The organism is Burkholderia sp. 572 (assembly GCF_040545135.1).
Classification (GTDB): domain Bacteria; phylum Pseudomonadota; class Gammaproteobacteria; order Burkholderiales; family Burkholderiaceae; genus Burkholderia; species Burkholderia cepacia.
In genome coordinates this window covers 1-228,476 of sequence record NZ_JBEPLH010000012.1, presented here as the reverse complement: position 1 = coordinate 228,476, position 228,476 = coordinate 1, and the positions used below count along the sequence as shown (strand labels likewise).

General features: G+C 67.4%; 210 protein-coding genes, 1 tRNA gene, 2 pseudogenes and 1 riboswitch (1 of these 214 running past the window's edge). Of the genes and pseudogenes, 92 read left to right on the top strand and 121 right to left on the bottom strand.

All coding sequences use genetic code 11. The features are described 5' to 3' along the window. The 3 genes from ABIC51_RS23755 to ABIC51_RS23745 all read right to left on the bottom strand — a co-directional run. Positions 1-25, bottom strand: the 5' portion of a protein-coding gene (locus ABIC51_RS23755) for a PAAR domain-containing protein (protein WP_027789204.1). It extends 260 nt beyond the left edge of the window; 25 of the gene's 285 nt are visible here — the first part of the coding sequence; its start codon is at positions 23-25; its stop codon lies beyond the left edge, outside the window. A 138-nt stretch (positions 26-163) separates the two neighbouring features. Continuing rightward, positions 164-472, bottom strand: a complete 309-nt coding sequence (locus ABIC51_RS23750) for a hypothetical protein (RefSeq protein WP_301761793.1) — start codon at positions 470-472, stop codon at positions 164-166. Between the two features lie 88 nt (positions 473-560). Then, positions 561-953 carry an MAPEG family protein gene (locus tag ABIC51_RS23745; protein ID WP_060313447.1) on the bottom strand — a complete coding sequence of 131 codons (393 nt, stop codon included), beginning with the start codon at positions 951-953 and terminating at the stop codon, positions 561-563. A gap of 422 nt (positions 954-1,375) precedes the next feature. On the opposite strand from ABIC51_RS23745, the gene ABIC51_RS23740 reads away from it, so the two are divergent. Next, entirely contained in the window at positions 1,376-4,483 is a 3,108-nt protein-coding gene (locus ABIC51_RS23740; RefSeq protein ID WP_027789200.1) for a transglycosylase domain-containing protein, read from the top strand. Between the two features lie 34 nt (positions 4,484-4,517). Here the strand turns inward: ABIC51_RS23740 and ABIC51_RS23735 are convergent. Beyond that, positions 4,518-4,601: pseudogene (locus ABIC51_RS23735) on the bottom strand (GFA family protein); the annotation flags it as partial. A 73-nt stretch (positions 4,602-4,674) separates the two neighbouring features. Continuing rightward, a complete protein-coding gene (locus ABIC51_RS23730; RefSeq protein ID WP_060357056.1) occupies positions 4,675-5,358 on the bottom strand; it encodes a FadR/GntR family transcriptional regulator in 684 nt (227 codons plus the stop codon). A gap of 163 nt (positions 5,359-5,521) precedes the next feature. Here ABIC51_RS23730 and dgoD point away from each other — a divergent pair, with 163 nt between their 5' ends. Next, a complete protein-coding gene (gene dgoD / locus ABIC51_RS23725; RefSeq protein ID WP_027789196.1) occupies positions 5,522-6,670 on the top strand; it encodes a galactonate dehydratase in 1,149 nt (382 codons plus the stop codon). Positions 6,671-6,864: 194 nt separating this feature from the next. Here the strand turns inward: dgoD and ABIC51_RS23720 are convergent, their stop codons facing one another. Continuing rightward, positions 6,865-7,797: a CopD family protein gene (locus ABIC51_RS23720; protein ID WP_059688786.1), complete on the bottom strand. Its 933-nt coding sequence runs from the start codon at positions 7,795-7,797 to the stop codon at positions 6,865-6,867. Between the two features lie 373 nt (positions 7,798-8,170). On the opposite strand from ABIC51_RS23720, the gene ABIC51_RS23715 reads away from it, so the two are divergent. The 3 genes from ABIC51_RS23715 (at position 8,171) to ABIC51_RS23705 (ending at position 11,830) form a co-directional block, all read left to right on the top strand. After that, entirely contained in the window at positions 8,171-8,935 is a 765-nt protein-coding gene (locus tag ABIC51_RS23715) for a c-type cytochrome (RefSeq protein WP_027789194.1), read from the top strand. A gap of 19 nt (positions 8,936-8,954) precedes the next feature. Beyond that, complete coding sequence (locus ABIC51_RS23710; RefSeq protein WP_021160171.1) at positions 8,955-10,253, top strand: c-type cytochrome; 1,299 nt, start codon at positions 8,955-8,957, stop codon at positions 10,251-10,253. A gap of 134 nt (positions 10,254-10,387) precedes the next feature. Continuing rightward, on the top strand, positions 10,388-11,830 hold the full coding sequence (locus tag ABIC51_RS23705; RefSeq protein WP_027789193.1) for a DEAD/DEAH box helicase: 1,443 nt from the start codon (positions 10,388-10,390) through the stop codon (positions 11,828-11,830). On the opposite strand, the gene ABIC51_RS23700 is transcribed toward ABIC51_RS23705, so the two are convergent. The 3 genes from ABIC51_RS23700 to ABIC51_RS23690 all read right to left on the bottom strand — a co-directional run bounded on the left by ABIC51_RS23700 (position 11,824) and on the right by ABIC51_RS23690 (position 15,197). Then, on the bottom strand, positions 11,824-12,330 hold the full coding sequence (locus ABIC51_RS23700) for a hypothetical protein (protein ID WP_060313457.1): 507 nt from the start codon (positions 12,328-12,330) through the stop codon (positions 11,824-11,826). The genes ABIC51_RS23705 and ABIC51_RS23700 overlap by 7 nt on opposite strands. 71 nt (positions 12,331-12,401) lie before the next feature. Then, complete coding sequence (locus tag ABIC51_RS23695) at positions 12,402-13,229, bottom strand: ferritin-like domain-containing protein (RefSeq protein ID WP_027789191.1); 828 nt, start codon at positions 13,227-13,229, stop codon at positions 12,402-12,404. A 327-nt stretch (positions 13,230-13,556) separates the two neighbouring features. Then, the gene (locus tag ABIC51_RS23690) at positions 13,557-15,197 is read right to left on the bottom strand and encodes a gamma-glutamyltransferase family protein (protein ID WP_027789190.1); all 1,641 of its coding nucleotides are present in this window, start codon (positions 15,195-15,197) and stop codon (positions 13,557-13,559) included. 219 nt (positions 15,198-15,416) lie between these two features. On the opposite strand from ABIC51_RS23690, the gene ABIC51_RS23685 reads away from it, so the two are divergent. Together ABIC51_RS23685 and ABIC51_RS23680 are read left to right on the top strand one after the other, a co-directional pair. Continuing rightward, positions 15,417-16,196, top strand: coding sequence for a DeoR/GlpR family DNA-binding transcription regulator (locus ABIC51_RS23685; protein WP_027789189.1), 780 nt, complete (start codon positions 15,417-15,419; stop codon positions 16,194-16,196). A gap of 303 nt (positions 16,197-16,499) precedes the next feature. Then, the gene (locus tag ABIC51_RS23680) at positions 16,500-16,697 is read left to right on the top strand and encodes a hypothetical protein (protein ID WP_021160166.1); all 198 of its coding nucleotides are present in this window, start codon (positions 16,500-16,502) and stop codon (positions 16,695-16,697) included. Between the two features lie 96 nt (positions 16,698-16,793). Here the strand turns inward: ABIC51_RS23680 and ABIC51_RS23675 are convergent, their stop codons facing one another. Beyond that, positions 16,794-17,162, bottom strand: a complete 369-nt coding sequence (locus ABIC51_RS23675; RefSeq protein WP_042975499.1) for a hypothetical protein — start codon at positions 17,160-17,162, stop codon at positions 16,794-16,796. A gap of 162 nt (positions 17,163-17,324) precedes the next feature. On the opposite strand from ABIC51_RS23675, the gene glpD reads away from it, so the two are divergent. From glpD to ABIC51_RS23660, 3 genes are all read left to right on the top strand, one after another. Beyond that, positions 17,325-18,848, top strand: a complete 1,524-nt coding sequence (gene glpD / locus ABIC51_RS23670; RefSeq protein WP_354006651.1) for a glycerol-3-phosphate dehydrogenase — start codon at positions 17,325-17,327, stop codon at positions 18,846-18,848. A gap of 106 nt (positions 18,849-18,954) precedes the next feature. Then, positions 18,955-20,457 carry a glycerol kinase GlpK gene (gene glpK / locus ABIC51_RS23665; RefSeq protein WP_354006650.1) on the top strand — a complete coding sequence of 501 codons (1,503 nt, stop codon included), beginning with the start codon at positions 18,955-18,957 and terminating at the stop codon, positions 20,455-20,457. 82 nt (positions 20,458-20,539) lie between these two features. Beyond that, the gene (locus ABIC51_RS23660; protein WP_021160162.1) at positions 20,540-21,256 is read left to right on the top strand and encodes an MIP/aquaporin family protein; all 717 of its coding nucleotides are present in this window, start codon (positions 20,540-20,542) and stop codon (positions 21,254-21,256) included. Positions 21,257-21,337: 81 nt separating this feature from the next. Here the strand turns inward: ABIC51_RS23660 and ABIC51_RS40860 are convergent, their stop codons facing one another. After that, positions 21,338-21,589, bottom strand: coding sequence for a hypothetical protein (locus ABIC51_RS40860; RefSeq protein ID WP_425126817.1), 252 nt, complete (start codon positions 21,587-21,589; stop codon positions 21,338-21,340). On the opposite strand from ABIC51_RS40860, the gene ABIC51_RS23650 reads away from it, so the two are divergent. Beyond that, the gene (locus ABIC51_RS23650) at positions 21,588-22,274 is read left to right on the top strand and encodes an HAD family hydrolase (RefSeq protein WP_060174897.1); all 687 of its coding nucleotides are present in this window, start codon (positions 21,588-21,590) and stop codon (positions 22,272-22,274) included. The two genes, ABIC51_RS40860 and ABIC51_RS23650, sit on opposite strands and share 2 nt — an antisense overlap. Positions 22,275-22,380: 106 nt before the next feature. Here ABIC51_RS23650 and ribB read toward each other — a convergent pair whose 3' ends face one another. From ribB to ABIC51_RS23635, 3 genes are all read right to left on the bottom strand, one after another. Further along, complete coding sequence (gene ribB, locus ABIC51_RS23645) at positions 22,381-23,091, bottom strand: 3,4-dihydroxy-2-butanone-4-phosphate synthase (RefSeq protein WP_027789183.1); 711 nt, start codon at positions 23,089-23,091, stop codon at positions 22,381-22,383. Positions 23,092-23,209: 118 nt separating this feature from the next. Further along, positions 23,210-23,358, bottom strand: a riboswitch (FMN riboswitch). Between the two features lie 188 nt (positions 23,359-23,546). Next, a complete protein-coding gene (locus ABIC51_RS23640; RefSeq protein ID WP_021160158.1) occupies positions 23,547-24,239 on the bottom strand; it encodes a helix-turn-helix domain-containing protein in 693 nt (230 codons plus the stop codon). Between the two features lie 210 nt (positions 24,240-24,449). Further along, complete coding sequence (locus ABIC51_RS23635; protein WP_354006649.1) at positions 24,450-25,625, bottom strand: MFS transporter; 1,176 nt, start codon at positions 25,623-25,625, stop codon at positions 24,450-24,452. Between the two features lie 145 nt (positions 25,626-25,770). On the opposite strand from ABIC51_RS23635, the gene ABIC51_RS23630 reads away from it, so the two are divergent. From ABIC51_RS23630 to lnt, 8 genes are all read left to right on the top strand, one after another. Continuing rightward, positions 25,771-26,703 carry a LysR family transcriptional regulator gene (locus ABIC51_RS23630; protein WP_301761679.1) on the top strand — a complete coding sequence of 311 codons (933 nt, stop codon included), beginning with the start codon at positions 25,771-25,773 and terminating at the stop codon, positions 26,701-26,703. A 218-nt stretch (positions 26,704-26,921) separates the two neighbouring features. After that, on the top strand, positions 26,922-28,295 hold the full coding sequence (gene miaB, locus ABIC51_RS23625) for a tRNA (N6-isopentenyl adenosine(37)-C2)-methylthiotransferase MiaB (RefSeq protein ID WP_027789180.1): 1,374 nt from the start codon (positions 26,922-26,924) through the stop codon (positions 28,293-28,295). A gap of 25 nt (positions 28,296-28,320) precedes the next feature. Then, positions 28,321-29,367 (top strand): PhoH family protein, encoded by a 1,047-nt coding sequence (locus ABIC51_RS23620; protein WP_059699926.1) that lies wholly within the window; start codon positions 28,321-28,323, stop codon positions 29,365-29,367. Positions 29,368-29,514: 147 nt separating this feature from the next. After that, entirely contained in the window at positions 29,515-30,291 is a 777-nt protein-coding gene (gene ybeY, locus ABIC51_RS23615) for an rRNA maturation RNase YbeY (protein ID WP_027789178.1), read from the top strand. A 12-nt stretch (positions 30,292-30,303) separates the two neighbouring features. Next, a complete protein-coding gene (locus ABIC51_RS23610) occupies positions 30,304-30,936 on the top strand; it encodes a gamma-glutamylcyclotransferase (protein ID WP_027789177.1) in 633 nt (210 codons plus the stop codon). A gap of 70 nt (positions 30,937-31,006) precedes the next feature. After that, positions 31,007-31,156 carry a hypothetical protein gene (locus ABIC51_RS23605; protein ID WP_167562603.1) on the top strand — a complete coding sequence of 50 codons (150 nt, stop codon included), beginning with the start codon at positions 31,007-31,009 and terminating at the stop codon, positions 31,154-31,156. Between the two features lie 304 nt (positions 31,157-31,460). Continuing rightward, positions 31,461-32,348, top strand: a complete 888-nt coding sequence (locus ABIC51_RS23600) for a CorC family transporter (protein WP_021160150.1) — start codon at positions 31,461-31,463, stop codon at positions 32,346-32,348. Between the two features lie 52 nt (positions 32,349-32,400). Next, positions 32,401-34,089: an apolipoprotein N-acyltransferase gene (gene lnt / locus ABIC51_RS23595; protein ID WP_059688778.1), complete on the top strand. Its 1,689-nt coding sequence runs from the start codon at positions 32,401-32,403 to the stop codon at positions 34,087-34,089. A gap of 78 nt (positions 34,090-34,167) precedes the next feature. Here the strand turns inward: lnt and ABIC51_RS23590 are convergent, their stop codons facing one another. Further along, a complete protein-coding gene (locus ABIC51_RS23590) occupies positions 34,168-35,832 on the bottom strand; it encodes a tetratricopeptide repeat protein (RefSeq protein ID WP_175861888.1) in 1,665 nt (554 codons plus the stop codon). A 321-nt stretch (positions 35,833-36,153) separates the two neighbouring features. Here ABIC51_RS23590 and glyQ point away from each other — a divergent pair, with 321 nt between their 5' ends. The 5 genes from glyQ to ABIC51_RS23565 are packed head-to-tail and all read left to right on the top strand — an operon-like array spanning position 36,154 to position 41,596. Then, on the top strand, positions 36,154-37,158 hold the full coding sequence (glyQ, locus tag ABIC51_RS23585) for a glycine--tRNA ligase subunit alpha (RefSeq protein ID WP_011885965.1): 1,005 nt from the start codon (positions 36,154-36,156) through the stop codon (positions 37,156-37,158). Between the two features lie 22 nt (positions 37,159-37,180). After that, the gene (gene glyS / locus ABIC51_RS23580) at positions 37,181-39,280 is read left to right on the top strand and encodes a glycine--tRNA ligase subunit beta (RefSeq protein ID WP_060194450.1); all 2,100 of its coding nucleotides are present in this window, start codon (positions 37,181-37,183) and stop codon (positions 39,278-39,280) included. Between the two features lie 10 nt (positions 39,281-39,290). Beyond that, positions 39,291-39,854 carry a D-glycero-beta-D-manno-heptose 1,7-bisphosphate 7-phosphatase gene (gene gmhB / locus ABIC51_RS23575; protein WP_027789173.1) on the top strand — a complete coding sequence of 188 codons (564 nt, stop codon included), beginning with the start codon at positions 39,291-39,293 and terminating at the stop codon, positions 39,852-39,854. Positions 39,855-39,897: 43 nt separating this feature from the next. Further along, positions 39,898-40,662 (top strand): lysophospholipid acyltransferase family protein, encoded by a 765-nt coding sequence (locus ABIC51_RS23570; RefSeq protein WP_021161198.1) that lies wholly within the window; start codon positions 39,898-39,900, stop codon positions 40,660-40,662. Between the two features lie 46 nt (positions 40,663-40,708). Continuing rightward, a complete protein-coding gene (locus ABIC51_RS23565; protein ID WP_027789172.1) occupies positions 40,709-41,596 on the top strand; it encodes a M48 family metallopeptidase in 888 nt (295 codons plus the stop codon). Positions 41,597-41,701: 105 nt separating this feature from the next. Here ABIC51_RS23565 and gloA read toward each other — a convergent pair whose 3' ends face one another. Further along, on the bottom strand, positions 41,702-42,091 hold the full coding sequence (gene gloA / locus ABIC51_RS23560) for a lactoylglutathione lyase (RefSeq protein ID WP_059525951.1): 390 nt from the start codon (positions 42,089-42,091) through the stop codon (positions 41,702-41,704). A gap of 362 nt (positions 42,092-42,453) precedes the next feature. Between gloA and ABIC51_RS23555 the strand changes: the two genes are divergently transcribed. Further along, positions 42,454-43,386, top strand: a complete 933-nt coding sequence (locus tag ABIC51_RS23555) for a DMT family transporter (RefSeq protein ID WP_059699921.1) — start codon at positions 42,454-42,456, stop codon at positions 43,384-43,386. A 124-nt stretch (positions 43,387-43,510) separates the two neighbouring features. Here ABIC51_RS23555 and rsmA read toward each other — a convergent pair whose 3' ends face one another. From rsmA to ABIC51_RS23535, 4 genes are read right to left on the bottom strand one after another with little or no spacing between them, the layout of a single operon-like run. After that, positions 43,511-44,341 (bottom strand): 16S rRNA (adenine(1518)-N(6)/adenine(1519)-N(6))-dimethyltransferase RsmA, encoded by an 831-nt coding sequence (gene rsmA / locus ABIC51_RS23550; RefSeq protein WP_146253691.1) that lies wholly within the window; start codon positions 44,339-44,341, stop codon positions 43,511-43,513. A 49-nt stretch (positions 44,342-44,390) separates the two neighbouring features. Then, positions 44,391-45,380, bottom strand: a complete 990-nt coding sequence (pdxA, locus tag ABIC51_RS23545; protein WP_021161203.1) for a 4-hydroxythreonine-4-phosphate dehydrogenase PdxA — start codon at positions 45,378-45,380, stop codon at positions 44,391-44,393. An 11-nt stretch (positions 45,381-45,391) separates the two neighbouring features. Beyond that, positions 45,392-46,750, bottom strand: a complete 1,359-nt coding sequence (locus tag ABIC51_RS23540) for a peptidylprolyl isomerase (RefSeq protein WP_027789167.1) — start codon at positions 46,748-46,750, stop codon at positions 45,392-45,394. Positions 46,751-46,801: 51 nt separating this feature from the next. Then, positions 46,802-49,162, bottom strand: a complete 2,361-nt coding sequence (locus ABIC51_RS23535) for an LPS-assembly protein LptD (RefSeq protein WP_027789166.1) — start codon at positions 49,160-49,162, stop codon at positions 46,802-46,804. Positions 49,163-49,385: 223 nt separating this feature from the next. Here ABIC51_RS23535 and ABIC51_RS23530 point away from each other — a divergent pair, with 223 nt between their 5' ends. Continuing rightward, the gene (locus ABIC51_RS23530) at positions 49,386-50,435 is read left to right on the top strand and encodes an aminoglycoside phosphotransferase family protein (RefSeq protein ID WP_027789165.1); all 1,050 of its coding nucleotides are present in this window, start codon (positions 49,386-49,388) and stop codon (positions 50,433-50,435) included. Between the two features lie 31 nt (positions 50,436-50,466). Continuing rightward, a complete protein-coding gene (gene murU, locus ABIC51_RS23525; RefSeq protein ID WP_146253690.1) occupies positions 50,467-51,186 on the top strand; it encodes an N-acetylmuramate alpha-1-phosphate uridylyltransferase MurU in 720 nt (239 codons plus the stop codon). 280 nt (positions 51,187-51,466) lie between these two features. Here murU and ABIC51_RS23520 read toward each other — a convergent pair whose 3' ends face one another. Then, complete coding sequence (locus ABIC51_RS23520; RefSeq protein WP_027789163.1) at positions 51,467-53,338, bottom strand: ABCB family ABC transporter ATP-binding protein/permease; 1,872 nt, start codon at positions 53,336-53,338, stop codon at positions 51,467-51,469. Between the two features lie 174 nt (positions 53,339-53,512). Here ABIC51_RS23520 and ABIC51_RS23515 point away from each other — a divergent pair, with 174 nt between their 5' ends. Further along, a complete protein-coding gene (locus tag ABIC51_RS23515; protein ID WP_027789162.1) occupies positions 53,513-53,908 on the top strand; it encodes an acyl-CoA thioesterase in 396 nt (131 codons plus the stop codon). 47 nt (positions 53,909-53,955) lie between these two features. Here the strand turns inward: ABIC51_RS23515 and ABIC51_RS23510 are convergent, their stop codons facing one another. After that, positions 53,956-54,438 carry a nitrate reductase associated protein gene (locus ABIC51_RS23510; RefSeq protein WP_124839942.1) on the bottom strand — a complete coding sequence of 161 codons (483 nt, stop codon included), beginning with the start codon at positions 54,436-54,438 and terminating at the stop codon, positions 53,956-53,958. Between the two features lie 115 nt (positions 54,439-54,553). Here ABIC51_RS23510 and fdhD point away from each other — a divergent pair, with 115 nt between their 5' ends. Further along, the gene (fdhD, locus tag ABIC51_RS23505; protein ID WP_371141655.1) at positions 54,554-55,396 is read left to right on the top strand and encodes a formate dehydrogenase accessory sulfurtransferase FdhD; all 843 of its coding nucleotides are present in this window, start codon (positions 54,554-54,556) and stop codon (positions 55,394-55,396) included. Between the two features lie 51 nt (positions 55,397-55,447). Here the strand turns inward: fdhD and ABIC51_RS23500 are convergent, their stop codons facing one another. From ABIC51_RS23500 to ABIC51_RS23415, 18 genes are all read right to left on the bottom strand, one after another. Next, positions 55,448-56,215: an enoyl-CoA hydratase gene (locus ABIC51_RS23500; protein WP_060174888.1), complete on the bottom strand. Its 768-nt coding sequence runs from the start codon at positions 56,213-56,215 to the stop codon at positions 55,448-55,450. Between the two features lie 92 nt (positions 56,216-56,307). After that, complete coding sequence (locus ABIC51_RS23495) at positions 56,308-57,507, bottom strand: acetyl-CoA C-acyltransferase (protein ID WP_027789158.1); 1,200 nt, start codon at positions 57,505-57,507, stop codon at positions 56,308-56,310. 26 nt (positions 57,508-57,533) lie between these two features. Next, positions 57,534-59,969: a 3-hydroxyacyl-CoA dehydrogenase/enoyl-CoA hydratase family protein gene (locus tag ABIC51_RS23490; RefSeq protein WP_021158421.1), complete on the bottom strand. Its 2,436-nt coding sequence runs from the start codon at positions 59,967-59,969 to the stop codon at positions 57,534-57,536. A gap of 112 nt (positions 59,970-60,081) precedes the next feature. Continuing rightward, positions 60,082-61,869, bottom strand: a complete 1,788-nt coding sequence (locus ABIC51_RS23485; RefSeq protein WP_059485372.1) for an acyl-CoA dehydrogenase C-terminal domain-containing protein — start codon at positions 61,867-61,869, stop codon at positions 60,082-60,084. A gap of 58 nt (positions 61,870-61,927) precedes the next feature. Beyond that, positions 61,928-62,527 carry a TetR/AcrR family transcriptional regulator gene (locus ABIC51_RS23480; protein WP_006751498.1) on the bottom strand — a complete coding sequence of 200 codons (600 nt, stop codon included), beginning with the start codon at positions 62,525-62,527 and terminating at the stop codon, positions 61,928-61,930. A 199-nt stretch (positions 62,528-62,726) separates the two neighbouring features. Continuing rightward, positions 62,727-64,001: a cardiolipin synthase ClsB gene (gene clsB, locus ABIC51_RS23475; protein WP_027789157.1), complete on the bottom strand. Its 1,275-nt coding sequence runs from the start codon at positions 63,999-64,001 to the stop codon at positions 62,727-62,729. Beyond that, the gene (gene nudB, locus ABIC51_RS23470) at positions 63,998-64,492 is read right to left on the bottom strand and encodes a dihydroneopterin triphosphate diphosphatase (RefSeq protein ID WP_027789156.1); all 495 of its coding nucleotides are present in this window, start codon (positions 64,490-64,492) and stop codon (positions 63,998-64,000) included. The genes clsB and nudB overlap by 4 nt, the downstream gene beginning before the upstream one ends. 159 nt (positions 64,493-64,651) lie before the next feature. After that, on the bottom strand, positions 64,652-66,454 hold the full coding sequence (aspS, locus tag ABIC51_RS23465) for an aspartate--tRNA ligase (protein ID WP_021158416.1): 1,803 nt from the start codon (positions 66,452-66,454) through the stop codon (positions 64,652-64,654). Between the two features lie 67 nt (positions 66,455-66,521). After that, positions 66,522-67,172 carry a DUF502 domain-containing protein gene (locus ABIC51_RS23460; RefSeq protein ID WP_027789155.1) on the bottom strand — a complete coding sequence of 217 codons (651 nt, stop codon included), beginning with the start codon at positions 67,170-67,172 and terminating at the stop codon, positions 66,522-66,524. Between the two features lie 61 nt (positions 67,173-67,233). Beyond that, entirely contained in the window at positions 67,234-67,581 is a 348-nt protein-coding gene (locus ABIC51_RS23455) for an FmdB family zinc ribbon protein (protein WP_027789154.1), read from the bottom strand. Positions 67,582-67,676: 95 nt separating this feature from the next. Next, positions 67,677-68,303, bottom strand: coding sequence for a class I SAM-dependent methyltransferase (locus tag ABIC51_RS23450; protein WP_134257263.1), 627 nt, complete (start codon positions 68,301-68,303; stop codon positions 67,677-67,679). Between the two features lie 17 nt (positions 68,304-68,320). After that, entirely contained in the window at positions 68,321-69,898 is a 1,578-nt protein-coding gene (gene ubiB, locus ABIC51_RS23445) for a ubiquinone biosynthesis regulatory protein kinase UbiB (protein ID WP_027789152.1), read from the bottom strand. 12 nt (positions 69,899-69,910) lie between these two features. Beyond that, positions 69,911-70,537: a ubiquinone biosynthesis accessory factor UbiJ gene (locus ABIC51_RS23440; protein ID WP_006487883.1), complete on the bottom strand. Its 627-nt coding sequence runs from the start codon at positions 70,535-70,537 to the stop codon at positions 69,911-69,913. A 163-nt stretch (positions 70,538-70,700) separates the two neighbouring features. Further along, the gene (locus tag ABIC51_RS23435; protein ID WP_027789151.1) at positions 70,701-71,732 is read right to left on the bottom strand and encodes a Tim44 domain-containing protein; all 1,032 of its coding nucleotides are present in this window, start codon (positions 71,730-71,732) and stop codon (positions 70,701-70,703) included. A 41-nt stretch (positions 71,733-71,773) separates the two neighbouring features. Continuing rightward, complete coding sequence (gene ubiE, locus ABIC51_RS23430; RefSeq protein WP_027789150.1) at positions 71,774-72,505, bottom strand: bifunctional demethylmenaquinone methyltransferase/2-methoxy-6-polyprenyl-1,4-benzoquinol methylase UbiE; 732 nt, start codon at positions 72,503-72,505, stop codon at positions 71,774-71,776. Between the two features lie 53 nt (positions 72,506-72,558). After that, entirely contained in the window at positions 72,559-72,972 is a 414-nt protein-coding gene (locus ABIC51_RS23425) for a gamma-butyrobetaine hydroxylase family protein (protein ID WP_021161323.1), read from the bottom strand. Beyond that, complete coding sequence (locus ABIC51_RS23420) at positions 72,969-73,412, bottom strand: HIT family protein (protein WP_021161324.1); 444 nt, start codon at positions 73,410-73,412, stop codon at positions 72,969-72,971. The genes ABIC51_RS23425 and ABIC51_RS23420 overlap by 4 nt, the downstream gene beginning before the upstream one ends. An 85-nt stretch (positions 73,413-73,497) precedes the next feature. Further along, complete coding sequence (locus ABIC51_RS23415; RefSeq protein WP_175898175.1) at positions 73,498-77,523, bottom strand: DUF3683 domain-containing protein; 4,026 nt, start codon at positions 77,521-77,523, stop codon at positions 73,498-73,500. A gap of 576 nt (positions 77,524-78,099) precedes the next feature. Between ABIC51_RS23415 and ilvA the strand changes: the two genes are divergently transcribed. Both ilvA and queF read left to right on the top strand, forming a co-directional pair. After that, on the top strand, positions 78,100-79,623 hold the full coding sequence (ilvA, locus tag ABIC51_RS23410) for a threonine ammonia-lyase, biosynthetic (protein ID WP_027789147.1): 1,524 nt from the start codon (positions 78,100-78,102) through the stop codon (positions 79,621-79,623). Positions 79,624-79,634: 11 nt separating this feature from the next. After that, entirely contained in the window at positions 79,635-80,459 is an 825-nt protein-coding gene (queF, locus tag ABIC51_RS23405) for an NADPH-dependent 7-cyano-7-deazaguanine reductase QueF (RefSeq protein ID WP_027789146.1), read from the top strand. Positions 80,460-81,482: 1,023 nt separating this feature from the next. On the opposite strand, the gene ABIC51_RS23400 is transcribed toward queF, so the two are convergent. After that, positions 81,483-81,827, bottom strand: coding sequence for a hypothetical protein (locus tag ABIC51_RS23400; RefSeq protein WP_175861895.1), 345 nt, complete (start codon positions 81,825-81,827; stop codon positions 81,483-81,485). A gap of 106 nt (positions 81,828-81,933) precedes the next feature. Here ABIC51_RS23400 and ABIC51_RS23395 point away from each other — a divergent pair. Next, positions 81,934-83,033, top strand: a protein-coding gene (locus ABIC51_RS23395) for an IS3 family transposase (protein ID WP_175898174.1) whose coding sequence is annotated in 2 segments (ribosomal slippage) — positions 81,934-82,186 and positions 82,186-83,033 — 1,101 coding nt in all. Because the reading frame shifts where the segments join, the coding sequence is not laid out codon by codon here. A gap of 28 nt (positions 83,034-83,061) precedes the next feature. Beyond that, positions 83,062-83,154: pseudogene (locus ABIC51_RS23390) on the top strand (NADPH-dependent 7-cyano-7-deazaguanine reductase QueF); the annotation flags it as partial. A 36-nt stretch (positions 83,155-83,190) separates the two neighbouring features. On the opposite strand, the gene ABIC51_RS23385 reads toward ABIC51_RS23390, so the two are convergent. From ABIC51_RS23385 to ABIC51_RS23355, 7 genes are all read right to left on the bottom strand, one after another. Continuing rightward, a complete protein-coding gene (locus ABIC51_RS23385; protein ID WP_404841794.1) occupies positions 83,191-83,241 on the bottom strand; it encodes a hypothetical protein in 51 nt (16 codons plus the stop codon). Between the two features lie 162 nt (positions 83,242-83,403). After that, complete coding sequence (locus ABIC51_RS23380; RefSeq protein ID WP_175861896.1) at positions 83,404-83,931, bottom strand: hypothetical protein; 528 nt, start codon at positions 83,929-83,931, stop codon at positions 83,404-83,406. Next, complete coding sequence (locus tag ABIC51_RS23375) at positions 83,928-85,460, bottom strand: glycoside hydrolase family 19 protein (RefSeq protein WP_354006648.1); 1,533 nt, start codon at positions 85,458-85,460, stop codon at positions 83,928-83,930. The genes ABIC51_RS23380 and ABIC51_RS23375 overlap by 4 nt, the downstream gene beginning before the upstream one ends. Before the next feature lie 60 nt (positions 85,461-85,520). Further along, complete coding sequence (locus ABIC51_RS23370) at positions 85,521-86,546, bottom strand: hypothetical protein (RefSeq protein ID WP_354006647.1); 1,026 nt, start codon at positions 86,544-86,546, stop codon at positions 85,521-85,523. A gap of 293 nt (positions 86,547-86,839) precedes the next feature. Then, positions 86,840-87,226, bottom strand: coding sequence for a RidA family protein (locus ABIC51_RS23365; RefSeq protein WP_006751946.1), 387 nt, complete (start codon positions 87,224-87,226; stop codon positions 86,840-86,842). A 124-nt stretch (positions 87,227-87,350) separates the two neighbouring features. Continuing rightward, a complete protein-coding gene (locus ABIC51_RS23360) occupies positions 87,351-88,832 on the bottom strand; it encodes an N-acyl-D-amino-acid deacylase family protein (RefSeq protein WP_027789144.1) in 1,482 nt (493 codons plus the stop codon). A gap of 2 nt (positions 88,833-88,834) precedes the next feature. Beyond that, complete coding sequence (locus ABIC51_RS23355; RefSeq protein WP_060083108.1) at positions 88,835-89,773, bottom strand: MurR/RpiR family transcriptional regulator; 939 nt, start codon at positions 89,771-89,773, stop codon at positions 88,835-88,837. Between the two features lie 119 nt (positions 89,774-89,892). On the opposite strand from ABIC51_RS23355, the gene ABIC51_RS23350 reads away from it, so the two are divergent. Together ABIC51_RS23350 and ABIC51_RS23345 are read left to right on the top strand one after the other, a co-directional pair. Next, positions 89,893-91,173: an amino acid deaminase gene (locus ABIC51_RS23350; protein ID WP_027789142.1), complete on the top strand. Its 1,281-nt coding sequence runs from the start codon at positions 89,893-89,895 to the stop codon at positions 91,171-91,173. 157 nt (positions 91,174-91,330) lie between these two features. Beyond that, positions 91,331-91,912, top strand: coding sequence for a DJ-1/PfpI family protein (locus ABIC51_RS23345; protein WP_021161332.1), 582 nt, complete (start codon positions 91,331-91,333; stop codon positions 91,910-91,912). 81 nt (positions 91,913-91,993) lie between these two features. On the opposite strand, the gene ABIC51_RS23340 is transcribed toward ABIC51_RS23345, so the two are convergent. Beyond that, positions 91,994-92,440 carry a MarR family winged helix-turn-helix transcriptional regulator gene (locus ABIC51_RS23340; protein ID WP_059699894.1) on the bottom strand — a complete coding sequence of 149 codons (447 nt, stop codon included), beginning with the start codon at positions 92,438-92,440 and terminating at the stop codon, positions 91,994-91,996. A gap of 26 nt (positions 92,441-92,466) precedes the next feature. Beyond that, positions 92,467-94,062 carry an MDR family MFS transporter gene (locus tag ABIC51_RS23335; RefSeq protein WP_175898172.1) on the bottom strand — a complete coding sequence of 532 codons (1,596 nt, stop codon included), beginning with the start codon at positions 94,060-94,062 and terminating at the stop codon, positions 92,467-92,469. 107 nt (positions 94,063-94,169) lie between these two features. On the opposite strand from ABIC51_RS23335, the gene ABIC51_RS23330 reads away from it, so the two are divergent. Then, positions 94,170-95,012, top strand: a complete 843-nt coding sequence (locus ABIC51_RS23330; RefSeq protein WP_027789140.1) for an EcsC family protein — start codon at positions 94,170-94,172, stop codon at positions 95,010-95,012. Here the strand turns inward: ABIC51_RS23330 and ABIC51_RS23325 are convergent. The 5 genes from ABIC51_RS23325 to ABIC51_RS23305 form a co-directional block, all read right to left on the bottom strand. Next, positions 94,982-95,944: an alpha/beta hydrolase gene (locus ABIC51_RS23325; RefSeq protein WP_136471214.1), complete on the bottom strand. Its 963-nt coding sequence runs from the start codon at positions 95,942-95,944 to the stop codon at positions 94,982-94,984. The two genes, ABIC51_RS23330 and ABIC51_RS23325, sit on opposite strands and share 31 nt — an antisense overlap. An 89-nt stretch (positions 95,945-96,033) precedes the next feature. Next, positions 96,034-96,468, bottom strand: a complete 435-nt coding sequence (locus ABIC51_RS23320; RefSeq protein ID WP_021161337.1) for a CHRD domain-containing protein — start codon at positions 96,466-96,468, stop codon at positions 96,034-96,036. 339 nt (positions 96,469-96,807) lie between these two features. Then, the gene (locus tag ABIC51_RS23315; protein WP_175898171.1) at positions 96,808-97,581 is read right to left on the bottom strand and encodes a class II aldolase/adducin family protein; all 774 of its coding nucleotides are present in this window, start codon (positions 97,579-97,581) and stop codon (positions 96,808-96,810) included. Positions 97,582-97,729: 148 nt separating this feature from the next. Next, positions 97,730-99,352 carry a phospholipase D family protein gene (locus ABIC51_RS23310; RefSeq protein ID WP_146253680.1) on the bottom strand — a complete coding sequence of 541 codons (1,623 nt, stop codon included), beginning with the start codon at positions 99,350-99,352 and terminating at the stop codon, positions 97,730-97,732. 223 nt (positions 99,353-99,575) lie between these two features. Then, the gene (locus tag ABIC51_RS23305; protein ID WP_027789137.1) at positions 99,576-100,292 is read right to left on the bottom strand and encodes a FadR/GntR family transcriptional regulator; all 717 of its coding nucleotides are present in this window, start codon (positions 100,290-100,292) and stop codon (positions 99,576-99,578) included. A gap of 134 nt (positions 100,293-100,426) precedes the next feature. On the opposite strand from ABIC51_RS23305, the gene ABIC51_RS23300 reads away from it, so the two are divergent. Genes ABIC51_RS23300 through ABIC51_RS23285 form a run of 4 tightly spaced genes read left to right on the top strand, consistent with a single transcriptional unit; the run spans position 100,427 to position 105,167 of the window. Beyond that, a complete protein-coding gene (locus tag ABIC51_RS23300; protein WP_175758426.1) occupies positions 100,427-101,227 on the top strand; it encodes a (Fe-S)-binding protein in 801 nt (266 codons plus the stop codon). Then, positions 101,224-101,955 carry a LutC/YkgG family protein gene (locus ABIC51_RS23295; RefSeq protein WP_124544361.1) on the top strand — a complete coding sequence of 244 codons (732 nt, stop codon included), beginning with the start codon at positions 101,224-101,226 and terminating at the stop codon, positions 101,953-101,955. The genes ABIC51_RS23300 and ABIC51_RS23295 overlap by 4 nt, the downstream gene beginning before the upstream one ends. Further along, entirely contained in the window at positions 101,952-103,397 is a 1,446-nt protein-coding gene (locus ABIC51_RS23290; RefSeq protein WP_226127817.1) for a LutB/LldF family L-lactate oxidation iron-sulfur protein, read from the top strand. The genes ABIC51_RS23295 and ABIC51_RS23290 overlap by 4 nt, the downstream gene beginning before the upstream one ends. Before the next feature lie 57 nt (positions 103,398-103,454). Continuing rightward, on the top strand, positions 103,455-105,167 hold the full coding sequence (locus ABIC51_RS23285) for a lactate permease LctP family transporter (RefSeq protein WP_060194479.1): 1,713 nt from the start codon (positions 103,455-103,457) through the stop codon (positions 105,165-105,167). Between the two features lie 110 nt (positions 105,168-105,277). Here ABIC51_RS23285 and loiP read toward each other — a convergent pair whose 3' ends face one another. The 5 genes from loiP to ABIC51_RS23260 form a co-directional block, all read right to left on the bottom strand. Beyond that, complete coding sequence (gene loiP / locus ABIC51_RS23280; protein ID WP_021160648.1) at positions 105,278-106,039, bottom strand: metalloprotease LoiP; 762 nt, start codon at positions 106,037-106,039, stop codon at positions 105,278-105,280. A gap of 195 nt (positions 106,040-106,234) precedes the next feature. Continuing rightward, on the bottom strand, positions 106,235-107,017 hold the full coding sequence (locus ABIC51_RS23275; protein ID WP_119339031.1) for a glycosyltransferase family 2 protein: 783 nt from the start codon (positions 107,015-107,017) through the stop codon (positions 106,235-106,237). 125 nt (positions 107,018-107,142) lie between these two features. Further along, the gene (locus tag ABIC51_RS23270; RefSeq protein ID WP_354006646.1) at positions 107,143-108,444 is read right to left on the bottom strand and encodes a chorismate transformation FkbO/Hyg5 family protein; all 1,302 of its coding nucleotides are present in this window, start codon (positions 108,442-108,444) and stop codon (positions 107,143-107,145) included. Positions 108,445-108,546: 102 nt separating this feature from the next. Continuing rightward, the gene (gene fabG / locus ABIC51_RS23265; RefSeq protein WP_021160651.1) at positions 108,547-109,263 is read right to left on the bottom strand and encodes a 3-oxoacyl-ACP reductase FabG; all 717 of its coding nucleotides are present in this window, start codon (positions 109,261-109,263) and stop codon (positions 108,547-108,549) included. 110 nt (positions 109,264-109,373) lie between these two features. Then, positions 109,374-109,634, bottom strand: a complete 261-nt coding sequence (locus ABIC51_RS23260) for a phosphopantetheine-binding protein (RefSeq protein ID WP_027789129.1) — start codon at positions 109,632-109,634, stop codon at positions 109,374-109,376. Positions 109,635-110,204: 570 nt separating this feature from the next. On the opposite strand from ABIC51_RS23260, the gene ABIC51_RS23255 reads away from it, so the two are divergent. The 10 genes from ABIC51_RS23255 (at position 110,205) to ABIC51_RS23210 (ending at position 120,613) form a co-directional block, all read left to right on the top strand. After that, complete coding sequence (locus ABIC51_RS23255; protein ID WP_146253676.1) at positions 110,205-110,858, top strand: COG4648 family protein; 654 nt, start codon at positions 110,205-110,207, stop codon at positions 110,856-110,858. A 64-nt stretch (positions 110,859-110,922) separates the two neighbouring features. Then, a complete protein-coding gene (locus ABIC51_RS23250; protein WP_175898168.1) occupies positions 110,923-112,671 on the top strand; it encodes an acyl-CoA synthetase family protein in 1,749 nt (582 codons plus the stop codon). After that, positions 112,668-113,651 carry a lysophospholipid acyltransferase family protein gene (locus ABIC51_RS23245; protein WP_027789126.1) on the top strand — a complete coding sequence of 328 codons (984 nt, stop codon included), beginning with the start codon at positions 112,668-112,670 and terminating at the stop codon, positions 113,649-113,651. Before ABIC51_RS23250 ends, ABIC51_RS23245 begins: the two co-directional genes overlap by 4 nt. After that, complete coding sequence (locus ABIC51_RS23240) at positions 113,648-114,307, top strand: outer membrane lipoprotein carrier protein LolA (RefSeq protein ID WP_027789125.1); 660 nt, start codon at positions 113,648-113,650, stop codon at positions 114,305-114,307. Before ABIC51_RS23245 ends, ABIC51_RS23240 begins: the two co-directional genes overlap by 4 nt. After that, positions 114,307-116,790, top strand: coding sequence for an MMPL family transporter (locus ABIC51_RS23235; RefSeq protein WP_175898167.1), 2,484 nt, complete (start codon positions 114,307-114,309; stop codon positions 116,788-116,790). Before ABIC51_RS23240 ends, ABIC51_RS23235 begins: the two co-directional genes overlap by 1 nt. Continuing rightward, on the top strand, positions 116,787-117,680 hold the full coding sequence (locus ABIC51_RS23230; RefSeq protein ID WP_354006645.1) for a polysaccharide deacetylase family protein: 894 nt from the start codon (positions 116,787-116,789) through the stop codon (positions 117,678-117,680). The genes ABIC51_RS23235 and ABIC51_RS23230 overlap by 4 nt, the downstream gene beginning before the upstream one ends. Positions 117,681-117,743: 63 nt before the next feature. Further along, positions 117,744-118,955: a beta-ketoacyl-[acyl-carrier-protein] synthase family protein gene (locus ABIC51_RS23225; protein ID WP_175898166.1), complete on the top strand. Its 1,212-nt coding sequence runs from the start codon at positions 117,744-117,746 to the stop codon at positions 118,953-118,955. A gap of 8 nt (positions 118,956-118,963) precedes the next feature. Next, entirely contained in the window at positions 118,964-119,779 is an 816-nt protein-coding gene (locus ABIC51_RS23220) for a beta-ketoacyl synthase chain length factor (RefSeq protein WP_146253671.1), read from the top strand. Beyond that, on the top strand, positions 119,779-120,282 hold the full coding sequence (locus tag ABIC51_RS23215) for a hotdog family protein (RefSeq protein ID WP_027789120.1): 504 nt from the start codon (positions 119,779-119,781) through the stop codon (positions 120,280-120,282). The genes ABIC51_RS23220 and ABIC51_RS23215 overlap by 1 nt, the downstream gene beginning before the upstream one ends. Continuing rightward, entirely contained in the window at positions 120,266-120,613 is a 348-nt protein-coding gene (locus ABIC51_RS23210) for a hypothetical protein (protein ID WP_049096912.1), read from the top strand. The genes ABIC51_RS23215 and ABIC51_RS23210 overlap by 17 nt, the downstream gene beginning before the upstream one ends. Before the next feature lie 99 nt (positions 120,614-120,712). Here the strand turns inward: ABIC51_RS23210 and ABIC51_RS23205 are convergent, their stop codons facing one another. From ABIC51_RS23205 to ABIC51_RS23165, 9 genes are all read right to left on the bottom strand, one after another. Further along, positions 120,713-120,919 (bottom strand): hypothetical protein, encoded by a 207-nt coding sequence (locus ABIC51_RS23205; protein WP_027789118.1) that lies wholly within the window; start codon positions 120,917-120,919, stop codon positions 120,713-120,715. A 108-nt stretch (positions 120,920-121,027) separates the two neighbouring features. Further along, complete coding sequence (phbB, locus tag ABIC51_RS23200) at positions 121,028-121,771, bottom strand: acetoacetyl-CoA reductase (protein WP_027789117.1); 744 nt, start codon at positions 121,769-121,771, stop codon at positions 121,028-121,030. A gap of 216 nt (positions 121,772-121,987) precedes the next feature. Then, a complete protein-coding gene (locus ABIC51_RS23195) occupies positions 121,988-123,169 on the bottom strand; it encodes an acetyl-CoA C-acetyltransferase (RefSeq protein WP_175898165.1) in 1,182 nt (393 codons plus the stop codon). Between the two features lie 291 nt (positions 123,170-123,460). Next, entirely contained in the window at positions 123,461-124,045 is a 585-nt protein-coding gene (phaP, locus tag ABIC51_RS23190; protein WP_027789115.1) for a TIGR01841 family phasin, read from the bottom strand. A 506-nt stretch (positions 124,046-124,551) separates the two neighbouring features. After that, entirely contained in the window at positions 124,552-125,316 is a 765-nt protein-coding gene (locus ABIC51_RS23185) for a ParA family protein (RefSeq protein ID WP_027789114.1), read from the bottom strand. Between the two features lie 101 nt (positions 125,317-125,417). Then, positions 125,418-126,041, bottom strand: a complete 624-nt coding sequence (locus tag ABIC51_RS23180) for a DNA-3-methyladenine glycosylase (RefSeq protein ID WP_175898164.1) — start codon at positions 126,039-126,041, stop codon at positions 125,418-125,420. Next, on the bottom strand, positions 126,028-126,576 hold the full coding sequence (mug, locus tag ABIC51_RS23175; RefSeq protein ID WP_175898163.1) for a G/U mismatch-specific DNA glycosylase: 549 nt from the start codon (positions 126,574-126,576) through the stop codon (positions 126,028-126,030). Before mug ends, ABIC51_RS23180 begins: the two co-directional genes overlap by 14 nt. Positions 126,577-126,696: 120 nt before the next feature. Continuing rightward, the gene (locus ABIC51_RS23170; RefSeq protein WP_021162583.1) at positions 126,697-127,254 is read right to left on the bottom strand and encodes a single-stranded DNA-binding protein; all 558 of its coding nucleotides are present in this window, start codon (positions 127,252-127,254) and stop codon (positions 126,697-126,699) included. A gap of 101 nt (positions 127,255-127,355) precedes the next feature. Beyond that, positions 127,356-128,543 (bottom strand): MFS transporter, encoded by a 1,188-nt coding sequence (locus ABIC51_RS23165; protein WP_175898162.1) that lies wholly within the window; start codon positions 128,541-128,543, stop codon positions 127,356-127,358. Between the two features lie 264 nt (positions 128,544-128,807). On the opposite strand from ABIC51_RS23165, the gene uvrA reads away from it, so the two are divergent. Then, entirely contained in the window at positions 128,808-131,693 is a 2,886-nt protein-coding gene (gene uvrA, locus ABIC51_RS23160) for an excinuclease ABC subunit UvrA (RefSeq protein ID WP_354006644.1), read from the top strand. 253 nt (positions 131,694-131,946) lie between these two features. Beyond that, the gene (locus tag ABIC51_RS23155) at positions 131,947-133,032 is read left to right on the top strand and encodes an AI-2E family transporter (protein ID WP_027789110.1); all 1,086 of its coding nucleotides are present in this window, start codon (positions 131,947-131,949) and stop codon (positions 133,030-133,032) included. Between the two features lie 85 nt (positions 133,033-133,117). On the opposite strand, the gene purU is transcribed toward ABIC51_RS23155, so the two are convergent. From purU to ABIC51_RS23130, 5 genes are all read right to left on the bottom strand, one after another. Next, complete coding sequence (purU, locus tag ABIC51_RS23150) at positions 133,118-134,002, bottom strand: formyltetrahydrofolate deformylase (protein WP_021162590.1); 885 nt, start codon at positions 134,000-134,002, stop codon at positions 133,118-133,120. Between the two features lie 73 nt (positions 134,003-134,075). Further along, a complete protein-coding gene (locus tag ABIC51_RS23145; RefSeq protein ID WP_027789108.1) occupies positions 134,076-134,942 on the bottom strand; it encodes an NUDIX hydrolase in 867 nt (288 codons plus the stop codon). Between the two features lie 5 nt (positions 134,943-134,947). Next, the gene (locus tag ABIC51_RS23140; RefSeq protein ID WP_021162592.1) at positions 134,948-135,562 is read right to left on the bottom strand and encodes a LysE family translocator; all 615 of its coding nucleotides are present in this window, start codon (positions 135,560-135,562) and stop codon (positions 134,948-134,950) included. Between the two features lie 41 nt (positions 135,563-135,603). Further along, positions 135,604-136,170, bottom strand: coding sequence for an adenine phosphoribosyltransferase (locus ABIC51_RS23135; RefSeq protein ID WP_011353218.1), 567 nt, complete (start codon positions 136,168-136,170; stop codon positions 135,604-135,606). Between the two features lie 82 nt (positions 136,171-136,252). After that, complete coding sequence (locus ABIC51_RS23130) at positions 136,253-138,259, bottom strand: monovalent cation:proton antiporter family protein (protein ID WP_027789107.1); 2,007 nt, start codon at positions 138,257-138,259, stop codon at positions 136,253-136,255. 126 nt (positions 138,260-138,385) lie between these two features. On the opposite strand from ABIC51_RS23130, the gene kdsD reads away from it, so the two are divergent. The 11 genes from kdsD (at position 138,386) to ABIC51_RS23075 (ending at position 147,632) form a co-directional block, all read left to right on the top strand. After that, the gene (gene kdsD / locus ABIC51_RS23125) at positions 138,386-139,369 is read left to right on the top strand and encodes an arabinose 5-phosphate isomerase KdsD (RefSeq protein WP_027789106.1); all 984 of its coding nucleotides are present in this window, start codon (positions 138,386-138,388) and stop codon (positions 139,367-139,369) included. Next, positions 139,369-139,905, top strand: coding sequence for a KdsC family phosphatase (locus ABIC51_RS23120; protein ID WP_021162596.1), 537 nt, complete (start codon positions 139,369-139,371; stop codon positions 139,903-139,905). The genes kdsD and ABIC51_RS23120 overlap by 1 nt, the downstream gene beginning before the upstream one ends. Before the next feature lie 3 nt (positions 139,906-139,908). Beyond that, positions 139,909-140,523 (top strand): LPS export ABC transporter periplasmic protein LptC, encoded by a 615-nt coding sequence (gene lptC, locus ABIC51_RS23115; protein WP_027789105.1) that lies wholly within the window; start codon positions 139,909-139,911, stop codon positions 140,521-140,523. A 20-nt stretch (positions 140,524-140,543) separates the two neighbouring features. Then, positions 140,544-141,209, top strand: coding sequence for a lipopolysaccharide transport periplasmic protein LptA (gene lptA, locus ABIC51_RS23110; protein WP_021162598.1), 666 nt, complete (start codon positions 140,544-140,546; stop codon positions 141,207-141,209). Beyond that, positions 141,206-141,982 carry an LPS export ABC transporter ATP-binding protein gene (lptB, locus tag ABIC51_RS23105; RefSeq protein ID WP_021162599.1) on the top strand — a complete coding sequence of 259 codons (777 nt, stop codon included), beginning with the start codon at positions 141,206-141,208 and terminating at the stop codon, positions 141,980-141,982. The genes lptA and lptB overlap by 4 nt, the downstream gene beginning before the upstream one ends. 171 nt (positions 141,983-142,153) lie before the next feature. Further along, complete coding sequence (locus ABIC51_RS23100; protein ID WP_027789104.1) at positions 142,154-143,659, top strand: RNA polymerase factor sigma-54; 1,506 nt, start codon at positions 142,154-142,156, stop codon at positions 143,657-143,659. A 158-nt stretch (positions 143,660-143,817) separates the two neighbouring features. Next, positions 143,818-144,177, top strand: a complete 360-nt coding sequence (gene hpf / locus ABIC51_RS23095; RefSeq protein ID WP_006477786.1) for a ribosome hibernation-promoting factor, HPF/YfiA family — start codon at positions 143,818-143,820, stop codon at positions 144,175-144,177. A 168-nt stretch (positions 144,178-144,345) separates the two neighbouring features. Next, the gene (locus ABIC51_RS23090; RefSeq protein WP_034195946.1) at positions 144,346-144,885 is read left to right on the top strand and encodes a PTS sugar transporter subunit IIA; all 540 of its coding nucleotides are present in this window, start codon (positions 144,346-144,348) and stop codon (positions 144,883-144,885) included. A 131-nt stretch (positions 144,886-145,016) separates the two neighbouring features. Further along, on the top strand, positions 145,017-145,985 hold the full coding sequence (gene hprK, locus ABIC51_RS23085) for an HPr(Ser) kinase/phosphatase (RefSeq protein WP_011353227.1): 969 nt from the start codon (positions 145,017-145,019) through the stop codon (positions 145,983-145,985). Positions 145,986-146,060: 75 nt separating this feature from the next. Further along, positions 146,061-146,969 (top strand): RNase adapter RapZ, encoded by a 909-nt coding sequence (gene rapZ, locus ABIC51_RS23080; RefSeq protein ID WP_021162602.1) that lies wholly within the window; start codon positions 146,061-146,063, stop codon positions 146,967-146,969. Positions 146,970-146,996: 27 nt separating this feature from the next. Then, on the top strand, positions 146,997-147,632 hold the full coding sequence (locus ABIC51_RS23075) for an LON peptidase substrate-binding domain-containing protein (RefSeq protein WP_027789102.1): 636 nt from the start codon (positions 146,997-146,999) through the stop codon (positions 147,630-147,632). Positions 147,633-147,739: 107 nt separating this feature from the next. Here the strand turns inward: ABIC51_RS23075 and mutY are convergent, their stop codons facing one another. Next, positions 147,740-148,846 (bottom strand): A/G-specific adenine glycosylase, encoded by a 1,107-nt coding sequence (gene mutY / locus ABIC51_RS23070; RefSeq protein ID WP_027789101.1) that lies wholly within the window; start codon positions 148,844-148,846, stop codon positions 147,740-147,742. A gap of 38 nt (positions 148,847-148,884) precedes the next feature. Beyond that, a complete protein-coding gene (gene mutM, locus ABIC51_RS23065; RefSeq protein ID WP_059688686.1) occupies positions 148,885-149,712 on the bottom strand; it encodes a bifunctional DNA-formamidopyrimidine glycosylase/DNA-(apurinic or apyrimidinic site) lyase in 828 nt (275 codons plus the stop codon). 86 nt (positions 149,713-149,798) lie between these two features. On the opposite strand from mutM, the gene ABIC51_RS23060 reads away from it, so the two are divergent. From ABIC51_RS23060 to hisC, 8 genes are all read left to right on the top strand, one after another. Further along, positions 149,799-151,622 (top strand): tetratricopeptide repeat protein, encoded by a 1,824-nt coding sequence (locus ABIC51_RS23060; RefSeq protein ID WP_027789099.1) that lies wholly within the window; start codon positions 149,799-149,801, stop codon positions 151,620-151,622. Further along, positions 151,622-152,242 carry a lipoprotein insertase outer membrane protein LolB gene (gene lolB, locus ABIC51_RS23055; protein ID WP_146253664.1) on the top strand — a complete coding sequence of 207 codons (621 nt, stop codon included), beginning with the start codon at positions 151,622-151,624 and terminating at the stop codon, positions 152,240-152,242. The genes ABIC51_RS23060 and lolB overlap by 1 nt, the downstream gene beginning before the upstream one ends. A gap of 25 nt (positions 152,243-152,267) precedes the next feature. Continuing rightward, a complete protein-coding gene (ispE, locus tag ABIC51_RS23050; protein ID WP_027789097.1) occupies positions 152,268-153,149 on the top strand; it encodes a 4-(cytidine 5'-diphospho)-2-C-methyl-D-erythritol kinase in 882 nt (293 codons plus the stop codon). A 55-nt stretch (positions 153,150-153,204) separates the two neighbouring features. Beyond that, positions 153,205-153,281 (top strand) — tRNA-Gln (locus ABIC51_RS23045). A gap of 45 nt (positions 153,282-153,326) precedes the next feature. After that, positions 153,327-154,289, top strand: a complete 963-nt coding sequence (locus ABIC51_RS23040; protein WP_027789096.1) for a ribose-phosphate pyrophosphokinase — start codon at positions 153,327-153,329, stop codon at positions 154,287-154,289. Between the two features lie 161 nt (positions 154,290-154,450). Beyond that, positions 154,451-155,056: a 50S ribosomal protein L25/general stress protein Ctc gene (locus ABIC51_RS23035; RefSeq protein ID WP_027789095.1), complete on the top strand. Its 606-nt coding sequence runs from the start codon at positions 154,451-154,453 to the stop codon at positions 155,054-155,056. 122 nt (positions 155,057-155,178) lie between these two features. Beyond that, the gene (pth, locus tag ABIC51_RS23030) at positions 155,179-155,778 is read left to right on the top strand and encodes an aminoacyl-tRNA hydrolase (protein WP_021163050.1); all 600 of its coding nucleotides are present in this window, start codon (positions 155,179-155,181) and stop codon (positions 155,776-155,778) included. 115 nt (positions 155,779-155,893) lie between these two features. Beyond that, positions 155,894-156,961 (top strand): histidinol-phosphate transaminase, encoded by a 1,068-nt coding sequence (gene hisC, locus ABIC51_RS23025; protein ID WP_136471194.1) that lies wholly within the window; start codon positions 155,894-155,896, stop codon positions 156,959-156,961. Between the two features lie 84 nt (positions 156,962-157,045). On the opposite strand, the gene ABIC51_RS23020 is transcribed toward hisC, so the two are convergent. The 3 genes from ABIC51_RS23020 to rsmD all read right to left on the bottom strand — a co-directional run bounded on the left by ABIC51_RS23020 (position 157,046) and on the right by rsmD (position 158,595). Beyond that, positions 157,046-157,312 carry a YfhL family 4Fe-4S dicluster ferredoxin gene (locus tag ABIC51_RS23020; protein WP_006477774.1) on the bottom strand — a complete coding sequence of 89 codons (267 nt, stop codon included), beginning with the start codon at positions 157,310-157,312 and terminating at the stop codon, positions 157,046-157,048. Positions 157,313-157,371: 59 nt separating this feature from the next. Next, on the bottom strand, positions 157,372-157,869 hold the full coding sequence (gene coaD / locus ABIC51_RS23015; protein ID WP_021163047.1) for a pantetheine-phosphate adenylyltransferase: 498 nt from the start codon (positions 157,867-157,869) through the stop codon (positions 157,372-157,374). 111 nt (positions 157,870-157,980) lie between these two features. After that, positions 157,981-158,595 carry a 16S rRNA (guanine(966)-N(2))-methyltransferase RsmD gene (rsmD, locus tag ABIC51_RS23010; protein ID WP_175898159.1) on the bottom strand — a complete coding sequence of 205 codons (615 nt, stop codon included), beginning with the start codon at positions 158,593-158,595 and terminating at the stop codon, positions 157,981-157,983. 216 nt (positions 158,596-158,811) lie between these two features. On the opposite strand from rsmD, the gene ftsY reads away from it, so the two are divergent. Further along, complete coding sequence (gene ftsY, locus ABIC51_RS23005; RefSeq protein ID WP_021163045.1) at positions 158,812-159,966, top strand: signal recognition particle-docking protein FtsY; 1,155 nt, start codon at positions 158,812-158,814, stop codon at positions 159,964-159,966. Between the two features lie 83 nt (positions 159,967-160,049). On the opposite strand, the gene maiA is transcribed toward ftsY, so the two are convergent. Beyond that, positions 160,050-160,694, bottom strand: a complete 645-nt coding sequence (gene maiA / locus ABIC51_RS23000) for a maleylacetoacetate isomerase (protein ID WP_060084181.1) — start codon at positions 160,692-160,694, stop codon at positions 160,050-160,052. A 194-nt stretch (positions 160,695-160,888) separates the two neighbouring features. Between maiA and ybiB the strand changes: the two genes are divergently transcribed. Both ybiB and leuA read left to right on the top strand, forming a co-directional pair. Then, complete coding sequence (gene ybiB, locus ABIC51_RS22995; RefSeq protein ID WP_021163043.1) at positions 160,889-161,863, top strand: DNA-binding protein YbiB; 975 nt, start codon at positions 160,889-160,891, stop codon at positions 161,861-161,863. A gap of 380 nt (positions 161,864-162,243) precedes the next feature. After that, on the top strand, positions 162,244-163,890 hold the full coding sequence (leuA, locus tag ABIC51_RS22990) for a 2-isopropylmalate synthase (RefSeq protein ID WP_175852427.1): 1,647 nt from the start codon (positions 162,244-162,246) through the stop codon (positions 163,888-163,890). Between the two features lie 142 nt (positions 163,891-164,032). Here leuA and ABIC51_RS22985 read toward each other — a convergent pair whose 3' ends face one another. Both ABIC51_RS22985 and ABIC51_RS22980 read right to left on the bottom strand, forming a co-directional pair. Continuing rightward, complete coding sequence (locus tag ABIC51_RS22985) at positions 164,033-164,416, bottom strand: nuclear transport factor 2 family protein (RefSeq protein ID WP_027789089.1); 384 nt, start codon at positions 164,414-164,416, stop codon at positions 164,033-164,035. 45 nt (positions 164,417-164,461) lie between these two features. Next, positions 164,462-165,031, bottom strand: coding sequence for an acyloxyacyl hydrolase (locus tag ABIC51_RS22980; RefSeq protein ID WP_021163039.1), 570 nt, complete (start codon positions 165,029-165,031; stop codon positions 164,462-164,464). 358 nt (positions 165,032-165,389) lie between these two features. On the opposite strand from ABIC51_RS22980, the gene rpoH reads away from it, so the two are divergent. The 6 genes from rpoH (at position 165,390) to ABIC51_RS22950 (ending at position 172,969) form a co-directional block, all read left to right on the top strand. Continuing rightward, positions 165,390-166,325 (top strand): RNA polymerase sigma factor RpoH, encoded by a 936-nt coding sequence (rpoH, locus tag ABIC51_RS22975; RefSeq protein ID WP_027789088.1) that lies wholly within the window; start codon positions 165,390-165,392, stop codon positions 166,323-166,325. A gap of 373 nt (positions 166,326-166,698) precedes the next feature. Continuing rightward, complete coding sequence (gene cydP / locus ABIC51_RS22970) at positions 166,699-166,983, top strand: cytochrome oxidase putative small subunit CydP (RefSeq protein WP_027789087.1); 285 nt, start codon at positions 166,699-166,701, stop codon at positions 166,981-166,983. Then, the gene (locus tag ABIC51_RS22965) at positions 166,973-168,553 is read left to right on the top strand and encodes a cytochrome ubiquinol oxidase subunit I (RefSeq protein ID WP_175852426.1); all 1,581 of its coding nucleotides are present in this window, start codon (positions 166,973-166,975) and stop codon (positions 168,551-168,553) included. The genes cydP and ABIC51_RS22965 overlap by 11 nt, the downstream gene beginning before the upstream one ends. A gap of 31 nt (positions 168,554-168,584) precedes the next feature. Beyond that, positions 168,585-169,721: a cytochrome d ubiquinol oxidase subunit II gene (gene cydB, locus ABIC51_RS22960; protein ID WP_060316577.1), complete on the top strand. Its 1,137-nt coding sequence runs from the start codon at positions 168,585-168,587 to the stop codon at positions 169,719-169,721. Between the two features lie 55 nt (positions 169,722-169,776). After that, a complete protein-coding gene (gene cydX, locus ABIC51_RS22955) occupies positions 169,777-169,893 on the top strand; it encodes a cytochrome bd-I oxidase subunit CydX (protein WP_021163033.1) in 117 nt (38 codons plus the stop codon). A 592-nt stretch (positions 169,894-170,485) separates the two neighbouring features. Further along, on the top strand, positions 170,486-172,969 hold the full coding sequence (locus tag ABIC51_RS22950) for a beta-N-acetylhexosaminidase (protein ID WP_146253659.1): 2,484 nt from the start codon (positions 170,486-170,488) through the stop codon (positions 172,967-172,969). A gap of 154 nt (positions 172,970-173,123) precedes the next feature. On the opposite strand, the gene nagE is transcribed toward ABIC51_RS22950, so the two are convergent. The 6 genes from nagE to ABIC51_RS22920 all read right to left on the bottom strand — a co-directional run bounded on the left by nagE (position 173,124) and on the right by ABIC51_RS22920 (position 181,890). Beyond that, positions 173,124-174,887 carry an N-acetylglucosamine-specific PTS transporter subunit IIBC gene (gene nagE / locus ABIC51_RS22945; protein ID WP_027789083.1) on the bottom strand — a complete coding sequence of 588 codons (1,764 nt, stop codon included), beginning with the start codon at positions 174,885-174,887 and terminating at the stop codon, positions 173,124-173,126. A gap of 97 nt (positions 174,888-174,984) precedes the next feature. Next, on the bottom strand, positions 174,985-177,567 hold the full coding sequence (gene ptsP, locus ABIC51_RS22940) for a phosphoenolpyruvate--protein phosphotransferase (RefSeq protein ID WP_060359690.1): 2,583 nt from the start codon (positions 177,565-177,567) through the stop codon (positions 174,985-174,987). Between the two features lie 15 nt (positions 177,568-177,582). Next, positions 177,583-178,590, bottom strand: coding sequence for an SIS domain-containing protein (locus ABIC51_RS22935; protein WP_027789081.1), 1,008 nt, complete (start codon positions 178,588-178,590; stop codon positions 177,583-177,585). After that, a complete protein-coding gene (gene nagA, locus ABIC51_RS22930) occupies positions 178,583-179,686 on the bottom strand; it encodes an N-acetylglucosamine-6-phosphate deacetylase (RefSeq protein ID WP_059695054.1) in 1,104 nt (367 codons plus the stop codon). The genes ABIC51_RS22935 and nagA overlap by 8 nt, the downstream gene beginning before the upstream one ends. 99 nt (positions 179,687-179,785) lie before the next feature. Continuing rightward, on the bottom strand, positions 179,786-180,520 hold the full coding sequence (locus tag ABIC51_RS22925) for a GntR family transcriptional regulator (RefSeq protein WP_027789079.1): 735 nt from the start codon (positions 180,518-180,520) through the stop codon (positions 179,786-179,788). A 458-nt stretch (positions 180,521-180,978) separates the two neighbouring features. Further along, positions 180,979-181,890, bottom strand: coding sequence for a LysR family transcriptional regulator (locus tag ABIC51_RS22920; RefSeq protein WP_136471186.1), 912 nt, complete (start codon positions 181,888-181,890; stop codon positions 180,979-180,981). A gap of 183 nt (positions 181,891-182,073) precedes the next feature. Here ABIC51_RS22920 and ABIC51_RS22915 point away from each other — a divergent pair, with 183 nt between their 5' ends. From ABIC51_RS22915 to ABIC51_RS22905, 3 genes are read left to right on the top strand one after another with little or no spacing between them, the layout of a single operon-like run. Continuing rightward, positions 182,074-185,520, top strand: coding sequence for a molybdopterin-dependent oxidoreductase (locus ABIC51_RS22915; RefSeq protein WP_175861908.1), 3,447 nt, complete (start codon positions 182,074-182,076; stop codon positions 185,518-185,520). Between the two features lie 24 nt (positions 185,521-185,544). Beyond that, complete coding sequence (gene lhpI / locus ABIC51_RS22910; RefSeq protein ID WP_027789076.1) at positions 185,545-186,480, top strand: bifunctional Delta(1)-pyrroline-2-carboxylate/Delta(1)-piperideine-2-carboxylate reductase; 936 nt, start codon at positions 185,545-185,547, stop codon at positions 186,478-186,480. Positions 186,481-186,505: 25 nt separating this feature from the next. After that, on the top strand, positions 186,506-187,957 hold the full coding sequence (locus ABIC51_RS22905) for a short-chain fatty acid transporter (protein ID WP_134256469.1): 1,452 nt from the start codon (positions 186,506-186,508) through the stop codon (positions 187,955-187,957). A gap of 74 nt (positions 187,958-188,031) precedes the next feature. Here ABIC51_RS22905 and ABIC51_RS22900 read toward each other — a convergent pair whose 3' ends face one another. The 6 genes from ABIC51_RS22900 to ABIC51_RS22875 all read right to left on the bottom strand — a co-directional run bounded on the left by ABIC51_RS22900 (position 188,032) and on the right by ABIC51_RS22875 (position 196,550). Continuing rightward, positions 188,032-191,250: an error-prone DNA polymerase gene (locus ABIC51_RS22900; RefSeq protein ID WP_354006643.1), complete on the bottom strand. Its 3,219-nt coding sequence runs from the start codon at positions 191,248-191,250 to the stop codon at positions 188,032-188,034. Between the two features lie 6 nt (positions 191,251-191,256). Next, positions 191,257-192,771 (bottom strand): Y-family DNA polymerase, encoded by a 1,515-nt coding sequence (locus tag ABIC51_RS22895; RefSeq protein WP_091923787.1) that lies wholly within the window; start codon positions 192,769-192,771, stop codon positions 191,257-191,259. Next, positions 192,704-193,411: a translesion DNA synthesis-associated protein ImuA gene (gene imuA, locus ABIC51_RS22890; protein ID WP_146253655.1), complete on the bottom strand. Its 708-nt coding sequence runs from the start codon at positions 193,409-193,411 to the stop codon at positions 192,704-192,706. The genes ABIC51_RS22895 and imuA overlap by 68 nt, the downstream gene beginning before the upstream one ends. A gap of 341 nt (positions 193,412-193,752) precedes the next feature. After that, the gene (locus ABIC51_RS22885; RefSeq protein ID WP_354006642.1) at positions 193,753-194,547 is read right to left on the bottom strand and encodes an ABC transporter ATP-binding protein; all 795 of its coding nucleotides are present in this window, start codon (positions 194,545-194,547) and stop codon (positions 193,753-193,755) included. A 1-nt stretch (position 194,548) separates the two neighbouring features. Beyond that, positions 194,549-195,445: an ABC transporter permease gene (locus tag ABIC51_RS22880; protein ID WP_027789071.1), complete on the bottom strand. Its 897-nt coding sequence runs from the start codon at positions 195,443-195,445 to the stop codon at positions 194,549-194,551. A 139-nt stretch (positions 195,446-195,584) separates the two neighbouring features. Further along, the gene (locus ABIC51_RS22875) at positions 195,585-196,550 is read right to left on the bottom strand and encodes an ABC transporter substrate-binding protein (RefSeq protein ID WP_027789070.1); all 966 of its coding nucleotides are present in this window, start codon (positions 196,548-196,550) and stop codon (positions 195,585-195,587) included. A gap of 333 nt (positions 196,551-196,883) precedes the next feature. On the opposite strand from ABIC51_RS22875, the gene ABIC51_RS22870 reads away from it, so the two are divergent. After that, on the top strand, positions 196,884-197,192 hold the full coding sequence (locus ABIC51_RS22870; RefSeq protein ID WP_021164244.1) for a VF_A0006 family four-cysteine protein: 309 nt from the start codon (positions 196,884-196,886) through the stop codon (positions 197,190-197,192). Positions 197,193-197,299: 107 nt separating this feature from the next. Here the strand turns inward: ABIC51_RS22870 and ABIC51_RS22865 are convergent, their stop codons facing one another. Further along, on the bottom strand, positions 197,300-198,115 hold the full coding sequence (locus ABIC51_RS22865) for a MetQ/NlpA family ABC transporter substrate-binding protein (protein ID WP_027789069.1): 816 nt from the start codon (positions 198,113-198,115) through the stop codon (positions 197,300-197,302). Positions 198,116-198,305: 190 nt separating this feature from the next. Continuing rightward, positions 198,306-199,943, bottom strand: a complete 1,638-nt coding sequence (locus ABIC51_RS22860) for a methyl-accepting chemotaxis protein (RefSeq protein WP_226161028.1) — start codon at positions 199,941-199,943, stop codon at positions 198,306-198,308. A gap of 225 nt (positions 199,944-200,168) precedes the next feature. Between ABIC51_RS22860 and ABIC51_RS22855 the strand changes: the two genes are divergently transcribed. Beyond that, positions 200,169-200,459, top strand: a complete 291-nt coding sequence (locus ABIC51_RS22855; protein ID WP_021163754.1) for a YciI family protein — start codon at positions 200,169-200,171, stop codon at positions 200,457-200,459. A gap of 144 nt (positions 200,460-200,603) precedes the next feature. Here the strand turns inward: ABIC51_RS22855 and ABIC51_RS22850 are convergent, their stop codons facing one another. From ABIC51_RS22850 to ABIC51_RS22830, 5 genes are read right to left on the bottom strand one after another with little or no spacing between them, the layout of a single operon-like run. Then, positions 200,604-201,221, bottom strand: coding sequence for an SCO family protein (locus tag ABIC51_RS22850; RefSeq protein ID WP_042978155.1), 618 nt, complete (start codon positions 201,219-201,221; stop codon positions 200,604-200,606). Between the two features lie 18 nt (positions 201,222-201,239). Next, positions 201,240-202,142: a heme o synthase gene (gene cyoE / locus ABIC51_RS22845; protein WP_006477738.1), complete on the bottom strand. Its 903-nt coding sequence runs from the start codon at positions 202,140-202,142 to the stop codon at positions 201,240-201,242. Between the two features lie 8 nt (positions 202,143-202,150). After that, positions 202,151-203,263 carry a COX15/CtaA family protein gene (locus ABIC51_RS22840; protein WP_021163752.1) on the bottom strand — a complete coding sequence of 371 codons (1,113 nt, stop codon included), beginning with the start codon at positions 203,261-203,263 and terminating at the stop codon, positions 202,151-202,153. Between the two features lie 24 nt (positions 203,264-203,287). Continuing rightward, complete coding sequence (locus tag ABIC51_RS22835) at positions 203,288-203,914, bottom strand: SCO family protein (RefSeq protein WP_027789066.1); 627 nt, start codon at positions 203,912-203,914, stop codon at positions 203,288-203,290. A gap of 60 nt (positions 203,915-203,974) precedes the next feature. Continuing rightward, positions 203,975-204,685, bottom strand: a complete 711-nt coding sequence (locus ABIC51_RS22830) for an SURF1 family protein (RefSeq protein ID WP_059489878.1) — start codon at positions 204,683-204,685, stop codon at positions 203,975-203,977. Positions 204,686-204,769: 84 nt separating this feature from the next. On the opposite strand from ABIC51_RS22830, the gene ABIC51_RS22825 reads away from it, so the two are divergent. Next, positions 204,770-204,979: a twin transmembrane helix small protein gene (locus tag ABIC51_RS22825; RefSeq protein WP_059688661.1), complete on the top strand. Its 210-nt coding sequence runs from the start codon at positions 204,770-204,772 to the stop codon at positions 204,977-204,979. A gap of 174 nt (positions 204,980-205,153) precedes the next feature. Here the strand turns inward: ABIC51_RS22825 and ABIC51_RS22820 are convergent, their stop codons facing one another. From ABIC51_RS22820 to ABIC51_RS22785, 8 genes are all read right to left on the bottom strand, one after another. After that, a complete protein-coding gene (locus ABIC51_RS22820; protein WP_027789064.1) occupies positions 205,154-206,011 on the bottom strand; it encodes a cytochrome c oxidase subunit 3 in 858 nt (285 codons plus the stop codon). Positions 206,012-206,149: 138 nt separating this feature from the next. Then, on the bottom strand, positions 206,150-206,350 hold the full coding sequence (locus ABIC51_RS22815; RefSeq protein WP_021163748.1) for a DUF2970 domain-containing protein: 201 nt from the start codon (positions 206,348-206,350) through the stop codon (positions 206,150-206,152). A 16-nt stretch (positions 206,351-206,366) separates the two neighbouring features. After that, positions 206,367-206,975, bottom strand: a complete 609-nt coding sequence (locus ABIC51_RS22810) for a cytochrome c oxidase assembly protein (RefSeq protein WP_011353276.1) — start codon at positions 206,973-206,975, stop codon at positions 206,367-206,369. Between the two features lie 35 nt (positions 206,976-207,010). Beyond that, positions 207,011-207,151 carry a cytochrome oxidase small assembly protein gene (locus ABIC51_RS22805; protein ID WP_027789063.1) on the bottom strand — a complete coding sequence of 47 codons (141 nt, stop codon included), beginning with the start codon at positions 207,149-207,151 and terminating at the stop codon, positions 207,011-207,013. Between the two features lie 80 nt (positions 207,152-207,231). Continuing rightward, a complete protein-coding gene (gene ctaD, locus ABIC51_RS22800; protein ID WP_014895962.1) occupies positions 207,232-208,839 on the bottom strand; it encodes a cytochrome c oxidase subunit I in 1,608 nt (535 codons plus the stop codon). A gap of 43 nt (positions 208,840-208,882) precedes the next feature. Further along, entirely contained in the window at positions 208,883-210,478 is a 1,596-nt protein-coding gene (gene coxB / locus ABIC51_RS22795; RefSeq protein WP_059695036.1) for a cytochrome c oxidase subunit II, read from the bottom strand. Between the two features lie 57 nt (positions 210,479-210,535). Further along, on the bottom strand, positions 210,536-211,060 hold the full coding sequence (locus tag ABIC51_RS22790; RefSeq protein WP_021163744.1) for a DUF2244 domain-containing protein: 525 nt from the start codon (positions 211,058-211,060) through the stop codon (positions 210,536-210,538). A gap of 195 nt (positions 211,061-211,255) precedes the next feature. Next, complete coding sequence (locus tag ABIC51_RS22785; RefSeq protein ID WP_027789060.1) at positions 211,256-212,221, bottom strand: methyltransferase domain-containing protein; 966 nt, start codon at positions 212,219-212,221, stop codon at positions 211,256-211,258. Between the two features lie 81 nt (positions 212,222-212,302). Here ABIC51_RS22785 and ABIC51_RS22780 point away from each other — a divergent pair, with 81 nt between their 5' ends. Both ABIC51_RS22780 and trmL read left to right on the top strand, forming a co-directional pair. Further along, positions 212,303-213,100: a ComF family protein gene (locus ABIC51_RS22780; RefSeq protein WP_060198621.1), complete on the top strand. Its 798-nt coding sequence runs from the start codon at positions 212,303-212,305 to the stop codon at positions 213,098-213,100. Between the two features lie 105 nt (positions 213,101-213,205). Then, positions 213,206-213,676: a tRNA (uridine(34)/cytosine(34)/5-carboxymethylaminomethyluridine(34)-2'-O)-methyltransferase TrmL gene (gene trmL / locus ABIC51_RS22775; RefSeq protein ID WP_021164234.1), complete on the top strand. Its 471-nt coding sequence runs from the start codon at positions 213,206-213,208 to the stop codon at positions 213,674-213,676. 34 nt (positions 213,677-213,710) lie between these two features. Here the strand turns inward: trmL and ABIC51_RS22770 are convergent, their stop codons facing one another. The 5 genes from ABIC51_RS22770 to ABIC51_RS22750 form a co-directional block, all read right to left on the bottom strand. Next, positions 213,711-214,235: an O-acetyl-ADP-ribose deacetylase gene (locus tag ABIC51_RS22770; protein ID WP_060084166.1), complete on the bottom strand. Its 525-nt coding sequence runs from the start codon at positions 214,233-214,235 to the stop codon at positions 213,711-213,713. 95 nt (positions 214,236-214,330) lie between these two features. Next, positions 214,331-215,329 carry an NAD(P)H-dependent glycerol-3-phosphate dehydrogenase gene (locus ABIC51_RS22765; RefSeq protein ID WP_146253652.1) on the bottom strand — a complete coding sequence of 333 codons (999 nt, stop codon included), beginning with the start codon at positions 215,327-215,329 and terminating at the stop codon, positions 214,331-214,333. A 28-nt stretch (positions 215,330-215,357) separates the two neighbouring features. Continuing rightward, the gene (secB, locus tag ABIC51_RS22760; RefSeq protein WP_011353285.1) at positions 215,358-215,840 is read right to left on the bottom strand and encodes a protein-export chaperone SecB; all 483 of its coding nucleotides are present in this window, start codon (positions 215,838-215,840) and stop codon (positions 215,358-215,360) included. Positions 215,841-215,947: 107 nt separating this feature from the next. Further along, complete coding sequence (grxC, locus tag ABIC51_RS22755) at positions 215,948-216,208, bottom strand: glutaredoxin 3 (RefSeq protein ID WP_021164237.1); 261 nt, start codon at positions 216,206-216,208, stop codon at positions 215,948-215,950. Continuing rightward, positions 216,205-216,627: a rhodanese-like domain-containing protein gene (locus tag ABIC51_RS22750; RefSeq protein WP_021164238.1), complete on the bottom strand. Its 423-nt coding sequence runs from the start codon at positions 216,625-216,627 to the stop codon at positions 216,205-216,207. Before ABIC51_RS22750 ends, grxC begins: the two co-directional genes overlap by 4 nt. Before the next feature lie 136 nt (positions 216,628-216,763). Here ABIC51_RS22750 and gpmA point away from each other — a divergent pair, with 136 nt between their 5' ends. From gpmA to ABIC51_RS22735, 3 genes are all read left to right on the top strand, one after another. Then, on the top strand, positions 216,764-217,510 hold the full coding sequence (gene gpmA, locus ABIC51_RS22745; RefSeq protein ID WP_027789056.1) for a 2,3-diphosphoglycerate-dependent phosphoglycerate mutase: 747 nt from the start codon (positions 216,764-216,766) through the stop codon (positions 217,508-217,510). Positions 217,511-217,801: 291 nt separating this feature from the next. Then, positions 217,802-219,349, top strand: a complete 1,548-nt coding sequence (locus ABIC51_RS22740; RefSeq protein ID WP_027789055.1) for a S41 family peptidase — start codon at positions 217,802-217,804, stop codon at positions 219,347-219,349. 106 nt (positions 219,350-219,455) lie between these two features. Continuing rightward, entirely contained in the window at positions 219,456-220,208 is a 753-nt protein-coding gene (locus ABIC51_RS22735) for a HesA/MoeB/ThiF family protein (protein ID WP_027789054.1), read from the top strand. Between the two features lie 72 nt (positions 220,209-220,280). On the opposite strand, the gene ptsP (ABIC51_RS22730) is transcribed toward ABIC51_RS22735, so the two are convergent. From ptsP (ABIC51_RS22730) to ABIC51_RS22700, 7 genes are all read right to left on the bottom strand, one after another. Next, complete coding sequence (ptsP, locus tag ABIC51_RS22730; RefSeq protein ID WP_059688699.1) at positions 220,281-222,053, bottom strand: phosphoenolpyruvate--protein phosphotransferase; 1,773 nt, start codon at positions 222,051-222,053, stop codon at positions 220,281-220,283. Between the two features lie 210 nt (positions 222,054-222,263). Continuing rightward, entirely contained in the window at positions 222,264-222,533 is a 270-nt protein-coding gene (locus tag ABIC51_RS22725; protein ID WP_006477716.1) for an HPr family phosphocarrier protein, read from the bottom strand. Between the two features lie 73 nt (positions 222,534-222,606). Next, on the bottom strand, positions 222,607-223,077 hold the full coding sequence (locus ABIC51_RS22720; RefSeq protein ID WP_027789052.1) for a PTS sugar transporter subunit IIA: 471 nt from the start codon (positions 223,075-223,077) through the stop codon (positions 222,607-222,609). Between the two features lie 230 nt (positions 223,078-223,307). Then, positions 223,308-224,264 carry a glutathione synthase gene (gshB, locus tag ABIC51_RS22715; protein WP_027789051.1) on the bottom strand — a complete coding sequence of 319 codons (957 nt, stop codon included), beginning with the start codon at positions 224,262-224,264 and terminating at the stop codon, positions 223,308-223,310. A 26-nt stretch (positions 224,265-224,290) separates the two neighbouring features. Beyond that, a complete protein-coding gene (gshA, locus tag ABIC51_RS22710) occupies positions 224,291-225,580 on the bottom strand; it encodes a glutamate--cysteine ligase (RefSeq protein WP_011353295.1) in 1,290 nt (429 codons plus the stop codon). A 243-nt stretch (positions 225,581-225,823) separates the two neighbouring features. Beyond that, on the bottom strand, positions 225,824-227,338 hold the full coding sequence (locus ABIC51_RS22705) for an ammonium transporter (RefSeq protein ID WP_027789050.1): 1,515 nt from the start codon (positions 227,336-227,338) through the stop codon (positions 225,824-225,826). Positions 227,339-227,375: 37 nt separating this feature from the next. After that, positions 227,376-227,714 carry a P-II family nitrogen regulator gene (locus ABIC51_RS22700; RefSeq protein WP_027789049.1) on the bottom strand — a complete coding sequence of 113 codons (339 nt, stop codon included), beginning with the start codon at positions 227,712-227,714 and terminating at the stop codon, positions 227,376-227,378. Between the two features lie 355 nt (positions 227,715-228,069). On the opposite strand from ABIC51_RS22700, the gene ABIC51_RS22695 reads away from it, so the two are divergent. Then, positions 228,070-228,321, top strand: coding sequence for an accessory factor UbiK family protein (locus ABIC51_RS22695; RefSeq protein ID WP_006489451.1), 252 nt, complete (start codon positions 228,070-228,072; stop codon positions 228,319-228,321). The last annotated feature ends 155 nt before the right edge of the window (positions 228,322-228,476 follow it).

Genomic DNA, 228,476 nt, shown 5'->3' with positions numbered 1-228,476 from the left:
CCTTCAGAATGAATTTGCGGCTCATGTGTCGGTCCTTCCCTCGGAAATGCCGTGCAGCGCGGCATCACGGCCGCACGCGGGCAATCGGAATCCGCCCGTCGATCGCGGGCGTGCCGCGAGCATATCACCGCTCGCGGCCGCCGCTAGCCGATCGCCGCATTCGTCAGAACTTGTGCCGGACGCCGATCCGCGCCTCGAACTGGCGGTCGTTCGCGGACGTGCCGGGGCCGTTGATCGCGGCAACCGCCGCGTGCCCCGTCGAATCGGCGCCCGATGCGCCGCAGCCGATCGTCGAATGCACGTCGTTCAGCGCGGCGTTTTCGCTGTCGGTGCACACCGACACCGTGTCGTGCGTGCCGAAGCGCTTCATGGAAATCGACTGGATTCGCGAGCGGATGGTCGCGATCGACGTGGAGGAAACGATTCCGGCCGTGTCGGTCGGCGTGCACACGCGCCGCGATGCGCTGAACACGATTGCCTGCGACTACCTGATCCACTGCTTCGTCGAAGCCGTGCGCCGGCACGATCGCGCGACGCTGCTGTGGCGGTCGCGCCGCCGTTCAGACGAACAGCGCGACGCACAGCGCGGCCCCGCACAGATAGGTGCCGAGCGCGCCGATGAAACGCACGGGATTCGGGTTGGCCATCGTCGGCCACGCGAGCAATCCGATGACCAGCAGGCAGCGGAACGCGGTTGACGCGACGATCAGCGCGAGGATCGCGCGAGACGGATCGTGGGCGCCGAAATAGAGAAACAGCACCGCGAGGAACGGCGCGTATTCGGCCGTGTTGCCGTGCGCGCGCACGATCTTGTGCAACCCGTTCGTCGGGTCGGACGCACACCCGGACCCGATGGTGCATCGAAAGCGCGTGACGGACACGACGAACCCGAGCCCGAACAGCAGCAGCCCGAGGATGGCCGTGCACACGAGTGCGACGGGATGGATCGCCATGGGACTCCGGGCGGAAGCGGACATGCGCCGCACATCCGGCGATCGTACCCGCCGCCGGCGCGCGCGGCTATCGCGGAAACCCGTAGCGTCGCCGTGCGACGCCCCCCCCTTTCACGAACGGGTTCCGGCCCGAATTGGAACGATGCCGCAGCGCACGAAATCCGTGCATCGTCCGTCGGCCCGGCCGCGCGGGCCTGCCCGCCGCCGCCCCTGCCACGCGGACGTCGCCGCGCGCAACGCGCAAACGTTCAAGCCGCAGCGGCGCGCACCATCTCGGCGCGGCGCCCGTTGCCGCGCATCACAGGCATGCACGTTGCGTCGACGCATCTCGGTAGTCGACGCCCTTGGCAGCCCGCTGCGGAGGACTACACTAATCCTTAATGGGGTGCGGCCGGAGCCCGCGCCTTCAGGGAGACGCCGCCATGAATCGGCCGCTGAATCGTATCCTGCCGCGCGTGACCGGTCCCGCATCGGTCTGGACGTGGGTCAAGTGGTCCCTGCTCGCCGCGCTGCTGATCGCGGTGGCGATCGTCGCGCGGCTCGTGCAGAGCGAGATCGAAACGTCCCGGCTGCAGGCGCACTACCTGTCCGATCTCACCCGCGACGTCGGCTACACGCTCGAGGCGGGCCCGAGCGATCGCATCCGCTTCCCCGCGAACGGCCCGTACGACCAGCGCCTCGGCTACGCGATGATTCCGGCGTTCCAGGAACGGCTGCTCGCGCGCGGCTTCGTCGTCGGCAAGCAGGCGCGCGATTCGCAGCGGATGCTGTCGATCGGCGATCGCGGGCTGTTCCTCCCGTTCGAGGAGAAGGACCAGGCGGGCCTGACGCTGTTCGACTCGACCGGCGCGCCGCTGTTCGCGACCGTGTTTCCGCAGCGCGTCTATGCCGACTTCGACAGGGTGCCGCGCGTGATCGTCGATTCGCTGCTGTTCATCGAGGATCGCTACCTGCTCGACGCGAACGAGCCGAACCGCAACCCGGCGATCGACTGGGGGCGCTTCAGCCGCGCGCTCGCCGACCAGGCGCTGCACGTCGTCAACCGCCACCAGGCGCGCCCGGGCGGCAGCACGCTCGCGACGCAGATCGAGAAGTTCCGCCATTCGCCCGAGGGCCGCACCGCGACGCCGCCCGAGAAGCTGCGGCAGATCGCGTCGGCGTCGGTGCGTGCCTACCTGAACGGCCCGCAGACGATGCTCGCGCGCCGCACCATCGTCGTGCGCTACCTGAATTCCGTCCCGCTCGCCGCGCGGCCGCACATCGGCGAGATCACCGGCATCGGCGACGGCCTCGCCGCGTGGTACGGCCGCGACTTCAACGACGTGAACCGCATCCTGTCCGCGCCGACGACGGGCGACAACGTCGACGAACAAGGCAAGGCGTTCCGCGAGGTGCTGTCGCTGATCATCGCGCAGCGCGCGCCGTCGTACTTCCTCAATCGCGGCTATCCGGCCCTGGAACGGCTGACCGACAGCTACCTGAGGCTGCTGTCGAACGGCGGCGTGATCTCGCCGGCGCTGCGCGACGCCGCGCTTGCCGCGCAGATCGAACGCAGCGCGCCGCCGGCCGCCGTGCACGTGCAGTCGTTCGTGTCGCGCAAGGCCGTGACGTCCGCGCGCGCGTCGCTGCTGTCGGCGCTCGGCATCAGCGACCTGTACCAGCTCGACCAGTTCGACCTGCAGGCGACCAGCACGCTCGACAACGGCGTGCAGCAGGCCGTCGCCGAACGGCTCGCACGGGCGTCGACGCGCGACGGCGCGCAGGCGGCCGGCCTGTACGGTTTCGAGATGCTCGCACCGAAGGACGACCCGTCGCACCTCACGTACAGCTTCACGCTGTACGAACACCGCAACGGCGCGAACCTGCTGCGCGTGCAGACCGACAGCGTGAACGAGCCGTTCGACGTCAATCGCGGCGGCCGCATCAACCTCGGCTCGACCGCGAAGCTGCGCACGCTGATCACCTACCTGCAGATCGTGTCCGACCTGCATGCGCGCTACGCGAACCTGTCGAACGCGGAGCTGGCCCGCGTGAAGCCCGACCCGATCGACGGGCTGTCGCACTGGGCGCTCGACTACCTGTCGCATACGCGCGACCGCTCGCTGCAGGCGATGCTCGACGCGGCCGTCGAACGCAAGTATTCGGCGAGCCCCGACGTGTTCTACACGGGCGGCGGCGCACAGGTGTTCTCGAACTTCGAAAAGTCGGACAACGGCCGCATCCTGACGCTGCACGCGGCCTTCGAGCACTCGGTCAACCTCGTGTTCGTGCGGCTGATGCGCGACATCGTCCACTACGAGACGCTGCAGGCGGCCGGCCCGTCGTCGTCGTGGCTCGGCGACCCCGAACAGCGCCGGCATTACCTGCAGCAGTTTGTCGACGGCGAAAGCCAGGTCTACGTGAAGCGCTACTACACGCGCTATGCGGGCAAGGCGCCCGACGACGCGCTCGCGCTGATGCTGAAGGACGTGCGCAAGTCGCCGCCGAAGATCGCGACGGTGCTGCGCAGCGTCGCGCCGAACGAATCGCTCGCGTGGTTCGACGCGCAGATGCGTGCGCAACTGAAGGGCACGCCGGCCGCGACGCTGTCCGACGACGATCTCGCCAGGCTTTACGCGAAGTACGCGATCGACCGCTTCAACCTCAACGATCGCGGTTATATCGCGAGCGTGCATCCGCTCGCGCTGTGGACGCTCAACTACCTGCGCGCCCACCCGGCGGCGCCGCTTGCCGATGTCCAGCGCGACAGCCGCGACGCGCGTTTCTACACGTACTCGTGGCTGTACAAGACGCGCTACCACGCGACCCAGGACCGCCGCATCCGTCGCATGGTCGAACTGCGCGCGTACGCGGAGATCACGAAGTCGTGGCGGGCACTCGGCTACCCGTTCGCGGAAGTCACGCCGTCGTACGCGGCCGCGATCGGCGCATCGGGCGACCAGCCCGACGCGCTCGCGAAACTGATCGGCCTGATCGCGAACGGCGGCCAGAAAGCGCCGACCGAGACGATCACGCGGCTCGACTTCGCGAAGGGCACGCCGTACGAAACACGCTTCGTGCGCGCGGCCGCGCAGCCGCAACCGGTGCTGTCGCCCGAGATCGTCAACGTCGCGCACACGCTGCTGCGCGACGTCGTGCTCAACGGCACCGCGCGCCGCCTCGCGGGCGGCTTCACGCTGCCCGACGGCAAGACGCTCGACGTGTACGGCAAGACCGGGACAGGCGACCAGCGCTTCAACGTCTACGCGCGCGGCGCGCGGCTGATCGAGTCGCGCAAGGTGAACCGCAGCGGCACGTTCGTGTTCGTGCTCGGCGACCGGTTCTTCGGGGTCCTGACGGCGACCGCGCACGAACCGTACGCGGCACGCTACGACTTCACGAGCGCGATGGCCGTGCAGTTGCTGAAGTCGATGGCGCCGGCGCTCGCGCCGCTGATCGAACGCCCGGCCGGCACCGGCACGCGCACCGCGGGCGCCGCACCGCACGCGGCAGCGCCCGCGACGGGTGCCGCGGCCGCGCAACCGTCCTGACGGCAGTGCGTCCTGTCATGCGCCGATGCGCCGCTCAGTGCGAGCGGCCGTCGTAGTGCGTGACCGGCAGCGCGTCGAGATCGACGCCTTCGAGACAGCGCACGTTGATCGCGACCATCGCGCGCATCCACAAGCCGGGCGGCTGCGTGAACGCCTGACCGCACCGCACCGCGCCGCGCCGCCATTTCGCGTCACGACATCTCGATCCGCGCGCGCGTCACCGCGAGCAGCGCCGCCATCGCGCGGCGCGCACCGTCCTCGTCGCGCACGCGGATTGCGTCGCTGACCGCCGTGTGCTCGGCGAGCGATGCGTTGTACACGTCCGCGCGGCGCGCATTCAGGTGCAGCTGCGCCTCGAGCGTGCGATCGATCAGCGTGCCGAGCGGCACCAGCAACTCGTTGCCGCCGGCCTCGAGCACGCTCAGGTGAAAGCGCAGGTCGGCGCGCACCCATTCGTCGACGTTGCGCGCGGCGGCCATCGCGCACGCCGCGCCGTCGATCGCGTCGAACGTTTCCGGTGTATGCATGCGCGCGGCGAGCGCGGCCGCGTATGGCTCGACCATCTCGCGCATCTCCTGCAGCTTCAGCGCAAATGCGAGCGGCGGCGCGACGCGCGCATACCAGTCGAGCAGGTCGGCGTCGAGCAGGTTCCATACGCCGCGCGGCCGCACGCGCGTGCCGATCTTCGGCCGCGACTCGACGAGCCCCTTCGACGTGAGCGTGCGCAGCGCCTCGCGCATCACCGTGCGGCTCACGCCGTACATCTCCATCAGGTCGGGTTCCCTCGGCAGCAGCGACTCGGGCGGGTAGTCGCCGCGCAGGATCGCCGTGGCGAGCCGGAAGGCCGTCTGTCCATGCAGGTCGCGTCGAATGATCGTTCTCCGTTATGCCGGTACCCGGGTGGTCCGGCTGCCCACTATCTGCACAATAGTGCTATTAATACTATTTTTTATCGGCCTGCGCTAGGATAACCGCGAAAGCACGCGACCGCGCGCGGCGCCCGACTGCCCGCGCCGGTCAATCCTGGAGACACGCATCGTGAAAATCACCCGCCTCGAAACCTTCGTCGTCCCGCCGCGCTGGCTGTTCCTCAAGATCGAAACCGACGAGGGCATCGTCGGCTGGGGCGAGCCTGTCGTCGAAGGCCGCGCGCACACGGTCGAGGCCGCCGTGCAGGAGCTGGCCGACTACCTCGTCGGCCGCGACCCGCTGCTGATCGAGGATCACTGGCAGGTGATGTACCGCGCGGGCTTCTACCGCGGCGGCCCGATCATGATGAGCGCGATCGCGGGCGTCGACCAGGCGCTGTGGGACATCAAGGGCAAGCATCACGGCGTGCCAGTGCATGCGCTGCTCGGCGGCCAGGTGCGCGATCGCATCAAGGTGTATTCGTGGATCGGCGGCGACCGGCCGAGCGACGTCGCGAACAATGCGCGTGCGGTGGTCGAGCGCGGCTTCAAGGCCGTGAAGATGAACGGCTCCGAGGAGCTGCAGATCGTCGACACCTACGACAAGGTCGAGCAGGTGATCGCGAACGTCGCGGCCGTGCGCGACGCGGTCGGCCCGCACGTCGGAATCGGCGTCGACTTCCATGGCCGCGTGCACAAGCCGATGGCCAAGGTGCTCGCGAAGGAGCTCGACCCGTACAAGCTGATGTTCATCGAGGAGCCGGTGCTGTCGGAGAACGCCGAGGCACTGCGCGACATCGTCAACCAGACCAACACGCCGATCGCGCTCGGCGAGCGGCTCTACTCGCGCTGGGACTTCAAGCACATCCTCGCAGGCGGCTACGTCGACATCATCCAGCCCGACGCGTCGCACGCGGGCGGCATCACCGAGTGCCGCAAGATCGCGACGCTCGCGGAGAGCTACGACGTCGCGCTCGCGCTGCACTGCCCGCTCGGGCCGATCGCGCTCGCCGCGTGCCTGCAGCTCGACGCGGTCAGCTACAACGCGTTCATCCAGGAGCAGAGCCTCGGCATCCACTACAACCAGGGCAACGACCTGCTCGACTACCTGCGCAATCCCGAGGTGTTCCACTACGAGGACGGCTTCGTCGCGATCCCGCAGGGCCCGGGGCTCGGCATCGACGTGAACGAGGAGAAGGTGCGCGAGATGGCGAAGACGGGCCACCGCTGGCGCAACCCGGTATGGCGACACGCGGACGGCAGCGTCGCCGAGTGGTGAGCGCGATGCGCGGCGTGCGCGCTGAGTCGCGCTGAGTCGCGCTGAGTCGCGCTGAGTCGCGGCAAGTATCGATACGAGAACGGCTGCCCGACAGGCAGCCGTTTTTGCATGCCCGGCGCGGCGCCGCGCACATGGCGAATGCACGTGGCGGATGCGCGTCGGCGGCCTTGCGTCGCGCCGCGCGCAACCGGCCGTCAGCCGAGCGCCGCGAACCCCGGCACGCTGAACGACAGCACCGCGGCCGCGACGAACACGCCGATCATCGTCAGCGCCTCGAGATGCAGGATGTTGCGGAACGTGTGCGCATCCTCGGTCGACGCGGTGCGGCGCAGGCGCGGCAGCGCCGAGAAACGGTTCAGGCCGCCGAGCACGAGCGCGAGCGCGACGAGCAGCAGCTTCAGCAGCAACACGCGCCCCCACGTGCTGCCGTCGAGCGGCGCAAGCGAGCCGCCGAGCCCGCGGATCGCATTGAGCGCGCCGGTGCCGAGCACGAACACGACCGCGACGATCGACGTACGCGACAGGTGCTGGCCGATGCGGATCAGCGCGCCGCGCGCAACCGACGACCCGAGCGCCGGCAGCACCGCGAGCCCGCCCGCGAGCACGAGGCCGCCCCACACGGCGGTCGCGAGCAGGTGCAGCGTCTGCACGCCGACCGCCGCGGACAGCGCGCCCGTATCGGCCGCATGGCCGAGCGAGGCCTTGCCGGCCGCGACCACGATCACCGCGAGCCACAGCACCGCGTGCGCGGCCGGACCTTCCGGCTTCGCCAGCGCGACGATCGCGAGCACCACGGCGCCGGCGAACGCGACGCTCCATGCGAAGCCCGTATGGGTCTGCGTCAGCATCACGGGAATCGCGGCGAACGCGCCGCCGAGCCCCGCGCCGCTCATCGTCGCGGCCTCGTAGACGAGCCAGCCGAGATCCGCGAGCACCAGCGCCAGCGCCGCCGCAACCAGCGAATGTTGCGCGCGCAGCCACGCGGGATGGGACGGCGCGACGACCGGGCGTGCACCGTCCTTGCCGAGCCATGCCTTGAGCAGCGCCGAGCCGACCGCCATCGCGAACGCGGCGTCCATCAGCGCCGCGAGCGCGACCTGACCGATCCACAAGCTGTCGAACTTCATCGCGCACACCCTCCCGAAAGCGGCAGGCCGACGAAGCGGCAACGGGACGGACAGCGTGAGGAAGGCAACGGCACGGTAGAAAACGTCATCGATGAATCCGGAAACGGGAGAAATGACTGGACCTGCGGCGGAGGCGGCGCCGCGCGACCCGCGAGTGTACGGTCTTCGATGGTGAAAACGCACGCCGGTTCACACAGGTGCGGCGCAATGCGCGTCAAATTGTCGCAAGTCGCAAACGGACAGGAACCGATGTCCTTTTGCCAAATAGCCGTCATTACCCATCGATGATAGAATGCCGCGTCGCAGCAGCCCGGCTGCCTTGCCGTCATGCGCCGAGCCGATCGTAGCCCGGACAGGTCCCCGTCGAATAAACATGGAGTCTCGTGTGTCTTCAAGACGCCTCTTCCGTCCGCTGCTCGCCGTTCTGATGTTCGGCGGCGCGGGCCTTATGAGCGCTGCCCAAGCGCAGACCAAGCCCACGGAGCAAGCGCACGCCCAGCAGGCGCCGCTCAAGGCACCCGATACCATGGCCGAGCGCGTGCGCGGCTGTACGGCCTGCCATGGCGTCCATGGCCAGGGTACGGACAACGACTACTTCCCGCGTCTTGCCGGCAAGCCGGCCGAGTACCTGTACAACCAGCTCGTCAACTTCCGTGACGGCCGGCGCAAGTACCCGCCGATGAACTACCTGCTGACGTACCTGAACGACGACTACCTGCGCGAGATGGCCGAGCACTTCTCGGCCGAACGCCCGCCGTACCCGACGCCGGCGAAGCCGACGCTGCCGGCCGCGACGCTCGCGCGCGGCAAGCAGCTCGTCACGCAAGGCGACCCGTCCCGCAAGCTGCCGGCCTGCGTGGCCTGCCACGGTGCGACGCTCACCGGCATGCAGCCGGCGATCCCTGGCCTGGTCGGCCTGCACGCCGACTACCTGAGCGCGCAGATCGGTGCATGGCGCTCGGGCAACCGCCACGCGAAGGCGCCCGATTGCATGCATGAAGTCGCTTCGAAGCTTTCCGACGAAGACGTGACGGCCGTGACCGCATGGCTCGCCGCGCAACCGGCGCCCGCCAACCCCGTGCCGGCTCCGGCGCGTTCGATGAAGACTCCGCTCGCCTGCGGCAGCGAACCGCAATAAGGCAAGGGAGACAGACACAATGAAACGCAAGTCCCTGTTTGCACTCTCGGCTGTCGCGATCGTCGCGGCCGCCGCCCTCGTGCCGGTCCTGTGGCCGGGCAACGACACGCTGCACGGCGCTGCCGCCGTCGCGGCCACGCCGGCCGACCAGGCCGCGCTGATCAAGAAGGGCGAGTACCTCGCGCGCGTCGGCGACTGTATCGCGTGCCACACCGTGCGCGGCGGCAAGTCGTTCGCGGGCGGCCTGCCGATGGCGACGCCGTTCGGCACGATGTACACGCCGAACATCACGCCGGACGACAAGGACGGCATCGGCAAGTGGACGTCGGACGACTTCTACCGCGCGATGCACACCGGCCGTTCGAAGGACGGCAGCCTGCTCTACCCGGGCTTCCCGTTCGCGAGCTACACGAAGGTCACGCGCGCGGATTCCGACGCGATCTACGCGTACCTGCGTTCGGTCGCGCCGGTGTCGGTGCCGAGCCGTCCGCACGAACTGAAGTTCCCGTTCAACAACCGCAACCTGCTGATCGGCTGGCGCACGCTGTTCTTCAAGGAAGGCGAGTACAAGCCGGATCCGACCAAGTCGGTCGAATGGAACCGCGGTGCGTACCTCGTCGAGGGCCTCGGCCACTGCTCGATGTGCCACACGTCGATCAACATGATGGGCGGCCCGGTGAGCTCGGCAGCCTTCGCGGGCGGCCTGATCCCGCTGCAGAACTGGTATGCGCCGTCGCTGACGAACGACAAGGAACTCGGCCTCGGCGACTGGCACGTGCAGGAGCTGTCCGACCTGCTGCAAGCCGGCGTGTCGAACAAGGGCGCGGTGTTCGGCCCGATGGCCGACGTCGTGCACAACAGCCTGCAGTACATGAGCGACGAAGATACGCGCGCGATGTCGACGTACCTGAAGTCGATCCCGCAGAAGGCTGAAGCGCCGAAGAACATGCAGTACGAGCCGTCGAAGCAGTTCGGCAACGCGCTGTTCGACCAGGGCAAGAAGATCTACGCGGACAACTGCGCGACCTGCCACGCCGAAACCGGCGCGGGCAAGCCGCCGGCCTATCCGCCGCTCGCGGGCAACCACTCGATCGTGATGGAATCGGCGGTCAACCCGATCCGCATGGTGCTCAACGGTGGCTATCCGCCGAGCACGTTCAAGAATCCGCGTCCGTACGGGATGCCGCCGTTCGCACAGTCGCTGTCGAACCAGGAGGTTGCGGCGGTCGTCACGTATATCCGGATGTCGTGGGGCAACAACGGTACGCCGATCTCACCGCAACAGGTGAGCGACCTGCGTTCCGCGCCGCTCGACTAAGAAGCGGCTGACAAACACGGGGCGCGGCTGCGGGAAACCGCGGCCGCGCCCTTTTGCATTTTGCAATTTGCGATGTCACCTCCCGCGCGGGCCGCGCGAGACGTCGCCGATCATAAAACTGAAGAGTGGTATCTATGTCTTTCGAATCTCTCGGCCTGGCCGAACCGCTCGTCAAGGCGGTCAACGAGCTCGGCTATACGTCGCCGACTCCCATCCAGCAGCAGGCGATCCCTGCCGTCCTCGGCGGCGGCGACCTGCTCGCCGGTGCGCAGACGGGCACCGGCAAGACGGCAGGCTTCACGCTGCCGATCCTGCAACGCCTGCACACGTTCTACGCCGAGCATCGCGGCGCGAAGCGCGCGGTGCGCGCGCTGATCCTCACGCCGACGCGCGAACTCGCCGCCCAGGTCGAGGAAAGCGTGCGTGCCTACAGCAAGTACCTGAAGCTGCGCTCGACCGTGATGTTCGGCGGCGTCAGCATCAATCCGCAGATCGACGCGCTCAAGCGCGGTGTCGACATCGTCGTCGCGACGCCGGGCCGCCTGCTCGATCACATGCAGCAGAAGACGATCGACCTGTCGGACCTCGACATCCTCGTGCTCGACGAAGCCGACCGGATGCTCGACATGGGCTTCATCCACGACATCAAGCGCGTGCTCGCGAAGCTGCCGCCGCAGCGCCAGAACCTGCTGTTCTCGGCCACGTTCTCCGACGAGATCAAGGCGCTCGCCGACAGCCTGCTCGACTCGCCCGCGCTGATCGAGGTCGCACGCCGCAACACGACCGCCGAGAGCGTCGCGCAGAAGATCCACCCGGTCGACCGCGACCGCAAGCGCGAACTGCTCACGCACCTGATCCGCGAACACAACTGGTTCCAGGTGCTCGTGTTCACGCGCACGAAGCACGGCGCGAACCGGCTTGCCGAGCAGCTGACGAAGGACGGCATCAGCGCGATGGCGATCCACGGCAACAAGAGCCAGTCGGCCCGCACGCGCGCGCTGGCGGAGTTCAAGAACAGCACGCTGCAGGTGCTCGTCGCGACCGATATCGCCGCGCGCGGGATCGACATCGACCAGTTGCCGCACGTCGTCAACTTCGACCTGCCGAACGTGCCGGAAGACTACGTGCACCGGATCGGCCGCACGGGCCGCGCGGGCGCGACCGGCGAAGCCGTGTCGCTCGTGTGCGTCGACGAAAAGCAGCTGCTGCGCGACATCGAGCGGCTGATCAAGCGCGAGATTCCGCAGGAAGTGATCGCGGGCTTCGAACCCGATCCGAACGCGAAGCCGGAGCCGATCCAGCAGCGCCGCGGGCAACAGCAGCCGCGCGGCGGTGGCGGCGGTGGCGGCAATCGCCAGCCGCGTGCGGGCGGCTCAGGCCAGCCGGCCGCGAAACGCGACGGCAACGCACAGCCGAAAGCATCGCAGCAGAAGGCCGCGAAGCCGCGCACGCAAGGCGGCGCCGGCGGCAGCGGCGGACGCCCGGCGGGCGGCGGCAATGGCGCACGCCCCGCGAACGGCAACGCCGCGCACCCGAACCGCAACCGTTCGTCGCGCAGCGGCCAGCGCGGTCACTGAAGCCGCGCAGCCGCGCGCCGCAGGTGCTCGATCTGGCGTTGCCAGCGCTCGAGCACCGCGGCGCGCTCCCCTTCCAGCGTGAACGTGACGCCTGTCGCGAGACGCGCATAGCCAACCCGCTGCGCATCGCCGTGCGCGATCGTCGCAGCGAATCCGGCCAGCCCGCCGAAGTCCCCTTCGAGCGGCTCCATCGTCAATTGCGCCTGAAAGAACGCGCCGTCCGCGACGAGCGTCAGCGCGGCCGTGCGCCGTTGCGCGATCGCGCGCGCCGCACGCGATTGCGGCCAGAGCGCAAGCAGCAGCGTGCGCGCATCGTGTGCATAGATCTCGCCGACGCCGAGCAGCGTCGTGCGCAACTGGCCGTCATCGGTCGCGACGATCAGCGATGCGGCGAAGTCGGCATGACGCTCGAGCGCCGTGCCGTCGAACAGCGAGACGACGGCCGGCGGCCACGCATCGAACGTCCATTGTTCGAGCGCGTGGCGATGGGTATCGGTCATGATGGCGTGGCCCCGGGTGAAAAGCGGATGAACAAGCCGCAGCATACGCGCGACGGGCCGCGCCGCGGCGATCAGCGCAGGAACACGTGCCGCGTGATCTTCGTGAGCGGATAGTGGACGCCCGGCTGGATCTTCGCGGGCAGGTCGAGCGGCTTGAGCAGCATCTTCACGCACATGTCGGCCGACAAGTTGCGCCGCACCAGCTTGCTGATGCGCGCGGCGCGCTCGCGGTTGTACTGGCTGTCGCCGACACGATCCGGATAGCGGACCGCGAACACGTGGCGCAGCGCGATCTCGGAATCCTCGTTCTTGATTTCCATCACGCGGCGCGCGAGCGCGCCGAGCACCGCGAGCCGGCCGTTGCCTTCGAGCTGGTTGTACTTCTTGAAGAACTTGAAGAAGTGCTTGTAGTGACGCACTTCGTCCGTGCGGATGTTGTCGGTGATTTCCTTCAGCACGGGCTCGTCCGAGCATTCGTTGATCGCGCGATAGAGCGTGGCCGTGCCCGTCTCGACGACGCAGCGCGCGACCATCTCGAGCGCGCGGGTCTTCTCGAATGCCTCGACCTTGCAGGTCAACGAATACTCGGCGAAGAAATTCGCGAACGCGGTATCCCAGTCGAACTCCGGCCACACGTGCGCGATGTACGCCTTCAGCGCGCGCCCGTGCTGCAATTCTTCGTGCTCCCATGCATTGTTGAGCCATGCGGAGACTTCCGGATCGTCGTTGAAGAACTGGCTCAGATTGCTCGTGTAGAGATCCGAACCGCTTTCGATGAACGACGACGCGCACAGCAGCAGCAACAGATCCTCGTTCGCGGCGGCACGCTGACGATCGATCCGGTTCAGGTCGATGTCCTCGATGCGCCACGGCATCACATGCGTCGTTTTGGTGTCCATGGTGGTGCGCTCCCAGTCGTCGCACGGGCGCCGGCCCATGCCTTCGGCACAGGCGCCGACCGACCCGCAGGCGGCGTTTTACTTGCGTTTATAGTGGATTGGTCCGGCCGAACCATGCTGGCATCTTAGCCGGACTTTGACGTTCGTGCTCCAGAGCACTGACCATACCTGACACGCGCAGTTCCACGACGTCTGTTGCCGTTCGTTAGACGAGTCCTTCAAACCGCTTGCGCCCGCTCGACGATACGGGCCGCGACAAACGAAACGGGCGGCCGTCCGGCCGCCCGTGAAGCGCTGGAAATGCCGGTGAAAGCCGGCCGCAATCCGTCAGAAACCTGCCGCCAGGCCGTCGCGCCGGCTGTCGCTCGCGGCCACGTAGCCGCGCTCGCGATCGTCTCGGTCGAGACGCCAGATGAACTGCCCGGAACCGAAATCCATGTAAGGATCGTCGATCGACTTGATCGTATGGCCGCGCGCGGCCAGCGCATCGACGGTCGCGCGATTCATCGTGGCCTCGACGTCGAGCGTGAAGTCGCGGTTGACCTTCCAGCGTGGCGCATCGCAGGCGGCCTGCGGTTGCTGCCCGTAGCCGAGCATCCGCACGACGGTCTGCAGGTGCCCCTGCGGCTGCATGTCGCCGCCCATCACGCCGAAGCTCATCACGGCTTGCGTGCGGCCGTCGGCCTCCTCGGTGACGAACGCCGGGATGATCGTGTGGAACGGCCGCTTGCCGCCCGCGACGACGTTCGGCGACGCCGGGTCCATCGAGAAGCCGTGCCCGCGATTCTGCAGCGCGATGCCGGTGCCGGGCACGACGAGCCCCGAACCGAAGCCCATGTAGTTCGACTGGATGAAGCTCACCATCATCCCGCGCTCGTCGGCCGCCGACAGGTAGATCGTGCCGCCCGAATGCGGCCGGCCGGCGCCGAAGTGCGTCGCGCGCGCGGGATCGATCAGCTTCGCGCGTTCGGCGAGATACGCGTCGTCGAGCATCTGTTCGGGCGTGACCTCCATCGCGCGCGGATCGGCGACGTAGCGATAGACATCCGCGAACGCGAGCTTCATCGCCTCGATCTGCAGATGCTGCGAGTCGACCGAATCGACCGGCCATTCCGTCACGCCCGCGTGCTCGGCGATCCCGAGCGCGATCAGCGCGGCGATGCCCTGCCCGTTCGGCGGGATCTCGTGGATCGTGTGACGGCCGAAGCGCTTGCCGATCGGCTCGACCCATTCCGGCCGGTACGCTTGCAGGTCGGCCGCGGTCAGCGCGCCGCCGCCTTCGCGCGAGAACGCGGCGATGCGCTCGGCGAGCGCGCCCTCGTAGAACGCGCGGGCCCCCTCCTTCGCGAGCGTGCGCAGCGTCTGCGCGTGACCGGGCAGGCACACGCGCTCGCCGACGAGCGGCGCGCGGCCGCGCGGCATGAAGGTCTCCGCGAAGCCCGGCAGCCCCTGCAGCTCGGGCACGGCGGCCGCCCACTTGTGCGCGACGATCGGCGGCACCGCATAACCGCGCTCCGCGATCTCGATCGCCGGTTCGAGCAGGTCTGCGAACGGCAGCGAACCGAACTTCGCATGCAGCGCTTCCCAGCCCGCGATCACGCCCGGTACGGTGACGGTGTCCCAGCCGCGCGTCGGCTTGTTCGCGATGCCGTTCGCCGCCTCGCCGTGGCGCTGGCGGAAATAGTCGACGTTCCACGCAGCCGGCGCGACGCCCGACGCGTTCAGCCCGGACAGCCGCTCGCCGTCCCACACGAGCGCGAACGCGTCGCCGCCGAGCCCGCACGACACGGGCTCGACGACCGTGATCGCAGCCGCGGCGGCCAGCGCCGCGTCGACCGCGTTGCCGCCCTTCCACAGCATCCGGAGCCCGGCCTGCGCGGCGAGCGGGTGCGACGTCGACACGACGTTGCGCGCGAACACCGGAATGCGGGTCGTCGGATACGGGTTGTGCCAGTTGAAGCCAGTCATCGGTTCCACCTCGTCGAAAGCTGAATGAAGCGCCGGGCGCGCACCCGCGCGCGGGCAGTCCGCCATTGCAGCGCGATCAGCGCAATCGCACAAATTCATTTGTCACATGAATCAATGCAATTTCCGCATGAATTGCAGGCGCCCCTGCCGGCCATACCGGCCTAACGGCGTTGCCGCCCTTACAATACCCGCTCCGTCTCACGACACGACCACCGAGCCATGACCCGAGATCCCCGCCTCACCCTCAACGCGCGCCAGCAGGAACTGCTCGAATGGGTGCAGCGCGACGGCTTCGTGACCGTCGACGATCTCGCCGCGCACTTCGCGGTGACGCCGCAGACGATCCGCCGCGACGTGAACTGGCTCGCCGACCTGAACCTGCTGCGCCGCTATCACGGCGGCGCGAGCCTGCCGACCAGCTCGGAAAACGTGTCGTACACGGCGCGCCAGCGGATGTTCCATGACGAGAAGCGGCGCATCGCGGCGCTCGCGGCGTCGCACATTCCCGACCAGGCGTCGCTGTTCATCAACCTCGGCACGACCACCGAGGAAGTCGCACGCGCGCTGAACCGCCACCACGGGCTGCACGTGATCACGAACAACCTGAACGTCGCGTCGATGATGAGCGGCTACCCCGACTGCGAGGTGCTGATCACGGGCGGGATCGTGCGGCCGTGGGACAAGGGGATCGTCGGCGAGCTCGCGATCGACTTCATCCGCCAGTTCAAGGTCGACTACGCGATCATCGGCACGTCGGCGATCGAGGCCGACGGCACGCTGCGCGACTTCGACACGCGCGAGGTGCGTGTGGCCGAGGCGATCATGCAGCATGCGCGCACGGTCTACCTCGTCGCCGACCATTCGAAGGTCGGCCGCCCGGCGCTGGTGCGCCAGGGCCACCTGAGCCAGGTGCACGCACTCTTCACCGACAAGCCGCTGCCGCCGGAGATGGCCGACGCGGTGGCGACCGCCGGCACGCAGGTGTACGTCGCGGAGTGACGGCCGCGATGCTGCACCGCACCCGAAACTTCAAGTGAAATCAAGAAGTTGGCGCTGCGAGCAAACCGCTTGCGCGGGGCCCGGCTGTCAAACGGAAAATTAACGGGGCACGATTTGTGGTTGCCCGCATGCTCGACTAGACTCCAGTTCCCCGGCCCGTCCGACCGTTCCGCCTGTGCCAGGGCGCGGACGAATGGCATGGCCGGCGAATGCAGCTTTTCCCCCCAAACCATACCCCGCTGGGTATCGCGCGTCGGCAGGTGCGCCGGCCGCGCGGGCTGACTGGTCGCCATGGAGAGAACGATGCTGAGTCCGCATGAATTCGCCACGCTATTGCTTGTGAAGGACGCTCCCGATCAAACCTCGATGGATCGGGACGAAATCGACGCACTGCTCGAACAGCAGCTCGTCCGCCTGGAAGGGCTCGGATCGGGGCGCAAATACTGCGTGACCGAGACCGGCGACGCCGCGCTGCGATCCATCAAATACCGCTATTCGTAAAACCACACCGTTGCCGACCTGACCGCGCGGCCCGGATTCCGGGCCGCGCGGCCGTTCCTGCTTCCTCGCTTCCCCGCCTCGTCGCCCCCGCCTGCTTCAGCCGCCGCGCAGCGTCGGATCGACCGCCGCCCGCCAGCTGATGGCTTGCGCGCGCGCGCCGTTGAAATACGCGATCCAGCCGGCACGCGCCGCCGCGTCGGGCGCCGCATAGCGCGTCGAAAGTTCGTTTACGAACGCACAATAGTTCGCTTCGGTCAGCCCGCGATACCGTTTCGCCACGTATGCGTCGTACAGCGTCGAATAGACCGGCTGCGCGTCCGCGCCCCAGTCGCGCGCCGCGCCGCCGCACGACGTCTGCAGGTCGACGAACGACGGCGTGCGCCAGTTGCCGACGAGCGGCGGCATACCGGCACTGCACCCCGCCAGAAGGACGGCGCACACGCCGGCCCACATCCCAATACGCATGATTCACCTCGCGAAACGGTCGATTCCGCCAGTATCGTCCGGGATCGCACGGCGCGCTACTGGCCCCGCTTTATCGAACTTTACTTTTTCGATTTCGTTCGTTAAATTTCGAATTCGAACATTTTCTGTTCAACCATTTCCCTCAGACGATAAGGACAGCAGGTGACCCAACCGAATCGCTACGATCTGCTCGTCGTCGGCGGCGGCATCAACGGCGCGGGCATCGCGCGCGATGCGGCCGGCCGCGGCCTGTCGGTCCTGCTCTGCGAGCAGGACGATCTCGCGTCGCACACGTCGTCGTGCAGCACGAAGCTGATTCACGGCGGCCTGCGCTACCTCGAGTACAACGAGTTCGGGCTCGTGCGCAAGGCGCTGCAGGAGCGCGAGACGCTGCTGCGCGCGGCGCCGCACATCATGGGGCCGCTGCGTTTCGTGATGCCGCACATGCCGAACCTGCGTCCGGCCTGGCTGATCCGTCTCGGCCTGTTCCTCTACGATCACCTCGCGAAACGCGAACTGCTGCCCGGCTCGCGCGGCATCGACATGCGCCGCCATGCGGCCGGCGCGCCGCTGATCGATTCGATCAAGCGCGGTTTCGTCTATTCGGACGGCTGGGTCGACGACGCGCGCCTCGTCGTGCTGAACGCGCTGGACGCGAAGGAGCGCGGCGCCGAGATCCTGACGCGCACGAAGCTGGTATCCGCCGAACGTCGCGGCGACGAATGGGAAGCGCGGCTGCAGAACGCCGACGGTTCGATCCGCGTCGTGCATGCGCGCGCGATCGCGAACGCGGCCGGCCCATGGGTCGGCGAACTGCTGCACGGCGCGCTCGGCCGCGGCGCGCATCACAGCGTGCGGCTCGTGAAGGGCAGCCACATCGTCACGCGCCGCCTGTTCGATCACGATCACGCGTACATCTTCCAGAACCCGGACAAGCGGATCATCTTCGCGATTCCGTACGAACACGATTTCACGCTGATCGGCACGACCGACGTCGAATACACGAGCGATCCCGCGAAGGTCGCGATCGATCGCGACGAGACGCAGTACCTGTGCGATTCGATCAACCGCTACTTCAAGCGCAAGATCTCGCCGGCCGACGTGCACTGGACCTACTCGGGCGTGCGCCCGCTGCTGGAAGACGAGAACGCCGCGAACGCATCGGCCGTCACGCGCGACTACCGCCTCGAAATGGACGAAGGCGCGGGTGCGCCGCTGCTGTCGGTGTTCGGCGGCAAGATCACGACGTTCCGCAAGCTCGCGGAAGAAGCCGGCGACATGCTGAGCCGCGCGCTCGGCCGCGACGCGGCGACCTGGACGGCCGGCGTCGCGCTGCCGGGCGGCGACATCGCGAACGCGAAGTTCGACGTGTTCGCCGCCGCGTTCGCGAAACGCCACCCGTGGCTGCCCGCCGCGCTCGCCCGCCGCTATGCGCGTGCATACGGCACGCGCGCGGAGCGCGTGATCGACGGCGCGAAGTCGCTCGCCGATCTCGGCACCGAAATCGCCCCGGGCATCCACGACGCCGAGCTGCGCTACCTGCGCGACACCGAATGGGCGACCTGCGCGCAGGACGTGCTGTGGCGCCGCTCGAAGCTCGGCCTGCACGTCGCGCCGGGCACGCTCGACGCGGTGACGGCCGCGGTCGACGCGTGGTTCGCCGCCGCGCACGCGCCGCAGGCCTGACCCGAATGCAGTAGCAGTTGCCGTACCGACGTTGACTCACCGACGCGCCGCCCCACATGCGGCGCGCATCACAACTAAGCCAAATCCACGGATGGAGATGAGAGACATGCAGGATCAGTACATCCTCGCGCTTGACCAGGGCACCACGAGTTCCCGCGCGATGCTGTTCGATCGCCAGGGCAATATCGTATCGATCGCCCAGAAGGAATTCGAGCAGATCTACCCGCAACCCGGCTGGGTCGAGCACGACCCGCAGGAAATCTGGTCGACGCAAGCCGGCGTCGCCGCCGAAGCCGTCACGCGCACGGGCCTGAACGGCACGTCGATCGCCGCGATCGGCATCACCAACCAGCGCGAAACCACGATCGTCTGGGATCGCGAGACCGGCCAGCCCGTCTACAACGCGATCGTCTGGCAGGATCGCCGCACGGCCGACTTCTGCGATTCGCTGAAAGCACAGGGCCTCGAGGCGAAGGTGCGCGCGAAGACCGGCCTGCCGATCGACTCGTACTTCTCCGGGACCAAGATCCGCTGGATCCTCGACAACGTGCCGGGCGCACGCGAGAAGGCCAGGCAGGGCAAGCTCGCATTCGGTACCGTCGACAGCTGGCTCGTATGGAACTTCACGAAGCACGAACTGCACGTGACCGACGTGACGAACGCGTCGCGCACGATGCTGTTCAACATCCACACGCGCGAGTGGGACAGCGAACTGCTCGAGCTGCTCGACATCCCGCGCAGCATGCTGCCGGACGTGAAGGCATCGTCGGAAATCTACGGTCACACGAAGACCACCGTGTTCGCGTCGAAGATCCCGCTCGCGGGCATCGCGGGCGACCAGCAGGCGGCGCTGTTCGGCCAGATGTGCACACAGTCCGGCATGGTGAAGAACACCTACGGCACCGGCTGCTTCCTGATGATGAACACCGGCGACAAGCCGATCGAATCGAAGAACAACCTCGTCACGACGATCGCCTGGCAGATCGGCGACAACGTGCAGTACGCGCTGGAAGGCAGCATCTTCATCGCGGGCGCGGTGGTGCAGTGGCTGCGCGACGGCGTCGGCATCATCAAGTCGGCCGCCGAAATCGAGGCGCTCGCCGCGAGCGTGCCGCACACCGACGGCGTCTACCTGGTGCCCGCGTTCGCCGGCCTCGGCGCGCCGCACTGGAACGCACGGGCGCGCGGCTCGGTGTTCGGCGTCACGCGCGGCACGACCTCCGCGCACCTCGCACGGGCGGCGCTCGATTCGATCGCGTACCAGTCGCTCGACGTGCTGGCCGCGATGGAAGCCGATTCGGGCATCAGCATCGGCGAGCTGCGCGTCGACGGCGGCGCGAGCGCGAACGACCTGCTGATGCAGTTCCAGGCCGACCTGCTCGGCGTCGACGCGGTGCGTCCGCAGATCACCGAGACGACCGCGCTCGGCGCGGCCTACCTCGCGGGCCTCGCGATCGGCTACTGGAAGAACCTCGACGAAGTGCGCAGCCAGTGGCAGCTCGATCGCCGCTTCTCGCCGTCGATGCCGAAGGAGCAGGTCGAAAGCTGCGTGGCCGGCTGGCAGCGCGCGGTACGCGCCGCGAAGGCGTGGGCCGACGATACCCAGTAATCGTCAGCCATCCAGACGAAATACAACAACACCGGCGGACCGCGCTCGCGCGCGAGTCCGCGATGACATACGAGAGACAACCATGTCACCTTATATTGCAGAGTTCATCGGCACAGCGATCCTCGTGCTGCTCGGCAACGGCGCGGTCGCAAACGTGCTGCTTGCAAAGACCAAGGGCAAAGGCGCGGACCTGATCGTGATCGTGATGGGCTGGGCGATGGCCGTATTCGTCGCCGTCTACGTGACCGCGTCGTTCAGCGGCGCGCACCTGAACCCGATCGTCACCATCAGTCTCGCGCTCGCGGGCAAGTTCGCGTGGTCGAAAGTCGGCGGCTACATCCTCGCGCAGATGCTCGGCGGGATGGCGGGCGCCCTGCTCGTGTGGCTCGCGTATCGCCAGCACTTCGCGAAGGAAGCCGATGCGGACCTGAAACTCGCGGTGTTCTGCACGGCGCCCGCGATCCGCAGCGTCACGCACAACGTGCTGACCGAAGCGATCTGCACGTTCGTGCTGATCCTCGGCGTGCTGTACCTCGCGTCGCCGCAGGTCGGCCTCGGCGCGCTCGACGCGCTGCCCGTCGGCCTGCTCGTGCTCGGCATCGGCATTTCGCTCGGCGGCCCGACCGGCTATGCGATGAGCCCCGCGCGCGACCTGTCGCCGCGCATCATGCACGCGCTGTTGCCGATCCCCGGCAAGCGCGACAGCGACTGGCGCTATGCGTGGGTGCCCGTCGTCGGCCCGCTGCTGGGCGGCGCCGCGGCGGCCGGCCTGTACCTGCACCTGCACGCGATGGCCTGATCTCGGCCTGACCGAAGCGCGCGGCCGCTACCGCCGCGCGCTTCATGCTCCTTTCTTCGCGTCTCCCCCGCCACGTTCACGCTACTGGTCGCCCCCGGCCGACACCGGCGAATTCCGCCTCACGCCCGCATCCGCCACGGCCGCCGGGTTCACGTCGCTCCCGCGTTCGACCAGCATGCCCGCCACGCGCATTTCCTCAACGAACCCCGCCGCGCGGCCGAATCCGCGCGCGGCATCGGGAAAACTTGCCGAAGCGTCACGCGGCACGCGCGTGAAAGCACGTATGATGGCGAATTGATCTGCGTCGCCGACATTCCGCTTCTTCACCACCATGCTCGATCACCTCATCTGCGACTGCGACGGCGTGCTCGTCGACAGCGAAGTCATCGCCGACCGCGTGCTGCTCGAAACGCTGTCCTCCACGTTCCCGAACATCGATTTCGAAGCCGCCGCGAAGTCGGCGTTCGGCCAGCAGACGTCGCGCTTCCTGACCGGGATCGAATCCCGCTTCGGGATCGAGATGCCCGCCAACTTCATCGAAACGATCGAGCACAACATCGAGAGCGCGCTGGCGCAATCGCTCGCGCCGATCACCGGCGTGCGCGACGCGCTGCTGCAGGTGAGCCTGCCGGCGGCCGTCGTGTCGAACAGCCGGCTCGCGCGCGTGCGCAGCTCGCTGAAGCGCGCATCGCTCACCGAGATCTTCGGCGATCGCGTGTTCAGCTCCGAGCAGGTGCCGCGGCCGAAACCCTACCCCGACGTCTACCTGCATGCGGCGCAAACGCTCGGCGTCGCGCCGGCGCGCTGCATCGTCGTCGAAGACAGCGTGTCCGGGCTGAATGCCGCGCGTGCGGCGGGCATGAAGACGATCGCGTTCGTCGGCGCGAGCCACATCCCCGACAACTACGCGGACGCGCTGCGCGCGATGGGCATCACGCGGATCATGCGCAGGATGGACGAGCTGCCGGCGTTCGTCGAAGCCGGCATGCGCGGCGAATTCGGGGACGTACAGTCCTGACGGTCGTTCAGGCCCGGTCAGGCTGACCGGGCCTGTCCGGCGTGCGCCGCTTCACGCACGCCGCGCCACGGGCGCATGAACGCGCCCGCTTTCCCCTTCCCTTCACTCAGGCCGGTTCGCAGCAGCGCTCGCGCGCGGCGGCCAGCGCCTCGCGGAACTCGACGAGTTCCGCGATCGTCAGCATCGGCAGCCCGTGCCGTTGCGCGAAACGCTCGACATCGTCGCCGCGCGTCATCGTGCCGTCGGGATTCATCAGCTCGCACAACACGCCGGCCGGCTTCAGGCCCGCGAGGATCGACAGGTCGACCGTGCCTTCGGTGTGACCGCGGCGTGCCAGCACGCCGCCCGGCTGCGCACGCAACGGAAACACGTGGCCGGGGCGCACGATGTCGTGCGGCTTCGCCCCTTCGGCGATCGCCGCGCGGATCGTCGTCACGCGATCGGCCGCCGATACGCCCGTATGCACGCCTTCGCGTGCCTCGATCGAGACGGTGAACGCGGTGCCGTTGCGGCTCTCGTTGGTCTGCACCATCGGCGGCAGCTCGAGCGCGCGCACCGTGTCGTCGGTCAGGCACAGGCACACGATGCCGCTGCACTCGCGGATCAGCAGCGCCATCGTCTCGGGCGTGATGCGCTCGGCGGCAACGATCAGGTCGGCTTCGTTCTCGCGGTCGTGGTCGTCCTGCAGCACGACCGCACGGCCTGCGCGCATTGCATCGAGCGCGGCGGCGATGCGCGGCGGCACCGGTTCGGAATCCAGCAACGGGAGATCGGCAAAGGCGTCGGCAGGTGCCGACGAAACGGACATCAAGGACATGTGAAACGCTCCTCGCAAATACGGTTTGGGCGAAAAACGTTTCAGGGCATTGCAAACAGACAGAACGACAACCCGCTTCGCGCATGTGGCGAAGCGGCCCTGGCGGACATGACTATCTGCACATCTTCTCTCATCCGGACTGTGACCGTCGGCTCTGGCATTCGACCAGATCTGCTGACCCCGCGCGGATGCGCGGGCGCTCGCGGGCTCGCCGGCTTACGCCAGCCTACCGCCGGTGGGGAATTTCGCCCCGCCCTGAAGACGCACTGATTGCCGGACGGGACAACCCCGTCAGCGGCGGGCCAAGCATACAACAGCTGCGCGCGCGGCGCAGTGAACTCAAGCTAAAACCTTACCGACGACCCTGTCTAACGGCATCGTCCGAACGGCCGACGAACGACCCGCGATCCCGCGCGAACGACGGGAACGCGGCCCGCTCCGGGCGGCCTGCGCGATCAGCCGGCCGCGTGCGCGGCATGTGCCGCATCGGGCACGAGCCAGCGCGGCGGCACCTCGGGGCTCACCGTCACGCGAAACGCGCGCGCCTCGCTGTCGCCCGGGTTGCGCAGGCTGTACGGCTGGTCGGCGTCGAACACGATCGCATCGCCGGTCGCGAGCAACTGGCGGCGGTCGTGCACGCTGACTTCCAGCGTGCCCTCGCTGACGACGAGGTTGACCGTCGTGCCGGGCGCGCGGCGTGCGCCGGGCTCCGTGTGCAGCGGCGCGATCCGCAGCTCGTGGAATTCGGCCGCGGCCGGCTCGCCTTCCGGATAAAGCGCGCGCGCCGAGAAGCGGCCGTTCGAGCTGACGACGCGCGACGCGCGCTCGGCCGCCAGGTGCTCGAAGCCGTTCACCGCATGGCGGCGCAGGAAGGCGGCGACCGAAACCTTCAGCGCCGCGGCGATCTTGCAGAGGACCTTGATCGACGGCACGCTGCGCGCCGACTCGATCTGCGCGAGCATCGCTCGCGACACGCCGGACAGCCGCGCGAGCGCATCGAGCGACAACTGCCGCTCGGCACGCAACCGCGCGAGGTTCACGCCGACGACCTGCTCGAGAACGTCGAGCGACGCGGACGCCCGCGCATCGGCGGCGTCGCCGGACTCGAAGGAAGACACGTCGCGCACGAGCGCCAGGGATGAAGACATAGCATTGCCTCCGGGCCGCTGTGCGGCCCTGCGTATGGGGTAAGCCGGGATGGGGAATCGGGTTGCGCCAGCAACGGCGCGTATCGAAACGCTATCACCCGGCCTTGCACCGGCAAACGAAGTTATCTTCACACCGTTATCAGCATCGCGGAGGAATGCGTTTCTCGCGCCCCGTTTCCTGCCGCTATCGCGTCGCGCCGCGGGGCTCGCTCATTGCGCCGCCGGCGCCGCACCGCGCGCCGGCCCGCGCGTGTCGAGCCGCACCGCGAACCATGTGACGACGAGCGCCGCGAACGTCACCGCGACGGCGACCCACGGCAGCGCATCGAGCGCGAGGCCGTGTTCCAGCGCAAGGCCGCCGAGCCACGCGCCGCCCGCATTGCCGACGTTGAACGCGCCGATGTTGAGCGTCGACGCGAGATGCGGCGCGCTCGCGGCCTTCTCGACCATGCGCGCCTGCAGCGGCGGCACCGTCGCGAACGCGGCGATCCCCCACACGAACACGGTGACGGCGGCCGCGACCGGCAGGTGGCTCGTCTTCGCGAAGACGGCCATCACGGCCATCAGCGCGACGAGGATCGCGATCAGCGACGGCATCAGCGCGCGGTCGGCGAACTTGCCGCCGAGCGTGTTGCCGATCGTCAGCCCCGCGCCGAACAGCACGAGGATCAGCGCGACCGAGCGCGGCGAGAAACCCGACACGGTCTCGAGAATCGGCGCGATGTACGTGAACACGACGAACACACCGCCGAAGCCGAGCACGGTCATCAACAGCGCGAGCCACACCTGCGGCTCCTTCAGCACGCGCACTTCGTGGCCGAGGCCGGCCGGCCCGCTGTCGTGACGGTTCGGCACGAGCGCGGCGACGCCGCCGAGCGCCAGCACGCCGAGCACGGCGACGATCCAGAACGACGCGCGCCAGCCGAGCAGTTGCCCGACGAACGTGCCGAACGGCACGCCGAGCACATTCGACAGCGTGAGCCCCGTGAACATCAGCGCGATCGCGCTCGCGCGCTTGTCGGCCGGCACGAGCGACGCGGCGACCACCGCGCCGATCCCGAAGAACGACCCGTGCGCGAACGACGTGACGACGCGCGCGACCATCAGCATCGCGTAGCCGGACGCGGTCGCGCACAGCACGTTGCCGACGATGAAGATCGCCATCAGCAGCTGCAGCGCGGCCTTGCGCGGCATGCGGCTCGTCAGCACCGCGAGCAGCGGCGCGCCGGCCGCGACACCGAGCGCGTAGCCGGTGACCAGCAGGCCGGCCGACGGCAGCGACACGGCCAGGTCGTGCGCCACTTCGGGCAGCAGGCCCATGATGATGAACTCGGTGGTACCGATGGCGAAGGCGCTGATCGCAAGCGCCAGTAACGGAATGGGCATGACGTTCTCCGAAAAGACGGCGGACGCGGCGTCCGGTCGGTGCCGCACCGCACAAAAGGCAGGATGTGCGCATTGTCCCGAAGACATCGATATTTGATAATTGGCGTGGCGTTTGAACCATTTTCAAATATTTCTGGAAAATCGCATGGACCGACTGGGCGATATCCGGCTGTTCGTCGAGGCGGCCGAACTGGGCAGCCTGTCCGCCGCCGGGCGCAAGCTGAACCTCACGCCGGCCGCCGCGAGCGCGCGCCTCGCGAAGCTCGAGGCGGCGGTCGCCACCCGGCTGTTCGACCGATCGACCCGGCAGTTGCGGCTCACCGACGAGGGCCGCCTGTACCTGAACGGCTGCCGGCAGGCGTTGCAGGCGCTCGACGACGCAAACGCGCTGCTCCAGGCCGGCCGCAACGTGGTCGCCGGCCGGGTGCGGCTGTCGGCGACGTCCGATTTCGGCCGCCGCCGGCTGCTCGACTGGCTCGACGAATTCAACGCGCTTCACCCGGACGTGACGTTCTCGCTGACGGCGTCCGACTCGACGGTGAACCTGTGGCAGGACGAGATCGACCTCGCGATCCGCTTCGCCGCGCCGCCCGACGGCGCGCTGATCGCCCGCCGGCTCGCCGCGGACCGGCGCGTGCCGTGCGCGGCGCCGTCGTTCGTCGAACGCCACGGCGTGCCGCGCGATCCGCACGATCTGGCCCGCTTTCCATGCAACGTGATCACGGTCGCGTCCGGGCCGATGAACACGTGGCGCTTCACGCGCGGCGACGACACGCAGACCTGCACGGTGCCGCTCGCCACCGCGTTCGAGACCAACGACGGCGGCCTCGCCCGCGAATGGGCGCTGCACGGCCGCGGCATCGTGCTGAACTCGATCTGGGATGTCGCCGACGACATCCGCGCCGGGCGGCTCAAGGTCCTGCTGCCCGACTGGCGGCACCAGAGCGCGCCGCTGCACGCGATCTATCCCGGCAAGCGCTACATGGCGCCGCGCGTGCGCGTGCTGCTCGACTTTCTCGCCGAACGCTTCGCGCGCGAGGAAGCCGCGCACGACGACCTGCTGAACGCGTGCCGCTGACGGCCGGCGCATCGCGGCTCGAGGGTCGGAACGCGCCGGCCGGCGTCGCGCGGCCGCAACCCGCCGCCCGTCCCGGGCAGCATGAAAAGCTATAATGGAAAGCTTTCCCGACGGCTTTTCACATGCTGGCTGCGCGCCATCCGCGTGCAGCGCGCGCGGCCGTCCCGATTCACTCTTGACGACGCCCCCAGGTCAACCACTGCGAACGGCGAATCCCCATGACCAAGAAAGTTTACGTAAAGACCTTCGGCTGCCAGATGAACGAGTACGACTCGGACAAGATGGTGGACGTGCTGAATGCGGCCGAAGGCCTCGAAAAGACCGACACGCCTGAAGACGCGGACATCATCCTGTTCAACACGTGCTCGGTGCGCGAGAAGGCGCAGGAGAAGGTGTTCTCCGATCTCGGCCGCGTGCGCGAGCTGAAGGAAGCGAAGCCCGGCCTGCTGATCGGCGTCGGCGGCTGCGTCGCGAGCCAGGAAGGCGCGTCGATCGTGTCGCGTGCGCCGTACGTCGACCTCGTGTTCGGCCCGCAAACCCTGCACCGCCTGCCGCAGATGATCGACGCGCGCCGCGAGAGCGGCCGCGCGCAGGTCGACATCACCTTCCCCGAGATCGAGAAGTTCGACCACCTGCCGCCGGCGCGCGTCGAGGGGCCGAGCGCGTTCGTGTCGATCATGGAAGGCTGCTCGAAGTACTGCAGCTACTGCGTGGTGCCGTACACGCGCGGCGATGAAGTGTCGCGTCCGCTCGACGACGTGCTGACCGAAGTGGCCGGCCTCGCCGACCAGGGCGTGCGCGAAGTCACGCTGCTCGGCCAGAACGTGAATGCCTATCGGGGCGCGCTGGCGGCCGGCTCGTCCGAGATCGCCGATTTCGCGACGCTGATCGAATACGTCGCCGACATCCCCGGCATCGAGCGGATCCGCTACACGACGTCGCACCCGAAGGAATTCACGCAGCGGCTGATCGACACCTACGCGAAGGTGCCGAAGCTCGTGAGCCACCTGCACCTGCCCGTGCAGCACGGCTCCGACCGCATCCTGATGGCGATGAAGCGCGGCTACACGGTGCTCGAATACAAGTCGGTGATCCGCAAGCTGCGCGCGATCCGCCCGGACCTGTCGCTGTCGACCGACATGATCGTCGGCTTCCCCGGCGAGACCGAGGAGGATTTCGACAAGATGATGGCGCTCGTGCACGAGATGAGCTACGACACCAGCTTCTCGTTCATCTACAGCCCGCGCCCCGGCACGCCGGCCGCGAACCTGCACGACGACACGCCGCGCGAGGTCAAGCTCAAACGCCTGCAACATCTGCAGGCGACCATCGAGGAAAACGTCGCGCGCATCAGCCAGTCGATGGTCGGAAAGGTCGAGCGGATCCTCGTCGAGGGCCCGTCGCGCAAGGACCCGAACGAGCTCGCGGGCCGCACCGAGAACAACCGGGTCGTGAATTTCCCGGCGCCGCTCGCATCGCACCCGCGCCTGATCGGCCAGATGATCGACGTGAAGATCAACCACGCGTACCCGCATTCGCTGCGCGGCGAGCTCGTGCTCGTGAGCGACGACGCGAGCGCGGCCACGCACTGACGTTCCACTGGAGCCCGACGCCACTTTGAAGCCGACCCAAGCACTGGAATTCGTCGCGCCGCGCGACGACAACGCGCGCCTCGCCAACCTCTGCGGCCCGCTCGACGAGAACCTGCGGCAGATCGAACAGGCGCTCGACGTCACGCTGTCGCGACGCGGCCACCGGATCGCGATCCGCGGGCGCGGCGCCAAGCTCGCGCTCGCCGCGCTCGAGAACTTCTACAACCGCGCGCGCGATGCGCTGTCGGTCGACGACATCCAGCTCGCGCTGGTCGAAGTGCGCCATACGGGCGGCAACGGCCGCCAGGACACGATCGACGTGCGCTTCCGCGGCGACCCCGACCATCCGTTCGACGACCCCGTCGTCCAGCTCGACGCCAGCGAGCCGGACGAGGAGCCCGCGCCGAAGCTCTACACGCGGCGTGCCGACCTGCGCGGCCGCACGCCGGCGCAGCGCGAATACCTGAAGCAGATCCTGTCGCACGACGTGACGTTCGGCATCGGGCCGGCCGGCACCGGCAAGACCTACCTCGCGGTCGCCTGCGCGGTCGACGCGCTCGAGCGCGATCAGGTCAAGCGGATCGTGCTGACGCGCCCGGCCGTCGAGGCCGGCGAGCGGCTCGGCTTCCTGCCGGGCGATCTCGCGCAGAAGGTCGATCCGTACCTGCGTCCGCTGTACGACGCGCTGTACGACCTGCTCGGTTTCGACAAGACGGCGAAGATGTTCGAACGCCAGATGATCGAGATCGCGCCGCTCGCGTACATGCGCGGCCGCACGCTGAACCACGCGTTCATCATCCTCGACGAGGCGCAGAACACGACGCCCGAGCAGATGAAGATGTTCCTCACGCGGATCGGCTTCGGCTCGAAGGCGGTCGTGACCGGCGACACGAGCCAGGTCGACCTGCCGCGCGGCCACAAGAGCGGCCTCGTCGAGGCGCAGCAGGTGCTCGGCGGCGTGCGCGGCATCGCGCTCACGCGCTTCACGAGCGCGGACGTCGTGCGCCATCCGCTCGTCGCGCGCATCGTCGAGGCGTACGACGAATTCCACGCGCAGCACCAGGACGGCTGACCGGCCGGCGGCACCTGCACGCCGCCCCGGCCTGACAGCCCGGCCCGGCCCGCCAGACGGCGCGCCGGGCTTTTTTTCGCCTGCGTGAATTCGGGTGCGATCGGCCGTTTGGTGTATCCTCAACGCGTCCTAATCGCCGCACGCGTCATGAAATCCTCCCGTTCCCGCAAGTCCGGGCGCGCCCAGTCCGCCGCGCCCGCCTCCCCCCGCCTTTCGCTGTTCGATGCGAAAGGCAAGGCCCGGACCGTCAACGCGCAAGGGCTGCGCATCGACTTCCCCGACGGCCGCAGCCTGATGTTCGACCTGTCGGGCAGTTCCGGGGAAGCCGCCGTCGCGATCGTCGCGCAGCACAACGATCCGGCCATGCGCGCGAAGATCGCGCTGCAGCCCGAGCACTACGACAGCGTGACGCTGCACGTGGGCGCCGAGCCCGCACCGCGCGAGGACGACACCGAAGACGCACTGCGCGAGCCGGAACTCGACCTGTCCGTGCAGTACGGCGACGAGATCACGAGCGACGTGCGCAAGACGCTGCCCAAGCGCAAGCTGATCGCCGAATGGCTCGAACCGGCGCTGTTCGCCAGCGCGCAGTTCACGGTGCGCTTCGTCGGCGAAGAAGAAGGCCGCACGCTGAACGCCGGCTACCGCCACAAGGACTATCCGACCAACGTGTTGACCTTCGCGTACGACGCGGCGCCCGACGGCACCGTGATCGGCGACCTCGTGCTGTGCTGCCCGGTCGTCGAGAAGGAAGCGCACGACCAGGACAAGCCGCTCACCGCCCATTACGCGCACCTGCTGGTGCACGGCGCGCTGCACGCGCAGGGCTACGACCACGAGACGAGCGACGAGGACGCAGCCGAAATGGAAGCGCTCGAAGTCGACATCCTCGCGAAGCTGGGCTTCCCGAACCCGTACCAGTAAGCCGTCCGCACGATGCGCAACGCCGCGACGCTCTCGCCCGCCTACCCGCCGTCGATCGGCGACGGGCGCCTGCTGACGGAAGACGAACTCGCGGCGTCGCTCGCGCACACGATGCGCGACTGGGACGGCCGCCAGGATCTGTGGCTGTTCGGCTATGGCTCGCTGATCTGGAACCCGGGGCTGCCGACCGTCGCAGCCATACGCGGCAAGGTGCACGGTTATCATCGCGGGCTCTACCTGTGGTCGCGCGTGAACCGCGGCACACCCGAACGCCCCGGCCTCGTGCTCGCGCTCGATCGCGGCGGCTCGTGCTCGGGCATCGCGTTCCGGCTCGCCGGCCCGACCGCGCAACCGCACCTCGAAACGTTGTGGAAACGCGAGATGCCGATGGGTTCGTACCGGCCCGCGTGGCTGCCGTGCTCGCTCGAGAACGGCGAGCGCGTGAACGCACTCGCGTTCGTGATGCGCCGCGAAGCGCCGACCTATACGGGCAAGCTGTCCGACCCCGTCGTCAAGGAAGTGTTCAGTTGCGCGGCCGGCCGCTACGGCACGACGCTCGACTACGTCAGCCGCACGGTCGACGCGCTGCGCGCGAGCGGCATCCCCGATCGCGCGCTGGAAGGGCTGCTCGCGCGATGCCGGTGACGCGGCACGGCGCCCGGCTCGCCGCCACGCGCTGCCGCGCCGTGGGCACATTCTTGCGAGGGCAAGACCGATGAAATCGTCTCGCTGGTCGCGTTGCAGGGTTGCCGCGCTGATCGTCGCCGCGAGCGTCGCGCTGTCCGGCTGCGGAATACTCGGCTGCGGCGGCGCCGCGACCAACGGCGCGGCCGCCGGCGGCTGCTCGGCCGGCATGCGGTTCTGAACCGCGGCCGGGCGAAGCCCGCGTGCGGCAGAATGCCGCCGCTCACCGCCTCGGCCGAACGCTTTTCCGCGTCACGGCTCCGCTTCCCCTCCGCACCCGTTTTTTTCGCCGCTGCCCTGCCGCCCTTTTCTGGGATAGGATGGACGCGAGGACGATGTCGCGCCCGGCGCGGCCGTCCGAGAGGGGGCTCGTACGCGCTGCCCACCCTGGCCGTGCGGCCGGTGTGACACGGTCGCGTCGTGCCCTTGGTGTATCCTTGCCTACTCCGTGACAGCGCGCTCCGGCATGACCCGGGCGCACCACCATGAACGATTCGTATCCCAGTCGTAAGCCAACCGACAAACCGCAAGAAAAGCGCTCGCTGCTCGAGCGCCTGACCGACTTCATCTCGCCCGAGCCCGAATCCCGCGGCGAGCTGCTGGAAATCCTCCAGGACGCCCACGAACGCAACCTGATCGACGCCGATTCGCTGTCGATGATCGAAGGCGTGTTCCAGGTGTCCGACCTGTGCGCGCGCGACATCATGGTGCCGCGTGCACAGATGGACGCGATCAATATCGCCGACAAGCCCGAGGATTTCATCCCGTTCGTCCTCGAAAAAGCGCACTCGCGCTACCCGGTGTACGAGGAGAACCGCGACAACGTCATTGGCGTGCTGCTCGCGAAGGATCTGCTGCGTTTCTACGCCGAAGAGGAATTCGACGTGCGCGGGATGCTGCGCCCGGCCGTGTTCATTCCCGAATCGAAGCGCCTGAACGTGCTGCTGCACGACTTCCGCGTGAACCGCAACCACCTCGCGATCGTCGTCGACGAATACGGCGGCGTCGCGGGCCTGATCACGATCGAGGACGTGCTCGAGCAGATCGTCGGCGACATCGAGGACGAATACGATTTCGACGAGGAAGCCGGCAACATCATCTCGGGGCCCGACGGCCGCTACCGTGTGCGTGCGCTCACCGAGATCGAACAGTTCAACGAGACGTTCGGCACCGATTTCCCGGATGACGAAGTCGATACGATCGGCGGGCTGATCACGCATCATTTCGGCCGCGTCCCGCATCGCGGCGAGAAGCTGCAGCTCGGCAACCTCGTGTTCGAGATCCAGCGCGGCGATGCGCGCCAGGTCCACGTGCTGCTGGTGCGCCGCAACCCGCTCGCCAGCCGTCGCGCCGAAACCTCGCACGAGGACTGACCGTCGCGCGCCAGCCGCGCGTTCCACAACCGCTCGCCCACTTTCGCTTCACATGGACGATCCGATCCTGTCCCGCCCGGCTGGCGGCCTTCTCGCGCCGCCTCCCGGGCGCGCGCTGCCGCGCTGGCACTACCCGGCCGCGCTGCTCGCCGGCGCCGCCAATACGCTCAGCTTCGCGCCGACGCCGCATGGCGGCTGGCTGCAACTCGTCGTATTCGTCTGGTTTTTCGCGCAGCTCACGCGCACCGCGAGCTGGCGCAGCGCCGCGCTCACCGGCGGCGCGTTCGGCTTCGGCAACTTCATCAGCGGCATCTGGTGGCTCTACATCAGCATGCACGTCTACGGCGAGATGGCCGCGCCGCTCGCGGGCGGCGCGCTCGTGCTGTTCTCGCTGTACCTGTCGCTGTACCCGGCGTTCTCCGCCGGGCTGTGGTCGTTCTGCGCAGGCCATGCGTGGCATCGCCGCACGCCCGACCCGAGGCCGTTTTCGCCGACCTGGCACGGCGCATTCGCATTCGCGAGCGCATGGGCACTCGGCGAATGGCTGCGCGGCACCGTCTTCACCGGCTTCCCGTGGCTCGCAAGCGGTTATCCGCAGGTCGACGGCCCGTTCGCGGGCTTCGCGCCGGTCGCCGGGGTGTACGGGATCGCGTGGGTGCTCGCCTTGTTCGCCGCGCTCGTCGTGCAGGCGCTCGCCGCCGCCCGGCCGTCGCCGCTCGCCGAACCCCGTGCCGGCAATGCGCGCGTGCGCATCGCCGCGCCGGCCGGCATCGCGGTCGCGCTGATCGCGGCCGGTCTCGGGCTGTCGCAGGTCACGTGGACCGTGCCCGCGAACGCGCCGCTCACCGTGCGGCTGCTGCAGGGCAACGTGAAGCAGGACATCAAGTTCGAGGAAGCGGGCATCGACGCGGCGATCAAGATGTACACGCAGATGATCGTCGAGAAGCCGGCCGACCTGATCGTCACGCCCGAAACCGCGATCGCGGTGATGATCCAGGAGTTGCCCGAGCCGTTCGCCGTCGCGATCCGCAAGTTCAGCGACACGACGGGCTCGGCCGTGCTGTTCGGCGCGGTCGGCGCATCGGTGACCGAGGACGGCCACTACGTCGACTATACGAACAGCCTGTACGGCGTGACGCCGAATTCGCGCGACATCTATCACTACGACAAGCACCACCTCGTGCCCTTCGGCGAATTCATCCCGTGGGGCTTCCGGTGGTTCGTCGACCTGATGAAGATGCCGCTCGGCGACTTCGCGCGCGGCGCGCCGGTGCAGAAGCCGTTCCTCGTGCACAACCAGCCGGTGATGGCCGACATCTGCTATGAGGACTTGTTCGGCGAGGAAATCGCCGCGACGATCCGCGACAACCCGCAGCCGCCGGGCGTGCTCGTCAACGTGACGAACCTCGCGTGGTTCGGCGACACGATCGCGCTCGACCAGCACCTGCAGATCGCGCGGATGCGCTCGCTCGAGACGGGCCGGCCGATGCTGCGCTCGACCAACACGGGGATGACGGCCGCGATCGATGCGCGCGGCCGCGTGCTCGGCCAGCTGAAGCCATTCACGATCGGCTCGCTCGACGTACGGATCGAAGGCACGAGCGGCTTCACGCCTTACGTGACGAGCGGCAACAACATCGTGCTCGCGGTGTCGTTCGTACTGCTCGCGTTCGGCTTCACGTTCGGCCCCGGGCTGCGCCGGCGCAACGGCCGGAACAACGGCGACGCCCCGCCGAAATGATGCGGCACACCGCCGCCGCGCAGCGCGTGGTGGCGGCCGGCGCATGCAGCGGCCCTCGAGCGCGAACCGGCCGGCCGCTCAGCCCTGCCGGGCCGACTCCGCCGACTCCGCCGCCTGAACCGACTGCGCAGAAAGGCGCCGCAGGTCGCGGCTCACCTTCTCCATCACCGGCTCCCACGCGCCGAACGCCGGCTGCCGGTACAGTGTCGCGGTCGGGTACCACGGACTGTCCGTGCGTTCGAGCAGCCAAGGCCAGTGCGGATTCACGTCGAGCAGCACCCACGTGCGCGCGCCGAGCGCGCCCGCCAGGTGCGCGACCGACGTGCACACGGTGATCACCAGATCCAGCGCGCCGATGAACGCGGCCGTATCGTCGAAGCTCGTCAGTTCCGCCGTGAAGTCCTCGATCGCGAAGCCGGCCGCGCGCGCCGCCGCGACATCCGCCTGCGCACCCGGCTGCAGCGAATGAAACGCGACGCCGTCGATCCCGCGGAACGCGTCGGCATAACGCTCGAGCCCGACGCGCCGGAACGGATTGCGCTGGTGCCCCGCGCTGCCCGTCCACACGAGCCCGACCTTCAGCCGGCTGTCGCCCGCGAGCCGCGCGCGCCACGCGTCGCGCGCGAGCGGATCGGCATGCAGGTACGGCACCGACGACGCGAGCGTCGACGCTTCCATGCCGAGCATCAGCGGCAGGCCGATCAGCGGTATTTCGTAATCGAAGGCGGGCAGCACGTCGACGCCGCCGCCCGCGCTGAACGCATCCGCATGCGCGCCGAGGCTGCGCTGCATCAGCGTGCCCACCTGCGGGAACGTGTTCCATATGAGCCGGCCGCCCTCGCGATGCACGCGCTCGGCGAGCGGCGCGACGAAGCGGCAGAACTGCAGCACGTCGCCGAGCCCCTGCTCGCCCCACACGAGCAGCGTCTTGCCGGCGAGCGGCTCGCCCTGCCAGCGCGGGCCCGGCAGCACCGGCCGGCGGCCGCGCAACTCGCCCGCGCCGTCCCAGCGCGCCTCGTGGCCGCGCCAGCCGGCCGCATGGTTGCCGCGCACGAGCTGGATGATCGCCAGGTTGAAACGATAGGACGCGTCGTCGGGCGCCAGCTCGCACGCGCGCGCCGCGCAGCGCTCGGCATCGTCCCAGCGCTGCGCCTCCTTCATCGCCATCGCGACGTTGTTCATCGCGAGCGCGTTGTCGGGCGCGAGCTCCACGAGCCGCGCGGCGCACGCGAGCGCGCCGTCCAGGTCGTGCGTCGCGATCCGCGCGACGACGAGGTTGATCCATGCCTGCACGTCGCGCGGATCGGCGCGCACGGCCGCGTCGAGCAGCGCGATCTCCTCCGCGCGGTCGCTGCCCGACAGCCGCAGCGCGATCGCGAGGTTGTTGCGCAGCGACGGCCGCTCGGCGTCGAGCGCCAGCGCCGCGCGATACGGCGCCACGGCGTCCGCGTGACGACCCGCCATCTGCAGCGCGTAGCCGAGATTGAAGTACGCGGTCGCGCCCGGCTGCACGCGCGCCGCGCATTCGGCGAGCGCGACCGCATCGGCCGTGCGTTGCCGCGTGAGGAGCGCGCCGGTGAGCTGCGCGAGCGCATCGGCGTCGACCGCATGCAGGTGCGCGGCGGCGGCCAGCCACAGATCGTGCGCGGCGGCCTCGCCGCGCGCCTGCGCGTCGGCGGCCTGCCCGAGCAGCGCGAGGAAGGGCGGAAGCAGCGGAATGAGGATGTCGGTCGGATCGTCCATGCAGTCGGGATCGGCAAGCGGTGGCGCGGCACGCGCCGCGCGCACCGCAATACGCGCATCTTAACGCCCGTGCGAAGCCGTGCGGCACGCGCGTCGCGACCTGCCGCGCGCGGCCGCCCGGTGCGCGCCGGCCGCGCCCGCGCAGGCCGCCCGGACGGGGCCGACGGCACGCCCGCCCGCGTTCCGGCCGCATCCGCTCGCCGATCCGGTAAAATTACGCGTTTCAGCACACTAACAAGCCGCGCCGCCGCGCGAGCCGACTCTCCGGGCCCCGCCCGGAGTGCCGCCCGCAACGGAGCGCCAGCGCCACGAAGGCTCTTCATGCTTACGTTTCAGCAAATCATCCTGACGCTGCAGTCCTACTGGGACAAGCAGGGTTGCGCCCTGCTCCAGCCCATCGACATGGAAGTCGGTGCAGGCACGTCGCACGTGCACACGTTCCTGCGCGCGGTCGGCCCCGAGCCGTGGCGCGCCGCGTACGTACAGCCGTCGCGCCGCCCGAAGGACGGCCGCTACGGCGAGAACCCGAACCGCCTGCAGCACTACTACCAGTACCAGGTCGTGCTCAAGCCGGCACCGGAAAACATCCTCGACCTGTACCTCGGCTCGCTCGAGGCGCTCGGCTTCGACCTGCAGCAGAACGACGTGCGCTTCGTCGAGGACGACTGGGAAAACCCGACGCTCGGCGCGTGGGGCCTCGGCTGGGAAGTGTGGCTGAACGGGATGGAAGTCACGCAGTTCACGTATTTCCAGCAGGTCGGCGGCCTCGACTGCAAGCCGGTGCTCGGCGAGATCACGTACGGCCTCGAGCGCCTCGCGATGTACCTGCAGAAGGTCGAGAACGTGTACGACCTCGTGTGGACCGAGTGGGAAGAGCAAGGCCCGAACGGCCCCGAGCTGCGCCGCCTGTCGTACGGCGACGTCTACCACCAGAACGAGGTCGAGCAGTCGACCTACAACTTCGAGCACGCGAACGTCGACCTGCTGTTCACGTTCTTCAACAGCTACGAAGCGGAAGCGAAGAAGATGATCGACGCGCAGCTCGCGCTGCCCGCGTACGAGCTCGTGCTCAAGGCCGGCCACACGTTCAACCTGCTGGACGCGCGCGGCGCGATCTCGGTCACCGAACGCGCGGCGTACATCGGCCGCATCCGCGCGCTGTCGCGTCTCGTCGCACAGGCCTACTACGACTCGCGCGAGAAGCTCGGCTTCCCGATGCTCGGCAACCCGCCGGGCGTGCCGGGCCTCACCACCGACGCCCAGGACGCCGCCCAGCCGGCATGGGCGCCGCCGCTCAAGGTCGAACGCAAGATCGATCAGGACTGACGAGACGAGATTCAATCCAGACATGACGCACAATCATCCCGCCCCCCTGCTCGTCGAACTGCTGACTGAAGAGCTGCCGCCGAAGGCCCTCGCGCGCCTCGGCGACGCATTCGCCGAAGGCCTCGCGCAACGCCTCGCGGCACGCGACCTCGTCGACGGCGAACTCGTGTTCGAACGCTACGCCACGCCGCGCCGCCTCGCCGTCGTCGTGCAGAACGTGCGCGCCGTCGCACCTGAAAAGCAGGTCCGCGAAAAGGTCCTGCCCGTGTCGGTCGCGCTCGACGCCGAAGGCAAGCCGACCGCCCCGCTCGCGAAGAAGCTCGCGGCGCTCGGCCACCCGAACCTGTCGATCGCCGATCTCGAGCGCGCGCAGGACGGCAAGGCCGAAGCGTTCTTCATCAACTATTCGGCAGCCGGCGCGACGCTCGCCGACGGCCTGCAGGCCGCGCTCGACGAAACGCTCGAGAAGCTGCCGATCCCGAAGGTGATGACCTACCAGCGCCCGGACGGCTCCGACGTGAAGTTCGTGCGCCCGGTGCATCGCCTGACGGTGCTGCACGACGACCGCATCGTGCCCGTCACCGCATTCGGCGTCGACGCGGGCGACACGACGCTCGGCCACCGCTTCCTGTCCGACGGCCTCGTCGCGATCCAGCATGCACGCGCATACGCCGACACGCTGCGCGACAAGGGCCGCGTGATCGCGCACTTCGCCGATCGCCGCGAAACGATCCGCACGCAACTGAACGAACACGCGAACGGCGATACCGTCGTGATGCCCGAAGCGCTGCTCGACGAAGTGACGTCGCTGGTCGAATGGCCGGTCGTCTACCCGTGCCGCTTCGAGGACGAATTCCTGCAGGTTCCGCAGGAATGCCTGATCCTCACGATGCAGACGAACCAGAAGTATTTCGCGCTGACCGACGTCGGCGGCAAGCTGCGCTCGCGCTTCCTGATCGTGTCGAACATCGAGACGAAGACGCCGGGCGAGATCATCGAAGGCAACGAGCGCGTCGTGCGCCCGCGCCTCGCCGATGCGAAGTTCTTCTTCGAGCAGGACAAGAAGAAGCCGCTCGCCGACCGCGTGCCGCAGCTCGCGAACGTCGTGTATCACAACAAGCTCGGTTCGGCGCTCGCGCGCGTCGAGCGCCTCGAGGCGCTGGCCGGCGAGATCGCCCCCGCGATCGGCGCCGACGCCGCGCACGCGAAGCGCGCCGCGCGCCTCGCGAAGGCCGACCTGCTGACCGACATGGTCGGCGAGTTCCCGGAACTGCAGGGCACGATGGGCACGTACTACGCGCGCCACGACGGCGAAGCCGACGACGTCGCGCTCGCCTGCGCCGAGCACTACCAGCCGCGTTTCTCCGGCGACGCACTGCCGACCACGCCCGTGTCGACCGCCGTCGCGCTCGCCGACAAGCTCGAGACGATCGTCGGCATCTGGGGGATCGGCCTCGCGCCGACCGGCGAGAAGGATCCGTTCGCGCTGCGCCGCCACGCACTCGGCGTGCTGCGCCTGCTGCTCGAGAAGCAGCTGCCGCTCGATCTCGTGTCGCTGCTGCGCACGGCCCATGCGCGCTTCGAAGGCGTGCCGGGCGTGGCCGAATCGACCGACGCGATCCTCGCGTTCTTCATGGATCGCCTGCGCGGCCTGCTGCGCGAGCGCGGCTATTCGGCCGGCGAAATCGATGCGGTGCTGAGCCTGAACCCGACGCGCGTCGACGATCTCGTCGCGCGCCTCGACGCGGTGCGCGAATTCACGCACCTCGCGGAAGCCGAAGCGCTCGCGGCCGCGAACAAGCGGATCTCGAACATCCTGAAGAAGTCGGAGGGCGGCGCGAACGGTGCGGTGCAGCCGACGCTGCTCGTCGAGGCCGCCGAGAAGGCGCTGCACGAACAGCTCGCGGCCGTGACGCCGCACGTGCAGTCGCAGCTCGAGGCGCGTGCGTACACGGGCGCGCTGTCGGCGCTCGCCGCGCTGCGCGCACCGGTCGACACGTTCTTCAACGACGTGATGGTCAACGCGGAAGATCCGGCACTGCGCGCGAACCGTCTCGCGCTGCTGTCCGCGCTGCACCAGCAGATGAACTGCGTCGCCGACATCTCGAAGCTCGCCGCATAAGGGCCGCACGATGCCGACCAGCCCCAACCGAAAGCTCGTCGTCCTCGACCGGGACGGCGTGATCAACGTCGATTCGGATGCGTTCATCAAGACGCCCGACGAATGGATCGCGCTGCCCGGCGCCCTCGAGGCGATTGCCCGGCTCAACCACGCGGGGTATCGCGTGGTCGTCGCGACCAACCAGTCCGGCATCGGTCGCGGGCTGTTCGACATGGCCGCGCTCAACGAGATGCACCTGAAGATGCATCGCGCGGCGGCCGCGGTCGGCGCGCGGATCGACGCGGTGTTCTTCTGCCCGCACACGGCCGAGGATCACTGCGACTGCCGCAAGCCGAAACCCGGGATGATGCAGATGATCGCCGAGCGCTTCGAGATCGATCCCGATCACACGCCGGTGGTCGGCGATTCGCTGCGCGACCTGCAGGCCGGCGTCGCGGTCGGCTTCCAGCCGTACCTCGTGCTCACCGGCAAGGGCAAGAAGACGCTCGCCGCCGGCAACCTGCCGCCCGGCACGAAGGTCCACGACGACCTGCGCGCGTTCGCGCTCGATTTCCTTTCACACGAACACGAGTGATGCGGCCGCCGCGCGCATCCTCCCTAACGCCAGACTTACGCCGATGCGCTTCGTCCGCTCCCTGCTGCTGCTGATCTACTTCGTCGTGTACACGGTGCCGTACGCCACCGCGTGCTTCATCGCCTTTCCGTTCATGCGCGCCGACGCGCGCTACTGGATGGCGGCCGGCTGGTGCAAGTCCACGCTGTGGGTCGTGCGCTGGCTGAACGGCATCCGCTACCGGATCGAAGGCTACGAGAACCTGCCCGACGGCCCGGCCGTGCTGCTGTCGAAGCACCAGTCCGCATGGGAAACGCTCGCGTTTCCCGCGCTGATGCCGAAACCGCTCTGCTACGTGTTCAAGCGCGAGCTGCTGTACGTGCCGTTCTTCGGCTGGGCGCTCGGGCTGCTGCACATGGTCAACATCAACCGCAAGGAAGGCAAGAACGCGTTCACGTCGGTGATCCGCCAGGGCAAGAAGCGCCTGTCGGAAGGCGCATGGATGATCATGTTCCCGGAAGGCACGCGCACGCCGGTCGGCAAGCAGGGCAAGTACAAGACGGGGGGCGCGCGCTTCGCGATCGAAACCGGCGCACCCGTCGTACCGATCGCGCACAATGCAGGCCGGGTGTGGCCGCGCAACTCGTTCACGAAATTCCCGGGCGTCGTCACCGTGTCGATCGGCAAGCCGATTCCCAGCGAGGGGCTGACGCCCGATGCATTGAACTCGCAGGTCGAAGCATGGATCGAAGCGGAAATGCGCCGGATCGATCCGGATTCGTATCGCCAGGCGGGCAACGCCGGCACGCGCGATGCCGCGCGTGTCTGACGCCCCCGGGTGGCAGCCGTTGCGTACGACAAAAAGAAGCGAACTGATGAAACAGCGTCCGCGGCCACGGCCTGCCGTCGTGGCCCTCGATCATCGCCAGATGGATCTGCCGCTCTTCGACGGGCCGGCCGCCGCGCCGTCGGCGCCCGCTGCCCCGCCCGCGCCGACCGAAGCGGCCCCCGCTGCGCCCCTCGATCCGGGCCCCGCGCCCGACCGCTCGCGCGTGCGGACGTTCGCACTCGACAGCCGCGTGCTCGAATACCGCCTGAAGCGCTCGGCGCGCCGGACGATCGGCTTCACGATCGACGGCAGCGGGCTGTCGATCACCGCGCCGCGCTGGGTCACGCTCGCCGACATCGAAGCCGCGATCGCCGAGAAACAACGCTGGATCTTCGCGAAGCTCGCCGAGTGGAAGACGCGCACCGAGCAGCGCGCGCTGCCGCAGATCGACTGGCGCGACGGTGCGCAGCTGCCCTATCTCGGCAAGACGGTGACGATCGCGCTCGGCGCGGGCGCCGTCGCATTCGACGCCGATGCGTTACGGCTCTCGCTGCCGCTGCCCGTGCAGGCCGACATGCAGCAGATCAAGGATCGCGTGCAGGGCTGGCTGCAGGGCGAAGCCCGGCGAATCTTCGGTGAACGCCTCGCGGTGTACGCGGAGAAGCTCGGCGTCACGTATTCGATGTATGCGCTGTCGTCGGCCGCGACGCGCTGGGGCAGTTGCTCGAGCGACGGCAAGATCCGCCTGAACTGGCGGCTGATCCATTTCCCGATGTCGATCATCGACTACGTCGTCGCGCACGAGTTGTCGCACCTGCGCGAAATGAACCACAGCCCGGCCTTCTGGCAGACCGTCGAGTCGATCTTCCCCGAGTTCCGCGAAGCGCGCCACACGCTCAAGCATCACCCGCCCGAGCTGCTGCCGTCGCTTTGACGCGCACGGCTTCGCCGCCAACGAAAAAGGGCGATGCGGGTCACTCCGCATCGCCCTTTTTTGCCGCCGCGCACATCGCACGCCACGGCCCGGTTCATCCGGCGCTCAGTGCGCCTTTTTCTGAATGAACTCGATCTTGTAGCCGTCCGGATCCTCGACGAACGCGATCACGGTCGTGCCGTGCTTCATCGGGCCCGCTTCGCGCGTGACCTTGCCGCCTTGCGCCTTGATCCTGTCGCAGGCCGCGTACGCGTCGTCGACTTCCAGCGCCAGATGGCCGAAACCCGTGCCGAGGTCGTAGGACGGGGTATCCCAGTTATGGGTCAGTTCGATCACCGTGTTGTTGCTTTCATCGCCGTAGCCGACGAATGCGAGCGTGAACTTGCCTTCCGGATAGTCGTCGCGGCGCAGCACCTTCATGCCGAGCAATTCGGTGTAGAACTTGATCGAGCGGTCGAGATCGCCGACTCGCAGCATCGTATGCAGCAATCGCATGTGTTGTACTCCTGTGGGGACTTTCCAGAACCGGGAACTCTACCAGAGTCGGGTGAACTTCGCCGGGGGCGCCTAGCCGGGGGCGCCCAGCTCGGGGCGCCTGGCCGGGGACGCCCGGCGGGTAACGCCTGCCGGCGCAAGGGCAACGCGGAAAACAGCACGCCCCTGCTCGCCCGACTACCGAGCGGATCGGGTAACATCCTTCCACCTCGCACCAAAAGCGGGCATGCGACCCACCGCCCGAACGCGACCACCCACTCCCCCTACCGCCACACTGCCGTGCGACACCGCCGATTCGAGCGCGCCGGATGCGCCACCCTCCCGATCTCGCAGCCGCCGTACCGAACCGGCGAGGTTCGCCGATGAGTGCACTCGCTGCCCCCGTGCGCCGCGCGCTCGACATGCGCGCCGTCGGCCTGATGCTGCTGCTGTGCGCGATCTGGGGCTTCCAGCAGGTCGCGATCAAGAGCACGAACGCCGCGATCGCGCCGATGTTCCAGGCCGGACTGCGCTCGGTGATCGCGGCGGCGCTGCTGTGGGGCTGGGCCCGCTCGCGCGGTACGCCGCTGTTTCAGGCGGACGGCACGTTCGGCGCGGGCCTCGCGGCCGGCGCGCTGTTCGCCGGCGAATTCATCTGCGTGTTCTTCGGGCTGACGCTGACGAGCGCGTCGCACATGGCGATCTTCCTGTACACGGCGCCGTGCTTCACCGCGCTGGGCCTGCACCTGTTCGCACCCGGCGAACGGCTGCAACGCACGCAGTGGGCCGGCGTCGGCCTGGCATTCGCCGGCATCGCGCTCGCGTTCGCGGACGGCTTCCTGAAGCCGCGCGCCCCCGGCGCATCCGTGCTGGCCGGGCTCGCCGGCGACGCGCTCGGGATCCTCGGCGGCGCGATGTGGGCCGCGACGACCGTCGTCGTACGCTCGACGGCGCTCGCACGGGCGAGCGCGAGCAAGACGCTGTTCTACCAGCTCGCGGTATCGGCGGTCGTGCTGGTCGCGCTGGCCGCACTGTTCGGCCAGATGTCGTTCGCGCACGTCACGCCGGTCGCGGTCGCGAGCCTCGCGTATCAGTCGGTGATCGTCGCGTTCGTCAGCTACCTGTCGTGGTTCTGGCTGCTGACGCGCTACAGCGCATCACGACTGTCCGTGTTCACGTTCCTGTCGCCGCTGTTCGGCGTCGCGTTCGGCGTGCTGCTGCTCGGCGAATCCGTCGGCTGGCGCTTCATGTCGGCGGCCGCGCTCGTGCTGACGGGCATCGCGCTCGTCAACGCGCCGCCGCGTCGGCGCGCGTAACGACACCCGGTCGCGGCCCGGCATCGACGAATACGGCGCGGGGAAAATGAAAAAGGCTGCCCGCCAGGGCAGCCTCGTGAACCTCGAGCCGACGTGCGACGCGCGCATGACGCACGCGCTGCCGTTACTCCGCGGCCTTGCGCACCTTCGCCAGCGCCTGCGCCACGCCGACGTACTCGGCCACGCTCACATCCTCCGCACGGCGCGCGAGATCGAAGCCGAGCGCATCGAAATCGATCGTCGCGCGATAGTCGCCGAGCGTATTGCGCAGCATCTTGCGGCGCTGCGAGAACGCCGCGGTGACGATTTCGCCGAGCAGCCCGGGATCGACATCCGGCAGTTCGTGCGGCTCGTACGGAATCATCCGGACGATCGCCGAATCGACCTTCGGCGGCGGCTGGAACGATTCCGGCGGCACGTCGAGCATCTTTTCCATCACGTAGCGGTACTGCAGCATCACCGACAGACGCGAAAACGCCTTCGTGCCCGGCTCCGCGACCATCCGTTCGACGACTTCGTTCTGCAGCATGAAGTGCTGGTCGATGACCGCATCGGCGAACGTCATCAGGTGAAACAGCAGCGGGCTGGAAATGTTGTAAGGCAGGTTGCCGACGATCCGCAACGACGGCTTGTCGCCGGGTGCCGCGAGCGAGCGGAAGTCGAACGCGAGCGCGTCGCCTGCATGCAGTTCGAGCAGCGCGCCGAAGCGCTGCTGCAGGCGCCCGATCAGGTCGCGGTCGAGCTCGACCGCATGCAGCGGCGACTCGGGCGTCGCGAGGCGCGCGATCAGCGGCTCGGTCAGCGCGCCGAGCCCGGGGCCGATCTCGACCATGCGCTGGCCGCGCGCGGGGCCGATCGTCGCGACGATCGAGTCGATCACGCCGTGATCGACGAGGAAGTTCTGCCCGAAGCGCTTGCGCGCGAAATGGCCTTGGTGCTGTCTGCTGTTCGACATCGACTGAGTAAAACGAAAAATACGACGAATGAGGTAAAGCCGGGCCGCGTCAGGCGGTGCGGCGATGGCGCGCCATCGTGACGGCCGTGTCGAGCGCGGCGATCATGCTGCCCGGATCCGCGCGGCCCGTGCCGGCCAGATCGAGTGCCGTGCCGTGATCGACCGACGTCCGGATGATCGGCAGCCCGAGCGTCACGTTGATGCCCTCGCCGAACGTCGCGTACTTCAGCACGGGCAGGCCCTGGTCATGGAACATCGCGAGCACGCAATCGGCATCGGCGAGATGGCGCGGCTGGAACAGCGTGTCGGCCGGATACGGGCCGCGCGCGTCGATGCCCTGCGCGTTCGCGCGGGCCAGTGCCGGCGAGATCACGTCGATCTCCTCGCGGCCGAGATAACCGTTCTCGCCCGCGTGCGGGTTCAGGCCCGTCACGAGAATGCGCGGCGCGGCGAGACCGAAGTCGCGCCGCAGGTCGCGATCGATGATCGCGAGCGTCTCGACGAGCCCGTCGACCGTCAGTGCGGCCGACACGTCCTTCAGCGGCAGGTGCGTGGTCGCGAGCGCCACGCGCAGCGGCCGGTGGCCGGTACCGGCCAGCATCATCACGACACGCGGCGTATGCGTACGCTCCGCCAGGTACTCGGTATGGCCGGTGAACGGCACGCCCGCATCGTTGATCGTGCTCTTCTGCAACGGCGCGGTGACGATCGCGTCGTACCGGCCCGCCAGCGCGCCGTCGATCGCCGCGTCGAGCAGCCCGAGCACGTAAGGGCCGTTCGCCGCGTCCAGCCTGCCCGCCTGGGCGGGCACGGCGAGCGCGTGATGCGCGACCGACACCGGCCCGCTGCCGGCCAGCGTGGCCCGGTCGGCGCCGACGGCCGCCGCACGCGCGTCGAGCAGCGCCGCATCGCCGAGCACGGTGAAATGCGCGTCGGGCCAGCGCTGCGCGGCATCACGCAGCGCCTGCACGGTCAGTTCCGGGCCGACCCCCGCGGGTTCGCCGGTCGTGATCGCGATCTGCAGCGCGGGCGTGGTCATCGGAAGCTCGCTCAGTTCGCCGGGCCGACGCCGCCGATCTTGTACTGCACGTACGACGAATCGCGCAGCTCGCGCAGCCAGTCGGCATACGCCTGCTCGGCCTTGCGCTGGCCGATCGCCTGACGCGCGATATCCATCTGCTGCTGCACCGAACCTTCCGCTTCGCGGCGGCCCAGCACCTGGATCAGGTGATAGCCGTACTCGGTACGGATCGGCTGGCTGATCTGGCCGTCCTGCAGGTTGTTCATCGCGCGCTCGAATTCCGGCACGGTCTCGCCCGGACTGATCCAGCCGAGATCGCCGCCCTGCGACGCCGAACCGTCCTGCGAATACGTGCGCGCGAACTTCGCGAAATCGCCGCCGGCCTCGACCTGGTTGCGGATGTCGGCCAGTTGCTGGCGCGCCTGGCCTTCGGACTTGCCTTCGCCCACGCGCAACAGGATGTGGCGCACGTGCGTCTGGACGATCTTCGGTGCCGCGGCCGACGCGCCCTGGCTCTGGCGACGATCGACGAGACGCACGATCTCGAAGCCGTCCGGCACGCGGATCAGCGTCGGGTTGACCTGGCCCGGGCGCAGCTTCGATGCGGCGTCGACGACGTCGGCCGGCAGCGCGCTCGGCGACTTGAAGCCGAGGTCACCGCCCTTCTTCGCGTCGTTCGCTTCCGAATTGTTCTTCGCGAGCTTCTCGAAATCGGCACCCGACTTCGCCTGCTGCAGCAACGCGTCAGCCTTCTTCTGCGCGGCTTCGATGTCGGCCTGCGGCGCGTTGGTCGGTGCCTTGATGAAGATGTGCTGGAAGCGCAGGTCCTGCTGCTGCGACGCGTTCGGCCCGCGCTGGCTCGCGATGTAGTTCGCGACCTCGGCGTCCGACACGGTGATCTTGCCGTCGACCTCGCGCTCGCGCAGCTTCGACAGCATCAGTTCGGTGCGCGCATCGCTCGTGAAGATGCTCCAGGGCACGCCTTGCGCCTCGAGACGCGCGCGGTACTGGTCGAGCGTCATGCCGTTCGCCTGCGCGAGGCGCTGCAGCGTGGACTGTACCGTCGCGTCGTCGATGCGGATCCCGTCGTCCTTGGCCTTCTGCACCTGGATACGCTCGAGCACCATCTGGTTCAGCACCTGCGCGCGCAACTGGTCGGTCGGCGGCACGGGGGCGTTCTGCTGCTGCAGCCGGCGCGCGATCAGGCCGGCCCGCTGGTCGAGTTCGCGGCCGGTGATCACGTCGTTGTTGACGACCGCGACGACTTCGTCGGCGAGCTGCGCACCTTGCGAACCGAGCGCCTGCGCCGCGGCCGGCGCAGAGGCGAGCAGCGCGGCGGCCGCAGCGAGGCTGGACACGACTGCCGCGAAACGAAGGGTTTTCTTCATTGCCACTGGAACTCCATTGAAATCGTGCTGACCGGTGCAGACAAGCCGGCGTTACTCGTAGTTGCTGAAGCGGGACATCGGCGGCGGCGGCGGCGGCAGCGGCGTGTAGCCCGGCACCCCGGCGCGGAACGCGGACACGAGGCCGTTGTCGACGGTCGACAGGCCCTTGAGCGTGAGCTGCATCATGAAGCGCGTCGACGAATTCTGCTGTCCGGACGAATTGATGCCGTTCGCCGCCCGCTGCACCCCGACCCCGAGCGCCCAGCAATCCGCGTCGTATTGTAAGCCGACCAGACCGTCGACCACGCGATCGCCGGCGAGATCGTAGTTGAAGCGGCCGATCGCATACAGGCGGCGCGTGAGCGGCCATTGCGCGGACACCAGGAACTGGTTGATCGGCTGGTTGTCGAGCGTGGTGTTCGCCCGCGTATAGCGGTAGCCGACGTTGATCACGCGGCGCTCGCCCGGGCTGTAGCCGAAACCGACGCTCGACTTCACGAGCTGGTTGTTGTTCTGGTTGTACTGGAACGCCGTCTCGGACATGAAACCCGAACCGAGCTTCAGCGCGGCCCCGACGATCAGGTCCGAGTGGCGCGCCAGCACCGCACTCTGCCCGGCATTCAGCGTGACGCGCTGATCGGCGAAGTAGTACTGCTGCGCGATCACGAAACGCGCTCGCTCGTCGCCGGTGCGCGGATCGATGAAGCGCGAGGTCAGGCCGGCCGTGATGCGGTTCGCATCGGCGATCCGGTCGTTGCCGACGAACGTGTTCGGCTGGTAGATCTCCGCGAGGCCGAAGTCCGATTCCGCGGTGTCGAACAGCGGCGCGTTCGACTGGTCGCGATACGGCGTGTACACGTAGTACAGGCGCGGCTCGAGGGTCTGGATGAAATCCTGGCCGAACAGGCGCACCGAGCGGTCGAAGATCAGGCCCGAATCGAAGCTCACGGTCGGGATCGACTCGGTGAAGCGCTTCGGGCTGTTCGGCGTTTTCGACGACAGGTAGTTCAGGTCGTACGACGCGAAGTGGTACTGGACCTTCGGCACGACGAAGTAGCCGGGGCCGTACACGCCGTACGCGATGTACGGGTTGAAGACGATCCGGTCGCCTTCGGTCGCGTCGGCCGTCGTGATGCGGAACCGCGAATAGTCGGCTTCCGCGCCGAAGTCGAAGCCGCCGACGTTGTACTTCGTGTACTTCACGTTCAACTGCGGCTCGCGGCTGTACGGCGCGATCGACGGCGGCAGCGTCTGCCAGTGCTGGTAGCGCGCGAGCACCGACCACGGGCCGTTGTTGTACGTGAGGCCCGCTTCCTGCTGGTACAGCGTCTGCGTCCCGTTGATGAACTGGTTCGACGAACCCAGTTGCTCGGGATACAGATTGTCCGAGACCTTGTTGTAGTAGACGTAGCCGCCGAAACCGCCGCCGAAGTTCTGCTGGTGCTGCCAGTAGATCGCGTAGCGGTTGCGGTGCTCGAGCCGGTCATCCGGCAGGTAATTGGCCGTGAACGTGCCCGAATACGACGGCGACAGGTAGCGGAACGTCGCCTCGGTCATCACGCCGCGCCGCGAGATGATGCGCGGCGTGAGCGTCAGGTCGCGGTTCGGCGCGATGTTGAAGTAGTACGGCAGCGTCAGCTCGAAGCCGTTGCTCGAGTTCACCGAGAACGTCGGCGGCAGCAGGCCGCTGCGCCGCTCGCCCGACAGCGGGAACGTCATCCACGGGCTCGCGAAGATCGGCACGCCCTGGAAGAACAGCACGCCGTTGCGCGCGGTGCCTTCATCGGCGCCCGTATCGAAGTCGAAGCGGCTGCCCTTGATGTACCACGCGGGGTTCGTCGAGCACTGGCACGCGGTATAGGTACCGTTGACGAACACCGAGCGCTCGTTGTCGACCATGTCGACACGCTCCGCGCTGCCCGAGCCGCCCGTCACGTTGAAGTGATACTTCGGCGCCGTCATGAAGCCCTGGTTCGCCTCGATCTTCAGGTGCGCCTCGGGGCCCGCGAACGACGTGCCGGAATTGATCACCCTGACCTGGCCGTACGCATCGGCCATGTCGGTATCCTGATCGTAGTGGATCGCGTCGGCCTTCACGACGGCGTCACCGCGCCGCAGCTCGGCCGAACCCTTCGCGGCGAGATCCTGCTCGGCGGTGCCGCTCGTGTGGTCGGCGATCACGAAGGCGGCCGGCTTCGCGCCCTCCTTCAGCGGACGATCCTCGAGCTGGGGCGCGAGACGCAGATCCCACGGCGAGTCGAGCGGCTGCGGCTGCGCGGCCGCGCCCGACAGCTGCGCGTACGACACGGCCGGCACGAGGCCGGGCACGGCCAGGAGCGCGAGCGCGAGCCGCCGTTTGCGCGGCACCCCGTCACCGGGGAAAACATTCGGGAATAGCGGTTTGGGCGGCATCTATCGTTTGGCGAATCGCCCCTTGTCAGCCGCGCCGTCGCGGCACATTCGCGCACGGCGGGCCGCGCCGTCGCACCGCGACTGCGGCTGAGCGCAAACCGGGGAGGCGATCGGGTGGCGGCGCGACAGGCGGCGGGCCTGCACGGCGGAAAGCTGACGCGGGGTGCGTCAAAAAAGTCGTGGGGTATTATATGGCAAGACGTTCCCCCCTCCTCCGAGTTTCATGACGCCCCCATCCGCCGCATCCCAGCCCGACGCCCGCCTCGAAGCGCTCACCGCGTGGCTGCACCCGCTCGCCGAGCGCTACGCGCTCGACCTGTCGACCCTCGCGCCCGCATCGTCGGACGCCAGTTTCCGCCGCTATTTCCGGATTGCGTCGGCCACGAGCGCCGGCGGCACGCTGATCGCCGTCGACGCGCCGCCGCCCGAGAAGTGCCGCGAGTTCGTCCAGGTCGCGCAACTGCTCGCCGCGGCCGGCGACCATGTGCCGGACGTGCTGGCCCACGATTTCGACGCGGGTTTCATGCTCGTGACCGATCTCGGCCGCACGCCGTACATCTCGGTGCTCGATCCGGCCGACCCGGCCGCCGCGAAACCGCTGATGCGCGAAGCACTCGACGCGCTGATCCGCTTCCAGCTCACGTCGAAACCCGACGTGCTGCCGCCGTTCGACGAGGCGTTCCTGCGCCGCGAGATGGAGCTGATGCCCGAATGGTTCGTCGGCCGCCACCTCGGCAAGCCCGTCACCGACGCGATGCGTGGCACGCTCGACCGCACCTTCGCGCTGCTGGTCGCGAGCGCCCACGCACAGCCGCAGGGTTTCATGCTGCGCGACTTCATGCCGCGCAACCTGATGGTGTGCGAGCCGAACCCGGGCATCCTCGACTTCCAGGACGCCGTCTACGGGCCGCTGACGTACGACGTCGTGTCGCTGCTGCGCGACGCCTTCATCAGCTGGGACGAGGAGTTCGAGCTCGACTGCTTCGCGTACTACTGGGAAAAGGCGAAAAAGGCCGGGCTGCCGGTCGATCCCGATTTCGGCGAGTTCTACCGCCAGCTCGAATGGATGGGGCTGCAGCGCCACATCAAGGTGCTCGGCCTGTTCGCGCGCATCAATTACCGCGACGGCAAGCCCCATTACCTGAACGACCTGCCGCGCTTCATCGCGTATGCGCGCAAGGTCGCGCTGCGCTACCGCCCGCTCGTGCCGTTCGCGAAGCTGCTCGACGAGCTCGAGGGCAACGCGCCGGCCGACGTGGGCTATACGTTCTGATCGTTCCGACTTTCCTGACACCCGGCCGAACATGAGCAACACCCTGACGACGGCGATGATCTTCGCCGCCGGGCGCGGCGAACGGATGCGCCCGCTCACCGACACCCGCCCGAAGCCGCTCCTCGAAGCGGGCGGCAAGCCGCTGATCGCGTGGCAGATCGAAGCGCTCGCACGCGCGGGTATCGAGACGATCGTGATCAACCACGCGTGGCTCGGCGAACAGATCGAGGCCGCGCTCGGCGACGGGTCGCGCTGGGGCGTACGGCTCGCGTACTCGGCCGAAGGCGAGGCACTGGAAACCGCGGGCGGCATCGCGCAGGCGTTGCCGCTGCTCGAGCGCGACGGACAACCGGCCGTGTTCGCGGCGGTCAGCGGCGACGTGTACTGCGCCTTCGACTACCGGACGCTCGCGCCGCGCGCCGCCCGGATGGCCGCGCTCGACGCGCCGGCGATGCACCTCGTGATGGTGCCGAACCCGCCGTTCCACCCGGCCGGCGACTTCGCGCTCGGCGACGACGGCCGCCTGGTGCTCGACGGCGCCGCGCGCTTCACGTTCGGCAACATCGGCCTGTACGACACGCGGATGTTCCGCGATCTCGCGCCCGGCACGCGGCGCGCGCTGACGCCGTACTATCGCGCGGCGATCGAAGCCGGCCGCGCGAGCGGCGAACTGTACGAAGGGTTTTGGGAGAACGTCGGCACGCCCGCGCAGCTCGGCGAGCTCGACGCGCGGCTGCGCGCCGCGGGCTGATCGTTTCGCGGCTGGGCGGCTGGGCGGCTGGGCGGCTGGGCGGCTGGGCGGCTGGGCGGCTGGGCGGCGGTTCGGCGGTTCGGCGGTTCGGCGGTTCGGCGGTTCGGCGGTTCGGCGGTTCGGCGGTTCGGCGGTTGATACCCCGACTTGTCAACGACCGCGCGACCGATCGGCGCCGGACCAAGCTCCAGGATCCGATGTCGCTGACGCTCCGCCGAGTCACCCGGCCCTGACGGCACCACACCGCCCGTTCCTGCCGCGCACCGCGCAATACCCGCGCCTACGCGGCCTCTGCCTCTTCCCCGCCCGCCGCCGCGCGCTGCTGCTGCAGCGCCCACATCTGCGCATACAACCCGTCGGCGCGCACGAGTTCGTCGTGCGTGCCCCGCTCGACGATCCGCCCGTGATCCATCACGAGGATCTGCTGCGCGTGCACGACCGTCGACAGCCGGTGCGCGATCACGAGCGTCGTGCGATGCCGCGCGATCTGGTCGAGCTCGTGCTGGATCGCCCGCTCCGAGCGCGAATCGAGCGCCGAAGTCGCCTCGTCGAACAGCAGCACCGGCGGATCCTTCAACAGCGTGCGCGCGATCGCGACGCGCTGCTTCTCGCCGCCCGACAGCTTCAGCCCGCGCTCGCCGACCGGCGTGTCATAACCCTTCGGCAAGCTTTCGATGAAATCGTGGATGTGCGCGGCGCGCGCGGCCGCGATCACCTCGTCGCGGGTCGCGCTCGGCCGGCCGTACGCGATGTTGTAGTAGATCGAGTCGTTGAACAGCACGGTGTCCTGCGGCACGATCCCGATCGACGCACGCAGCGAATCCTGCGTGACGTCGCGGATATCCTGGCCGTCGATCCGGATCGCGCCGCCCGCCTGCCGGTCGAGATCGTAGAAACGAAACAGCAGCCGCGACAGCGTCGACTTCCCGGAGCCGCTGTGGCCGACCACCGCGGTCGTCGTGCCCGCGTCGATCGTGAAGGACACGTCGTGCAGGATCGGCCGCGACGCCTCGTACGCGAAATTCACATGCTCGAAGCGCACCTGCGCGCCGGCGACCGCGAGCGGCCGCGCATCGGGCAGGTCGGCCACTTCCTTCGCGGCCGACAGCAGCCCGAACATCCGGTCCATGTCAGTGAGGCTCTGCTTCAGCTCGCGATAGACGACGCCAAGAAAGTTCAGCGGAATGTACAGCTGCAGCATGAACGTGTTGATCAGCACGAGATCGCCGAGCGTCAGCTTGCCCGCGAGCACGCCCTGCGTCGCGCGCCACAGGATGAACACGAGCCCCGTGCCGATGATCGCCTGCTGGCCGAAGTTCAGCACCGACAGCGAATTCTGCGAGCGGATCGCGGCCTTCCGGTAGCGCTTGAGGTTCTCGTCGTAGCGCTGCGCCTCCCACTCCTCGTTGCCGAAATACTTGACCGTCTCGTAGTTGATCAACGAATCGATCGCCCGTGAGTTCGCGCGCGAATCGAGTTCGTTCATCGTGCGGCGGAAATGCGTACGCCAGTTGGTGACCTTCACCGTGAACACGATGTACGTGACCAGCGCCGCGAACGTCACGTACGCGTAATAGGCCTCGTACTTGACCACGAAGAAGCCGAGCACGAGCCCGACCTCGACGAGCGTCGGCAGGATGCTGTACAGCGAATACGAGATCAGTTGCTGGATGCCGCGCGTGCCGCGCTCGATGTCGCGCGACATGCCGCCCGTCTGGCGTTCGAGATGGAACCGCAGCGACAGCCCGTGCAGGTGCCGGAACACCTGCAGCGCGAGCTGGCGCACCGCGCTCTCGGTGACCTTCGAGAACAGGATCTCGCGCAGCTCGGTGAACAGCGACGTCGACAGCCGCACGAGCGCATACGCGACGACCAGCAACCCGACGCCGCCCGCGAGCACGATGCCGGCCGACTGTTCGGCGCGGCCGAGCGCGGTGATCTGCTGGACGTAGGACAGGTGGTCGACGATGCGCTTCATCACGACCGGCACACCGAGGTTCGCGACCTTCGCGCCGATCAGGCAGCCGAGCGCGAGCGCGACGCGCCATTTGTAGGTGGTCAGGTACGGCAACAGCGACCGGATGGTCTGCCAGTCGTTGCGGGGCCCGGTCGAAGCCGGCGCGGGCTCGCCGGAAGCAGGAAATCGGCGCATGAGGGGAAGGATCGGCGGCGGTGCCGGGCGCGTGATCGGCGGCCGGCTCGCTCACTTTCTCGTACAATTTGCGAACGTTGTATTGTCGCAGAAGCCGCTTCGCGCCGCTGCCGGCGCCCTCGCCGGCCGGCCTGCGCGCGGCGGCATGTTTCTTACAGGATGAAAGCCCCCGCCATGACCGATTCGACCCTCGAACTCCCGCAAAAACAGCCCGCGCTGCGCGTCGTCCCGCAACCGCACGACGCGAACGTCCACGGCGACGTGTTCGGCGGCTGGATCATGTCGCAGGTCGACATCGCCGGCTCGATCCCCGCGAGCCAGCGCGCGAATGGTCGCGTCGCGACGGTCGCGGTCAACTCGTTCGTGTTCAAGCAGCCGGTGTTCGTCGGCGATCTGCTGAGCTTCTACGCGACCATCATGCGCACCGGCAACACGTCGATCACGGTCGACGTCGAGGTGTACGCGCAGCGCATGCGCCTGATGGGTGAAATCGTGAAGGTCACCGAAGCGACGCTCACCTACGTCGCGACCGGCCCCGACCGCAAGCCGCGGCAACTGCCGCCGCTCTGACGGACGAGCGCCGAACGGCGCTCCCCCTCCACCCGGCTGCGGCCACCTCAGTGCATGGCCGTCAGCCCGAACTCCCGCATCGCGGGCAGGAAATCGTGGTTCAGCTTCGGCTTGCGCGACAGCTTCACCAGCACGTAGCGCTGGAACGGCGCAAGCCGCTGCCACTGCGCAAGCCCGGGCGCCGTCAGTCCGGCCAGCGCGCTCTGCTGCACGAGCGACTCCGGCACGATGTCGGTGGCGCGCCAGGCCGGCTGCTCGTCCGGCTGGAACCACGAGGGTTCCAGATCCGCGTGCGTACGCAGCATTTCGAACAGCGCGTGATCGAAGTTGGGCTCGATCGCGGTGTCGTCGTCGGCCGGAAAGCGTGCGAGCAGCTTGCGGTCCTCGAGCGGCAGCAGTTGCCACTGTTCCAGCGAAATCCGCAGACCGAAACGGTCGAGATTGAAACGCACGATCATCGGGATGTACGTGAAGTTTTCCGACGATTCGTGTTCGAAGGCGAATAGCAGTGGAGCGTCGCTGAGTCCCATGATCGTTACCTGATGTGGCGGATGCCGGCGCGGCCGGCTTGCCTGGGGTATTTTAGAACCTCTGCGCGCGGGCGGCGGATACGAATGCCGCCGCCCGCGCGCCGAATCAACGGGAGTGCTCGTGAATCCGACCGAATCCGGTGAAATGCGCGACGAACCGCGCGGCGCGATCGAACTGTCCGTACGCCGCACGCGCGGCGGCGCGGTCGAAACCGCGCACGACTACGTGGGCCAGGAGTGGCCCGTCGCACTCGTCTTCAACGGCATCTCGCACGCGGTGATGATGTGTACGCCGTGCGACCTCGAAGCGTTCGCGGTCGGTTTCGCGATCTCGGAAGGGATCGTCGCGCGCGGCAGCGACATCAAGGACATCGAGGTGATCCTGCACGCCGACGCCCCGCTGCCGCATGCGGAAGTCCACCTGGAGGTCGTCCAGCAGGCGTTCGCCGCGCTGAAGGACCGGCGCCGCGCGCTCGCGGGGCGCACCGGCTGCGGCGTATGCGGGATCGAAAGCATCGACCTGCTCGACCTCGCGCCCGAGCGCGTGCCCGATACGGGCTTTCTCGCGCGCCTCGCCCCCGACGCGCTGACGCGCGCGGCGCAGGCGCTGCCGGCGCATCAGGCGCTCACACGGCTCACGGGCGGCCTGCACGCGGCCGCGTGGTGCGACGCAACAGGCGCGATCCGGATGGCGTTCGAGGACGTCGGCCGCCACAACGCGCTCGACAAGCTGATCGGCTCGCTCGTGCTGTCGCGCGCCGACGCGACCGACGGCTTCGTGTTCCTGTCGAGCCGCGCGAGCTACGAGCTCGTGCGCAAGGCCGCACGGGTCGGCATCCCGATGGTGGCGACGATCTCCGCGCCGTCGTCGCTCGCGATCGAAATCGCGAAAGCAGCCGGCCTGCGGCTCGTCAGCTTCTGCCGCGAAACCGGCCACGTCGACTACGGCACGGCCTGATCGCGTTCGCGGCGGCGCGCCGGCGAGCCATCGCCGGCGCGGCCTGCTCCGTCAGTCGAACTGACGGAAATCCGGCTTGCGCTTCTCGAAGAACGCCGTCATCGCCTCGCGCGCTTCGGGCGCGCGCAGCATCGCGGCAAAGTGGCCCGCCTCCTCGGCCATCCGCGCGGACGTCGCCACACCGCCCGTATCCTTCAGCAGCGCCTTCGTCACGCGCAGCGACGCCGCCGGCAGCGCCGCGAGCTTCGCCGCCTGCTTCGCCGCGAACGCGTCGAGCTCGGCCGCCGGCAGCACGCGGTTGACGATGCCGATCCGGTGCGCTTCCAGCGCGTCGAACGCCTCGCCGAGCAGCAGCTTCTCGGCGGCGACCTGATGGCCGGCCAGGCGCGGCAGCAGCACGCTCGACGCGGCTTCCGGGCACAGGCCGAGCTGCGCGAACGGCAGCGAGAACGTCGCGGTGTCGGCGGCGTACACCAGATCGCAGTGCAGCAGCATCGTCACGCCGACGCCGATTGCGAGGCCCGGCACGGTGGCCACGATCGGCTTGCTCGCGGTGCTGATCCGCGCAAGGAACTGGAACACCGGAGCGGTGTCGTCCTTCGGCGGCGCCTTCATGAAATCCTCGAGATCGTTCCCCGCGGTGAAATTGCCGTCGCTGCCGCGCAGCAGGATCACGCGGATCGCCTTGTCTTCCTGCGCGTCGGCGAGCGCATCGGCCATCGTCTGGTACATCGCCGCCGTCAGCGCGTTCTTCTTCGCCGGGCGCGAGATCGTGATCGTCATCACGCCTTCGGCGCGTTCCACTTGAATTTCAGCCACAACCGTCTCCTTTGACTTTCCTCTACCGGAACGAAAAAACGGTGCGCAAGCTTGTGGCCCGCGCACCGTCGTCGCTTTGCGTCGTGTCCTGCTTACAGGCGTTCGATGATGCCCGCGGCACCCATGCCGGTGCCGACGCACATCGTGACCATCCCGTACTTCAGGTTACGGCGGCGCAGGCCGTGCACGACGGTCGCCGCGCGGATCGCGCCGGTCGCGCCGAGCGGGTGGCCGAGTGCGATCGCGCCGCCCATCGGGTTGACCTTCGACGGGTCGAGGCCGAGATCGCGCATCACCGCCAGCGATTGCGCGGCGAACGCTTCGTTCAGCTCGATCCAGTCGAGATCGTCCTGCTTCAGGCCGGCAGCCTTCAGCGCGGCCGGAATCGCTTCCTTCGGGCCGATGCCCATGATTTCCGGCGGCACGCCACGCACCGCGAAGCTCACGAAGCGCGCGAGCGGCGTCAGGTTGAATTCCTTCAGCACCTTCTCCGACACGACGAGCAGCGCACCCGCGCCGTCCGACGTCTGCGAGCTGTTGCCGGCCGTGACCGAGCCCTTGTTCGCGAATACCGTGCGCAGCTTCGCGAGGCCTTCGAGCGACGTGTCCGCGCGCGGACCTTCGTCGAGCTTGATCTCGCGCGTCTTCACGTCGACTTCGCCGGTCGCGAGGTTCGGGAAACGCTCGGTGATCGTGTACGCGGCGATCTCGTCGTTGAACTCGCCGGCCTGCTGCGCGGCAAGCGCCTTGCGGTGCGATTCGACCGAGAACGCGTCCTGGTCTTCGCGGCTCACCTTCCACTGCTCGGCGACGCGCTCGGCCGTCAGGCCCATCCCGTATGCGATGCCGAAGTCTTCATTGCGATCGAAGATGTGCGGCGACATCGACGGCTTGTTGCCCATCATCGGCACCATGCTCATCGATTCGCAACCGCCCGCGAAGATCGCGTCCGATTCGCCGACGCGGATGCGGTCGGCCGCCATCGCGAGCGCCGTGATGCCCGACGCGCAGAAGCGGTTGACCGTCACGCCGCCGACCGTCTGCGGCAGGCCCGCGAGCAGCGCGCCCATCCGCGCGACGTTCAGGCCCTGTTCGGCTTCCGGAATCGCGCAGCCGATGATCGCGTCCTCGATCAGCTTCGTGTCGAAGCCCGGCACCTGCGCAACCGCCGACTTGATCGCGTGGACCAGCAGCTCGTCCGGGCGCGTGTTCTTGAAGACACCGCGCGGGGCCTTGCCGATCGGCGTGCGGCTGGCGGCGACGATGTATGCGTCTTGCAATTGTTTGCTCATTTGAGACTCCTTGCCTTATCGCTCGCTCAGTTACGCACCGGCTTGCCGGTCTGCAACATGCCCATGATCCGTTCCTGCGTCTTCTGCGTGCCGAGCAGCTCGACGAACGCGCGGCGCTCCAGCGCGAGCAGCCACTGCTCGTCGACGAGGCTGCCGGCTTCGACGTCGCCGCCGCACACGGCTTCGGCGATGCGGCTCGCGATCAGGTAGTCGTGGTCGCTGATGAAGCGGCCGTCACGCATGTTGACGAGCGATGCCTTGATCGTCGCGATCGCCGAGCGGCCCGCGACCGGCACGTCCTTCGCACGCAGCGGTGCGCGGTAGCCGGTGGCGGCCAGCGCACGCGCTTCCTTCTTCGCGGTGTCGAGCAGTTCGAACACGTTGAAGACGATCGTGTCGGACGGCTTCACGTAGCCCATCGCACGTGCATCGTGCGCGGAGGCCGAGACCTTCGCCATCGCCGCGTTCTCGAACGACTTCGTGACGAACTTCAGGATGTCGGTGGTCGCGTTCGCGGCCGTCGCGGCGTCCGCTGCGCGCAGCGCCGCTTCCTTCAGGCCGCCGCCCGCCGGCACGAGGCCGACACCCACTTCGACGAGGCCGATGTAGCTCTCGACGTGAACGACGCGCTTCGCGCTGTGCAGCATCAGCTCGCACCCGCCGCCGAGCGCGATGCCCGACACGGCCGCGACGACCGGCACGTTCGCGTACTTCACGCGCAGCATGCCTTCCTGGAACTTCTTCACGAACGGCTCGATCCCCTTCGCGCCGCCCATCATGAACGCGGGCATCGCCTCTTCGAGGTTCGCGCCGGCCGAGAACGGGCCGCCCGGCGTGCCGAGCTTCAGCGACGTCGGCTGCCAGATCACCACGCCCTTGTAGTCTTTCTCCGCGAGTTCGATCGCCTGCACGAGGCCGTCGATCACGCTCGGTCCGATCGTGTTCATCTTCGACTTGAACGACACGATCACGACGTCGTCTTCACCCGCACGATCGTCGACCCATGCGCGCACCGCGTCGGTCTCGAACAGCGTCTTGCCGTACGTCTTCGGATCGGCGCCCGCTTCGCCGAGCAGCGGCGCGCGGAATACCTGCTTGTCGTAGACCGCGAGGTCCGAACGCGGCACGAAGCGCTTCGCAGCCGGTGCCCACGAGCCTTCGGCCGTGTGCACGCCGCCCTTCTCGGCAACCGCGCCTTCGAGCACCCACGACGGCAGCGGCACGTTCGCGAGCGCCTTGCCGGCCGCGATGTCTTCCTGCACCCACTCGGCGACCTGCTTCCAGCCGGCGGCCTGCCAGCCTTCGAACGGGCCTTCGTTCCAGCCGAAGCCCCAGCGGATCGCGAGGTCGACGTCGCGCGCATTGTCGGCGATCGATTCGAGATGCACGCCGATGTAGTGGAACACGTCGCGGAAGATCGACCACAGGAACTGCGCGTGCGGATGGTCCGTTTCGCGCAGCAGCTTCAGGCGTTCCGCCGGCGGGCGCTTCAGGATACGGCCGACCGTTTCGTCAGCCTTCGCGCCCGAGTCGACATAGGTGCCCGTCTTCGCGTCGAGCACCTTGATCGCCTTGCCTTCCTTCTTGTAGAAACCGCCGCCCGTCTTCTGGCCGAGCGCGCCCTGCTTCACCAGTTCGGCGAGCACGGCGGGCGTCTGGTAGACCGGGAAGAACGGATCGTCGGCGAGGTTGTCCTGCATCGTCTTGATCACGTGCGCCATCGTGTCGAGGCCGACCACGTCCGCGGTGCGGAACGTCGCCGACTTCGCGCGGCCGAGGCGGCTGCCCGTCAGGTCGTCGACTTCGTCGAAGCGCAGGCCGAACTTCGCGGCCTCGGTGATCACCGCGAGGATCGAAAAGATGCCGACGCGGTTCGCGATGAAGTTCGGCGTGTCCTTCGCGCGCACGACGCCCTTGCCGACGATGCTCGTCAGGAAGGTTTCGAGCTGGTCGAGGATCTCCGGACGCGTATGCGCGGTCGGGATCAACTCGACGAGGTGCATGTAGCGCGGCGGGTTGAAGAAGTGCACGCCGCAGAAGCGCGACTTCAGCTCGTCCGAGAAACCTTCGGACAGCTTCGTGATCGACAGGCCCGACGTGTTGGTCGCGAAAATCGCGTTCGGCGCGATGTGCGGCGCGACCTTCTTGTACAGGTCGTGCTTCCAGTCCATCCGCTCGGCGATCGCTTCGATCACGACGTCGCACTCGGCGAGCTTCGCGATGTCGTCTTCGTAGTTCGCGGCTTCGAGGTATTTCGCGTCGTCCTTCACGCCGAACGGCGCGGGCGACAGCTTCTTCAGGTTCTCGATCGCCTTCAGCGCGATCGCGTTTTTCGGGCCTTCCTTGGCCGGCAGGTCGAACAGCAGCACCGGCACGCGCGCGTTGATGAGGTGCGCGGCGATCTGCGCGCCCATCACGCCGGCGCCCAGCACGGCGACCTTGCGAATCAGGAAATTGCTCACGGGATGTCTCCGGATAGTGTCGTGCAGCGCGGAGGTTGGGGCTGCACGGAGAAGTGAGTACCAGGAACCGATGCATCCGGGCGGCGCGCCTCGCGCCCCGCCCGGACTCGCGTCAGAACAGCGATTCGTCGACTTCCATCATCGTCTTCGAACCGGCGCGTGCGGCGCGGATCGTCGACGCCGTCTCGGGCAGCAGGCGCGCGAAGTAGAAGCGGGCCGTCGCGAGCTTCGACTTGTAGAACGGATCGCCCGACGCTTCGTTGTCGAGGGCGAGGCGTGCCATGCGCGCCCAGAAGTACGAGAACACCAGGTGGCCGACGGTGCGCAGGTACGGCACGGCGGCGGCACCGACTTCGTCGGGGTTCTGCATCGCCTTCATGCCGATTTCCATCGTCAGCTTCTGTACCTTGTCGCCGATGTCGGCGAGCGGGTTGATGAACTCGGCCATTTCCGGCTTCACGCCTTCGGCTTCCGCGAATTCCGTCACGAGCTTGCCGAACTTCTTCAGCTTCGCGCCCATGTCGCCGAGCACCTTGCGGCCCAGCAGGTCGAGCGACTGGATCGAGTTCGTGCCTTCGTAGATCATGTTGATCCGCGCGTCGCGCACGTACTGCTCCATGCCCCACTCGGAGATGAAGCCGTGGCCGCCGTAGATCTGCATCGCGTGGTTGGTCGACTCGAACGCGTTGTCGGTCAGGAACGCCTTGATGATCGGCGTGAGCAGCGCGACGAGATCGGCCGCCTCCTTGCGCACCGCTTCGTCGGCGTGCGACAGCTCCTTGTCGATCTGCAGCGCGGACCAGTACGTGAACGCGCGCGCGCCTTCGGCATAGGCCTTCTGCGTGAGCAGCATGCGACGCACGTCCGGGTGCACGATGATCGGGTCGGCCGGCTTGTCCGGTGCCTTCGGGCCCGTCAGCGAACGCATCTGCAGGCGTTCCTTCGCGTACGTGAGCGAGTTCTGGTACGCGACTTCCGTGAGGCCGAGGCCCTGCATGCCGACGCCGAGACGCGCGGCATTCATCATCACGAACATCGCGTTCAAGCCCTTGTTCGGCTCGCCGACCATCCAGCCCTTCGCGCCGTCGAGGTTCATCACGCACGTCGAGTTGCCGTGGATGCCCATCTTGTGCTCGATCGAGCCGCACTTGATGCCGTTGCGCTCGCCCGGCTCGCCCGACGCGTCCGGAATGAACTTCGGCACGATGAACAGCGAGATCCCCTTCGTGCCCTGCGGCGCGTCCGGCAGGCGCGCGAGCACGAGGTGGATGATGTTCTTCGACATGTCGTGCTCGCCGCTCGAGATGAAGATCTTCGTGCCGCTGATCGAGTACGAGCCGTCGCCGTTCGGTTCGGCCTTGGTGCGCAGGATGCCGAGGTCGGTGCCGCAGTGCGGCTCGGTCAGGCACATCGTGCCCGTCCATTCGCCCGACACGAGCTTCGGCAGGTATTGCTTCTGGAGTTCCGGCGCGCCGTGCGCGTGCAGGCATTCGTACGCGCCGTGCGACAGGCCCGGATACATCGTCCATGCCTGGTTCGCCGAATTCAGCATTTCGTAGAGCGCGTTGTTCACGAACGCGGGCAGGCCCTGGCCGCCGTAGTCCGGATCGCAGCCGAGCGCCGGCCAGCCGGCCTCGACGTATTGCTGGTAGGCCTCCTTGAAGCCGGTCGGGGTCTTCACGACGCCGTCGCCTTCATACGTGCAACCTTCGCGGTCGCCGACCTGGTTCAGCGGGAACAGTACCTCGGAGCAGAACTTGCCCGCTTCCTCGAGGACCTGGTTGATCGTGTCGGCGTCGAGGTCCGCATGCTTGGGCATTTGCTTGACTTCGGCTTCGACGTTCAGAAGCTCGTGCAACACGAATTGCATGTCGCGCAGCGGCGCGGCGTACTGTCCCATGACTCTCTCCAAAGGTGGGCAAAACGGCTCGAGCTCCTGGCGGGCGGATCACGCGCCGCTAACGGCTCTCGCTCTGATACGAAACAATCGTCTTTTCCAGCGCGGCCCACGTGAGGCGCACGGCATCCGGCGAATGCAGGAAACGTGCGTCGTGATGCAGGCCGAGCGTGAAGCTGTACAACTCGAAGAGCATCAGGTCCGGATCGGTATCCGCACGCAGATGGCCTTCTTCCTTCGCCTGCGAAATGGCCCGCAGCATCGCGGCACGCCAGGCCGTCACGCTCGCGATCAACTGCTCGCGCACGGGGCTGTCAGGCCGGTCGTCGTACTCGACGGCCCCGCTGATGTAGATGCATCCGGTCGTCACCTCCTGGATGCGCTTCTCCGTCCAGCGGGCCAGCATCGCCCGAAGGCGCGGCAAGCCTCGCGGCTCGCGCAGGCTCGGAAAGAACACCTCGTTTTCGAAACGATGGTGATACTCGCGGACGACCTCGACCTGCAGGTCCTCGCGCGATCCGAAGTGCGCGAACACGCCGCTCTTGCTCATCTGCATGCGCTCGGCCAGCAGGCCGATCGTCAGCCCCTCCAGCCCGTCACGGCTGGCGAGGTCCAAAGCAGCTTCAAGTATCGCGGCACGCGTCTGTTCGCCTTTTCGCATAGCTATTTCTGTAACCGTTCGGGGGTTCGAATAAAATCGAACGGCCGTACTATTATTGAGTGCGGCCGCTCGCGAAACAAGGAAATTATTAGAAACCGGTGTCTAACCGAGCCGCTATTTTGCGCGATTCCGGCGGGACCGGAGCGGCTTTTCCGCACGAACGTGCGGACAGATTTTTGAAGCGAACGCTTAGTCTGCGTCAGTCGTAACCACCGACCGTCAGCGCCTTCATCACGACACGATACGCCGTATAGGCGAGCCAGTTCAGCATGCGCTCGATGCGCGGGCGCGCGGCGAATCGGGCGGGGTCGATTTCCCGGCCGTCGGCAAACGCGGCCGCGATCGCGTCGCGCAGTTCGTTCGTGACAGCATCGTAGCGCACCAGCACGACATTCGCCTCATTGTTCAACATCAGGCTCAGCGCGTCCAGATTCGACGAACCGACCGTCGCCCAGTTGTCGTCGATCACGGCCACCTTGCCGTGCAGCATCGTCTTGTCGTACTCGGCCACGCGCACGCCCGCGCGCAGCAGCGCGTGATACAGGAACGGCACGGCCGTATCGAGTGCCGCGAATTCCTTGCGGCCGATCAGGATCCGCACGTCGACGCCGCGCCGCGCGGCGCCCGCCAGCGCACGGCGCAGCTTTCGCCCCGGCATGAAGTACGGATTGGCCAGCAGGATCCGCTGGCGTGCCTGGCCGATCGCCGCGAGATACGCCTTCTCGATCGCGCGACGGTTCACGACGTTGTCGCGCGCGACGAACGCGACGCTCGGCTCCGTCACGACCCGCAGCGCGCCGGCCTTGATCCAGCGATGGCTGCGCATCCAGCGCCGGAACATGTCGGGGAACGCTTCCCCGCCATGCAGCCCGGCTGCGTATTGCGCATACGGCTTGTGACCGAACATGATCCGGTGCCACTGCAATTCGAACGCGGCGCGCACGTCCGACACCGCGGGCCCCGCCATCTCGACCGCGAAATCCCAGCGCGGAAACGGCAGCGTCGCGCCGCCCTGCGCGTAGTCGTCGACGATATTGATGCCGCCGCAGAATGCAACCGCGTGATCGATCACCGCGAGCTTGCGATGCGTGCGCGAGAAGCCGAAGCGGCCGAACAGGAAACGGTTGTAGATGCAGTGCTCGACGCCGGCCGCCACCCACGTGTCGAACAGCGGCAGGCGCGCGGTGCCGATGCCGTCGGTGATCACGCGCACGCGCACGCCGCGCTGCGCCGCGCGGATCAGCGCGTCCGACACCGGCCGGCCGGCCGCGTCGTCGCAGAAGATGTAGGTTTCGAGCATCACCTGCTCGCGGGCGGCATCGATCCGCTCGATCAGTGCCCGGAAGAATGCGCCGCCGCCCTCGCACAGCCGCACGGTGTTGCCCGACGTAAAGGCGAGCCGCGACGCGGAACCGCGTTCCTGCAGGAACATCTGCCGCAATTGCGCGAAGCGCTTGCGGGCTTCCGCCGTCATGCGGACGAGCCGTGCGGCGCGCGCGAGAGTGCCACGCGCGCGGGCAATTGCAGGATCGCCTCGGCATTCGACGGCGAGAAGCAGCGCGCGGCCGCCTCGCGGAACGGCAGCCACGCATGGTCGACGTGCTCGCGCGGCGACAGCGTCACGTCGACGCGATGCGGCACGCACAGGCCGAACCAGTGTTCGGTGTTGCGCGTGACGCCCGGCGCATAGCGGTGCAGGTATTGCGGATAGATCGTGTACTCGATCCGGTGGCGCCAGTCGACGAGCGCGCTGGCCGGCACATCCGCGGTGCCGACCGCAATGCCGGTTTCCTCGGCCACTTCGCGCGCGGCGGTGACCGCGAGCGGCTCGTCGAGCGCGTCCTTCGAGCCGGTCACCGATTGCCAGAAATCGGGCTGGTCGGCACGCTTGATCACGAGCACATCGAGGTCGGGCGTGTAGATCACGACAAGAACGGATTCGGGGATTTTCGGCGGCTTCGTCATCTTTGTTTCATGCAGCACGGGGCCGCGCGCCGGGCACAGGCTCCGAACGGGCGGCAAGTGCTGCGACTGTACCGCAAAAAACGAAAAAGGCGCATCGCTGCGCCTTTTTCATGAGCGTCGTGTGCGCGCGAACGCACACACGACCGGATGCGAAGCGCGTTACGCCTTCGGCTGTTCCGGCTGACGCAGGCGGATGTGCAGTTCGCGCAGCTGACGCTCGTCGACCGGGCTCGGTGCCTGCGTGAGCAGATCCTGCGCACGCTGCGTCTTCGGGAACGCGATCACGTCGCGGATCGAATCGGCGCCGGCCATCATCGTGACGATGCGGTCGAGACCGAACGCGATACCGCCGTGCGGCGGCGCGCCGTACTGCAGTGCATCCAGCAGGAAGCCGAACTTGAGCTGAGCCTCTTCCGCACCGATCTTCAGCGCACGGAACACCTTGCTCTGCACTTCCTCCTGATAGATACGCACCGAGCCGCCGCCGATTTCCCAGCCGTTCAGCACCATGTCGTAGGCCTTCGCGAGGCAGCGGCCCGGGTCGGTCTCGAGGTACTCGAGGTGCTCGTCCTTCGGGCTCGTGAACGGGTGGTGCGCAGCGACGTAGCGCGCATCTTCGTCGTCGTATTCGAACATCGGGAAGTCGACGACCCACAGCGGCTTCCAGCCGGCCTGGACCAGACCGTTCGCCTTGCCGAACTCCGAATGGCCGATCTTCAGGCGCAGCGCGCCGAGGCTGTCGTTGACGACCTTCGCGCGGTCGGCCGCGAAGAAGATGATGTCGCCGTCTTCAGCGCCGGTGCGCTCGAGGATCGCCGCGATCGACGCGTCGTGCAGGTTCTTGACGATCGGGCTCTGCAGGCCGTCACGGCCCTTCGCCTTCTCGTTGACCTTGATCCATGCGAGGCCCTTCGCGCCGTAGATGCGCACGAATTCGGTGTAGCCGTCGATGTCGCCGCGCGACAGCTCGCCGCCCTTCGGCACGCGCAGCGCCGCGACACGGCCGTCCTTCGCGTTGGCCGGCGTGCTGAACACCTTGAAGTCGACGTCCTTCATCGCGTCGGTCAGCTCGGTGAATTCGAGCTGCACGCGCAGGTCCGGCTTGTCCGAACCGAAACGCGCCATCGCTTCCGAGTACGGCATCACCGGGAATTTCGCGTCGAGTTCGACGTCGATCGTCGTCTTGAAGATGTGACGGATCATGTCTTCGAACAGGTCACGGATTTCCTGCTCGCCGAGGAACGACGTTTCGCAGTCGATCTGCGTGAATTCCGGCTGACGGTCGGCACGGAGGTCTTCGTCGCGGAAGCACTTGGTGATCTGGTAGTAACGGTCGAAGTTCGCGACCATCAGCAGCTGCTTGAACAGCTGCGGCGACTGCGGCAGCGCGAAGAACTGGCCCGCGTTCACGCGCGACGGCACGAGGTAGTCGCGTGCGCCTTCCGGCGTGCTCTTCGTCAGCATCGGCGTTTCGATGTCGATGAAGCCCTGCTCGTCGAGGTACTTGCGCGCTTCGATCGCGACGCGGTAGCGCAGGCGCAGGTTGTGCTGCATCTGCGGGCGGCGCAGGTCGAGCACGCGGTGCGTGAGGCGCGTCGTTTCCGACAGGTTGTCGTCGTCGAGCTGGAACGGCGGCGTGACCGACGCGTTCAGCACGTTCAGTTCGTGACACAGCACTTCGATCTTGCCGCTCTTCAGGCCGGCGTTGACCGTACCGTCCGGACGGTTGCGCACGAGGCCCTTGATCTGCACGCAGAACTCGTTGCGCACGCCTTCGGCGGTCGCGAACATTTCCGCGCGATCCGGGTCGCACACCACCTGCACGAGGCCTTCACGATCGCGCAGGTCGATGAAGATCACACCGCCGTGATCGCGGCGGCGCTGCACCCAGCCGCACAGCGACACGGTTTGGCCCAGCAGGTGTTCGGTCACGAGACCGCAGTATTCAGTACGCATCGACATGATGTTTGCTTTCGTTCGGTTTGATCAACGGGTGCCGCAACGCGCGGCCCGGGCGATGATTCTTTACTTACAGCGGCGGCTCGACGGGGCGGCGCGCAGGCGCCGGAACCGGCGCCGGGGGCGCCACCACGCCCATCGAGACGATGTACTTGAGCGCGGCATCGACCGACATGTCGAGTTCGATGACTTCGCTCTTCGGCAGCATCAGGAAGAAGCCCGACGTCGGGTTCGGCGTCGTCGGAATATAGACGCTCACGTATTCTTCCGTCAGATGATTGAGCACGTCGCCGCCCGGCGTGCCGGTCAGAAACGCGATCGTATACGAGCCGCGGCGCGGGTATTCGATCAGCAGCGCCTTGCGGAACGCATTGCCGCTGCTCGACAGCAGCGTGTCCGACACCTGCTTGACGCTCGTGTAGATCGGCCCGACGACCGGGATGTGACGCACCACGGCGTTCCACCACGTGACGAGCTTCTGGCCGATGAAGTTCCGCGTGGCCAGCCCGACGACGAAGATGAACGCGAGCGTCAGCACCGCGCCGATCCCCGGCAAGTGGAAGCCGAGCATCCGCTCGGGCTGCCACGATTCGGGCAGCAGCAGCAGTGTCTGGTCCATCGTGCCGATGATGAGACCGAGCACCCACAGCGTGATCGCGAGCGGGACGAGAACCAGCAGGCCGGTCAGAAACACCGATTTCAGGGTCGTCTTTTTCATCATCTGCCGTCAATGAACCGCGCCGGCGGCGCGGGTTGGTCGCAGCCCGGCCGGGCCGCGACGGTCAACTGCTGGCGGCGGGCGCGGCTGCCGGGGCAGGCGCAGCGCTCGTCGTCGTGCTTTCGGAACTGCTCGATGCCGCCGGCGCGGCCGCGGCGGGCGCGGCTTCCGCCGGTGCAGCCGGCGCTGCGTCGCCCGACGCCGTCGCCGGCGCGCTGGTGCCGCCCGAACCGCCGCGGAAATCGGTGACATACCAACCCGAACCCTTCAGCTGGAAGCCCGCCGCAGTGACCTGCTTGCGAAATGCATCCTTCCCGCATTCCGGGCACTGCGACAGCGGCGCATCGCTCATCTTCTGGAGCACGTCCTTCGCGAAGCCACACGCTTCGCATCGATAGGCGTAGATCGGCATGATATTTTTCCCGCGGAAACTGGAAACGGCTTGCAAAACCTTGAATTATAGCTGAAACCCCGCCGCGCTCCGGCAATGGCCGCGACACCCGCGCATCAGCGGCGGCGCCACGTCAGCCAGCGCTCGTGACCTTCGAACACGGGCAGCGAATCGGTCACGGGCAAATCCTCGATCAGTTCGAAGTGCGGCGTGAGCAGCGCATCGAGTTCGGCGCGCTCGATTCCGAACGGCGGCCCCTTCGGTTTCGCCATCAGGAAGAAATAACCTGCCAGCAATCCGTCCACGGGCAGCAGCTCGGCCATGCGTGCCGCGTAGCCGGCGCGCATGGCCGGCGGCAGCGCGCACAGGAACGCGCGCTCGTACACCCACTGCACGTCGAACGGCGGCCGGTACGAAAAGAAATCGGCCTGCTCGACGACTTCCGCGTGCGCGCCGAGCTGCGCTTTCGCAACTACCACTGCCTGCGCGGAGAAATCGATCGCACGCACGGGCCAGCCGGCCTGCGCGAGCCACCCGGCCTCCTGCGCACTGCCGCAGCCGGGAATCAGCACCGCGCACGGCTCGAGCCGGTGCGCGAACACGCGAAACCCGTCGGGCACGCCACCGAATTCCCACGGCGTCACGCCACGCGCGAAACGTTCGTCCCAGAACGATGCATTGCCGGGATCGCGCGTCGTGAAATCGGCGGCTGCCGGTGTAGCCGGTTGCTTCGGATCGGACATCGCCCTGCTCCTTTCGGTCATGTGCCGTACGCGAGCGCGAGCAGCACGCGCGCGACGAGCGCCCCGACGCCGACGGCGAGACCGAAGATCAGCAACGCCTGCAGCAGCCGGTTCGTCCGCTTCTGCTCGACGAGAATCTGGCGCATCAGGTCCTCGCTCGCCGCGCGCGGCGCGTCGTGGCGCGCCGCCATCGCATGATGGATCAGGCGCGGCAGTTGCGGCAGCGTCTTGCTCCACTGCGGCGCTTCGACCTTGAAGCGCTCGTACCAGCCGCGCAGGCCGATCTGCTCGGTCATCCAGCGCTCGAGGTACGGCTTCGCGGTCTTCCACAGGTCGAGCTCGGGGTCGAGCGAGCGGCCGAGCCCCTCGACGTTCAGCATCGTCTTCTGCAGCAGCACGAGCTGCGGCTGGATCTCGACGTTGAAGCGGCGCGACGTCGAGAACAGGCGCATCAGCACCTGACCGAGCGAGATGTCCTTCAGCGCGCGATCGAAATACGGCTCGCACACCGCTCGGATCGCGCTTTCGAGCTCCTCGACGCGCGTCTCGGGCGGCACCCAGCCCGATTCGAGATGGAGCGTCGCGACGCGGTGGTAGTCGCGCTTGAAGAACGCCAGGAAGTTCTGCGCGAGGTAGTTCTTGTCGAAATCGGACAGCGCGCCGACGATCCCGAAATCGAGCGCGACGTAGCGGCCGAAGGTGTTCGGATCGAGACTCACCTGGATGTTGCCAGGGTGCATGTCCGCATGGAAGAAGCCGTCGCGGAACACCTGCGTGAAGAAGATCTCGACGCCTTCGCGCGCAAGCTTCTTGATGTCGACACCGGCCGAACGCAGCGTCTCGACCTGGCTGATCGGCACGCCGGTCATGCGCTCCATCACGAGCACCTGCGACGTCGAGAAATCCCAGAACATCTCGGGCACGAGCAGCAGGTCGAGGCCCGCGAAGTTGCGGCGCAGCTGGCTGCCGTTGGCGGCCTCGCGCATCAGGTCGAGCTCGTCGTGCAGGTACTTGTCGAACTCGGCGACGACCTCGCGCGGCTTCAGGCGCCGGCCGTCGGCCCACATGCGCTCGGTCCAGATCGCGATGTCGCGCATCAGCGCGAGGTCGGAATCGATCACGGACAGCATGTTCGGGCGCAGCACCTTGACGGCGACGGCCTTGCCCGCGTGCTGGCCCTGCTTGAGCTTCGCGAAATGCACCTGCGCGATCGACGCGCTCGCGACCGGTTCGCGCTCGAATTCGTCGAACAGCTCGTCGACCGGCGCACCGAGCGACTTCTCGATGATCCCGATCGCGACCGCCGAATCGAACGGCGGCACCTGATCCTGCAGCTTCGCGAGTTCGTTCGCGAAATCGACCGACAGCAGGTCGCGGCGCGTCGACAGCACCTGGCCGAACTTGACGAAGATCGGGCCGAGGCTTTCGAGCGCATGGCGCAGCCGCACCGCCGGCGGATCGGAATAACGGCGACCGATCGTCGTGATCCGCAGCAGCAGCTTCACGCGCCGGTCGTCGATCCGGGACAGCATCACTTCGTCGAGACCAAAGCGGATGACGGTGTAGACAATCTTGATGAAACGGAAAATGCGCATGCCCTGCGGCCCTCAGTGCGCGCCGCGCGGGCCGGAACCCGTGCGCGCGCCGATTTTTTGTTCGAGTCGCTCGACCCGCTTTTCGACCCGCGCGAGCGCATCGCGTGCGCGCGCCAGTTCGGCGTCGAAGCCGCCGAGCGACGCGCGCCGGACGACTTGCGGGTTCTCGTCGAGCCAGTATTCGGCAACGGAATCGAGCACGTTGCGGCCGGTACGTCGCGCGCGCGCACCGGCGTCGCGCACGACCGTCGCGATCCGGTATGCCGCCGCGTCGCCGACCAGCTTCGCGAGATCTTCTTCAGGTTCCCAGCGCAAGTGCTCGGCCAGCTTCGCGATCTGCGTCGCGAACTCCGCATCGCCCTCGATCTTCACGTGCTTCATCACGGCCGCCTGGCCGCCCTGCAGGAACGCGGCGACCGTGTCGCCCGCGAGCGCGATCGACACGTCGACCTGTTGCGCATCGTGCGCGTCGACGGCCGACAGATAGCCGTCGGGCTGCACCAGCAGCGTGAGCGTGACGGGAGGCACGTCGATCCGGGCAGTCTTGCCCGCATACGGAATCAGGCGGTCGCGCGCCCACGATTCGCGGGCGAGCAGGTGATTGACAGCAGCAGCAAAAGGCTTGGCGGCAAAGGTCATCGGGCTGGGAAAGAAAAAACCCGCGCAGGCCGGGCGCCCACGCGGGTTTCTATTGTAACGTCGGATCGTCGGCAGGCCGTGCCTGACCGCACACCCGGGCGGCAAGCGGTCGCAGTGCGGCGGCCGTTGCCCGGGTGTCCGGCGGCGTGGCCGCCGGACACGCTCAGTGCGTGTTGATCTGCTGGATGCCCGCGAGCAGCCAGCCCTGACTGCCCGACTTCGACAGGTTCCACACCTCGTCGAACGGCGCGGCCGACGCATTCGCCGATTCGCGGATCAGCCCATGGAAACGCACGCTCGCCGACTGCTCGATGCCGCGATCCTCGATCGCGACCAGTTCCGCGTCGAGCTGCACGACGTCGGTCTGGTTCGACTCGTTGCCGCGCGAATCGAGGTCGATCTTGATCTCGGCGAACATTTCGGGCGTCGTGAACTCGCGGATGTCGGCCAGGTTGCCCTGGTCCCACGCAGCCTGCAGGCGCACGAAATAAACCTTCGAGCTGCGCAGGAACGCTTCGGTGTCGAAGCCGGCCGGCACCTGGAGCGGTGCTGCCGCCGCCGCTGCCGCGCCTGCGCCCGCGGCACCGCCGCCGAACACGCCTTGCGCTTCGTTCGCGTAGCTGCTGCCGCTACCCGCATAGTTGCTGCCGGTGCCGCCCTGCTGGAACGACGGGCTCTGCGAGTAGCCGCCCGACGACGACGCCGAGCCGCCGACCGAGTATGCCGGCTCCTGCGGACGACGGCGGTTCATGAACTTGCGGATCAGCCAGATGCCGACCATCGCGAGCAGCGCGATCACGATGACGTTCGCCATCATGCTCGCGAATGCGCCGCCCAGGCCGAAGTGCGACAGCAGCGCCGCGATGCCGAGGCCGGCCGCGAGGCCGGCGATCGGCCCGAGCCAGCGCGAGCGGTTGGGCTGCGCGGCCGGCGCGGGCGCGGCCGGGTTCGCACGCTGCGCCTGCGACGGCGCGGCCTGCTGCATCGGCTGCTGCGCAGGCGGCGTGGCCTGACGCTGCGTGACGGTGGAATTCTGGCGGCCGATGCTGCGCCCGCCGCCCATGCGCTTGGCTTCAGCGTCGAGCGATGCGAACGTGCCGGCCGTGAGCAGGCCGACCATCAGCAGTGTGCCGACTCGTCGAGCCCACGGCTTCGACGGCTTGCTACGGTTGAACAACGAACGCGTTTCGGACATCAGCTTCTCCAGATGTAAGACAAATGTATGGAAAGAGCCCCTTAGTACTTGGCTCCCATGTGTAAAGCTACCACGCCACCTGACAAATTGTAATATTTGACGGCATCGAGGCCCGCTTGTTCCATCATCGTCTTCAGCGTGTCCTGATCGGGGTGCATCCGAATAGATTCAGCAAGATACCGGTAACTTTCAGCATCTTTCGCGAACTTGTCGCCAAGCCACGGTAATACTTTGAAAGAATACAGATCGTACGCCTTTTTCAGCGGATCCCAGACTTTCGAGAATTCCAGCACCATCACGCGGCCGCCCGGCTTCGTCACGCGGCGCATCTCCGCCAGCGCGGCATCCTTGTGCGTCATGTTGCGCAGCCCGAACGCGACCGTGACCAGATCGAAGTAGTTGTCCGGAAAGGGGATTTTCTCCGCGTCGCACAGCAGCGACGGCGTCACGATGCCCTTGTCGAGCAGCCGGTCGCGACCGACGCGCAGCATCGATTCGTTGATGTCCGTGTGCCAGACCTCGCCCGTCGGCCCGGCTGCCTTCGCGAACGCCTTGGTCAGGTCGCCGGTGCCGGCCGCGATGTCGAGCACCTTGAAGCCGGGACGCACGTTCGCCTGCGCGATCGTGAACGCCTTCCACGCGCGGTGCATGCCCGCCGACATCAGGTCGTTCATCAGATCGTAGTTGCTCGCGACCGAATGGAACACACCCGCCACTTTCTTCGCTTTTTCGTTTTCCTCGACGCTTTCGAAGCCGAAGTGGGTTTTGCTCATCGCGTTGATCCTCAGTAAATGGCAAGACGGCGCCGAGCGGGCGCCGTCGAATTTCAGTGGCAGTGGCCGTGCGACGCGGAGGCCGCCTGCATCGGGGCGTCGCGCTCGACGCCCGCCGCCTTCAGTTTGTCGAAATAGTCGCGCCACAGCGCGTCCTGCTGCGTGGCCAGCTCGTACAGCAGGTCCCAAGAGTAGATGCCGGTCGAATGGCCGTCGGAAAACGTCGGCTGCAGCGCGTAGTTGCCAACGCCCTCGAGCGCGGTGATCGTCACCTCGCGCTTGCCGGTCTGCAGCGTCTCCTGGCCGGGCCCGTGGCCGCGCACCTCGGCCGACGGCGAATACACGCGCATCAGCTCGAACGGAATCCGGTAGCTTTCACCGTTCGGGTACTGCAATTCGAGCACGCGCGATACCGCGTGCACGACGACGCCGGACGGAATCGGCGTCGTGGAAGTCAAACCGCTCATGGCTGCCTCGAATCGGTCATGCGTTGAATTTCCTCGCGCACCGCATTGTGCAGCAGCGAGGCCTGCGCCGCGCGCGTGCGCAGCAGCGCCTCGGACACGCTGCGCTGGCGCGGCGCCCAGACGGGCTGCGGGAAGTGGGCGTCGTTGGAAAAGCGCGGGATCACGTGCCAGTGCACGTGCGGCACCATGTTGCCGAGGCTCGCGAGATTCACCTTGTTCGGCTGCATCACGCGGCGCACGGCCCGCTCGACCGCGTAGACCACGCGCATCAGGTGGGCCCGCTCGGGCTCGCCGAGATCGGAGAATTCCGCTACGTGCGTGCCCCAGATCACCCGGCAGAAGCCCGGATACTCGTGCTCGCCCGTCGCGAGGACGACGCGCAGCGCATCGTCCTGCCAGAGCACCTCGCCGCCGTCTTCACGGCAAAACACGCATTCCATCGTCGCTCCCATGTGGACGGGCGCCGGCATTGCCGCGCCGGCGCCCGCTCATCCCCAGCCCGGTCGGGCGGTCGTCATGCCCGCATTAGACCAGCACGCGCTCGATCCCGCCATTGTTCGCGCGTGCGACATAATCGGCCATCCAGTTCTCGCCGAGCACCTGGCGCGCGATTTCGACCACGATGTAGTCGGCTTCGAGGTTCGCATCCTCGCCGTAGCGCGACAGGCCCTGCAGGCATGACGGGCAGCTCGTCAGGATCTTCACGTCCGGGCCGTTCGCGGCCGCGGCGGCTGGCGCCGGCGCAGCGCCGGCCACCACGGGAATCGCACGCAGCTTCGCGGCGCCCTTGCGGATCTCCTCTTCCTTGCGGAAGCGGACCTGCGTGGAGATATCCGGCCGCGTGACCGCCAGCGTGCCCGACTCACCGCAGCAACGATCGTTCTTCTCGATCTTGTAGCCGTCCTTCTCCGCGCCCATCAGCTCGTTGACGAGCCTCACCGGGTCCATCGTCTTGATCGGCGTATGGCACGGGTCGTGATACATGTAGCGCGTGCCCGTCACGCCGTCGAGCTTCATCCCCTTCTCGAGCAGGAACTCGTGGATGTCGATGATCCGGCAGCCCGGGAAGATCTTGTCGAATTCATAGCCGGCGAGCTGGTCGTAGCAGGTGCCGCACGACACGACCACCGTCTTGATATCGAGGTAGTTCAGCGTGTTCGCGACCCGGTGGAACAGCACGCGGTTGTCGGTGACGATCTTCTCGGCCTTGTCGTACTGGCCCGAGCCGCGCTGCGGATAGCCGCAGCACAGGTAGCCCGGCGGCAGCACGGTCTGCACGCCGGCCTCCCACAGCATCGCCTGCGTCGCGAGGCCGACCTGCGAGAACAAACGCTCGGAGCCGCAACCCGGGAAGTAGAACACCGCTTCCGAATCGACGGTCGTCGACTTCGGGTTGCGGATGATCGGCACGATCTTGTTGTCCTCGATGTCGAGCAGCGCGCGTGCCGTCTTCTTCGGCAGGTTGCCCGGCATCTTCTTGTTGACGAAGTGGATCACCTGCTCGACGACGGGCGGCTTGCCCACCGTCGCCGGCGGGTGCTGCGTCTGCTTCTTCACGACGTTCTTCAGCATGTCGTTCGCGAAGCGCTGCACCTTGTAGCCGACGCCCATCATCACGCTGCGCGCGGCATTGATCGTCTGCGGGTTGGTCGCGTTCAGGAAGAACATGCCCGCCGCATTGCCGGCGTTGAATTTCTTCTTGCCCATCTTGCGCAACAGGTTGCGCATGTTCATCGTGACGTCGCCGAAATCGATCTTCACCGGGCACGGCGTCGCGCACTTGTGGCACACCGTGCAGTGGTCGGCCACGTCGTTGAACTCGTCCCAGTGCTTGATCGACACGCCGCGGCGCGTCTGTTCCTCATACAGGAACGCCTCGACCAGCAGCGACGTCGCGAGGATCTTGTTACGCGGGCTGTACAGCAGGTTTGCGCGCGGCACGTGCGTCGCGCACACCGGCTTGCACTTGCCGCAGCGCAGGCAGTCCTTCACCGAATCGGCGATCGCGCCGATGTCGGACTGCTTCATGATCAGCGACTCGTACCCCATCAGCCCGAAGCTCGGCGTATAGGCGTTGCGCAGATCGGCGCCTTCGAGCAGCTTGCCCTTGTTGAAACGGCCGTTCGGGTCGACGCGCTGCTTGTACGCGCGGAATTCGGCGATCTCGTCGTCGGTCAGGAACTCGAGCTTCGTGATGCCGATGCCGTGCTCGCCGGAAATCACGCCGTCGAGCGAACGCGCGAGCGTCATGATGCGCGCGACCGCCGCGTGGGCGTCCTGCAGCATCTCGTAGTTGTCGGAGTTGACCGGCAGGTTGGTGTGGACGTTGCCGTCGCCCGCGTGCATGTGCAGCGCGACGAACACGCGGCCGCGCAGCACCTGCTTGTGGATCGCCTGCGCTTCGTCGAGGATCTGCTTGAACGCGCCGCCGTTGAAGATCGCGCGCAGCTCCGCGCGGATCTCCTGCTTCCACGAGATGCGCACCGTGCGGTCCTGCGTGACGTGGAACACGGTCGCGCCCGGCTGATCGTCCGCGCGATCGGCGAACTTCTCGGCCAGCGCCTCGTAACCGAGTTGCACGAGGTAGTGCTGCGCCTCGCGCAGCGGCTGGTCGAGGCGGTCGCGCACGAACTCCCAGCGCGCGCGCACGCGCTTGAGCAGCTCCAGTGCCTGCTGGACGCGATCCTCGAGCAGTTCGGCGCTCGGGATCTCGTTCGCGTCGTCGGTCTTGCCGAGCGGCAGGTTGCCGCCGCGGAAAAACGCTTCCAGCGCGTCGACCAGCTGCAGCTTGTTCTTCAGCGACAGCTCGATGTTGATCCGCTCGATGCCGTCGGTGTACTCGCCCATCCGGTTCAACGGGATGACGACGTCTTCGTTGATCTTGAACGCGTTCGTATGCTTCGCGATCGCGGCCGTGCGGCTGCGGTCGAGCCAGAAGCGCTTGCGCGCCTCCGCGCTGATCGCGACGAAGCCTTCGCCGCTCTTGCCGTTCGCCATCCGGATCACTTCGGACGTCGCGTGCGCGACCGCGTCGGCGTCATCGCCGACGATGTCGCCGATCAGCACCATCTTGGGAAATGCGTTGCGCTTGCTCTTGGTCGCGTAGCCGACCGCGCGCAGGTAGCGCTCGTCGAGGTGCTCGAGGCCCGCGAGGATCGCGCCGCCCTGCTTCGACGTCTCGAACAGGTAGTCCTTGATCTCGACGATGCTCGGGATCGCCTCGCGCGCCTGGCCGAAGAATTCCAGGCAGACGGTGCGGGTGTGCGCCGGCATCTTGTGCAGCACCCAGCGCGCGGACGTGATGAGCCCGTCGCAGCCTTCCTTCTGCACCCCCGGCAGGCCGGCCAGGAACTTGTCGGTCACGTCCTTGCCGAGGCCTTCCTTGCGGAACCGGCGGCCCTCGATCTCGAGCATCTCGCTCTTCAGCAGCTTCTCGCCCGGCGCATATGCGCCGTCGAACCACTTCAGCTCGAAACGCGCGACCGCGATGTCGTGGATCTTGCCCTGGTTGTGCTCGTGGCGCGTGACTTCGAGCCAGTTGCCGTCCGGGTCGACCATCCGCCACCAGGCCAGGTTGTCGAGCGCGGTGCCCCACAGCACGGCCTTCTTGCCGCCCGCGTTCATCGCGACGTTGCCGCCGATGCACGATGCGTCGAGCGAGGTCGGATCGACCGCGAACACGTAGCCGGCCGCTTCCGCGGCTTCCGTCACGCGGCGCGTGACGACGCCCGCGCCGGAGAAGATCGTCGGCACCTTGTGCGCGACGCCCGGCAGCTCGGTCAGCTCGACCGCGCCGAGCTGCTCGAGCTTCTCGGTGTTGATCACCGCGGAGAACGGCGTGAGCGGCACCGCGCCGCCCGTGTAGCCGGTGCCGCCGCCGCGCGGGATCACGGTCAGGCCGAGCTCGAAGCAGGCCTTGATCAGGCCGGCGATCTCGGCTTCGGTATCGGGGGTGAGCACGACGAATGGGTATTCGACCCGCCAGTCGGTCGCGTCGGTCACGTGCGACACGCGCGACAGTCCGTCGAAACGGATGTTGTCCTTCTGCGTGCAGCGGCCGAGCGCCTTGGTCGCGCGGCGGCGCAGGTCGGCCATCTTCTCGAATTCGTCGGCGAACTCGTTGACCGCGCGCTGCGCGGCGGTTTCGAGCATCTCGACGCGCGATGCGCGTTCGCGGCCCGCGTCGTCGCGGTGCTCGGTGAGATCCGCGCTGCGGCGCTTGCCGATTTCGGTCAGCCGGTGGTTCAGCGCCTCGATCAGCAGCGCGCGGCGCTTCGGGTTGTCGAGCAGGTCGTCCTGCAGGTACGGATTGCGGCGCACGACCCAGATGTCGCCGAGCACTTCATACAGCATCCGTGCCGAGCGGCCCGTACGGCGCTCGGCGCGCAGCTCGTCGAGCACCGACCACGCCTCTTCGCCGAGCAGGCGGATCACGATCTCGCGATCCGAGAAGGACGTGTAGTTGTAGGGAATCTCGCGCAACCGGGGCGCGGGGTCGGCGGCGACGGCGGCTGCCGCGCCATGCGGATCGAAAACTTGTGGTGCGTTCATGTTCGGACGACTCGGAGGGCCGATACACCGTGCACGGGCGTCGGCAAGCGCGTGGGCGCAATCTTGGGGAAATCTGTTCTGTTACCAGGCGCGCGGCTGTCCTTCATGGGGCCGGAGCGGGCGGAGATTCGCCCCTCCTGGCCGGCGACAGGGCCTGGCGGCACTCGATCATCAGCACGATCGCGCGCGGCGCGCATGCCGTTCCGCCGCGGGGCTGGCTGCGCGCGGCGTCGGCTTCAACGGTGCGATCCGAGGGTGCCTCTGCATCTTCCGAATCCTTGATTCAAAACGGAATTCTAACCCATGATCGGGCCACGCGTGACACGTCGGACAGGTCGTGGGGCTATCGCCGCGAGCCGCGCCAGGCCTGGCTCGGCGCGATTTCACGCGGTCATTCGCCGTCCGTCCGGTCGGTAACCACGCGGTTAAGCCGGTAAAAAAGGCCGCGCAACGTCGCCGACGCATCGTCCGCACGGCCCCGCGGGCGTGCGCCCGGCATGCCGCTTGCGTACAGGCGGACCCTTGGCGCTATCATTGATTCTTTACCGTCTGCTACCGCACTGCACGCGAGCGCCCATGGCATCCCACGATTACCTGAAGAAAATCCTCACCGCGCGCGTCTACGACGTCGCGATCGAGACGGAACTCGAATCCGCCCGCAACCTGTCCGCCCGGCTGCGCAACGCCGTCTACCTCAAGCGCGAGGACAACCAGCCGGTGTTCTCGTTCAAGCTGCGCGGCGCGTACAACAAGATGGCGCACATTCCGGCGGACGCGCTCGCCCGCGGCGTGATTACGGCATCGGCCGGCAACCATGCGCAGGGTGTCGCGTTCTCGGCGGCCCGGATGGGCGTCAAGGCGGTGATCGTCGTGCCCGTCACGACGCCGCAGGTGAAGGTCGATGCGGTGCGCGCGCACGGCGGCCCGAGCGTCGAGGTGATCCAGGCCGGGGAGTCGTACAGCGACGCGTATGCATACGCGGTCAAGGTGCAGGAGGAGCGCGGCCTCACGTTCGTCCATCCGTTCGACGATCCGTACGTGATCGCCGGCCAGGGCACGATCGCGATGGAGATCCTGCGCCAGCACCAGGGCCCGATCCACGCGATCTTCGTGCCGATCGGCGGCGGCGGGCTCGCGTCCGGCGTCGCGGCCTACGTGAAGGCGGTGCGACCGGAGATCAAGGTGATCGGCGTGCAGGCCGAGGATTCGTGCGCGATGGCGCAGTCGCTCGACGCGGGCAAGCGCGTCGAGCTGAGCGAGGTCGGCCTGTTCGCGGACGGCACCGCCGTGAAGCTGGTCGGCGAGGAAACCTTCCGGCTCTGCAGCGAATACCTCGACGGCGTCCTGACGGTGAACACCGATGCGCTGTGCGCGGCGATCAAGGACGTCTTCCAGGACACGCGCAGCGTGCTCGAGCCGTCCGGCGCGCTCGCGGTCGCGGGCGCGAAGCTCTACGCGGAACGCGAAGGCATCGAGAACCAGACGCTCGTCGCGGTCACGTCCGGCGCGAACATGAACTTCGACCGGATGCGCTTCGTCGCCGAGCGCGCGGAAGTGGGCGAGGCGCGCGAAGCCGTGTTCGCGGTCACGATCCCCGAGGAACGCGGCAGCTTCAAGCGGTTCTGCTCGCTCGTCGGCGACCGCAACGTCACCGAGTTCAACTACCGGATCGCCGATGCACAGGCCGCGCACATCTTCGTCGGGGTGCAGATCAAGCGCCGCGGCGAATCGGCCGAGATCGCCGCGAACTTCGAATCGCACGGCTTCAAGTCCGTCGACCTGACGCACGACGAGCTGTCGAAGGAACACATCCGCTACATGGTCGGCGGCCGTTCGCCGCTCGCGCTCGACGAGCGCCTGTTCCGCTTCGAGTTCCCGGAACGGCCGGGCGCGCTGATGAAGTTCCTGTCGTCGATGGCGCCGGACTGGAACATCAGCCTGTTCCATTACCGCAACCAGGGCGCGGACTACAGCTCGATCCTCGTCGGGCTGCAGGTGCCGCAGGCCGATCGCGCCGAATTCGAACGCTTCCTCGCGGCACTCGGCTATCCGTATGTCGAGGAGAGCGCCAACCCGGCCTACCGCCTCTTCCTGTCGTAAAGGCGTCACGCATGAATCCCGAACATTCCCCGCTCGGCAAGGCCACCGTCTACGCGGCCCAGTACGACGCGTCGCTGCTGTTCCCGATCCCGCGCGCCGGCGCGCGCGAGCAGCTCGGCATCGCGTCGGCGCTGCCGTTCTTCGGCACCGACATCTGGAACGCATACGAGCTGTCCTGGCTCAACGCGCGCGGCAAGCCGCAAATCGCGGTTGCGACCTTCTACGTGCCGGCCGAATCGCCGAACATCGTCGAGTCGAAGTCGTTCAAGCTGTATCTCGGCTCGTTCGCGCAGACGAAATTCGACTCGATCGACGCGGTGCGCGACACGCTGAAGCGCGACGTGTCGGCCGCGTGCGGGGCGAGCGTCGCCGTGCAGCTCGTGTCGCCGCACGATTTCGGCAAGCTCGAAATGGACGAACTCGACGGGCTGTCGCTCGACCGGCTCGACCTCGACACCGACGTGTACGAACCCGATCCGTCGCTGCTGTCGGCGGCCGTCGACGAAGCGCCGGTCGAGGAGACGCTCGTGTCCGACCTGCTGCGCTCGAACTGCCCGGTCACCGGCCAGCCCGACTGGGGCAGCGTGCAGATTCACTACGTCGGGCCACAGATCGACCACGCGGGCCTGCTGCGCTACATCATCTCGTTCCGCAACCACACGGGCTTTCACGAGCAGTGCGTCGAGCGGATCTTCCTCGACATCCTGCACGCGTGCAAACCGGTGAAGCTCGCGGTGTATGCACGCTATACGCGCCGCGGCGGGCTCGACATCAACCCGTTCCGCACGAACTACAACCAGCCGATGCCGGACAACGCGCGCAACGCGCGGCAGTGACGGCGGCGGGTGGCCGCCGCAGGCTGTAGCGGCATGGCGACGCAGCGGCGAGCCCCAAACGAAAGAGCCCGGTTGCGAACCAACCGGGCTCTTTTCCTGCGCGCGGGGAAGCTCGGCCGCGTTATTTCGCGTCCGTTTCCGACACACAAAACACACGACACCTTTATCAAATAACTTCTGTTTGACATGCCGCGCTTGGCTTATCGAATAAGAATGCCTTTTTATCAATATATTTTCCGATAATCGACGTGACCATTCGACGCCGCGACTCCTCGAAGCTTATTGTCGATATACTCCGAAGCTTCCATATCCCCTGTATTTTTGAGCTCTGCTGAAATATTTTTTTACTACGCTACATTTCCCGCCCCAGGTGGATCACAAGCCATCAGATTGGCAACACCTAAATTCCCAGAGATTGCTTCACAAATATAAATATGGAATGGTTTGCTTTTTGAATTCTCATATTCCTTCCAGAGTGTGCCTGCATCTTCAAATTGATATCGGAGCATGGGGGTGTTTGCATCTTCGGCCAGCCCATGCACCGTCCAGCGGTCACCTTGCCTTCCCCACTCCCCTGCACACAACTCACCAGCTTGGTTACTGAGAATGCAACCCGTCCTCGTCTCCAATACAGGGCAATATTGTCTATTCTGCACCTCTGGCGCCCCATGCAGCCCAGGATTTACAATACCGACTCTAAGAACATCAACTACTACATATTTACCAGTGGGAGACACTACGATGGGATAAAAATTTCCAAATATCCCCCCCCGAAGATGTCAGCGCTTCCATTTGGAAAAGATTGAATTTCTCGCCCTTCACGTTTGAGTACGTTGCCATTTTCCAGCCAGACCCAAAGGTTTTTTGCACGTTAGCTGTCAGCGACGACGAAAATTGAAGCGCAGCACCTCCTGAAAATTGATTACGATCTAAGCCCGCACGACACTCAATGACACTCAACGCGAATGCCACCAATAAACATTGTACCAATGCACGCCGAATAAAATTCAATTGTCACCTCCTTTAAGAAAGGCCACTCTTGATTGAAGAATATTTTGCAGACACCACACTGGCACCATTAATTTTCGCCATTTCCAGAGCGAGACCATTTATTTCCAGTATTTTATGCTCATACGCGGAGCTGCTTTCGCCCCATTCATTCGGGTTTTTCGAAATCGTTGGATGACGGGCGAAGAACTTGTCGAATGTCTTGCCGATATCCCGCCCAACATGCGCCGGGCGATTCACACTTTGATCGAGCGCCGTTGCTCGACCAAGATCCGAAATGAAGTACTCACTAACAGGGTGATCATAATGAGGTGGTGCGATCGGAAAAACCACGTTTCTTAATCGATCAATGAAATCCATCAGCAGTGCGTCGAGCGGATCTTCCTCGACAACCTATGACCTGAGGCGTTTCTTGTAGCCATTTGGCAAGTGAGTTCTCTTTTATCCTAGAGGCAAGGAGAACTCGATGAAGAAGCGATTTACCGACGAGCAGATCATCCACATCTTGCGAGAGGCCGAGAGCCGGGACGAGCCGGTGAAGGATCTGTGCAAGCGCCACAATATCTCGGAACAGACGTTCTATCGTTGGCGCAACAAGTTCGGCGGGATGGACGTGGCCGACGCGCGCCGGCTCAAGGATCTGGAATCGGAGAACGAGCGGCTCAAGCGCCTGATCGCTGAGCAATTGCTGGTGATCGACGGCCTGAAGGAATTCAGCCGAAAAAAATGAGCACCCCGACGGGCCGGCGCGAAGCGCTGGAAGTCCTGACTCGGCGGGGTCTCTCGCAACGCAAGGCAAGTTGTTATCTGGGGCTGAGTCGCCGGGTGGCAACCTATACGCTCAAGCAACCGGAGAAGGATCGGAGCCTGGGCGAGCGACTGATTGCGGACGCTCAGGAAGTGCCGCGCTTCGGCTACCGGCGGATGTCGGCCTGGCTAGCGATGGGCGAATCGCGCGTGCGGCGAATGTGGCGAGCCTTGCAGCTCAACATTCCGCGGCGGCGTCCTCGCCGTCGTCGTTGTGGCAACGACATTCGCCTGCCCGGTGCGATACAACCCAATTCGGTATGGAGCTACGACTTTGTGCACGACCAGTTGGTGGATGGGCGGGCGTTGAAGATGCTTTGCGTGATCGATGAATACACCCGCGAGTGCCTGGCGATCGAGGTCGGCGCCAGCTTGCGGTCGCAGGATGTGATTCTGACGTTGTCGCGACTGATGCGCCTGTACGGCAAACCCGCGTTCGTTCGGTCCGACAACGGCGCCGAATTTACCGCTGCCAGGGTCATGCGCTGGCTGCGGGACGCGGCCATCGGTCCGGCCTTCATCGCGCCCGGCAGTCCGTGGCAAAACGGCTTCGTCGAGAGCTTCAACGGCAAGCTGCGTGACGAATTGCTGAACCGGGAATGGTTCCGCAGTCGTGCCGAGGCAAAGGTGCTCATCGAACGATGGCGGCAGTTCTACAACGAGCGCCGGCCCCATAGCGCACATCGCTATCAACCTCCCGCCACGGTCCGTCGAGCCTGGCTGGATTCCGATAATATCGACGCGAGACTCACTGCCTGATTGGCTACAAAATTCCGCCGCAGGTCACCTACATGCGTGCAAACCGGTGAAGCTCGCGGTGTACGCGCGCGATAAACGTCGCGGCGGGCTCGACATCAACCCGTTCCGCATGAACTACAACCACCGATGCCGGGTGACGGTGGGAGGCGAACGCCGCTCAAATGGCCCGCAGGCTAACATTCTCTGCCCTCCAAATCTCAATGCACATGCGCTCTTCGGGCTGTAGTTGTCGGTTACTTCGTTATTGTCATTCACATCACCTTACCGGATGGTAAGGTGATGCGCTTCAGATTTGAGGCTGCCTAGTTCTTCGGCACTAGCGAGTGACGCCGTAGCGGCGCCAATGATCAACATCAAGAATGCCAGTTGCTTACTTACCATGTTGATCGAGCCCGTCAACGGAGTCTGTCACTCCATACTCCAATCCGCGTCGCGTAGTATTACCGAATGGTTTATATGCACTGCCTTTGCAAATTTTGTCGAAGACAATTTTCCCATCCTTTTCGACGTAAACCTCCCCTGGTACGAGCGCATTTGAAACTACGTAGGTATAACGTCCGCTCACGAACTTCAGGTGGCTTCCTAGACCATCCGGCAATCTCGAAACGTCTACGATGGAAATTTTTCCGCGAGGAGGTAGAAGTTTGCCGGGGAATCTATATTCAACATAGCCATGCGTACCGAAACGATACTGCACATATCCGTGATCAGGAGAAATGTTATCAGCTGCGCAAACAGATGCTATCTTATTTGAATCTTGCAATTCACAGCCAAAATACTCGACCTCGCCTTGATGACAGAGACTTGTCGCCCCAATAAAACTGGCGGCTTTGGCCAACACCAAAAAATTAGCAACTGTGATTATAAGAAAGATGGTCTTCCTTATAGATTTTTTCATGCAAGACCTCCCCATTTGTGGATTTCCGCGAAATTTTCCCTTCTGCCACCAATACTTTCCGCCTTCATCTTATTACGCTTTCCTTTGAACAATCCGGGATTTATCACCTTGCTGATAGAATCAACGACATCGTGAGCATCACCTTTGTCCGCGAGGCTATATAGACCATGGGTAACCCAAAAGAAACATGCTGATCGGACGGCATACTTGACCTGCCCGACGCTTTCAGGGTCTGCCTCGAAATCCGCCGCCGCCTCTTTGGGCCACGCATAGGCATTTTCTTTATGCCACTTCGTGAAGCGATGGTACCCACCTCGATGCGTCAGCTGAATCATGCCTCGACCGCGATAACGGTAACCGTCACCACTTTCTGGCTCTCCGTTACCATCCCGGCCCGCGTAAACTCGGTTGGCGATAGCTTCCTCGTTAGCCGGATGGTCTTTTGTCCTTCCATATTCTTTTGCCTCTTCCGGATGTTCTGAGAAATAGGAAAACGTTCCGGTAGTAAGAGCCTCGGCAGCATAATTTAGACTTTCGTTGTGTAGCAACAAGGTTGATCCTGTTTCTTGCTTTACCTGAGCAAAGAAATGCTCCCTTCTGGAAATATTATCCAGTTTATACAACGTGATGTGCACGTTCAGCTCATCAATAACTTCCTGAAGCGTGTTCTCTGACGCATTGGGAAATATATGCTTGAGCATTGACAACGTGAATTGGAATTTTGATGCAAAATTCGCGATCGAGCTGATCGGATTGACATGAAAAACCCCCGGCTCCGGAAAACCCGGTACGCCGGCCTTCACCTCACCCCACCACGCAAGCTTCTCAATCCGCTTCTGCTCTTCCTCGTGTTGCGGCTTTGACCCCGTCTGCTTCTCCAGTTCGGCGATCAGTTGCTTCCATTTCGACGGGTTCGCCCACTCGCTCTCATGCTTAACAATCAGCCGGGACGCAGCCTGCATCAACCAGGGATGTCCTCCACGCTCGGTCCGCGACAGCGCGCATAGCTCATCAGCTGCATGCTTACCATCGCCCTTGGTAAACAGGGCGTCATACACCTTAAGCATCAACGGACTGAGCTTCGAACGCGAAGCAAGATCGTCAACATTGGCGCCGCTCGCATAATCAACCCACGCCTGCGTTGTCGCAAAGATCGTATGCGCCGGATCATGGGCATCCGCGAGGCACTCGAAATCAATCCACTTCTGTGCGAATTCTCGGGTCACCTGGCCGCCCGCGTGGTTGAAGTCACACACCCAACCGTCAATCGGTTGACCTTGCGCATTCACACCGTCAACGTGCCACCAGTTCACCGGATAGCCCGGATTGGGATTCGGGCGCGGCTCGGCTACTCGTCGCTCCGGGTCACGCGCCAGTTCGGCAAGCGAATACACCTGAACGACGTCCGTTTTTCTCAACTGTGGGTCAACACCAGGGATAAATTTTTTCTTGTCTTGAGTACGTTGATACAGCACCGTGCCCGGCGCGATCCGCAGGATCGTCGGCTCGGATGGCAGACCAAGTGCCATCCAGTCCTCCTTGTTCGGACCGTGTTGATTGACCCATGCACGCCCTTTTTCGAGGAACGCCTAGATGCTGTCATCGCAGAAGACTTCGATGTGTGCCATTCGGGTTCCCGAACTACACTCGTTCAGAGAGTCGTAGCGCCCCAAGTGCCCAATCAGGTCTCCTGCCTTGACTGGAATGCCTGGCATGTCGCCTGCCGCGCCTTGGCCCGTCGTTACGACGACCCGATCAAATATAGAGTCCTCAACAGTCTCTTCGGCAACCGGGCCACCGTTTTCCTGCCCGAGAAAGACCCACTTACCGATCGCACTCGACGGCTCGACGTATTCACCTGCTTTCTGTGGGTATAGTGATGTCCCACGAAGATCCGTCAACTGTCCCCACGGCTTTCCGCTCTTCGTCTCAATCTTTCCGATGCCGACGTTGGCTCCCTGCGGCAGAATCGCGATGGGGCTACCGCCCGGAGTCTTGCGAATACGGAGCCCCTGCTGTGCCGGATCGGGAGCCTGCCCGCTTCGGCCTGACGATTGCTTGTCCTGCGCATACTGCGTCACCAGCCATTGCCGCGGCCAATACGACGGCTTTTCCCGCTTCGGGAAGTTTGCGTAGTCTTCCCATGACATCAGGTGCATGTATAGACTGTAAAACGTCAGCTTCGTGTCCCGTGGAAACTCCATCGTGTGCCGTACCAGCGCGAAGCCCGTGCTATACGGCGCCTCGTAAGGTGATCCGCCGTCGACTTCGGCAATCTCGCTGATCGGATAAGTCTTATTGGCACGAAACGCGATCAACACGCCATCGGCAATGCACCGCAATCCCGCATCGAGATCCAGGGCCTGTCCGGCACCCGCCTCCGTAACGTGAATCCCCCCGTGCCACATACCCTTGCGGCTGACGAGATACGCGCCGGTCGGCTCACGTTCGGCAAGCAGCCGGCAAATCTCACGCTCATCGGTAAATCGTGAAGATGTCTCGGATTTGCTTTGTCCGTTGCGCAGGAAAGGAAAGGCAAACGGCAATTGCTTGAGGCCGGCAACGGCAGCCTCAAGAGTTGGCGATGCCTTGTTTGGTGCGGGCTTGTTGGTCACGATCCGACTTATCCAGAGGGTTTTTATCGTGACAAGACCATACAATGCGATCCCGGATCTGGCTTACCCAAAATTGTCGACGCTATTCTTGAACAACATCCCAACCCCGGTTTGTTCCGCCAAACGAAAGCGTCGCACCTTCCCTACGACGAAGAACGGCTTTGTTACAAACCGCAAAATTCCAGCATCAACCGCAACCGACAAGTAATCAATCGAACCCTGCCTCAACGCAACGGGGCCGGCGCACGCCAATGCACCAGCCCCGTTGAACAACGATTCTCCGCGCGGCCGCGTTACTTCGCCGGCGCCTTGTACGCGATGCAGTCGACCTCGACCTTGCAGTCGATGACCATGCTCGACTGCACGCACGCGCGTGCCGGCGGATGCTCGCCGAAGTACGACACGAACACCTTGTTGAACGACGCGAAATCGCGTGCGTCGTCGAGCCACACGCCGCAGCGCACGACGTGCTCGAGGCCGTAGCCGGCTTCCTTCAGGATCGCGATCACGTTCTCGATCGTCTGCTTCGACTGCGTGACGATCCCGCCTTCGACGACCTCGCCGTTCACCATCGGCGTCTGGCCCGACACGTACAGCCAGCCGTCGGCCTCGACCGCGCGTGCGAACGGCATTACCTGGCCGCCCGTCCCCTTCGCTTCGCCTACGCCATATCGCTTCATCGTTTCACTCCTTGTTTGTCGACCGCCTCGACGCTTCAGCGCCGGCGCCGGTCCCATGCAACGCACGGTTGCGGATGCGCGCACCGACGACGGCGCGCGCGGCAGATCAGAACGACAACCGCGTTCAGAACGCGGCGTCGGCACTCGCCGGCACACGCTCGCCGCGTGCGACGAAGCCGCCGGCACGCTCGCCGGTCGGCTGGCCATTTTCGTAGGTCAGCACGCCGTTCACCCACACGGCGTCGATTCCGTGCGCGGGCTGCTGCGGCTTCTCGAACGTCGCGGCGTCGATCACGCGCGCCGGGTCGAACAGCACGAGATCGGCGTGGTAGCCCACATGCACCTCGCCGCGCCGCGCGATGCCGTAGCGGCGCGCGGACAGCGACGTCATCTTGCGGATCGCCTCCTCGAGCGGCAGCAGGTTCGTGTCGCGCACGTAATGGCCGAGCACGCGCGGGAACGCGCCCCACAGCCGCGGGTGCGGCAGCGGATCGTTCGGCAGGCCGTCGGAGCCCACCATCGTCGCCGGGTGCGACAGGATCCGGCGCACGTCGTCCTCGGACATGTTGTGGTACACGGCGCCCGCCGGGCGGATGCGCTGCGCGGCTTCCTGCTCGGTCACGCCCCAGTCGGCCGCGATCGCCTTCAGCAGCTTGCCCGCCACTTCCGGGTGCGGCTCCGACCAGGTGATCGTGATGTCGATGTCGCCCGTCACCTGCTTCAGGTCGAGCGTCGACGAGCTGCGGCTGTACGGATAGCAGTCGCAGCCGACCGGCTGGTAGCGGCGCGCGCCTTCGAGCGACGCGAGCACTTCGGTGCTGCGCCCCCAGTTCGACGGGCCCGCGCACTTCAGGTGCGAGATCACGACCGGCACGCGTGCATGGCGGCCGACCTGGTACGCCTCTTCCATTGCATCGAGGATCGCGTCGAATTCGGTGCGCATGTGCGTCGTGTACAACGCGCCGGCGTTCGCGAGCGGCTCGGCGAGCGCCATCACCTCTTCGGTCGGCGCCGCGAACGCGGAGCCGTACGCGAGGCCCGACGACAGGCCGAGCGCGCCGTTCGCGAGCGCCTCCTCGAGCTGCGCGCGCATCCCGGCGATCTCGCCGTCGGTCGCCGCGCGGTCGAGGCGGTCCATCTGGTTGTTGCGCAGCGCCGTGTGGCCGACGAGCGCCGCGACGTTCACGGCCGGACGCGCGTCGTTCACGGCCGCGACGTAGTCGGCGAAGGTCGGGTACTGGAACGCGCCGCGCTCGCCGAGCAGGTTCATCGGATCGGGCGGATCGCCCGCGAGCGTCACCGGCGACGCGCTGATCCCGCAGTTGCCGACGATCACGGTCGTCACGCCCTGCGAGATCTTCGGCACCATCTGCGGCGCGCGGATCACGTGCGTGTCGTCGTGCGTGTGCACGTCGACGAAGCCCGGCGCGAGCGCGCGGCCGTTCGCATCGACGACGGTTTCGGCGAGCCAGTTCGACAGGTTGCCGATCGCCGCGATCACGCCGTTGCGGATCGCGACGTCGCGCGTGACGGGCGGCGCGCCGGTACCGTCGTAAAGCTGCGCGCCGACGATCAGCGTATCGGCGGCTTCGGGATGCGAATGCATGGTCAGTCTCCTACCGGTTGACGGTCTCCGCCGCCGCGGTGCGCATCGAGCGCGTGCTTGATGCGACGCAGCGATTCCCGGCCCGCATCGCCGAGCCGCAACGCGACTCCGGTGACGAGCACGTCGATCGCCATCATCATCGCGTAGCGCGATGTCGACGGCTTGTAAATGAAATCGGTTTCGAACGCGACGACCGGGATCAGGTGGTCGGCCAGCTTCGCGAGCGGCGAGGCCGGCGCGGTGATCGCGATCAGCTTCGCGCCGTAGCGCTTCGCGAGCCGGCAGCTCTCGAGCAGCTCGGGCACGCGCCCGCTCACCGACAGCGCGACGACGACGGTGTCGCGCGACAGCGTCGCGGCCACCATCCGCTGCAGCAGGCTGTCCTGGTAGCTCGCGACCGGCCGGCCGAAGCGCACGAGCCGGAAACGCAGCTCGTCGGCGAGCGCGGTCGAGCCGCCGCCCTGCCCGTACACATAGGTCATCTTCGCGCCGGCGAGCAGGTCGGCCGCTTCCTCGAACGACGTATTGCGCAGCAACTGGTGGTTGTGCGCGAGCGCCACGCGGATCTCGTCGTAGACCATCGACGCGGGGCTCGTATCGTCGGCCGGCGCGTCGTCGGACGGCACGAGAAAGCGCTGGCCGACGGCCGCCGCCTGCGCGACCAGCACCTTCAGTTCGCGCACGTCGCGGCAGCCGACGGCCTTCGCGAAACGCGTGACCGTCGCGACGCTGACCTCCGCATCGCGCGCGAGCGCGCCGATGCTCGCATGTGCGGCGCGTGCCAGATCGGCGAGGATGAACGCGGCGACCTTGCGCTCGGCTTCGCGCAGCTCGGGCGCGCATTCGGCGATCCGCGCGACGATGTCGAGGACCGGCGGGGCGGCCTGTGGCGGATAGGGCTCGGCCGCGTGCGGAGCGGACGGATTGGCGGGCGTATTCATCTGCTGAAAAGGGTGCGAAGCTCGATGTTACTAAATAACATCACCGCGCAGATGCTACTTTCTGTACCATCTGCGTGTCAACTTCAGTGCAATGCATAGTGATGATGGAGCGGGATGACATGAAAGTTACAAACTATCAGGAAGCGACGATCGATCCGTTCGGCAAGGGCCTCGGCAATCTGCCGAGCGCGAGCGTGCCGCTCGGCGACGCGGGCCGCCTCGAGTGGAACCTGCTCGCGGAAGACGTCAGCCTGCCGGCCGCCGTGCTTTACGAGGATCGCATCGAACACAACCTGAACTGGATGCAGGCATTCGTCCAGAAGTACGGCGTCAAGTTTGCGCCGCACGGCAAGACGACGATGGCGCCGCAACTGTTCCGCCGCCAGCTCGACGCCGGCGCGTGGGGCATCACGCTCGCGACCGCGCACCAGACGCAGGCCGCGTATCACGGCGGCGTGCGGCGCGTGCTGCTCGCGAACCAGCTGGTCGGCCGCCAGAACATGACGATCATCGCGGGGCTGCTGTCCGATCCCGACTTCGAATTCTTCTGCCTCGTCGATTCCGCGGAGAGCGTCGACCAGCTCGGCCGCTTCTTCGGCGCACTGAAGAAGCCGCTGAACGTGCTGCTCGAGCTCGGCGTGCCGGGCGGCCGCGCGGGCGTGCGCGATGCCGCGCAGCGCGAGGCCGTGCTCGCCGCGATCGCGCGCTATCCGGACACGCTGAAGCTGGCCGGCATCGAACTCTACGAAGGCGTGCTGAAGGAGGAAGGCGAGATCCGCACGTTCCTGCAGGAAGCGGTCGCGCTCACGCGCGAGCTGGCCGAGGCAGGTCGCTTCGCGCGTACGCCGGCGATCCTGTCCGGCGCCGGTTCGGCGTGGTACGACGTGGTCGCGGAAGAATTCGCGAAGGCGTCCGACGCGGGCTTCGCGGAAGTCGTGCTGCGTCCGGGCTGCTACCTGACGCACGATGTCGGCATCTACAAGAAAGCGCAGACCGACGTGTTCGCGCGCAACCCGATCGCACGCACGATGGGCGAAGGGCTGCTGCCCGCGCTGCAGTTGTGGGCCTACGTACAGTCGGTGCCCGAGGCCGACCGTGCGATCGTCGCGCTCGGCAAGCGCGACGCGGCGTTCGACGCGGGGCTGCCGGAGCCGGCACGCCACTTCCGCCCGGGCCGCGACACCGCCCCGCGCGACGTCGTCGCCGCCGAAGGCTGGGCCGTCACCGGGATGATGGATCAGCACGCGTACCTGCAGATCCCGCCGGGCGCGGACGTGAAGGTCGGCGACATGGTCGCGTTCGACATCTCGCACCCGTGCCTGACGTTCGACAAGTGGCGCCAGGTGCTCGTGCTCGATCCGCAGTTCCGCGTGACGGAAGTCGTCGAAACCTTCTTCTGACGCAGGTCGCGCACACCGCCCCGCCGCTCGCGCGGGGCGGCCGTCACGCGCGCTTCAAGCGGCCGGAGTACACTGCGCTTTCGTCCTCGGGGCCCCGGGCGGGCATGGCATTCGTCTGCCGCGGCGGGCCCTCAACGCAGCTCCACTGGAGAAAGCCATGGCCGCGAAGAAGATCCTGTTCCTGACCGGCGATTTCGCCGAAGACTACGAAACGATGGTGCCGTTCCAGGCGCTGCAGGCCGTCGGCCACCACGTCGATGCAGTGTGCCCGGGCAAACGCGCGGGCGACAAGATCAAGACCGCGATCCACGATTTCGAAGGCGACCAGACCTACACCGAGAAGCCCGGCCACCAGTTCACGCTGAACGCGGCATTCGACGACGTCGACGCCTCGCGCTACGACGCGCTCGCGATCGCGGGCGGCCGCGCCCCCGAATACCTGCGACTCGATCCGAAGGTGATCTCGCTCGTGCGCGAGTTCGCCGAAGCCGGCAAGCCGATCGCCGCGATCTGCCACGCGGCGCAACTGCTCGCGGCCGCCGACGTGATCCGCGGCAAGCGCATCTCGGCCTACCCGGCCTGCGCGCCCGAGGTGAAGCTCGCGGGCGGCGAATATGCGGACATCCCGGTCGACGCGGCCGTGACCGACGCGCCGTTCGTCACCGCGCCCGCGTGGCCCGCGCATCCGGCCTGGCTCGCGCAGTTCCTCGCGCTGCTGGGCACGCGCATCGAGCTTTGAACCCGCAGGGAATCGAGATGAGATGAAGTGCCGGGGCGGCGCGGCGTATTCACGCCGACCTGCGCCGCCCTGCCCCGTGCTTCAACGCGCGGTCGGCGTCGAGCCGACGTCCGCGATCCGCGACTCCAGCATCGCCAGCGCGCCCGACAGCGCATTCAGCACGTCGTCCGGCAATTGCGCCATCGTCTGTTCGAGAAACGCCTTGCGGCGCGGCAGGCACGCGTCGAACGCGGCGCGGCCGGCGTCCGTCAGCGTCACGTTGGTCACGCGATTGTCGCGTGCGTCGGATTCGCGCTCGATCCAGCCGAGCGCGTCGAGCGATTTCAACTGGCGCGTGAGCGCGCCCGGATCGATGCGCAGCACTTCGACGAGCTTCTTCTGCGACGAATGCCCGCCCATCGTGTGCAACGCGACCATGATGCGCCAGCGCGGCATCGGTTGCCCGACGTGCGTCTCGAATGCGGTCATGAACGCGCGATACGTCCGTCCGAATTGCTGCAAGATCGCGACGCGGTCCTGTTCTTCCATGCGCTCAGTTCTACTCGTTCAATCGTTCAATCGGCCGCGACATGCGGTTCGATCTTGCGCCGCAGCGCGATCGGCGGCACGCGGCGGCACTGCCACACCGACACCACGGCGACGACGGCCGCCATCGCGACACCCACGTGAATCGCGCCGACGAGCGATTCGCGGGCCGCTTCCAGCAGCGGCGCGCCATTATGCCCGGCACGGGTCAGCTCCGCGACAAGGCCGCCCTGCGCGGCGCGATCGATCAGGATCTGCGGATCGGCGAGCTGCGCGTGCCACTGCATCGCGTGATCGGCCGACAGCGCATCGCGCACGCCGCCCGAGTACATCTGGTTGACGAGCGTGCCGGTCAGCGCGGTGCCGATCATCCCGCCGACCATCCGCAGCGACTGCAGCAGCGCCGTGGCGATGCCGAGGTGCTCGCGGCCGGCCGTCTGCTGCGCGAATACGGTGAGGTTCGGCAGCACGAAGCCGAGCCCGATGCCGCCCGCGACCATCAGCGCCATCAGCAGCCATTTCGGCGTCGTGTGGGTCGACACGACGACGCCCGCGCAGGTGATCGCGAACAGCACGAAGCCGACGTGCAGCATCGCATTCGGATTGCGGATGCGCGTGACGACACGGCCGTTCATGATGCTGCCGATCGTGATGAACACGACGAGCGGCGTGATCACGAGCCCCGCCTCCTTCGGCGACATCCCGAAGCCGCCCTGGAACAGCAGCGGCGCGTAGAACAGCAGCGAGAACATCGAGAAGCCGGCGAGGATCGCCAGCACGAAAAGCGCCGACAGCGCGCGGTTGCCGAACATGTCGAACGGCAAGATCGGCTGCGCGCAGCGCTTCTCCCAGTGCCACAGGCCGAAACCGGCCGCGACCGCAACGACGAGCAGCAGCGACGCCCAGCTCGCGACGCCGTACTTCGGCAGCCATTCGACGAACAGCTGCAGCGCGCCGAGCGACAGCGCGATCAGCAGCGCGCCCGGCCAGTCGAGCCGCATCTTGCGATCGTGCTCGACGTGGCGCAGGTGCGGCAGGTAACGCCACACGAACAGCAGCGACAGCAGGCCGATCGGCAGGTTCACGTAGAACACCGAGCGCCAGCCGAACGACTGGGTCAGCACGCCGCCGAGCGACGGGCCGACCGCGTTCGCGATGCCGAACGCGGAGCTCATCAGCACCTGCCAGCGCAACCGCACGACGGAATCGGGGAACAGGTCGGGAATGCACGCGAACGCGGTGCCGACCAGCATTCCGCCGCCGATCCCCTGCAGCCCGCGCGCGAGCACGAGCATCAGCATGTCGTTCGCCATCCCGCACAGCACGGACGCGCCGGTGAACACGACGATCGACACGATGACGAACGGCTTGCGCCCGTAATAGTCGCCGAGCCGGCCGAAGATCGGCACCGTGATCACGGAACTGAGCAGGTACGAGGTCGCGACCCACGCGTACAGGTCGAACCCCCGAAGCTCGGCGACGATGGTCGGCAACGCGGTGCCGACGACGGTCTGGTCGAGCGCGACGAGCATGGTGACGAACGAGATCCCGATCATCGCCAGCAGCGATTCGCGGAACGGCAGGACTTGCCCGCTCGAATGGTGGGCGGCGGTATGGACGGCCATTTTTTGTTGGCGCAACTTTTGACGAGTCAAACAATCTCAAAATTCTAGCATGCGGGAGTAATCTAGGCTGGCGACGGTCAAACCGGCCCAGACCGCCAAGGAGAAAGATGGAACCGATTTCAATTCCCCCCGCCACCATGCTGTCGCAGGACGATCGGGACGCGCTGTGGCGCGCGAAGCAGGTGCTGGAAAGCCCGTCGCTGACGATGAAGCTGACGGGCATGCTGGGCGCACCGGTCGAGAAAATGATCGCCCGGCTGCCGGATTTCGCGACCGGCAAGATCAACGATGCGACGCAGCTCGCGCTGCGCAAGTGCCTGAACATCGCGCTGCGCACGCTCGGCAAGCCGCCCGCGCCGGACGCCGAACCCGACAAGCCGAGCAACCTGCTGCACAAGCTCGCGGTCGCGACGACCGGCGCGGCGGGCGGTGCGTTCGGCTTTCTCGCGCTGCCGGTCGAGCTGCCGGTGACGACGACGCTGATCTTCCGCTCCGTATGCGACATCGCGCGCAGCGAGGGTGAAGACCTGGGCTCGGTCGATACGCAGCTGCAATGCCTGGCCGTGCTCGGCATGGGCGGCAACCCGGACAAGCAGGAAGAGGACGCCGATCTCGGTTATTTCGTGCTGCGCGGCGCGCTCGCGCAGGCAATCTCGAAGGCATCGTCCGACATCACGACGAAGGGCATCGCCGCGCACAGCTCGGCGGCCGTGTTCAAGCTCGTACAGACGGTGGCGTCGCGTTTCTCGGTGCAGGTGACCGAGCAGATGGCCGCGAAGTCGATTCCGGCGATCGGCGCCGTGCTCGGCGCGACCGTCAATACGCTGTTCATCGACCACTTCCAGCAGATGGCGCACGGCCACTTCACCGTCCGCCGGCTCGAGCGCAAGTACGGCTCGGCGGCCGTCAAGGCCGCCTATCAGGCAATCGACGTCTCGCCGGCGCGCTGAACCGCGCGCTCGACCGCGACGCGGCGCAGGAACGCGGCCGCGCGGTCGAGCGCGTCGCGTGCTTCCGGCACCATCGGCGCGTACAGCTGCCACACGTGCGGCATGTCCGGCCACACCTCGATCTCCACCGCCACCCCGGCGGCCTTCGCCTTCTCGGCGACGCGGCGCGAATCGTCGAGCAGCACCTCGGTGCTGCCGACCTGGATATACAGCGGCGGCAGGCCCGCGAAATCCGCATAGAGCGGCGACGCGTACGGATTCGTCCCCGGCTCGTCGCCGAGGTACAGCTTCGCGGCCTTCGGCAGCGCCGCGCCCGCGAACATCGGATCGGCGCCGTCGTTCGTGCGCAGCGTGGCGCCGGTGGCGGCCAGGTCGGTCCATGGCGAGAACAGGATCGCGCCGGCCGGCAGCGGCTCGCCGCGATCGCGCAGCGCGACGAGCGTCGCGAGCGCGAGGCCGCCGCCCGCCGAATCGCCGCCGAGCACGATCGACTCGGGCGGCGTGCCGAGCGCCAGCAGCTGCCGGTACGCGGCCAGCGCGTCGTCGAGCGCGGCCGGGAAACGGTTTTCGGGCGCAAGCCGGTAGTCGAGCGAGAACGAGCGCACGCCCGCGCGCTTCGTCAGGCCGAACACCAGCGGCCGGTGGGTCTTCGTCGAACAGAAGTAATAGCCGCCGCCATGGAAGTACAGCAGCGTGCGGCCCGGCCCGCGTCCCGCGCCCGCATCGGTGCGCTCGAGCCATTCGCCGCGCAGCGGCGCGTCGCCCGCGCCGTAGCACCGGCGCAACCGGTAGCCCGACGGCACGCGGCGCGGCACCATGATCCGCAGGTCGGTAAAGCGCCGTGCGCGGGCGGGATCGAGCACCTCGCGCGTGGTCTCGGGACGGAACTGCCAGCGCAGCAGCCAGCAGGCGAACTTGCTTTGCCAACTCATCGGACGCACTCCGTATTCGCAGTGTGACGACGGTACGTGCGATCGTTCCCGCACCGCTCGACGGGTGCCGCCATATCAAACGCCGGCGCTCAGTTCGCCGGCATCACCTGGCCGCGGATCTCGCCGGCCGGGTGCTCCTTCGTATGGACGTTGAAATACCACTTGCCGCCCATCAGGTCGGTGACCTGCGCGTCGGTGAGTGCCTTCGAACCCTTGATCGGGCTCGCCAGCTCGTCCTTTGGAATCGGCACCTGCACGCCCGCGTTCTGGCCGACCGGCGCGGGCCCGTGGAAATGCGCGGCGGTGGCCGGGCCGGTGAGGTGTTCGTAACGGACCGTCCACTGCAGCATGTGCGTTGCCGTGTCGTAGGTGGCCTCGACGTCGCCCGAGCCCTTGGTCGCCGTCGGCGGCACCTCGCTCGACGGCTGGAGATTGGCGGACAGGCGCACCGTTTCGGCGGCGGCGGTGCCGGCGGCCAGCACACCCGCGAGTAACGCGACCTGGAGCAAACGCAGCTTGAGCATGGACTCTCCTTGTACGACGTTGTACGCCGACCGAACGGCGGCGCCACACATGATGGTAGTCGATCGCCGCCGATCCGGGAGCCCGTCGAACGGCCATGCCGCAAAACGCCGCAGCGCGCTCGGCAGGCCAGTCTGCCTCAGGCTGGAATGGACCTTTGCAGCCTGACGGCTGAATCCGCGTGCGGCCTTTCGCTACACTTCATCTCACAGTTGCTTGTTTCCTTCGTCCGAAGGAGTCTGCGAGTATTCACGCGGCCACCCGGCCGCGTTTTTTTTTGCCCGCCGCCAGATTCTGGGCCTGCCGCATCAGGCACGACGATACGATCACGCCGCCCCGCGTCACGCCCGATAGCCGGGATCGATGCGATCGACGATACGCTGCAGCGCGTCGAACGCATCCTGCCCCGCGCCATGCTTCGGATCGAAATTCAGCGAATCGCGCACGCACCCTTCGAGCACGGGCGGCGCGATCGGCAGTGCGTCGCCGATCGCATGCGTGGCGACCTGCACCTCGCACGCGCGATTGAGCAGCCACATCAGCGAGAACGTCTGCGCGAGCGTCGCGCCGATCGTCACGGGCCCATGGTTGCGCAACAGCAGCACGGGCCGCCCGCCCGCGCTCTCGACGATGCGCCGCCCCTCTTCGAGATGCACGGTGATGCCCTCGAAGTCGTGATACGCGATCTTCCCGTACAGCTGCGCCGAATAGAAATTCGAGAACGACAGCCCGTCGTGCGAACAGCACACGGCCATCGTCGGCGTCGTGTGCACGTGCATCACGCAGTGCGCATCGGGCAGCGCCGCATGGATCGCACTGTGGAACGTGAAGCCGGCCGGATTGATCGGCCAGTCGGAATGACCGATCACGTTGCCGTCGATGTCGATCTTCACGAGGTTCGACGCGCACACCTCGCGGTAATGGAGCCCGAACGGGTTGATCAGGAAATGCCCGTCCTCGCCCGGCACGCGCAGCGAGATATGGTTGTAGATCAGCTCGGTCCAGCCGAGATGGTCGAAGATGCGGTAAGCCGCCGCGAGCTGCACGCGCGCCTGCCATTCGGCTTCGGAGAAACGGGCGGGACGCGTGAACGGCTGGTTCGGGACACGTTGCATGGGGGAACTCCGGTTGCGGATGTGCGCGGCCCGCGTGGCGCGGGCCGCCCGGCGGCGCCGTCCTGCGCGCCACACTCGTTGCGCGCACAACCATATCACCTTTGCCCGCGCACCGGAAACGCGGGTTTAGCCGGAGCGCTTCCGGCCCCTAAAGCTGGTCGTCGACCGGCAGCAGCATGAAGACGCCGGTCATCAGGTTGCGCAGCAGCCCCGCGTGCGGATCGACGTGATAGACGGCCGGCTTGCCGTCGTCCGTGCCCGTCCATTCGAGTTCGGGCGTGCCGCCGCCCGCCGGCGTCACGAGGCTCACGCGGTAGCTTTCGTCCGGCTGCGTCGCACGCGCGAAGATCTGCGCGACCTGCTCGGCGAGCGCCGGGCTATGGACCACCAGCGCCAGTTCTGTGTTCAGGTGCGCGGAACGCGGATCGAGGTTCATCGAGCCGATCACGAGGATCTTCCGGTCGATCACGTACGCCTTCGCGTGCAGGCTCGCGCGCGAACGCGACCCGAACAGGCGCGGACGCTGGCGACCCGGCTGCGCCTTGAACTCGTACAACTCGACGCCGTGCTGCAGCAGCGGCACGCGGTACGGCCCGTAGCCGGCCTGCACGGCGACCGCGTCGGTCGCCGCGAGCGAATTGGTCAGGATCGCGACACGCACGCCGCGCGCGGTCGTGTCGCCGAGGATCTTCACGCCCGCGTCGTGCGGCACGAAATACGGCGAGAACGCGAGGAATTCCCGCTGCGCACCGCGCGTGAGTTCGACGAGGCGCTGCATCGGCGGGCTCACGTACGCGTCGGTCGGCTGCGCGACCTTGTCGGGCGCGTCGGCCGTGAACTCGGCCGGCGCCCACACGAGCCCGAGCTCGTCGCGCGCGATCTGCCGCGAGAGCGGCGTCGCGTTCAGCGGCTTCGCGTTGTACGGATCGGCATTCTTGCGCCAGTGGTCGCGCAGCTCGTCGCGCATCGCGTCGAGATCCTTCGTATCGAACGACTGATGATTCAGCACGCGCAGCGGATAGCTGCTCGCGCTCGACCAGTAGGTGTCGAAGCTCGCCGAGATGTCGTTCGTCACGGGGCCCGCGGCGAGCACGTCGAGATCGCGGAACTGCAGCGTCTGGCTCGCGCTGAAGTATTCGTCGCCGAGGTTGCGGCCGCCGACGATCGCGATCTGGTTGTCCGCGATCATCGCCTTGTTGTGCATCCGGCGCGTGAAGCTGTCGATGCGCGTGAAGAAGTTGGCCGTGCGCTCGACCATCCCCTGTGACGCGCCGAACGGGTTGAACACGCGGATCTCGACGTTCGGGTGCGTGTTCAGCGCGGCCATCACGCGATCGATGTCGCGGAAATTCAGGTCGTCGACCAGCATCCGCACGCGCACGCCGCGATCGGCCGCGTAGAGCGCCGCGGCGAGCAGCAGCTTGCCGGTCGTGTCCTCGGTCGCGATGTAGTACTGCATGTCGAGCGTCTTCGTCGCGGCGCGCGCGAGCGCGATGCGCATCTGCAACGCCTGCGCGCCGTCGGCCAGCAGCCGGAAACCCGACTGGCCCGGATGCGCGGCCTCGGGCGCGGCCAGCGCATCGCGCAACGGCGTCGCGGTATCGGGCGGCAACGCATGAGAGACCGGGCGATCGAGCGTGGTGGCGGGCGGATGCGTCGCGCACGCGGCGACGAGCGACAGGAGTACGCCGGCGGCCAGCGCGCGGGCCGGGCGGCATGCGGCGCGCCACGACAGCGCGGCCGGTGCGCGCCGGATCAGGGACGTGAACACGGAGACTTCCTCGACTGGCGGAACACAGGGCCCGCATGCGCCGCGGCGCGCGGCTGGCGCGCGGTTCCGGCCGATTCTAGTAGGCGCCCGATGAACCGGTCAATCGCGCGGGCGGCACCGACGGCCTCGAACCGCAGGCGTGCGCGCGCATACCGGGCATCGAGACCCGCCGCACCGGAAGTGCCCGCCGGGCGGGCCTCGCACCGAAGTAGTCCGACCAATCTCAGGCCTCGTCGCCGCTGCGCTCGAAATGGCTGCGCACGTAGTCGATATGGGTCTGCATCGCGGTGCGCGCTTCTTCGGGCCGCTGCGCGCAGATCGCGTCGCACACGACGCGGTGCTGCAGCAGCAGGAGTTCGGACGCGTGCTCGTCGTGCGTCGTCATGCCCGCCACGTTGATCGAGATGTGCTCGCGCAGCATCCCGATCACGCTCGTATGCAGGTGCAGGAACATCGTGTTGTGCGACGCGAGCGCGATCGCCTCGTGCAGCTTCGCGTCGGTCGCGGCTTCGACGGCCGCCGCGCCGTTCGCGTGCGCGGTTTCGAGCTCGCGCAGCAGCGCACGGATCCGGCGCCGGTCGTGCGCGTCGGCGCGCAGCGCGGCGAAATACGCGGTCGCGCCCTCGAGCACGCGGCGGAATTCGAGGATGTCGTCGCGCAGCGCGGGGTGATCGGCGACCAGTTGCCCCCACGGCGACGCGATGCCGGCGCGCAACTGGTCCGTCACGTAGACGCCCGCGCCGCGCCGGCTCTGCAACAGCCCGCGCGCGACGAGCCGCTGGGTCGCCTCGCGCACCGTATTGCGCGCAACCCCGTACTGCTGCGCGAGCACGCGCTCGGCCGGCAGGCGTGCGCCGGCCGGCCACGTGCCGTCGAGCAGTGCCGTCTCGATCTTGCGCATCACCCCTTCGGTCCGGCCCCGTGCCGTCATCGCTGCCATCGTCGCGTCTCCCCGCTCAATGCGTGCCGCGCCGATTGGCCCAACCAATTTGAGCCGCAGCGCCGTCGCGGGAATTATGCAGCGAAATCGTCGTCCCGCATCCGCATGCCGGGCCGTCGCCACTGGAGCGAGACATGAACGAAAGGCAATACCCCGCCGCCGCCCCCGCGCACGTCTATCTGTTCGCGACCTGCCTGGTCGACCTGTTCGTCCCCGAAGCCGGGCTCGACGCGGTCCGCCTGCTGGAACGCGAAGGCCTGACCGTCCACTATCCGCGCGGCCAGAGCTGCTGCGGGCAGCCGGCCTACAGCAGCGGCAATCCCGACGAAGCGCGCCGCGTCGCGGCCGCGCAGCTCGACCTGTTCGCGCAAGCGTGGCCCGTGATCGTGCCCTCCGGCTCGTGCGCGGGGATGATCCGCCACCATTGGCCGGCGCTGTTCGCCGACGATCCCGTGTACGGCCCGCAAGCCCGCGCGATCGCGGAGCGGACCTATGAACTCGCCGAATTCCTCGTCCACGTGCTCGACGTGCGGCTCGACGCGGCGACGGCCGGCGCCGGGCCCGACGAACGCGTCGTGCTGCATACGTCGTGCGCGGCGCGGCGCGAGATGGGCACGCGCGGGCACGGCGTCGCGCTCGTCGACGCACTGCCGGGCGTGACGCGCGTCGAACACGAACGCGAATCCGAATGCTGCGGCTTCGGCGGCACGTTCTCGCTGAAGCATCCCGACATCTCCGGCGCGATGGTGCGCGACAAGGTCGCGTCGGCCTGCGCGACGGGCTGCGACCGGCTCGTGTCCGCCGACTGCGGTTGCCTGCTGAACATCGGCCACGCGGCGGCCAAGGCCGGCGCGGCGCTGCCGGTCGAACACCTCGCCAGCTTCCTGTGGCGGCGCACCGCGAACGCCCCGTCGCTGCGCGGAGACCAGCGATGAGCGCGCGCGACTCGATCCTCGCGCGGCTGCGCGCCGCCGCGCCGGGCGTCGCCGCAACGTCCGGCCGCACGCTCGACGCACGCATCGACACGCATTACGACACGCGCCGCTCGCAGGCCGGGACCGCGCACGATCCGCACACGCTCGCCCGCACCATGCAGGCCGCGCTCGCCGCGTCGCACGCGGACGTCTGGTGCGCGACCGGCGATGCATGGCCCGCGCAGCTCGCCGCGCGGCTCGCCGAAGCCGGCGTGCGCCGGCTGCTGCTCGACCCGGCCCGCGCCGAATCCGCGGCGCTCGCCCGCGCGCTGCCCGACACGGTCGCGCCCGTGCCGTTCGACCGGCCGATCGACACGTGGAAGGCCGACCTGTTCGACACGATCGACGCGGGCTTCACCGTCGCGCGTTCGGGCATCGCGGCCACCGGCACCGTCGTGCTCGCCCCCGATGCCGGCACGCCGCGCACGGTTTCGCTGGTGCCGCCGCTGCATGTCGCGCTCGTCCATGCGAGCACGCTGCATCCCGACCTGCACGCGGCCGTGCATGCAGAGCGCTGGCACGCCGGCATGCCGACCAACCTCGTGCTGGTGTCGGGCCCGTCGAAGACGTCCGACATCCAGCAGACGCTCGCCTATGGCGCACACGGCCCGCGCCGCCTGTGGGTCGTGATCGTCACCGATTCCGCCGCCCGGCCGGCTGCAACCGCCCGCGAGGACCTCCCGCAATGAGCGACCACACGCTGCACTTCGTCGCCCCCGGCGACTTCAAGGCCCGCGCGCGCGCCGCGCTCGACGATCCCGCATTGCGCCGGAGCTTTCGCGGCGCGATGGACTTCCTGCAGGGCAAGCGCGCGACGCAGTTCCCCGACGACGCCGAGCTGCAGCAGCTGCGCGACCTCGGCGAAGCGGTGCGGCAACACGCGCTCGCGCAGTTGCCCGCGCTGCTCGAACGGCTGGAGACGAAGCTCACCGAGGCCGGCGTGCACGTGCACTGGGCCGAGACGGCCGCCGACGCGAACGCGATCGTGCTCGGCATCGCGCAGGCGAAGAAGGCGCGCCGCGTGATCAAGGGCAAGTCGATGGCGAGCGAGGAAATCGAGCTGAACCATTACCTCGCGGAGCACGGCGTCGACTGCATCGAATCCGACATGGGCGAGTTCATCGTGCAGCTCGCGGGCGAGAAGCCGTCGCATATTGTGATGCCGGCGATCCACAAGACGCGCGGCGACATCGCCGAACTGTTCGAGGCGCACATCCCCGGCACGCGTTACACGGAAGACGTCGACGAACTGATCCAGACCGGCCGGCGCGCCCTGCGGCGCGCGTTCGCCGATGCGGACATCGGCCTGTCCGGCGTGAACTTCGCGGCGGCCGACACCGGCACGCTGTGGCTCATCGAGAACGAAGGCAACGGCCGCCTGTCGACGACGGTGCCCGACACGCACGTCGCGATCATGGGGATCGAGAAGGTCGTCGAGAAACTCGAGCACATCGTGCCGCTGTCGAGCCTGCTCACGCGCTCGGCCACCGGCCAGGCGATCACGACCTACTTCAACCTGATCTCGGGCCCGCGCCGCGACGGCGAACGCGACGGCCCGCGCGAGCTGCATCTCGTGCTGCTCGACAACGGCCGCACACAAGCCTATGCGGACGAACAGCTGCGCGCGACGCTGCAGTGCATCCGCTGCGGCGCGTGCATGAACCACTGCCCCGTCTACACGCGCATCGGCGGCCACGCGTACGGCACGACCTATCCGGGCCCGATCGGCAAGATCATCTCGCCGCACCTGCTCGGCCTCGACGCGACGGCCGACCTGCCGACCGCGTCGACGCTATGCGGCGCGTGCGGTGAGGTGTGCCCGGTGCGGATCCCGATCCCGCAACTGCTCGTGCGGCTGCGTACCGAGGCGAACCGCAAGCCCGACGAACCCGTCGCGCATCCGCTGCGCGGCCAGGGCGCGAACTACACCCGCGCGGAAGACCTCGTGTGGCGCTTCTGGTCGGGCGCGTTCGCGCATCCGCGCGCGTACCGCGCGTTCCGCTGGACCGCGACGCGCCTGCGTGCGCTGACACCCGCGAAACAGATGGGCTGGACGCAGCACCGCACGCCGCTCGAACCGGCACCGCGCAGCCTGTCCGACCTGCTGCGCGCACGCGGCCAGCCCGAGTAGCCCCCGCTTTACCCACCCATACCCATAGATAGACAGACACAGATGGAGGAGACACCCATGCAGGTTTGGCACCAGATCTATACGCCGCTCGGCAGCCTCGGGCTGTCGGCGTTCGTCGCCGCAATCCCGATCATTTTCTTTTTCGTCGCGCTGGCCGCGCTGCGGCTCAAGGGGCACGTCGCCGCGGCGATCACGCTGCTGCTGTCGCTCGGCGTCGCGATCCTCGCATACGGGATGCCCGTGCCGCAGGCGCTCGCGGCAGCCGGTTTCGGCTTCGCATACGGCCTGTGGCCGATCGCGTGGATCATCGTCGCGGCCGTGTTCCTGTACAAGATCGTCGTGAAGACCGGCCAGTTCGACATCATCCGCGCGTCCGTGCTGTCGATCACCGACGACCAGCGCCTGCAGATGCTGCTGATCGGCTTCTCGTTCGGCGCGTTCCTCGAAGGCGCGGCCGGCTTCGGCGCGCCCGTCGCGATCACGGCCGCGCTACTAGTCGGGCTCGGCTTCAAGCCGCTGCACGCGGCTGGACTGTGTCTGATTGCAAACACCGCGCCGGTCGCGTTCGGTGCGATGGGGATCCCGATCATCGTCGCCGGACAGGTGACGGGCATCGACCCGTTCCATATCGGCGCGATGGCCGGCCGCCAGTTGCCGCTGCTGTCGCTCGCGGTGCCGTTCTGGCTCGTGTTCATGATGGACGGGCTGCGCGGCGTGCGGCAGACCTGGCCGGCCGCGCTCGTCGCGGGCGGCAGCTTCGCGGTGACGCAATACTTCACGTCGAACCACATCGGGCCCGAGCTGCCGGACATCACGTCGTCGCTCGTCAGCCTCGTCGCGCTCGCCGCGTTCCTGAAGGTCTGGCAGCCGCGCACCGCGAAGCAGACGGCCGGCAGCGTCGTCGCGTCGGGCGGCGGCGCCGCGCTCGCGGGCTTCGGCGGCGCAGGTTCGCGCAACGGCTTCAGCGCGGGCACCAGCCGGCAGGCATCGCCGTACACGCTCGCGCAGACCGTGCGCGCATGGTCGCCGTTCCTGATCCTGACGGCCGTCGTCACCGTGTGGAGCATCGCGCCGTTCAAGGCGCTGTTCGCCGCCCACGGCGCGCTCGCGTCGACCGTGCTGAAATTCCACGTGGCGGGGCTCGACCAGCTCGTCGTGAAGACCGCACCGATCGCCGCGACGCCGAAGGCGCTCGACGCCGTGCTGAAGATCGATCTCGTGTCGGCGGTAGGCAGCGCGATCCTCGTGACCGCGCTGATCTCGATGGTGCTGCTGCGGATGAAGCCGCGCGACGCGCTCGTCACGTTCGGCGAGACGCTGAAGGAACTGACCCGCCCGATCCTGTCGATCGGCCTCGTGCTCGCATTCGCGTTCGTCGCGAACTATTCGGGGATGTCGTCGACGCTCGCGCTGATGCTGGCCGCGACCGGCGCCGCGTTCCCGTTCTTCTCGCCGTTCCTCGGCTGGCTCGGGGTGTTCCTGACGGGCTCGGACACGTCGTCGAATGCACTGTTCTGCTCGCTGCAGCAGGCCACGGCCCATCAGCTCGGCGTACCCGAGACGCTCGCGGTGGCCGCGAACACGACGGGCGGCGTGACCGCGAAAATGATCTCGCCGCAGTCGATCGCGGTGGCGTGCGCGGCGACCGGCCTCGTCGGCAAGGAGTCGGAGCTGTTCCGCTTCACCGTGCGCCACAGCCTGCTGTTCGCGGTGATCGTCGGGTTGATCACGCTCGTGCAGGCGTACGTGTTGCCGGGGATGGTGCCGTAAGCAAGCGGCCGGCCGTTTTCCGGTCCCCCGAAAAACAAAAACCCCACGCCGCGAAGCGTGGGGTTTCGTTCATCCAGGGCGCCGGCCGGAGCCGGCGCATCGGGCGGCGATCAGCTACCCTTCGCGATGCGATCCTGGATGTGCTGCGCCCGGCTCGACGACGACGGGTGCGAGCTCATCATCGAGCTCTTGCCGCCATCGAGCTGCGCGAGCTTCTGGAATGCGGTGACGAGACCCTTCTGGTTCATGTTCTTCTGCTTCATCAGGTCGAACGAGTAATCGTCGGCCGCGCTTTCCTGCGTCTGCGAGAACTGCGCGTTGATGAACTTCTCGGTGATGTCGCCGAGCTGCGAGCTCGTCAGCGCCGCCACGCCCGGCGATGCCGCGCCGGCCGCGGTGCGCGCCGCGCTGACTGCGTAGGCCGTCTGCATCGCCTTCTTCGAGTGACCCAGCGCGACGTGGCCCATTTCATGGCCGATCACGCCGCGCAGCTCGTCGTCGTTCATCATGTCCATCAGGCCGCTGTACACGCGCACGCAGCCGTTGCCCATCGCCCACGCGTTGACGTCCTTGGTCATGTAGACCTTGTAGTTGATCTTCTGGCCGTTCAGCGTCATGTCGCCGAAGCCCTTCATCACTTTCGTCAGACGCTTCGAGTACGCGCTGTTCGCCGGCGCGACCTTCGATTCCGCATCGCTCGACTTGCACGAATCGTTCGACAGCGCGGCGATGTCGGCATCCGACAACGTCGCTGCCTTGTACAGGCTCGTCCCCGCCGACGTCAGGCTGTTCGCGTCAAGGCTCTGTACCCCGCCGCACGCGCTCAACAGAAACGCCACGCCACACGCTGCCACCGCTTTCTTGAGTTGCATCCCGGATCCCTCGATAGTTTTATTTGGGAGCGGCGATTTTGCATAATCCGGCAGAAAATTACCAGATGTTTACATCGGATGACACGTTCATTACTCAGCGAACTGGAATGAAGCGGTGCGCCGGCGCGGGATTGACGACAAAAAACGGGGCAATCGCCGCGACCGGGCGACGATCGGCATCGAAATCGGGTGTACTCAGGCCGTCTGATCGTGGCGTCGCGCCAGCCGCCGCGCGACCAGCATCGGCAGCCGCACCACGAAGCCGGTGAAAAGACGCAGGTGCATCCACGCGAGCAGCGCGTTGTCGCGGCCGTAGTGGAAGTGCGAGACGCCGCCCTCGTGACGGCCGAAATAGCGCACCGGCGCGTCGATGCGGATCGGACGCACGCCGGCCCAGCACAGCCGCACGGCCGCCTCGGGATCGAAGTCGAAGCCGCGCATCCACGGCTGGCGGCGCATGATCGCGGCCAGCGGCGCGACCGGATACACGCGAAACCCGTACAGCGAATCGCCGATTCCGGCCCACAGCGTCTCGAGGTCGGCCCATGCGTTCGACAGCCGGCGGCCCTGCACGCGCAACTGCGGCGCGCTCGCGTCGAACTTCGGCACGCCCAGCACCATCGCGTCGGGGGCGGCCTGCGACGCGGCCATGAACGCGGGAATCAGGTCGGCCGGATGCTGGCCGTCGGAATCCATCGTCAACACATGCGTGAAGCCGCTCGCGGCTGCCGCGTCGAGCCCGGCGAGCACCGCCGCGCCCTTGCCGCGGTTCTCGGGCAGCACGATCACGCGCAACCCCGGGTCGCGTTCAGCCATGGCCTGCAGCCGTTCGGCGCTGCCGTCGGTGCTGCCGTCGACGACGACCCACACCGGATTCCACTGCGCTCGTGCATTGCGCACGGTCGTGTCGACCTTGGTGCCCGGGTTGTAGCTCGGAATCAGGACGAGATGGGTGGACGAGGCGTGCTGCTTGGACATGGAAACGGCCGATTGCGAAGACGGGGGTCCTGACAAAAGTGTATGACTTGCCGGCGAACGCCGGCAGGCTTCGTCGACGCCGCCCGAATGCGGAGCCGGTTGCCGGATCGTGAGGCTCTCGCGCTTCATGACAGCCACGCCTCCTCATGACCCGCGCTGGCCTCGATCTCGACCAGCAGGTCGTCGCGGCACACGTCCGCATGGACGACGAGCGGCCGCACGCCGGGGCCGGCCGCGTCGCGCAGCACCTGCCCGATCGCGGCCAGCGCCGCGGCATCGCCGGCGTCGCGCACGTAGACGCGATAGCTCAGGTCGGCGAGCGTGAACGGGCCGTGCCCCTGGCGCGCGGCCTGCTCGAGCACGGCCGCGAGGTTCGCGACCGTCTCGCGCGTTTGCGCGACGACGTCGCCGAGATGCACGGTGCGATGCCCGACGATGCTCGCGGTGCCCGACACGAACAGCACCGGCGCGCCATCGTCCGCCGGCCATGCGGCTGCGCGCGCGAACGTCGGTGCCCGCGGGCCGTACTGAGCCGGATAGTGATACGCGCTGACCTGGCGCGGGTTCTCGACCGGATCGGCCGGCGTGCGGCTCGCGAGGAAATGGATCGCGAGCGGCGCGGCGGGCGATGCATCGCCCGCGACCGGCACGACCGAACCGAGCGCGCACGCGGCCGGCACGCCGCCCGTCAGCGCGCGGCGGCACGCGTCGAACGCATGCTGGCGGCCGATATTGAACTGACGATAGCGCTCGATCCCGAACTGCACCGCATTGATCGCCGGCACCGTATTCCAGATGCGCAGCGGATGCGGCATGCCGAGCGAATCGAGCACGTCGAACAGCGCGCGGTACGCATCGTGCGTCGCGCGTTCGAGCGGCGTGCCGCCGTCGCGATGCGCGTCGGGCGTGTCGTGCTCGTGCACGACGATGCTGCCGAACACGAGACCCGCCGTTTCGCTGTAGCGATAGTGCAGCGCGCCGTGTCGTTCGCTGCGCAGGTCGCGCGCATGGCATTGCCAGATTTCGCAGACGGCGTCGTCCGGCGCGATGCCGGCGCCGAGCAGCGCCATCGGCACCGGCGCGACCGGCAGGTCGGGCACGACTTCGGCCAGCATCCGCGCCGCCGCGTCCGCGTGCGAGCCGGTTCGGGATGCGCGCTGCAGCTCGCCCGCGCCGATGCACACCGCGCCCAGTGCGCCGGGCAACACGCGGTCGAATCCGTCGCCACGGCCGCGTGCATCGTGCAGCAACGCGGCGAGCCGGGCATGGCTCATCCGGACGAGCCGCAGCGCGCGGCCCTCGTCGTGCGCGAGCGGCACGCCCGGTCGCGATGCGGCCGGCCCGGCCGCCTGCCCGCGCGCGAACGACGCAGCAGAGGACGACAGGGAACACGGGCGCCGTTCGGCGTCGACTGGATGCACGGACACTTCGATTTCCTCACTATGCGGCGCTGGCCGCGCAACCTCGCGGCATACGCTGCGTTGCGTCATGCCGCGTTGCATTACGTCACGCCGACGCCGCGCGCCTCGTCATGCGAGCCCGCCGTTGACGGACAGCACCTGCCCCGTCACATAGGCCGCGGCGTCGGACACCAGGTACGCGACCATCGCCGCGACTTCGTCGGGCCGGCCCGCGCGCTGCGCGGGCACGAGCTGCTTGATGCGTTCGGCGGGAAACGCCTGTTCGGCCATCGGCGATTCGATGATGCCGGGCGCGACCGCATTCACGGTGATGCCGCGCGACGCGAGCTCCAGCGACAGCGACTTCGTCGCGCCGATCAGCCCCGCCTTCGCGGCCGCGTAGTTGACCTGCCCGCGATTGCCGGTCACGCCGGCCACCGACGCGATGTTGACGATCCGTCCGCGCCGCGTGCGGATCATCGGCAGCAACAGCGGCTGCGTGACGTTGAAGAAGCCGTTGAGCGTCACGTCGATCACGCTGTGCCACTGCCGGCGCGACATGCCGGCCATCGGCGCATCGTCGTGAATGCCCGCGTTGTTGACAAGGATCTGCACCGGCGCATCGTCGGCCAGCGGCGCCAGCGCGGCGAGCGTCGCATCGGCGTCGGTCACGTCGAACGCGATCGCGCGCGCGGTGCCGCCGGCCGCGACGATCTGCTGCGCGACCGCCTCCGCCTGCGCGAGATGGCGGTTCGCATGCACCCACACTTCATGGCCGGCCTGCGCGAGCGCCGTGCAGATCGCCTGCCCGAGTGCGCCGCTGCCGCCCGTCACGAGCGCCCGCATCGAATTGCTCCGTTCATCGCGTTTCACCTCGATCGACGCGGCCGCGTATCGTCTGCCGATCGCGGCCGCGTGCCGTCCTCATCTGCGCGCCGCGCCCGTGCGCGACGCCGTCACTTCGTGCGGTGCGCGGCGACGTACGCAGCCAGTGCACCGAGCGTCGCGAAGATCTTCTGGTTGTCCGGATTGTCCGAACGCAGCTCGAAGCCGAATTTCTTCGAGATCAGCAGCGCGATTTCCAGGATGTCGATGGAGTCGAGCCCGAAACCCTCGCCGTACAGCGGGGTGTCGGCCGTCACTGTTTCGAGCGGGACGTCTTCGAGATTCAGTTCGCCGATGATCAGCGTGGCGAGCTCTTGTTCCAGTGCGTTCATCATGCGTGCGGGCAGGCGGCCCGTGGCAGCGGAAGGCGCCCGGAAACGGCAATCGCCATGCACGCCCGGCGCGTGCGAATCTCCGTCCCTCCGGCGTCTGCCGGCTTCCCCGCCTGCGTTTTTTGGGGATCGTTTGTAAAAGTTACGCGGATTCTAGACGAACGGGTATCGGGCCGTATACCGCCAATGGTTACAGACTGGCGGGCCGGCGCGGCGCCCCGTTGCGGGACCCGAATGCACCAGATGCTTGAGCCGCTTTGGATGGAAATGGACCGACCCCGCGAAACCGTTCGTCCGGCGCCATACAATCGGTTACAAAACCCGTTCGCGCCCGCTCCGAACACGCGGTGCCGCGGCCCTAAAATGAGCGTGCCCGACCACCGGCCCGGACCCGTCCCGGCCGCCTTTCATCTGATGTTTGACGGCCCGACCCTCGCGTCCGGCCACGATCCGCCCGATGTCGCCAGTCATGCCGCGCCCGTCCTTCCGCTCCGTTCCGGTTCGCCCGTCCTTCCGCCGCCGCCCGGGCGCCGGTGACGGGTACCCGCGCCGTGCGCGCGGAGGCCGCCGATGAGCCGGCTGCTACCTGTCGCACGCGGCATTGCCGCGGTCGGCGCCGTCGCGGCATACCAGGCCGGCGCGCACTACGCGGCCGCGACGCCCGGCGCGCACGGCCTCGGCCTCGCGATGGCGCTCGTGCCGCCGCTGCTGCTCGCGCTCGGCGCGGCGCTGCGCTCGCCGCACCGCATCGGGTTCGTGTCCGCATGGCTGCTTGCCGCCGCCGCGCTGTGGGCCGCGCGCGCGCCGCTCGCGCGGCACTTCGAATGGGGCCTGTACCTGGAACACGCGAGTTTCAACCTCGCGATGGCGCTGCTGTTCGGCCGCACGCTCGCGGCCGGCAAGGTGCCGCTGTGCACGCATTTCGCGACGATGATCCACGGCGCGATCACGCCGGCCGTCGCGCACTACACGCGGCAGATCACGCTCGCGTGGACGCTGTTCTTCGTCGCGATCGCCGCCGTGTCGACGCTGCTGTTCGCGACCGCGCCGATCGTCACCTGGTCGACGTTCGCGAACTACCTGTCGCTGCCGCTCGTCGCCGTGATGTTCGCGGCCGAGCATGCGTGCCGACGCTTCGCCCTGCCGCACGAACCGCGGCCGCGCATGGTCGACGCGGTGCGCGCGTATCGCGCGACGACACACGCGTCGCAGGCATCACGATGAATTCACGGCCGGCGCGGCGCCGCAACGCGGCCGCGCCGGCCTTCGCTCCTGTTTCGACCGATCTATGCCGACTCACCCGCTGGTTTTCCATTCGTCGCCCGACCAGACGATCGCCTGGCGCGACGGCGCGCCCGTCACCGTGCGCACGTTCGTCGCCGACGTCGCGCGCGTGGCCGCCGCGCTGCCCGCCGGCGCGCACGTGTTCAACGTATGCCGCGACCGCTACCGCTTCGCGGTCAGCCTGTGCGCCGCGCTCGTTGCCGGCAAGGTCAGCCTGCTGCCGTCGACGCATACGCCGGAAATGGTCCGCCAGCTCGCGTCGTTCGCACCCGACGCGTTCTGCCTGCACGACGCGCCCGACTGCACAATCGACCTGCCGCGCTTCGCGTACCCCGATGCCGCCCCCGGCGCGCTCGCGGACGATGCGCCGTTCGCCGTGCCGCAGATCGATGCGGCGCGGATCATGGCCTACGTGTTCACGTCCGGCTCGACCGGCGCGCCGGTGCCGCACCGCAAGACCTGGGGCTTCCTGGTCGGCTGCGTGCGCGCGGCGGCCGACCGCCTCGGGCTGCTCGACGGCCGCGCGGCCACGCTGATCGGCACGGTACCCGCGCAGCACATGTACGGCTTCGAGTCGACGGTGCTGCTCGCGCTGATCGGCGGCCTCGCGTTCAGCAACCGCCAGCCGTTCTACCCGGTCGACATTCGGGACGAACTCGACGCGATCCCGCAACCGCGCGTGCTCGTCACGTCGCCGATCCACCTGCGTGCGCTGCTGGCGGCCGGCCATGCGCTGCCGCGCGCGGCGCTCGTGTTGTCGGCCACCGCGCCGCTGTCGGAAAAGCTCGCGTGCGAAGCCGAGGCCGCGCTCGACGCGCCGCTCGTCGAGATCTACGGCAGCACCGAGACCGGCCAGATCGCCACCCGCCGCACGTCGCAGGGCGCGGCATGGGAACTGTTCCCGGACATCCGCCTCGACGCGCGCGCCGAACCGGACGACGACGACAGCGGCCCGACCGTGTGGGTGTCGGGCGGACATGTGGAGGCACCCGTGCCGATGGGCGATGCACTCGAACTGCTCGGCGACGGCCGGTTCCTGCTGCACGGCCGCAAGGCCGACCTCGTCAACATCGCCGGCAAGCGCACGTCGCTCGCGTACCTGAACCATCAGCTCAACGCGATTCCGAAGGTGCTCGACGGCGTATTCTTCATGCCCGACGAAGCCGCGGCGGCACACGACGACACCCGCCTCGAGCCGGTCACGCGCCTCGTCGCGCTCGTCGTCGCGCCGACGCTCACGGCAGCCGGTCTGCAGCGCGCGCTGCGCGAGCGGATCGATCCCGCGTTCATGCCGCGCCCGCTCGTGTTCGTCGACGCGCTGCCGCGCAACGAAACCGGCAAGCTGCCGCGCGACGTACTCGCCGCACTCGTTGCGCAACATGCGCGCCCCGCGGCCGTGCCCGTGCCCGCGCCCGCGCCCGATCCGGCCGGCACGTCCGCACTCGGATTCACGATCCCCGCCGATCACCCGGCACTGCCCGGCCACTTCCCCGGCCATCCGGTCGTGCCGGGCGTCGTGCTGCTCGATCACGCGATCCATGCGCTCGGCACCGCGCTGAACCGCCCGCTGCATGCGTGGCGGCTCGGGTCCGCGAAATTCCTGAGCCCGGTCGCGCCCGGCGAGCCGCTCGATCTCGCGTACGACGCCGCGGCCGGCGGTGCGATCCGCTTCACGCTGCGCGCCGGGGCGCGCGACGTCGCGAGCGGCGTGCTGTCCGCGCCGCCGGCCGGGCAGGACGGTGCGCAGCCATGAAGCGCACCGCGTGGGCCGAACGCCAGGAGCGCAGCAACGCGGGCTTGCTGCGCGCGATGACGTGGATCTCGCTGCGCTTCGGCCGGCAGCGCGCGCGCGTCGTGCTGCACCTGATCGCGACGTATTTCGTGCTGTTTTCGCCGGTCGCGTGCGCGGCGTCGCGCGACTACCTGCGCCGCGTGCTCGGCCGCCCCGCGCGCTGGCGCGACGTGTACCGGCACGTGTTCACGTTCGCGGCGACGATCCACGACCGCATCTACCTGATGAACGGGCGCTTCGACCTGTTCGACATCCGGCTGCACGGCGAGACGCTGGTAGACGAAGCGCTCGCGGGCGGACGCGGCGCGTTCCTGATGGGCGCGCATCTCGGCAGCTTCGAGGTCGTGCGCGCGATCGGCCGCACGCACCCGGACCTGCGCGTCGTCGTGACGATGTACGAGAAGAACGCGCGCAAGATCAACGCGACGCTCGCCGCGGTGAATCCCGCCGCGCAGCCGGAAGTGATTCCGCTCGGGCAAGTCGACTCGATGCTGAAGGTGCGCGAGCGCCTCGACGCGAACTGCATGGTCGGCATGCTCGCCGACCGCACGCTGCTCGACGACGCGGCCGCGTCGCTGCGGCGGCTGCCGCTGCTCGGCGCGCCGGCCGCGTTCCCGCTCGGGCCGCTCTACATGGCCGCGATGCTGAGGCGCCCGGTGATCTTCATGACGGGCCTCTATCGCGACGGCAACCGCTACGACGTGCACTTCGAGACGCTCGCCGATTTCTCCGACGTGCGGCGCGACGCGCGCGCGGCGGCCGTCGACGCGGCACTCGCGCGCTACGTCGCGCTGCTCGACAGGTACTGTCGCTCGGCACCGTACAACTGGTTCAACTATTTCGACTTCTGGCACGGCGGCGATGCCGCGACCGCGGCCGCGCGCGGCGACGCCGCGTGCGCCGGTGCCGGCCTGTCCGCCACGAGGGATTCCGACGCATGACCGCCGTTCGCCGCCTGCCCACGCTCACGCCCGCCCTGCGTCGCGCCGTCCGCACGCTGGCCGCCGCCATCGCCGTCGCCGCAAGCACCGCCGCGATCGCGCTGGCCGCCGCGCCCGCGCGGGCGGCCGACGCGGCGCCGGCGTGGACCCTCGACCGGCTGATGTCGACGCTCGCGCAGCACAAGTCGGGGCGCGCGACGTTCACCGAGACGAAGTACCTGTCGATCGCGACGCAGCCGGTCGAATCGTCCGGCGAACTCGTGTTCGTCGCGCCGGACCATCTCGAGAAGCACACGCTGAGCCCGAAGCCCGAACACCTCGTCGTCGACGGCGACATGCTCACCGTCGAGCGCAACAGCCGCAAGTACACGCTCGCGCTCGCGCGCTATCCGGAACTCGGCGCGTTCATCGACAGCATCCGCGCGACGCTCGCCGGCAACCGCTTCGCGCTCGAACAGGTCTACAAGGTCGCACTCGCCGGGCGCGGCGACGACTGGACGCTGACGCTCACGCCGCTCGACTCGCGGATGCTGAAGGTCGTCAGCACGATCACGCTCGACGGCACGCGCGACCTGTTGCGCAGCGTCGCGATCCGGCAGGCCGACGGCGACCGTTCGGTGATGCGCCTGCAACCCGTTCCGGCGAACCCGAACTGATGGACGAACGCACCCGGCCCCCGTCTTCGCCGGTCGCCCGCCGCCTGCACGCGCTGCGGCAGCGCGCGGTGCTCGTGTGGTTGCTCGCGCTCGTCGCGTGCGGCATCGCGATCGGGCGCGCGCACTTCACGGCCGACCTGTCCGCGTTCCTGCCGAGTTCGCCGAGCGCCGGGCAGCGCGTGCTCGTCGACCAGTTGCGCGACGGCATCGTGTCGCGGCTGATCCTCGTCGCGATCGACGGCAGCGATGCAGCCACGCGCGCCGCGCTGTCGCGGCGCGTGGCCGGCACGCTGCGCGCCGATCCGCAGTTCGCGGCGGTTCACAACGGCGAAGCGGCGAACGACGCGCGCGACCGGCAGTTCATCTTCGATCACCGCTATCTGCTGAGCCCGGCCGTCACGCCGCAGCGCTTCAGCGCCGACGGCCTGCACCAGGCGCTCGGCGACAGCCTCGACCTGCTGAGCTCGTCGGCCGGCCTCGTGGCCAAGGCGCTGCTGCCGCGCGACCCGACCGGCGAAGTTGCCACGCTCGTCGACCAGCTCGACGGCGCGGCGCAACCGGCGAGCCGCGACGGCGTGTGGGCGTCGCGCGACGGCACCCGCGCGGTACTCGTCGTGCAGACGGCCGCCGCCGGTTCCGATACCGATGCCCAGGCCCGTGCGATCGACGCGGTGCGCCGCGCGTTCGCCGCCGCGAAGCAAGCCTCGAAGCAGGCCATGCCGAACGCCGCCGCCGCCACGCTCGCGATGACGGGCCCCGGCGTGTTCTCGGTCGACACGCGCGACACGATCCGGCACGACGTCGAACGGCTGTCGACGGCGAGCGTCGTGCTGATCGTCGCGTTGCTGCTGACGCTGTACCGTTCGCCGCGCACGCTCGCGCTCGGCTTGCTGCCGGTGCTGACGGGCGTCGCGGCGGGAATCGCGGCGGTCAGCGTCGCGTTCGGCACGGTCCACGGGCTGACGCTCGGTTTCGGTACGACGCTGATCGGCGAAGCCGTCGACTATTCGATCTACCTGTTCGTGCAATCGGCGCAGGCCGGCACGCGCGGCGCGGCGCGACCGGCCGACGCGACGCGCGCCTGGGTCGCCGCGTACTGGCCGACGATCCGGCTCGGCGTGCTGACGTCCGTGTGCGGTTTCGCGTCGATGCTGTTCTCCGGGTTCCCCGGCCTCGTGCAGCTCGGGCTGTATTCGATCGTCGGGCTGACGGCCGCCGCGCTCGTCACGCGCTTCGTGCTGCCGCACCTGCGCGGCGAGCATGTCGCAATCCGCGACGTGTCGCGCATCGGCGCCGTGCTCGCGCGCGCGGCCGACGCCGCGCCGCGGCTGCGCTGGCCGCTCGCCGTGCTGGTGATCGCCGCGGGCGCGACGCTCGTGCTGCATCGCGACGGCCTGTGGAGCCGCGAACTCGCCGCGCTGAGCCCCGTGCCCGCGCCAGCGCAGGCGCTCGACGCACGGCTGCGCGCCGATGTCGGCGCGCCCGACGTGCGCTACCTCGTCGTGATTGCCGCGCCGACCGAACAGGCCGCGCTCGAACGCGCGGAACGGGTCGCCGCGCAGTTGCAGCCGCTCGTCGACCGGGGCGCGCTCGCGGGTTTCGAAACCCCCGCGCGCTTCCTGCCGAGCGACGCCGCGCAGCGCGCGCGCCTCGCGAGCCTGCCGGATGCCGATGTGCTCGCCGCGCGGATGCGCGATGCCGTCGCGAACCAGCCGATCGCGGTCAGGCCCGACCTGTTCGCGCCGTTCATCGCCGACGTCGAAGCCGCGCGCCACGCGCGGCTGCTGACGCGCGCGGACCTGCGCGGCACGTCGATGGCGCTCGCCGTCGATGCGCTGCTGACCGAACGCGACGGCCGCTGGAGCGCGATGCTGCCGCTGCGCGCGCCGGACGCCGCCCGCACCGCGCAACCGGCATCGAGTCTCGATGCGACACCGATCCGCGCGGCCGTCGCGCGCGCGGGCGTGCCCGATGCGCTGTTCGTCGACATGAAGGCCGAAGCCGATCGCCTGTACGTGAGCTACGTGCACGAGGACATCCGGCTGTCGCTCGCGGGTTTCGCCGCGATCGCCGTGCTGCTGCTGATCGCCCTGCGCTCGCCGCGCCGTGTCGTGCGCGCGCTCGCCCCGCTCGTCGCGGCCGTGCTGGTCGTGACGGCCGGCTTCGCGCTCGCCGGCGTGCCGCTGACGATCCTGCACCTCGTCGGGATGCTGCTGATCGTCGCGGTCGGCTCGAACTACGCGCTGTTCTTCTGCAAGCGCGACGACGCGCAGCCCGTCACGCCCCACACGCTCGTATCGCTGCTGATCGCGAACCTCGCGACGGTCGCCGGCTTCGGGCTGCTGGCGCTGTCGCGCGTGCCGCTGCTCGAGACCTTCGGGCTGACCGTGGGCCCGGGCGCGATGCTCGCGCTCGCGTTCGCGGCGATCCTCGCGCCGCGCGCGGCCGCGGCCGGCAACCGTCATCAAGGAAGCCGCGCATGAATGCACCGTCGTCCATTCCGCACCGACAGCCCGGCGATGCGCGCCGCTGGCAGCCCACGCCGCTGATCGCGGGCACCGCCGCGCTGCACGCGGGCGCGGCAGCCGCCGTCGTCGCTCAGCCGGCCGTGTGGCCGTGGGCGGTCGGCGGCGTGGTCGCGTCGCATCTCGCGCTGACCGCCGCCGGCCTGTGGCCGCGCAGCGCACTGCTCGGGCCGAACTGGACGCGCCTGCCGCCCGGCGCCGGCCGCCGCATCGCATTGACGATCGACGACGGCCCGGACCCCGACGTCACGCCGCGCGTGCTCGACCTGCTCGACCGTTACGACGCGCGCGCGACGTTCTTCTGCATCGGCGATCTCGCGCGCCGTCATCCGCGCTGGATCGAGGCGATCGTCGCGCACGGTCACGCGATCGAAAACCACAGCCAGCGGCACCGGCATACGTTCTCGCTGTCGGGGCCCGCCGCGCTGCGGCGCGAGATCGCGGCCGCGCAACGGACGCTGACCGAGATCGCCGGTACGCGCCCGCTGTTCTTCCGCGCACCGGCCGGCCTGCGCAATCCGTTCCTCGAACCGGTGCTGTGCGAGCTCGGCCTGCAGCTGGCGAGCTGGACGCGGCGCGGTTTCGACACGCGCGAGCACGATGCCGCGACCGTCACGCGCCGCCTGCTGCACGGTCTCGCGCCGCGCGACATCCTGCTCGTGCACGACGGCCACGCGGCGCGCGACGCGCGCGGCGAACCGGTCGTGCTCGACGTGCTGCAAGCGGTGCTGCGCGCGGCCGCCGACGCGCAGCTGCACTGGGTCACGCTGCGCGCGGCGCTCGCGCCCGAACCGCCGGCCGGGCCGCGCGAGCCGACCGGTTCGGCCCCCCCGTTTGATAAAATCTGACCTCGAGCGGCGCGCCTGCCAGCCCTGCTGCGGCGCCCGTTCCGGCCACCGGATGCGACCCTCGTGAAACCTCTCCTGCTCTCGCACTTCACCGCCACCAGCTGCATCGGCCGCGGCCTCGACGCGACCCTCGATGCACTGCGCCACGCGCGCGGCGGGCTCACGCCCTGCGACTTCGAGCGTGCGGATCTCGACACGTGGATCGGCGCGGTGGACGGCGTCGATGCGCAGCCCGTGCGCGCCGACCTCGCGGACTTCGAGTGCCGCAACAACCGCCTCGCGCAGCTCGGCCTCACGCAGGACGGCTTCGACGCACGCGTCGCGGCAGCCGTCGCGCGCCATGGCGCGGCACGCGTCGGCGTGTTCGTCGGCACGAGCACGGCCGGCATCCTCGAGACCGAGCATGCATACCAGCGCCGCGATCCGGCGAGCGGCGCACTGCCCGCCGACTTCCGCTACGCCCACACGCACAATCCGTATTCGCCGGCCGCGTTCGTGCGCGCGTTTTTCGCGCTGCGCGGGCCGGCGATGGCGATCTCGTCCGCATGCTCGTCCGGCGCGAAAGTGTTCGGCTCCGCGCGCCGCATGATCGAGGCGGGATTGATCGATGCGGCCGTCGTCGGCGGCGTCGATTCGCTGTGCCTGACGACGCTGTACGGCTTCAATTCGCTCGAACTGCTGTCGCGCCGGCCGTGCCGTCCGTTCGACGTCGCGCGCGACGGCATCTCGATCGGCGAGGCCGCCGCGTTCGCGCTCGTCGAACGCGTGCCCGACCCGCCCGCCCCGCTCGACGCCGACGCGATCCTGCTGCTCGGCATCGGCGAATCGAGCGACGCGCATCACATGTCGTCGCCGCATCCGGACGGGCTCGGCGCGCGCGTCGCCATCGAGCAGGCGCTTGCATCCGCCGGCCTCGGCGCGAACGACATCGACTACGTGAACCTGCACGGCACCGCGACGCCGAGCAACGACGCGGCCGAAAGCCGCGCGATCGGCGCGCTGTTCGCCGGCACGCCGTGCAGCTCGACGAAGGGCGCGACCGGCCATACGCTCGGCGCGGCGGGCGCGCTCGAGGCGGTCATCGCCGCGCTCGCGCTGCGCGAACAGTTCGTGCCGGCCGGCGTCAACACGACGCAGCCCGACCCGACACTCGTCGCCGACTACGTGCTCGCGAGCCGCGATGCGCGCGTGCGCGCCGTCCTCTCCAATTCGTTCGGCTTCGGCGGCACGAATTGCAGCCTGATCCTCGGCCGCGCCGACCACGTACGCCGTTGAGGCCCGCCATGACACTGACCGCCTTCATCGAAAGCATCGGCCTCGTCGGCCCGGGATTGAGCGGCTGGCCGCACGCGGCCGACGTGCTCGCGGGCCGCGCGCCGTATGCGTCCGCCCGCACCGAGCTGCCGCCGCCGGCCGGCCTGCCGTCGGCCGAGCGGCGCCGCACGGGCCCCGTCGTGCGCACGGCGCTCGCGGTCGGCCACGAAGCGGTGGCCGCGAGCGCACGCGACGCCGCGACGCTCGCGACCGTGTTCAGCGCATCGGGCGGCGACGGCCAGAACTGCCACGCGATCTGCGAAACCCTCGCCGGCGACGATCGCCAGTTGTCGCCGACCCGCTTCCACAACTCCGTGCACAACGCGCCGGCCGGCTACTGGAGCATCGCGACCCGCGCGATGGCGACGTCGAACGTGCTGTGCGCGCACGACGGCAGCTTTGCCGCCGGGCTGCTCGAGAGCCTGTGCCAGGTCGTCGTCGATCGCGTGCCGACGCTGCTGATCGCGTACGACACCGACTATCCGGAACCGCTGCGCGCGGTGCGGCCGATCGACGATGCGTTCGGCGTCGCGCTCGTGCTCGCGCCGGAAGCAAGCGAACACGCGCTCGCCCGCATCGACGTGCAACTCACCGACACCCCCGCCGCGACGCTCGCGCACGCCGGGCTCGACGCGCTGCGCGCCGGCAATCCGGCCGCGCGCGTGCTGCCGCTGCTCGAGGCGCTCGCCGCGCGGCGTTCGACACGCGTCGTGCTCGACTACCTGGCCGATACACGCGTGCAGGTCGACGTCGCGATGCCGGATACGTTCGCGGAGCGTGCGTGATGACCGCGACGATCCCGCTCGCGCCGCCGCTCGACCACGCGTGGATCGCCGCGCACATTCCGCACGACGGCGCGATGTGCGTGCTCGATACGGTCGATGCGTGGGATGCCGCCCGCATCCGCTGCACCGCGACGAGCCACCGCGATCCGCACAACCCGCTGCGCGCGCACGGCCGGCTCGCGTCCGTCTGCGGGATCGAATACGCGGCGCAGGCGATGGCCGTGCACGGCGCGTTGCTCGGTGCGCACGAAGCGCGCCCGCGCGTCGGCTATCTGGCGAGCGTGCGCAACGTCGACGCGTTCGTCGAGCGGCTCGACACGTTCGCGCAGCCGCTCGTCGTCGAAGCGGAACGCGTGAGCGGCGACGCCCGCTCGGTGCTGTACGGCTTCGCGCTGCGCTGCGGCGAGCGCGTGCTGCTGTCCGGCCGCGCCGCGGTGATGCTCGACGCATCGGCGGCCGGCGTGTTTCGCCCGGCGCCCGCCGGCGATGCGAATCCTCGCTGAAGAGGCTTGTTCAACGGAAGGAAACCAGGTCGTGAAAGTTCGTCAGTTCATTGGTACCGCGCTCGTTCTGGCGCTGATCAGCCCGATCGCGCACGCGGACATGTCGGAAGTGAAGCAGGACATCAAGCGCGATTCGAAGGAAGCCGCGCACAAGACCGGCGAGGCGGCCCGCAGCTTCGGCCACGCGACCGCGAGTGCGGCGAAGGCGGTCGGGCACGGCGTCGCGCATGCGTCGCGCGAAGGCTGGGATGCCACCAAGCGCACGACGAAGCGGATCTTCCACAAGAACGGCTCCGGCGAGTCGGGTGGAAAGAGCGAAAAGAGCGATTGAGCGATTGACGACGGACATCGCGCGCACCGCCTCGCGGCATGCGCGCGATGCGTGGCCGCGCGTCGACGGTGACGCGTGACTGCCGCCATGCCGCTGCCGTCAACGCGCGCCGCGCATGCGGCGTGCCGGCCTGGCCCGCACGCGCGCGAAACACTTGCCGTAAGCGACGAGCCAGCAATCGCGATGATCGAAGTTCCGCAGCAGCCGCGCGCGGCGCCGCTCGAGCCAGAAGAGCGAGATCGCCATCGCCAGCGCGACGGCCAGTGCCGCGCCGCCGATCGCGAGTCCCATCCAGGTGTCGCTCATGCCTTCTCCGGAATGCGGGGCCGCACCGGCACACCTGCGCCGCTGCGGCACTGGAACCAGCGGAACACGGCCCGGCACGTGCATGCACGCCGTCCGGGCCGCCGTGCGTCAGTGCATGTGCTGGCCGCCGTTGATCGCGATGTTGGAGCCCGTCACGAAGCCGGCCTCCTCCGAGCACAGGTAAGCGACCAGCGCCGCGACTTCCTCGGGCTTGCCGAGCCGGCCCGCCGGAATCTGCGGGAGGATCTTCGAGTCGAGGATGTCCTGCGGGATCGCCGTGACCATCTTCGTCGCGAGGTAGCCCGGCGACACGGTGTTCACCGTCACGCCCTTGCGCGCGATCTCGAGCGCGAGCGATTTCGTGAAGCCGTGCATGCCGGCCTTCGCGGCCGCGTAGTTGGTCTGGCCGACCGAACCCTTCGAGCCGTTCACCGACGAGATGTTGACGATGCGGCCCCAGCCGCGCTCGACCATGCTTTCGCAGACCGGCTTCGTCATGTTGAACACGGAATCGAGGTTCGTGCGGATCACCGCGTCCCAGTTGACCTTGTCGAGCTTGCGCAGCGTCATGTCGCGCGTGATGCCCGCGTTGTTCACGAGAATGTCGACCGGGCCGACGTCCCGGGCGATCTTCTCGATGCATTGCTGGCACGAATCGTGGTCGGCCACGTCCACCGGATACGCGAGGAACTCGCGGCCGGCCGCATGCATCTCGGTCAGCCAGCGGTCCGCGCCGGTGTTGCTCGGCGAATACGTGACGACTACCCGGTGGCCCGCGTCGTTCAACCTGATGCTGACCGCTTCGCCGAGGCCGCCCATTCCACCAGTCACAACTGCAATTCGCTTAGTCATCCTGTAAATTACCGACAAAAAAGTAATCGATGAAAGCGGGGCGACGGCATCGCACATGCTGCCGCCCCACCGCTTCGATGCGCAGCCGCCCGCGTCGCGGGCACGGCACGCACCGGCACCTCGCGCTTGTTATTGGCCACTTGTCGTGCGCGAAAACCGCTTCACCCGCGTGCGGCGCTCACCGGCGCCGCAGCGGGACGAATCGTCAGGCCCCGCTCAGGCGCGCTCGACCGCGAGCGCGACGCCCATCCCGCCGCCGATGCACAGCGACGCCAGCCCGCGCTTCGCGTCGCGTTTCTGCATTTCGTGCAGCAGCGTCACCAGGATCCGGCAGCCCGACGCACCGATCGGGTGACCGATCGCGATCGCCCCGCCGTTCACGTTCACCTTCGACGTGTCCCAGCCCATCTGCTTGTGCACCGCCAGCGCCTGCGCCGCGAACGCCTCGTTGATCTCCATCAGGTCCAGGTCGCCCGGCGTCCAGCCCGCGCGCTCCAGGCACCGGCGCGATGCCGGCACCGGCCCCATCCCCATCACGCTCGGATCGACACCCGCGTTCGCGTATGCCTTGATCTTCGCCAGCGGCGTCAGACCCAGTGCCGCCGCCTTCTGCGCCGACATCACCAGCACCGCCGCCGCGCCGTCGTTCAGCCCCGACGCGTTCGCCGCCGTCACCGAGCCGTCCTTCGAGAACGCCGGCTTCAGCCCCGCCAGCGACTCCGCCGTCACGCCGTGACGCACGAATTCATCGGTCGCGAACTGCAGCGGCTCGCCCTTGCGTTGCGGGATCGACACCGGCACGATCTCGTCGTCGAAGCGGCCCGCCTTCTGAGCGGCTTCCGCCTTGTTCTGCGACAGCGCCGCGAATGCGTCCTGCTCCTCGCGCGTGATCCCGTATTCCTTCGCGACGTTCTCCGCCGTGATGCCCATGTGGTACTGGTTGTACACGTCCCACAGGCCGTCGACGATCATCGTGTCGACCAGCTTCGCATCGCCCATCCGGAAGCCGTCACGCGAGCCCGGCAGCACGTGCGGCGACGCGCTCATGCTCTCCTGGCCACCCGCGATCACGATGTCCGCGTCGCCCGCGACGATCGCGTTTGCTGCCAGCATCACGGCCTTCAGGCCCGAGCCGCACACCTTGTTGATCGTCATCCCCGGCACTGCCGTCGGCAGCCCGGCCTTGATCAGCGACTGCCGCGCCGGGTTCTGGCCCGAGCCGGCCGTCAGCACCTGGCCCATGATCACTTCGCTCACCTGCTCGGGCTTCACGCCCGCGCGCTCCAGCACTGCGCGGATCACCGTCGCGCCCAGTTCGGGCGCCGCAATCTTCGCAAGCGAACCGCCGAATTTGCCGACCGCGGTCCGCGCGGCCGATACGATCACTACGTCCGTCATGTCCAGTTCCTGCATTGAAATCAGTTCGTCGTTCCGACGCCGGTGCGAGCCGGTCTCGGCCGGCGAACGCGCTCCCCGTGCCATCCGGCGCGGTAGCGGTCGCATGCCTCCGTACGGCGAACCGCCCCCGTTCGCACGGGCGGCACACCCGCACGGCTCGCCGGGCACCGGCGCGTTGCGGCAAACCGGACGTGAGCCGGGCACCGCGCGGCACACGCGGCGTCCGGCACCATCCGGCGCCGATCAATCGTGTCGCGCCCGTGCGCGACACATGCTTGCGCGGCTAAGCGATCACGCAGCCGATTCGCGGGCGGCCGCGGCGTCCTTGCGCGCGGCGGCGGCCGTTTGCTTCGCACCACGCGTTGCCGTTTCGGTGACGGCGTCGAAGCCGCTCTGGGCGGCTTCGATCGCCTGCCCCGTCGCTGCGCGTACGGAGTCGGCCGCGGCGGTCGCCGCGGACAGCGCCGAGTTCAGCGCGGCCACCACCGGCGCCGAGCCGGCCGGCGCGTGCTTCGACAGCTCGCCCAGCACGTCCTTCAGGCGCTTGTCGTTCTGTTCGTATTGGGCTTGCGCGACCTTTGCCCATTCGGACTGCGTCGACACCGCGATGTCGAACAGGTGGCGGCCGTAGGACACGGCCTTGCCGGCCGCTTCCTGCGGCACCGCGATCTGCTGCGCGAAGCCCACGGCCGGATTGCTGCTGTTGAACGCGTTCTTCAGCTTGTCTTCGTATTCCTCGAGCGCCGTCCGGGCCGCTTGCAGGTTGAGTTCGACGACAGCCTCGAAACCTTGGATAGCCGGACGGGCGATCGCAAACCACGCGGCGATACCGGACTGATAATCGGCATTGAGTTTTTCGGGGGCAAATACGGACATCGGGCACGCTCCTGTTGGCAATGCGAGAGACGACGTAAGGAAAATCGGAAGCCGGTTCGACAGCAGACTTCCTTATTGACAACCCGTCACTTGTTTGAGTACGGGGAGTTGAAGGAGCCCATTCTAGATCGATTAATTGTCAATTAAATGGCATTAATACTAGGTGTAAACCCTTATCTTAATTCCGGGCGACCGCTGGAACCCGTGATGCGCCGACATCGCAGACGAGACGGCGCTTCACTCTGTCCCGCAATGCATTTCTACCTTTTTACAGGATAGCCGATCATGACGTCGCGCAACATTTACCAATTCATTATTCCGTTTATTAGAAAACCGACGCACATTGAAAATGGAGCAGTCGCTTATGTAATCGTTTTTTTTGGATTTATTATGAAATCGTTTTCGGGATTATTAATGACAAAATCAATGATCGGACGAATTGCGGGTCGCAATAAAAAAAACGGCCGCATGATGCGGCCGCGTGCTGGTCAGGCAGGCGCGGAAGATCAGCCGGCCAGTTCGCGATGCAGCGCGAGGAACTCCTGCGCGAGCTTGTGCCCGGGCTCCAGATGGATCACCGGCCTGGACTGCTGATGCGACTCGCGGATCTTCACCGAGGCCGACAGCCTCGACGCGAGCACCGGCAGCCCTTCTTCGACGAGTTCGTCGACGAGCCGCTGCGGCAGGCTCGCTCGCGGCTGGAACTGGTTGATCACGATCCCTTCCACCTCGAGCGCCGCGTTGTGGTCCTGCTGGATCTCCTTCACGTTCTCGAGCAGCGTGTACAGCGCGCGACGTGAAAAATCGTCGCAGTCGAACGGGATCAGGCAGCGCTCGACCGCGATCAGCGCCGAGCGCGTATAGAAATTCAGCGCGGGCGGCGTGTCGATGTACACGGCGTCGTAGGCATCGAGCTCGTTCAGCGCGTCGCGCAGCTTGTAGATCTTGTAACGCGATTCGAGCTTGCCGTGCAGCGTGTCGAGATCCGGATGCGCGGGCATCACGTCGAGCCCTTCGAACGGGGTCGGATGGACGAACGACGCGACGTCGACCGGACGGAAGTTGAAGGTCAGCGCGGTTTCGAAGAAATCGGCGACACCCGGCTGCGCGTCGGCCGCGGCGTCGCCGAGCAGGTAGCGCGTGGAGTTCGCCTGTGCGTCGAGGTCGATGACGAGCGTGCGCAGCCCCTCGCTCGCGCTGATCGCCGCCAGGTTGCAGACGATCGTCGACTTGCCCACGCCGCCCTTCTGGTTGAATACGACCCGCCGCATGGTGCCCCCTCGATCGAACGTCGAAAAGAGCAGCTTAGCCGGTCAATAATGGCGACCGCGTGACGCAGGTCGAATTGCGTGCGATTTGTATACGGCACGCATCAGGTGCGCGGCAGCGCCCCCGACACGTACCGGCTGCCGGGCACACACCACCGCCACGGGAAGTCCATGCCGACGCGAATGCCGATGCGCGGCCCGCCCGCCAGATTCGTGGGCGGCGCCGTGCCGTCGTCGACGATCGCGAACCCTTCGCGCGCAGCGACGAGGTCGACGCCATCCTGCGCACCGCCGATGCCCATCGCCTGCGTCAGCCGCGCCGGCCCGCGGCACAGATCACGATCGCGCGTCTGCGGCGGCCGGGCCGCGCGCATCCGTTCGATCCCGTGCACCGGCTCGAGCGCACGGATCAGCACGCCCGTTCCCGTGCCGTCCGGGCCGCACACGCAGTTGCAGCACCAGTGCATGCCGTAGGTGAAATAGACGTACAGGTGCCCCGGCGGCCCGAACATCGTCGCGTTGCGCGGCGTCTTGCCGCGATAGGTATGCGCGGCCGGGTCGATCGCACCGGCATAGGCTTCCACTTCGACGATCCGCCCTGCCCGGCCGTCCGCGGCCGCGAGGATCTTGTTGAGCAGTTGCGGCGCGACGTCGGTGGCCACGCGGTCGAAGAACGCGCGGGGCAGCACGGCGCCCGGCCACGCAGGCGCGGGTTCACCGCGCCGCATTCCGCCTCTCCGGTTGAAGACCGGAACCGGCCTTCGCGTGCAGACGCAGTTGACGGTAGGCATCGACCAGATCGTCGAGGCCGAACGCGAGATTTCTCCCGCTGGGATTGGGCAGCACCCAGACACTTGCCCCCTGCATGCGGGCCGGCTGCAATCCCCACCCGACCTCACGCTGGCCGGAAAGCGCCGAGTACGCCGCCTTGCCGAGAAAGGCAACGAAGCGCGGCCGATAACGCGCCACCTTTTGCTCGAACCCCGCGGCCGCGGCCATGAATTCCGCGCGCGAAAGCTGATCGGCGCTTGCGGTCGGCCGCTTCACCACCGCCGTCAGGCCGCAGCCATGGCCGAGTATCGCGCGATCGTCCTGCGGCGAAATTTCCGCCGGCGTGAAGCCCGCGAGATGGATCACGCGCCAGAAGCGGTTGCTCCTCCCGGCGAAGTGATGCCCGGTCTCGGCCGCGGTCAGGCCGGGGTTGATCCCGCAGAACAGCACGTCGAGATGCGGAGCGATGAGGTCGGGGAGTTCGTCAGCCACGATTTGCCTGGCGTGCAAGGAACATCGACGTAAACGAAAGAAGGCCCGAAGACCCGGGCCAAGCAACCGGCTTGACTCGGGCATTCGGGCCCATCGTGACGCAGGATACCGGCGTGCCGATCAGAACGGGATATCGTCGTCCATTTCGTCGAAGCCGCCACCTGCCGGTGCGCTCGGACGGCTTTGCGCGCCGCCGCCAGCACCGCCACGCGCCGCGCCGCCGGCACGACCGCCGCCGCCACCGCCGCGTTCCATCTGTTCGCCGCGACCACCGCCGCCACCACCACCGTAGCCGCCGCCGTAACCGCCTTCGTCACCGCCGCCACCGCCGCCGCCCGCACCGCCGCGGCCGCCGAGCATCTGCATCTGGTCGGCGACGATTTCGGTCGAGTAACGATCCTGGCCGTCCTGGCCTTGCCACTTGCGCGTGCGGATGCGGCCTTCGATATAGACCGACGAACCCTTCTTCAGGTATTCGCTGACGATTTCCGCCAGACGGCCGAAGAACGCGACGCGATGCCACTCGGTCATTTCCTTGAAATCGCCGCTTGCCTTGTCCTTGTAGCGGTCGGTCGTCGCGAGACGGATGTTCGCAACCGCGTCGCCGCTCGGCAGGTAACGGACTTCAGGATCGGCGCCGAGATTGCCGACGAGGATGACCTTGTTGACGGATGCCATGTGTTTCTCCAGTAAATTCGATGCCGGGCCGCCCGCTCACGCTGCCGGTGCGGCCCGCCGGGCAAGCCGGCGAACGCCGCCGGTGCCTGCCCGAAGTAAGTTCAGGCCTTGCGCGGCGGCGCTTTCATGCTGGCCGCGATTATAAGCCACGCGGCAACGAGCCCCGAGCACGTGTAGAACACCGTGTTGGCGCCCCCGTGCTTCAGCAGCCAGCCGCCCACGATGCCGCCGAGCGCGAGCCCGATCGACTGCGTGGTGTTGTAGACACCCGTGGCCGCACCCTTGCGCGAACCGGGCGCGAGCTTCGACACGAGCGACGGCTGCGACGCTTCCAGGATGTTGAAACCGAGAAAGTAGATGAACAGAATCGCCGCCACAATCAGGATGGTATGCGGCGCGCTGCCCAGCAGCAATTGACCGATCAGGATAGCCAGAATGCCGCCGAGCAGCACCGGCTTCATCTTGCCCCGTTTTTCCGCGACGATGATCGCCGGAACCATCATCACGAACGCGAGCCCCATCACCGGCAGGTAAACCTTCCAGTGCGCGGCGACCGGCAGGCCGCCGTCGACGAGCAGGCGCGGCACGACGAGGAACAGCGCCGTCTGCGTCGCGTGCAGCACCAGCACGCCGAAGTTGAGGCGCAGCAGTTCGACGTTGTGCAGCACCTCGGCGAACGGCGCGGGCACGTGCACGGGCTTCGCCGCGTCGGGCACGATCCACAGCACGACGCCGATCGCGAGGATCGACAGTACGCCGACGATCACGAACAGCCCGCTCATCCCGACCCAGTGGAACACGATCGGCGCACCGACGATCGCGACCGCGAACGACACGCCGATCGAGCCGCCGACCATCGCCATCGCCTTCGTGCGGTTCTGCTCGGAGGTCAGGTCGGCGATGAACGCGAGCACCGCGGACGAGACCGCGCCCATCCCCTGGATCACGCGGCCGACGATGATCCACGTGATGTCGTGCGCGAACGCGGCGACGAAGCTGCCGATCGCGAAGATCACGAGGCCCGTGGCGATCACCGGCTTGCGGCCGAACTTGTCCGACGCCCAGCCGTAGAAGATGTAGAACAGCGACTGCGTGACGCCGTAGGCCCCGAGCGCGATGCCGACGAGCAGCACGTTGTCGCCGCCCGGGATGGTTTTCGCGTAGACCGAGAACACCGGCATGATCATGAACAGGCCGAGCATGCGCAGCGCGAAGATCGCCGCGAGCGACGTGGTCGCGCGCAATTCGGGCGCAGTCATGCGGGAAGACGTGGCAGACGGATTGGACATCGGGAATGTATTTCGAATGATCGGGATGACCGCCCGACACCGGGCGGCGGAAGATCAGGACCAGCGGCCCGGGAGGCTTGGCGGGCGACACGTCGGGGCAGGATTCAGGCAGCCCGCGGGCCACCCGGAACCGCGCGGCGCGGCCGCTTTCCCGGCGCAGGCGCCGCCTTGCTGCCACCTGCGGCCAAGGCCGGGGGCCCCAAACGACGGCCTCGAAAAGCCGTTATAGTAGCAGGTTTGGTTCCCTCCATTTTCGCCAGGTTCATGGAACAGATCCGTATCCGTGGGGCACGCACCCACAACCTGAAAAACGTCAATCTCGACCTGCCGCGCCACAAGCTGATCGTGATTACCGGGTTGTCCGGGTCGGGCAAGTCGTCGCTCGCGTTCGACACCCTTTATGCCGAGGGCCAGCGCCGCTACGTCGAAAGCCTGTCCGCGTATGCCCGCCAGTTCCTGCAGCTGATGGAGAAACCCGACGTCGACCTGATCGAGGGTCTGTCGCCCGCGATCTCGATCGAGCAGAAGGCGACGTCCCACAACCCGCGTTCGACCGTCGGCACGGTCACGGAAATCCACGACTACCTGCGACTTTTGTACGCACGTGTCGGTACGCCGTACTGCCCCGATCACGACATCCCGCTGGAAGCGCAGAGCGTGTCGCAGATGGTCGACGCGGCGCTCGCGCTGCCCGAGGACACCAAGCTGATGATCCTCGCGCCCGTCATCGCGAACCGCAAGGGCGAGCACGCGGAGCTGTTCGAGGACATGCAGGCGCAGGGTTTCGTGCGCTTTCGCGTGCGCTCGGGCGGCGGCGCCGCGAACGAAGGCGTCGCAAAGATCTACGAGGTCGAGTCGCTGCCGAAGCTGAAGAAGAACGACAAGCACACGATCGACGTCGTCGTCGATCGTCTCAAAGTGCGCCCGGACATGAAGCAGCGCCTCGCCGAATCGTTCGAGACGGCGCTGCGCCTCGCCGACGGCCGTGCGATCGCGCTGGAAATGGATACCGACCACGAGCACCTGTTCAGCTCGAAGTTCGCGTGCCCGATCTGCTCGTACTCGCTGCAGGAGCTCGAGCCGCGCCTGTTCTCGTTCAACAACCCGATGGGCGCGTGCCCGGAATGCGACGGCCTCGGCCAGATCACGTTCTTCGACCCGAAGCGGGTCGTCGCGCACCCGTCGCTGTCGCTCGCGGCCGGTGCCGTGAAGGGCTGGGACCGCCGCAACCAGTTCTACTTCCAGATGCTGCAGAGCCTCGCGGCGTTCTACGAATTCGACATCGACGCCGCGTTCGAGGACCTGCCGGAAAAGATCCGGAAGGTGCTGCTGTTCGGCTCGGGCAAGCAGACGATCCCGTTCTCGTACATCAACGAGCGCGGCCGCACGACGATCCGCGAGCACGTGTTCGAAGGGATCATCCCGAACCTCGAGCGCCGCTACCGCGAGACCGACTCGGTCGCGGTGCGCGAAGAGCTGTCGAAGTACCAGAACAACCAGCCGTGCCCGTCGTGCGAAGGCACGCGCCTGCGCCGCGAGGCGCGCCACGTGCGCATCGGCACCGGCGACCACGCGCGCGGCATCTATGAAATCAGCGGCTGGCCGCTGCGCGACGCGCTCGGCTATTTCGACGGGCTGACGCTCGAAGGCGCGAAGCGCGAGATCGCCGACAAGGTGATCAAGGAAATCGTCGCGCGCCTGACGTTCCTGAACAACGTCGGCCTCGACTACCTGTCGCTCGAGCGCAGCGCCGAGACCCTGTCGGGCGGCGAGGCGCAGCGCATCCGGCTCGCGTCGCAGATCGGCTCGGGCCTGACGGGCGTGATGTACGTGCTCGACGAGCCGTCGATCGGCCTGCACCAGCGCGACAACGACCGCCTGATCGCGACGCTCAAGCACCTGCGCGACCTCGGCAACTCGGTGATCGTCGTCGAGCACGACGAGGACATGATCCGCACGGCCGACTACGTCGTCGACATGGGCCCGGGCGCCGGCGAGCACGGCGGCGTGATCGTGGCCGAAGGCACGCCGAAGCAGGTGCAGTCGAATCCGCAGTCGCTCACCGGCCAGTACCTGGTCGGCAAGCGCACGATCGAGTACCCGGACGAGCGGCTCGCGCCCGATCCCGAGCGGATGCTGCGCATCGTCGACGCGCACGGCAACAACCTGAAGCACGTCGATCTCGAGCTGCCGGTCGGCCTGCTGACCTGCATCACCGGCGTGTCGGGCTCCGGCAAGTCGACGCTGATCAACGACACGCTGTATCACGCGGTCGCGCGCCACCTGTACGGCTCGTCGGCCGAACCGGCGCCGCACGAGGCGATCGAGGGCCTCGAGCACTTCGACAAGGTGATCAACGTCGACCAGTCGCCGATCGGCCGCACGCCGCGCTCGAACCCGGCCACCTATACGGGCCTGTTCACGCCGATCCGCGAGCTGTTCTCGGGCGTGCCGACCTCGAAGGAACGCGGCTACGATCCGGGCCGCTTCTCGTTCAACGTGAAGGGCGGCCGCTGCGAGTCGTGCCAGGGCGACGGCGTGCTGAAGGTCGAGATGCACTTCCTGCCGGACGTCTACGTGCCGTGCGACGTGTGCCACGGCAAGCGCTACAACCGCGAAACGCTCGAAGTGCAGTACAAGGGCAAGAACATCAGCGAAGTGCTCGACATGACCGTCGAGCACGCGTATGCGTTCTTCAATGCGGTGCCGGTCATTGCGCGCAAGCTGAAGACGCTGCTCGACGTCGGCCTCGGCTACATCCGCCTCGGCCAGTCGGCCACGACGCTGTCGGGCGGCGAGGCGCAGCGCGTGAAGCTGTCGCTCGAACTCTCCAAGCGCGACACCGGCCGCACGCTGTACATCCTCGACGAGCCGACCACCGGCCTGCACTTCCACGACATCGCGCTGCTGCTGGAAGTGATCCACCGGCTGCGCGACCAGGGCAACACGGTCGTGATCATCGAGCACAACCTCGACGTGATCAAGACGGCCGACCGGGTGATCGACCTCGGCCCCGAAGGCGGCGCCGGCGGCGGCCAGATCATCGCGCAGGGCACGCCCGAGCAAGTCGCGAAGACGAAAGCGAGCTTTACCGGCAAGTACCTCGCGCCGCTGCTCAAGCGCCCGACCCGCAAGGTCGCGGCGGGCTGACGCTTCGCGCCGCCCTGTCCCTCCCGCGCGCGGCCGCCCGGCCGCGCGCGCCTGCGCGCACCGCGCAACCGGCCTCCTCTCGTTTTCCCTTCTGCGTTTACACCATGCGCCAAACGGCCCCGTTGCGGCCCATAATGGCGGCTATACTTTACGGTCGTAAGGTTCGCCGTACGCACCAATCCGGTGCGGCGCCGGGCGAACACGGCTCTGCCGCGCATTCCGCGGCATGACACACGAACGACAGGAATCCACGATGGAGAAGCAACCAGACTCGTCTCGCGATACGCAGAATCGCGAACCGCACCTGCGCAGCGTGCGGCTGACGAGCGACTTCAGCCTGCCGAAGCTGTCGGCACTCGAGATCGGCAGCTATGCGGTTGCGATCCTCGCGATGTGGCTCGTGATCGAGCTCAAGTTGCTCGGCGGGCTGCTGGCCGGCCTGCTCGTCTACCAGCTGATCCACACGATCGCCCCCGTGATCGAACGTCACACCACGAGCATGCGCGCGCGCTGGGTCGCCGTCGTGCTGCTGGCCATCGCGATCGTCGGCGCGCTGACGGGCCTGACGATCGGCATCATCGAACACTTCGAACGCACGGTGCCGAACCTGCAGAGCCTGCTCGACCAGCTGATGCAGATCGTCGAGCAGACCCGCGCGCGCACGCCGGCCTGGATCGCGAACCTGCTGCCCGTCGACGTCGAGCAGATGAAGACGAAGGCCGCCGTGCTGATGCACTCGCACATGGACCAGCTTCAGCAAAGCGGCAAGAGCGTCGCGCGCGGCTTCGGCCACGTGCTGTTCGGGATGATCATCGGCGCGATGATCGCGATCGGCGTCGAGCACGGCAAGGTGCGCCGGCCGCTGTCCACCGCGCTCGTCACGCGCGTGTCGCGCTTCGCCGACGCATTCCGCCGGATCGTGTTCGCGCAGATCAAGATCTCGGCGATCAACGCGGTGTTCACCGGCATCTACCTGCTCGTCGCGCTGCCGATCTTCCACCAGCGGCTGCCGCTGTCGAAAACGCTCGTGCTCGTCACGTTCATCGTCGGCCTGCTGCCCGTGATCGGCAACCTGATCTCGAACACGCTGATCGTCGCCGTGTCGCTGTCGGTCAGCATGGGCACCGCGATCGCGTCGCTTGCGTTCCTCGTGGTCATCCACAAGCTCGAATACTTCCTGAACGCGAAGATCATCGGCGGCCAGATCGAGTCGCGCGCGTGGGAGCTGCTGCTCGCGATGCTGATCATGGAAGCCGCGTTCGGGCTGCCCGGCGTGATCGCCGCGCCGATCTTCTACGCGTACCTGAAGCGCGAGTTGTACCTGCTGCGGCTGATCTGAAGCAGCCTGCGCGCTCGAGCAACAAAAAACGCCGCACCCCGTAAAGGGTGCGGCGTTTTTACTTGTCCGGGCCTGCGCCGGCGAATCAGCGGAACACGACCGTCTTCGTCCCGTTCAGCACGATCCGGTGCTCGACGTGCCACTTCACCGCGCGCGCGAGCGTCACGCACTCGACGTCGCGGCCGATCGCGGTCAGCTGGTCGGGCGTCATGCTGTGGTCGACCCGCTCGACTTCCTGCTCGATGATCGGGCCTTCGTCGAGATCGGTCGTCACGTAGTGCGCGGTCGCGCCGATCAGCTTCACGCCGCGATCGAACGCCTGGTAATAAGGCTTCGCCCCCTTGAAGCTCGGCAGGAACGAATGGTGGATGTTGATCGCGCGCCCGGCGAGCTGTTCGCACATGTTCGGCGACAGGATCTGCATGTAGCGCGCGAGCACGACGAGATCGGCCTGGTGCTCGTCGATCACTTCCAGCACGCGCGCTTCCTGCGCGGCCTTCGCGGCATCGGACGAGCCGCCGATCAGCGGAAAGTGATGGAACGGGATGTTGTAGCTCGCGGCGAGCTGGTAGAACTCCTTGTGGTTCGACACGATCGCCGGGATCTCGATCGGCAGCTGGCCGGTGCGATAGCGGAACAGCAGGTCGTTCAGGCAGTGGCCGATCTTCGACACCATGATCACGACGCGCGGCTTCACGGCCGCGTCATGCAGTTCCCAGCGCATCGAAAACTGCTCGGCGAGGGGCGCGAATTCCTTGCGAAGCGTGTCGAGCGCCGTCGCGGCATCCGCGCCGCCGCCGTCCTGCTCGAAGTGCACGCGCATGAAGAACTCGCTGGTGCGGCTGTCGCCGAACTGCGCCGAATCGAGGATGTTGTTGCTGCGCTCGAACAGGAAGCCCGAGACCGCATGGACGATGCCGTGCCGGTCCGGGCACGACAGTTTCAAGATAAAGCTGTGATCGGTCGGCATGACCGCTACTCCCTTCGTTTCCGTATTCGTCAAATTGCCCGTTCGCGCCGCCGGACTGCGTGCGCGGCACGCGTCACGCGGCCGGTGCGAACAGGGCGTCGATGCCCGCCGCGTCGGCCGCCGGGATCCAGCGGTGGCGCAGCAGCGTGTCGAGCGTCGCGAGGCTCGCATCCATCGTCGCGCGGCCGGCGCGCAGCCAGCCGATCACCTCGGGCACGCCGGCCAGCAGGTGCTCGGCCACTTCGCCGTCCTGGTTGCGCGGCGCGAAGTCGCGCGGCAGCGGCAGGTCGTACACGAAGATCAGTTCGGACTGCGTGCCTTCCGGCAGCGAGCACAGCACCTGCACCGCGCGGCCCGCGATCGCGCGCGCGGCCAGTTCGGCGGGAATGCCGGCTTCTTCCCAGCATTCCTTCGCGAGCGTCTCGTGAACGCCCAGGCCCCAGCCGATCCCGCCCGCGACGACGTTGTCGAGCATGCCGGGGTCGGTTGCCTTGGTCTCGCTGCGGCGGCCGAGCCACATCTGCGGGACGGCCGCGGCGGGCGGCTCGCCCGGCGCAACCGCATATTCTACGATGCCGTTCAGATGCACCGCGTAAGTCTGCGTGCCGAAGAAGCGCGACGCGGCGCGCTCGATGTACGCGAGCGGCGGATCGTCGAAGCGGTTGCGGATCGCGTAGATCTCGTCGCGCCAGCCGGGAATCGCGCCGTCGGCCGCGAGCGCGCCGATGGCGCTCGCCAGCGCCATGCTGCGTGCGTCGACCGAGTCATAGCGCGCCGCCAGCACGACGCGCTCGTCGGTCAGCTCGAACACGTCGGGCCAGCGGGCGAGCATCGCGACATCCTGGCGGCGCACCCAGCCGACCGCCTGGCCGGCCATCTCGAAACGCAGGTGCGCGGCCGGATCGAAACGGCGCGCGGCCGCAATGCACGGAAACGTCATCGTCGTCAGTCCTTCAGCGCCACGCGGATGCCGATCGCGATGAACGTCGCGCCGGCGATCCGGTCGAGCCAGACGCCAGCCTTCGGGCGGCGCTTCAGCCACGCGCCGATCATGCCCGCGCCGACGCCGAACAGCGAGAAAACCACGGCCGTCTGCAGCATGAACAGCGCGCCGAGTTCGAACATCTGCAGCGTCACGCCCTGCCCGCCGTGCGGATCGACGAACTGCGGCAGGAACACGACGAAGAACAGCGTGACCTTCGGGTTCATCAGGTTGCCGATCACGCTCTGCCGGAAGATCGTGCCGAGCGGCTGCGGCGGGCGCTCGTGCGCGTTCGCGAGGCCCTGGCTGCGCAGCGCCTTGATGCCGATCCACACGAGGTACGCGGCGCCCGCGAGCTTCAGGATCTCGAACGCGACCGGCGACGAACGCAGCACGGCCGCGACGCCGAGCGCCGCGAGCGTCGTGTGGAACAGGATCCCGGCGGTGAAGCCGAGCGCGGCGACGAAACCGGCCGCGCGGCCCTGCGAGATGCCGCGTGCGAGCACCTGCAGGTTGTCGGGACCCGGCGCGAACGTAATCGCGATCGACGTGGCGAGAAACAGCATGAAGTTGGGCATCGAGACCTCGCTGTGTGACGTGGAATCAGGCGTGCCGGCGCTCAGTGGCCGGCGAATTCGGTGACGGTATAAACCGGCAATCCCGCGTTGCGCAGCAGCGCCGAGCCGCCGAGATCGGGCAGGTCGATGATCGCCGCGCCTTCGACGACCTCCGCGCCGAGCCGCTGCAGCAGGTTGCGCCCCGCCATCATCGTGCCGCCGGTCGCGATCAGGTCGTCCATGATGATCACGCGGTCGCCGGGGCGGCACGCGTCTTCATGGATCTCGACCGTCGCGCTGCCGTATTCGAGGTCGTACGATTCCGAGCGCGTCTTGTACGGCAGCTTGCCGACCTTGCGGATCGGCACGAAGCCGACGCTCAGCTCGTACGCGACGATCGGCGCGATGATGAAGCCGCGCGCGTCGAGGCCCGCGACGTAGTCGAGCTTCGCATCGACATAACGCTCGACGAACAGGTCGACGAGGATGCGCAACGCCTTCGGGCTCTGCAGCAGCGTCGTAATGTCGCGGAACATCACGCCCGGCTGCGGCCAGTCGGGCACCGTGCGGATCTGGCTGTGGATGAAGGCGACCGGATCGAGCGGTGCGCCCGACGACGAATGCGGCATGAAACTCTCCGAAAAAAACGGTGCGCGAAGATCGGGCACCGTTTCGAATAAATACGGGTCAGGTTATCAATCCGTGCGCGGCTCAGGCTGCCGCGGCCGGCGGATCGCGCCGATGGCGCGACAGCCGCTCCTCCGCGAGCGCGAGTGCCTCGGGCAGCCCGCGCAGCACGACGATGTCGCTCGCGCGCAGCTTGGTCTGCGGATCGGGTTCGACGCCGCGGATGCCGTGCCGGCGGATCGCCGTGACTTCGAGCCCGAGTACATACAGCCCGAGTTCTTCCAGCGAACGCCCGACCGCGTCCGCGCGCGCATCGACCGGCACCGATTGTAGCCGCACCTGCTCGTGGTCGTCGTCGTCCGCATCGTCCGCGCCGCGGAAATAGCCGCGCAGCAGGCTGTAGCGCTCGTCGCGCATTTCCTCGACGCGCCGCACGACCTTGCGCATCGGCACGCCCACCAGCACCAGCGTGTGCGACGCGAGCATCAGGCTCCCCTCGACGATCTCCGGAATCACCTCGGTCGCGCCGGCCGCGAGCAGCTTCTCGAGATCGGCATCGTCGACGGTGCGCACGATCGCGGGCAGCGTCGGCTCGAGTTCGTGTACGTGGTGAAGCACGCGCAGCGCGGACGGCGTGTTCGCATAGGTGATCGCCACCGCCGCCGCGCGATGGATACCGGCCGCGAGCAGCGACTCGCGGCGCGCCGCGTCGCCGAACACGACCGATTCGCCGGCCGTCGCGGCCGCGCTCACGCGATCGGGGTCGAGGTCGAGCGCGACGTACGAAATGCCTTCCTGTTCGAGCATCCGCGCCAGGTTCTGGCCCGCGCGGCCATAGCCGCAAATGATCACGTGGCCGCGCTGCTTGAGGCTTTGCGTCGCGATCCGCGTCATCTGCAGCGACTGCTGCATCCATTCCGTAGACGAAAGCCGCATCACGATCCGGTCGGCGTTCTGGATCAGGAACGGTGCGGCGAGCATCGACAGCAGCATCGACGCGAGGATCGCCTGCAGCAGCGTCGAATCGACGAGATGCCGGTCGAGGATCAGGTTCAGCAGCACGAAGCCGAATTCCCCGGCCTGCGCGAGCCCGATGCCGGTGCGCATCGCGACACCCGGCGTCGCCCCGAACAGCCGTGCGAGCCCGGCGATCATCGTCCCCTTGAACAGGATCTGCCCGACGAAGAAACCGAGCACGAGGAACGGGTGCTCCCAGATCACGCGCGGATCGAGCAGCATCCCCGTCGTCACGAAGAACAGGCCGAGCAGCACGTCGCGGAACGGCTTGATGTCCTCTTCCACCTGATGGCGGAACGGCGTCTCGGAAATGAGCATCCCCGCGATGAACGCGCCGAGCGCGAGCGACAGGCCGAAGCGGTCGGTGATGAACGCGGCGCCGAGCGTGACGAGCAGCAGGTTCAGCACGAACAGCTCCTGTGAGCGGCGCCGCGCGACGACGTTGAGCCAGCGCGTCATGAAGCGCTGGCCGATGACCAGCAGCAGCGTGAGCGCGATCACGATCTTGACGGCCGCGAAGCCGAGCGTGAGCGCGAGGTCCTTCGACGATTCGGCGCCGAACGCGGCGATCACGATCAGCAGCGGCACCACCGCGAGATCCTGGAACAGCAGCACGCCGAAGATGTTGCGGCCGTGTTCGGTCTCGATCTCGAGCCGCTCGGCGAGCATTTTCGACACGATCGCCGTCGACGACATCGCGAGCGCGCCGCCGAGCGCGATGCTGCCCTGCCACGTGATGTGTACCCAGTGCTCGAACAGCATGCCGAGCACGAGCGCGAGCACGAGTGTCGCGACGACCTGCAGCAGTCCGAGCCCGAACACGAGCCGCTGCATCGCCCTCAGCTTCGCCAGCGAGAACTCGAGGCCGATCGAAAACATCAGGAACACCACGCCGAATTCCGCGAGATGCTCCGCGCGCTCGAGGTCGGCCGCGATGCCGAAGGCGTGCGGGCCGACCAGGATGCCGACGGTCAGGTAGCCGAGCATCGGCGGCAGGTTCAGCGAGCGGAATACGACGACGCCCACCACCGATGCCAGCAGCAGCAGGAGCGTCATTTCGAGCGGGGAAATCACGGGCAAAGCGTCCTCGTTCGTCGGGGCCACGGGAAAGCGGGCGCGGCAGGGTGGCGGTGGACAGGCGACATCGGACGAGTCCGAAGGCCCGGCGCGGCGAACAAACGCCTTTGCTATACTCCGCGCATGATAGCGAAAATCAATGATGATCGGGCGCTCGCGCTCGCCCGCGACGTGCTCGACATCGAGGCGGACGCCGTGCGCGCGCTGCGCGACCAGCTCGACGGCGGCTTCGTCCAGGCCGTCGCGCTGCTGCTCGGCTGCCGCGGCCGCGTGGTGGTGTCCGGGATCGGCAAATCGGGGCATATCGCCCGCAAGATCGCGGCCACGCTGGCCAGCACCGGCACGCCGGCCTTCTTCGTCCACCCCGCCGAGGCCAGCCACGGCGACCTCGGGATGGTCACCTCCGACGACGTCTTCATCGGCATCTCCTATTCCGGCGAATCGGAAGAACTCGTCGCGATCCTGCCGCTCGTGAAGCGGATCGGCGCGAAACTGATCGCGATCACGGGCCGCGCGGGATCGAGCCTCGGCACGCTCGCCGACGTGAACCTGAACGCCGCGGTCTCGAAAGAGGCCTGCCCGCTGAACCTCGCGCCCACCGCGAGCACGACCGCCGCGCTCGCGCTCGGCGACGCGCTCGCCGTTGCGGTGCTCGACGCGCGCGGCTTCGGTTCGGAAGATTTCGCGCGCTCGCACCCGGGCGGCGCGCTCGGCCGGCGCCTGCTCACCTACGTGCGCGACGTGATGCGCTCGGGTGACGACGTCCCGTCCGTCGGGCTCGACGCGACGCTGTCGGACGCGCTGTTCCAGATCACCGCGAAGCGCCTCGGCATGACCGCCGTGGTCGACGCCGACGGCAAGGTCGCCGGCATCTTCACCGACGGCGACCTGCGCCGCGTGCTCGCGCGCGACGGCGACTTCCGCACGTTGTCGATCACCGACGTGATGACGCGCGACCCGCGCACGATCGCACCGGATCACCTGGCGGTCGAGGCCGTGGAACTGATGGAGCGCCACCGGATCAACCAGATGCTGGTGGTCGATGCCGACGGCGTGCTGATCGGCGCGCTGAACATGCACGACCTGTTTTCGAAGAAGGTGATCTGATGAGCGCAGCGCTGACTGCGGCCGAACGCGCGAGCCGCGTGAAGCTGATGATTTTCGACGTCGACGGCGTGCTGACCGACGGCGGCCTGCTGTTTACGGCGGCCGGCGACACGATGAAGTCGTTCAATTCCCTCGATGGCCACGGCGTGAAGCTGCTCGGCGAAGCCGGCATCGCAACCGCGATCATCACGGGCCGCCGCTCGGAAATCGTCGCGGCACGCGCGAAGGAAATGAAGATCGCGCACCTGTTCCAGGGCGTCGAGAACAAGCTTGCCGTGTTCGCCGATCTCATCGCATCGCTCGGCCTCGCCGCCGACCAATGCGGCTACATGGGCGACGACTGGCCCGACCTGCCCGTGATGCTGCGCTGCGGCTTCGCGACTGCCCCCGCGAATGCGCACCCCGAGGTGATCGCCCGCGCGCACTGGGTGGCCGAGGCCCGCGGCGGCCACGGCGCCGTACGCGAAGTCTGCGACGCGATCCTGCGCGCGCAGCGCCGCTACGACGCGCTGCTCGCGGCCGCCTGCGGAGCCTGACGGATGAACACGCATTTCCGCTGGACCCAGCTGCTGCCGCTCGTCGCGGTCGCCGCGCTCGCGGGCATCACCTGGTGGCTGCTGCAGGCCACGCTGCCGCCGCCCGGCGAGGGCACCGCGCAGCCGAAGCGCCATACGCCCGACTATTTCGCGGACAACTTCTCGGTCACCGAGCTCGACCAGTCCGGCACGACCCAGTACCGGCTGACGGCCGCGAAGCTGATCCACTACGAAGACACCGAAAACAGCGACCTGACCGATCCGGCCATGCGCGCGTTCCAGCCCGGCAAGCCGGTCGTGACGACCACCGCGAAGCGCGGCATCGTCAACGGCGACGTGTCGATCGTCGACTTGTACGACGACGCGCGCATCCTGCGCGCGGCCGGCGGCGGCGATCCGCAGATGCAGGCCGATTCCCAGCATTTCCGGATCTTCGTCAATGACGATGTGATCCAGACCGAAAAGCCGGTTAAACTTCAGCGCGGCCTGTCGCTCGTCAACGCGACCGACGGCATGAAGTACAACAACGTCACCCGGGTCATCGAGCTTTACGGCAACGTGCGCGGCACGATCGCCGCGGCGGACACGTCCGGCGGCTCGAAAGGTCAACCCAAGTGACGCATCCCTCACGTGACTGCATGAACGAACCGTTCCCTCGACAGAATTCCGGCGGCGCTGCGCGCGCCGTCCGCGCCGCGCTTGCCGCGGCGCTCGTGGCGCTCCCGCTGGCCGGGCTGGCGCCGCTCGCCCATGCCGAGAAGGCCGACCAGAACAAGCCGATCAACGTCGAGGCCGACAACCTGACCTATGACGACCTGAAGCAGGTCACGGTCGCGACCGGCAACGTCGTGATCACGAAGGGCACGATCATCATCAAGGGCGATCGCGTCGAAGTGCGCCAGGACCCGGAAGGCTATCAGTACGCCACCTCGTTCGGCAGCGGCAAGAAGCACGCGACGTTCCGCCAGAAGCGCGAAGGCCTCGACGAGTACATCGACGGCGACGCCGAGCGCATCGACTACGACGGCAAGCAGGATCTGACCACGCTGACCACCGCCGCGACCGTGCGCCGCCTGCAGGGCACGTCGACCGTCGCCGATACCGTGCACGGCAGCGTGATCACGTACGACGGCCAGCGCGACTTCTACACCGCGAAGGGCGGCAAGGACGTCGCCGCGCCGGGCAACCCGAACGGCCGCGTGCGCGCGATGCTGTCGCCGAAGAACGGCGGCCCCGCGCCGCTGAACGGCGCGCCGGCGAAGCTGTCGCCGTCGACCACGATCCAGGGGGCGCCGGGCCAATGAACGCACTACCGAACCGCCAGCCGGCCGGCACCACGAGCTCGCTCGTGGTCCGCAACCTGAAGAAGCGCTACGGCTCGCGCACGGTCGTCAAGGACGTGTCGCTCGACGTGAAGAGCGGCGAAGTCGTCGGCCTGCTCGGCCCGAACGGTGCCGGCAAGACCACGTCGTTCTACATGATCGTCGGCCTCGTGCCGCTCGACGCGGGCGAGATCTCGCTGAACGGCAGTTCGATCAGCCTGCTGCCGATCCACAAGCGCGCATCGCTCGGCCTGTCGTACCTGCCGCAGGAAGCGTCGGTGTTCCGCAAGCTGACCGTCGAGGAAAACATCCGCGCGGTGCTCGAGTTGCAGCACGGCGAAGACGGCAAGCGGCTGTCGAAGGACGCGATCGCGTCGCGCACCGAAGCGCTGCTCGACGAGCTGCAGATCGGCCACCTGCGCGAGAACCCCGCGCTGTCGCTGTCGGGCGGCGAGCGGCGCCGGGTCGAAATCGCGCGCGCGCTCGCGACCAACCCGAACTTCATCCTGCTCGACGAACCGTTCGCCGGCGTCGACCCGATCGCGGTGCTCGAGATCCAGAAGATCGTCAAGTTCCTGAAGCAGCGCAACATCGGCGTGCTGATTACCGATCACAACGTCCGCGAAACGCTCGGCATCTGCGACCACGCATACATCATCAGCGACGGTTCGGTGCTCGCCGCCGGTGCGCCGAGCGAAATCATCGAAAACGAAAGCGTGCGCCGCGTGTACCTCGGCGAACACTTCCGGATGTAACTCCCCTTCGTGGCTGGCTGCACCCCGCCCGGCATCGCCGCGCGGGGCCGCGTCCTGCTTTGCAACCACGCCCGCGGCCGTGCCCGCGGCCGGGCGGCGCGCCGCGCGTAATCGCGGATGGCTCAACGCGCCTGGGTCGTGGCAAACTGCCGGTATGACTCCCTCCTTGCCATGAAAGCCAGCCTTCAACTCCGCCTGTCGCAACATCTGGCGCTGACGCCCCAGCTACAGCAGTCGATCCGGCTCCTGCAGTTGTCGACGCTCGAATTGCAGCAGGAAGTCGCGATGGCCGTCGCGCAGAACCCGCTGCTCGAGAACGACGACGAATGGATAGCGAGCCCGCTGCGTGTCGCAGCGGACGGATCGTTGATCGCGCAGACGCCTCCCGCCCAGAACACCGAGCCCGCTGCGACAAACAGCAGCAGTTCGTCGAGCGAGCGCGCCGAGCGCGACGAACCGGCCGGCGCGGACGAATACGACGGTTACGCGTCCGGCGACGGCAACGACGGCCCGCAGTGGAATCTCGACGAATTCGGCCGCGCGAGCGGCGCGTCCGACGACGACGACCTCCCGCCGCTGCAGGTGCAGGAAGCGGCGACGTCGCTGCGCGACCACCTGTCCGCACAGTTGCGCGTCACGCAGGCCGGCCCGCGCGATCGCGCGCTCGTGATGTTCCTGATCGAATCGCTCGACGACGACGGCTACCTGACCGCCACGCTCGACGAAGTGCTCGCCGACCTGCCGCCCGAGCTGGAAATCGACTGCGACGAACTGAACGCGGCGCTCGCGCTGCTGCACAGCTTCGACCCGGCCGGGGTCGGCGCCCGCTCGGCATCCGAATGCCTGAAGCTGCAGTTGCTGCGCCTCGATCCGTCCCCGACACGCACGCTCGCACTCGAGATCGTGTCGCAGCATCTCGAACTGCTCGCCGCCCGCGACTTCACGCGGCTGCGCAAGCACCTGAAGGCGAGCGACGACGCGCTGCGCGACGCGCACACGCTGATCCGCTCGCTGGAGCCGTTCCCCGGCGCCGCATACGGCAAGGCCGAGGCCGACTACGTCGTGCCCGACATCATCGTGAAGAAGGCCGGCCAGGGATGGCTCGCGGAGCTCAATCCGGAGGTCGTGCCGCGCCTGCGGATCAACAACCTCTACGCGAACATCCTGCGCAACAGCCGCGGCGATCCGTCGGCCGGCTCGCTCAAGCAGCAGCTCCAGGAAGCACGCTGGCTGATCAAGAACATCCAGCAGCGATTCGACACGATCCTGCGTGTCGCGCAGGCGATTGTCGAGCGTCAAAAGAACTTCTTTGCGCACGGTGAAATTGCCATGCGCCCCTTGGTTTTGCGGGAAATAGCTGATACGCTGGGCCTACACGAGTCGACTGTCAGCCGTGTGACAACCGGGAAGTACATGCTGACCCCGTTCGGGACGCTTGAATTTAAGTACTTCTTCGGATCTCACGTCTCGACCGACACCGGTGGCGCCGCCTCGTCGACCGCCATCCGAGCCCTCATCAAGCAACTGATAGGAGCTGAAGACCCAAAATCGCCACTTTCGGACAGCCGCATTGCCGAGCTGCTGGCAGAACAGGGGTTCGTGGTCGCGCGCCGCACGGTTGCGAAGTATCGCGAAGCCCTCAAGATCCCGGCAGTGAATCTGCGCAAGTCTCTTTAAGCCTGCTGCCTGCCCGGCGGCAGGCGTGTTCCGGCCACCGCGCACACGGGGAACAGGCCGGGCGACCTGTCCGCGATACGCCGCCTCGTGCGGCACGGGCAAGTCGACCGGAGCGCCGCCTCGATGCGGCCGGGTGGTCACTCGCTTGGAGAAGCACTATGAACCTGAAGATCAGTGGACATCATCTCGAAGTCACGCCTGCAATTCGCGAATACGTGATCACCAAGCTGGACCGGGTGCTACGGCATAGCGATCAGGTGATCGATGGCACTGTGATCCTCTCGGTCGACAATCACAAGGAAAAGGACAAGCAGCAGCGCGCGGAAATCAATCTGCACCTGAAGGGCAAGGACATCTTCGTCGAAAGCGCGAACGGTAACCTGTATGCGGCGATCGACCTGCTGATCGACAAGCTGGACCGTCAGGTCGTCAAGCACATGGAGCGCCTGCAAACGCACGCGCACGACCCGATCAAGCTTCAACCGTCGATCGACCAGATCGAACTGCCGCCGCAGTAACCTTCACCGCAACACACACGTCGCCCGGCTCGCCGGGCGTTTTTTTTGCGACTCCTCGCGGTGGTGCAACCGGTCCGTCCACGCTGCGCCACGCACGCAGCTGTGCTCTATAATGTTCCGGTTATCGCCGGGGGGCGCTGGATGCGGTAGCTGCCTTGCAGATTGCCGATGCAGAACGCCTTGATATCGCCGAACATGGATGATCAGTCTGCCGCCGCAAGGAGACCCCAGGCCGCCCAATCGCCTGCCAACATGAATCGCCTAGCCAAAATCCTGCCCATAGAGAACGTCGTCATCGACCTCTCAGTCACCAGCAAGAAACGCGTGTTCGAACAAGCCGGGCTGATGTTCGAGAATCAGAACGGCATCGCCCGCAGCACCGTCACGGACAACCTGTTCGCGCGCGAGCGCCTCGGCTCGACCGGGCTCGGCGAAGGCGTCGCGATTCCGCACGGGCGCATCAAGGGTCTCAAGCACCCGCTCGCCGCGTTCGTCCGGCTCGCCGATGCGATCCCGTTCGAAGCCCCCGACGGCCAGCCGGTCGGCCTCCTGATCTTCCTGCTCGTGCCCGAGCAAGCCACCCAGCAACACCTCGAGATCCTGTCGGAAATCGCGCAACTGCTGTCCGATCGCGACGCGCGCGAGCGTCTGCACAACGAAACGGACATCGCCGAGTTGCATCGCCTGCTCACTCAGTGGCAACCTTGAGTTGATCCGGGCGGATTATTTTCCCGTACGAGGCGGCGCACGCCGCCGTCCAGGGCCGCCCGGCGCCGGCCCGGCATGGCGACGTCCGTCGCCGCGCGCATGCACCGGCCCATTGGAGTGACGGAGCAGTCATGGATACGTCCAGCATCAACGCCCAGAGCATCTTCGACGACAACGCGGCCACGCTGAAACTGAGCTGGCTGACGGGGCATGAAGGCTGGGAACGCGGCTTTTCGGCCGACACCGTCGGCAATGCAACCTCGAGCGCCGACCTCGTCGGCCACCTGAACCTGATCCACCCGAACCGGATCCAGGTGCTCGGCGAAGCCGAAATCGACTACTACCAGCGGCAGACCGACGAAGACCGCTCGCGCCACATGGCCGAGCTGATCGCCCTCGAACCGCCGTTCCTCGTCGTCGCGGGCGGCGCCGCCGCCCCCCCCGAACTCGTGCTGCGCTGTACGCGCTCGTCGACCCCGCTGTTCACGACGCCGATGTCGGCCGCCGCGGTGATCGACAGCCTGCGGCTCTACATGTCGCGGATCCTCGCGCCGCGCGCGACGCTGCACGGCGTGTTCATCGACATCCTCGGGATGGGCGTGCTGCTGACCGGCGATTCGGGCCTCGGCAAGAGCGAACTCGGCCTCGAGCTGATCAGCCGCGGCCACGGCCTCGTCGCCGACGACGCGGTCGATTTCGTCCGACTTGGCCCCGATTTCGTCGAAGGGCGCTGCCCGCCGCTGCTGCAGAACCTGCTCGAAGTGCGCGGCCTCGGCCTGCTCGACATCAAGACGATCTTCGGTGAAACCGCCGTGCGGCGGAAAATGAAGTTGAAGCTGATCGTCCAGCTCGTGCGGCGCCCCGACGGCGAATTCCAGCGCCTGCCGCTCGAAAGCCAGACCGTCGACGTGCTCGGCTTGCCGATCAGCAAGGTCACGATCCAGGTTGCAGCCGGCCGCAACCTCGCGGTGCTCGTCGAGGCGGCCGTCCGGAACACGATCCTGCAGTTGCGCGGAATCGACACGTTGCGCGATTTCATGGATCGGCAACGACTCGCGATGCAAGATCCCGACAGTCAATTCCCCGGCAAACTGGTGTAACCCGCACGCGCCGGCCACGCAACGCCGACGCGTCGAGCCGGTGCTATGATGAAACGTCAGGATTCTCTGCTTCCCATGCGCATCGTCCTCATCACCGGCATCTCCGGCTCAGGCAAGTCCGTCGCGCTGAACGCGCTCGAAGACGCAGGCTATTACTGCGTCGACAACCTGCCGCCGCACGTGCTCCCCGAACTTGCCCGCTACCTCGCGGAGGATGGCCAGCACCGGCTCGCGGTCGCGATCGACGCGCGCTCGAGCGCATCGCTCGACGAAATGCCCGGCCTGATTCGCGAGCTGTCGCGCGAGCACGACGTCCGCGTGCTGTTCCTCAACGCGAGCACCCAGTCGCTGATCCAGCGCTTCTCCGAAACGCGCCGCCGTCATCCGCTGTCCGGCTCGCTGTCGCATGATGCGGACGTCGGCCTGCTGTCATCGCTCGAGGAAGCGATCGAACGCGAACGCCACCTCGTCGCGCCGCTCGCCGAATTCGGCCACCAGATCGACACGAGCACGCTGCGCGCGAACGCGCTGCGTACGTGGGTCAAGCGCTTCATCGAGCAGAAGAACAACGACCTGATGGTGATGTTCGAATCGTTCGGTTTCAAGCGCGGCGTGCCGCTCGACGCCGACCTGATGTTCGACGTGCGCGCGCTGCCGAACCCGTACTACGACCACGAGTTGCGCCCGCTCACCGGGCTCGACCAACCGGTCATCGCCTTTCTCGACGCACTGCCGATCGTCCACCAGATGATCGACGACATCCATGCGTTCCTGATGAAATGGCTGCCGCACTTCCGCGATGACAACCGCAGCTACCTGACCGTCGCCATCGGCTGCACGGGCGGGCAGCATCGTTCGGTGTTCATCGCGGAAACGCTTGCCGCGCGCCTTGCGCGCGAGGCGAACGTGATCGTGCGGCATCGTGACGCGCCAGTGGATGTCGACGCGTCGTCGCGGCTCGTCTCCGAGGTCGACCGACCCTAGCGACGCACGCCCCAACGCCCGCGCGCCATGTCCTCCCTATCGACCACCCTGATCGACCTGCCGCTGTTTCCGCTGCACACGGTGCTGTTTCCGGGGGGGTTGCTCCCGCTCAAGGTGTTCGAGGCGCGTTATCTCGACATGTCCCGCGCGTGCCTGCGCGACAACGCGCCGTTCGGTGTGTGCCTGCTGAAGAGCGGGCCCGAAGTCGCGCAGGACGGCGCCGTGTCGGTGCCCGAGACCATCGGCTGCATGGCGCGCATCACCGAGTGCGATACCGGCGAATTCGGCATGCTTTATCTGCAGGCCGTCGGCACGCAGCGTTTCGAGCTGCTGTCGTATCGCGTGGAAGGCAACGGGCTGCTGGTCGGCATCGCGGAGCCGCTGCCCGACGACATCCCGCTCGAAGGCGAGCAGGCGCTCGCTCAATTCGGCTCGTGCGCCGAGGTGCTCGAGCGCATCATCAACGCGCTGAAGAAGTCCGATCCGGAGAAAATGCCGTTCGGCGAACCGTTCCGCCTCGACGATCCGAGCTGGGTGTCGAACCGCCTCGCGGAACTGCTGCCGCTCGACCTGCGCGCGCGGCAGAAGCTGATGGAGTTTCCGGACGTCGGCGCGCGCATCGATGCAGTGCACCACGTACTCGACCGGCACGGCTGGCTGTAACTACCGCGGCCGATTCCGTCGCGCGTCGCACCCGCCGGAAGACCTTTCCCGCAAGCGGTATCCCGGCGCGTTCCCGAACGCAGCCCGCGCCGCGCCCTTCCCGTTCGTTACAACAGCGGCCCGCTCAGCGCATCGAGCAGCTTGCGCACGGGCGCCGGCACGCCGTACGCGTCGAGCCGGCTCAGCGGGACCCACGCGGTATCCGCATCCCGCGCCCCCGAAGGCAGGCCGCCACCGTCGGCCATGTCGCTCAGCCGAGGCTCGATCTCGAGCCGGAAATGCGTAAACGTGTGCGTGAGCGGCGCGAGCGGCACCGTGCCGCCGCCGCCGAAGCCGCGCGCGAGTTCCGCGAGCGCGGCGTCGCCGTCCGCTTGCGGCAGGCTCCACAGCCCGCCCCAGATGCCGGTCGGCGGCCGGCGCTCGAGCAGCACGGCGTCACCGTCGCGCAGCACGAGCATCCAGGTCTTGCGTGTCGGCACCGCCTTCTTCGGCCGCGCGGCCGGCAGCTCGCGCTGGCGGCCCGTCGATTGCGCAACGCAATCGCCCGCGAACGGGCAACGCGCGCAATCGGGCTTGCCGCGCACGCACAGCGTCGCACCGAGATCCATCAGCCCCTGCGTGTACGCGCTCACGTCGGCCGCATTCGCGGCGTCGGGCAACAGCGATTCGGCGAGCGCCCACATGTCGTTCTCGACACGCTTCTCGCCCGGAAAGCCCTCGACGCCGAAAACCCGCGCAAGCACGCGCTTCACGTTGCCATCGAGGATCGTCGCGCGCGCGCCGTACGCGAACGACGCGATCGCCGCGGCCGTCGAACGGCCGATGCCCGGCAGTTCGGCCAACGCGTCGGGCGTCGCCGGAAACGCGCCGCCGTGCTCGGCGACGACGGCCTGCGCGCAGCGGTGCAGATTGCGCGCGCGCGAGTAGTAACCGAGCCCCGCCCACAACGCCATCACGTCGTCGGTCGGCGCGGCTGCGAGCGCGGCGACGTCCGGGTAGCGTTCGAGAAAGCGCGTGTAATACGGGATGACGGTCGATACCTGCGTCTGCTGCAGCATGATTTCCGACAGCCAGATCCGGTACGGATCTCGCGTGTTCTGCCACGGCAGGTCGTGGCGGCCATGCTCGCGCTGCCATGCGACCAGGCGCGTGGCGAACGTGCGATGCAGCGGCGTGACGGGGAACGGAGCGGGGGCGATGCGGGGCGGCTTCAAGTTGTCTGATCGGGGAATAAGGTTTCAACGCTGAGGTTTCAACGCTGGCAGGTCGGGCAAAAATAAGTCGACCGTTGGCCCTGCACGATCTGGCGAATCGGTGTGCCGCATACACGGCAGGGTTGGCCGGCACGGTCGTAGACGAAGCAGTCGAGCTGGAAATAGCCGCTTTCGCCGTTGCTGCCGACAAAATCGCGCAACGTGCTGCCGCCACGCTCGATCGCGTCGGCGAGCGTCGCGCGCACCGCGTCGGCCAGCCGCTCGTAGCGCGGCAGCGAGACCTTGCCGGCGGCCGTCGTCGGCCGGATGCCCGCACGAAACAGGCTCTCCGACGCATAGATGTTGCCGACGCCGACGACCATGTCGCCCGCGAGCAGCGCCTGCTTGACCGACACGGTGCGGCCGCGCGTGCGCGCGTGCAGCAGCGCGCCGGTAAACGCCGGCGAGAACGGCTCGACGCCGAGGCTCGCGAGGAGCGGATGTGCATGCACGTCGCCTGCTTCGCGCGGGTGCCACAGCACCGCGCCGAAACGGCGCGGATCGCGGAACCGCAGCACGAATTCGTCGAAGATCCAGTCGATGTGGTCATGCTTGGCGGCGACCGGCACGCCGTCGGCGGGCAGCACGCGCAGCGTGCCCGTCATGCCGAGATGGACGATGAACCAGCCTGCGTCGACCTCGAACAGCAGGTACTTGCCGCGACGCTCGACGGCGAGCACCTCGCGCGCGCGCAACTGCTCGGCGAGCCCTGCCGGCACGGGCCAGCGCAACATCTCGGTACGGACGTCGACTCGCTCGACGCGGCGGCCTGCGACAAAGGGCTCGATGCCCCGGCGCGTGACTTCGACTTCTGGCAACTCTGGCATGTTTTACGGGTCTGAGGCTGGATTCACGATCGTGCGTGTATTGTAGCGAGCGCGTTACAATCGGTTGAAACATCGAACGGATTTCCATGACCCTGCCCTCGAAGCTGCTTCTGAAGCGCCCCGCCGCCGTGCGCGGCGCGCGTGCCTTCCCGGTCCGCCGTGCGCTCGGCGCCGCGCTGTTCGCCGCCTGGACCCTCACCGCCTTCCCGGCTCACGCGCAGGATCCGGCATCGGACGACGCGGAACCGCAGGGCGCGTTCGAGCACGTGATGCCGGACGAGCAGAAGAATCTCCCCGGCGTTCCGCTGACGAGCCAGATCGTCTACCAGGTGCTCGCCGCCGAGGTCGCGCTCCAGCGCAACCAGCCCGCGCCGGCCTACCAGACCTACCTCGCGCTTGCCCGCGACACGCGCGATCCGCGCATGGCCCAGCGCGCGACCGAGATCGCGCTCGGTGCGCAGAGCCCGGCCGACGCGCTGTCCGCCGCGAACCTGTGGCGCCAGTACGCACCGGAATCGAACCGGGCGTCGCAAGTCGACGCCGCGCTGCTGGTGCTCGCCGGCAAGCCGGCCGACGCGCAGCCGATGCTCGCGCGCGAGCTGGCCCGGGCGACCGGCGAGACGCGCGGCCCGGCGATCCTCGCGCTGCAGGCGCTGCTCGTGCGCGGCCCCGACCGCGTCGGCGGCCTCGCGGTGCTGAAGGACATGCTGAAGAACGACCTGAACCGGCCCGAGGCTCAGCTCGCGATCGCGCGCCAGCAGCTTGCGGTCGACGACAAGGACGGCGCCGCGCAATCGCTGAAGCAGGCGCTGCAGATCCGCCCCGACTACCTGCCGGCGGCCCTGATGCTGTCGCAGATGGGGCCTGCGGAACGCGCGGCGGGCATCGCGTCGTTCGAGAAGTATGTTCAGCAGAATCCGAAGTCGCGCGATGCGCGGCTCGCGCTGTCGCAGCTCTATCTCGCCGACGATCGCCTCGACGACGCGCAGAAGCAGTTCGAGACGATGCGCAAGCTCGACTCGAAGGATCCGACGCCGCTGATGGCGCTCGCGCTGATCAAGATCCAGCAGAAGAAGCTCGACGAAGCCACCGCCTACCTGAAGCAGTACGTACAGCTCGGCGACAAGCAGCCGAACCTCGACGTCGGCCAGGGCTACATCTACCTCGCGCAGATCGCGATCGACCAGAACAACGACGCGCTGGCGTCGCAATGGCTCGACAAGGTCGACCAGACGAGCCAGCACTATCTCCCCGCGCAGATCACGCGCGCGCAACTGCTGCAGAAACAGGGCAAGACCGACGAGGCGCGCAAGGTGCTCGACGACCTGCCGATCACGGATCCGCGCGATGCCGCCGTGGTCGCTCGCACCGACGCGTCGATCCTGTTCACCGCGAAGCGCTACCCGGAAGCCGAGGCCCGGCTCGGGCAGGCGGTCCAGGACTTCCCGGACGATCCCGACCTGCGCTACGACTACGCGATGGCGGCCGAAAAAACCGGCCATTACACGACGATGGAAAAGCAGCTGCGCGAGCTGATCCGCACGCAGCCCGACAATCCGCAGGCGTACAACGCGCTCGGCTATTCGCTCGCCGACCGCAACCAGCGACTGCCCGAAGCCAGCAAGCTGATCGACAAGGCGATGACGCTCGCGCCGAACGACGCCTACATCATGGACAGTCTCGGCTGGGTGAAGTACCGGATGGGCGATACGGCCGGTGCGGCGAAGGTGCTGCGGCGCGCGTACGAACTGCAGCCGAACGCCGAAATCGGCGCGCATCTCGGCGAAGTGCTGTGGAAGAGCGGCGCGCAGGACGACGCGCGTTCCGCGTGGCGTGACGCGCAGAAGCTCGAGCCGGACAACGACACGCTCGTGCAGACACTGAAACGCCTCCAGATCAACGGCCTCTGATGCAGATGTTCCCGACGTTTTCCCTGTCCTCCCGCGCGCAGCGCACGCTGGCCGCAGCCGGCGCGGCGCTCGCGCTCGCCGGCTGCGCGAGCACGCCGCCGTCGGCCGGCGTGCCGACGGGCGCGCCGCTGCAGACCGCCGCAGCGCACGCTTACCATGGCCGCTTTGCGGTGCAGTACGACGACCGTCTCGGCAAGCAGCAGAACGTGTACGGCAACTTCGACTGGCAGGAGCACGGCGACAACGTGTCGCTCGAGCTGCGCAGCCCGCTCGGCCAGACGCTCGCGGTCGTGAAATCGACGCCGCAGGCGGCATCGCTCGAATTGCCGAACCGTCCGACGCAATATGCGCCGGACGTCGGCGACCTGATGCAGAAAACGCTTGGCTTCGAACTGCCGCTCGCGGGCCTGCGCTACTGGCTGCTGCCCACGGCCGCGCCCGCGACCCCTGCGGAGACGGTGCGCGACCCGGCCGACGGCACGCGCGTCAAGCAGATCCGCCAGGATGGCTGGACGATCGACTACCTTGCCTACGCGGATGCCCCGGCCACGGGCGTCAAACGCGTCAACCTCGTGCGCGCGACCCCGCCGCTCGACATCAAGCTCGTGCTCGACCAGTGAGCACCGGCCCAGCCCAGACATACGCATGACCGATTCGACCCGCTCGCTGCGCAATTGCCTTGCGCCCGCGAAACTCAACCTGTTCCTGCACATCACCGGCCGCCGCCCGAACGGCTATCACGATCTGCAGAGCGTGTTCCAGTTGCTGAACTGGGGCGACACGCTGCATTTCACGCTGCGCGACGACGGTCGCGTCGCGCGCGCCACCGACGTGCCCGGCGTGCCAGAGGAAAGCGACCTCGTCGTGCGCGCAGCCAACCTGCTGAAAGCACATACGGGCACCGCGCACGGCGTCGACATCGAGATCGACAAGTGCCTGCCGATGGGGGCCGGCCTTGGCGGCGGCAGCTCCGACGCCGCAACGACGCTGCTCGCACTGAACCGCCTGTGGCGACTCGACCTGCCGCGCGCCGAGCTTCAGTCGCTCGCGGTCAAACTCGGCGCAGACGTCCCGTTTTTTATTTTTGGAAAAAATGCGTTCGCAGAGGGTATCGGAGAAGAATTAGCTGAGGTACAATTGCCGACTCGCTGGTTCTTGGTTGTGACGCCAAGCGTTCATGTCCCGACCGCTGAAATATTTTCAGATGAGTTGTTGACAAGAGATACGAAGCCCGTCACAATTGCTGACTTTCTTGCACAGCAAACCAGCGATGCGGGATGGCCAGATAGCTTCGGCCGGAACGACATGCAGGAAGTTGTAACAAGGAAGTACGCGGAAGTTGCGCAGGCGGTTAAATGGTTGTATGATTTGACCCCCGCGAGGATGACCGGCTCCGGAGCAAGCGTGTTTGCAGCGTTTCACAGCAAGCACGAGGCAGAAGCGGCGAAAGCCAAGCTGCCCGCCAGTTGGAATGGTGCAGTTGCCGAGAGTCTGGACGAGCATCCGCTCTTCGCTTTCGCGTCATGAAGTTTTACTTTGCCGAACGGCCTACACGAGTTCGGTAAAGCAGTCAGTTAAGTGTAGGGGAGTCGCCAAGTTGGTCAAGGCACCGGATTTTGATTCCGGCATGCGAGGGTTCGAGTCCTTCCTCCCCTGCCAAAAAATTTTCCCGCATTTCCCGCCCAAGCCTGAAGCAGGTGCACGATGAGCAGCCACAGCCATGATGGCCTGATGGTCTTTACTGGCAACGCGAATCCCGCGCTCGCCCAGGAAGTCGTCAATATCCTTGGTATCCCCCTCGGCAAAGCAATGGTCAGCCGTTTCTCCGACGGCGAGATCCAGGTCGAGATCCAGGAAAACGTGCGCGGCAAGGACGTCTTCGTCCTGCAATCCACGTGCGCACCGACGAACGACAACCTGATGGAACTGATGATCATGGTCGATGCGCTCAAGCGCGCATCCGCCGGCCGGATCACTGCAGCCATCCCCTACTTCGGCTACGCCCGTCAGGATCGCCGCCCGCGTTCGGCGCGTGTTGCGATCTCGGCGAAGGTCGTCGCGAACATGCTGGAAATCGCCGGCGTCGAGCGGATCATCACGATGGATCTGCACGCCGACCAGATTCAAGGCTTCTTCGACATCCCGGTCGACAACATCTACGCAACGCCGATCCTGCTGGGTGACCTGCGAAAGCAGAACTACCCGGATCTGCTCGTCGTGTCGCCGGACGTCGGCGGCGTGGTGCGTGCCCGGGCACTCGCGAAGCAGCTCAACTGCGATCTCGCGATCATCGACAAGCGCCGCCCGAAGGCGAACGTCTCCGAAGTGATGAACATCATCGGTGAAGTCGAAGGCCGCACCTGCGTGATCATGGACGACATGGTCGATACGGCAGGCACGCTCTGCAAGGCCGCGCAAGTGCTGAAGGAGCGCGGCGCGAAACAGGTTTTCGCCTACGCGACGCACCCGGTGCTGTCGGGTGGCGCGGGTGATCGCATCGCCGCGTCGGCACTCGACGAGCTGGTGGTCACCGACACGATCCCGCTGTCCGCCGAATCGCTCGGCTGCTCGAAGATCCGTGCACTGACGAGCGCGAGCCTGCTGGCCGAAACGTTCTCGCGGATCCGCCGCGGCGATTCGGTGATGTCGCTGTTCGCGGAATCCTGATCGCGAATCGACTGAACAAAGTATGCGCAGAAAGCGAAGCGGCAACGCTTCGCTTTTTGCACAATCGGACGGGATAGACGAAACCCCGTCCGCTTCATCGGGGGCCGACATTTGACGGCCCCGTTTTACTGCCTGGTCGCGGGCAGCCATTGGAGAATCATATGAAAGTCGTCGCTTTCGAGCGCCAACAGCAAGGTACGGGTGCGAGCCGCCGCCTGCGCAACGCCGGTAAGACCACGGGTATCGTTTACGGTGGCGAAGCAGCCCCGCAAAAGATCGAACTCGATCACAACGCCCTGTGGCACGCCCTGAAGAAGGAAGCTTTCCACTCGTCGATCCTCGACCTCGAAGTGGCTGGCCAGTCGCAACAGGTTCTGCTGCGCGACGTGCAATACCACCCGTTCAAGCAACTGGTGCTGCACGTGGACTTCCAGCGCGTTGACGCGAAGAAGAAGCTGCACACGAAGGCTCCGCTGCACTTCCTGAACGCCGAAATCAGCCCGGCCGTGAAGCTGTCGAGCGCGGTCGTTTCGCACGTCGCGACGGAAATCGAAATCGAGTGCCTGCCGGCTGACCTGCCGGAGTTCCTCGAAGTCGACCTGTCGAAGATCGAAGCCGGTCAATCGCTGCACGCGAAGGACATCGCACTGCCGAAGGGCGTCGCGCTGGTCGCGCACGTCGACGCGGAAAACCCGGTTGTCGCGTCGGCGACGGTCCCGGCTGGTGCCGTGTCGGACGCAGCCGAAGGCGAAACGCCGGCTGCCTAAGCGGCCGCCTACGCGCCTCTCATCGATCCGTTTCACGAAACGGTCGACGCAACCCGCCGCGGCTTGCCCGGCGGGTTTTTCTTTTTCTGCGCCCAGGCGGCGGCTGCCGCCTTCGAAACGTCATGATCAAATTGATCGTCGGCCTCGGCAATCCCGGGGCGGAATACACCGCGACGCGCCACAACGCCGGCTTCTGGCTGATCGACCAGCTCGCCCGCGAAGCAGGCGCGACGCTGCGCGACGAACGCCGCTTCCATGGCTTCTACGCGAAAGCGCGCCTGCACGGTGAGGAAGTCCACCTGCTCGAGCCGCAAACCTACATGAACCGCTCCGGCCAGTCGGTCGTCGCGCTCGCGCAGTTCTTCAAGATCCTGCCCGACCAGATCCTCGTCGCACACGACGAGCTCGACCTGCCGCCCGGCACCGTGAAGCTGAAGCTCGGCGGCGGCAGCGGCGGCCACAACGGCCTGAAGGACATCACCGCACACCTGTCGTCGCAACAGTACTGGCGGCTGCGGATCGGCATCGGTCATCCGCGCGACCTGATTCCGGAAAGCGCCCGCGCCGGCGCGAAACCCGATGTCGCGAACTTCGTGCTGAAGCCGCCGCGCCGCGAGGAACAGGACGTAATCGACGCGTCGATCGAGCGCGCGCTCGCCGTGATGCCGATGGTCGTCAAGGGCGAACTTGACCGCGCGACGATGCAACTGCATCGCAACTGACCGCAGCGCCCGGCGACGATCCATCGCGCCGTCCGGCGTCGCCGGGCGCCCCCGCCCGCCCCATCCTGCGCATACTTGCGGTAATCTGGTCGCTTTGCTCGACAGGAGCCAAGCGGTGAGCCGTTACTGGAGCGACGTCGTTCAGCAACTCGTGCCTTACGTGCCGGGCGAGCAGCCCGCGCTCGCACACCCGGTCAAGCTGAACACCAACGAGAATCCCTATCCGCCGTCGCCGCGCGTCGTCGCGGCGATCGCGCGCGAACTCGGCGCGACCGGCGACACGCTGCGCCGCTATCCGGACCCGGTTGCACGCGCGCTGCGCGAGACGGTCGCGGCCCATCACCGCATCCAGCCCGAGCAGGTGTTCGTCGGCAACGGCTCCGACGAGGTGCTCGCGCACGCATTCCAGGCGCTGCTCAAGCACGACCGGCCGCTGCGCTTCCCCGACATCACGTACAGCTTCTATCCGACCTATGCACGCCTGTACGGCGTCGAGACGACGGTCGTGCCGCTCGCGGATGACTTCTCGATCCGCGTCGACGACTATCTCGACGACGCCGGCGGCGTGCTGTTTCCGAACCCGAACGCGCCGACCGGGCGCGCGCTGCCGCTCGCGGATGTCGAGCGGATCGCGGCCGCGAATCCGTCGTCGGTCGTCGTGATCGACGAAGCCTATGTCGACTTCGGCGCGCAGTCCGCGATTGCGCTGATCGACCGCTACCCGAACCTGCTCGTCGTGCACACGACGTCGAAGGCGCGCTCGCTCGCGGGCATGCGCGTCGGTTTCGCATTCGGCGATGCCGCGCTGATCGACGCGCTGAACCGCGTGAAGGACAGCTTCAACTCGTACCCGCTCGACCGGCTCGCGCAAGTCGCCGCGCAGGCGGCGTACGAAGACACCGATTATTTCAGCGCAACCTGCCGGCGCGTGATCGACAGCCGGACGCGGCTCACGCACGCGCTCGACACGCTCGGCTTCGACGTCGTGCCGTCGGCCGCGAATTTCGTGTTCGCGCGCCATCCCGCGCACGACGCGGGCGCCATCGCGGCCAAACTGAAGGAACGGGAAATTTTCGTGCGGCACTTCGGGCTGCCGCGAATCGACCAGCACCTGCGCATCACCGTCGGCACCGATGCCGAATGCGATGCGCTCGTCGCGGCGTTGCGCGAGCTGCTGGCCTGACATGAAGGAACCGGCGCCAGGCGGCGCCGATCCGGATGCGTGACATGCGTGCCGAAGAACCCGGGCGCGCGCGTCACCGCGGGGTCACGACGCGTCGTCGCCTTTCACGGCGATCAACGCGTGGTACTTCTCCATCAATTGCGCGTGCGATTCGTCATGCTGCGGATCGCGCGGAATGCATTCGACCGGACACACCTGCTGGCACTGCGGTTCGTCGAAATGGCCGACGCACTCGGTGCACTTGTTCGGGTCGATCACGTAGATGTCCGGGCCCATCGAAATCGCGCCGTTCGGGCACTCGGGCTCGCACACGTCGCAATTGATGCACTCGTCGGTAATCATCAAAGCCATACTGATCTCACTTCTTCAGGCCGGCGGCCGGCTTCGCGACGAAACCGGCCGGCGCCGCGTCACGCGGCAGGGCCTCCCATCGCCGTCACTTTCTCGGTCAGCCACTTCTCGACGGACGGGAACACGAACTTGCTGACATCACCGCCCAACTGCGCGATTTCACGCACGATCGTGCCCGAGATGAACTGGTACTGGTCGGACGGCGTCATGAACATCGTCTCGACGTCGGGCAACAGATAGCGGTTCATCCCCGCCATCTGGAACTCATATTCGAAATCGGACACGGCTCGCAGGCCGCGCACGATCACCCGTGCGTTGTTGGTGCGGACGAAGTCCTTCAGGAGGCCGGTGAAACTCATCACCTTCACGTTCGGGTAATGGCCGAGCACCTCGTTCGCAATCGTCAGACGTTCTTCCAGCGAGAAGAACGGCTTTTTCGCGCGGCTGTCGGCCACACCGACCACCAGCGTATCAAAAATGCTCGACGCACGCCGCACGAGGTCTTCGTGCCCGCGCGTCAGCGGATCGAACGTACCGGGATACACGGCGACTACCATGTCGCTCCTCCTGTCATCACGCAAACGGGATGGCAGCGGTGCCATGCGCACGCGACTGCCGAGATGGGCATGCGTCGCCTTTGCAGCGCGCCGCCTCGTATGGAACGCGCATTATTCATCATTTTCGCGCCGCAGCAAATGATAGTGAACCGCACCGGCCTTGCCGTGCTTCACCACCTCCCAGCCCGCGAGCGCATCGTGCGCGGCCGGGTCGAGTTCCGCCCCCGTTTCGACGTACAGCGCGCCGCCCGCCGCGACGAGCGGCGCCGCCAGCGCGACCGCGCGATCGAGCACAGCCGGTTCGCCGAACGGCGGATCGAGAAACACGACGTCGAACGCGCCCGGCGTGAGCCCGGCCGCGAGCCGCAACGCGTCCGCCTCCGCGACCTCGACCGCACGCGCGCCGAGCTTGTCCTTGATCGCACGCAGTTGCTGCGCGGCGCGCGGGTGGCGCTCGACCATCACGACGCTCGCCGCGCCGCGCGACGCGGCCTCGAAACCGAGCGCGCCCGTGCCCGCGAACAGGTCGAGGCAGCGCCGGCCTTCGAGATCCTGGCCGAGCCAGTTGAACAGCGTTTCGCGCACGCGATCGGGCGTCGGCCGCAGGCCGTCGAGATCGAGCACCGCGAGCGGCGTGCGTTTCCAGTCACCGCCGATGATACGGATCGTGTGCGGCTTGCCGCGGCTGGAGGGGGCCGCCGAGCGGCCGGAAGAGGAACGGGACATACGGAATATCGACGACGGAGGGACCGGGCGCGCGCAGGGGCGCACCGCCAAACAGGCGCACGTTACCACAGCGGCGGCGCGCACTGACGCGAGCGCCACGCCGCACTGATAAAATGCACGGTTTCGGCCGCCGTGCGCCGCGCCCGCGCGAACGCAGGACGGCCCGTCCGGTGCCCCGCTTCCGGCGGCGGCCCGCCCTCTTCCCGACGTCAGACCATGTTCAGCTTCTTCAAACGATTCAAGAAAACGCAGGAGCCCGATCCGGCGGAATCGCAATCGGCCGACGCGCAGCAAACGGACGAACCGTCCGATGCGCCCGCGGTCGAGGCCCCGCCTGCGGCCGAGGTGCCGCAAGCGCCCGCGCAACCGGCCGCGCCGGCCGTCGTGATGACGGTCACGCCGACCAACGACGGGCGCGACGAAGTCGTCGAGACGGTCGAAATCGTTCCGCCGCCGCTGCAGGACGCCACCGCGAAGAAATCGTGGCTCGCCCGCCTGAAAACGGGGCTCGCCAAGACGGGCTCGAGCATCACCGGCGTCTTCGTCAACACGAAGATCGACGAGGATCTGTACGAGGAGCTCGAAACCGCGCTGCTGATGTCCGACGCGGGCGTCGACGCGACCGAGTACCTGCTCGGCGCGCTACGTGAAAAGGTGCGCGCGGGCCGCCTGACCGACCCGCAGCAGGTGAAGGCCGCGCTGCACGACCTGCTCGTCGAGTTGCTGACGCCGCTCGAGAAGTCGCTGATGCTCGGCCGCGCGCAGCCGCTCGTGATGATGATCACCGGCGTGAACGGTGCGGGCAAGACGACCAGCATCGGCAAGCTCGCAAAGCATCTGCAGAGCTTCGACCAGTCGGTGCTGCTGGCCGCGGGCGACACGTTCCGCGCGGCCGCGCGCGAACAGCTGGCGGTCTGGGGCGAGCGCAACAACGTGACGGTCGTGCAGCAGGAAAGCGGCGATCCGGCCGCGGTGATCTTCGACGCGGTCAGCGCCGCGCGCGCGCGCAAGATCGACGTGATGATGGCCGACACGGCCGGCCGCCTGCCGACGCAGCTCCACCTGATGGAGGAGCTGAAGAAGGTGAAGCGCGTGATCTCGAAGGCGCACGACGGCGCGCCGCACGAAGTGCTGCTGGTGATCGACGCGAACACCGGCCAGAACGCGCTCACGCAGGTCAAGGCATTCGACGACGCGCTCGGCCTCACCGGCCTCATCGTCACGAAGCTCGACGGCACCGCGAAGGGCGGGATTCTCGCCGCGATCGCGCGGCAGCGCCCGGTGCCGGTCTACTTCATCGGCGTCGGCGAGAAGGTCGAGGATCTGCAGCCGTTCAGCGCGGTCGAATTCGCGGACGCGCTGCTCGGCTGAACACCGCCGGCACGCATCGCACGGGGCGCCTTCGGGCGCCCTTTTTCATGCGCGCCCGGTCATGCATGCCGGGCGCACCGCGCTCATTCGGCGTCGGGCTGCGCGCCGGGCTCGGCGGCCTTGAACGCATCGAGCGTCGACGCATGGTCGACGATCCGCTGGATCGTCGGATAGCGCGTCGTGTCGATCGAGAAGCGGTTCGCGTTGAACACCTGCGGCACGAGGCACACGTCGGCGAGTGTCGGCGTGTCGCCGAAACACAGCTTGCCGGTGCGCGGATCGCTCGCGAGACGGGTCTCGAGCGATTCGAAGCCCGCCTCGATCCAGTGCCGGTACCACGCGTTCTTCGCCTCTTCGGGCACCTTCAGCGTGTGCTTCAGGTACTTCAGCACGCGCAGGTTGTTGAGCGGATGGATTTCGCACGCGATCTGCAGCGCGACCGCACGCACATAGGCGCGATCGACCGGCTGCTTCGGCAGCAGCGCCGGTTCCGGATGGGTTTCCTCGAGATATTCGATGATCGCGAGCGACTGCTGCAGCGTCGCGTCGCCGTCGGTCAGCGTCGGCACGACCGCGTCCGGATTCAGCGCGCGGTACGCGTCCTTCAGTTGCTCGCCGCCGTCACGCAGCATGTGCACGGGAACATAGTCGAACGGCAGCTGCTTCAGGTTCAGGGCGATCCGCACGCGGTACGACGCGGAACTGCGGAAATAGCTGTAAAGCTTCATGGGATGTCTCTCGTAGTCGTATTCGGCCGGCAACGGCACGGGCGCGGCGCAGCCGGCGCGCGCACCGCCGGGAAGCAGAGTGTAGCGCGCCGCGATGCGCCCCCCTTGCTTGCGTCGTCCGCGCCCGTGCGATACTCGGGCATTCCTCACCGCTCACAGCGCGGCCCGATGCCGGCCGCCCGCCCCACGCCCCGATGACCGCTTCCCACGATCCCGCCGCCGTTCCGTTCCCGTGCGCCCGCTTCATCAAGGAAATCGGCCGCGGCCCGAACGGCGCACGCGCACTGTCCGCCGAGGACACGTTCGAGCTCTATCGCGCGATGCTCGACGCGCGCGTGTCGGATGTCGAACTCGGCGCGATCCTGATCGCCTATCGGCTGAAGGGCGAATCCGCCGACGAGCTGGCCGCGATGCTCGCCGCCGCGCAGGCGTCGTTCGAGCCCGTGCACGTACAGGACGCGGCGTTCCGTCCCGTCGCGATCCCGAGCTACAACGGCGCGCGCAAGCAGCCGAACCTCGTGCCGCTGCTCGCACTGCTGCTCGCGCGCGAAGGCGTGCCGGTGCTCGTGCATGGTGTCGAGCAGGATCCGGGCCGCGTGACGAGCGCCGAGATCTTCTCGGCGCTGTCGCTTGCTCCGTCGGCGTCGCACGATGCGATCGAGGACACGCTTGCCGAGCGCCGCGTCGCGTTCGCGTCAATCGAGGTGCTGGCGCCGCGCATCGCGCGCCTGCTGTCGATGCGCCGCGTGCTCGGTGTGCGCAATTCGACGCACACGCTCGTGAAGATCCTGCAGCCGTTCGCACCGGCCGGCCTGCGGCTCGTCAACTACACGCACCCGCCGTACCGCGACAGCCTCGCGCAGCTGTTCCGCGACCATCCTGACGCCGCGCTCGGCGGCGCGCTGCTCGCGCGCGGCACCGAGGGCGAAGCCGTTGCCGACACGCGGCGCCAGGTGCAGGTCGACTGGCTGCACGACGGCGTGTGCGACACGCTGATCGAGGCCGAGCGCTCGTCGACCGATGCGCCCCCCGTCGCCCTGCCCGAATCGCGCGATGCGGCCACGACGGCCGCGTGGACGGACGCCGTATTGCGCGGCGAGGTGCCAGTGCCCGACACCGTCGCCCGCCAGGTCGCGACGATCGTGCAGATCACCCGCATCGCGCGCTGACGGCACGCCCGCGAACCGGCCCCGCGCGCCGGGCATTTGACACGCGGGCGCATCCTGGCATAGAGTTGCCGTCATGCGTTCCTTTCCGAACACCCTCCGAATTACCTCCGGCCGCCTAGCGCGGCCGCTATCGCTACGACTAGCCTAAGGCTGTCGTAGCGCCGTGTGCTGTCCGCACGGTCCCTCCCAGCAGTTCCTCGCAGTACCCCTCTCGCAGTTTTTACAACCCGAAGTCGTCAGCATTCGTCCGTCTATCCGTCGGCCGATTCGCGAAGATCATCCGCATCCGCAGCGCGCTCGCGTGCCGCGGAGCGAGGCAGCGCCAACCGTCGCCCATGCCGCCCGTCTTCGCTCGCGACTTGAGACCCGAGGTCCAGAAGATGCAGCGCAATCCGCAAGACAAGTACCGTCCGTTCGAGCCCGTCCGCCTCAATGGCCGCAAATGGCCGTCGCGCACCATCGAGCGCGCGCCCGTCTGGATGAGCACCGACCTGCGCGACGGCAACCAGTCGCTGATCGAGCCGATGAGCATCGAGCAGAAGCTCGAATTCTTCGAGATGCTGGTCGCGATCGGGTTCAAGGAGATCGAGGTCGGTTTTCCGTCGGCGTCGCAAACCGACTTCGATTTCGTCCGCAAGCTGATCGACGACAAGCGGATTCCCGATGACGTGACGATCGAAGTGCTCGTGCAGGCGCGCGAAGACCTGATCGCTCGCACGTTCGACGCGCTCGAAGGCGTGCCGCGCGCGATCGTGCACCTGTACAACGCGGTCTGCCCGTCGTTCCGCCGCATCGTGTTCGGGATGTCGAAGGCCGACGTGAAGGCGCTCGCGATCGACGGCACGCGCATCATCAAGGAGCACGCCGCCGCGCGCCCCGACACGCAGTGGACCTTCCAGTACTCGCCGGAAACCTTCAGCACGACCGAGCTGACGTTCGCACGCGAGATCTGCGACGCGGTCGCGCAAACCTGGCGCCCGACCCGCGACCACAAGATGATCGTCAACCTGCCGGCCACCGTCGAAGCCGCGAGCCCGAACGTGTTCGCCGACCAGATCGAATGGATGGACCGCAACCTCGCGTATCGCGACAGCATCGTGCTGTCCGTGCATCCGCACAACGACCGCGGCACGGCGGTCGCGGCGGCCGAACTCGCGCTGCTCGCGGGCGCCGACCGCATCGAGGGTTGCCTGTTCGGCAACGGCGAGCGTACCGGCAACGTCGATCTCGTCACGCTCGCGCTGAATCTCTACACGCAAGGCATCGATCCGGGCCTCGATTTCTCCGACATCGACGCGGTGCGCCGCGTCGTCGAACGCTGCAACCAGATTCCGGTGCATCCGCGCCACCCGTACGCGGGCGACCTCGTGTTCACCGCGTTCTCCGGTTCGCATCAGGACGCGATCCGCAAGGGCTTCGCGCAGCAGCGCCCCGACGCGCCGTGGGAAGTGCCGTACCTGCCGATCGACCCGGCCGACCTCGGCCGCAGCTACGACGCGGTGATCCGCGTCAACAGCCAGTCCGGCAAGGGCGGCGCGACGTTCCTGCTCGAACGCGGGATGGGCTTCACGCCGACGCGGCGCGTGCAGATCGAATTCAGCCACGCGGTGCAGACGCTTGCCGACGCGTCGGGAGAGGAAGTGACGGGCGACGCGATCTGCGCGCTGTTCGCGCGCGAATTCTTCGACACCGACGGCCCGGCCGCGCGCCACGGCAACGGCGCGCGCTGGCGGAACCGCGAGATCGCGACGGCGCCCGCGGCGGATATCGCACCCGACGATGCCGTGCGACGTTTGGCCGCGGCATTCGCAGCCGCCGCCGGCGTCGCGATCGACATCGCTTCGTGCGAACACGCGCGCACGACGGACGGGCGGATCGCGGTATCGGTGGGCTGCCGGGTCGGCGATGCGCCGCTGCGGCACGGCGTCGGCCTGCACGCCGATGCGGCGGGCGCCGCGCTCGATGCGCTCGTCAGCGCGATCAACCGCTCGGCCTGGCACTGCGCGGATCGCCGCGCGGCGGCCTGACGGACGGTTCCGTTTCAGGGTTCAAACGTCAGCGAGCGGTGCGTGACCGCTCGTGCGCCGCGCGATCCGCGCCGCACGAGGCAGCAAAAAGCGGCCCAGAAGGCCGCTTCGATCGGGACATGAAAACGGGCGCCACGCGCGCTCATGTCTCGGTCGCGCACCGCGTCGCCTGCCACGCGAACAGGCTCCAGCGGCCCTGTTCGTGGGTGTGGACGGAGGTATACGCAATCGGGAAGACCAGGCCGCCGTTGTTCGTTTCCATCTCGATCAACGCACGCCCGGTGACGACGCAGGTTTCATCGCCGACGGGCAGCACGTCCTGCGACTGGATTTCGATCTGGCGATAGCGGCGGCGGCCGGCGACGATGGCGTCGATGAACTGCTGCTTGGTTTCGCGTTTGCCGTTGGTGTGCACGAAGAACACCTTGTCCGACAAAAGCGCGCCGAGCGCCTCGCCGTCGCCGTCCACCATCGCCCGGAACCGATCGCGCTCGAGCGCGCGGATCGCATCGATCACCTTCGCCATCGCCTGACTCCTCGGCAACGCGCACGCCGTGCGCGGGCGTGCGGATCAGAAGTTGTACTGCACGTAGAACTGGTGGAAATTTATACCAGGATTCGGCTCTTTGATACCCGCGTTAGACACATGTTCAAAACGGTAGCCGACCTGATACTGTTGCCGTTGGCCGAACTGCACGCCCACCCCCGCGGTCGGCGAGAACTGGAACGCGGTCCCCAGCGAGAAATGATCCGAGATCGTCGGGTGCGTCAGCAGCCGGACGCCGCCGCCAGCCTCGATGAACGGGCGAATCTCCCCGGCGCTCTTGATGAAGCGGAACAACGGCGTCACGCCGAATTCGCCGATGCTGCCGTGAACGTTGCCGCCCGTGTGCCAGTAGCCCGCGTGCCCTTCCACGACGAACGCGAAGTGCCAACCGCCCATTTCCCACCAGTTCCAGCCCGGGTCCCACACCACGCCGAGATCGCCCTTGTCGACCCCGTGGCGATCCGAAAAACCGCCGCCCGCCTGAATCCCCCATCGATCCGCGAATGCCGCACCCGATCCTCCCAGAAGGGACGCCGCCAGCATCGCGTGCAGGACAAGCCGGCTGCGGGGCCGGCGATTCTTCTTATTGTTCATCTGACACTCCAACTTTGTGGGTTGAATGGAACCTGCCGCTTCGGCCGGCTCGAGCGAAGTGAATGGTATGGTAAAGGACTTTTCGGATCGGCATCACGAAGCGAAATGGCTTCCTTCCAAAACAACAAAAATTGAAATCGTCTACTGATTACCATCTGAAACAACGGCTTACGGAACTTCGCGTCGCCTCCCCTGTCGCAGAATAGACTATCGACTCGACTAACTCGATAGAAAAACGGGAACTCCGATGCCCACGCTTGCTCTAAGGAATTAGCACTCAGCTTGCGGGAGTGCTAAGATGCCCCACGGAATCTCATTCGAGACCGGGGGTTTGTCCCTGATTCCAAAGGAGTTTTTAGTGAGCAACGCCCTGACCCTCCCGAACACCCTGAGCCCGGCGCCGGCCAAGGCCGAATCGGCAGGCTCGCTGGCGCTCGCAGCTCAATCGATGTTGCCGGGCCAGCTTGGCAACATCGACGCGTATATCCAGGCCGTCAATCGCATTCCGCTGCTGACGGCAGAAGAGGAACGCCAGTACGCGACCGAATTCCGCGAAAACAACAATCTCGACTCGGCACGCCGCCTCGTGCTATCGCACCTGCGGCTCGTCGTGTCGATCGCGCGCAACTATCTCGGGTACGGCCTGCCGCACGGCGACCTGATCCAGGAAGGCAACATCGGCCTGATGAAGGCCGTGAAGCGCTTCGATCCGGCCCAGAACGTTCGTCTCGTGTCGTACGCGATCCACTGGATCAAGGCCGAGATCCACGAGTACATCCTGCGCAACTGGCGCATGGTGAAGGTCGCGACGACGAAGGCGCAGCGCAAGCTGTTCTTCAACCTGCGCAGCCACAAGAAGAGCATGCAGGCGATGACGCCCGAGGAAATCGACGGCCTCGCACAAGAGCTCAACGTCAAGCGCGAAGACGTGACCGAAATGGAAACGCGCCTGTCGGGCGGCGATATCGCGCTCGAAGGGCAGGTCGAAGACGGCGAGGAGTCGTACGCACCGATCGCCTACCTGGCCGACTCGCACAACGAACCGACCGCCGTGCTCGCCGCGCGTCAGCGCGACTCGCTGCAGACGGACGGCATCGCGCAGGCACTCGACGCGCTCGACGCGCGCAGCCGCCGCATCATCGAGGCACGCTGGCTGCATGTCGACGACGACGGCTCGGGCGGCTCGACGCTGCACGATCTCGCCGCCGAGTTCGGCGTGTCGGCGGAACGCATCCGCCAGATCGAGGCGAGCGCGATGAAAAAGATGCGCACCGCCCTCGCCGAATACGCATAAATACCGGCGATTCGGAAAGCTTCATCGAAAACCGCTGCCTGACCGGCAGCGGTTTTTTTTCGCCCGACTTTTTCACCGGTTTTTAGCCGGTTTATCCGTCGCCACTCCGCCCGCTTCTTCGCTCATTTCTCCGTCGATCAATTGACCTGTTTAATCAAGTATTGGACGGTTCGCGGGCCCCTTCCGCATAACCTTGATCTGCCTCAAGTTTCGGCCCGTGTTTCGCGACGGTCTGCCGCAGCGCAGCACTCGGCATCGGAAAGCAGTCCTTTTAAAATTGGCATGTCAGGCGCAAAAGGATTAAAACAGCTTCACGGCCGTCATAAATCCGACGTAAAGTCGCCCCCAATCCGACGTAAATCGATTCAGGATAATCGCCTTGATCTCGATCAATAAAGAGCCTGCGCCGCCTCCCCCGCGGCCGGCCGGCACGATCGGCTGGCGTGCGCGCATCGCCGCATGGGCACGCGGCCCGACCCTCGCCCGCGACATCAGCCTGGTGCTGATCGTCAAGCTGATCCTCCTGATGTCGCTCAAATACGCATTCTTCAATCATCCGCAGGCCGAGCACATGTCGCTTCCGCCTGCCGCCGTCGCCGAGAAGCTGCTCTCGGTGCCGGCGCCTGCACCCACCGAGGGAGACCACCATGATAAGTAGCGAAGTCGTCGATCTGTCGCGTCTGCAGTTCGGCATCACGGCGCTCTACCACTTCCTGTTCGTGCCGCTGACGCTCGGCCTGTCCTGGCTGCTCGTCATCATGGAAGCCGTCTACGTGATGACCGGCAAACAGGTCTACAAGGACATGACCCAGTTCTGGGGCAAGCTGTTCGGGATCAACTTCGCGATGGGCGTGACGACCGGCATCACGCTCGAATTCCAGTTCGGCACGAACTGGTCGTACTACTCGCACTATGTCGGCGACATCTTCGGCGTGCCGCTCGCGGTCGAAGGCCTGATGGCGTTCTTCCTCGAATCGACGTTCGTCGGCCTGTTCTTCTTCGGCTGGAACCGCCTGTCGAAGGTCAAGCACCTGATGGTCACGTTCCTCGTCGCGCTGGGCTCGAACCTGTCCGCGCTGTGGATCCTCGTCGCGAACGGCTGGATGAACAACCCGGTCGGCGCCGAGTTCAACTACCAGACGATGCGCATGGAGCTGACGAACCTGTTCGACGTGCTGTTCAACCCGGTCGCGCAGGTGAAGTTCGTGCACACCGTGTCGGCCGGCTACGTGACGGCCGCGATGTTCGTGCTCGGCATCTCGTCGTGGTACCTGCTGAAGAAGCGCGACACCGACTTCGCGCTGCGCTCGTTCGCGGTCGCGGCCGGCTTCGGTCTCGCGTCGACGCTTTGCGTGATCGTGCTCGGCGACGAGTCGGGCTATACGACCGGCGAAGTGCAGAAGATGAAGCTCGCCGCGATCGAATCGGAATGGGAAACCCAGCCGGCGCCGGCCTCGTTCACGCTGATCGGCATCCCGAACCAGAAGGAAGAGCGCACCGACTACGCGATCAAGATCCCGTACGCGCTCGGCCTGATCGCGACGCGCTCGATCGACGAGCCGGTGATCGGCCTGCGCGAACTCGCGAAGCGCAGCGAGGAGCACATCCAGAGCGGGATGGTGGCGTACGGCGCATTGCAGAAGATCAAGGAAGGCGACACGAGCGATGCGACCCGCGCACTGTTCGACCAGCACAAGCAGTATCTCGGCTACGGGTTGATGCTCAAGCAGTTCACGCCGAACGTGGTCGATGCAACGCCGGAGCAGATCAAGGCCGCCGCGAAGAAGACGATCCCGCCGGTCGCGCCCGTGTTCTTCTCGTTCCGGATGATGGTGTTCCTCGGCATCCTGTTCCTCGCGACTTTCGTCGCCGCGTTCTGGCTCTGCGCGCGCCGGCAGCTGCTGCAGGACAACCGCCGCTGGTTCCTGCGTTATGCGGTGTGGGCGATCCCGCTGCCGTGGCTCGCCGCGGAATTCGGCTGGGTCGTCGCCGAGCTCGGCCGCCAGCCGTGGACGATCGCGGGCATCCTGCCGACGCATCTGTCCGCGTCCAGCCTGACGTCGACGGACCTGTACCTGAGCCTCGCCGGTTTCATCGCGTTCTACACCGCGCTGTTCGTCATCGAGATCAAGCTGATGTTCAAGTACGCGCGCCTCGGCCCGTCGTCGCTGCACACCGGCCGCTATCACCACGAACTCGCGGCCGCCAGCGAGCGCGCCACGGCCTGAGCACGCACCCGAAACGGAACAAGGAATCGCTATGGACTATGCAACTCTCAAGCTGATCTGGTGGCTGCTCGTCGGCGTGCTGCTGATCGGCTTCGCCGTCACCGACGGCTTCGACATGGGCGCGACCGCGCTGCTGCCGTTCCTCGGCAAGACCGACGAGGAACGCCGCATCATCGTCAACACCGTCGGTGCGACGTGGGAAGGCAACCAGGTGTGGCTGATCACGGCCGGCGGCGCGATGTTCGCGGCCTGGCCGCTCGTCTACGCGGCGTCGTTCTCCGGCTTCTACTTCGCGATGCTGCTCGTGCTGTTCGCGTTGTTCTTCCGGCCGGTGGGCTTCGACTACCGCAGCAAGCGCCCTGACCCGCGCTGGCGCGCGGGCTGGGACTGGGGCCTGTTCATCGGCGGTTTCGTGCCGGCGCTCGTGTTCGGCGTCGCGTTCGGCAACCTGCTGCAAGGCGTGCCGTTCAAGTTCGACAGCGACCTGCGCGTGACCTACTACGGCGGCTTCTGGGCGTTGCTGAACCCGTTCGCGCTGCTGTGCGGGCTCGTCAGCCTCACGATGCTCGTCGCGCACGGTGCGGCCTTCATCAAGATGAAGACGGAAGGCGTGATCGCGCGCCGCGCGTCGGTCGCGCTGCGCGTGGCGTCGTTCCTCGCGGTCGTGCTGTTCGTGCTGGCCGGCGTGCTGATCGCGTCGACCATCGGCGGCTTCCACATCACGCACGCCGCGCCGACCGATACGGTCGCGAACCCGCTGCTCAAGGACGTCGCCGCGGGCTCGGGCCTGTGGCTCGCGAACTACGGCGAATTCCCGTGGATGATCGCGGCGCCCGTCGTCGGGATCGCGGGCGGCCTGCTGGCGATGCTGCTCGCCGGCTCGAAGCAGGAGAAGACGGCCTTCTTCTGCACGGGGCTGATGATCGTCGGCGTGATCCTGACCGCCGGCTTCTCGATGTTCCCGTTCATCATGCCGTCGTCGCTCGACCCGAGGAGCAGCCTGACCGTGTGGGATTCGACGTCGAGCCACATGACGCTGCAGGTGATGCTGTTCGCGGTGATCGTGTTCCTGCCGCTCATCCTGCTCTACACGAGCTGGGTGTATCGCGTGATGCGCGGCAAGGTCACGCGCGAGGTGCTCGAAGAGAACAAGCATTCGATGTATTGAACCCGGCCGGGGCGCGCTGGCGCCCCGCCGCCCCCGTTTCGCAAGGAGTCGGATCATGTGGTATTTCAGCTGGATTCTCGGTATCGGCGTCGCGCTGTCGTTCGGCATCGTCAATGCGATGTGGCTCGAAGCACGGCAGAAGACGCAGGAAGCACGCGTAACCCGCAACTGACGCGTTCGGCCGATCGGCCGGCCGCCGCCCGGAAGGAACCTCGCCTCGCGCGAGGTTTTTTTTCGCTCCGGCAGGCCGGGCAAGCCGAACACGCCGATGCCAATTTAGCGCCAGATTGATACCACTTGAATACCAATAAAAGGTTTCATAAGATCTTTGGACACGGCCGCTGACAGGCCGAATCCATCTGGGTGGGGGAGACATGCGAATCCCGTATGCGGCGCGCGCGTGCGCGCCGTCTCGCCGTCGCCGCGCGGCGGCCGGTTGCGCTTCGTCCGCGACCTGCGCCGCCGCCGTCCGCGCCGCTCGCGCGCGCGCCTTTGTCATCGGGCGCGTCGCCACCGCGTCAGGGTCAGCGTCATCCGCGACCGCCATCGTGCCCGGCCGATGAGGACACGCACCCGCCCGCGCCGATCCGACCGGCACGCCTGCCCGCCACCCGTTCCGTAACGCACGCATCCGCGTGCCGACTGCGCGCAGGGCAGCCGCATCGCCCGCGCACATTGTTGTCCCCGCAGCTCCGTTGAAAGACCCGCCCGCAGCGACGTCGTCCCGTGACGCCGCTACGCCCCCTTTTTTCTCAGGAGTCCGCATGAGCCGAACCTTGTCCACCCTGTTTGCCGGCGTGCTGATCGCGGCACTGCCGCCGGTCGCGCTCGGCGCGCTGCCCGCGTCGAGCGCGGCGGTCGCGGCGGCCGGTGCCGTCCGTCCCCCCGTGCCGCCGGCCGATCTCGCGGCACGGCTGTCGAACGGCCTCGCGCTGCGCGTCGCCGTCGACAACAATCACGCGGCCTCGGCCGGCGTGCCGTGCGCCGACCTCGGCGCCGACGGCGCGGCCTGCGCGACGGGCCGCCTGATCCTGCAGAACCGCGGCCACCAGGCGATCGCCGACGGCGGCTGGAAGCTCTACCTGCACAGCATCCGCCGCCTGCTGCGAATCGATCGCCCCGGCTTCGCGCTGCGGCGGCTCACCGGCGACCTCTACGAACTGACACCGCAACCCGGCTCGGTGCGGCTTGCACCGGGCGAACGCATCGAACTGCCGTTCGTCGCCGAATACTGGCTGCTGCGCTACAGCGACGTGATCCCGCGTCCGTACGTGGTCGTCGAGGGCGCGCCGCCCGCCGTGCTCCGCTACGACGACACCGACGACGAGCTGCGCTACGTCGAATCGCTGCCGGCCGACGCGCAGAACAACTCGACGGGCAACGCGCCGCCCGTGGCCGCACGGCCCGACCCGAGCCGCGCGCTGCCGAGCGTGAAGCGCGAGCAGCCGCTGCCCGGCACGCTCGAGCTGCGCGGTGTCGAGCTCGCCCTGCCCGATCTGCCGGACGCGCAGGTCGCGGCGCTGCGCGAACGCGCGACGACGCTCGGGCTCGACGGCGCGCGCGTGCCGGTGCGGGGCGCCGTCGCGCCGCGCCGGCTGCCGGCCGACATCGCGACGCCGGGCGGCTACCGGCTCGCGATCGGGCCGCGCGGCGTGCTGATCGAGGGCTACGATCGCGCCGGGCTCTACTACGGCGTGCAGACGCTCTACTCGCTCGCACCGGCCGGCGGCGGCCCGATCCCGGCGATGCTCGTCGAGGATGCGCCGCGCTTCACGCATCGCGGGATGCACGTCGATCTCGCACGCAACTTCAAGCACCCGGCGACGCTGCGCCGCCTGATCGACCAGATGAGCGCGTACAAGCTCAATCGCCTGCACCTGCACCTGTCGGACGACGAAGGCTGGCGCATCGAGATTCCCGGCCTGCCCGAACTGACCGGGATCGGCTCGCGCCGCTGCCACGACCCGAGCGAGACGCGCTGCCTGCTGCCGCAGCTCGGCTCCGGCCCGGACAACCGCTCGGGCGGCGGCTACCTGACCCGCGACGACTACGTGGCGCTCGTGCGCTACGCGGCCGCGCATTTCGTCGAGATCGTCCCCGAGATCGACATGCCCGCGCATGCGCGCGCGGCCGTCGTGACGATGGAGGCACGTTACCGGCGGCTGCATGCGGCCGGGCGCGAGCAGGAAGCGAACGCATACCGGCTGCTCGATCCGCAGGACACGTCGAACCTGACGACGGTGCAGTTCTACGACCGCCGCAGCGACCTGAACCCGTGCGTGCCGGGCGCGCTCAATTTCGCATCGAAGGTAATCCGCGAGATCGCGGCGATGCATGCGGATGCGCAGGCGCCGCTGCACATCTGGCATTACGGCGGCGACGAGGCGAAGAACATCTTCCTCGGCGCGGGCTTCCAGCCGCTGAACGGCACCGATCCGAACAAGGGGCGCATCGATCTCGCCGCGCAGGACAAGCCGTGGGCGCGTTCGCCCGCATGCACGGCGTTGCTCCAGCGCGGCGAGATCAAGTCGATCGACGAACTGCCGACGCGTTTCGCTCAGCAGGTGAGCGCGGCGGTCGGCGCGAACGGGATCGACACGATGGCCGCGTGGCAGGACGGCATCAAGCATGCGAACGGGCCGCAGGACTTCAGCACGCGCCACGTGATGGTGTCGCTATGGGACACGATCTTCTGGGGGGCGTCGGACAGCGCGCGCGACCTGAGCGGCAAGGGCTATCTGACGGTGCTCGCGCTGCCCGACTACCTGTACTTCGACTTCCCGTACACGCTCAACCCGCGCGAGCGCGGCTACTACTGGGGCTCACACGCGACGGACGAGTACAAGGTGTTCTCGCTCGCACCGGAGAACCTGCCGCAGAACGCCGAAGTGATGGGCGACCGTGACGGCAACCCGTTCGAGGTCACGGGAACGGGCCCCGCGCCGCGCATCGAAGGCATGCAGGGGCAGGCATGGGGCGAGGTGATGCGCAACGACACCTTCCTCGAATACATGGCCTATCCGCGGCTGCTCGCGCTCGCCGAGCGCGCCTGGCACCGCGCCGACTGGGAGCTGCCGTATGCGGCCGGCGTGCGCTTCAAGCGCGGCGACACGCATCACGTCGACACGGCCGCGCTGCAGCGCGACTGGGCCGGTTTCGCGACGCTGCTCACGCAACGCGAGTTGCCGAAGCTCGACCGGGCTGGTGTCGGCTACCGGAAGCCGACCTTCACGTTGACGAATCCGTGATCGGCTGAACGCCCGGGCGACGCGCGATGCAAACACGTGCATCGCGCCATCGCCCGCACCAAAAAAAAACGGCTTGCGACGCAAGGATCGCAAGCCGTTTTCGTTTTGCCGGCCGAGCCGAATCCGCGTCGCGGATCGGGCCGGCCCGATCACATCAGGCCGGCTGCGCGGCCGCTCCGCTGCCCGACGGCGGCAGGCGCGCGCCGAGCTGTTCGGCATAACGTGCCGCCGCATTGCCGCAGACGATGTGGAACGTGTCGAGCGACACCCACGCGACGTCGAGCGCACCGAGACGATCGCGATCGACCGCCGACGGATCGCGCACGACCACACGCAGGCGCGTGGTCGCGACCGCGTCGAGCGACACGACGTTGGTCGCGCCGCCGAACACCGCGAGCCAGCGCGCCGGCTCCGGATCGAGCGGACCGGCGGCCGCCCCCGTGACGGGCTGCGCCGCGGCGGCCGTCGCCGTCGACGCGGCACCGGTCGCGCCGCTGCCGATCGCGGCACGCATCTCGTCGGCAATGATGTCCGCCTCGGGCCCGATGATCACCTGCACGCTGTTGCCGCCGCGCTTGAGCACGCCGCGCGCGCCGATCGACTTCAGTTCCGGCTCCGAGACCTTCTCCGGATCGACGACGGTCAGGCGCAGGCGCGTCGTGCATGCGTCGACGACCGACAGGTTGCCGGCCCCGCCGAGCGCGGCAATGTAGCGCTGCGCGCGCGGCGCGGCCGCAGCGGCGCCCGCCGCCGGCGCGACGAAGCCGCCCGATGCGTACGATTCCGCGGCCGCGTCGGCCGATGCGGGCTCACGGCCCGGCGTGGCCATGTTGAACTTGCGGATGAAGAAGCGGAACAGCCCGTAATACGCGGCGCCGTACGCGATGCCGAGCGGGATCGCGATCCAGCCCTTCGTCGACAGCCCGTAGTTCAGCACGTAGTCGATCGCGCCGGCCGAGAACGTGAAACCGAGCTTCACGCCGAGGATCTGGCAGATCGCGAGCGACAACCCCGTCAGCACCGCGTGGATCACGTACAGCACCGGTGCGAGGAACATGAAGCTGAATTCGATCGGCTCGGTCACGCCGGTCAGGAACGACGTGAGCGCCATCGAGAACAGCAGGCCGCCGACCATCGCGCGGCGCTCCTTCGGTGCCTCGTGCAGCATCGCGAGACACGCGGCCGGCAGGCCGAACATCATGATCGGGAAGAAGCCGGCCATGAAGGTGCCCGCGGTCGGATCGCCCGCGAAGAAGCGGTGCAGGTCGCCGTGCACGATCTCGCCGCCGGCGGGCGGCGTGAAGTTGCCGAACACGAACCACGCAAGCGAGTTGATGATGTGGTGCAGGCCCGTGACGAGCAGCAGGCGGTTCAGGAAGCCGAACACGAACGCACCGATCGCGCCCGCCGTCGTCAGCCACTGGCCGGCCGCGTCGATCGCATGCTGGACCGGCTGCCACACGTACCCGAACGCGATGCCGAGTACCACGCACACCAGCCCCGTGATGATCGGCACGAACCGCTTGCCGCCGAAGAACGCGAGGTAGTCCGGCAGCTTGATGTCCTTGTAGCGGTTGTACAGCAGGCCCGCGACGACACCCGCGATGATCCCGGACAGCACGCCCATGTTCAGCTTGGGATCGATGTCCTTCATGATCGCGGTTTCGATCAGGTAGCCGATCGCGCCCGCGAGTGCCGCCACGCCGTTGTTGTCTTTCGCGAAACCGACCGCCACGCCGATCGCGAACAGCAGCGGCAGGTTGTCGAAGATCGCGCCGCCGGCGTCGGCGATCATCTTGATGTTGAACACGTCCGGCTGGCCGAGTCGCAGCAGGATGCCGGCGACCGGCAATACCGCGATCGGCAGCATCAGCGCCCGGCCCAGGCCCTGTATTTTCAGAAACGGATTCCCGTTCATTCAGTCCTCCAATCCTTGTCTCGTCGTTAAGCGTCGTTAATCGTCGTTGAGCTGATTGCCTTCGTCGTAATACGGGTCGCGAACCTGCCGTCGACGCTCAGTCGAGCGGCCAGACCTCGCGACTTGCTGCCCTTACCGCCTGTGCCGAGTCGAGCGCGAGCAGATCCTGCGCGCGCTGACGGCACAACTGGTAATCGAGACGGCGCACACGCGCCTTGATGCCCGGCACCGATACGGGGTCGACCGACAGCTCGGTCACGCCGAGGCCCACCAGGATCGGCACCGCGAGCGGATCGCCGCCGAGCGCGCCGCACACGCCGACCCACTTGCCGTGCTTCGCGGCACCGCGCACCGCGATGTCGATCAGGCGCAGCACGGCCGGATGCAGGCCGTCGGACTGCGCGGCCAGATCGGCCTGGCAGCGGTCCATCGCGAGCGTGTACTGCGTCAGGTCGTTGGTGCCGATCGACAGGAAATCCGCGTGCTGCGCGAGCTGGTCGGCCAGCAGCGCGGCCGACGGCACCTCGATCATCACGCCGACCTCGACCGGCTCGGTGCGGCCCTGGGCGCGCGCGAATTCGTCGATGCGCTTTTTCAGGCGCACGAGCTCGCCCGCGTCGGTCACCATCGGCAGCAGGATGCGCACCGCGCCGAACGGCTTCACCGCGAGCAGGCCCTGCAACTGATCGTCGAGCAGGTCGGGGCGCACCTGCGCGAGACGGATGCCGCGCAGGCCGAGCGCCGGGTTCGGTTCGGGCGGCAGCGTCAGGTAATCGACTTCCTTGTCGGCGCCGACGTCGAGCGTGCGGATGATCGCCGTGCGGCCCTGCAGCGCGTCGACGATCGACTGGTAGCTCTGCTGGTGCTCGACGACCGTCGGCGCGGCCTGGCGATGGATGAACATCAGCTCGGTACGCAGCAGGCCGACCGCGTCGGCGCCGTTGTCGACCGCGGTGTTCGCGTCGTCGAGCGTCGCGATGTTCGCGGCGACCTCGATCGCGCGGCCGTCGACGGTGGCGGCCGCAGCCCCCGCCAGCTTCCGGTTCGCCTCGCGCACGCCGTCCAGGCGCTGGCGCTCGTGCCGCGCGCGCTCGACGTCGAGCGCGGTCGGGGCATGTTCGAGCCGGCCCGCGCTCGCATCGACGACGACCTGCGTGCCGTCCGGGATCGCGTACAGCGCATCGCCGACCGCCACCAGCGCCGGAATGCCGAGCTGGCGCGCGATGATCGCCGCGTGCGACGTCGCGCCGCCGCGCGCCATCACGAGCGCGGTCACGCGCCGGCGATCGAGCGACGACAGGTCGGACGGCGTGAATTCCTCGGCCGCGAGCACCGCTTCGTCGGGCAGCGCACGCGCGGCACCGTTCGCATGACCGAGCGCGCGCAGCACGCGCTTCTCGATGTCGCGCAGGTCGGCCGCGCGTTCGGCGAGCAGCGCGTCGTCGAGCTTCGACAGCGTGTCGATCTGCGTGCGGATCGTCGCGCGCCATGCAAAGCCCGCGCTCTTGCCGAGACTGATCAGGTCGCGCGCCGCGTCGATCAGCGTCGGGTCTTCCAGCAGCACGCGGTGCACCGCGAAGATGCCCGCTTCACCGACCGCGCCGCGCGCCGATGCGTTGCGCACCGTTTCGTCGAGTTCGGCGTCGACGGCCTTCAGCGCCTGGTCGAGCTGGCGGCTCTCCGACGCGGGTGTGCCAGCGGCCTGCTCGGGCGGCACGATCTCCGCATCGTCGAGGCGCACCAGCGTGCCGACCGCGATGCCGGGTGCCGCGCACACGCCCGCGAGTGTGTTCGGGTCGATTGGCGCGCCGACGTTGCGCGCAACCGTCTGCGGCGCGGGCGACCTCAGCCGTGCCGGCTTTTCCTCGACTTCGCCGTGTGCTTCGCGCAGCAGCTCGTGCTCGACCGCATCGACGGCCTGCTGCGCGTGCGCGCCACGGCCGACCAGTTCGACCGTCGCGCCTTCGCCGGCACCAAGGCCAAGCAGGCCGACGACGCTCGCGATCGACGCCTTGCGGCCGTCGAACAGCACGTCGACGGTCGCGTCGAACCCGCGCACGGCTTCGCGCGCCCGCGCGGCCGGCCGTGCGTGCAGGCCACCCGGCTGGGCCAGCACGATTTCACGGCGCACTTCGTGATGCGCCGCTGCGCCGGTTTGTGCCGCCTGCGCAGCCGCTTCGCCCTTGCCGCGCAGCGCGAGCAGCGGCGTCTTGCCGGCCGTCGCGAAGCCGCTGGCACGATCGACGACCTCGAACGCATCCGAGTTCGCGATCGCGATCACCGACACGAGCGAATGCGCGCTGCGCGCCACCGCGTCCTGGTCGAACTCGATCAGCAGCGCGCCCGCCTCGACACGCGCGCCGGCCTCGACGTGCGCGGTGAAGCCCTGCCCGTTCAGCTCGACGGTGTCGATGCCGATGTGCAGCAACACTTCCGCGCCTTGCGGCGTCGTGATCGTCACCGCGTGGCCGGTGCGCGCGAGATGCGACACGACGCCCGCGCACGGCGCGACGAGCTGGCCCGCGAGCGGGTCGATGCCGATGCCGTCGCCGAACATCCCGCCGGAGAACACCGGATCGGGCACGTCGGCCAGCGCGACGATCGGCCCGGTCAAGGGACTGAGCAGGACGATCTGATCATGGGTGGAACTCTTCAACTGGGACTCCTCGGCGCGTCTCATCGGCTGTCTCGGCTATCAGTGCGTTTCGGTGACTTTGTTCAGGTGGCGCGGCGTGTCGGGGTTGCGGCCGCGCGCGACGGCGAGATCCGCCGCCATCACGTAGAACGAAAGAATGGCGGCGATCGGGTCGAGCGCCGAATGGGCAGACTGCGCGAGCGGCAAGGTCGCGCCGGGCGTGCCGGCGGGCGCCGCGAGCAGCACCGCGGCGCCGCGTGCGCGCATGTCTTGCGCGAGCTGCAGCAGGCCGGCCTGCTCGGGCCCCGGCGGGGCGAACACGAGCAGCGGATAATCGCGGTCGATCAGCTCCATCGGGCCGTGACGGACTTCGGCGCTCGAGAACGCCTCGGCCTGGATACCGGAGGTTTCCTTCAGCTTCAGCGCGGCTTCCTGCGCGATCGCGAGGCCCAGGCCGCGGCCGATCACGATCATCCGCTCGACCCCCGCCAGCGCGGCGACGGCCTGCGACCAGTCGAGCCGGCCGGCCTGCGCGAGCACGTCGGGCAGGCCGCGCAATGCGGTCATCAGCGCGGCGTCGCGCTGCCAGTACGCGACGATCTGCGCGGACAGCGACAGCATCGCGATATAGCTCTTCGTCGCGGCGACCGACAATTCGGGGCCGGCGAGCAGCGGCAGCTGGTGCTCGCACGCGTCGGCGAGCGGCGACGGCAGCACGTTCACGGCCGCGACGGTGCGCGCGCCGGCTTCGCGCAGCGCGGCCATCGTGTTGACGAGATCGGGGCTCTTGCCCGACTGGGAGAAGGCGATCGCGAGCTGGTCCTGCACCTTCAGCGGCGCCTGCTGCAGCGTGGCAACCGACATCGGCAGCGACGCGACCGGCACGCCGAGGCGGCTCATCGTCAGGCTCGCGAAATAGCTCGCGGCGTGATCCGAGCTGCCGCGCGCGACCGTCAGCGCGACGGCCGGCGGGTGATCGAGCAATTGGCCGGCGAGCGCTTCGACGCGCGTGGTGTCGGCGATCTGCGCGGCGACGACCTGGGCGGACTCGCGCGCTTCCTTAAGCATATTCGACAATCGATTCTCCTTCGACGTAGGTCGCGGTGAGGTTCAGGTCGCGATCGAACACCGCGAGGTCGGCCCATGCGCCGCGCTCGAGGCGGCCGCGATCGGCAATGCCGAGGTAGTCGGCCGCATAGCGCGACATCCGGTTCGACACATCGGCGATCGGCAGGCCGAGCGACACGAGGTTGCGCAGCGCCTGGTCCATCGTCAGCGTGCTGCCGGCGAGCGTGCCGTCGGCGAGACGCACGCCGCCGAGGCACTTCGTCACGTGCTGGCTGCCGAGCCGGTATTCGCCGTCGGGCATGCCCGTCGCGGACGTGCTGTCGGTCACGACGTACAGGCGCGGGATCGCGCGCAGCGCCGCACGAATCGCGCCCGGGTGCACGTGCAGCAGATCGGGAATGATTTCCGCGTATTCGGCATGAGCAAGCGCCGCGCCCACCAGGCCGGGGTTGCGGTGATGCAGCGGCGACATCGCGTTGAACAGGTGCGTGAAGCCGCACGCGCCGTGCTTGAGCGCGGCCACCGCGTCGTCGTAGGTCGCGAGCGAATGGCCGAGCTGCACGCGCACGCCGCGCGCGGCCATCTCGCCGATGATCTCGATGTGGCCGGCGATTTCCGGCGCGAGCGTGACGACGCGGATCGGCGCGATCGACAGGTACTTCAGCACTTCGTCGAGCACGGCCGAGACGGCCGCGTCGGGCTGCGCGCCGAGCTTGCCGGGGTTGATGTACGGGCCTTCGAGGTGCACGCCGAGCACGCGCGCGCCGCCCGGCGTGCGGGTACGCGCGACGCTGCCGAGATTGCCGACGACTTTCATCAGTTCGTCGCGCGGCGCGGTCATCGTCGTCGCGAGCAGGCTCGTCGTGCCGAATTGCGCGTGCGTGCGGGCGATCGTCTCGATCGCGTCGCCGCCTTCCATCACGTCGGCGCCGCCGCCGCCGTGCACGTGCAGGTCGATGAAGCCGGGCAGGATGTAAGGCGCGTCGTTCTTCGCGGGATCGACGGGCGTGCCGTCGAGTGTCGTGATGCGGCCGTTCTCGCTATCGAGCGAACCGTGAATCCAGCCGTCGGGGGTAAGGATGTTTCCAGTCAGCATGACGTTCTCTTGATGATCTGGTGACGCGGGTATCCGCGTCGTGATTTGCAATTCCGTGTCGTTGCTTCACGGCTGTCGCGCGCGGGCGAGTCTCGCGCGTCAGCGTTTCAGTTCGGCGACGAAGTCGTAGTAATCGTCGCGGCAATACGTTTCGCTCACTTCGATCGCGCGCTGGTCGGCACCGTAGCCGATCCGCGTGATCACCAGCAGCGCCGAGCCCGGCTTCACCGCCATCCATTTCGCGATCGCGTGGGTCGCGTTCGCCGCGCGAAAGTGCTGCAGCGCGCGCACGACAGTCATCCCGCGCGCGTCGAGGTATTCGTACAGCGACGCACCGAGCGCCTGCGGATCGGGCACCACCGCGGCCGGCAGCGTCGAGTGCTCGACCGCCATCACGATGCCGTCCGCGCGGCGCAGCCGTTCGAGCCGCGCCACCGTCGCGCCGGGGGCGAGGCCGAGATGCGTGATCTCGTCGCGGCTCGCGGCGCGCAGCGTGCGCGACAGCCACACCGAATCGGGCACGAAGCCGCGCTGCTTCATCTTCGCGGTGAAGCCGACGAGACGCGACAGCGGATCGGCGACGCGCGGCGTGATGAAGCTGCCCGCCCCGCGCGCCCGCTTGATCAGCCCCTGCTCGACCAGCAGCGCGAGTGCGCGACGGGCCGTGATCCGCGATACACCGACCGACACCGACAGCAGCCGCTCCGACGGCAGCGCCTCGCCGGCCCGCCACGCGCCGGCGTGGATCGCGCTCGCCAGGTTGCGGGCGAGCTGCAGATAGAGCGGCGTATCGCTGAGGGGATCGGGCGCCAGTTCGGACCAGCCGGTTTCCATGTGCCTCCGGGTGTCGGACGACGACCTCGGGCCGTCGAAAGTGAGGGCATTATATAACCACAATAATACCAGTCAACGAACTGGTATTAGCGACACGGAAATCGCCGAAAGCCTTGCCCGGCAAGCGTTTTAGTAGCGAGAAAGCCTTTGTTTACAACGCGATGCGGGATAGGGATTTACCCGGATTGGTATGCAAGGGGACAGTTCAAGCGCCGGGCTTGCCGGGTTTGGAGGGATGGAAACGATACCGGAATAGAACCAGTTTGGCCGACTGGTATGCATCGGCGTCGGGGTGCCGGTACGACGGGGACACGTGGACCGGCCGGCACCGGAAAGGCCGCGGGCACACACCATGCAATCGCGGACGGGACGAACGTTTACCGCAGCCGACTCTCGCGCGGTCGTCCGCCGGCTCGAGATCCGCATCCGGCACGACCGTGATGCCCGAAGGCCCTGCCCTACTCGACCGTCCTTTTCCACGAGCGGAACAGATCCAGCAGCGCACGGCATGGCGTCGACGTCGCCCCGCCCCGTCGCCACACCGCGCCGACGTCCATCGTCGGCACGGTCACGCTGAGATTGCGGCGGCTGATCCGGTTGCCTTCCAGGGACCAGGGCCGGTACACGAGGTCCGAGAGGATGGTCACCCCGTGCCCGAGCGCGACGAGGCTTCTCACGGCCTCGATCGACTTGCTCTGCATCCAGACGTTCGGCGTGATCCCGTAGCTTCCCCAATACTTGCCGACGGTTCGCAGGTGCTCGTCCATGTCCAGCAGCAGATAGTTCTCGCGCGCGACGTCTTCGAGGGTGACGCGACGGGCGTCCTGCAGCGGATGATCCGGATGGGTCCACAACCGGCGCGGCGAACGAAGAATCGTCTCGTATTTCAGGTCGTCGACTTCCGCGGTGTTCGACACCAGCAGCAGCGCAATATCGAGGCGATCGTCGGCCAGCATCTCCTCGATTGCTTCGCGTTCGTTTTCGACGATGCTCACGCCCAGGTTGCCGAACCGCCGCGAAATGGCGGACATCAGCGACGGCATCAGATACGCCGAGATGGTTTCGGTCATCCCGATACGGACATGCCCCGAGATCTGCTCGGGGTCCTCCTGCGCGGCTGAAACGGCGCGGTCGATGGACATCGTCGCGTGCTGCACATGACGCAGGAATCGCTCGCCGGCCGGCGTCAGGCGGACGCCTTTCGCATGACGCAGAAGCAGCGTGACGCCGACCGAATCCTCGAGTTTCCTCAATGCGATCGTCATCGACGATTGAGACACCGAACAGAGATTGGCCGACTTCGAAATTTGCCCCGTATCGGCAACGGAGACGAAGTATTCGATCTGGCGCAGGGTGATGTGCGTGTTCACGGGAAAGGATCCGGGAAGTCCGGGCAGCGCAGGATCAGCGTTGCCCCGAGGGGGCGGACGGTACATCGGATCGACGGCCGAGGTATTGATTCAATATATATCGGACCATCGAAAGGATGAATTTGTCATGGCTGCCTCCGCTTCCTAGCATAGTCGCAAACATGACGTGGACGATGCGAACCGATGGAGACGCAGGAAAAGAAAGGCTATTGCACGTTGTGCCGGTCGCGCTGCGGCACGGTCAACGTCGTGCGCGGCGACACGATGATCAAGGTCCGCCCCGACGACACGCATCCGACCGGCCGCGCGATGTGCATGAAGGGAAAGGCCGCGCCCGAACTCGTACATCACCCGAATCGGGTGTTGCATCCCATGCGGCGCACGCGCCCGAAGGATGCCGCCGACCCCGGCTGGCGGCGCATCGGCTGGGATGAAGCGCTCTCCGAGATCGCGGAACGTCTTGCTCATTTCAAACGGGAAAACGGTGCCGAGTCGGTCGCGTTTGGCGTCACCACGCCAAGCGGAACGCCGATGAGCGACAGCATCGACTGGGTCGAGCGATTCGTCTGGTCATTCGGGAGCCCGAACATCTGCTACGCGACCGAGATCTGCAACTGGCACAAGGACAGCGCGCATGCCTTTACGTTCGGCTGCGGCATTCCAGCCGCGGATTACCGGAATGCCGAGCTCATCGTGCTGTGGGGAAACAATCCCGCCAACACCTGGCTGGCGCAGGCCGACGCCATCGCGAAGGGCCGCCGCAACGGGGCCAGGCTGATCGTCGTCGATCCGCGGCCGACCGCACTCGCACGCGAGGCCGATCTGTGGCTGCGGGTGAACCCCGGGACGGACGGCGCGCTCGCGATGGCGATCGCACGGCAGATGATCGCGACCGGCAACGTCGACGATGCGTTCGTCCGGGAATGGACGAACGGCCCATTGCTCGTGCGTGCCGACACCGGACGGTTTCTGCGCGAGCGCGACATCGACGGCGATGCGCCGGGCAACCGGTACGTGCTCTGGAACGCGACGCTCGACCGGCTGGAGCTGGCCGGAGAGGAAACCGCGACCCGACCTTCCGATCTGTCGATGGCCGGCGTCCGCCATGTGGCGGTCCGGGATTCGGCCGGGCACAACATGCACGTGGCATGTACACCGGCCTTCGACCTCTATTCGGCGGCGCTCGCCCCCTTTACGCCGGAACATGCGGCGGCGATCACCGGGGTCGACGCAGCCGACATCGTCGAAGCCGCCCGAATGCTGCGGCCGCATCAGGCAATCGCCTATCACGCGTGGTCGGGCGTCGGCATGCACACCAACGCCACCCAGACCGAGCGCGCGATTGCGACGCTGTATGCGTTGACGGGTGCGTTCGACACGCGCGGCTCGAATCGGGAATGGACGAAGCAGCCGGCCAACCCGGTCAGCAGCTACGCGATGCTGAACCCGCAGCAACGCGCAAAAGCGCTCGGCCTCGCGGATCGGCCGCTCGGCCCGCCGTCGCAAGGCTGGGTCACGGCGCGCGACGTCTATCGCGCCATCCTCGACGGCGAGCCCTACCGCGTCCGTGCGCTGGTCGCGTTCGGTACGAACATGGTGCTGTCCCAGGCGGATGGCGGCGTCGCGCACGACGCGCTCTGCGCGCTCGACTTTCATGTTCACTGCGATCTCTTCGAAACACCGTCGTCACGCTATGCGGACATCCTGCTGCCCGTGAACACACCGTGGGAACGGGAAGGCCTGCGTCTCGGCTTCGAGATCGACGAGCGCGCGGTCGAACTCGTGCAGCTCAGGCAGCGCATGGTGCCGCCGAGAGGAGAGAGCCGCGCGGACTACGACATCGTCTTCGACCTCGCCGTGCGACTCGGCATGCAGGACACATTCTTCGGCGGCAGCATCGAGGCGGGATGGAATCACGTGCTCGAACCGCTCGGGCTGGACGTTGCGTCGCTGCGCGCCCATCCGGAAGGCATCGTCAGGCCGTTGCCTCAAAACGAGCGGCAGTACGCGGCGGCGACACCCGACGGCGTGCGCGGTTTCAACACGGAGACACGGCGTGTCGAACTGTACTCCGAGAAACTGCATCGTCACGGCTACCCGCCCGTTCCACGGTACGTACCGCCGCAGCACGGCGAAGATGCGCGGGCGGACAATCGCCGTCGCTTCCCGTGTACGTTGACCTCGACGAAGAACGGGTACTACTGCCACAGCCAGCATCGCGGCCTGCCAAGCCTGCGTCGCCGCGCGCCGTACCCGGTGGCGGAACTCAATGACGAACGGGCGGCGGAACACGGCATCGTCGACGGCGACTGGTGCCTGATCGAAACGACGAACGGCTCGGCACGCTTCAAGGCACGCGTCGTCCCGGAACTCGCCCGCGACGTGATCGTGGCCGAATACGGCTGGTGGCAAGCCTGCGACGAGGTCGGCCAGGATGCGCTCCCGGTGGACGGGCACGACAACAGCAATTTCAACCGCCTCGTCTCGGCGACGAAACTCGATCCGGTCAGCGGATCCTCGCCGCTGCGTTCCGTGCGTTGCCGCATCAGGCTCGACCCGTCGGTCGATCCGTCGCGCCGGTCGTGGAAAGGCCTGCGGGATTTTGTCGTATCCGCCATGCACGAAGAAGCGAGCGGCGTGCGAACCGTCACGTTTCGCGCCGCGGACGGCGGCGCACTGCCGGACTATCTGCCCGGCCAGCACGTGAGCTTGCATGTCCCGTCGCTCGGCGACGGCGGGACGACGCGCGCCTATTCGCTGACGGGCGCCGCCCGCGAAGACGATCGCCGCACGTACTCCATCTCGGTACGCCACCAGAAAGGCCGGACCCGCGACGGCACGGCGTTCGAAGGCGCGATGTCGTCGTACATCCACGGCACGCTCAAGGTCGGCGACCCCGTGTTGCTCGGTGCGCCCGGCGGGACGTTCGTCGTGCCGCCGGCATCGCGGCAGCCGGTCGTGATGTTCGCCGGCGGCATCGGCATCACGCCCTTCATCTCGTACCTGGAATCGATCCGGGACCAGGCGGACCGTGCGCCGGAGTCGAGACTCTTCTATGCGAACCTGAACAGCACGACCCACGCGTTCCGCGAACGCATCGAGACATTGAAGCGGCGGCTGCCGACGTTCGAGGTCGTCAACTGCTACAACCAGCCGCACGACGAAACGCCGGGACACGACTATCAGATGCTCGGCTACCTGTCGGCCGACGTGGTCGACGACGACCTGATCCGGCGGCGCGCGCGTTTTTTTCTGTGCGGCCCCGAACCGATGATGCAGGCGATTGCGTCGGGACTGATCGAGCGCGGCGTACCGCCGTTCGACATCTTCAAGGAGGCGTTCAGGTCGCCGTCCAGGCCGACGCCCGACCCGTCGAAGCAATACGCGGTGCAGTTCGCGCGATCGCGTCGCACGGCCACCTGGACAGCTCGCGACGGCAGCCTGCTGTCGTTCGCGGAACGTCTCGGCATCGCATTGCCGAGCGGTTGCCGGGTCGGGCAATGCGAGAGCTGCGCGGTCAAGGTCATGTCGGGCGAAGTCACGCATTTGAGCGGGCATGGACCGGACGAACCGGACATGTGCCTCGCCTGCCAGGCCATTCCGGCCACCGACGTCAGCATCGACGCATAACCCCCGTTCGAGGAAAGGTTCACCATGAAATTTTTCGACGCCGTCGCGACACGCGACGCACTGGATTTCGAATCGCTGGTCGCACGCCTGCGACAGGCGTTCATCGACGGCTGCCACGTCCCGCTTCGCCATGCGCACACACTCCATGCCGACGGCGAAGACGAAGGCACGGTGCTCATCATGCCCGCGTGGGAAGACAACGGCTACCTGGGCATCAAGACGGTCAACATCTTCCCGGGCAATGCGAGACACGGCATGCCCGGACTGCACTCGACCTACGTGCTCTATGACGGGCGGACAGGCCAGCCGCTTGCGCAGCTGGACGGAAACGAAATCACGTCGCGCCGCACCGCGGCTGCGTCTGCGCTGGCCGCGACCTATCTGGCCCGCCCGGATGCGTCGCGCCTCGTGCTGATGGGGGCCGGCCGGGTCGGCAGCCTGGTTCCGCCCGCCTATCGCAGCCAGTTACCGATCTCGGTCGTCGAGGTCTGGGACAGGGATCGCGACGCGGTTGCACGACTGGTCGACGGGCTGACCCGGCTCGGTTTCGATGCCTCACCCGTCACGAACCTCGAGGCAAGCATCCGTCGCGCGGACGTCGTCACGTGCGCGACGCTTGCGACGGAACCGATAGTCCGCGGCGCGTGGCTCGCACCGGGGTCGCACCTGGACCTGATCGGCAGCTTTACGCCGCGCATGCGCGAAGCCGACGACGATTGCTTCCGGCAGGCGGAGATTTATGTCGATACGGACGAGGCACCGCAGAAATCGGGCGACCTTCTGGGGCCGCTCGCACGCAACGTCATTGCGCCCGACCGCCTGAACCGGACACTGACGGCGCTGTGCCGGGGCGAAGCACAGGGGCGGACGAACGACAGCCAGCGCACCGTGTTCAAGGCGGTCGGCACCGCACTCGAGGATCTGGCCGCGGCCGTTCAAATAGTTGAAAAGACAAACTGAAGCCGTGACGGGCAAGGAGATCGAAATGAAAGAGCTGATGGACGTGCAGGACTGCGACGCGCCGGCGGTCGACCGTGAACGCATGCTGGAGCGGATGGCCGCGGGCATGGCACGCTGGTCGGAAAAGTGGTTCCCGGACGCCTATATCTTCGCCGCGCTCGCCGTGGTGATCGTGGCGGTGGGCGCACTGGCAGCCGGTGCGCCGGTCACGCGGGTCGGCATTGCGTTCGGCGATGGCTTCTGGAGTCTTATCCCGTTCACGATGCAGATGGCGATCGTCGCCATCTCGGGCTATGTCGTCGCGGTGTCGCCGCCCGCATCGAGGCTGATCGATGCGCTCGCGCGCCTGCCGTCGTCCGGGCGCGCATCGGTAACGTTCGTTGCGCTCGTCAGTATCGTCGCATCGCTGTTCAACTGGGCGATCAGCCTGATCTTCAGCGGCCTTCTGGTCCGGGCGCTGGCCCGCCGCACCGATCTGCGCATGGATTACCGGGCAGCGGGCGCGGCGGCCTATCTCGGGATGGGTGCGACGTGGGCGCTGGGATTGAGTTCATCCGCCTCGCAATTGCAGGCAAATCCGGACAGCCTGCCCAAGGCGCTGCTGGCCATCTCCGGCGTCATACCCTTCACCGAGACGATCTTTCTCCCGCAGTCGATGCTGATGGCCGCCGTGCTGACCGGCGCGTCGCTGCTGATCGCGTACCTGTCCGCGCCCAACGACGCACGGGCGAAAACCGCGGCGGAGCTGGGCATTCATCTCGACGAAAGCCATGCGACGCTCGCACGTCCGACCCGCCCGGGGGACTGGCTCGAGTACAGTCCGCTCGTCACCATTGCCATCGTGGCGATCGGCGCGATCTGGGCCTGGCACGAGTTCACGACGAAGAATCCGCTGATCGCGATCTCGAATCTGAACACGTACAACTTTCTGTTCCTGCTGCTGGGCATGCTGCTGAACTGGCGGCCGAGACGATTCCTCAATGCCGTCGCGCGTTCGGTGCCGTCTGTTGCGGGTGTGCTGATCCAGTTTCCGCTGTACGGCGGGATCGCCTACATCCTGACAAAGGCGGCGGCACCCGCCGGACTGCCGCTCTCCGATCACCTCGCCCATTTCTTCGTTGCGATGTCGTCGCATGCGTCGTTTCCCGCAGTGATGGGCGTGTATTCGGCCGTGCTCGGGTTCTTCGTGCCGTCCGGCGGCGGCAAGTGGATCATCGAGGCGCCGTACGTCATCGAGGCGGCGAAACTGCTGCAGGTTCATCTGGGCTGGGCCGTGACGGTCTACAACGCTGCCGAGGCGTTGCCGAACCTGATCAACCCGTTCTGGATGCTGCCGCTACTCGGGGTGCTCGGGTTGCGTGCCCGCGACATTGTCGGTTTCACGTTCACGCAACTGGCGGTTCACCTGCCGCTCGTGATCTTCATGCTCTGGGCGCTCGCGGGCACACTCGCCTACCATCCGCCCGTCATGCCGTAACGCGCGACGCGTTCACGGCATCGCGACGATCGATCGGCTTCACGCCCGTCGTGCCGCGCGCGGTGCACCTGGCATCAGTGGAACTCGCGGCTCGACGTGCGCAGGCCGCCGAGCAGCGGCGTCAGATCCTCGAAATGCTGCGCGACGAGGTGCCTCACGTCGCTCGCGACCTGCCACACGCCGGACACGGCGAGCAGCCGCGAATCGAGGGTTTCGCGGCGCTGCCGCGCGAGCAGCTCGGGCCGGACGATCAGGTTCACGCAGCCCGTTTCGTCCTCGAGCGTCATGAACATCACGCCTTTCGCGGTGCCCGGCATCTGCCGCGCGGTCACGAGCCCGCACGCGCGCGCGAGCCGGCCGTCGGGGCGGTCGTGCAATTCGGCCGCGGACGACAGCCGCCGCGCACGCAGCTCGGGCCGCAGCAGCGCGACCGGGTGGCGGTTCAGCGTGAGGCCGGTGGTGTGATAGTCGGCGAGGATGTCGTCGGCCTCCGACGGCGCGCCGAGTGCCGGCTTCTCCGCTTCGTCGATCGGGGCGGTCGCGAGCAGGTCGCGCTCGGGTGCTGCGGCAACCGCTTGCCACAGCGCATCGCGGCGGTGGCCGGCGAGGGTCGCGAGCGCGTTCGCGGCGGCGAGCGCCTCGAGATCGCGGCGTTCGAGCTGCGCGCGACGGGCCAATGTGTCGACGTTCTCGAACGGGCTGGCCGTGCGCGCGATTTCGATACGCCGCGCGGCCGCCTCGCCGAGTCCGCGGACGAGCGACAGGCCGAGCCGCACGGCAGGCTGGCCGTGTGGCGGCGGCTGATCGGGCAGCGCTTCGAGCGATGCCTCCCAGCCGCTTTGCGTGACGTCGATCGGCAGGACCTGCACGCCGTGACGCTTCGCGTCCTGCACGAGTTGCGACGGCGGATAGAAACCCATCGGCTGGCTGTTCAGCAATGCGGCGAGGAAGATCGCCGGTTCGTGGCATTTGAGCCAGCTGCTGGCGTAGGCGAGCTTCGCGAAGCTCGCCGCGTGGCTCTCGGGGAAACCGTATTCGCCGAAGCCCTTGATCTGCTCGAAGATCTGTTCGGCAAATTCACGCGCGTAGCCGCGTTCGAGCATGCCGTGGACGATCTTGTCGTGATACTTCTCGAGATTGCCCTTGCGCTTCCATGCAGCCATCGCGCGACGCAATTCATCCGCTTCGCCGGGTGTGAAACCCGCGGCGACGATCGCGATCTGCATGACCTGTTCCTGAAAGATCGGCACGCCAAGCGTACGAACGAGCACCTCCTCGAGTGCCTCGCTCGGATACGTCACCTCGCCCTCTTCCTCGCCAGCGATGATCCTGCGCCGCTTCAGGTACGGATGCACCGCACCGCCCTGGATCGGCCCCGGCCGAACGATCGATACCTGGATCACGAGATCGTAGTAGTTGCGCGGCCGCAGGCGCGGCAACATCGACATCTGCGCGCGCGATTCGATCTGGAACACGCCGACCGTATCGGCGCGGCAGATCATGTCGTAGGTTGCTTCGTCACCCTGCGGAATGTGTTTCAACGTGAATGGCTCGCCGTTCGGTTCCGGCGGCCCGCGCCATGCGGTGCGCATGTCGAACGCGCGATGCAGCGCCGACAGCATGCCGAGCGCGAGCACGTCGACCTTCATCAGCTTGAGCGATTCGAGATCGTCTTTATCCCACTGGATCACGCGCCGCCCGTCCATTGCAGCGTTCTCGACGGGCACGAGCCGTGTGAGCTTGCCTCGACTGATCACGAAGCCGCCCGAGTGCTGCGACAGGTGGCGCGGAAAGTTGAGCAATCGCCCCGACAATTCGGCCCATGCGCGAATCATCGGCGTCGCCGGGTCGAGCCCGGTCGTCGCGAATTGCTGCAGCAGATCACGGCTGCCATCGAACCAGCGATGCCCCTTCGCGACGCGATCGATCAGCATCGGATCGACACCGAGCGCCTTGCCGGTTTCGCGCAACACGCCGCGCGGACGATACGTCGATACGGCGGCGGCGAGTGCGGCGCGGTCGTGTCCGTATTTTTCGTAGATGTGCTGAATCACTTCTTCCCGACGCTGATGCTCGAAGTCGACGTCGATATCGGGCGGCTCGCCACGCTCCGCGCTGATGAAACGCTCGAACAGCATCGTGCTCTGATCGGGGTCGACCTCGGTGATACCGAGGCAATAGCAGACGACCGAGTTTGCCGCCGAGCCCCGGCCCTGACACAGGATGTTCCGGCTGCGCGCGAATTTGACGATGTCGTAGACCGTCAGGAAGAACGGTTCATAGCTCAGCTTTGCGATCAGGTCGAGTTCATACCGGATCTGCTTCGCCACTTTCTCCGGCATCCCCTGCGGATAACGCTCGGCCGCCCCTGCCTCGGTTTCCTGTTTCAGATAGCTCGTAGGCGTGAGCCCCTTCGGCACGATCTCGTCGGGATACTCGTAGCGCAGCGAATCGAGTTCGAAATGACAAGCATCGAGCATCGCGCACGTTTCCGCGATCTCCTCCGGCGAAAACAGCTTCCCGATCCGCCCGCGCGCACGCAGATGCTGCTCCGCATTCGGCGCGAGCGCATAACCGCATTCCGCGACAGGCATCCCGACACGAATCGCCGTCATCACGTCCTGCAGTTCCTTGCACGAGCGCCGGTGCATCGTCACGTCGCCGAGTGCGACGATGCGCACGCCGCGCCGCTCGCCCGCCGCACGAATCTCCTCGCGCTGCGCACCGTCCAGCGCGCGCTGCAACTGCACGAGCCCGAGCCGCGCACGCTCGCCGAACGTCGCGCGAAACCACGCGACCTGTGCATCGAGCACGTCCGCCCGCACCGGATACGTGGGCACGAGAATCGCGAAGCAGTCCGGCATGCCGCGCAGGTGTGCGAATGCCTCGGGCGGCCTTGACAGCATGTGTGACGTCAGCGTGTAAGTCCCCTTCGGCGCTTCCATCCGCCGCCACGAAATCAGCTCGGACAGGTTGCCGTAGCCTTCCCGATTCTGCGCGAGCAGCACGAGCCCGAACGCGCCGGGGCCCGGATCGTGGCCCGGTGCGACTTCATCCGGTGTGACTTCGAAGTACGAACCGATGACGAGCGGCAACCCTTTCGCCTTCGCCGCGACGTGCATGCGCGGTGCACCGGCGAGCGAGCATTCGTCGGTGATCGCGATCCCGCGATAGCCGAGTTCCGCCGCACGCTCGACCAGTTCTTCCGCATGCGACGCGCCATGCAGGAACGAAAAGTTCGAACGGCAGAACAACTCCGCGTAATCGGGCAGCCAGCTGAATTCCGCAACCATGACCGTTCACCCGAACAGGCCGTGCAGGAACCAGCGCGGCTCGGCCTCGCTCGCTGCCCGCTCCTTGAACACCCAGTAGCACGCACCGGTTTCGTCCTGCGCGACATGGTAATCGCGTGCGGCGAGCTGGCCATCGAACCACCCGGCCTCGATCCGTTCCACCGACGACATCATCCTGAGCGGCGTATGAAATACCGGCCGCTCCCCCCGCATCAGCAGCGGCAGCGGCTCGTCCAGCAACCACGCGGGCCTCGGCGGCACGGCCGGCGGCCCGCCGGCCGGCTTGCCGGCCTGCGCATCGAGCGGCAGCCAGCGGTTCGCGGCCTCGGGCCGGTGATCGGCGACGGGTGCCGCGCGCAGCACGTTCTCCGCGCCGAGCCGTGCGACCAGCAGCTCGAACAGCCGCGCGCGCGTCTCTTTCGTGCCGCCCGGCTCGGGGAAAAGATCGTCGGCCGGCGGTGCGACCGATTCGACGCGCGTGGCCTTCAGACGCACCGCGATCACCGCGGCCGGCAACTCGACGCGCGCGAGCCGCTCGCCGAGCAGCCGCATGAAGTGCGTCTCGTCGCGCACGGGCGCGGCGAACGCGAGTTCGAGCGGCGTCGGCGGCACGGCCTGACGGCCGCGCTCGTGTTCGAGATCGAACGTCATCGCGGCCAGCGACAGCTGCCGTGCGGCCAGCCAGCCGCACAGCTGCACGACGAGCCGCCGCGCGGCGAACAGCACGGCTTCCGCGTATTCGACGCGCTCCGGCAATTCGAGCCGCACGTCGAACACGGGCGGCACCGCCATCCATGCGAGCGGCTCGACCGCATCGCCGTACGCGCGATCGAGCGCGGCCAGCAACGCGGGACCGCAGCGGCGCTGCAGCCCCGCGCGCGGCAGGTTGCGCAGGTCGGCGAGCGTGCGGCAGCCGAGGCCGTCGAACCAGCCCGCATACGGACGCGCATCGGGCAGCAGCACGCACGGCAGCCTGTCGAGCGAACGCACGAGCGACACCTGGCCGGCGACGCGGCGCCGGATGCGTGCACGGGCCGACACGCGCGCGAGCAGCCACGCGCCCCGCCCGGTCGGTGCGGCGGACAGGCGCGCCGCATAGCCGAGCGCCGCGAGCGTCGCGCGCACCTGTCGGCACAGCGACGGCAGGCCGCCGAACAGGCGCAGGCTCGGGCCGACGTCGACGATCAGCGTGGCTTCGTCGTCGAGCGCAACGCACGGCGAAAAGCGCAGCAACGCGAGCGCGACCGCGCGCAGCGCATCGGCCTCGCGCGCGGGGTCGCGTTCGACGAGCCGCGTGTGCGGCGCGAGCGTGAGCACGCCGCCGCGCTTCATGCCCGCGCGCACGCCCTGCCGGCGCGCGGGCGCATCGGCGATCAGCACGACACCCTGCTCGAGCACCGCGCAGCCTGCTTCGTCCACTTCGTCAGCTTCGTCTACGCGTTGCGCCGCGCCGTCAGACGGCGGCGGGGCGCACACGTCGAGCGGCAGGCGCGGCAGATGGATGCCGAGCAAGACGCGCATAGCGGCTCTCCACGATGGGCGACGGCAGGTCGAGCACGAGCGGCTCGCCGCGTGCGGGGCCACGACGCTTGACGATGTCGAGCGACACGCCGCACGGCACCGGATACAGCGCGACACGCAGCACGGCCGGCGACGGTTGCCGCGCGGCCGACAGCGGGCGCAGCATCACGAACAGCGTGTCGCCCGTGCGCGCGGCCGCGAGATGCAGGCGCCGCAGCGCATCGGGCCGCGCATCCTGCCAGAGCAGCAGCGCGCCGCAGCACCCCGTCTTGAGCGCCTGCTCGGCGGCCCACAGCGCATCGGTGCGGCTGCCGGCGCGCAGCCACAGCAGCGCGTCGGACGGTACGCCGAGGCTGGCGAGCGCGGTTGCATGCGGCGATTGAGGCGGCGCGACGAGCGCAAGCGGACGGCGCGCGCTGACGGTGCGTGCGAGCGCGGGCGCGAGCAGCCGCATCTCGCCGCAGCCCGGCTGCGCGGCCAGCAGTTCGACGAGCCCGCCGACCGGCCAGCCGCCGCCCGGCAGCTCGGCCGACAGCGGGGCGAAGCCGGTATCGATCGTGCGCGGGCCGCCGCGCGCGAGCTGGGAACCGCGCCACAGCGACGGATGAAGGGATTCGGGAGAAATGGAGGATGCGAGCATGACGCCACCCACAACTGTATGGATATACAGTATATGGCAATGCGCTCGCGTCGCACAGCACCGGCGCGAAACCGGTTTTCGTCAGAGGAAAAACGACGGGAAAGCCGGCGCGGCCGTCATGTTACGCCGCACCGGAGCGGGTGTGGCCGGATCGTGCCGCCCGAACGCGCGCCACCGTCATCCGGGCCGAATTGCCGACCCGCCGCGCCACCCCAATTCGTCGGGCTGATTCGTCGAGCCGACTTTGTCGACCCGACCCGACTCGCCGGGCCGGCACGCCAACCCTCACGCGAACCGGCACGATGCAACACCCCGCGCCGCGCCGGCCCGCCAGCCGCCCGTCAGCCGAGCAGCAGCGCGTCGTCGTCGAGCTGCTCGTGACGCACCTTCTCGAACATCTGCAGCAGGTCCGGCACGTCGAGCCCCTTGCGCGCGTCGCCCGACACGTCGAGCACGACCTGCCCCTGGTGCAGCATCACCGTGCGGTCGCCGTAGTCGAGCGCCTGCCGCATGCTGTGCGTGACCATCATCGTCGTCAGCCTGCTCTCGGCGACGATGCGCGCGGTCAGCTCCAGCACGAACGCGGCCGTCTTCGGGTCGAGCGCGGCCGTGTGCTCGTCGAGCAGCAGGATCCGCGACGGCCGCAGCGACGCCATCAACAGGCTCACCGCCTGCCGCTGGCCGCCCGACAGCAGACCGATCCGGTCGGTCAACCGGTTTTCCAGCCCGAGGTTCAGCAGCCGCAGCTTGTCGCGGAACAGCTCGCGCGACGGCCGGTCGAGCGCCGCGCGAAAGCCGCGCCGCGCGCCGCGCGCCATCGCGAGCGCCATGTTTTCCTCGATCGTCAGCGCCTCGCAGGTGCCGGCCATCGGATCCTGGAACACGCGCGCGACGAGGTGCGCGCGGTCCCACGCGGCCTTGCGCGTGACGTCCGTGCCGTCGATCGAGATGCGTCCCGCATCGATGGCCTGGTCGCCGCTGATCGCATTGAGGAAGGTCGATTTGCCGGCGCCGTTCGAGCCGATCACCGCGACGAACTGGCCGTCGGGAATCTCGAGCGACAGCCCGCGCAGCGCGCGCGTCTCGATCGGCGTGCCGGGATTGAACGTCAGTTTCAGGTCTTGTGCGGACAGCATGTCAGGCCCCTCCGTTCTTGCGCGCGAACAGCTTCTTGCGCGTTGCCGGCAGCACCAGCGCGATCGTGACGAGCGCGGCCGTCACGAGGTTCAGGTCCTGCGCCTTCAGCCCGATGAATTCGCTGTTCAGCGCAAGCGCGATGAAGAAGCGGTAGACGATCGCGCCGAGCACGACGGCGAGCGTCGTCAGCACGAGCCGGCGCGCCGGCAGCAGCGTTTCGCCGATGATCACCGCGGCCAGCCCGATCACGATCGTGCCGATCCCCATCGAGATGTCCGCGCCGCCCTGCGTCTGCGCGAACAACGCACCGGCGAGCGCGACGAGCGCGTTCGACAGCGCCATCCCGGCGAGCGTCGCGCGGCCGGTCGCGATGCCCTGCGCGCGCGCCATCCGCGGGTTCGCGCCGGTCGCGCGCATCGCGAGGCCGAGCTGCGACGAGAAGAACCAGTCGAGGCCGAGCTTCGCGACCACGACGACGATCGCGAGCAGCGCGGGGCGCAGCACGTAATCGGGCATCCAGTCGGGCTGCAGCACGGTGAAGACGGTCGGCTCGGTGATGAGCGGCACGTTCGGCCGGCCCATGATCCGCAGGTTCACCGAATAGAGCGCGATCATCATCAGGATGCTGGCGAGCAGGTCCATGATCTTCAGACGCACGTTGAGCCAGCCGGTGATGAAGCCGGCCGCCGCGCCCGCGACGATCGCGATGCAGGTCGAGCTGAACGGGTCGTAGCCGGCGGAGATCAGCGTCGCGGCGACGGCGCCGCCGAGCGGAAAGCTGCCGTCGACGGTGAGGTCGGGGAAGTTGAGGATGCGAAACGAGATCAGCACCCCGAGGGCGACGAGGCTGAAGATCAGGCCGATCTCCAGGGCGCCCAGAAACGAGAACAGAGACATGATGGGGAAATCCTGTTGCTTCCCGGCCGGACGTGTACGGCCGGGCGAAGCGAACGGGCGGCCCCGGGTGGGAGCCGCCCGTCCGGCGGTGTCGTTCAGGCCCGGATCGGGCCTGCAGGCGCGGCGGTCGGGCCGCGGCTTACTTGATGACCGTCTTCGCGTCCTTGAGCAGATCCGGCGCGAGCGTCACGCCCTGCTTCGCGGCCGCACCCGTGTTCGCGAACAGCTCGAGGTTGCTGCTCGTTTCCGACGCGATCGCGCCCGGCTTCTCGCCCTTCAGGATGCGCGCGACGACCTTGCCCGTCTGGCGGCCGAGGTCGCCGTAGTTGATGCCGAGCGCCGCGATGCCGCCGCGCTTCACGCTGTCGGTGTCGCCGGCGACGAGCGGGATCTTCGCTTCGTTCGCGACCTTCACGAGCGCTTCGTACGCGGACACGACGTTGTTGTCGGTGTTCGTGTAGATCACGTCGACCTTGCCGATCAGGCTTTTCGCGGCCGGGCCGATGTCGACGGTGCGCGGCGCGGCCGCTTCCTTCAGCGTCATCCCCTGCTTCGCGAGGATTTCCTTCAGCTCCTTCACGACGACGACCGAATTCGCCTCGCCCGGGTTGTAGACCATGCCGACCGTCTTCGCGTTGGGCACGACGCGCTTGATCAGCGCGACCTGGCGATCGAGCGGCAGCTTGTCGGACACGCCCGTCACGTTGGTGCCCGACGGGCCCCAGCCCTTCACGAGCTGCGCGGCGACCGGATCGGTCACGCCCGAATAGACGACCGGCACGCTCTTCGTCGATGCAACCACCGCCTGCGCGGCCGGCGTCGCGATCGCGACGATCACGTCGGGCTGGTCGCCGACGAACTTGCGCGCGATCTGCGCGGCCGTGCCCGTGTTGCCCTGCGCGCTCTGGTATTCCCACTTGAGCTTGTCGTCGCCGTAACCTTCCGCCTTCAGCTCGGCGCGCACGCCGTCGCGGATCGCATCGAGCGCCGGGTGGTCGACGATCGACAGCACCTTGACGGTCTGTGCGTGCGCGGCACCGGCCAGCGCGAGCGCGGCCACGCCGGCCGTGATCGAACGGATCGCGAAAGTCTTGAAACGCTTCATGGGTGTGTCTCCCCCGTATTGTGTCGGTTCTGGATGATGGATTCCCGCCGCCGTCATGCGGGCGCCGCCACGCGTGCGACGCGGTGGCGGCCGGCCCGTGCGCGCCCCGGGAAGGCGCGCAGCGGCGAACGCACGAGGATACCATTTCCGCAGACCACCGCCTGACTCCGAGCTTTCTTGAAGAGGCCGGGCCGCGGCGCCCGCCGGGGCGCCGCCACCGCGCGCGAAGCCCGGCCGGCGGCGGTTTCGGCCGGCCCCGGCGCAACGCGTCAGCCGTGCTCGCGGCTTTACGTTATGCTGTCGGCCGACCCAGTCCACGCCATCGGAGGCGACATGAAACGGGGGATCCGAGCCATCGCATTCGCGGCTGTCGCGCTGGCGTTGCCGGGGGCGGCGTTCGCGCTGACCGACGGCAGCGCGCAATACGACGACTGCATGCTCAATGCGCTGCGCGAGAGCCGCAACGGTGCGGCGGCCCAGTTGATCCAGCGCTCGTGCGACGCGCTGTACCGCAACAACGCGATGCTGCTGCCGCGCGAGCGGCGCTTTCACGAGTGCGTCGTGCAGTCGCTGCCGGGCGTGCGCGACAACTATGCGATCCAGCAGATCATGTCGATCTGCTCGCGGCGCGGCGAGATGTGAGACGGCGCCGAACGCGGCATCCCGCGGCCCCCGACCGGCCGCGCCAATGAAAAAGGGCCTGCGCGATGCAGGCCCTTTCGTTCAGCGGTCCGGCCGGTGTGCGGCGTTCAGAACGACGCGACCATCGAACCCTTGAACTGCTTCTTGATGAATTCCCGCACTTCCTGCGACTGGTACGCCTTGACCAGCTTCTTCACCCACGGCTGGTCCTTGTCCTTCGCGCGCACGGCGATCAGGTTCGCGTACGGGCTCGTCAGCGATTCGAGCGCGATCGCGTCCTTGGTCGGCTGCAGGTTCGCGGCGAGCGCGTAGTTCGTGTTGATCACGGCCGCGTCGACGTCCGACAGCACGCGCGGCAGTTGCGCGGCGTCGAGTTCGGAGATCTTCAGCTTCTTCGGGTTCTCGGCGATGTCGAGCACCGTCGCGTTGTTGCCGCCCGTGCCGGCGCCCGCCTTCAGCTTGATCACGCCTTGCGTCTGCAGCAGCAGCAGCGCGCGGTTCTCGTTCGACGGATCGTTCGGCACCGCGAGCTTCGCGCCTTGCGGCAGGTCCTTCAGCGTCTTGAACTTCTTCGAGTACACGCCGATCGGCGAGATGTAGGTCAGGCCCGCGCTGACGATCTTGTAGCCGCGCTGCTTCACCTGGCTGTCGAGGTAGGGCTGGTGCTGGAAGCTGTTCGCGTCGAGGTCGCCCGAATCGAGCGCCGCGTTCGGCTGCACGTAGTCGTTGAACTCGATGACCTTCACGTTCAGGCCTTCCTTCTCCTTCGCGACCTTCTGCACGAGCTGCCACACTTCCGCATCCGGGCCGGCCACCGTGCCGACCTTGATCACCTTGTCTTCGGCGTGCGCGCCTGCCGACAGCGTCAGCGCTGCACCGGTGGCCAGCACGGAAAATACCTTCAGGAGACTGCGACGCTTCATCTGTTTCTCGCTTTCTTGCTTACTGGAAATGGGGCGCGATACGGGTATGCCCCGACTCGCAGGAAGGGGCAAATGGTGTCACAGGATCGGCGGGAAGTGAAATACATCCCGCTCATATGGGTATGCACCGCAGCGGTGCCGGCGAAGGCTGCGCGACTCGGCCGTTAGTTGCGTTTGATCGACGGGCGCGTCACGCCACCACCGCACGGTCGGCCGCCTTCGTGCCGAATGCAGGTTCGCCCCTCTGCCCGCCGGCCCGGCGCGGCGACAGGCCGTCAGCATCGACGACCCGGAACGCGCCGACCGCATCGCGCAGCCGCGCGGCCTGTTCCTGCAGCGACGCGGCAGCCGCCGCCGCTTCCTCGACGAGCGCCGCGTTCTGCTGCGTCACCTGATCCATCTGCGTGACCGCGCGCCCGACCTGCGTGATGCCGCTCGCCTGCTCCTCGGACGCGGCCGCGATCTCGCCCATGATGTCGGTCACGCGCGCGACGGCCTGGAGGATCTCGCCCATCGTCGTGCCGGCCTGGCCGACCAGCGTCGAGCCGTTGCGCACGCGCTCGACCGAGTCGACGATCAGCTCGCGGATCTCCTTCGCGGCCGTCGCGCTGCGCTGCGCGAGCGAGCGCACTTCGCCCGCGACCACCGCGAAGCCGCGGCCCTGCTCGCCCGCGCGCGCGGCTTCGACCGCCGCGTTCAGCGCGAGGATGTTGGTCTGGAACGCGATGCCCTCGATCACGCCGATGATGTCGGCGATCTTGCGCGAGCTGTCGTCGATCTCGCCCATCGTGCCGATCACGCGGTTCACGACGTCGCTCCCCGCGCGCGCGATCTCCGATGCGTTGTTCGCAAGCCCGCTCGCCTGTCGCGCGTTGTCGGCGTTCTGCTTCACCGTCGCGGTCAGCTGCTCCATGCTCGCGGCGGTTTCCTCCAGCGACGCGGCCTGCTCCTCGGTGCGCTGCGACAGGTCGTCGTTGCCGGCCGAGATCTGGCGGCTCGCCGACGCGATCGATCCGGCCGACTGGCGAATCCCGCCGATCGTCGCCTGCAGGCGGGCCTGCATGTCGTGCATCGCGGCCATCATGCTCGTACGGTCGCCCGCGCGCACGGGCACCGGCTGCGTCAGGTCGCCCTGCGCGATGCGCGCCGCGAGCGCGGCCGCTTCGTCGGGCTCGCCGCCGAGGCTGCCGCGCACGTTGCGGATGATCACCAGCATCGCCGCGCTGATCACGAAGCCGATCACGAGCACGACCGCGAGGTGGCCGAGCAGCGTCCGGTAATAGATGGTGTCGATGTCCTTCAGGAAGACGCCGCTCGAGATGTTCCAGTCCCACGGCGTGAAACGCGTGACGTAGCTGATCTTCGGCGCGGCGGTTTCGCTGTGCGGCAGGCGCCCGCGGTACTCGGCGAAGCCGCTGCCGGTTTCCTTCGCGGCGTTCAGGATCGTGACGAACAGCGGCTTGCCGTCCGGGTCGAGATAGTCGCCGACCTGCGTGCCGACCAGCTTCGGCAGCGTCGGATGCATCAGCACGACCGGCTTCGAGTCCATCACGAACACGTAGCCCGAATCGCCATAGCGCATCGCGGCCAGGCTCGCGAGCGCGTCGCGCTTCGCGTCGGCCTCGGGCAGCGTGCCGCCCTGCGCGAGTGCGTGATACGCCTTCACGATGCCGGCCGCCGAGTCGACGAGATTCACGATGCCTGCCTTGCGTTCGGCGAGCATCGTCGCGCGCGTCTCGTACGCGCTCCATGCGCCGACGCCCAGGAGACCGATCCATACCAGCGCAAGCGCGAGCCACAGCTTGCGGTTCAAACTCATTCTGCTCATCTGCGTGCCTTTGTCGATGTCGATGCGCACGCTGCGCGCGAACGGCCCGCCCCGCGCAAACGCTTGCCTTTTTATTTACGGCACCGAGGCTTACAACTTGAATACGCGCGGGTGCGGCAAACCGCCGGTCGGTCGGCCGCCCGCGGCGCGACAGCCCGCATCCGCTGTGCTAAAAAGACCGGCTGGCCGGCACACGAGGAGCCGGCACCATTCCGGGGGCCATCCATGTACGTCATCGACATCCACTACACCGCATCGCTCGAACACATCGACGATGCGCTCGAACGCCATCGCGCATTCCTGCAGCCGCAGTTCGACAAGGGCATCTTCATCGCGGCCGGGCCGAAGGTGCCGCGCGAAGGCGGCGTGATCCTCGCGGCCCGCATCGATCGCGACGAGCTGGACGCGATCCTGAAGACCGATCCGTTCGTCACCGAGGGGCTCGCCACGTATCGCGTGACGGAATTCCGGATCACGCGCGCCGCATCCGGCTTCAACGTCCCCGCGCTGCCGTAACGCGACATGCGACGCGTGCGCGATGCGCGCGCGCCGACACGCCGCCCGACGGGCGGCGCATGCCAACAACGAGGAGAGAACCAGGGTGACGGCGCGTGGCGGCCGTCACGCGAAACGCCGGGCCGGGCGCCCGGCGGCGGCCGGTCAGTCGACCAGCAGCTTCAGGTCGTGGACCCACGGGCCGGGGCCCTGGCCGTCACGCACGAACAGGCGCAGCTTGCCGTCGCGGTCGAACACGTAGCTCGCGGCGGTGTGATCCATCGTGTAGCTGCCGGGCGTCTTGCCGGGCACCTTCGCGTAGTACACGCGGAAATCCTTCGTGACCTTCTTCAGCGCGGCTTCGTCGGCCGGCCGCAGGCCGATGAACGACGGATCGAACGCGGGCACGTACTGGCCGAGCAGCGCCGGCGTGTCACGCTCCGGGTCGACGGTGACGAACAGCACCTGCACGCGTTTCGCGGCATCGGGCCCGAGCTGTTTCAACGCTTCGGACAGCTCGGCCATCGTCGTCGGGCACACGTCCGGGCAGTGCGTATAGCCGAAGAACATCACGACGGCCTTGCCCTTGAAATCGCCGAGCGTGCGCACCTTGCCGGCCGTATCGGGCAGCGAGAAGTCGCTGCCGAACTGCGTGTTGCCGGTGATGTCGAGATTCTGGAATTTCGGCGCGTTGTCGCATCCGGCGAGCAGCAGCGCTGCCGTGAATGCGCATGCGAGCATCCAGCCTTGGCGCGCGCGGCGCCCGAACCGTGATTGGAGCATTGCGTTCAAACCGTGCGGTTACACGCCGAGCAGCGGGCGTGCATAGTGATCGACGAGCAGCGCGGCAAACAGCAGCGACAGGTAGACGATCGAGTAGCGGAAGGCCTTGCGGGCGAGTTCGTCCGAATAGTCGCGATGGATCTTCCACGCATACGCGAGGAACACCGCGCCGAGCAGCACCGCGCTCGTCAGGTAGACGGCCCCGCTCATCCCGGAGATGAACGGCATCAGCGTGACCGCGAACAGGATCACCGTGTACAGCAGGATGTGCAGCCGCGTGAACTTCTCGCCGTGCGTGACGGGCAGCATCGGCAGCCCCGCGTTCTCGTAATCCTTGCGGCGATACAGCGCGAGCACCCAGAAATGCGGCGGCGTCCACACGAAGATGATCAGCACGAGGATCCACGCGTCGCCCGGCACCGCGCCGGTGACCGCGGCCCACCCGAGCGCCGGCGGCATCGCGCCCGACGCGCCGCCGATCACGATGTTCTGCGGCGTCATCGGCTTGAGCAGCAGCGTGTAGATCACCGCATAACCGACGAAGGTGGCGATCGTCAGCCACATCGTCAGCGGGTTCGTGAACGTATAGAGCGTCCATGCGCCGACGCTGCCGAGCACGGCCGAGAACAGCAGGATCTGCGGCGTCGTGATCTCGCCGCGCGCGGACGGGCGCCACGCGGTACGGCGCATCATCGCGTCGATCTTCTGTTCGACGAGGCAGTTGATCGCGAACGCCGCGCCGGCCAGCAGCCAGATGCCGACCGTACCGCCGATCAGCACGTGCCACGGCACCATGCCCGGCGTCGCGAGGAACATGCCGATCACCGCGCAGAACACCGCGAGCTGCGTGACACGCGGCTTCGTCAGCGCCATGTACTGGGAAAAGCGGCTACCGGGCGATTGGGAGAGGGTGCTTTGCATGGGGGCGGTCACGCCGGGGCGGCGTCGCGCGCAGGCTGCGCGACACGGCCGGGGCGGCTTGAAAGGATGCGAAAGTTTAACATGACGACGAGCAGCAGCAGGATCGCGGCCCCGCCGTTGTGCGCGACGGCGACCGGCAGCGGCCACTGCAGCACGATGTTGGTCAGGCCCGTCACGAACTGCAGCAGGACGACCAGCAGCACGCCGTTCGCGGGGCGCCGCAGCGATTCGAAGCGGCGCATCTTCAGCGCGAACGCGACCAGATACGCGACCACGACGAACGCGAACGTGCGGTGCGTCCAGTGGATCGCGACCAGCGCGTCCTGCGTGATCGCGTCGCCGTCCTTCGTCATTCCGAGCGCGCGCCACAGGTGGAAGCCGTGCTGGAAGTCCATCGGCGGAATCCACTGGCCGTTGCAGGTCGGGAAGTCGGTGCATGCGAGCACCGCGTAGTTGGTGCTCACCCAGCCGCCGAGCGCGATCTGCACGACCAGCAGCACGAGCGCCGCGAGCGCGGCCGCGCGATAGCGGCCGGCTTCCGGATCGTACGACGGCAGCGGCGTCTGCCGCGCCGCAAGCCACCCGAGCGTGCCGAGCAGCGTGAGGCCGAGCAGCAGGTGGATCGTGACGATCACCGGCTGCAGCTTCATCGTGACCGTCCATGCGCCGAACGCGCCCTGCACGAGGATCAGCAGCAGCAGGCTCGTCGGCCACCACGGCGACACGTGCAGCGGGCGGCGGCGCAGCCTTGCAGACCACGCGATCACGACCTGCGCGATGATCAGCACGCCGATCGCCATCGCGAAATAGCGGTGGATCATCTCGATCCACGCCTTCGTCATGCTGACGGGGCCCGTCGGCATCGCCTGGTGCGCGGCCGTGATCGCGGCGTGCGCGATGAACGGCGACGACGTGCCGTAGCAGCCGGGCCAGTCAGGGCAGCCGAGCCCCGAGTCGGTCAGCCGCGTGAAGCCGCCGAACATCACGAGGTCGAGCGTCAGGAAGGTGGTGATCCACACCAGCTTGCGAAACTTGTTGTCGTCGGCCTTCACCCACACGTACGACAGCGGCAGCAGCGCGATGCACAGGCCGATCAGGCCGAGTTGCAGTAGATACGACATCGGTTCTTTGCCTCTCGTCTTGCCTTAGCCGATGCTCGACCACTTCAGCAGCTTCGTCACGTCCGACTTGATCTTGCTGGGGTTCGGATCCTTCGGGAAACGCATCATCAGGTTGCCGTTCGGGTCGACCATGTAGAGGTGGTCGCTGTCCTTCGTGCCGGCATCGGCCGGCAGCCATGCGGCCACCGCGGCCGGATCGGCGACGAGCCGGCGCGTGTCGGGATAGGCATCCAGCACCTTCTGCGGCATCGCGCCCGCATCGCTGCGCAGCCACACCATCGTGATCCGGTGCCGCTCGCCCGCCTGCGTCACGCGGATCTGGCGCATGAAATAGAGTTTCTGCGCGCATGCGTCGTCACACGCGCTGCGGTCGGTCATCACGAACAGCCACACGCCGCGCAGCGACGACAGCGGCACGGTCTTGCCGGTTTCGTCGGTCACCTGCAGATCCGCGGGGATCGGACGCTGCGGCTCGATCAGCGTGCCGTAGTTCGTCGAGCCGCCCTTCGGCTTGATCACGTAATAGGTGAAGTACGACGCGATCATCGGCGCCGCGCACACGAGACCCAGCAGCACGAGCATCCAGCGGCCGCGCTTGCGGGCCGCCGGCGACATCGGCGCAGCGGCCGAACCCTGACGGGAAGATTGCATGGACAAATCAGACCTCTCGAAACGAACCCGCGGCGCCGGCGCCGCGTCCTGGCATGGCGCTCACGCGCCGGCCGACTTCTTCGCCGCACGCCGCGCGGCGTACAGGCCGAAGCCGAGCGCGGCCGCCGCCATCGCCCACCACTGAAACATGTAACCGTAATTGCGCTCGACGCCGGTCGTCGCCGCCGGCCAGTCGCGCACGAGCTTGTCGCCGTCGTCGCTCGTCTGCTGGATCACGAACGGCTGCAGCGGCAGCCCCGTTTCCTTCGCATACGCGGCGACGTCCAGGTTCTGCCGGATCTTCTGGTGCGCCGCCGACCCGCCTTCGCCGAGCTCGAACGCACGCGACGCGTCGGCGCGCGCGATGCCCACAATCTCGACGTCGCCTGCGGGCGTCGCGAACGGCTCGATCGCCGTGCGATCGGCGATATTGCGCGGCAGCCAGCCGCGGTTCACGAGCACGACGCCGCCGCCCGTGAGTTTAAACGGCATCACGACGTAAAAACCCGGCTGGTCGTTATACGGCCGATTGTCGAGGAACACCGCCTGTTCAGGCAGGAAACGGCCCTTCGCCCGCACACGGTGAAACTCGATCGACGCGAGCGGCATCGGCTGCGCGCCGACGTCGACGGGCGCCGCCTGCTCGTAGCGCTCGATGCTCGCCTGCAGCGCTTCCTTCTGGTGCGCGCGGTCGCGCTGCCAGAAACCGAGACGGATCGTGACCGCGACGACGACGAGAATCAGCAGCGCAGGCAGCCAGCGGATCTTCATCATGCAGCCCGCCCGGCGTGTGCCGGAACGCGAAGTGCGATAATTATCCTCTTCCTTCCGAATTGCCGTCGTCCGGTTCGTGTCATGCACATACTCGTTCCCATCGCCTTCGTCCTCATCATTGCCAGCATGGGCTCGGCGCTCTACTTCATGATGCACGACCGCGGCCACACGAAACGCATGGTCTGGTCGCTCGCCACCCGCGTCGGGCTGTCGGTCTCGCTGTTCCTGCTCATCCTGGTCGCGAACTGGATGGGCTGGATCCATTCGACCGGCCTGCCGATCGGGCGTTGATGCCGCTGCCGCGGTCGCCGCTGTGACATTTCGCCGCACGGCCGCGCCACCAAGCAAAAGCGCCGCCTGACTGAGTCGCGGCGGCGCCAGGGTGGTGTCGCTCGCAGCCTCGCTGCCGTGCCCACGACACCAATGAAAACGGCCCGCGCATTGCTGCGCGGGCCGTTTTTCCATTTACAGCCAGTAGACGACGACGTACAGGCCGAGCCAGACGACGTCGACGAAGTGCCAGTACCACGCGGCGCCTTCGAATGCGAAGTGGTGATCGGGCTTGAAGTGGCCGCGGATCATCCGCACCAGCACCACCGCGAGCATCGTGCCGCCGAGGAACACGTGGAAGCCGTGGAAGCCCGTCAGCAGGAAGAACGTCGAACCGTACACGCCCGAGTTCAGCGTCAGGTTCAGTTCGTTGTACGCGTGGTAGTACTCGAAGCCCTGCAGGAACAGGAAGCAGATACCGAACACGAGCGTCGCGGCCAGCCATGCGATCGCCTTCTTGCGATGGTCGTCACGCAGCGCGTGGTGCGAGATCGTCAGCGTCACGCCCGACGACAGCAGGAACGCGGTGTTCAGCGTCGGGATCGGCCACGGGCCCATCGTCTTGAAGTGACCGGCGAGTGCTGCCGGGCCTTCGTTCGGCCACACGGCGGAGAAATCCGGCCAGATCAGCTTGTAGTCGAGGCTGCCGAGCTGGTGCAGCGCGATTTCACGTGCATAGAACAGCGCGCCGAAGAACGCGCCGAAGAACATGACTTCCGAGAAGATGAACCAGCTCATGCTCCAGCGGTACGACTTGTCGACGTTCTTGCCGTAATGACCGCCTTCCGACTCGGCGATCGCGTCGCCGAACCAGTGATACAGCGTGAAGAGCAACCACAGCAGGCCGAGCAGTGCCGTAAACGGCGCCCAGTCGTGACCGTTGATCCACAGCGCCGCCGATCCGAGCATGACCAGCAGGCCGATGGCCGCACTGATCGGATGGTGCGACGGATGCGGCACGAAATAGTACGGGGTCTGGTTTTGACCGCTCATGCTTGATTCTCCACTTCTGTCCAATTTGTGTACCGGAAACCGCTCCGGCTTTATTTCTTGCGCGGCGTGACCGCCACCGCTCTTTCCTGCACGCGGCGCCGTGGCGCCGCGCACTGCATTCTTTCGTGGCCGCGCGCCTCAGCCCACGACGGCACGCACGATCAGGATCAGCACGCCGATGAACACGCCGGCCGCCAGCAACGCGACAATCAGCACGTGCAGCGGATTCAGCTGCGTCGCGTCGGCCTCCAGGTCGCGCCGCTTGCGCACCCCGAAGAACGACCACAGCACGGCCTTCAGCGCCTGACCGAACGACCCGCCCCGCTTGACCTCCGTCATCGCCCCGCCTCCGTCGTCATGCGTCCGGCTTCGCCGCGCCCTGCGCCGCGGTCTTGCCCGGCGCCGGCGCCGGCGTAGCCGGCGTATTCAGCTCGAAGAACGTGTACGACAGCGTGATCGTCTTCACGTCCTTCGGCAATTTCGGATCGATCACGAACACCACCGGCATCTTGCGCGATTCGTTCGCGGCCAGCGTCTGCTGCGTAAAGCAAAAGCACTCGATCTTCTTGAAGAACTCCGTCGCCTGCTTCGGCGCGTAGCTCGGAATCGCCTGTGCAACGACCGGCCTGCCCTGCCCGTTCGTCACGTCGTACACGATCGTCGTCAGCTCACCCGGATGCACGTCGAGGCTGTTGTGCTCCGGCTTGAAACCGAGCGGGCCGCGCGCATTCGCGTCGAACTCGACCGACACCGTGCGGCTGGTGTCGACCTGCGAATTCTTCACCTCGCGCTCGCTCACATCGCGCTGCACCAGGTTGTTGATGCCGGTGATCTGGCAGATCGCCCGGTACATCGGGATCAGCGCGAAGCCGAAACCGAACATCAGCCCGGCCACGACGAAGAGCTTCACCAGCATCGAACGATTGAACGCGCGATCGACGGCGCCCTCTTCCGGCTTCGACATACGACAACTTCCTCGCTACTGCGTCTGTTGCTGCATCAGTGAGTGGACAGCCACCACTGCTTGATCACGACACCCACAAAAAAAACGGCGGCGATGACGAGCAGGATGAGGCCGAGCCGCTTGTTGCCCGCGCGGATCTGCTCGGGCGTTCGTCTTTGTTGTGGATTCCGGTTCATCTGAAACTTCGCTGACATTTCAATTCCGCGCCCGCCGCGCCTGCCTGCGCGGCAGGCAACGGCGGAGCGCGGGGTGAAACTTATTCGACGTGCGGCGGTTGCTCGAACGTATGGAAGGGAGCCGGGCTCGGCACCGTCCACTCGAGGCCCGTCGCGCCGTCCCACGGCTTGTCCGACGCCTTTTCCAGCTCGCCGCCGCCACGGTAGGCCGGCAGCGCGACCGCGAACAGGAAGTACACCTGCGCGAGGCCGAAGCCGAATGCGCCGATCGTCGCGACCTGGTTGAAGTCCGTGAACTGCGCCGGGTAGTCCGCATAACGACGCGGCATGCCGGCGAGACCGACGAAGTGCATCGGGAAGAACGTCAGGTTGAAGAAGATCATCGACGACCAGAAGTGGATCTTGCCGCGCGTCTCGTTGTACATCCAGCCCGTCCACTTCGGCGCCCAGTAGTACCAGCCCGAGAACAGCGCGAACAGCGAGCCGGCCACCAGCACGTAGTGGAAGTGCGCCACCACGAAGTAGGTGCCGTGATACTGGATGTCGAGCGGCGCCATCGCGAGCATCAGGCCCGTGAGACCGCCGAACGTGAACACGAACAGGAAGCCGATCGCGAACAGCATCGGGGTTTCGAAGGTCATCGAGCCGCGCCACATCGTCGCGAGCCAGTTGAACACCTTCACGCCCGTCGGCACCGCGATCAGCATCGTCGCGTACATGAAGAACAGCTGGCCGGTGACCGGCATGCCCGTTGCGAACATGTGGTGCGCCCAGACCATGAACGACAGGATCGCGATCGAAGCCGTCGCGTACACCATCGAGCTATAGCCGAACAGCGTCTTGCGTGCGAACGCCGGGATCACCTGCGACACGATCCCGAACGCCGGCAGAATCATGATGTACACCTCGGGGTGGCCGAAGAACCAGAAGATGTGCTGGTACATCACCGGGTCGCCGCCGCCTGCCGCGTTGAAGAACGACGTGCCGAAGTGACGGTCGAACAGCACCATCGTGATCGCGCCCGCCAGAACCGGCATCACCGCGATCAGCAGGTACGCCGTGATCAGCCACGTCCATGCGAACATCGGCATCTTCATCAGCGTCATGCCCGGTGCGCGCATGTTCAGGATCGTCACGACGATGTTGATCCCGCCCATGATCGACGACGCACCCATGATGTGCACCGCGAAGATCGCGAAGTCCATGCCCGGGCCCATCTGCGTCGACAGCGGCGCGTAGAGCGTCCAGCCGGCGGCCGTCGCGCCGCCCGGCGCGAAGAACGAACCGACCAGCAGCACGGCAGCGACCGGCAGCAGCCAGAAGCTGAAGTTGTTCATCCGCGCGAACGCCATGTCGGATGCGCCGATCTGCAGCGGAATCATCCAGTTCGCGAAGCCGACGAACGCCGGCATGATCGCGCCGAACACCATGATCAGGCCGTGCATCGTCGTGAGTTCGTTGAAGAACTCCGGACGCATGATCTGCAGGCCCGGCTCGAACAGCTCGGCCCGGATGCCGAGGGCCATCACGCCGCCCGACAGGAACATGATGAACGAGAACAGCAGGTACAGCGTACCGATGTCCTTGTGGTTGGTGGCGAACAGCCAGCGCCGCCAGCCGTGCGGCATTTCGTGCGCGTGGTCGTCGTGCGCGTGGTCCGCGGCTACGTCGTGCCCGATGCTAGACATGAGAATCTCCTAATGCGAATACGTCGACTAACTCAGCGACACGTCAAGCCGCCGGCCCGATCTCGACACGCCGGGCTTCCTTCGCGTCCGCCCCGCCCGTGATCGTTTCCGGCTTTTTGAGAATAATGTGGTCTTCCGCCACGCCTGCTGCCTTCAGCGCGTCGCGCACGGCTTGCGCGCGATGCTTCGCCAGTTCGGCGTTCGCGTCGGCCGAGCCCGTCTTGTCGGTGAAACCCGACAGCGCGAGCTTCGCGTCCGGATGTGCCTTCGCATAGTCGGCCGCGGCGGCGATCGCCGCTTTCGCGTCGGCCGGCAGCACGCTCTTGCCCGTCTCGAAGTAGATCGTCGACAGTGCGGCCGATGCCGACGCTGCCGCCGGCTGTTCGGCTGCGCCCGACGCGGCTTGCGCCGGCGCCGAAGCCGCGTCGGCCGGTGCTGCGGCGCCTGCGGTGTCTTCCGGCATCTTGCCGTTACGCGCGTCGGCCACTTGCTTCGGCTGCAGCAGGTCGTTCTTGTGGTTGCCCCACGAGTTGCGTTCGTACGTGATGACCGAAGCGATGTCGAGATCCGACAGCGACGCCCACGACGGCATCGCGCCCTTGCCGTGCAGCACGCGCTCAACGTGGCCGGCGATCGGGCCGTTCACGATCGGGCTGCCGTCCATGGCCGGGAATGCGCCGAGACCCTTGCCGCTCACCTGGTGGCAGGCCGCGCAGTTCGCCTTGTAGACTTCCTCGCCGTGCGCGACGAGTTCGGCCATCGTGTAGACCTTGTTCGGATCGACTGCGGCGCCGGCCAGCTTGGCCTTCTGCGCGGTGACCCACTTCGCGTAGTCTTCGTCCGACAGGACTTCGACGACGACCGGCATGTACGCGTGTTCCTTGCCGCACAGCTCGGTACAGAAACCGCGGAACGTACCGACCTTGTCGGCCTTGAACCACGTGTCGCGCACGAAGCCGGGGATCGCATCCTGCTTCACGCCGAACGCGGGCACGTACCACGAGTGGACGACGTCGTTCGCGGTCGTGATGATGCGGATTTTCTTGTTGACCGGCACGACGAGCGGGTTGTCGACTTCCTGCAGGTAGGTGTCGGTGATCGGCTTCTTGCCCATCACTTCGTCACGCGGGGTGCTGAGCGTCGACAGGAAGCCGATGCCCTCGCCCGGGCCCTTCACGTAGTCGTAGCCCCACTTCCACTGGTAGCCGGTGACCTTGATCGTGAGATCGGCGTTGGTCGTGTCCTTCATCGCGACGACGGCCTTCGTCGCCGGCAGCGCCATCAGCACGACGATGACGAACGGCACGATCGTCCAGATGATCTCGACGGTCGTGCTTTCATGGAAATTGGCGGCCTTGTGGCCCTTGGATTTGCGGTGCGCGAAGATCGAATAGAACATCACGCCGAACACGCCGACGAAGATCACCGTACACAGGATCAGCATCATCGTGTGGAGATCGTAGAGCTCCTCGGCGATTTTCGTGACCGGCGGCTGAAAGTTGATCTCGTTGACGCGGGGGCCGCCCGGGCTATCACCGACCGCCAGGGCGGCACCGGCAAAGAGCAATCCGCTGCATGCCAGCACGCCCGTGAGGGCTCGCTTGATTGTTTTCATAGCATCCTTACCCAAAATTTCCATTCAAACCCTCCCCCGTCGCAAGCCTCCGGCCCGTTTCCGGCCGGTGCCCGCGCCTCGTCAGCCGCAGCGCCTGAGCGATGCGCGCAGTTCGTCCGCGAACTGCGCACGCTTGTACTGCGCGAGATGCTGCCCGATTACGACGGTCTGCCCGCGCGATACCAGCCGAATCGGATCGCGTGGCGTCGCACCCGGCTCGACCCGCACCCAGCGCGGGTTGAATTCGATCTGCGTGAGCCGCTCCGCATCCATCCGCTCGATCACGAGCCGGTGCGGATACAGCCTGATGCGTTCGTAATCGACCGCATGGCGAGCATAGATCGCAAATGCGACACCCACCGCCAGCAACTCGATTCCGGTGAAGGGCATGACGAGCCAGGCCCCCCGCCACATCAGCAATGTCGCGATCACCAGCGAGAAGCCCGCGAGCGACGCGTAAAACAGCACGAACTGGCGCGGCGACGCCGAACAGTTGCGTTTCATCAGCCAGTCTTCGAGGACCGGCTCGCCGTTCGTCGTCTCCGCCAAAACCCTCGCTGCTTCCATCGCCGCCTCACGCGAATGGCATGCGATGCATGCCTGCATCGGACTCGTCGCCCCGTATTGCGGGGACCCCGGGACGACAAGCTGACGCATTATAGGCGGGTTCAATGGCATCCACAAGCAAGCGGCTATCGCCCCGCAAGCCAAGCGCGACAAGCTTTCCGGCCATTTCAGGCGCCAATTCGACCCCGCTTTGCGCCGCTAATTTCAGACATAACAAAACCCCTCTTTACCGCTCTACCGATTCTTCGGACGCCCCTTTCCGATGTCCTCGATGCGCACGATCCCGTGCCCCTCGGCGGTCGTGCGCGGCACGGCCTTCCACGCGTGGCCGTAGATCACTTCGAACGTCAGGGCGATCGTGCCATCCGCGCGCCGGCGCGCCTCCAGCGCGTCGCCGAGCGCCGCGCGAAAGCGCCGGGTCGCGCGCTGCGGCGCCTCGCGCTCGAACGGATAGGCGCCCCAGCGGCGCACATCGGCCAGCAGGGAGTCGGGGGTCTTGTAGGTGACGGTCAGCACTTCCTGATCCATCACGGGAATCTCGAAGCCGCTCTCGACGAGCATGTCGCCGAGGTCGTGCATGTCGACGAAATCGATCACGCGCGCGGCGGGCGGCGCAATGCCGAGCGCCGCTTCCGCATCCGCGCAGGCCGCGCGCAGTTCGCGCAGCGTGTCGGGGCCGAGCGTGCTGAACATCAGCAGCCCGTTCACGCGCAGCACGCGCTGCCATTCGGGCAGCACCGTGTCCGGACGCGAATGCCAGTGGAGCGCGAGATTCGACCAGATCAGGTCGAACGCGCCGCCCGGGAACGGCAGCGCGGCGAAGTCGGCCTGGGCGACGCGGGGGCCGCGCTGGCCCAGCGCACGGCCGAGCGAGGCCGGCAGCCAGCGGCGCCAGCTCGTCTGCTCGACCTCGCGCTGACCGGCTCGCGCGAGCATCGCGCCGGACAGGTCGACGCCGAATACGGGTGCCTCCGGAAAGCGCGCGCGCAGCGCCGGCAGGTCGTCCCCCGGGCCGCAGCCCGCGTCCAGCACGGCCGCGGGGCTTACCTTGATGTATTCGAGGCGCTCGTTCATCCGCTGCGCGATCTCGCGCGGCAGGAACGCGACCGCGTCGAACGTGGCGGCGCGGCGGTCGAAGATCCGCCGCAGGCGCCTTGCGTCATTGGCCGGACGGCCGGTTGAAGTCGAAGCTGGGGACATGTCGGGCACACTGGCGAAGAGCCCGAAGTATACTCGCTCGCCCCGCGGGCTTCATTGAGGCGGGGTGTCAGGAGTGTTGCGATGATCCGCAGTTCCGCCCGGCGCACGATGCGCGTCGCTTTGTCGCAGGTTCGCGCGCTGGCCGCGCGCGTCGCCGCGGTCGCGCTGCCGAATCGCTGCGCACTGTGCGGCAATTTGTCACACACGATGATTTGCGTCGCCTGCGACGCCGCGTACTGGAACGAAGCGCGGCTGCGCTGCGGCGTCTGCGCGATACCGCTGGGCATCGGGCAACCGCGTTCGCACCGGTCCCGCGGCGCTCGCGCCGGCAGTGCGGACGCGTACCGTTGCGATGCGTGCCGTGCGGCACCGCCGCCGTTCGATGCGACGCTCGCGCTGGCGGATTACCGCGCGCCGCTCGACGGGCTCGCGCGCGGCCTGAAGTTTCACCGGCAACTCGCGCTCGGCGCCGAATTCGCGGCACGGCTCGCGCGGCTGATCGACGATACGCCCGGCGCCCGCGGCTTCGACCTGGTGGCGCCGGTGCCGCTGTCGCACCGGCGGCTCGTCGCGCGCGGCTACAACCAGGCGTGGGCGATCGCGCGCCCGCTCGCGCGTCGGCTCGGGGTGCGCGCGGATGCGTCGCTGCTCGCACGCGTCGCCGACACCGCGCCGCAGTCGCGGCTCGACCGGCACGCACGGCGCGACAACGTGATCGCGGCATTCGCGGTGGCGGGCGGCGTCGCCGGCCGCCACGTTGCGCTCGTCGACGACGTGATGACGTCCGGCGCGACGCTCGCGGCCGCCGCGCACGCGCTGAAGGCGGCGGGCGCCGCACGCGTGACGAATCTGGTTGCGCTGCGCACCGCCAGGGATTAATTAGATAGAGAGGCCGACCGACCGGACACGGCGGCGGCCGTCACGAACCGGCCGGCCGGGAACGCGCGCGTAGCGCCGCCCCGGCCGGCCCAGCCAAACCGAAACATGTTCAACGTCGTCCTCGTCGCCCCCGAAATCCCGCCGAACACCGGCAACGTGATCCGCCTGTGCGCCAACACGGGCGCGCGCCTGCACCTGATCGAGCCGCTCGGCTTCCCGCTCGACGACGCGCGGATGCGCCGCGCGGGCCTCGACTATCACGAGTATGCGCAGATGCGCGTGCACCGCGACTGGGACGCGTTCATCGCGGCGGAAACGCCCGATCCGGCGCGAATGTTCGCGTTCACGACACGCGGCTCGGGCCGCTTCCACGATCACGCATTCCTGCCCGGCGACTGGTTCGTGTTCGGCTCGGAGACGCGCGGCCTGCCCGCCGAACTGCTCGAGCGCTTCCCGAACGAACAGCGCGTGCGCCTGCCGATGCGGCCGGACAACCGCAGCCTGAACCTGTCGAACACGGTCGCGGTGGTCGTATTCGAGGCGTGGCGCCAGGCCGGTTTCGAAGGCGGCGCATGACGCCGGGACGGCGCCTCCCGCCCCGCGAAAGGCGTCACGTCCGCGCGAGTCGCGCACGGTACAGGTCGTAGATGTCGGGGGAAAAGCACGCAAACACCACGCGTGCGAGGTTCGGCGCCTGCGGCAGCATTTCGGCGACGGTGCCCACGGCGATGTCGACGGCTTCTTCGGCCGGATAGCGATAGATTCCGCAGCTGATCGCCGGGAACGCGATCGACGTCGCCGCGACCTCCTCGGCCAGCTCGATCGCGCGGCGGTAGCACGACGCGAGCAGGTCGGCCTCGCCACGCCCGCCGCCATGCCACACGGGCCCGACTGCATGGATCACGTAGCGCGCCGGCAGCCCGTGGCCGCGCGTGAGCCTGGCGTCGCCCGTGTCGCAGCCGCCGAGCGTGCGGCACTCGGCGAGCAGGCCGGGACCGGCCGCGCGGTGGATCGCGCCGTCGACGCCGCCCCCGCCGAGCAGCGAGCCGTTCGCGGCGTTGACGATCGCGTCGACATCGAGCGTCGTGATGTCGACGATCTGCGCATCGAGCGTGGTGGAATGGATCTGCAGCATGACAACCTCCCGGAGCGCCGGAGACTGTTCAAGCGTAGCGCGCTTTGACGCCGTGCGCCCGCGGCGAACCCGGCACCGGGCGGCGCCCGGCCGCGCTACTCGGCGCGCGCGTCGCGCCGCAGCAGGCCGCTGACGGCGTCGCGCGGCGCGATGCCGTCGAACAGCACGCCGCACACGGCTTCGGTGATCGGCATTTCGATCGACTGCGCCCGCGCGATGGCCAGCACGGCCTGCGCACAGCGCACGCCTTCGGCCACGTGGCCGAGCGCGCCGAGGATATCGTTCAGCGTGCGGCCGGCCGCCAGTTGCAGGCCGACCGTGCGGTTGCGCGACAGGTCGCCCGTTGCGGTGAGGATCAGGTCGCCGAGGCCGGTCAGGCCCGTGAAGGTTTCCGCACGGCCGCCGAGCGCGACGCCCAGCCGCGACATTTCGGCGAGGCCGCGCGTGATCAGCGCGGCACGCGCGTTCAGCCCGAGGCCGAGGCCGTCGGCGATACCGGTCGCGATCGCGAGCACGTTCTTCACCGCGCCGCCGACCTCGACGCCGATCACGTCGTCACCCGTATAGATCCGCATCGCGCCGTGATGAAACGCGGCGAGCGTGCGCTCGCGGCATTCGGCGGACGTACTCGCCACCGTCAGCGCGACGGGCAGCGACTGCCCGACCTCGCGTGCGAAGCTCGGCCCCGACAGCACGCCGTTGCTGTGCTGTTCGGGCAGCTCGGCCGCGATCACCTGGTGCGGCAGCAGATGCGTGTCGGCCTCGAAGCCCTTGCAGACCCAGACGATATGCGCGGGCACGCAGCCTGCGGCGCGCATCGCGTGACACAGCGTGCGCAGCCCGGCCACCGGCGCGGCGATCACGCACAAAGCGTCGTCCGCGGCGCCGTGCGCGAGCGCGGCGCCGAGATCGGCGTCGTAGCGCAACGCGTCAGGCAGCGCGATGCCGTCCAGATAGCGGGAATTTTCGTGCCGGGCCTGCAGCCCGGCGATGAGCGCGGCATCGCGCGCCCACAGAAGCGTATCGTGCCGCGCGGCCAGATGGCCCGCGAGCGCGGTGCCCCAGGCACCGGCGCCGAGAACGGCTACTTTCATACCCAGCACCGGTCCTCCGAGTAAAACGTCAGTTCAGCGTCGTGCCGTTCGGCGCGCCTGCTGCGGCGCCGGCCTGCTGCTGAAGCTGCGCGAGACGCTGTTCGTACAGCGCCTGGAAGTTGATTTCCGCCAGGTGGATCGGCGGGAAGCCCGCGCGCGTGATCGCGTCGGCGATGTTCGAACGCAGGTACGGGAACAGGATCGTCGGGCACGCGATGCCGACGAGCGGGTCGAGCTGTTCGTCCGGAATGTTGCGGATGTCGAAAATGCCGGCCTGCTTCGCTTCGATCAGGAACGCGACCTTGTCCTTCACCTTCGCGGTGACGGTGCCCGACACGACGACTTCGAACACGCTTTCCGCGAGGCGGTCGGCCTTCACGTCGACTTCGACTTCAACCGACGGCATGTCCTGCTCGAGGAAGATCGCCGGCGAATTCGGCTGCTCGAGCGACATATCCTTCAGGTAGACGCGCTGGATGTTGAAGAACGGTTGGTTTTCGACGTCGGACATGGTGTTTCCCTAAAAGTGGTGACGGGGCGGCCCGGCTTCGCGCCGGCCGCCACGGATGAATCCTGCGCGCCCAAGCCGCGGCGCGGCCGGCGGCCATTCTGCCCTAATCAGGCCGCTTGCAGAAGCGGAACGAGCCCGCCTTCGCGGTCGAGCTTCGACAGATCGTCGTAGCCGCCGACGTGCGTGTCGCCGATATAAATCTGCGGCACCGTGCGGCGCCCCGTGCGCGACATCATTTCGTCGCGGCGGGCCGGATCGCGGTCGATCAGCACCTTCTCGATCTGCTCGACACCGCGCAGCTTCAGCAGGCGCTCGGCCTGGATGCAATACGGACACACCTGCGTGCTGTACATCAAAACCTTGTTCACTTCGCCACTCCTTGTTTGACGACCGGCATCCCGGCCTGCTGCCAGGCAGCCACGCCGCCCTCGAGCACGTGCACCTCGGCGTAGCCCGCCGCCTCGACCTCGCGCGCCGCTTTCTGCGACTGCTGGCCGTTCTGGCAGACGAGCAGCACCGGCGTGCTCTTGTTCTTCGCGACCTGCGCGATCTTCGCGCCGATCTCGCCCGCCGCGACCTGACGGGCCGACGGCAGGTGGCCGGCCGCGAAATCGGACGCGGCGCGCACGTCGATCACGACCGCGTTGCGGCGGTTGATGAGTTGCGTCGCCTCCGCGGCCGACAGGCCGCCGCGACCGCGGCGCAGCGCGGGCCAGGCCAGCAGGCCGCCGGATACCACCAGGATCGCGATAAGGGCCAGGTTGGTGTAATCGGTAAAGAACGTCACGGAATTCCGCCGGAAAAAGAGAAATCGGATGAGGACAATCCCGCCATTATAAAATAACCGTCTTGCGCGATGGCGGGCCCCGGTCGGGTCCCGTACGACGCGCCCCGCTTCCCTATCACTACCGACCGCAAGATCCATGTACAAACTCGTTCTCATCCGCCACGGCGAATCGACGTGGAACAAGGAAAACCGCTTCACCGGCTGGGTCGACGTCGACCTGACCGAACAGGGTCGCAACGAGGCCTACCAGGCCGGCGAATTGCTCAAGGAGGCCGGCTACACGTTCGACATCGCGTACACGTCGGTACTCAAGCGCGCGATCCGCACGCTGTGGCACGTGCAGGACAAGATGGACCTGATGTACCTGCCGGTCGTCCACTCGTGGCGCCTGAACGAGCGCCACTACGGCGCGCTGTCGGGCCTGAACAAGGCGGAAACGGCCGCGAAGTTCGGCGACGACCAGGTGCTCGTGTGGCGCCGCAGCTACGACACGCCGCCGCCCGCGCTCGAGCCGACCGACGAACGCGCGCCGTTCAACGACCCGCGCTACGCGAAGGTGCCGCGCGAGCAGCTGCCGCTCACCGAGTGCCTGAAGGACACGGTCGCGCGCGTGCTGCCGCTGTGGAACGAGTCGATCGCCCCGGCGGTCCGCGCCGGCAAGCAGGTGCTGATCGCCGCGCACGGCAACTCGCTGCGCGCGCTGATCAAGTACCTCGACGGCATCTCGGACAGCGACATCGTCGGCCTGAACATCCCGAACGGCGTGCCGCTCGTGTATGAACTCGACGAGAACCTGAAGCCGATCAAGCACTATTACCTCGGCGACCAGGACGCGATCGCGCAGGCGCAGGCCGCCGTCGCGAAGCAGGGCAAGGCGGGCTGACGCCCGTCGGCCGGGTGAGCCGGCCAGGCCGGGCGGGCCGCGTCCGGCGCGGCATGCCCGGCCCCGCCCCTTGCCGGCGCACCGCGCGAACCTTCGCGCCCCCGGCGCTGTCGAATCCGCTTTCGAACCCGCGGCGCGCCCGGCGGTGCCCGGCCGGGCCGCCTTCCGGGCCCGCCGCGACGCCCGCTGCGGCGCAATTCGCGCCGTTCCACTGAGTCTTCGGACGAACAGTTATACTTGTCCGCTACATCCCCGCTACCGCCACGCGCTTCCCGACCGCACCAGATCTCTATGCGAATGAAATTGAAGAACATCGGCCTGATTGCCGCGGGCCTCGCCACGGGCGTGTTCGCCACGCTGCAGGTTTCCGCATCGGCCGAGCAGACCGCCACGGCGCCGCTCCCCCTCGACCAGCTCCGCCTGTTCGCGGAAGTCTTCGGACAGATCAAGCGCGAGTACGTCGAACCGGTCGACGACAAGAAGCTGCTGACGGCCGCGATCAAGGGCATGGTGTCGAGCCTCGACCCGCACTCGTCGTTCCTCGACAAGACCGACTATGACGAGCTGCAGGAGCAGACGAAGGGCCGCTTCGCGGGTCTCGGCATCGAGATCTCGCAGGAAGACGGCCTCGTCAAGGTGATCTCGCCGATCGAAGATACGCCCGCGTTCCGCGCCGGCATCCGTCCGGGCGACCTGATCACGCGCATCAACGACAAGCCGGTGCGCGGCATGACGCTCGACAAGGCCGTGAAGCAGATGCGCGGCGAGCCGGGCACCAAGGTCACGCTGACGATCTTCCGCAAGAGCGACGACCGCACGTTCCCGGTCACCGTCACGCGCGCGATCATCAAGGTCCAGAGCGTGAAGATGAAGATCCTCGATCCGGGCTATGCGTATGTCCGCATCACGAGCTTCCAGGAGCGCACGACGCCCGATCTCGCGCAGAAGCTGCAGGACATCGCACGCCAGCAGCCGAACCTGAAGGGCCTCGTCCTCGACCTGCGCAACAACGGCGGCGGCCTGCTGCAGAGCGCGGTCGGCGTGGCCGGCGCGTTCCTGCCGCCCGACTCCGTCGTCGTGTCGACCAACGGCCAGATCCCCGATTCGAAGCAGGTCTACCGCGATACGTACGACAACTATCGCCTGCCGTCCTTCGACGGCGATCCGCTGAAGAACCTGCCGCCGGTCTTCAAGACGGTGCCGATGATCGTGCTGACGAACGCCTATTCGGCGTCCGCGTCGGAAATCGTCGCCGGCGCGCTGCAGGATTCGAAGCGCGCGCAGATCATGGGCAAGACGACGTTCGGCAAGGGTTCGGTGCAGACGGTTCGCCCGATGACGGCCGACACCGCACTGCGCCTGACCACCGCGTACTACTACACGCCGAGCGGCCGTTCGATCCAGAACAAGGGCATCACGCCGGACGTGCCGGTCGATCAGTACGCGGACGGCGATCCGGACGACGTGCTCGTGACGCGCGAGGTCGACTACACGAACCACCTCGCGAACACGCAGGATCCGAACGAGAAGAAGGAACAGGAAGAGCGCGAGCAGCGCCGGATGGATCAACTGCGCGTCCTCGAAGAGCAGAACGACAAGAAGACGCCGGAACAGCGCCAGAAGGATCGCGATCGCAAGCCGATCGAGTTCGGCAGCGCCGACGACTTCATGATGCAGCAGGCGCTCAACAAGCTCGAAGGCAAGCCGGTGCAGGAATCGAAGTCGCTGCTCGCCGAAAGCACGAAGGGCACGGCCGGCAAGGCCGCCACGGCCCCGAAGGCATCGGGCGCAAGCGCGAAGCCGGCTTCCGCACCGAAGCCCGCGTCGGCGCCGAAGTAAGCGCCGGCCGGCATCCGACGGGCCATCGCGGGAAGACCGCGATGGCCCGTTTTTCATGCGCGCCTAAAATAACGACACGTCCGCCGCTTCGCCCACGACTCCCCCCATGAACGACGATCAACTCCTTCGCTACTCCCGCCACATCCTCGTCGACGAAATCGGCATCGAGGCGCAGCAGCGCTTTCTCGATGCGCATGCGATCGTCGTCGGCGCGGGTGGCCTCGGCTCGCCCGCCGCAATGTACCTCGCGGCATCGGGCGTCGGCACGATCACGCTCGTCGACGCCGATACGGTCGATCTCACGAACCTGCAGCGGCAGATCCTGCACGTGACGGCCTCGGTCGGCCGCAGCAAGGTCGAATCGGGGCGCGACACGCTCGCGCAACTGAACCCCGAGGTGAAGGTGGACGCGGTCGCCGCGCGCGTCGACGACGCATGGCTCGACGCGCACGTGCCAAGCGCGACCGTCGTGCTCGACTGCACCGACAACTTCGCGACGCGGCACGCGATCAACCGCGCGTGCGTCGCGCACGGCGTGCCGCTCGTGTCGGGCGCCGCGCTGCGCTTCGACGGCCAGATCAGCACGTTCGATTTCCGCGACCCGGCCGCGCCCTGCTATGCGTGCGTGTTTCCGGAAGACCAGCCGTTCGAGGAAGTCGCGTGCGCGACGATGGGCGTGTTCGCGCCGACGGTCGGGATCATCGGCGCGATGCAGGCCGCCGAGGCGCTGCGCGTGATCGGCGACATCGGCAAGACGCTCAACGGGCGGCTGATGATGCTCGATTCGCTGCGGATGGAATGGACGACGATGAAAATCGCGCGCCAGGCCGACTGCCCCGTGTGCGGGGGCCGGCACTGACGCGCGACGGGCATGCGCCAGGCGGCGCATGCTTGGTGACACTTCGCTACTTTTTGAGCGGCGACGTGGCGCCTATGCGGCCGCATCCGCGCGCGGCTCGGCGACCGACAGGCGCTGCAGCGCCGCCTGCACTTCCTCCGGCTCGAACGCGGCGAGCACGTCGGCCGTCGGCTTTTCGAGCGCCTTCAGGTGTGCGCGCAGGATCTCCTGCTTCACGACGAGCAACTGGCTCGGGTGCATCGAGAACTCGGTGAGCCCCATCCCGAGCAGCAGGCGCGTAAGCGCCGGGTCGCCCGCCATCTCCCCGCACACCGACACGGATACCCCCGCGCGCTTCGCTTCGCGCAACGTATAGGCGATCAGGTGCAGCACGGCCGGGTGCAGCGGGTCGTACAGGTGCGCGACCGCGTTGTCCGCACGGTCGATCGCGAGCGTGTACTGGATCAGGTCGTTCGTGCCGATCGACAGGAAATCGAACCGCTTCAGGAACAGCGGCAGCGCGATCGCCGCGGCCGGGATCTCGATCATCGCGCCGATGCGCACGTTCGGATCGTACGCGAGCCCCGCGTCGTCGAGCTGGCGCTTTGCCTCGCGGATCAGGTCGAGCGTCTGGTCGATCTCCTGCGCGTGCGCGAGCATCGGAATCAGGATCTTCACCTGGCCGAACGCGGACGCACGCAGGATCGCACGCAACTGCGTGAGGAACATCTGCGGCTCGGACAGGCTCCAGCGGATCGCGCGCAGGCCGAGCGCGGGGTTCGGCGCCGTCTCGTAGCCCTCGTCGAGCGCCTCGAGCGGCTTGTCCGCGCCGACGTCAATCGTGCGGATCGTCACCGGCATGCCCTTCATCCACTCGACGGCCCGCTTGTAGGCGGCGAACTGCTCCTCCTCTTCCGGCATCTCCTTCTGGTGCATGAACAGGAACTCGGAGCGGAACAGCCCGACGCCGACCGCGCCGGCCTCGACGGCCGCCTTCGCGTCGTCGGGCAGCTCGATGTTCGCGTACAGATCGATCTTGGTGCCGCACAACGTTTGCGTCGGCGAGAACTTCAGACGCTGCAGCTTGCGTTGCTCCAGCAGCTTCTCGGACTGCCGGTACGAATACTCCTCGAGGACGATCGGCGCCGGATCGACGATCACGATGCCCTGGTCGCCGTCGACGATGATCAGGTCGTCCTGGCGGATCAGCGCGCTCGCGTGCTGCACGCCGACCGCGGCCGGAATGCCGAGGCTGCGCGCGACGATCGCCGTGTGCGACGTGCGCCCGCCGAGGTCGGTGACGAACGCCTGGAACGACTGCGACTTGAACTGCATCATGTCGGCCGGCGCGATGTCGTGCGCGACGACGATCATCTCGTTCGTGCCGTTCGCGGCCGCGCGGTCGAGCGCCTGCGACGCGGACGGTGCGCCGGCGAGCGCTTTCAGCACGCGCTCGACCACCTGCTCGATGTCGGCCTTGCGCTCGCGCAGGTATTCGTCCTCGATGTCGTCGAAGTGACGCGTGAGCAGCTCGAGCTGCTCGGTCAGCGCCCACTCGACGTTGTAGCGGCGCGTGCGGATCAGGTCGATGGTTTCCTGCACGAGCATCTCGTCGCTCAGGATCATCGCGTGGACGTCGATGAATGCACCGACCTCGCTCGGGGTGTCGTCGGTCAGGTCGGCGCGCAGCGCCTCGAGTTCGTGATGCACGACATCGAGCGCCGTGCGGAAGCGCTCGACCTCGGCATCGATCTGGTTTGCGTCGATCAGGTAATGGGCGACGTCGAGCGCCGCCGGCGCGATCAGGTACGCTCGCCCGATCGCGATACCTCGTGAGACGGGAATGCCATGCAGCGTGAAGGACACGCGCACCTCCTCTGTACAAGTAAAGCCGCGGCACACTGCTGCGATGCGCTTATGACCCCGGTTAGCGATTATAAATTCCGCGACTCCCCGCTGACTGCATGCACCGCAGCATTGCGCATTCCGCATCAATGCTTCCGACGAAAAAAATGCCGCGGAATCCGCGGCATTCTGACTGGAAACGGCAACGATCCCGTGCGCGGCGCGCGCGGATCACTGCCCTTCGCCGAACTTGTCCGCGATCAGTTTCAGCAGTGCGTCCATCGCTTCCCGCTCGTCGGGCCCTTCGGTCTCGATCGTCACGGTGCTGCCGATGCCCGCCGCCAGCATCATCACGCCCATGATGCTCTTCGCGTTGATCTTGCGCCCGTTGCGCGTCATCCAGACTTCCGACTGGAAGTTACCGGCCAGTTGCGTAAGCTTGGCCGATGCGCGCGCATGGAGCCCCAATTTGTTGACGATGGTGGTTTCTTGTTGAAGCATGATTCTCGGTCGGGTCGGTCGGGACCGCCGGCGGCGCGCGCCGGCGGTGCTGTCTAAAACGGAAAACGGGAAATCAGTGCGACTCGGTGCGCGGTTGCGGTTCCGGCGGAATCGGCGCGCATTGGCCGCAGCCGGTTTCCGTCGGCGGCGGCGGCGTGCCGGCCGACACCTCGTGGACGCCCTTCGCCCCGCCGGACAGCGCCTTGTCGACGAGCTTGTCGAGCGGCACAGTGCGGTAGCAGACGGCCCGCACGAGCATCGGCAGGTTCACGCCCGCCAGCACGCGCACGTTGTCGAGCTTCGCGAGCTGGCCGGCGATGTTCGCCGGCGTCGCGCCGTACATGTCGGTCAGCACGACCACGCCGTTCTCTTCGCGGAGCCGCGCGAGCTCCGCGTGCGCGAACGCCATCACCTGGGCCGGATCGCTGTCCGCCATCACGTCGATACAGCCGATGCGGGCGGGCACGCCGCCATAGATGTGCGCGATGCAGTCCCGCAGCGCGGTGGCGAGCGGGGCGTGCGCGATGATCAGGATCCCGGCCATGTCAGATCGCTCCCGGCCGCCCCTGGCGGGCCGATACCCCGCGGCGGGGCAATGAGCGTAGCGAGTGTGGGAAACGTTTCATGGTCAGCCTTGCAACAGTTTCGGCCCGACCGCCGGGCCTTTGGTGCGCGATCGCGGCACCGGGCAAGCGGGCATTGTAGCAGGCCGGTCGAGCTGCTCCGGCGACGGGGGACCTGCGCGGCCGCCGCCGGGGTTGCGCGGGAGACGGCCTACGCGGCCGCACGCTCCAGCGCGTCGATGAACATCGCGGCGACGTCGAAGCCCGTCTGCTCCATGATCTCGCGGAAGCACGTCGGGCTCGTGACGTTCACCTCGGTCAGCCAGTCGCCGATCGCATCGAGACCGACCAGCAACAGCCCGCGCGCCGCGAGCACGGGCCCGAGCGTGTCGGCGATCTCGCGATCGCGCGCGGTCAGCGGCTGCGCGACCCCGAGCCCGCCCGCCGCGAGATTGCCGCGCACCTCGCTGCCCTGCGGAATCCGCGCGAGCGAATACGGCACCGGCTCGCCCGCGATCAGCAGGATGCGTTTGTCGCCGGCCTTGATCTCGGGAATGAACTTCTGGATCATCAGCGAGCGCGTGCCGTCATGGCCGAGCATCTCGATGATCGCACCGAGGTTCATGCCGTCGGCCTTCACGCGGAACACGCCCATCCCGCCCATCCCGTCGAGCGGCTTCACGATCACGTCGCCGTGCTCGGCGTGGAAGGCGCGCAGGCGCGCCGCATCGCGCGTGACGAGCGTCGGCGCGACGAATTGCGGAAACTCGCCGATCGCGAGCTTTTCCGAGTGATCGCGAATCGACTGCGGCTTGTTGAATACGCGCGCGCCCGCCCGTTCGGCAAGCTCGAGCATCCACGTGGCCGTTACGTATTCCATGTCGAACGGCGGATCCTTGCGCATCAGCACCGCGCCGAACGACGTCAGCGCACGCGACTCGTGAGCGGCCGCCTCGTACCACGGTTCGCGGTGCAGGTCGGCCGTGTCGCCGACGATCGTCACGCGCTGCACGTCCGCCTCGACACCGCTCCCCGTCCATGCGAGCTGGTGCGGCTGGCACGCGTACACCGCATGCCCGCGCCGCGCGGCCTCGGCCATCATCGCGTAGGTCGAATCCTTGTAGATCTTGAAGCGCTCGAGCGGGTCGGCGATAAAGAGAATGTCCATGAGGTCCTGTACTTGGCGAAGGTCCGTTATACCTGGATGGCTTCGGGGTCGGTCTTTTCCAGTTCGATCGACGACGCGATCAGCGACAGCCGCGCGACGACGCCGTACATGTAGAAACGGTTCGGCGGCGCGGCACCCGGCTTCGCGCCGGCATCCGGCAGCGCGGTGTGCTCGAAGCCGAGCGGCACGTAGTGCATGCCGGGCGCGTTCAGGTTCTGGTCGCGCTCGCGGCCTGCGTGCGTGCGATAGAAGCCGCCGACCACGTAGCGGTCGATCATGTATACAACGGGCTCGGCCACTTCGTCGCCGACGCGCTCGAACGTATACACGCCTTCCTGCACGATCACGTCGCGCACCGCGAGGCCGGCCTTCGACTCGGCCATCTGCGCGCGCTCGGCCTTCGACATCCGGCCGATCTCGGCCGCGTCGTGCACGGTCATCACGCCGCGCCCCGCCGTGCCCGCGTCAGCCTTCACGACGACGTACGGCTTCTCGCTGATCCCGTATTCGCGGTACTTGCGCGCGATCTTCTTCAGCACGCCGTCGATCGCGTCGGCGAGCGCCTGCTCGCCTTCATGCGCCTGCCAGTCGACACCTTCCACGTGCGCGAAATACGGATTCACCATCCACGGATCGACGCCGACCATCTTCGCGAACTTCTTCGCGACGTCGTCGTAGCACGAGAAGTGCGTCGACTTGCGGCGCACGGCCCAGCCCGCGTGCAGCGGCGGCAGCAGGTACTGCTCGTGCAGGTTTTCCAGCACGGCCGGGATGCCGGCCGACAGGTCGTTGTTCAGCAGGATCGAGCACGGGTCGAAATTCTTCAGGCCGAGGCGGCGCTGCGAACGCTCGAGCGGTTCGAGCACGATCTTCTGGCCGTCGGCCAGCGTGATCGGCGTCATGTCGGTGATGCTCGGGTCGAGCGAGCCGAAGCGCACGTTCAGGCCGGCCTGGCGCATGATCGTCGCGAGGCGCGCGACGTTTTCGAGGTAGAACGCGTTGCGGGTCGGCAGCTCGGGAATCACGAGCAGGTTCTTCGCGTCCGGGCAGATCTTCTCGATCGCGGCCATCGCGGCCTGCACGGCGAGCGGCAGCACTTCGGACGGCAGGTTGTTGAACGCGCCGGGAAACAGGTTCGCGTCGACGGGCGCCAGCTTGAAGCCGGCATTGCGCAGGTCCACCGAACAATAGAACGGCGGGGTGTGTTCCTGCCATTCGAGCCTGAACCAGCGTTCGATCGCAGGCGTCGCGTCGAGGATCTTCTGCTCGAGTTCGAGCAGCGGACCGTTCAACGCCGTAACGAGGTGGGGAACCATGAATCACTCGCGAGCGGGAGAATGAAGATTGTAGAGCAATTGCCTTGCCCATTTGGGGATTGTTCCCGGCTTCACAAGGATATGCAGGAAGTTTTCGGCTATTGACCCGATAGAGTGAAGGGTTATCCGCTACGTCAGTGCGTGACAGGAGAAAAAAAGCCCGCCGGGTAGGCGGGCCGAAGTCGCTGCGCTCATTCGGGGCGGGCGCCGTCGTCGCGGCGGCCCGCCGTTGATTCGTGTGACTTATTCCACGTGCTCGCCGTGCAGGATCACGTCGAGACCTTCGCGCTCTTCCTCTTCGGTCACGCGCAGGCCCATCGTCAGGTCGATCAGCTTCAGCAGCACGAAGCTCAGCACGCCGCTGTAGACCAGCGTGATCAGCACGCCCTTCGCCTGCAGCAGCAGGCTGCCGTCGGCGCCGCCGATGTCCTTGACCGCGAACACACCCGTCAGCAGCGCGCCGAGAATCCCGCCGATGCCGTGCACGCCGAACGCGTCGAGCGAATCGTCGTAGCCGAGCTTCGACTTGAGCCAGGTCGCCGACCAGAAGCAGACGACGCCGGCGGCGATGCCGATCACCAGTGCACCCGCCACGCCGACGAAACCGGCGGCCGGCGTGATCGCCACGAGACCCGCGACCGCGCCCGACACGATGCCGAGCACCGACGGCTTGCCCTTCGCGATCCACTCGGCAAACATCCAGCCGAGCGCCGCGCAGGCGGTCGCCACTTGCGTGGTCAGCATCGCGAAGCCGGCACGGCCGTCAGCGGCGACCGCGGAGCCCGCGTTGAAGCCGAACCAGCCGACCCACAGCATCGAGCCGCCGATCATCGTCAGCACGAGGTTGTGCGGCGCCATCGATTCGCGGCCGTAACCGACGCGCTTGCCGAGCACGAGGCACGACACGAGGCCCGCGATACCGGCGTTGATGTGCACCACCGTGCCGCCCGCGAAGTCGAGCACGCCGTCGGCCGACAGCCAGCCGGTCGGCTCCCACACCATGTGCGCGACCGGCACGTAGACGATCAGCGACCAGAGCGTCATGAACACGAGCATCGCCGAGAACTTCATGCGATCGGCGAACGCGCCGCAGATCAGCGCCGGCGTGATGATCGCGAACGTCATCTGGTAGACGAAGTAGACCGATTCCGGAATCGTCGTCGCGAGATGGCTGACGGTCAGCGTCGTCGCCTTGTCGCCCTTGATGTAGTTCATGCCGTGCAGGAATGCGCGCGACAGGCCGCCGATGAAGCCGTTGCCCGGCGTGAACGCGAGGCTGTAGCCGACCACCGTCCACAGCACCGTGATCACCGCGGTGATCGCGAAGCTCTGCATCACGGTCGCGAGCACGTTCTTCTTGCGGACCATGCCCGCGTAGAACAGCGCGAGGCCCGGGATCGTCATGAACAGCACGAGCGCGGTCGACGTCAGCATCCACGCGGTGTCGCCCGCGCTGATCTTCGACGAATCGACCGAGAACGGTGCGGTCGGCGCAGCCGGTGCGGCCGGCGCGGACGCGGCGGCAGCGGCCGATGCGTCGGCGGCGCCCGAAGCCGGTGCGGCGGCAGCGGCCGGTGCAGATGCATCGGTTGCAGCCGGTGCCGAAGCGGCCGGCGCGGCGGCAGCCGAGGCGTCGGAAGCCGTTGCGGCGGGCGCGGACGCAGCGGCGGCGGACGCCGCGTCGTCGGCGAGCGCGGAGCCGACGCCTGCCGCGATCAGCGAGCCGGCCATCAGCAGGGACATCAGAAGTTTGCGCATCTTGGGTTTCCTCTTGTCGCTTGTCTTGTCTGTTCTGTTACAGCGCGTCTGCGCCCGTCTCCCCGGTGCGAATCCGGATCACCTGTTCGATCGCCGTGACGAAGATCTTGCCGTCGCCGATCTTGCCGGTGCGCGCGGCCCGCTCGATCGCCTCGACCGCCTGATCGACGAGATCGTCGGACACCGCTGCCTCGATCTTCATCTTCGGCAGGAAATCGACCACGTATTCGGCGCCGCGATACAGCTCGGTGTGCCCCTTCTGGCGGCCGAACCCTTTTACCTCGGTCACCGTGATTCCCGAGACGCCAAGCGCCGACAGCGCCTCGCGCGTCTCATCGAGCTTGAACGGCTTGATGATTGCGGTAATGAGTTTCATGAAGTCCTCTCGCTGAGTTGTCCCGTCGAATTGGTTGGAATGTTGTAACGGACTCTCCTCAGCAACTCGCATGCCATGTCGGTTCGAGCACCGTTTCGAAGGGCTTCATCAAGGGGTCGCATCCCGCGATGTAAGGTGCGCAAGCCCGGCCGAATGGCCAACGCGGGCCGCTTTGCTGGCGCGGCGAAAGGAACGTTGCTAGAGTGCACGCACGTCCCGGGTCACCGGGCCATTCACCCATGCCGGCGCCATGCCCGGAATTCGCGCCCCCGGCGCACCATTTCCGGTCATGCGTGCATCATGGGCACGTACGCAACTGAAGATGCACATTTTTTGTGCAAGGAAGGGGAATCACATGAAGCAACCCAGCGACGTTTTCAACGATCTGCAGTCGCGCGTCAGCGATCTGCTGAAAAACTCGCCGGCCAAGGACGTCGAGCGCAACGTGAAGGCCATGCTGTCGCAAGGCTTTTCGAAACTCGACCTCGTCACGCGCGAGGAATTCGACACGCAGGCCCAGGTGCTCGCCCGCACCCGCGTGCGCCTCGAGGAACTCGAAAAGCGCGTCGCCGAACTCGAGCAGAAGCTCGCCGCGCCGCAAGCCTGACGCCCCACCCGGCCTCAAGGTCCGGGCGCGGGGCGCCCCGGGGGGGCCCCGCCCCCCCCCCCCCCAAACCCGAAACCCGGTAGGAGCGCGACCCCCCCTCGGGGGTAGGGGGTCTCCGCCGCCCCCCCCCCCATGGCGGTCCCGCGCGGGGGGCA

Coding starts and splice junctions, on each gene's coding strand:
- ABIC51_RS23745 (WP_060313447.1), bottom strand. CDS start 953: ATGGCGATCCATCCCGTCGCACTCGTGTGCACGGCCATCCTCGGGCTG.
- ABIC51_RS23740 (WP_027789200.1), top strand. CDS start 1,376: ATGAATCGGCCGCTGAATCGTATCCTGCCGCGCGTGACCGGTCCCGCA.
- ABIC51_RS23720 (WP_059688786.1), bottom strand. CDS start 7,797: ATGAAGTTCGACAGCTTGTGGATCGGTCAGGTCGCGCTCGCGGCGCTG.
- ABIC51_RS23715 (WP_027789194.1), top strand. CDS start 8,171: ATGGAGTCTCGTGTGTCTTCAAGACGCCTCTTCCGTCCGCTGCTCGCC.
- ABIC51_RS23710 (WP_021160171.1), top strand. CDS start 8,955: ATGAAACGCAAGTCCCTGTTTGCACTCTCGGCTGTCGCGATCGTCGCG.
- ABIC51_RS23705 (WP_027789193.1), top strand. CDS start 10,388: ATGTCTTTCGAATCTCTCGGCCTGGCCGAACCGCTCGTCAAGGCGGTC.
- ABIC51_RS23700 (WP_060313457.1), bottom strand. CDS start 12,330: ATGACCGATACCCATCGCCACGCGCTCGAACAATGGACGTTCGATGCG.
- ABIC51_RS23695 (WP_027789191.1), bottom strand. CDS start 13,229: ATGGACACCAAAACGACGCATGTGATGCCGTGGCGCATCGAGGACATC.
- ABIC51_RS23690 (WP_027789190.1), bottom strand. CDS start 15,197: ATGACTGGCTTCAACTGGCACAACCCGTATCCGACGACCCGCATTCCG.
- ABIC51_RS23685 (WP_027789189.1), top strand. CDS start 15,417: ATGACCCGAGATCCCCGCCTCACCCTCAACGCGCGCCAGCAGGAACTG.
- ABIC51_RS23680 (WP_021160166.1), top strand. CDS start 16,500: ATGCTGAGTCCGCATGAATTCGCCACGCTATTGCTTGTGAAGGACGCT.
- ABIC51_RS23675 (WP_042975499.1), bottom strand. CDS start 17,162: ATGCGTATTGGGATGTGGGCCGGCGTGTGCGCCGTCCTTCTGGCGGGG.
- glpK (WP_354006650.1), top strand. CDS start 18,955: ATGCAGGATCAGTACATCCTCGCGCTTGACCAGGGCACCACGAGTTCC.
- ABIC51_RS23660 (WP_021160162.1), top strand. CDS start 20,540: ATGTCACCTTATATTGCAGAGTTCATCGGCACAGCGATCCTCGTGCTG.
- ABIC51_RS23650 (WP_060174897.1), top strand. CDS start 21,588: ATGCTCGATCACCTCATCTGCGACTGCGACGGCGTGCTCGTCGACAGC.
- ABIC51_RS40860 (WP_425126817.1), bottom strand. CDS start 21,589: ATGGTGGTGAAGAAGCGGAATGTCGGCGACGCAGATCAATTCGCCATC.
- ribB (WP_027789183.1), bottom strand. CDS start 23,091: ATGTCCTTGATGTCCGTTTCGTCGGCACCTGCCGACGCCTTTGCCGAT.
- ABIC51_RS23640 (WP_021160158.1), bottom strand. CDS start 24,239: ATGTCTTCATCCCTGGCGCTCGTGCGCGACGTGTCTTCCTTCGAGTCC.
- ABIC51_RS23635 (WP_354006649.1), bottom strand. CDS start 25,625: ATGCCCATTCCGTTACTGGCGCTTGCGATCAGCGCCTTCGCCATCGGT.
- ABIC51_RS23630 (WP_301761679.1), top strand. CDS start 25,771: ATGGACCGACTGGGCGATATCCGGCTGTTCGTCGAGGCGGCCGAACTG.
- miaB (WP_027789180.1), top strand. CDS start 26,922: ATGACCAAGAAAGTTTACGTAAAGACCTTCGGCTGCCAGATGAACGAG.
- ybeY (WP_027789178.1), top strand. CDS start 29,515: ATGAAATCCTCCCGTTCCCGCAAGTCCGGGCGCGCCCAGTCCGCCGCG.
- ABIC51_RS23610 (WP_027789177.1), top strand. CDS start 30,304: ATGCGCAACGCCGCGACGCTCTCGCCCGCCTACCCGCCGTCGATCGGC.
- ABIC51_RS23605 (WP_167562603.1), top strand. CDS start 31,007: ATGAAATCGTCTCGCTGGTCGCGTTGCAGGGTTGCCGCGCTGATCGTC.
- ABIC51_RS23600 (WP_021160150.1), top strand. CDS start 31,461: ATGAACGATTCGTATCCCAGTCGTAAGCCAACCGACAAACCGCAAGAA.
- lnt (WP_059688778.1), top strand. CDS start 32,401: ATGGACGATCCGATCCTGTCCCGCCCGGCTGGCGGCCTTCTCGCGCCG.
- ABIC51_RS23590 (WP_175861888.1), bottom strand. CDS start 35,832: ATGGACGATCCGACCGACATCCTCATTCCGCTGCTTCCGCCCTTCCTC.
- glyQ (WP_011885965.1), top strand. CDS start 36,154: ATGCTTACGTTTCAGCAAATCATCCTGACGCTGCAGTCCTACTGGGAC.
- glyS (WP_060194450.1), top strand. CDS start 37,181: ATGACGCACAATCATCCCGCCCCCCTGCTCGTCGAACTGCTGACTGAA.
- gmhB (WP_027789173.1), top strand. CDS start 39,291: ATGCCGACCAGCCCCAACCGAAAGCTCGTCGTCCTCGACCGGGACGGC.
- ABIC51_RS23570 (WP_021161198.1), top strand. CDS start 39,898: ATGCGCTTCGTCCGCTCCCTGCTGCTGCTGATCTACTTCGTCGTGTAC.
- ABIC51_RS23565 (WP_027789172.1), top strand. CDS start 40,709: ATGAAACAGCGTCCGCGGCCACGGCCTGCCGTCGTGGCCCTCGATCAT.
- gloA (WP_059525951.1), bottom strand. CDS start 42,091: ATGCGATTGCTGCATACGATGCTGCGAGTCGGCGATCTCGACCGCTCG.
- ABIC51_RS23555 (WP_059699921.1), top strand. CDS start 42,454: ATGAGTGCACTCGCTGCCCCCGTGCGCCGCGCGCTCGACATGCGCGCC.
- rsmA (WP_146253691.1), bottom strand. CDS start 44,341: ATGTCGAACAGCAGACAGCACCAAGGCCATTTCGCGCGCAAGCGCTTC.
- pdxA (WP_021161203.1), bottom strand. CDS start 45,380: ATGACCACGCCCGCGCTGCAGATCGCGATCACGACCGGCGAACCCGCG.
- ABIC51_RS23540 (WP_027789167.1), bottom strand. CDS start 46,750: ATGAAGAAAACCCTTCGTTTCGCGGCAGTCGTGTCCAGCCTCGCTGCG.
- ABIC51_RS23535 (WP_027789166.1), bottom strand. CDS start 49,162: ATGCCGCCCAAACCGCTATTCCCGAATGTTTTCCCCGGTGACGGGGTG.
- ABIC51_RS23530 (WP_027789165.1), top strand. CDS start 49,386: ATGACGCCCCCATCCGCCGCATCCCAGCCCGACGCCCGCCTCGAAGCG.
- murU (WP_146253690.1), top strand. CDS start 50,467: ATGAGCAACACCCTGACGACGGCGATGATCTTCGCCGCCGGGCGCGGC.
- ABIC51_RS23520 (WP_027789163.1), bottom strand. CDS start 53,338: ATGCGCCGATTTCCTGCTTCCGGCGAGCCCGCGCCGGCTTCGACCGGG.
- ABIC51_RS23515 (WP_027789162.1), top strand. CDS start 53,513: ATGACCGATTCGACCCTCGAACTCCCGCAAAAACAGCCCGCGCTGCGC.
- ABIC51_RS23510 (WP_124839942.1), bottom strand. CDS start 54,438: ATGGGACTCAGCGACGCTCCACTGCTATTCGCCTTCGAACACGAATCG.
- ABIC51_RS23495 (WP_027789158.1), bottom strand. CDS start 57,507: ATGAGCAAACAATTGCAAGACGCATACATCGTCGCCGCCAGCCGCACG.
- ABIC51_RS23485 (WP_059485372.1), bottom strand. CDS start 61,869: ATGGGACAGTACGCCGCGCCGCTGCGCGACATGCAATTCGTGTTGCAC.
- ABIC51_RS23480 (WP_006751498.1), bottom strand. CDS start 62,527: ATGCGAAAAGGCGAACAGACGCGTGCCGCGATACTTGAAGCTGCTTTG.
- clsB (WP_027789157.1), bottom strand. CDS start 64,001: ATGACGGCGGAAGCCCGCAAGCGCTTCGCGCAATTGCGGCAGATGTTC.
- nudB (WP_027789156.1), bottom strand. CDS start 64,492: ATGACGAAGCCGCCGAAAATCCCCGAATCCGTTCTTGTCGTGATCTAC.
- aspS (WP_021158416.1), bottom strand. CDS start 66,454: ATGTCGATGCGTACTGAATACTGCGGTCTCGTGACCGAACACCTGCTG.
- ABIC51_RS23460 (WP_027789155.1), bottom strand. CDS start 67,172: ATGATGAAAAAGACGACCCTGAAATCGGTGTTTCTGACCGGCCTGCTG.
- ABIC51_RS23455 (WP_027789154.1), bottom strand. CDS start 67,581: ATGCCGATCTACGCCTATCGATGCGAAGCGTGTGGCTTCGCGAAGGAC.
- ABIC51_RS23450 (WP_134257263.1), bottom strand. CDS start 68,303: ATGTCCGATCCGAAGCAACCGGCTACACCGGCAGCCGCCGATTTCACG.
- ubiB (WP_027789152.1), bottom strand. CDS start 69,898: ATGCGCATTTTCCGTTTCATCAAGATTGTCTACACCGTCATCCGCTTT.
- ABIC51_RS23440 (WP_006487883.1), bottom strand. CDS start 70,537: ATGACCTTTGCCGCCAAGCCTTTTGCTGCTGCTGTCAATCACCTGCTC.
- ABIC51_RS23435 (WP_027789151.1), bottom strand. CDS start 71,732: ATGTCCGAAACGCGTTCGTTGTTCAACCGTAGCAAGCCGTCGAAGCCG.
- ubiE (WP_027789150.1), bottom strand. CDS start 72,505: ATGAGCAAAACCCACTTCGGCTTCGAAAGCGTCGAGGAAAACGAAAAA.
- ABIC51_RS23425 (WP_021161323.1), bottom strand. CDS start 72,972: ATGAGCGGTTTGACTTCCACGACGCCGATTCCGTCCGGCGTCGTCGTG.
- ABIC51_RS23420 (WP_021161324.1), bottom strand. CDS start 73,412: ATGGAATGCGTGTTTTGCCGTGAAGACGGCGGCGAGGTGCTCTGGCAG.
- ABIC51_RS23415 (WP_175898175.1), bottom strand. CDS start 77,523: ATGAACGCACCACAAGTTTTCGATCCGCATGGCGCGGCAGCCGCCGTC.
- ilvA (WP_027789147.1), top strand. CDS start 78,100: ATGGCATCCCACGATTACCTGAAGAAAATCCTCACCGCGCGCGTCTAC.
- queF (WP_027789146.1), top strand. CDS start 79,635: ATGAATCCCGAACATTCCCCGCTCGGCAAGGCCACCGTCTACGCGGCC.
- ABIC51_RS23400 (WP_175861895.1), bottom strand. CDS start 81,827: ATGGATTTCATTGATCGATTAAGAAACGTGGTTTTTCCGATCGCACCA.
- ABIC51_RS23380 (WP_175861896.1), bottom strand. CDS start 83,931: ATGAAAAAATCTATAAGGAAGACCATCTTTCTTATAATCACAGTTGCT.
- ABIC51_RS23375 (WP_354006648.1), bottom strand. CDS start 85,460: ATGGCACTTGGTCTGCCATCCGAGCCGACGATCCTGCGGATCGCGCCG.
- ABIC51_RS23365 (WP_006751946.1), bottom strand. CDS start 87,226: ATGAAGCGATATGGCGTAGGCGAAGCGAAGGGGACGGGCGGCCAGGTA.
- ABIC51_RS23360 (WP_027789144.1), bottom strand. CDS start 88,832: ATGCATTCGCATCCCGAAGCCGCCGATACGCTGATCGTCGGCGCGCAG.
- ABIC51_RS23355 (WP_060083108.1), bottom strand. CDS start 89,773: ATGAATACGCCCGCCAATCCGTCCGCTCCGCACGCGGCCGAGCCCTAT.
- ABIC51_RS23350 (WP_027789142.1), top strand. CDS start 89,893: ATGAAAGTTACAAACTATCAGGAAGCGACGATCGATCCGTTCGGCAAG.
- ABIC51_RS23345 (WP_021161332.1), top strand. CDS start 91,331: ATGGCCGCGAAGAAGATCCTGTTCCTGACCGGCGATTTCGCCGAAGAC.
- ABIC51_RS23340 (WP_059699894.1), bottom strand. CDS start 92,440: ATGGAAGAACAGGACCGCGTCGCGATCTTGCAGCAATTCGGACGGACG.
- ABIC51_RS23335 (WP_175898172.1), bottom strand. CDS start 94,062: ATGGCCGTCCATACCGCCGCCCACCATTCGAGCGGGCAAGTCCTGCCG.
- ABIC51_RS23330 (WP_027789140.1), top strand. CDS start 94,170: ATGGAACCGATTTCAATTCCCCCCGCCACCATGCTGTCGCAGGACGAT.
- ABIC51_RS23325 (WP_136471214.1), bottom strand. CDS start 95,944: ATGAGTTGGCAAAGCAAGTTCGCCTGCTGGCTGCTGCGCTGGCAGTTC.
- ABIC51_RS23320 (WP_021161337.1), bottom strand. CDS start 96,468: ATGCTCAAGCTGCGTTTGCTCCAGGTCGCGTTACTCGCGGGTGTGCTG.
- ABIC51_RS23315 (WP_175898171.1), bottom strand. CDS start 97,581: ATGCAACGTGTCCCGAACCAGCCGTTCACGCGTCCCGCCCGTTTCTCC.
- ABIC51_RS23305 (WP_027789137.1), bottom strand. CDS start 100,292: ATGGCAGCGATGACGGCACGGGGCCGGACCGAAGGGGTGATGCGCAAG.
- ABIC51_RS23300 (WP_175758426.1), top strand. CDS start 100,427: ATGAACGAAAGGCAATACCCCGCCGCCGCCCCCGCGCACGTCTATCTG.
- ABIC51_RS23295 (WP_124544361.1), top strand. CDS start 101,224: ATGAGCGCGCGCGACTCGATCCTCGCGCGGCTGCGCGCCGCCGCGCCG.
- ABIC51_RS23290 (WP_226127817.1), top strand. CDS start 101,952: ATGAGCGACCACACGCTGCACTTCGTCGCCCCCGGCGACTTCAAGGCC.
- ABIC51_RS23285 (WP_060194479.1), top strand. CDS start 103,455: ATGCAGGTTTGGCACCAGATCTATACGCCGCTCGGCAGCCTCGGGCTG.
- loiP (WP_021160648.1), bottom strand. CDS start 106,039: ATGCAACTCAAGAAAGCGGTGGCAGCGTGTGGCGTGGCGTTTCTGTTG.
- ABIC51_RS23275 (WP_119339031.1), bottom strand. CDS start 107,017: ATGTCCAAGCAGCACGCCTCGTCCACCCATCTCGTCCTGATTCCGAGC.
- fabG (WP_021160651.1), bottom strand. CDS start 109,263: ATGCGGGCGCTCGTGACGGGCGGCAGCGGCGCACTCGGGCAGGCGATC.
- ABIC51_RS23260 (WP_027789129.1), bottom strand. CDS start 109,634: ATGAACGCACTGGAACAAGAGCTCGCCACGCTGATCATCGGCGAACTG.
- ABIC51_RS23255 (WP_146253676.1), top strand. CDS start 110,205: ATGAGCCGGCTGCTACCTGTCGCACGCGGCATTGCCGCGGTCGGCGCC.
- ABIC51_RS23250 (WP_175898168.1), top strand. CDS start 110,923: ATGCCGACTCACCCGCTGGTTTTCCATTCGTCGCCCGACCAGACGATC.
- ABIC51_RS23245 (WP_027789126.1), top strand. CDS start 112,668: ATGAAGCGCACCGCGTGGGCCGAACGCCAGGAGCGCAGCAACGCGGGC.
- ABIC51_RS23240 (WP_027789125.1), top strand. CDS start 113,648: ATGACCGCCGTTCGCCGCCTGCCCACGCTCACGCCCGCCCTGCGTCGC.
- ABIC51_RS23235 (WP_175898167.1), top strand. CDS start 114,307: ATGGACGAACGCACCCGGCCCCCGTCTTCGCCGGTCGCCCGCCGCCTG.
- ABIC51_RS23230 (WP_354006645.1), top strand. CDS start 116,787: ATGAATGCACCGTCGTCCATTCCGCACCGACAGCCCGGCGATGCGCGC.
- ABIC51_RS23220 (WP_146253671.1), top strand. CDS start 118,964: ATGACACTGACCGCCTTCATCGAAAGCATCGGCCTCGTCGGCCCGGGA.
- ABIC51_RS23215 (WP_027789120.1), top strand. CDS start 119,779: ATGACCGCGACGATCCCGCTCGCGCCGCCGCTCGACCACGCGTGGATC.
- ABIC51_RS23210 (WP_049096912.1), top strand. CDS start 120,266: ATGCGAATCCTCGCTGAAGAGGCTTGTTCAACGGAAGGAAACCAGGTC.
- ABIC51_RS23205 (WP_027789118.1), bottom strand. CDS start 120,919: ATGAGCGACACCTGGATGGGACTCGCGATCGGCGGCGCGGCACTGGCC.
- phbB (WP_027789117.1), bottom strand. CDS start 121,771: ATGACTAAGCGAATTGCAGTTGTGACTGGTGGAATGGGCGGCCTCGGC.
- ABIC51_RS23195 (WP_175898165.1), bottom strand. CDS start 123,169: ATGACGGACGTAGTGATCGTATCGGCCGCGCGGACCGCGGTCGGCAAA.
- phaP (WP_027789115.1), bottom strand. CDS start 124,045: ATGTCCGTATTTGCCCCCGAAAAACTCAATGCCGATTATCAGTCCGGT.
- ABIC51_RS23185 (WP_027789114.1), bottom strand. CDS start 125,316: ATGCGGCGGGTCGTATTCAACCAGAAGGGCGGCGTGGGCAAGTCGACG.
- ABIC51_RS23180 (WP_175898164.1), bottom strand. CDS start 126,041: ATGCGGCGCGGTGAACCCGCGCCTGCGTGGCCGGGCGCCGTGCTGCCC.
- ABIC51_RS23170 (WP_021162583.1), bottom strand. CDS start 127,254: ATGGCATCCGTCAACAAGGTCATCCTCGTCGGCAATCTCGGCGCCGAT.
- ABIC51_RS23165 (WP_175898162.1), bottom strand. CDS start 128,543: ATGTCCAATCCGTCTGCCACGTCTTCCCGCATGACTGCGCCCGAATTG.
- uvrA (WP_354006644.1), top strand. CDS start 128,808: ATGGAACAGATCCGTATCCGTGGGGCACGCACCCACAACCTGAAAAAC.
- ABIC51_RS23155 (WP_027789110.1), top strand. CDS start 131,947: ATGGAGAAGCAACCAGACTCGTCTCGCGATACGCAGAATCGCGAACCG.
- purU (WP_021162590.1), bottom strand. CDS start 134,002: ATGCCGACCGATCACAGCTTTATCTTGAAACTGTCGTGCCCGGACCGG.
- ABIC51_RS23145 (WP_027789108.1), bottom strand. CDS start 134,942: ATGACGTTTCCGTGCATTGCGGCCGCGCGCCGTTTCGATCCGGCCGCG.
- ABIC51_RS23140 (WP_021162592.1), bottom strand. CDS start 135,562: ATGCCCAACTTCATGCTGTTTCTCGCCACGTCGATCGCGATTACGTTC.
- ABIC51_RS23135 (WP_011353218.1), bottom strand. CDS start 136,170: ATGCCGCATTCGTCGTCGGGCGCACCGCTCGATCCGGTCGCCTTCATC.
- kdsD (WP_027789106.1), top strand. CDS start 138,386: ATGATAGCGAAAATCAATGATGATCGGGCGCTCGCGCTCGCCCGCGAC.
- ABIC51_RS23120 (WP_021162596.1), top strand. CDS start 139,369: ATGAGCGCAGCGCTGACTGCGGCCGAACGCGCGAGCCGCGTGAAGCTG.
- lptC (WP_027789105.1), top strand. CDS start 139,909: ATGAACACGCATTTCCGCTGGACCCAGCTGCTGCCGCTCGTCGCGGTC.
- lptA (WP_021162598.1), top strand. CDS start 140,544: ATGAACGAACCGTTCCCTCGACAGAATTCCGGCGGCGCTGCGCGCGCC.
- lptB (WP_021162599.1), top strand. CDS start 141,206: ATGAACGCACTACCGAACCGCCAGCCGGCCGGCACCACGAGCTCGCTC.
- ABIC51_RS23100 (WP_027789104.1), top strand. CDS start 142,154: ATGAAAGCCAGCCTTCAACTCCGCCTGTCGCAACATCTGGCGCTGACG.
- hpf (WP_006477786.1), top strand. CDS start 143,818: ATGAACCTGAAGATCAGTGGACATCATCTCGAAGTCACGCCTGCAATT.
- ABIC51_RS23090 (WP_034195946.1), top strand. CDS start 144,346: ATGCAGAACGCCTTGATATCGCCGAACATGGATGATCAGTCTGCCGCC.
- hprK (WP_011353227.1), top strand. CDS start 145,017: ATGGATACGTCCAGCATCAACGCCCAGAGCATCTTCGACGACAACGCG.
- rapZ (WP_021162602.1), top strand. CDS start 146,061: ATGCGCATCGTCCTCATCACCGGCATCTCCGGCTCAGGCAAGTCCGTC.
- ABIC51_RS23075 (WP_027789102.1), top strand. CDS start 146,997: ATGTCCTCCCTATCGACCACCCTGATCGACCTGCCGCTGTTTCCGCTG.
- mutM (WP_059688686.1), bottom strand. CDS start 149,712: ATGCCAGAGTTGCCAGAAGTCGAAGTCACGCGCCGGGGCATCGAGCCC.
- ABIC51_RS23060 (WP_027789099.1), top strand. CDS start 149,799: ATGACCCTGCCCTCGAAGCTGCTTCTGAAGCGCCCCGCCGCCGTGCGC.
- lolB (WP_146253664.1), top strand. CDS start 151,622: ATGCAGATGTTCCCGACGTTTTCCCTGTCCTCCCGCGCGCAGCGCACG.
- ispE (WP_027789097.1), top strand. CDS start 152,268: ATGACCGATTCGACCCGCTCGCTGCGCAATTGCCTTGCGCCCGCGAAA.
- ABIC51_RS23040 (WP_027789096.1), top strand. CDS start 153,327: ATGAGCAGCCACAGCCATGATGGCCTGATGGTCTTTACTGGCAACGCG.
- ABIC51_RS23035 (WP_027789095.1), top strand. CDS start 154,451: ATGAAAGTCGTCGCTTTCGAGCGCCAACAGCAAGGTACGGGTGCGAGC.
- pth (WP_021163050.1), top strand. CDS start 155,179: ATGATCAAATTGATCGTCGGCCTCGGCAATCCCGGGGCGGAATACACC.
- ABIC51_RS23020 (WP_006477774.1), bottom strand. CDS start 157,312: ATGGCTTTGATGATTACCGACGAGTGCATCAATTGCGACGTGTGCGAG.
- coaD (WP_021163047.1), bottom strand. CDS start 157,869: ATGGTAGTCGCCGTGTATCCCGGTACGTTCGATCCGCTGACGCGCGGG.
- rsmD (WP_175898159.1), bottom strand. CDS start 158,595: ATGTCCCGTTCCTCTTCCGGCCGCTCGGCGGCCCCCTCCAGCCGCGGC.
- ftsY (WP_021163045.1), top strand. CDS start 158,812: ATGTTCAGCTTCTTCAAACGATTCAAGAAAACGCAGGAGCCCGATCCG.
- maiA (WP_060084181.1), bottom strand. CDS start 160,694: ATGAAGCTTTACAGCTATTTCCGCAGTTCCGCGTCGTACCGCGTGCGG.
- ybiB (WP_021163043.1), top strand. CDS start 160,889: ATGACCGCTTCCCACGATCCCGCCGCCGTTCCGTTCCCGTGCGCCCGC.
- leuA (WP_175852427.1), top strand. CDS start 162,244: ATGCAGCGCAATCCGCAAGACAAGTACCGTCCGTTCGAGCCCGTCCGC.
- ABIC51_RS22985 (WP_027789089.1), bottom strand. CDS start 164,416: ATGGCGAAGGTGATCGATGCGATCCGCGCGCTCGAGCGCGATCGGTTC.
- ABIC51_RS22980 (WP_021163039.1), bottom strand. CDS start 165,031: ATGAACAATAAGAAGAATCGCCGGCCCCGCAGCCGGCTTGTCCTGCAC.
- ABIC51_RS22965 (WP_175852426.1), top strand. CDS start 166,973: ATGATAAGTAGCGAAGTCGTCGATCTGTCGCGTCTGCAGTTCGGCATC.
- cydB (WP_060316577.1), top strand. CDS start 168,585: ATGGACTATGCAACTCTCAAGCTGATCTGGTGGCTGCTCGTCGGCGTG.
- cydX (WP_021163033.1), top strand. CDS start 169,777: ATGTGGTATTTCAGCTGGATTCTCGGTATCGGCGTCGCGCTGTCGTTC.
- ABIC51_RS22950 (WP_146253659.1), top strand. CDS start 170,486: ATGAGCCGAACCTTGTCCACCCTGTTTGCCGGCGTGCTGATCGCGGCA.
- nagE (WP_027789083.1), bottom strand. CDS start 174,887: ATGAACGGGAATCCGTTTCTGAAAATACAGGGCCTGGGCCGGGCGCTG.
- ptsP (WP_060359690.1), bottom strand. CDS start 177,567: ATGAGACGCGCCGAGGAGTCCCAGTTGAAGAGTTCCACCCATGATCAG.
- ABIC51_RS22935 (WP_027789081.1), bottom strand. CDS start 178,590: ATGCTTAAGGAAGCGCGCGAGTCCGCCCAGGTCGTCGCCGCGCAGATC.
- nagA (WP_059695054.1), bottom strand. CDS start 179,686: ATGCTGACTGGAAACATCCTTACCCCCGACGGCTGGATTCACGGTTCG.
- ABIC51_RS22925 (WP_027789079.1), bottom strand. CDS start 180,520: ATGGAAACCGGCTGGTCCGAACTGGCGCCCGATCCCCTCAGCGATACG.
- ABIC51_RS22915 (WP_175861908.1), top strand. CDS start 182,074: ATGGAGACGCAGGAAAAGAAAGGCTATTGCACGTTGTGCCGGTCGCGC.
- lhpI (WP_027789076.1), top strand. CDS start 185,545: ATGAAATTTTTCGACGCCGTCGCGACACGCGACGCACTGGATTTCGAA.
- ABIC51_RS22905 (WP_134256469.1), top strand. CDS start 186,506: ATGAAAGAGCTGATGGACGTGCAGGACTGCGACGCGCCGGCGGTCGAC.
- ABIC51_RS22900 (WP_354006643.1), bottom strand. CDS start 191,250: ATGGTTGCGGAATTCAGCTGGCTGCCCGATTACGCGGAGTTGTTCTGC.
- ABIC51_RS22895 (WP_091923787.1), bottom strand. CDS start 192,771: ATGCGCGTCTTGCTCGGCATCCATCTGCCGCGCCTGCCGCTCGACGTG.
- imuA (WP_146253655.1), bottom strand. CDS start 193,411: ATGCTCGCATCCTCCATTTCTCCCGAATCCCTTCATCCGTCGCTGTGG.
- ABIC51_RS22885 (WP_354006642.1), bottom strand. CDS start 194,547: ATGCTGTCCGCACAAGACCTGAAACTGACGTTCAATCCCGGCACGCCG.
- ABIC51_RS22880 (WP_027789071.1), bottom strand. CDS start 195,445: ATGTCTCTGTTCTCGTTTCTGGGCGCCCTGGAGATCGGCCTGATCTTC.
- ABIC51_RS22875 (WP_027789070.1), bottom strand. CDS start 196,550: ATGAAGCGTTTCAAGACTTTCGCGATCCGTTCGATCACGGCCGGCGTG.
- ABIC51_RS22870 (WP_021164244.1), top strand. CDS start 196,884: ATGAAACGGGGGATCCGAGCCATCGCATTCGCGGCTGTCGCGCTGGCG.
- ABIC51_RS22865 (WP_027789069.1), bottom strand. CDS start 198,115: ATGAAGCGTCGCAGTCTCCTGAAGGTATTTTCCGTGCTGGCCACCGGT.
- ABIC51_RS22860 (WP_226161028.1), bottom strand. CDS start 199,943: ATGAGCAGAATGAGTTTGAACCGCAAGCTGTGGCTCGCGCTTGCGCTG.
- ABIC51_RS22855 (WP_021163754.1), top strand. CDS start 200,169: ATGTACGTCATCGACATCCACTACACCGCATCGCTCGAACACATCGAC.
- ABIC51_RS22850 (WP_042978155.1), bottom strand. CDS start 201,221: ATGCTCCAATCACGGTTCGGGCGCCGCGCGCGCCAAGGCTGGATGCTC.
- cyoE (WP_006477738.1), bottom strand. CDS start 202,142: ATGCAAAGCACCCTCTCCCAATCGCCCGGTAGCCGCTTTTCCCAGTAC.
- ABIC51_RS22840 (WP_021163752.1), bottom strand. CDS start 203,263: ATGTCGTATCTACTGCAACTCGGCCTGATCGGCCTGTGCATCGCGCTG.
- ABIC51_RS22835 (WP_027789066.1), bottom strand. CDS start 203,914: ATGCAATCTTCCCGTCAGGGTTCGGCCGCTGCGCCGATGTCGCCGGCG.
- ABIC51_RS22830 (WP_059489878.1), bottom strand. CDS start 204,685: ATGAAGATCCGCTGGCTGCCTGCGCTGCTGATTCTCGTCGTCGTCGCG.
- ABIC51_RS22825 (WP_059688661.1), top strand. CDS start 204,770: ATGCACATACTCGTTCCCATCGCCTTCGTCCTCATCATTGCCAGCATG.
- ABIC51_RS22820 (WP_027789064.1), bottom strand. CDS start 206,011: ATGAGCGGTCAAAACCAGACCCCGTACTATTTCGTGCCGCATCCGTCG.
- ABIC51_RS22815 (WP_021163748.1), bottom strand. CDS start 206,350: ATGACGGAGGTCAAGCGGGGCGGGTCGTTCGGTCAGGCGCTGAAGGCC.
- ABIC51_RS22810 (WP_011353276.1), bottom strand. CDS start 206,975: ATGTCGAAGCCGGAAGAGGGCGCCGTCGATCGCGCGTTCAATCGTTCG.
- ABIC51_RS22805 (WP_027789063.1), bottom strand. CDS start 207,151: ATGAACCGGAATCCACAACAAAGACGAACGCCCGAGCAGATCCGCGCG.
- ctaD (WP_014895962.1), bottom strand. CDS start 208,839: ATGTCTAGCATCGGGCACGACGTAGCCGCGGACCACGCGCACGACGAC.
- coxB (WP_059695036.1), bottom strand. CDS start 210,478: ATGGAAATTTTGGGTAAGGATGCTATGAAAACAATCAAGCGAGCCCTC.
- ABIC51_RS22790 (WP_021163744.1), bottom strand. CDS start 211,060: ATGCAGGCATGCATCGCATGCCATTCGCGTGAGGCGGCGATGGAAGCA.
- ABIC51_RS22785 (WP_027789060.1), bottom strand. CDS start 212,221: ATGTCCCCAGCTTCGACTTCAACCGGCCGTCCGGCCAATGACGCAAGG.
- ABIC51_RS22780 (WP_060198621.1), top strand. CDS start 212,303: ATGATCCGCAGTTCCGCCCGGCGCACGATGCGCGTCGCTTTGTCGCAG.
- trmL (WP_021164234.1), top strand. CDS start 213,206: ATGTTCAACGTCGTCCTCGTCGCCCCCGAAATCCCGCCGAACACCGGC.
- ABIC51_RS22770 (WP_060084166.1), bottom strand. CDS start 214,235: ATGCTGCAGATCCATTCCACCACGCTCGATGCGCAGATCGTCGACATC.
- ABIC51_RS22765 (WP_146253652.1), bottom strand. CDS start 215,329: ATGAAAGTAGCCGTTCTCGGCGCCGGTGCCTGGGGCACCGCGCTCGCG.
- secB (WP_011353285.1), bottom strand. CDS start 215,840: ATGTCCGACGTCGAAAACCAACCGTTCTTCAACATCCAGCGCGTCTAC.
- gpmA (WP_027789056.1), top strand. CDS start 216,764: ATGTACAAACTCGTTCTCATCCGCCACGGCGAATCGACGTGGAACAAG.
- ABIC51_RS22740 (WP_027789055.1), top strand. CDS start 217,802: ATGCGAATGAAATTGAAGAACATCGGCCTGATTGCCGCGGGCCTCGCC.
- ABIC51_RS22735 (WP_027789054.1), top strand. CDS start 219,456: ATGAACGACGATCAACTCCTTCGCTACTCCCGCCACATCCTCGTCGAC.
- ABIC51_RS22725 (WP_006477716.1), bottom strand. CDS start 222,533: ATGCTTCAACAAGAAACCACCATCGTCAACAAATTGGGGCTCCATGCG.
- ABIC51_RS22720 (WP_027789052.1), bottom strand. CDS start 223,077: ATGGCCGGGATCCTGATCATCGCGCACGCCCCGCTCGCCACCGCGCTG.
- gshB (WP_027789051.1), bottom strand. CDS start 224,264: ATGGACATTCTCTTTATCGCCGACCCGCTCGAGCGCTTCAAGATCTAC.
- gshA (WP_011353295.1), bottom strand. CDS start 225,580: ATGGTTCCCCACCTCGTTACGGCGTTGAACGGTCCGCTGCTCGAACTC.
- ABIC51_RS22705 (WP_027789050.1), bottom strand. CDS start 227,338: ATGCGCAAACTTCTGATGTCCCTGCTGATGGCCGGCTCGCTGATCGCG.
- ABIC51_RS22700 (WP_027789049.1), bottom strand. CDS start 227,714: ATGAAACTCATTACCGCAATCATCAAGCCGTTCAAGCTCGATGAGACG.
- ABIC51_RS22695 (WP_006489451.1), top strand. CDS start 228,070: ATGAAGCAACCCAGCGACGTTTTCAACGATCTGCAGTCGCGCGTCAGC.